The organism is Paenibacillus sp. FSL M7-0134 (assembly GCF_038007865.1).
In the GTDB taxonomy this organism is placed as follows: domain Bacteria; phylum Bacillota; class Bacilli; order Paenibacillales; family Paenibacillaceae; genus Paenibacillus; species Paenibacillus polymyxa_B.
Genome location: NZ_JBBOXV010000002.1, coordinates 1,153,429 through 1,384,114, shown reverse-complemented (window position 1 = coordinate 1,384,114; position 230,686 = coordinate 1,153,429). Strand labels below are relative to the sequence as shown.

Genomic DNA, 230,686 nt, shown 5'->3' with positions numbered 1-230,686 from the left:
TTTCTGTCATCCAGCGGGGAATTTACACGTAAACTTGTACCTTTGCCAGACGTGATCTATAATCGTTTGCCGAGCCGTCGCTCTGATTTTTCCCCGGCGATCAATCAACTACGCGAACGCTTTTCCCGCAAACGAATTCCCTTCTTTAACTGGAGCTTTTTCAATAAGTCCGATATCTATAATCTGCTGGAGAATAACCCAGATGTTAACCGCTATGTCCCTGAATCATACACGAATCCCAGCTCTGAACGTATCCGAAGTATGCTGGAGCGACATCAATTTGCTTATTACAAGCCAAGTGGAGGCAGTCTCGGTAAAGGAATCTACCGTCTGTCCCATGTTCCCAAGCAAGGATATTATGTGAGGTACCGTAAGAAAAATAGCAATGTATTGCTAAAATTCACCTCTTTTAACTCCATGCTCAGGATGCTTCACTCCAATCAGGGACAGATGCTAAAGGGTTATGTCATTCAACAGGGCATCCAGCTGATCGAGATTGACAATTGCCCGATTGATTTCCGGTTTCACATGCATAAAAATGGAAATAACCAGTGGGTCGTTGTCGGCATTGGAGCCAAAAAATCCGGACGTGGCAGTGTCACAACCCATATCAAAAATGGCGGCTCCCTTATGACACCTGAACAGGCGTTGAACCGGGTATTCGGAGACCGGGCGGGTGAAGTGCTTCAACGTGCCAAGAATGTAGCAGTTACGCTCGCTGAAGCCATTGAACACCACCACCAGCATCTACTGGGTGAAATCGGTTTTGATCTGGGCATTGATCAGGATGAAAAGGTATGGATGTTTGAAGCCAACTCCAAGCCAGGCCGATCCATTTTTCAGCATCCATCGTTGCGTGCGGAGGGTAAAGCATCCGTGGAGCATATTTTGGACCACTGTCTTTACCTCAGTAAATTCCGCAGAAAAGAGGAACTATGAATACCCGGGCGGAGCATAAGCCAGTCGTTGCTGTATTGACAGTGCACGACGAAGGGCAATTTTTCAAGGGCAATCAGCGCAATTTCAGGGATATTCTTGAAACGGGAACACGGATGGGATATCAGGTGTACATTGTTACCGTCAGGGACCTGAAACTGGCAGATGAGACGGTTAAGGGCTATGTCTTCAACAAGAGCTTACAGACGTGGGAGGAACAGAATTTCCCACCTCCACAGGTCATTTATAATCGCATCCCAAACCGTAATTATGAACTTAAAACCTCTGTGCGCACAAAGTTGGATGAAATTTCACATGCCTCAGGCATTGAACTGTACAATCCAGGCTTTTTTAACAAATGGGAACTGTTCAAGTGGTTGCGTACCTCGGAAACCACTCGTCAGCTTGTTCCGGCAACCAAACGGTTAAGCAACCTGTCTTCATTAGGAAAAATGCTGTCTGCGTATCCATACCTGTATCTCAAGCCGGAAAACGGTAAGGCCGGAAAAGGGATTATGATTCTTAAATTCCACCCAGACCATCTCATGGCTTACAGACTGACCATTCAGCATGACAAAAAAAGTGTAACCTACAAATCTGTATCGCTATCCCGGCTGTGGGGACGTATCCGCCGGGAAGCAGGCAACTCGCCTTATATCATTCAACAGGGTATCGATCTGGCAACCTATCAGAAAAAACCCTTCGACCTGCGTATCCTGGTACAAAAAAATATCCGTGGCTCCTGGAGTATAACCGGGGTCGGTGCCAGACTGGCGGGTAAAGGGAGCATCACCACACATGTCCCGCGTGGCGGGAGTGTAGAGGACCCGTTCAAGCTACTGTCCTCGCTGTTTGGGCCTGAGGACAGCACGGATCTACTGAGCAAAGTTAAAAGTACGGCCATACAGATTGCACGTCAAATTGAACGCGCATCCGGTCTTTCTCACGGCGAAATGTCCATGGATTTGGGCGTGGATACGCTCGGAACACTCTGGTTTTTTGAGGCCAATGCCAAACCGATGAAATTTGACGAGCCGGAAATCCGCCAAAAGTCGCTTAGACGCATATTCCAGTACAGCTCCTTTTTGGCCGGACGATTGAAATCATGATCAAGGAAGTGGAATCATGCCGCAAATTAGCGATGTTCAACATTTGCCTGCCCGGAGCTGGCTACTGAGACGACGACAGTTGCTGTTTTTGGCCCGCAGTTCAGGGGGCATGCGCATTACTCGTAATGCTCTGCGGCAGTTGGCAGTTTTAACGCCCGAGCTATTGAACACCCCCGGCTCCTCCCTCTTGTGCGCATATGTGCGCACGGAGAAGGGGCTGCGGATTGCGGGATTTTCCCTCGCTCTGAATTACGGGAAGGATGCTTGCATCGTAATTGTTCGTCCGCTTTACCGGGGCCGCAGACTGGGCGCTAGACTGCTGTCCGCCCAGCTCAAACAGCTGCGCCGTCTGACGTGCAGCGTAGCCGCCGACAATATGTCCAGTCTCAAAACCTGTTTCCGCGCTGGACTTGTTGCGCACGAAATGACGACTGGACCGACCGGGAAACCCACGCTGATATTTCACGGGGAGTTATCCCAAGATAAGCAGACGGCAGAGGAAGGTGGAATGCTGTGCCAAAACCTGTCCTAGGCATCATGACCTTGTATTTGAACAACAAGAAGCAATTGGAGGAGCGCGACATATATGAGCGCATGATTGCAGAAGGGAAAAGGCTGGGACTGGATATGTATGTATTCACTCCTGCAGATGTCCACAAGGATCGCAGGCTGCTCCTTGCCCAAATCTATGATCCACACAGCGGAAAATGGACCCGAAAATGGCGAGAGTTTCCAGATATGATTTTCGACCGTTGCCGGGTACAGCGCAGTGAGCGATATCGTCAGTTGAAGCAGTTCCGATTGCAATACACAGACCTTGTATATTTAAACCGACCGCTGAGTAACAAGTGGGTCATTCATCAGCAGCTTGCGAGGAGGTCTGCCTTTCGCGCCCATTTGCCTGCAACAGAGCTGTTCAGTGGATTTCATAGTGTAAAACGGATGCTTAAACAGAATTCACTAGTGTACCTCAAGCCGATTAACGGTACGGGAGGCCGCGGCATTTTACGTATTGAACCTGTTAACAAGCAAGGAGGCCTGTATCTGATTGAGGGCCGCAATCGCAAACGCCATATTATTCCCCAGCAGCGGGTACGTCTAGACCGTCTGGAGCCGCGTCTGAGCAGCTGGAACATGGATAACTACATTGTTCAGGAAGGCATTCCTGTGCAGTTGCCGAATGGCAGAGTCCATGATTACCGTATGCTGGTACAGAAAAATAGCCAAGGAGTATGGGAGCTAACCGGATGCGCCGGGCGAATCGGGGCACATCGGAGTGTCACTTCCAACCTGCATGGTGGAGGCAAGGCGGTACCGATGAGCCAATTGCTGACGCAATGGATTCGTGATGAAAGCCATAGAGAGAAAATCATCAAGCAAGGGGAAAAACTCGGACTGGACATCGCTGCATATCTGGAAGAAAGCTACGGGGCATTGTGCGAGCTTGCGCTCGATTTGGCAATTAATAAGGACGGTCATATATACGTGCTGGAAGTCAACCCGAAGCCAGCCCGTGAGGTCTTTTCACGTATTGGTGAAAAAGAAACCTATCGCCGTTCCATCGCCAAGCCCATGGAATATGCTTTGTGGGTCTACCACACACAAATTAATCCTAAGCCTCAGACGGACTACAAAGCAGAAGATAAAATAGAAGATAAAGCAGAAAATAAGACAGAGAATAAGACAGAGAATAAGACAAAGGAAGGCTCCACGTAAAGTGGCTGCCTTCCTTTCTTTTTTCGTCTGCCCGACAGTACCAGCATGTTTTAATTATATGGTGCGTCGAGCCTATTTATAACCAATTACCTGTGTTTCACAGTTACTCGGCGTTTTTATAAAGTGTAAGCAGTTGCGTAAAGTCTGTAATAATCGCATCGGACCCCTTCAACTCATCGTTCACACCAAATCCAGCATAAGCGCAACCGATCACCGTCTGTCCGTTCTTTTTGCCTGCTTCCACATCTGAGGAACGATCTCCTACCATCCATACGTTCGAAATATCGTGCTTGCTCAACAGAATTTCCAGCAAATTCACTTTGGAAAGCGTGCTGTACTCCCCAGCACTGTACAGTCCTTCAAAAATGGGAACCATTTCATACGCAGCAGCGATCCCCTTTACATAGTCCTCCAGCCCGTTACTGGCTACGAACAATCGAACACCTTGCTCATGAAGGGTCTGGAGTGTTTCTTTTACATGTGGATACAGGGCATGACTTCCGTTCTTCAATCCTTCCAGTTCCAGCTGAAGCAGCAGCTCGTCCGCTCTTCTATGGGCCGCTTCGCTGGCTTCCGGCATCACTCTTCTCCAGATTTCATCCAGCAGCATGCCCAAACTATTCAAAATAAGCTCCTCGGGAGGAGTCTCTCCTTCATAAAGCCCTTCGGCGCGCAGCGTATCAAACAGCTTGTGGTACGCAGGAAGCAATAGCGTCTCCGTCTGAAAAAGTGTACCGTCCATATCAAATACCATAGCCTCAGGTTTCTTCAACACAGGTGCATTGTTCATGTAGTTATCAGTCATTCCTTTCCTATGTAGGTTTACAACTCTAACCCCTCTCATGATAAGCAATAAGAGAGGTCCGTGTAAACCTCATTGCGCATACCGCTAACTCTTATATTTTTTTAAAACAGTCCTGAAACAATGCAAACCACCCCACATATCCGTGTGTAAAGCACCCCGTGGAAGCTTGAGATCCACACCATTCCAATACGAAAATCCCGCCTGCTCTATCCATTGCTCCATCGCTAACAGGTCCACTGTAGGGTAATCAAACGTCAGCAGAAGCATTCCGTCATCGCGTAAGGTCCGGTGAAATTCACGTAAGGCTGCCAAAGATTCATCAGGTGTTAAATGCTCCAGCACCGAAATACATACAATTTTGTCAAAACTGGCATCCTCATAGGGCAGAGCCGTCAGATTGGCATGTGCGGAGTGGAGCCGAACTGGCAAAATCTCCTGAATGCGCTCGGCAGCCTCCTCTCCGATATCCCGCCGCACCTCGGCCAAAATGGCATCCACGGAAATGATCCGAATATCCAGATCGCAGGCATAGACCTGAGCGCAACGGCGGGCCAACTCAAATTTGAATGGATGTGGGATTCCACATGCTGCGTCCAGCACTGTATCTTGCCTAGACATAAATTGAAGACACCACTCATACTCATAGGGGCGACTCCACCAGCTTTGGGGGAGTCTGTAAATCATGCTGGAGGAGTTGGGATCAGAATATACAAAAAAGCGAGACAGATACGGGTCAGACATGTTCATGGATGCTGCCTCCTTTTAGGGATGATTAAATTACTCTTGCGACACAGCACAGTTCATGACCCCGTTTCTCGCCTTGAAGTTTGGCTAACAATCCCATTTGCTCCGTAAAGGCAAGCTCACCGTACAAAGGATGGGCTTGCAGCAGGGCATCCAAACCAGAGGGAAGTTGGCGGGTGAACATAGCCACTGGGCGGAAGCCAGACTTTTCCAGTAAGAGCGCAAGCGTATGCTCAGAATAATGATACAAATGATCTTCCTCCGTAAATAAAGGCGAATAAACACCATAAGCCTCATTGGTGAACGAGTTTTTGTTGGGCACCGTAATATACAACGTCCCGTCAGGTTGAAGCTGTTCGCGTAAATCTGTCAAAAATGTAACAGGGTCCGCAATGTGCTCCAGCACATGCCAGCATGCTACGGCCTCGTATTTGTGATCCAGTGATAAGTCAGTATCTTCTTCTGCTTCTTGTTCTTCATTCAATTCCTGTATTTCATGTGCTTCTTCGGTTTGAGTATCTTCTTCGGCTTCATCGCCCCAATAACCCGGCAATAAATCCACGTCATATTTGTATTTGGCGTAAGCACGCGAGTCTATGGAAGGTTCAATGCCCACTGCATCCCAGCCGGCTTGAAGGGCAGCATGAATAAATTCTCCGGTACCTGATCCAATCTCAAGCAATTTTCCTTTACTGGTACTGAACATATCCAGCAGCATGAGTCCAAAAAGGGCATGATCTCCATAAGTTGAAGTTGCTGCACTATCCCGCATAGCAACCCATTCGGCATTATAAATTTTTGCAATCATATCCTCTGGCTGTATATGATCCACATCATTACGAAAAACCAATCCGCAGGAGCCGCATCCCATCAAGGTAAAGCGTTCATAGCTATGAAATACTGCCGTGTCGGATGAGCCACACAGTTTGCATTTACTATAAAGTAAGTCCTTTGTTTCACTTTTTATTTGTAGGTCGGAATTATTAATAACCTGGACACTCGCAATCTCAGCAACATCCATGGCGTTCACATCATCGGCAGCTTCATACTCTGGTGCAGTTTCTTTTTCTGCATTTATGTTGTCCTGATCTACCCAAAGCGTGAGTCGGGGGTTCGGGTCCAAAATAGATTCATATTGCTCTTTCCAGCCATAACGAGCACTTGGATCAAGCAACTGGTATCGCTGAAATTTGGCCATGCGAATAGCAGGTGTACACCATCCCCAATGCTGGATGCGGTAGTTGCTGATTTCACTGGGTAGGTCAAGCACATTTTCGGGAAATCTCCCACAGTGCAAGGACTGCTCCTTCCATTTATAAGAAAACCCTTCCTTATATCGAATTAAAAAAGGACGGTAATACTGATGAGCCTGCCAATAATCATCATCGCGATAATGCGTGGAAGTCCACATATCAAACAACCTGAAACAAATCGTATCCGCTTTCGTTCCTGCTAACAACGAATGTACCCCTTGAGCAAAACGGGATTCGAACATTTCGTCAGCGTCCATGTTTAATATCCATTCGGGAGAGGATGCCAACGTCTCTCTCCACTGCTGTTTTCGCAGCTCTAATTCATTGGTAAAAGAAGCTGTTTCATTGCGTATTAAACGCAATGGGATTCCCTTCAGGATCTCGCGGCACAACTCTCCGCTATCATCCTGACTGCCATCATCAATAATGACCGCTTCATCAATATATTCCCGATGACTCCGCAGCACGTCAATGAGCTTGCGATCTGCCTCATTGTATACCGTCATGGTCAGCGTCAATTTGGGTTTGGAGACAGGCGGCGTATGAAGTTCACTTTGTCGTGGACCAGAGAATGTTTGTGGTACAGCAAAAGAATCTGCAGTGTACTTGGCAAAGACAGCTGACTCACGGAGATCATACGGTATAACAGGAGGTTCAGGGAACTTAGAGGGACTTGATGATGCAGAACGATTGAAGGCAGGAGAGTTAGTAGAAGTATCGGAGTGATCCAGATATGCTAAATGTTCTGAATGGTCCGTATGAACAGCACTCGTTGTAAAATACTTTAGGGTGAATAGTAGCTGCTCTGCCTTTATTCTATCCGCTTCCCGGTACAGATGCATCGCCGGATAGTGTGTATCTACAAAAAGTGGAAATCCAAATGCAGCTGCCCGAATACAGAAATGTCGATCTTCTCCCCAATAGGAAACGTTTTTGATTTTACCAAAGTGAATCCCTGCTTCCAGTGCACGTCTGCGGATTAGGGTGCAAGCGCCTAGACCACCCACCTCGTACAAACCAGGAACGTGCAATTGGTGTATGAAATGCAACTCGCGTTGCGCTCGCTCCTCTGCCGACAACACTTCGCCTTCTTCACGATGGAACAAATTATATTCATCACTAACCCACACCTGAGGCAATAGAGGCCCCTCCGGCTGCCAGCGTGTCCAGAAAATCTCAGATACAATATCCTTCTCCGCCTCTACCAGTTTACATAAGGTACGGGAATGGAGAATCAGGTCTGAATCGACCAAAAACAGCGCGTCATAATTATGCTGAAGTGCATAATCAATAAGACGATTTTTAAAATCAGCCACTTTCCAGACGAGGGCAGGCGGCCAATAATGAGTGTGCTCATCACTTCGGTTCTCCACTTGCTGTGAGCCTGTCAACAAGGGCAAAACCCTGCCTGGCAGTCGATTAGAAAAATCGGCAAGCCATTGGCTTGAAGTCGGATTGTCATTATCATCGACAAATAAATAATCGGGCAGCACGTCAGGTGCCTCCAGTCGCTCCAAAGCTTGAAGAAATAAAGACAATGTTTCCGGTTTCTGGTGCACCGGGCTACCGATTAGTATACGCATGATTCAACGCCTCCATCAGGTAGAAGCCTCATAAACCGTTCTCCCTCCATGTCCTAAGGCATACCATAATTGCGACCAAGCGATATGGGAGTGAGCGTGGTAGGAATGGACTTACACCTGGAAATATCAATAAAAACGACATCAATACAAAAATACAACCTTAACATCCAGTTAACTGCCTTTTTTCTGTTTTTCACCTGTTTTCCAACTACATTTAGCCATCAAATTTATTTCCCGGTCGCACTTGATAATATCGAATTTCGCACAATCTCCTCCCCCTTCATATCAGACTTTGATTTTCTAATTTATTAGAGCAAGTTTGAATTTATGATCATTACACATCCTCTAAATGCTCCATCGGAATTACTACATAATGAGCAAGCTATCCTACATAAAATGGAGATTATATCAAGTTTTTTGGGAGGGACAAAGAGCATGGTAACTGTCAGCTTATGTATGATTGTCAAAAATGAAGAAGAAGCACTTCATACCTGTCTGAAATCAGTCCATGACCTGGTAGATGAAATCATTATCGTTGATACTGGCTCTACCGACAGTACCCAAGAGGTAGCTGCATCGTTCAACGCTCGGATATACCCTTTTGAATGGTGTGATGATTTTTCCGCAGCCCGCAATTATGCGTTTGATCAGGCAACACAGGAATATCAATTTTGGCTGGATGCCGACGACATCTTAGAAGAGCAAGACCGACTGGCATTTCTCGACTGGAAAAAACAAGCCACCGTCTCGTATGACAGCATTACGATGGATTATGTGCTATCTGTAGATGAACAGGGGCAGCCGCTGCATAAGCTCAAAAGAAACCGAATGGTGCGACGTGATCGTAAATTCAGATGGATCGGATTTGTTCACGAATTCCTGAATGTGACAGGCAGTACCTTTCACAGTAATATGGCGGTGACTCATAAAAAGACACGTGCTTACACTGATCGTAATTTGCATATCTATCTCAAGCATCGGGAGCAAGGCACCGCATTTTCTGAACGAGATCACTACTACTTCGCTAATGAACTTTATGATAACGGACGCATACTAGAAGCCATCCAGCAGTACAAACACTATCTGGGTCTAGATCTCGGATGGATTGAAGATCGGATTGCTGCTTGCTTTAAGCTAGCGGATTGCTACGCTCACCAGGGTCAAAAACAGGAGCAGCGTATGGCTCTGCTTCGCACACTTAACCTTGATGTACCACGCGCACAGTTCTGCTGTGCCTTTGGCAATTTGTTCATTGAAGATGAGCAGTATACTCAAGCCATTTACTGGTTTCGTCAGGCGACGCTGATAGAGCCTCCACAAGATGTGATGGCCTTAACCAATTCCTCGTACTATACCTGGTTTCCACACTTGCAATTATGCCTGTGTTACGACCGAATCGGTGACATCGAAAAGGCAAAATCGCATCATCGCATCGCTCAGTTGCACCATCCTACCCATCCAAGCGTGTTATATAACGAGCAATATTTTGCACAACTGAAGCAATAGGGATGAGAAAGACGCGCCAGGGAAGGTCGTTTAATGTAGCCGGCCTTTTAGTCATCATGCCGATATGTGCTCGGCACGATACCCGGGCTGACAGCCTGCAATTTTTGGGGGCTTTTATTTTTGCCCCCTCTTATATACAAAATGCCCATTGCTACTCCTTGAGAACGACCATTTCATAGCTTAGATGACTTCAAAAGAAAAAAGTCTCCTGCAAGCTTAAGCTCACCAAGAGACCTTGTGTATCATTTTCTCAGAACACTTTCTTCCGGTCTCTTTCCCCCTTCAAAATTTCCACAGACTCATGGAAACGGAGCGAATGGATTATTTCGCGTTCACGCAGAAACTTCAGACTATCCTGCAAATCCACATCATCGGTTAAATCAATCAGCCACTGATATGTAGCTCTCGCCTTTTCTTCTGCCGCAATATCCTCATACAAATCCGCAATTGGATCACCCTTGGCTTGAAAATAGGTCGCTGTAAAAGGAACTCCGCCTGCGCTCTGGTAATACAGCGCATGATCATGCGCCGCATAATATTCCCCCAGCCCGGCTGCCTTCATTTGCTCTACACTCGCATCCTTGGTCAGCTTGTAAATCATAGTCGCAATCATTTCGAGGTGCGCAAATTCTTCCGTACCTATATCATTAAGTACGCCGATAACCTTATCCGGAATCGTATACCGCTGATTCAGATACCGCAAAGCCGCCGCCAGCTCGCCATCCGCTCCACCATACTGCTCCATAAGCAGTTTGGCCATATGAGGATCACATTTGCTGACACTTACGGGATATTGCAGTTTTTTCTCATATACCCACATTCATGTTCCTCCTTTATAAAAGGTTGTACCTACCTAGACCTGCCACGGCCAAGGAGTTTGGTTCCATTCCCAAGGATACTTGGAATAGGCACGGCCAAAATTTTGTAAAGGCCCATATAAGATCTGGTACTCGTTAGCAATCGCCGTTCTTTCCTGCGTCAGCTTATTGAACTGTTCGATAGCCTGTAAATCATCCGGGTGTGTATTGAGATACAAATTCAGTTCCACCAATACAAAATCTACCGCCTGAAGCTTCTCCAACAGCGCATAAAACTGGGCATCACCCGGCTTGGTTTGGGGCGTGCAGCCTTGGGCTGGGTTTCCGGCTTGACTATAGTCCTGAGCTTGGCTCTGATACTGGTTCTGGTATGAATACGGATTTGAATAAGGGCTTTGATATGGATTCGGCTGTTGATACCCACTCTCATGCTGAATTTGCTGTTGGAATGGGTTTGGGGACTGACCCTGTTTTGGATTCTCCATTCTATTCGCCTCCCCCATGGTTTCTCATAGGCTCATAAGGGCTGTAAAGTAGAGGCCATAGTGTCCCCTTCGTCAGCGCCTCATCTGGACTGAATTGCGGTAGACCAGGGGGCTGAAATTGTACAAATAAGTTTGGCGGAAGCACATAAGTCTTGCACAGGACGGGTGGACACGGATCGAACGGGCCGACAAACGGGGCATACTCACCTTGCTGTGGAAATTTCACGGGCCGGGACCTCCTTTGATTGATCCATCTGCTTTACTATTCAACATATGCCGCATCGCCCAAGTCTCGAACAAAAAATCACAGATAAAAATAATTGTTCAAAGAAAATAACTATAGAACTGTTTCTAATCAAAAAAGAGCCTTTAAAACCACGGTACGTGGCTCTAAAGGCTCTTTCTTCAGCACTCTATAATAACTTACATACCTCAACTGATCTTACCTATCTCTGTGGATCAGGAATCAATCGGTAGAAAGCTCATCTTCAATCACAGGCTCAGGCTTGCGGTGAATCTTCACTCTCATTATGCGAAGCCTTGTTGCTTCCTCCACCTCAAAGGTAAGGTTATAAAACTCAATTTTCTTCCCTTTCACCGGAATGCCTTCCAATTCCTTGAACAGCCATCCCCCGATGGAATCCACCTCGTCGTCTTCAATATTCACTCCAGTCAAATCATTGACATCCTCAATGAGCATACGACCGTCCACAGAGATGAAGTTCTCCTTCATTTCCACGCTCGGGCGTTCATCCTCAAATTCATCATAGAGATCCCCGACGATTTCCTCCAAAATTTCCTCCGCTGTCAGCAGCCCGGCCGTTCCGCCGTACTCATCTACCACGAGAGTCATTTGGGAATGTTTTTTCTGCATAAGGCGTAGCACGTGACTCACTTCCATGGACTCCGGCACATTCAAAATAGGACGTACCACCGAAGCCAGATCCAGTTGCTCTCCCTGCTCAGCTAGCAGAAGATCCGTAATATGGACAAAACCGATAATCTGGTCTTTATCCTCAACCGCTACCGGGTAGCGGGAATGCTTGGTCTCGCTGATAATCTTGAGATTTTCCTTAAACGACAAATTCGTGTACAAACAATCCATATCTGTACGCGGCAGCATGATTTCGCGGGCAAGCAAGTCAGAAAAATCAAAAATATTATCCATCAGCTTAATTTCGTCCTTATCAATCACACCGCTTTTGGCGCTCTGATTCATCAATATACGAATCTCTTCCTCCGAATGAGCCGCTTCGGCTTCACTCGCCGGCTGAATGCCGAATGCACGCAACAGTAAATTTGCCGCAGCATTCAATACCCAGATCACAGGCAGAAAGACCTTATAAAAAAGCAGCAAAGGCGCCGATAAAAACAACGCCACACCTTCGGTCTTCTGAATCGCTAAGGACTTTGGCGCCAGTTCCCCCAATACGATATGCAAAAAGGTAATTACGCAAAATCCGACGATAACGGATACCGTTGTAATCAGTGTACCGTCAGTTACACCGAGTTTGTGCATGAGTGGCTCTATCAGGTAGCCGGATATTGCTGGCTCTCCAATCCAACCCAAGCCCAATGAAGCCAGCGTAATGCCCAATTGGGTGGCGGACAGATAAGCATCCAACTTTTGGTTCACCTTCAGCGCATAGCCTGCCAGGCGATGACCCTCGCTTTGGAGCTGCGTCAATCGGGATTGGCGCATTTTGACCAACGAAAATTCTGCGGCCACAAATACACCATTTAGAAAGACAAGCAGCAGTACCAAGAGGAGATTCACAGCTAGCAATCCCCAATGAAACTCGGTATGACCATCCAATACGAACTCCCCATTTCTATAGTTTGCATTTTGCATCTTTTGGTTTGCAAGCAATTCAATCCAAATTTTATTGATTGGAAGTTGCTAATTAAAATCATGCAAAAATACTCATAATTGTAATGCTTTTCTTGATTTAAAGTCTATTCCTTTGTAGTACATATCCGCCACGAGCAGGTTCGGTCCACAACAGGCAGCGGCATCACAATGACAGTTCACAGTCTGATTCAGCGGATGCTCATTCAGCCATTCACCAAAAATATCGTCCAGACTGTCTTCCTGAATGTTTCCGAAAGCCGGAATGTCTGCAAAATCCGTCACATACACGCTACCCGTGAACATATTCACATTCACACGGTTTCTTCCGTCTGGATCATTACGCACCGTAATATTCGGTTCCTGACGCAAGCGGCGAAGCAGTTTGCGGTCTTCTTCCCGATCCGAACAAGCAAAGAACGGTAATGTCCCAAACAACATCCACATGTCCTGATTACGTACATCCAGCAGCTTATGGATAGAGTTTCGCATATCGTCGAGTGAAAGCACAGGCAAAGCAGAGGCAAAATTCGACGCATACATTGGATGAACTTCATGCCGTCGGCATCCCATTTCGTTGATTAACTGATGAATGCCCTCCAGCTTCGTGTGTGTCCGATAATTAATCATGGATTCAGCTGAAATGAACATTCCCATTTCACTCAATCTGCGGGCATTTTCCATCATTTTTTCATACAGGCGAACAGCACCCGCACGTGGAGTCGGCCGGCCGGTATTTGCAAAACCCACTTCATAAAAATCGTCCGCATTCAAATAGTTAAACGAAATATGCATCACATCCAGATAAGGAAGCATCTTCTCATATCTGCGAATATCTAACGTCAGATTGGAGTTGATTTGTGAGCGAATACCGCGCTCCTTGGCATATTTCAGCAGTGGAACGATCACTTCATCCACTGTTTTATCGAGTAAAGCAGGTTCCCCGCCTGTAATACTGATGGTCTCCAGATGCTCGACTTCATCCAGACGCTTCAGCATTAGGTCTAACGGCAGGAAAGGGGCCTCCTTCATAACTAACATGTCGCCAACAGCGCAATGCTCACAGCGCATATTACATAGATGCGTTACGGTCATTTCCACACTCGTTAGCAAATGACGACCATGTGTACGCAGTGAGACAATCGGGTCCCACGGATCATAGGTTGGCGATATTTGGGGTAGCGTGTTATTTTGTAGAACTGTCATTATGTTTTCACCTTATTTCTGTTATTAACCTCAAAAGACGTATAATTATCATATCATGATGTGTAAAGTGTCTGCATGCTTTCTTCCACATCATCTGCTAATCTACGTGTACTCCTCCGAAAGGGGCGGCAGTAGCGCCCAATGTGTTTGTAATCATAACCGAGAGGGATACGGACAAATCGACATCATAAGGTGCCTTCACTTCCTGCCCATCCCGGTCCCTTACAATGCGAATGACGGGTCTTTGCGGGATTTTGGGATGTATACGCACCACGACCCCCTCTTCCCCCGTGTTGAGCACCACAGAGAGTCCCAGGGGGTAAATAGCTACACAATCACGAAAGGCTTCCAGCATTCGCTGCTCATATAACGTTCCTGCCCCGGCGTACAGCACTTCCATCGCTTCATAAGGCAACAAAGCCTGTTTATATATCCGACTTGCTGTCATTGCGTCGTACGAGTCCGCCAGACCGATCCATTTCGCATATTCGTGGATCTGGTCCTTTTTCCAACCATGTGGGTATCCACTGCCGTCGATACGCTCATGATGCTGTAATGCACAATGAGCCGACAACAAGGGAATTCCAGGCTCGTCTTTGAGCAGCTTGTAGCCGATCACCGTGTGTGTTTTCATATGCTCATATTCCTCATCCGTCAATTTACCCGGCTTATAGAGTACTTGAGGTGAAATTTTCATTTTACCGATATCGTGCAGTAGTGAACCTATCCCCAGCTCCATGAGCTGGTTATTATCGTAGCCATTGGATATTCCAAGTACTAGTGAATATAAACATACGTTCAAAGAATGATGATACAAATCCTGATCCGCGGCCCCGATATCCATCAACATAATGATGGTGTCCTGACGGCCTCCAATATCGTCCAGAATGGATTCCATCACCTTATAAAATGACTTGCCAAAATATTTGTGCTTATGATCTACGGAGTAGGATGACAACCCTTGAAACTGCTTTTTGATTTCCTGTAGCGCCGCGGCCCTTGTCTGTTCATGGATCATCTCAGGAATGACGATATCTTCTGTCACAGCATCCTCAATGTATACATATCCAATACCGACTTGGCCTAGACGTTCAATCAATCGCGAAGTAAGCTCAACACCTTCCGAGAGCAGCACCATTCCGTTTTCATTGTATATTTTTTTGCCCAGCTTCATGCCGGCTCTCAATAATGTAACAGGTACCAGTCGCAGCTTAATCCTCTCCCGATTGTTTTGATACCTGAAGCCACCTAGCTGCAAAACATTCTTCCATCGCGCCCGGACGCTTCAACTCCATTTCAATCAAATCCCGTAAAAATTCTGGAAGCATAAATCGGAGATCTGTTCCGTTCGCAAGCACTTCATAACCTGCTTTGAAAGTGAACATATCCAACGTGCCCACTGTGTATTCCTCATGCTCTTCCAAAGGTTGACCCGCTACACGAATGTCCGTCACTTTTTCATAAGGAGCACGGCCCGAGTCATACTGAATGGCCAAGCCTTCCACACACATCGTGCCAAGCACTTTGCCTCTGAAGCCAAAGCCCGTCATGGGCTTGTCTGTAAATTCAGGCAGCAAGGACTGCTCCAGCGCCAACCGAATATCTCTTCCCCGCAACTTCATAACACAGGCATTAATCGGCGAAGGGCATAAGGAATGTAGTATTCCTTTGCTGATATCCCCTTGAGGTAATGGGCCGAGCAGTTGTCCCGCATTGACGAGGGCAATTTCTGTTCCTGTAAAATGGGACACCGCTTGTGCCAGCATATTCCCAAAAGGGGATTCCTGATCATATGCAATCTCCAGTTTCCGATCCGTCACCGCAATGGTGCTCTCCATGGCGCGCTCTGCTTGTCTGCGATGCACCACAATGGCCGATGCCACTTTTTCGTCCAGTAGTGTCTGATCTACAGGAACTACGCCGCCTGACGTGACTCGAAACGGTTCGAGGCTATTGTTACGACTTAGTGTCACTTCACCCAGCAGCGTTCCGAACTTCCCCGCCCCACATAAAGCTGTTTTTCCGATCCAAAGCGGTTCCTCCAGCACATGATGGGTGTGACCTCCAAGGATAACGTCAATTTCAGGAAACTGCGACGCTAATTTTTGATCGGAAGGTAGACCCAGGTGCGACATCACGACCAAAACATCAACCTGCTTTCTCAGTGCCGCGATCTGCTTCCCCAGCACCTCAAACGGATTGAGCACATCCCAGCCCAGCAATTGATAAAACTCTACAAAAGGAGCCGTCACACCGAGTAAACCGACCTTGATTCCAGCTTTGTCTACGATAAGGGATTCCTTCATCCACGAAGGGCTCATCCCCGTAGCACGCTCTGTCATATTGCCGCATACGACCGGACAATGAATCCCCGCATATGCCTGTTCAATCATATCCGGGGTAAAAGTCAGTCCCTCATTGTTACCGATCGTAATTGCATCGTATCCTGTTAGATTAATCACATCCACATTTGCCCCACCGAGCGTTCCTTCCGTTTCGGGGGCCATCCGGTCCATGTGGTCTCCTATGTCGAGCACAAGCAGCGCATCCCGTGATGCGGCTCTTCGTTCATCGATCATCGCGGCTATCGAAGGCATACTGCCAAAATGACTATGGATATCATTGGTATGCAAAATGGTCAACGTTTGCCGAGTCGTCATCTCCATAACCGCCCTCCTCTATACTTTATATATATCGACTTTGGAGCTTCTAATGTTTAAGCATACCATGTTATTTAGCAATATGGTACATATGAGTGGACATAGTCCTTAAGCTTCGCTGTACTCTCTGAACAATCTCACATCATAAACATAGTGAAAAGCATTGACGTAATCTACTGTAGGAATCTGATAGGAAACGGGTGCCTGGGACCTATTTTACAGCTTGGAATAATAGTAATTTAGTCGTTGTCATCCCATATAATTCTTGATATATTAGGGTTGTTTCATATTTTCGACAAATTTACGACAATAAGGAGGTTAGCACATGAGAGTTCACGTTACCGATGCCAAGCCGGGAGATCGCCTCAAATCCGATACATACAATGGGCACGGTGTACCTGTCATGATTCAGGGCACCGAGCTTCAGCATGACGACATTTCCAAACTCATTATGCATGGTGTCGATTATATCGACATTGATGCCGGTTCTGCGAGCATTCCGGTTGACTTTGCCCCCGATGTTCCAGCTTCCCCTGAATCCCTCAAACGCGCCGTTCCCCTCATGGAGCAGACGATCAGTGGCTTTGAAAGCATGTTTCTCGAAGCTTCCTCAACTGGAAAATTTGATGAATATCGAGTTGATGAACTGTTCGGCCCTCTCGTTTCAGAGCTGGCTCGTCAAAAAGATGTCGTATCTCTGCTGTTAATTATGGAGCGGGGAGATCACTATACCTATAATCATTCTCTCCAAGTAGGTGTACTGTCATATTACATTGCCACATGGCTTGGATATACAGAAGAAGAAGCTTATGCCGCTGGTAAAGCCGGATATTTACACGATATAGGCAAATCCATGATACCGGATGAAATTTTGAACAAACCGGATAAACTGACACCTGAAGAATTTCATGAAATGAAGAAACATTCTCTCTATGGCTATGATATTATTCGCAATTCAACCAGCGATGAGATTTCTGCAATTGTCGCCTTGCAGCATCACGAGCGTGAAGATGGAAGTGGATATCCCCATGGACTGTTCAAGGAAGAAATTCATCCTTTTGCCAGCATAACAGCTATTGCAGACGTGTATAGCGCGATGATTTCCAATCGTGTGTACCAGACGAAGCAGGAGCTACTCGCCGTATTACGCGAGCTGCACAGCATGAGTTTTGGACATCTAAACCCAGAAGCTACCCAAGTGTTCATCAGACATATGCTTCCTAATTTCATTAATAAGCAGGTTCTGCTGACTACAGGGCAGACAGGAACGATTATTCTGAACAATCCTGCTGATTACTTCAGACCCTTAGTGAGAATTAACGATGATGAATATGTAGATTTATCTAGGGAACGCCATGTATCCATTGATGAAATTTATTTGGAATCCTGATCCGCTACTGCCTCCCGGCGTTACTTCGGTGGAACGAAATGTCTTGCCGAAGCCCAGGCTACGCGAATAAAAAGAGACTGTCCTTGATTCGTAGGTTCTTCTACGAAGGACAGCCTCTTTTTATGTTAGGGACATTAACCTAGTCACAATTTACAACGATCAAACACAATAAAAACGCGTTTCTACTACTATATTATTTGCTACATTTGTTTATTAAATAAGAGGTGCCTGAATCAATGTTGCGAAATTGAACTGGTGTACATGACCATCATTTAATGTGGTTTGGCCCGTAACAAAATGTACGTGCTTGCCATTTCCGACTGGAATAGCGGGTCCTGTTCTAATCCTTCTCAGATTATGAAAATGGTTCACGAAATCAGTTTTTGAAAGATCAATTTCATGGACATGACTTCTTCCAACTCGAATCGCTTGCCCAGTAACACCTGCAAAGCGGTGGTTATGTCGGTCTGCGCCTTCTTCAGCCAGTTTGGTACTACCTTCAAATTCATGTACATGCCTCTGTGTCTGTTTAGAAGAGAGGGGTTTCTTCTTCACTCCAGCTTTATTCTTCTGCATCCGTTGCCTGCCTCCTTATGTTTTGTGGCTTTACAATATCCTATTAAGCAAACATAGTTAAGTGCTAGGCAATTATCCGCAGTCCTAACAATAATTTTTTTTAATTCTATCTCCCCTTATAAAAGCGTTAGATCATAAGACAATTCAGAAAACTGCCGACATCTTTTTAGACATTACGGAAAAAATAGAAGAAGGCGAACTTAAAAAGTTCGCCTTCTGTACTAGCAGGAAATCCGAGTCGGCACAAAATCGGCACGACTCCGATTTAACAGCTTTAGAATACCTCAAAAACCTTATCACACCAAGGGTTACTGCGTTTTAACCAATACTGCCTTCCATTTCGAACTTGATCAAACGGTTCATTTCTACCGCATATTCCATCGGCAGCTCTTTGGTGAACGGCTCAATAAAGCCCATAACGATCATTTGCGTTGCCTCTGCTTCAGTCAAACCACGGCTCATCAGATAGAACAGCTGATCTTCCGATACCTTGGAAACCGTTGCTTCGTGCTCAAGCGTGATGTCGTCATTCATGATTTCATTATAAGGAATAGTATCTGAAGTTGATTGATTATCCAAAATCAGCGTATCACACTTGATATTCGATTTTGCACCTTGAGCCTGACGACCGAATGAAGCTAATCCGCGATACGTTACTTTACCGCCGTGCTTACTGATCGACTTGGATACAATTGTGGAGGTGGTGTCTGGTGCCAAGTGGATCATTTTCGCACCTGCATCCTGATGCTGGCCTTTGCCTGCAACAGCGATGGACAGGACCATCCCTTTCGCTCCACGGCCTTTCAATACAACGGCTGGATACTTCATCGTCAACTTGGAACCGATGTTACCATCGACCCATTCCATCGTTGCGTTTTCTTCTGCAACCGCACGTTTGGTTACCAGGTTATAGATGTTTGGTGCCCAGTTCTGGATCGTTGTATAACGAACGCGTGCGTTCTTCTTACAAATAATTTCGACCACGGCACTATGCAGTGAGTTCGTGCTGTAAATTGGAGCCGTGCAACCTTCTACATAATGCACAAAGCTGTCTTCGTCCGCAATAATAAGCGTACGCTCAAATTGACCCATGTTTTCCGAGTTGATACGGAAGTAAGCCTGCAATGGAACTTCACATTTCACGCCTTTTGGTACATAGATGAAGCTACCGCCTGACCATACCGCACTGTTCAGTGCAGCAAACTTATTGTCCGCAGGAGGTACAACTGTTGCAAAATACTCTTTCAGAATCTCAGGATGCTCACGCAACGCCGTATCGGTATCCATGAAAATAACGCCCTGGTCTTCCAGTTCCTTTTGCATACTGTGGTAGACAACCTCGGATTCATACTGTGCGGATACACCAGCCAAAAACTTTTGCTCCGCCTCAGGAATACCCAGTTTATCAAAGGTTTCTTTAATTTCCGTCGGAACTTCTTCCCATGTCTTCCCTTGTTTCTCGGAAGGTCTTACATAGTACTGGATATCGTTGAAATCCAGTTCATCCATATCTCCGCCCCAGTTTGGCATTGGCATTTTTTCAAACTGTTTCAGTGCTTTCAGACGGAACTCCAGCATCCATTCTGGCTCATCCTTAATTTTGGAGATTTCCTTTACAATTTCCGGAGTGAGACCCTTACCTGTTTGGAAAATGGACTTGTGCTCGTCACGAAAGCCATATTTATACTCTTCCATTTCCGGTGCTTTCTTGGCCATGTTTCTCAAACCTCCTCTGTTCTATTTAAATTATTTATCTTCATCAATCCCTTTGCGCAGCGCGTTCCAAGCCAGTGTCGCACATTTGATGCGGGCCGGGAACTTATTTACACCTGACAAAGCTTCCAATTCTTCATAATCATCGAATTCGACGGCTTCTCCCTTCATTAAAGAAGAGAAGCGGCTCGCCATATCCAGTGCCTGGTCAATCGTTTTTCCTTTAACCGCTTCTGTCATCATCGAAGCTGAGGACATACTAATCGAGCAGCCTTCGCCAGTAAAACGGGCATCTTCGACCACGCCGTCTTTCGTTTTGAGTTGAAGAGAAATCCGGTCACCACACGTAGGATTATTCAAATCCACCGTAACGGCATCGTCCTCAAAACGTCCGCGATTGCGCGGATTTTTATAATGATCCATAATCACGCGTCGGTACAAGTCATCAAGTTGCATCGCCAAAATACTCCTTTGTTTGGATTAAGGCGCTGACCAAAGCGTCGACTTCCTCTTCCGTGTTATAGAGGTAAAAGCTGGCACGTGCAGTCGCACTGGCTTTCAACCAGCGCATCAATGGCTGGCAGCAATGATGGCCTGCACGTACAGCCACCCCTTTGCTATCCAATACGGTAGCTACATCATGCGGATGCACATCATCCAAGTTGAATGTTACAAGCCCGACATGACGTTCTGCAGGTCCGTAAATCGTCAACCCCTCCACTTCACGGAGACGTTTGAGAGCATAGTCGACCAGACGGCTTTCATGCTGTGCAATGGCGTCCAGTCCGATGCTTTCCAGAAAATCAATGGCAGCTCCCAAGCCAACGGCTCCGGCTATAATCGGCGTTCCACCTTCAAATTTCCAAGGCAGCTCCTTCCATGTGGATTCGTACAATCCCACATCGTCGATCATTTCACCGCCGAACTCAATGGGCTCCATGTTTTCCAGCAGCGCCTTCTTGCCGTACAGTGCTCCGATCCCAGTAGGAGCACACATTTTGTGACCCGAAAAGGCATAAAAGTCAGCATCGATGTCTTGCACGTCTACTTTCATATGTGGTGTGCTTTGTGCACCGTCTATAACGATGACTGCGCCGTTGCGATGCGCAATAGCTGCAATCTCTTTGACAGGGTTCACAACACCCAGCACATTGGAGACATGCGCAATCGCTACAATTTTCGTGTTTTCTGTAATGGTATTCTCAACATCAGCAAGATCAACGCTACCATCCTCTTGAAGTGGAATATATTTCAAAGTCGCGCCCGTGGCTTTGGCTACCTGTTGCCACGGAATCAGATTACTGTGATGCTCCATTTGGGTGATGACAATTTCATCACCTGCCTGGCAATTAGCCCTGCCATAGGAAGAAGCGACCAGATTCAACGCCGTTGTTGTTCCTCTTGTAAAAATAATTTCCTGACTGCGCTTTGCATTCAGAAAGCGGGCTACCTTCTCCCGCGCACCTTCATAAGCATCCGTTGCGCGACTACCCAAGGTATGCACACCACGGTGAACATTTGAATTATCAAATTCGTAGTAGTGCTTGATCGCCTCGATGACCGCCAGCGGTTTTTGCGAAGTGGCCGCATTATCCAAATAAACCAGCGGATGACCGTTAATCTCCTGATGTAAAATCGGGAACTGTTCACGGATCAATGCAGTATTCATTGGCCTAACTTCCTTTCAACAAGGCTTTGCAGCTGATGTTGAAGTCCTTCGAGCGGAATTTCAGATACGACAGGTGCCAAGAAGCCATAAATAATCAGACGTTCAGCTTCTGCACGGCTAATCCCGCGGGACATCAAGTAATACACTTGTTCACGGTTTACCTGACCAACCGATGCTGCGTGACCTGCCGTTACATCATCTTCATCAATCAGCAGGATCGGGTTAGCGTCACCACGCGCTTTCGGGCTGAGCATAAGAACACGTTCTGTTTGCTGACCGTCTGCTTTGGTAGCACCTTTTTCAATTTTTGTAATTCCGTTAATGATGGAAGACGCTTCTTCACGCATTACTGCGCGCGTAATCATCTGACTGGCGGAATTTTTACCAAAATGCTGTGCTTGTGTCGTATAGTTCAGCTTTTGTGAGCCGGAACCAACAGCAATGATCTTGGCATCCGAATTGGAGCCATTGCCTTTGAGCACGGACATGGTATTGCTTGCTGTATTACCGTTGTTCATTTCGCCCACAATCCATTCGATAGCTGCGTCATTTCCCAACGTAGCACGACGAATCGAAATATCCGTTACTTGCTCTCCAAACTGATGGACTGTCGCATAACGTACTTTAGCTCCTGCATTTGCAACAACTTCTACCGCACCGTTATGAAGAACAGGTGCCGCCAAATCCGCAGATACATAGTTATCTACGTACGTCACGGAACTGTGGCTTTCGACAATGAGCAGCACATGCGGCGCAAACGTTGCAGTCGCATCGTCCGTCAGGAATACAGCTTGAAGCGGAACGTTCAGCTCTACATTTTTAGGCACATAAGCAAATACTCCACCGTTCCAGAGTGCTGCGTGCAATGCAGATAATGAATTTTCTTCAGCCTTAATAACTGTGTTCAGATGAGCTTTAACCAAATCAGCATGCTCTTTAACCGCTGTTTGTAAATCCGTGAAAATGACGCCTTGCGCCGCCAATTCCTCGCTCAGCTTCACATATACCGCGCCGGAGTTGCGCTGAATAATCAGACCACCCTCCTGTTGCTCTTTGACCAGATCAGCAATGGCTGCCGGGACCTGCCCTACCGATGCAATGACCTCGTTCTGTTTATGTTGACCGTAATCGTTTAATTTCCATCGTTCGATTTTTGTTTTTTCAAATACCGGAAGCTCCAGTTTGCCTGCAAGCTCAAGTGCTTTTTGTCTGTCTTCGGCCAACCAAGATGGTTCGCCGTTACGTTCGGACAGAACACGCAGTTGCTCGGAATCTACCGGAAGGATTGTTTGTGTAGTCATTAGTTTTCCTCCTCGCTTCCGGCTTACGCCTCTTGTCCTACAGTTTCATCAACGATACCCAGCTCTTCCTTGATCCAGTCGTAACCGTCCGCTTCCAGACGCTCAGCAAGCTCAGGACCACCGGATTTAACGATACGTCCTTGCATCATTACATGTACATAATCTGGTTTAACGTAGTTTAACAGACGTTGATAGTGAGTAATGATAAGGAAACCACGCTCTTCGGAACGCATAGCGTTGACACCGCTAGCCACGATTCTCAAAGCATCGATATCCAGACCGGAGTCGATTTCATCAAGAATGACAATTTTCGGATCAATCATCATCATTTGCAAAATTTCATTCCGTTTTTTCTCACCACCAGAGAAGCCTTCGTTCAGGTAACGGTGAGCAAACTCAGGATTCATTTCGAGCTCTTTCATTTTGCTTTCCATTTGACGGATAAACTTAATCAGGGAGATTTCTTGTCCTTCTTCACGGCGTGCGTTGATCGCACTACGCAAAAAGTCGGAGTTCGTTACCCCTGCAATTTCACTCGGATACTGCATCGCCAAGAACAATCCTGCACGTGCACGCTCATCCACTTCCATATCCAGCACGTCTTCTCCATCCAAAGTTACTTTGCCATCTGTGACTTCATATTTAGGATGACCCATCAAAGCAGACGCGAGTGTACTTTTACCCGTACCGTTAGGACCCATGATGGCATGGATTTCTCCGCCCTTCATTTCGAGGTTAATACCTTTCAAAATTTCCTTGCCTTCAATGGTCGCCTTGAGACCTTCAATCTTAAAGTTTGTAGCCATATTCGCAATACCCTCCAAAAAATGTAGTGTGGTGTCGAAATCAGAAAGTATATTTAAACAGGGGAGCCCCCTGATTTCAAGTAATATTTAAAAATTTATTTATAATCATTCTAAACTGATTCTCAATGATTCTCAAGTTATTTTATAATAAATATCTTTAAGGGTGCAACCAACAGACACACGTTATCCAACTTTCTTCATAAAATGTTCACCCTACTAGGCACACAAATAGCAAAATTCATCCTGTGGTTGTTCATATAATTATAAATTTGTACAAAAAACATGGGATGCATGATCTTTTTCCAGCCATAAAAACGCTACTGACAGCATGACGTCAGTAGCGTTTTACATGTAGAGAGTTTATTTCAGAGCGTAACCCCATCACTATGGAGTGGAATTAATTTCACCGAACTAGGCATTGGGTAATGGAGCGAAATTCGGCCAATTAGCCCAAATAAGAGCGAAGCATCCACATATGTTTCTCCAGATCCGCTTTATAACCAATCAGCAAATCTGCAGTTGGCTGGTCGGAATTGCTTTCCGCCAGTTCGATACCTTCCTGAAACTCCTCGCATACAGTTGCAAAATCCTCGATCAAGGTTTGTACCATCTTAGGAGCATCTTCGTTGCCGGTTGCTTCCTGAATCGACGACAGCTCCAGATATTCCTTCAACGTTGCGGAAGGAGAACCTTTCAACGCGAGCAAACGCTCGGCGATCTCATCCATTTTCAATGTCACTTCATTGTATAACTCTTCAAATTTAACATGGAGTGTGTAGAAACTAGAGCCTTTCACATACCAGTGATAGTTATGAATTTTTACATATAACACATTGAGGTTAGCGACTTGACGGTTTAAAAGTTCCTCCACCGATTTGGTTTGCGTATTTTTCGAGTTACTTGTTGTTTTAGCCATCATAAATCCCTTCCTTTTTCATCAAATTGACTTTCAGGAACGTTTACATATCCATCACCGTCATTACTGACGGTAAGACGCCAGCGGGCATCCTAATATCACCTGCCGGACGTCTGTCTCATATTTACCCTCTCTATACGGAGACGAAACAAAAAAAGAGTTCTCCTTTCTTCCTCTTTCAATCCCCATAAAAAAAATGTACAAAACTTCAATGATTTTCGTTATACTTTCTATATCATATCAAAATACTTGGTTTAATATTGTGATATTTTTTAAACTATTTACATGCGCACATTTTATGGAGGTGACTTCGTTGTCCCAATATCATCCTTTAACGACTGAAGAAGCAATCGAATTCGTGAAGAACATCCCCGGATTTTTTAGTCAGGAAGCCCATCTGGAATGCCGAGAAATCGGTGATGGTAACTTAAATCTGGTTTTTCATATTACGGATTCTGAATCTAACAAGAGTATCATTGCCAAGCAGGCACTTCCCTATGTAAAAATTGTGGGTGAATCCTGGCCGCTTTCACTGGATCGTGCCCGTATTGAACGCGAGGCACTTCAGCAGGAACACTACATTTGCCCCGAATTGGTTCCTGCGGTACTGGCGTATGACGATGAGCTTGCGTTGACCGTGATGGAGGATCTTAGCTCACACACCATCATGCGCAAGGGACTAATAGAAGGAAACACCTATCCATATTTCGCTAATCATATTGGGGAGTTTCTGGCACGCACGCTCTTCTTCACCTCAGATTTGGGCATGAATCAGCAGGATAAAAAAGACCTGGTTAAACGCTTTATCAACCCGGATCTCTGCAAAATAACTGAAGATCTGATTCTGGATGAACCGTATCGGATCTCAGATAATAACAACTATGGTGCGTACATCGAAGACGAAGCAGAGGCACTACGTACAGATCAAGTGCTTCACCTGGAAGTGGCTTTGCTGCGAGAAAAGTTTTTGACACGAACCGAAGCGCTTCTGCACGGTGACCTTCATACTGGCAGCATTTTTGTAACGACCGAATCGACTAAAGTCATTGATCCTGAATTTGCCTACTACGGACCCATGGGCTTTGATATCGGAGCAGTGATCGCCAATCTGCTGTTGAACTACGCAGCACAACCCGGATGGACCTCTGGCGAGAAGGCTCTAAAGGAAAGGCGTGACTGGGTTCTGGAGACCGCCATTCAGGTATGGGAGCAGTTTGAGCGTAGGTTCCGCAAACTGTGGGATGAGCATGTCACCGATCATATGGCACGTACAGCGGGATATCAGGACTTGTATCTCCAGAAAGTACTGCAAGATACGATTGGTTTTGCAGGGTGCAAAGTGATTCGCCGTATCATCAGCCTGTCGCATGTGGCAGATATCGACACCATTGCCGATCCTGCTATCAAGGAAGCTGCGGAACGTCTGGCGTTATCTATCGGTAAATCCTTGGTTCTTCGCAATCGCGAGCTTCATTCGATTCGGGAACTGGGAGACATTGTTCGGACAGCAACAGCTGCCCAAACTAAAGGAGCTTAAAGAATATGAGTGAAAAGAAAGAATCGGCGCCCGTAACCTCTGGGAAAGCTGCAGTGTCCAGTCAGGCTCTATCTTCGCTGGTGTGGAAAGGCAACCGCTTGTCTATGTTGGATCAGCGTCTGCTGCCCGAAACGATTGTCATGCTGGATTTATTCACGGCCGAGGAAGTATGGGATGGCATACATGCCATGAAGGTACGTGGTGCGCCCGCTATCGGGATGGCTGCGGCCTACGGCGTTGTGCTAGGAGCTACCGCCTACGACGGCACCGACGCTGCTGGGTGGCTGCAGCATGTACACGCCGTGTGCGGACATTTGGCTACTTCACGCCCGACGGCAGTGAACCTGTTCTGGGCCTTGGACCGCATGAAGAAGCGGGCTGGGGAACTCATCGATGAAGCTAGCGGAGGTCAGGTCGAAGACTGGAATGCCGGGCTGGAGCGTGAAGCCACAGCCATTCAGGCAGAGGATGAGGAAGTATGTCGCCAGATCGGTATCCATGCTTTACCTCTGTTCGAGGACGGGATGGGCGTACTTACTCACTGCAATGCAGGCGGATTGGCGACAGCGAAATACGGAACAGCGCTCGCGCCGATGTACCTTGCGCAGGAGAACGGCATTCACCTCAAAGTATTTGCCGACGAAACCCGCCCCGTGCTGCAGGGGGCGCGCCTGACCGCTTTCGAGCTTCAGCAGGCAGGCATTGATGTCACCCTGCTCTGTGACAATATGGCGGGCATGGTGATGTCCAAAGGATGGGTACAGGCCGTTATTGTCGGCACAGATAGAGTCGCTGCTAATGGAGATGTGGCCAACAAAATTGGCACCTATAGCCTAGCTGTGCTAGCGAAGGCGCATGGCATTCCTTTTTATGTCGCTTCGCCACTATCTACCATTGATTTGCAGACCGCAACAGGCGCAGATATTCCGATTGAAGAGCGTTCTGCGGAGGAAGTTACCGAAAGCTTTGGTAAAAGGACCGCCCCGCAGGGCATCAAAGTCTACAACCCAGCATTCGACGTTACACCTCATGAGTACATTACCGCCATCATTACCGAAAAAGGGATTGTACAAGCACCCTTTAGCGAGAACCTGACCCATTTGTTTGCCGAATAATTGTTCTTGCAGGTCATATCGTTCGTATATAATTCAAATGATTCTTCTCGATAGAATAATACTTTTCATAGAAAAAAACCGGAGCCAAAAAGTCCGGTTTTTTTCGGTTCTTGTTCCTCTACTTTTATGCAACATATGCACATAGGCTTCATTACACCAGTTTCAAAAGTGCTTCGTATCCTGGCATACCTGGCCTAATCCCCAGTTGCTCCGCTTCAGTCGTCACCGATTCCATCGGCGCTTCCAACAATTCCTTCAGCGTTTTTACCCCCACAGCTCGTGCGGCAAGAATTTTCCGATCCGCCAGCCGCTCATTGAGCAGCCCAACATCCAGTGCACCACACATGATGTAACCACGGGAGTTAGAGATCGTCAACAGCGTTGTTTTAGGCAGTTTGACCTCTACTCCGATAAATGTATGCTCACCCACTTGCACGGATTCCATGTGTATCATTGTTCTCACATGCACCTCCTCTTTGTTCACCCGGGATATTTTATGCGGCATTTGCGGGTAAGTGTGGACACTCGTGGATACGTTCAAAATTTTAGGAGGATTATGTATTTACAGCAAAACAGGACATATCAAAAAGACTAGATGATTCATCACATCTAGTCTCTTTATCATCGTTAATGTTCTAAGTCTACGCTTTGTCAAACTTATTTAAGTACTGTGGCGGTACAAGGTCAGCAAGCCAAACACCATGGTTGGCTTTATAAAACTTCACTTGATTAGCTAATGCCTTTTCTGTTTCTACTTCGAGGATCACTAGTTCCCCACGTCTTTTACCTGCTAATTATGTTTGTACCGTGATAGAGAGTTGTTGGTGGAGTAGCTTCCTTATAATCTAATCTGCCTGTACTGTGATCATAATTGGCTCTTATGTACCACAATGGTCTACTACTTGCTTGATATCCGACTCAAAGACATCGGCCCATCTACTCTCTGATCTTATCCCTTGAATCAAATCTTTAATGTCACAATAACCTTCATGGTCTAGCTTAAGACTAAACTGTTCTAGTGCATGCCTAAGAATCATACTCATAAATTTGCTAAGGCTCTCTTCTTGTTTTGGTGTTAATATCACATACTCCTTTTAATAAATATTTGTTTTATTTATAGTAATCTATCCGATGATTCATAGCGCCTTGTGAAGTAAAGCACTAATGCCCCGATAAGGAAAAATGTATCTCAAATTAAAAAACCTCTTATCAAAGCCATGAAAAAAATTTCTGATTCATCCCCCTCCCCTCTAATAATCTCATTAGACTATTTTGTTCTTCCCATAATTTTGAGTATGCATCATACTTCATAACATTCACGTACCTTCCGTATACTTTAACCATATCACTAAGTAAGTAGCCTGATTGAAGACTCTCCTGTTTAAACCCACCTCTAAATTCTTAGGTGCATGCAAATTATCTTCTTCATCAGATAAATTACTATGAAAAATGAAAAAAGCTCACTCCTATTTTATTGTTAAAGGAGCAAGCTCGGTTCGTATTATTGAAGCTACTTTATGATTCAAATGTCAACTTTTCGGGAAATATACCACCTTCTTTAACGAAGCAACGTGCCATCCGCTGTGCAGCCCTATCAAAATAAAATTTATTTGAATGACTCGGATCTGGTAAAGGTTCAATTTCAGAGAATAGCTTAGTCTCTTTGTTCAATTGAATTTTCCCCATAATGTGTTCATTTGGGCCATATCTATAGATAACTACATTCTCATCCTCATGCTCTTTAAAAAGTAAAACAAATGCTCCCATTATAAAATCTCCTCTATTCTATTTCCCATGGACGACCCGACCTTACCGCAGCTTTATGAGCAGTCTCATAGTCTGTTTTAAATATACCCTCAAATCTGGATTCAAACAATTCATGATTAAGCAAATCCATATCTTTTTCTGTTTGTAATCCTTTTTGTAATCTATCCCATGCTTGAGCTATTTCGTAATCAGAATGAAATCTGCCATAACCACTCGACTTTATATGTTCATTTATGAAAACGTGTTCTTTGATTCTTTGAACTCTACTTTCCTTCATTCCAGAATTTTCAGCTATTGCTCTTACATCACTATCAGACGCTCTGATTTGATCATACATCTCATCTGCTTCAGCTTCTCTACGAAAATATTCATCAATTGAAAGATCGTTTCTTCCACCTGTTTGTACTTCTGTTTTAGGTTCAGATTCTATTGAATTACGCAATTTCGAATTCGCATTATTCTTCGGAATCTCATACTTAATAGATGATTTCAAACCAATTTTAGGTTTGATTACCGAACTAACTCCTCCAAACAATCCTGCTGTACCGATCATATTAGCCCAGTGTTCCTTTGACCAGGCATTGTTTGGATTAAATGCCCCTTGAATCATACCTGTTACTCCAAATGTACCGAAATTGAGCATGTCATTCCATGAATCGTTTTGTTTAGCTGCCCGTTCCATGTACCCTTGGTACATTCCTTTTGGAATACCATATGACATATAATCTAGAAAGCTCCAGACTGAATTAAACTTTTTCTCATAGCGTACTGAGTTAGCGTCTACAAAATCCTGACCTAGTTCAGTTAAGCTATCTACTGATTTTTGGAACGCATTCCGTGTATCTGGAGCAGGAACAGCACATGAATTCGGTGGAGGTGGTAAACAACTTGCGTCAATGTTACCTGCTTCCATCAGATCTGCTAATCTGAATTTATCTGCATGGTGACGTAATTCCCTAGCAATAGAATCCGTCAAGGTAACAAAGTCATTCATATTCTTCTGAGAGGTTTGGAAGGAATAGTAAAAGTGCTCTTTAGTCAGTCCTTCCCACAATTGCCCCATAGATGAAATTTGTTGTACTAAATTACTATTCATTTGAGTTGCCGTTTGCTGTGCTAACTCAAACTGCTTGGAGGCAGTCATAAGCTGCTCAGGTGTCACTTTAATTGTTGTCATATTATACCTCTGTTTGAGTTCGTTATGACATAGTAACATTATTCCGATTTATGGAAAACGAACTTAATTCCTAATTGTTATGTGAAATAAGATAACTTTATACCTATGACCAAAAGCTTATAGTCATCGCTTTCAACTCCTGATCTTCAAACATACCCTGTAACTCAGGAATCAACTTTAGGAGTTTTTTATAGTTATGTAGCTGTTGTTTCGTGATACCGAGTTCCTTAACAATATCGGTAATATCTTTTAGATGGGCATTTTGTTCATCTGCTTGATTCCCTTATCCTAGCTCAACAACTTGTAATGTTTGATATTGGAGCATGGTAATTTGAATTTGACGCACCTTCGTTTGAAGCAAGGTGTTTGTAAATGTCATCCTCCTTTATTCTGATTGACTAACTATGTAAAAGGCCCACTCCCGTTTTTATTATTAAGGAGTAGGCTCAAATAGTACTTTTTCAAATGTCTATGTTATCCCACAACTCTAAAATAGTCTTATCATCAATCTTCCCAAGAATAAACAACTCTCTTGCTGTTTCAAACGACTGCGAAAAACTGTCTCTTTCACGAGTAAGAAAGTACCCTTCTTCATTCTGGCTAATCCAATAGCTATCATTTTTATAGGAGAACTAAAACTCTTCCCCCATTTCAAAACGTTCCACCAATTCATTGTATTCCAAAAAAGTCCCTCCTACTTCTTGTTAACTCTTTTAAATGCCCCATCTTTCTTTCCATTCAAAAACATGTTCATGAGACCACTCTGGATGCTGCTTTGAATTTCCATGATTCGTGTAGTCTATTGTTTTAATTTTCTTAGGTGTAATGGCATCCTACTACTTTATAACGAATGTTAGACCATAGGGGACTATATGCTCTGTCGTGCTTACAATTTATGTGGTACCCATACAAACCAAAAAGGCTAGATGGATAATCCCATCTAGCCTCGATTGAGTGAAAAATACACAATTGAGGATTTCCAGAGTTATTCATATTTCCAAATAATAGATCCATCAGTAGATGTTATCATGCTGGGAGGATCGTTATGGAGAGAAATTTCAATAAAGGGGCTCTTTCCTTTTTGTAACCAATTATATATACTTCCTTCGTCGTTAATCGGCTTAGATACTATCTTTTTAACTTCAATAACCGCAGCATCATATTCAATGAATTCATTATCATCTTCATCTAAACCATTGTTTGTTTCATAAACGGTGTCCCTAGTACCAATAATCTTTAATCCACTTCCCCACTGAATAGTTAATTCTTCTTTCGGTACTGAAAGAATGGCTTTAATCAAAGAATCATATCCCATATATTCCTCCTTGGTTTAAGGCGCTGCTGGTACAATATGTGCGCCATCTTTACTGTAATGAATAATTCCTTTTGTTGTTTCTTCGAACATACCAGTATCTCTATTATAATATTTCCCGATAGGTTTTCCGAAATCAATCCTTTCTCGCCCTGCTTTAAACATAGCACCTTTTCCAGAATAACTATCAAGTAATTCTTGTGCGGTTTTGTTATCACCATAGAAAATACTCTTGTTCTTACCATTGGCTAAGTCTTGTTTGTAGTTGGGCGTCCCAACAATATGCTTCTCCTGATCTCCGTGTTTTACTTTTACAGGGTAACTGTCAACTTCACGATAAGGACCTGCTGGAACAGATTTTTTCCCATAAGAAGGTACACCTTCTCCCTTCATCATCTGCCACAATTCCGCTGAGCTTTTTCCTATTCCGCTTGCGCCTTTAACTGCGGTTGTACCTCCATGTGCCGCTAAAGCTGCTGAGCCAATCAATCCAGGTATTCCGATAATACTACCAACTCCCGTGGATGAAACAGCAACTGATAATCCTTCTCCACCTATTCCAGCTACTACCTCACCAGCCCCCTGCAATGTCGTAGCTACGTGACCGAGAATTTCACCTACTTTAGCTGCCATTGGATGATCATAGTCACGGTCTTTGTCAGGAAGCATCCCCAAGGTTAAATCTTCCTGAATAGCACCTTTCGCTCCCTGAGCAGTATCCCACAAAATTTCCCCTTGAAGCTTACTAGCTTCCATCTGGGCTTCAGCCTTGGTGATTTCCGCTTTACCGATCTGTTCAAAGATTTTATGTAACCAACCTTCACCGCTTGATGCCGTTTTAACAGGCACACCATTCCCTGGCACATCCAGTACGACTTTTTCTCCATCTACCTGTGTGAAGTTTTTTGAAATAAAAATGAGTTCTTGTGCAACCGTAGAAAGTCGTTCAAGCGTCACGCCCATGGATTGTCTAGAGACCTGAAAATCTTGGAAAAACCTCTCTCGGGTAGCACCAGACCAACCTTGTTGGACAAAATCAATTCTTCCATTCAGTAAATTCAACATACGTTCCATTTCGTGTTTACCATGCAAGAACTGGTCAGCCACTTCCATTAGCTTGTCAGGTGGAACCAATATTCTCCCCAATTGATCACGTCCATTTTAATTTAGATGGAAATAATCTTATCAGAAGGAGATGTTTAGGGATATCCACCTGTCATCCTGAAATTTCCTTTTATATTATGTGACAAATGGACTGATATAAACGGATTTACTATGTCAAAAGTATTGTATAAAGCCTCTTTTTAATATAAACGAAAATATCAGTGTTAAATTTTTTTAAAATATTGTGGGGGCACAAAATCCGCAAGCCAAACACCATTGTTAGCGATATAGAACTTAACATTGTTAGCCATTGATTTTACTGTATCGATTTCAAGAATGACTAATTCACCACGTCTCTTACCTGCCAATGTTGCAAATTCAAGTGTCTCAGATAGATGAACATACTTTCTCCCCATGGGTTTAATTCCCTCGGTAATAATTTTATCAACTACTTTGCTATTTGTTCCGTGATAAAGAGAAGTTGGTGGAGTGGATTCTTTGTAATCTAATCTTCCTGCACTGTGCCCGTAGTTAGCTCGTATGTATCCATTTACCATGTGGTATCGCTTCTTTGGACAATTAGTTACGACTTGATCAATTCCTGCTTCTCCTATATCCGACCATCTATTCTCTGACTTAATTGCTGAAATTAAGTCATGCACGTGACAATAACCTTCATGATCCAGCTTAATTCCAAACTGTTCTGGTGTATGCCTAAGAATTTTACTCATAAATTTACTAAGGCTCTCTTCTTGTTTTGGTGATAACATCATATACTCCTTGTAATGAAATATTTGTTTTATCTATAGTAACCAATCTGATGATTCATAGCTTCTTGTGAAATAAAGCACCAATCCCCCGATAAGGAAAAATGTAGCTCCAATTAAAAAACCTCTTAGACTATATCTGCTATAAGCCTCCAATAAAACTGCAACTCCCAGCCCACAAGGGAAATACCCGAAAATACCCCTTATCAAAGCCATGATAAAAAACTTACGATTCATAAATTTTTCTCCTCGCTAATCGTACTTCATTATATAAAAACGAACAAATTTATTTCATCCATATCCATATATCCTCTTTGTCCCCATTTCACAGCAATCCAAAGTCGACCAACAATACCTTTCCATTCTAAGCCTAAATTAAAAAGACACCAGGTGATACCTGCTGCCTTTACTCACCATTATTCAGCTTCCGTCAACATTTTTAAAATGCCAGTAAATGAGCCGTCAATCGACATAATATCTCCATTAACTTGTTTGCTAAATTGAGACTCCGTAAGTTTATCTTTTCCTGCTGTGTGATTCTTAATGAATTTTATAAGCTCTGCTTTCTGCTTTGCAATATCCTTTAAAACTTGGTCACTTTCTCGCTTGTAATTTTTAATACTTTTACTTAGTTCCACCTTAGCCACGCCGAGCTGCTTCTTTAATTTATCACAATCAGCCTTGGCTTGAGCTATTACCGCTTTACTTGATTTATTTTTCACTTCGTTTTTATAGCGCGCTGATGCTTGACTTAATCTCTGAGTTAGCTCACGAACTTCTGCCCCCAGAACAGCATTAAGTTTTTTTTGTGCAATTTTAATTTCCTTCACACGATCTTTGTAATTCTCAAAGTATATTTTTTCGATTTCACTTGTTGACATAGCTTTTGTAGATGTTGCTGCCAATACTTGTGATGGAATTAAGATAGCAAACATTAATAGTAGTAGAATAGCTTTCTTCATATGTATCTCCTTCTTTGGTAGTAGTGCAATTATCATAAGGGAAATGAAGGGAATAGGCAATATGTCTTGTTATTTAAATACTACTAACCACATTGTATATTCTTTCAATGATCGAATAAGCATTTGACAGATAAAAGTCTAAGCTAAGTCACTTGTGGAAGCTTATTAATGCATAGCAAAACAGGCCATTTAAAAAAGGCTAGACGGATAATTCCATCTAACCTCTTGATCATAGTTAATTTTCTAGGTCTATTGTGATCTTAAACTTGAGACTATTTTATTCCAACATTCCTCCATATTGTCCAGTTGGATCATAATTACTAATGCTACTGACATAAAACTGGATACTAGGAGGGTGGAATCAACCTACTCTTCATCTTCATTAACCACTTTAATTAGATTTCCGTAGACTGCCTTCGTGTGAGCAGATGCATGTTCTTTAAAATGTGTAAACAACCTCATACATCTGATTGCTTGTATTCTATTATTAGCTTCAGCAGACTTTTCCAAACAGCTCAACAAAAATGTGAAGCCATCTGAGAACCTCCCCTTACGCAAAAGATAGATCGCCAATTCCCTTGAGAAATCAGTATATCGCTCCGTTATGAAGCGTTGAGTATACAAATCTTCCACTTTTTTCTGTTCCAGAAAGGAGATGATTTCTCCTTCAAATTGCATTAAAATATCATCTACATCAAAATGATATCGATTTGCCGCTTCAAGCATATTATCAAGTGCGGGAAGAACTTCCTCTTTTCTTGAAGAAATATAATTTACATAATTGAGAAGAACGCTTTTATCACCAGAAAGAAGCTTATTTACATATGTATTTACTACTGCCCAGTCTTCATATTGCCTCTTCCACTTCAAAGCAGTTTCATCTGTAGCATTCACCCAACTCAAATCGGCGTAAGCATAAGTGTGCCGAAGTGCTTGCTCGTAGTCTTTCCTTCCTTCACAAGCTTCTGCCCGAAGTAAATGCGAGAATGCCCAATACGCAAACAAAGGAAATTTGGGTTTCTTCGAATTGTCTTTATTCGTATGATGCCGCTTTTGTTCCAGATTGTATTGAATTTTAGCCTTATCTCCAAGAGCTTTAGCGAATAATTCTAATTTGTCCCATTTTCGTAATGAGCGGTATGTATTCGCCAGTTCTTTTAACGCCTCTAACTGATCTACCTCATCTAACCGTTCAATGTAAGGCTCGAATTGAACGGCTGCATCATAGCTTTTTTCTTGATCGTTTCCAATACGAATCGTAAACAATCGATACTGGCACACTGCCAATCGCTCTGAATGTTGCTGCCTTTCACTCTCGCTCACATTTTCATAAAGAAACGCCGCTGCTTCCTTGTAACCATCTCTGTAAATATTCTCGGCTACTTCAAAGAGTAACGGAGGATAGATTGGGTTATCCAGCAACAGAAATACAACGCACTGCAAGCAATCAAGTCGGCCAAGCTCCACGCATCGGTACAAAAAAGGGCTAATTCTCCGCCAGTTGAGCGTTTCTTCTAAGATACACTCCTCAATGTAACGTTCATAAAAATAGTCTGGTGGCAATTTCATTCCGGCAGTAATGCGATCCAATTGGTTAACGGATAAAATACGATTTCCAGTAACAATACTGCTAACCGTACCAACATTCAAATCAATGATGTGTCCAAACTCAGTCATGCTTAAGCCATTTTGTTTTAGATATTGTTCTAATTCTGCTCCAATCGTAAGTGTGATTTCCATGAATAAACCACCCTTTCAACGTAGACTCGGCCTATAATATAGCTTCTTTCACTTATTTTTTAGTTAAAACTCAGCTCTTTACTCCAACAACTGATTTGAATCTCAATCTTCTTTTTACTATTAATAATAATTACATTTCTCCATGGTATGTGGGTTGATAGTTATGCTCAATATCTTGATAGCCTGCTGGAGGAATTACTATTGTCAATAACATAAAACTTGTTACCAGTAAGGTTAAAATTATTTTACGTCTCATCATTATCCACCTCATCAATCAAATTTCTGTAAGCTGTCTTTATCTCAGTTGATGCATACTCTCGATAAGACTCATACAGCCTCATACATTTAATTATATACGATTTATTATTGCTTAATGTAGATTTTTCCAAACTACTTAATAAAAATTTAAAGCCATCAGAAAATCTTCCTTTAGTCAAAAAGTAGACTGATAATTCCTTAGAAAAATGTATAAAACGCTCTGTTATGAATCGTTGAGTATAAAAGCCTTCGATTTTTTGTTGTTCCAAATAAGATAAAATATCCTCCTCGAATTGCTCTAAAATATCATCTACATCAAAATGGTATCGATTTGCCGCCTCAAGGATATTATCAAGTGCGGGAAGAACCTCATCTTTTCTTGAAGAAATATAAGCTACATACTCGGGAAGTACGCTCTCTTCGCCTGAAAGAAGCTTATTTACGTACGTATTCACTACCGCCCAATCCTCATACTTATCTTTCCAATTCAATGTTTCTTCATCAGTATCCGTAACCCAACTTAAATCAGCATATTTTTTGATATGATGAAATGCCCGTTCATAATCTTTTCTTTCACCACAGGCTTGTGTACGAAGTAAATGAGAAAATGCCCAATAAGCAAACAGAGGAAAACTTGGTTTCTTTGAATTTTCTTTTTTCACATGATGCCGCTGTTGTTCCAGTTTGTATTGAATTTTAGCTTTGTCTCCCAAAGCTTTAGCGAACAATTCTACTTTGTCCCATTTACGTAACGAACGGTATGTATTCGCCAAATCTTTTAACGCTTCTAACTGATCTATCTCATCTAGTCGTTCAACATATATTTCAAATTGAACTGCCGCCTCATAATTTTTTTCTTGATTGTCTCCTTGCCTCGTATGGAACAAGCGGTACTGACACATAGCGAGGCGTTCTGAGTATTGTTTTTTCTCACTTAAAGCTACATTTTCATAAAGTATGGCTGCCGCTTGGTACATCTTTTCATGAAATAATTCTTCAGCAAGCTCAAATAAGGATTCTGAATAGCCCAACTTATCCATCAATAGATTGACCACATCATGAATGCAGTCCAGTTTGTTTAATTTCGCACAATTATGTATAAAAGGACTCATTCGACGCCAATTCGGATTAGCCTCTGTTAAATACTCAGACACATACCGTTCGTAGTAATAGCCAACGGGATGCCCCATTGCTTTTGTAATTCGGTCTAGCTGATCCACTGAAAGTGTGCGGTTCCCATTAATAATACTGCTCATGGTTCCCGGATTCATTTCTGCCTCTCTGGCGAGATCACTAAGGATTAAATCTTTATCTTTCATATGTTTTGTTATCTCTGTGAGTATCGTGGTTGTGTTGTACAAAAGTAACCACCCCTTATCAGGAACTAGTTAGGATATCAACTCATTAAAAAGAGGACTATTGCAATCCAATGATTGTATAGCCTTTCCGCAATTTATTGTACCATCTTTTGGCACAATATCATATACCTTTCAGAACCTTACTTAAGATACCTTTGAAGGGTTTGCAAAGAAATTAAGCTCTATAATCCTGAGACATACGAATCATATCTCTACACTGTATGCCATTCTCATAAATTTCTTCTAGATAGTTATGTCTGACAAAGAAATCTAGATCTACACCAACAATTCTGAACCCACATTTTTGGTAGAGAGCTAACTGCCCAATGCTAGAGTTTCCTGTGCCCATTTCCATCGTTTTATAACCTTGTGCCCTAGCTGTTTCAATTGCATGTGTTACTAATTGTCTGCCTATTCCTTTACCATGCATACCTTCTGATACTGCTATATTCACTAACTCAACTGTTTCAGGTCTTGTAGGTAAAAGAACATAGACTCCAACAATATGATGGTCAATCTCTGCTACAAAATACTGCCCTCTTTTTAAGTATTCCTCAACAAGTTGGTGCGAAGGATCAGCTAGTAACAAGAGCTCTAATGGATATTTTTCATTTGAATCAAGTAGTCTAATATTCATATATTCTCTCCTGAATGTATTATGGCCCCCCGGATTTCCCCCTTGTGCAAGCTTTATTCCAGAAATCCGGGGAAGCCCTAAATCAGTTTGATCTCAATTCATACAAACCATTGTGAAGCGAAAGACTGGCAGAGCATGGAGCTTCGAACAAGACTCTGGTGTTAAATACGACCGGCAGCCTATCATCAGGAAACCAAGGCCGTTGCTTGTCTATGACTATAAATGATCCTTCTACATCCCCTAGCGGCGCGAATTTCTGTCCAGCCCCTCCCCATGAATCAAGTTGGAACGTTTCGGCGATTATCCTAGATACTTCGGAGACATCATCGACAGGAAGACCGATCTCGCTTATACGAAGTAGAGAGTGGGGCCCGAAAGCTTCAGTGACTGCGTTGTTGAGTGTATGGTGAGCGATGAACTCGACAAGGTTATGATCCGGATCATAGAAGTAAAGCGCTGTTGCATTCCAGTTTTCGAAAAAAAACTCATCTTCTTGGGGTCTTGAAATCAATGAAATCCCACGGTCGATTATCCACTGTTTTGCTTCTATGAATTTATTCGTTGGAATCGTAACCGCAATATGATAAAATTCATTTTCCATGTGGGAGGATTCCTGAAAAGCAAGAACCGATTCCCCTACTTGAAAAGACAACCGCGAAGGGTTTTCCTCCACAACCTGCAAATCCAAGAGAGAGCCGTAAAAAGCTTTTATCGCTTCGAAACTGTGGGTGCCTAAAAGCACTTCTTTTAATTTCAATGCATTAGTCCTCCCCATAAATAATATTGAAACCCATTTTCCGTCGTATCCAGATCAGCATTTTATCTTAGACTGTATGAGGCCATTTCATTGGTTATTGATTATCCTTTAAATCGCTTAGAAGTTTGGCATTCACATCTAACGCTGCAAATTGAAGTAATACATCCTGTTCATCCAGAGCTTTACTTTTCGCCATTTCGAGATAAAGCTTGGGCTGATCCCGAAATGCCCGTGCGCCCCCAATCGAGTATGCCTTCTTGAGATATTTATGAGCTAATCCAGGCTTGCTCTGATGAAGAAGTGTTTCCGCCATCTGGATATAAGGTTCAGCATGTATAATCCGGTACCCTGCACCTTCCAAATCTAAAATCTCCTCATTTAAAAGCTCTACTGATCGCTGAGTATGTCCGTTATAATTGAGAATTTGAACGTATTGATGTAAGGTTACACCTGTAATGCCCCATGTATGCTTAGGTTCGGGTATTAGATCCCAGGCCTTCTGTGCTTTTTCCTCAGCTAAGTTGCTATCTAATGGGAGTATATGAGCTGCTTCCTCACCAAGAGCCCAAATTTCCTCTTCCAATTGAGCCTCCAGATCGTGATACATTCGAATATTCATCTATTCCTCCCAATTAGATAATGTAGAGTACTCTTCTAATGTCTCTCCATATTTTAACGCACGTTGACTTCCGTTGCATTCGAATTGAACAATTTTATTTTTATAATCATAGATAAGAACGCTAGCAGTGCAAACATCAGTCCGCTCCAGATGAGCTGGTGTATTCCCAAGTGAGAGATAAACCAGCCGCCTATAGCAGCTCCCATCGTAATACCTAGATTAGAAAATGAGACAAACAGGCTATTACCAAACTCTGGAGCTTCTTTCGCTTCAGTGGTTAACCATGTTTGACTAATAATAAGCCCCCCGGAATGCACGGCCCCCCAAATGAGCACAACCACAATCATCGGTAGGAAAGAAGTCCCCAGAGCATAAGTGAATACGTAAATGACCATATATAGCAATGGGAATATGATGACGGTCTTAGTCAGATTTTTATGTAATAATCCTCCAAATAAAAAGTTTCCAAAAATCATGACGATTCCAAAGACCATCAACATCATACTGATCCATGACCCGTTCATAAGAGTTACTTCTCCAAGATATTCGGCAAAGTAGCTATACACCGAAAACATAGCTGCAAAGATAAAAATAACAGTCACAATGTTGAACCACAATTGAGGTTTACGTAATATACCAAGCTGTTTGCCATAAGACATCTTTTCCTGAACTGGCAGGGAAGGAAGCCATACGAGTATTCCTACAAATGCAATCATGCTTACGACAGCACCAAATAAGAAAGCAGCTTCTAACGATATCTTATCAGCAAGATAGGAAGTCAAAGGCACGCCAAACGCAAATCCTACTGTAATTCCAGCGAAAACCTTGGTGACCGCTTTACTACTCTTTTCAGGGGGGACAAGATGAGATGCAGTCACGAGAGCGACCGAAAAAAAGACAGGATGAAAAATAGCAGGAAGAACACGAAAAATGAGCATGACCTCAAAATGAGTGGTATAGGCATAGACAATATTGGAAATGACAAAACTGAATACAGCGGTTAATAGAATGACTTTACGATTCATGCCGGAAACGAGTAAGGTCAAGAACGGACCTGAAATGGCAACAACTAAAGAAAAAATACTGACGAGGCAACCAGCCTGGGCAGCTGATACATTGAATTTTTGAGTTACTTGGGGGAGAACACCTATAATCCCCATTTCCGTTGTAATAATGCCGAATACGCCTAAAGCCAGAATGATAATAAGTAACGGGTTAACCTTTTTCATTTTAAGTATAAGCCTCCAATTTAATTATATATATAGATTTGTAGATATGTTATGTAAAAAAAAACCTCCTTTCTGTTTATAGTTCCTTTTGAACGTACTCGGCAAATTCCCGGATTGTTTTTTCATTCCGACGATAGTACGTCCACTTCCCAATACGCTCAGACTCTAACAAACCGGATTTTTGCATCGTTAATAAATAACTTGAAATCACAGACTGCGCAAGTCCCGCTTTAGCCTGAATATCTCCCACACATACACCAATTTGAAAATTAAGCCCTTGCTTTAGATAAGCCTGTTCATCAAAAAACTCTTCTGGTTTTTTTAACCACAGCATAATTAGACGACGAGTTTCGTTTGACAATGCTTTATAAATCAATGACGGTTCCATATAAAATATTATATCTATTTTATTAGATTTGTAAATATAAAGCCCAATGACTACGTAGGAGAATTAATAATAAAGGCTGCTTCCCCACAGAAATCCGCTGGGAAACAGCCTGTTTGTGTACATATTCAACTACACTGACTTACTCTTATTGGAGCGATACATCAAGTACAGGAAATACGGTGCACCGATCAGTGCGATCAGCAATCCAGAAGGAATTTCGGTCGGCGCAAGCACTGTCCGGCCAATCGTATCAGCCAGCACCAGCATTACCGCTCCCAAGATGCTCGACAGAACAATGGAGCGGCGTACATGGTGCCCAATCAACGTACGCACGATATGCGGGGCAATCAGCCCGATGAAGCCAACTGTACCCACACAGGCCACCGCTCCGCCCGCCAGCAGCACACCCACTGTCATGGCCAGCAGCCGGGTGCGGCGCACCGGAAGTCCCAGTCCCATGGCGCTGCTATCGTCAAATACCAAAAGATCGAAGCGGCGAGCTAGCCACCAGGCTATTGGCAACAACACGAGCAGAAAAGCCAGAATCGTCGCCACCTGCCCCCAGTTTCGAGCGTAGGTACTACCCGTCAGCCAAATATAGCCTGTGCTGCCCCAAAGCGAACCTTGGATAATCAGTATCTGAATGCCAGCTGCTCCGATCGCTGATACGGCAATCCCAAGTAGGATGACCACAGACGGGTTTAGGTGCTTGTTCCATGATAAAAAGAAGATCACCGCCGCCGAAACCGTCGCTCCGGCAATCGCCGCGATGGGCAGCATATAAACAGGCAGCCCAGGCCAAACGATAATTACTGCAAGCGCGCCGAAACCAGCCCCTGAAGAAACACCAATGATCGAGGCATCCGCTAAGGGATTACGAACGGCTAATTGGATCAAGACACCGCTGACCGCAAGTGCGATACCAGCCCCGGCTGCCACCAGCGTGCGCGGAATTCTAAACTGCAGCAAGGCCGAATTTGTGTTCTCACCGCCGAACAGGCCGGACAGCAAATCGCCGACCGGAATTCGCATTCCTCCAAACATCAGGCTGAATACGGTCAACAGCACGGCACCGCACCCAAGCAACATGACCAGCCTGCCATACGGTAATTTCCGAGAGCGCACACCTATGTTCATTGAAGACTGCCCGCTAATACCAGAAGGCAGCTTCATTTTCCACAGAATCAGCCAAATTAACCAAGGAGCCCCAATCAAGGCCATCATTGCTCCGGTCGGCAAATCCATGCTTGATTGGTGGACCATTTTCGCCAGCACGTCAGCGCCAGTCAACAGTAATGCCCCCCACAGGAAGGAACCAGGCAGCACCCAACGATGCATTTTTAGACCGCTTAAGCGAACCAAATGCGGAGCTACCAGACCCACAAAACCAATGGGTCCAATGACGCTGACTGTAATGGTCGACAGCAGTACAGCCAATACAATTCCCACCGCCCGGGTCAAGCTAACCTTTTGTCCGAGCGACGTGGATGTGGACTCATCCAGATCCAGAACATCAAACTGCCTTGACAGCAGAACGGCAATGATCGAGAGTCCTACGACCCAGGGCCAGGCGTAAGTCGTCCCGCTCCAGTCGTTTTGCACAAGCGAGCCAGAACCCCAGAGAAACAGTCCCTGCGTTTCAAATGAATAAAAGATATGCAAAGCTCCGGTAAACGAACCGAGAACCATGGATACAATCAAACCGGCAAGCGCCAACCGAATTGGACTTCCAGATCGTCCCCCGCCCATGAAGTAAGCCAGCACCGCTGCAAGCAGGCCGCCGACAGCGGCAAATAGAAACGGCGCCTGATGCAGCAATCCGGGAAACATCACCGCGCCAAGGACGACCACAAAGTAGGCACCGGCGTTAATTCCTAGTGTATCAGAAGCCGCCAGCGGATTTTTGGTGATGGCCTGGAGCAGAGCACCGGCGATGGCCAGCGCACCACCTGCTAGGATTCCAATGACCGTACGCGGCATTCGGAGATCCCACACCATGTTATGATCGAGCGTATTCTGACGCTGGGTCAACGCCTCAATTACTGTATGCAGCGGGATTGAAGCCTCTCCATAACACAAGCTTACAAAAAAAAGCACGATGAGGACGATCAATCCGCCCCCAAAAATGCTTCCTACACGCCAAGTCTTCGATAAACCCGTTGTGCCTGTTCGGGTCATTTCGTCAGAGCTCCGACTACTTGATCAACCAGCACTTTAGATGAGATTGGGCCGCCGAACGTCCATGTTGTACCGTCCAGTGGGTAGGTCCGTTTTTCTTTGACAAAGTTCAGTCCGTTCCATACCGAGTTGTTCTTCATCGCGGCTCCAAATACATCGTCCGTCTTTTGCGTAATATAGATAAAATTGCTGTCCTGCACAGCTGGAAGAGCTTCAATGCCAACGGTGCTAAACCCATATTTCTCAGTCTTGTCCGACTTCCAGTCGTTCACCATGCCGATTTTCGCAAGCGTTCCCACTACAACCGAATTTTCTTTGAACATTCGCAGACTGGCAGCATTTTGAGCTGTAAAGGCTTGTGTCAGCGCATAGTGAAAGTCTGCTTTGCCTGCCTTCTCCAATGTAGCCTTTGCATCTATATAGTGCTGGTCAAGTTCGCTTAGGACCTTATCAGCCTGTTCCGTTTTTCCGGAAGCCACAGCGACTTGCTTGAAAATTTCGACCATACGGTCGTAATCATAGCCGTTCCCCTTGTAAGGATCGAATTCTATCGTCGGTGCAATCCCCTTAAGCTGTGCATAGATCGCTGCATTGTTATCGGCGTTAGAGATAATAAGATCTGGCTTGAGCGCCGCAATCGCTTCTAGATTCGGTTCGCCCCGTGTGCCGATATCAGTTACGGTATCAGCCAGCTTTGCCTCCGGTGTTACCCACAGCTTGTAGTTTTCATTGTCCGCATTGCCGACAGGCTGTACGCCAAGTGCAATGAGGTCCTCGGTAAACGTCCATTCGAGTACAACGACACGTTCCGCTGGCTTGTCCAGCTTGACTTCCCCGTGGTCGTCCTTAACCGTAACCGGACCAGCCGTAGTAGATGTCTGCTCAGACCCAGCAGTACCTTCCGTCTTCGAGCTATCCCCAGCTGCACCGCAGCCCGCCAATACAATAGTAAATACTACAAATAACAATAGGCTATTCAACATCTTTTTCATTTCTCTCAATCACCCCTGTATGTATATTGCATTGGAAAATGATAATCATTATCAGTAAAAGAGTATAGGGCTTAGTGACTTTTGTCAATACGGATAGATCTAAAATTGAATCGCAAACGGGTTCCGTATATGATAGCTTTATCATTGTTTAAGGGAGGCTACATTTACGTGGCAGTATTAATCAACGAGCAAATTAAAGCTGACGAAGTGGTACTCACTGGACTCGCAGGGGAGAAGCTCGGCGTTGTCTCGAAGTCAGAAGCCTTGGCTATGGCCCGATCCAAAGGGGTGGACCTGGTCTGCACCTCACTGATGAGCAGTCCACCGCCCTGTAGCTTGGTCGCAAAGGGCAAAGGAAAAGCGTTTGCGCAAAAAGAAGCCGCAGCAAGCAGAACGAATGTCGGCCGAACCGCAAAAAACAGCGGCAAAGAAAAGGTCAAGGAGCTTCGCTTCACTGCTCATATTGAGGAGCATGATTACGACACGAAGCTGCGTCAGGCAGACAAACATCTGCGTTCCGGCAAACCGGTGCAGTTGGTCGTTAAAGCTTCTGGAGCAAAAGAAGCACCTGTTGCTAAAGCGGTACTAGAGCGGCTACTGGTCGATCTGAAGGAAGCCGGAGTGAAGGAAACTGGAATCCAGACGGGCGGCAAGGGCTCACAAGTGAAATTAAACCCTCGCTGAATGGCAAATCCGTAAATTGGACAAGTCACTTAGACCGTAGGAAATAGAGGGAGATCACTAATGGACATGAATGGACCTGTCAATATTTCTCGAAGTGAGAGACTTCAGACTTGCCACGAAATAGCTGCGAGGTTACATGAAGTATACAGAGACAAAATTCTGGCTATAGGGATCTATGGATCTGTTGCCAAAGGTACTGACGGCCCTTTCTCGGACATTGAAATGTTTTGTGTACTAAGTGAACCAAACGGCCCCGTAGAATTTAGCCATGAATGGTCGGCGGGGCCCTGGAAAGCTGAGGTGAACGTCTGTAGTTCAGACATTCTTCTTAAAATTGCCTCTACTGTTGAGGGCGATTGGCCATTGACACATGAACCCTTCTTTTCCCCACTTCGTCTGTATGATCCTAAAAACTTTTTTTCTATATTAAAGGAAGCGGCCGAATCCCCAACAAAGGAAGATTTCAGGCATGCCATCAACGAAGTGCTTGTAGGTGAAATGTACGAGTTTATAGGAAAGCTTAGAAATGTCCGTGTAAATGGCCCTCATACCTACTTGCCGTACTTGGTAATGCAGTTTGCCCAATATGGGGCTATGTTAGTTGGGTTGCACAATCAGAAGCTTTTCTCAACGGGTTCAATGGTTCTACCGGAGGCCCTGGAACTGCCGAGTCGTCCAGAAGGATTTGATCATGTAGTTAAGTTGGTGATGTCCGGAGATTTAGCTGAACCAGCGAAGATCATTTCAGCCTGTGAAGATTTCTGGAGTGGTCTTGTGAGTTGGGCAGTCGAACATGACTACCTTATTCGACCACAACGAATCCCCTTTTGATCGCAAATAAAATTTACTTTAATTGCGATTACTATAATATATCATGTTTTTGATATGCCCCATCCCCCCTTTCGTTAAGGGGGATTTTACTTTTCTTCTGGATGGATGATACTGCTTCGTTATATTTTTCCACCGTAACATGTTTAAAATTTAAACTACTTGATTTCACCCCCTACCTCCTTTATTCTCTGTATATGTAACTCTGGCTTTGCTTATCTATATCTAGTGCTCACATACTGACCTCATTCGTGTACACATGCAAAAATGTACAATTCCGGTGTACTCCATTAAAATTTTACACATAGGGCTTTATATAGATTTTATTTTTGTTAATATCCAACAACAGGGCCTTAGGCACTATGATAGATTACGTTTTAATGATATATTGATAGGTACTATAAAAGACTAATTACCCATGGCTTGGGCTGGAGGATGTATGAAAAAGGAATCAAATCAAGACGAAACCAGTTATTTATTTAATGTAGATGTGTTAGTTAAAGGCCGTTCGAACGTAGAGGCCCTTCAGTTCCTGCTTAATCTCTTGAGCCAAAACGAACACATTGCGGATAGCCGGATTCAATCCGGTATTGAACTTGGGAATTTAATCGAAGCTGCACTGTATCTAAAAAAACAGTCAGCCAGTAATAACCCGTCTGACGCAGCTGCTACGCTTGCGGAAAAGTTCTCCAAAAAGAAGTCAGCCGCAGTTACGAACAAGCCGCCAGTCGTTCAAGAGATCAAACAATCCCACGTACAGCCAAAGCCTGCAACACAACAAGAACTTAGTACGTATGAATGGATCAAACGCTATATACAAGATAATACGCTTGTACGGTTAATCGTGAACCGCTATGGCGGACAGCGTAGCATCCCTTGCCGCATCCTCAATCTGGATCATGATAATAGCCTGCTGAGTGTGTATCATGTAGATGAGAAACAAGTGTACTCCTTTAAAATGAATGAGATCGATGAAATCACATCGTAAATGTAAATACTTCATAAAAAAACGAAGCAAAAAAAAAAGAGAACGGGCAGGAAAAACATAACGTTTTTCTTGCCCGTTCTCTTTTTTTTGCATTATCCGAAAAGAACTCTAATCCTCTTTCTTCAGGCCCATGGCAGCCCATGCCAGCAATATCCATCCTGCAATAAAACACACGCCTCCTAAGGGGGTGATAGCCCCCAGCACACGGATTCCGGTCAAACTTAGCACATACAAGCTGCCGGAAAACAAAATGATACCCGTTAATAACAGACGCGCTGCCCATCTCAAACGGTTGGAAGAACCCCACTGTCCAGCAGCCAACGCAATGATCAGCAAACCGACAGCGTGAATCATATGATATTTCACACCTGTTTCATACACGGCCAAAGCATCCGCGTCGATCCGGGGTTTCACAATATGTGCCCCGAACGCTCCAATGGCTACCGCCAACATCATCATTATAGATCCCACAAATATCCATTTTCGTTGCATGTTTGTGTACTCCTTTTCATCTCATCCTTTTAACCGAATGTTCTTCTTATTTTATCGAAACCGTATGAAGTTTACCAGCCAGCGTGTGTGAACAGACCGCATACAGAATTGGATGATTAGACCCTGTCTTTTGAAGGGTAATGTGTAGGGTGGCTTGCTTTTTTGTTTATTTTGTGGAAAATTAGTACCTGTTCGGACTATGTTCAAGGAGTTGAAAAAATGAGTTACCAAGATCCTAATTTGCAAAAGCCTGCTGCGCCTGAGGAGCACCCTGTTTTTTCAGAAACTCCTGTGTTCCAGCCTCCGGTCAAGCTCAAACATTCCGGTCCCGGAATTGCTTCTTTTATTATGTCGCTTGTCAGCCTGATCGGATATATTATTCTGGCTATTATGGTTATTAATCTGCTGGCTCATTTCGGCCAATACCAAACGATGAACCCGGAAGTCGCTCTGCAGCAAACCGGAACGGTACTGCTTCCTTTTATTTTTTTAGGCAGCCTGTTGCTGAATTGTAGCGGACTTGTGGTCGGTATCATTGGAATTGCGTTAAAAAACCGTAAGAAAACCTTTGCTATTACAGGCTTAATCATTAATGCACTTATTATTGTGGGCTTTATTGCACTTCTTGCCATCGGTCTTTCCGTTCCGAATAGCACAGCGGATATCTATCCTTCCTCCGTGCAATCTTTATAATTTTTCTGCATCACACAGAGAGGATTCAATGTATGAACAAAATTAAAATTTTTGCCGACAGTACCAGTGATATTCCTGCTCACTGGCGTCAACAGTACGAAATTAGTATTGTGCCATTGTATACAGTATTTGGTGATGAGGCATTGCAGGATGGTGTAAACATTCACCCAGAACAATTATTTCAACGTGTAAGCCGCGAGGGACATTTACCGCGTACCGCCGCACCTTCTCCGTCGGATTTTATTCAAGCCTTTGCGCCCTACATAGAACAAGGGGACGACATTTTATATATCAGTCTGTCTTCCGAGCTATCATCGACGTACCAGAATGCGCTACTCGCTGCCTCCGAATTTCCGGAAGGTCGCATTACGGTTTTTGATTCCTTGAATTTGTCGTGCGGCTTTGGCCTGCTTGTGATGAAAGCTGCTCGTGCGGCAACCAACGGCAATACGATAGAGCAGATTGTAGACATGTTGACAAAAACCAGGCCGTTAATAGACACGGAATTTGTCATTGATACACTTGAATACCTGTATAAAGGCGGAAGATGCTCAGGCATGCAAAACCTGATTGGCAGTCTGCTCAAAATTCGTCCGGTGATCAAAGTGATTGACGGAAAAATGACGCCTGCCTACAAAGTCCGCGGCAAACGTGAAAAAGCACTGGATCAGATGCTGCAAAACGCTCTGAATCAACGAGATCAGATGGATAACGATATCATTATTGTCGTGCACGCTTTGGCCGAGGAAGATGCGCTGATGCTGCAAGCTCGCTTGAAAGAAGAAACGAACGCACAAGAGGTACTGCTAACTACAGCAGGCTGTGTCATTTCCAGTCATTGTGGTCCACAGACTATCGGTATTATGTATGCCAAAAAAGCATAGTTTATCCAATATCAAACCCGTTGCCGCATAGGTAGCGGGTTTTTTGGTGTTTTTCCAGCAATTTAGCAATGAATAACTTTCCTCTTTTTGATAGTATTATTCGTCGAGTAACGATATATGAATCTACAATCTATCATAAAAAGAAGGTTATTTGGTATGAGTTCCAAACGATCACGTTGGTTAACCAGGCTCACCCTTTCAGCAACTGCAGCCATCACAATATTCACAACATTCACTTCATACTTAGCTGCTCCAGCAGCAGCATCATCCGGCGCTACGTTCCAAGATATTGCACACAGCTATGCCTATCAGTCTATTATTTCCCTGCACGCTAAAGGAATTTTGAACGGTACACAACCTGGTTACTTCTCTCCTAAAAAGGCTGTTACCAGAGCCGAATGGGTTACCGCACTGGACCGTACACTCGGTCTGGAGCCTGTACAAGCAGCCGTTTCCTCCTACCGAGATGTTGCCCAAAAGACGTGGTACTATGGATGGATTGAAGCGGCTTCTCAACTCAATATCGTTCAGGGGGGAACGTCTGCCACATTCCAACCTAATAGTCCTATAACCCGTCAAGAAGCGGCCTTGATGATCGCACGTCTCATCCGTTCTTCGGGCGGATCAGGAAATGCTACTTCCTCCTTCACAGATACTGGGGAAATTGCAGATTGGGCTCTTGATGCGGTAACCACCGTAAATCGTTACGGCTTTATGAAAGGTGAAAGTAACTATTTTCGTCCAGCATCCTCTCTAACCCGCGAAGAAACAGCGGCATTGCTGGAGCGTCTGCTAACGTATTCAACAAAGCATGCTAACCAAACTGCTTCCACCGCTTCTTCCATCCGACTAGGCTGGCAATATGATCAAACCGTTCAGCAGTTTGAAAATACGGTGCTCCAATCCAACATCAACACCCTGTCACCACGTTGGTTTTTTCTAAATGAAACAGGTAGTATAAGCGACTATACCAATGCGTCGCTGCTTACCTGGGCCAAACAGCATCATAAAAATATCTGGGCTATGGTAGGCAACCGTTCCAATCTGGTGCTGACGCACCAAATTCTATCCAGTGAGGTTCTACGGAATAAAACTATAACTCAGCTTGCCAATGCCGTATCTGTATACGGTTTGAACGGACTTGTCATTGATTTTGAAAATGTAGATGGTCAGGATCGTGCCAATTTAACATTGTTCGTCCAACAATTAAAAGCTAAGTTGAAGAGTCAGAATACGGTACTGGCGATTTGTGTATCTCCTGATTACGGAACGGACTGGACTGCCGCCTTTGATTATAAACAGCTTGGCGCTGCGGCAGACTATCTGATCCTGATGGGATATGACGAGCATTGGGGAGGTAGCTCGATCCCCGGCTCTGTGTCCTCATTGCCATGGCTCCGTGAAAGCGTGCGGCGTTTCGTACAAACCACCTATCCGGAAAAAGCGATCTTGGCGTTGCCATTATTTACACGGAACTGGACTCTTAATGCTAGCGGACATTCAATCGCTTCCTCTGATATATCACTAGATCAGCAAAACCAGCTAGTATCCCGTTCCGTCTCCAAACCAATCTGGAATGAGGATATTCAGCAGTATACCGTGTCTTACAAAGACACACAGCTTCATAAGCTGTGGCTTGAGGAAGGACGATCCTTCACTCGTAAGTATCGCTTGGGGCAGGATGCTGGGTTTGCTGGCTTCGCCTACTGGTATCCGGGCGGAGCCAGCTCTGATCTATGGTCCAGTGTAAAAAACGCAGACCGATTTATACAGCGTGGTTTATAAAATACAAAGCCTTCAACCTCACGTGAAAAGTGAAGTTGAAGGCTTTTGGCATACAACTTATCACCAGCCTATGACCGATATGCTACTTTCCCGTTTACAACTGTCATTCGTACCCTCACGTCAAGTAAAGCTTGCGGGCTTTCCGATACATCACGGTCAATGACTGTAAAGTCAGCGGCTTTCCCTTCAGCTATCGCCCCTCTTTCATCAGCTTCTCCGGCTGCTACTGCGCTTCCCGTGGTAAACAGACGAATGGCTTCATGTACATCCAGCTTTTCAGCGGGAAGATAGCCCTCATGCATTTCTTCCGGCTTGGCGCGAGTCACTGCCGCATGAATACCAAGAAAAGGGTTTAACGGCTCAATCGGCGCGTCACTACCTCCAGCACATGGAATGCCTGCTTCCAACAGCTTTTTCCAGGCATATAAATATTCAGTCCGTTCTTTCCCCACCCGATCCAGTACCCAAGGGAAGTCACTTGCGACAAAACGGGGCTGGATGTCCGCAATCAGCGGCAGCTTCGCCATTCTCTTGACCAAATCCCTCCTAAGCACCTGTCCATGGATCAGGCGATCTGGCAAACCGCTTTCCTCCGTGAGCACATGGGCCTCCATCGCTGTCAAAATCATGTGCGCTGCCCCATCCCCTATAGCATGTACAGCCACTGGAAAGCCTGCGGCCCTGGCAGCTGCCACCATCTGATTCAGCTCTGGCTGCGGTTGAATCGCCATTCCGCGGGTATGTGGAGCATCACTATAAGGTTCTGACAATAATGCCGTTCTTCCACCAATAGCGCCATCGGCAAACATTTTAATCGCACCGATTTTAAACCACTCATTTCCGGTACCTGCACGCAGCCCTTGCACTTTCGCTTCTTCCATAAAGGGATGATAGATGAGCTGGTGTGTGCGAAAAGCAAGACCTTCTTCCCTCAGCTCCCTGTAAATTCGCTGCATCGTCTCCACGCTGCCCAAAAAACGTAAATCTTCCGTGTGCGCAGCAGTTAGACCAAGCCGTAGCGCATCCAGGCAAGCCCGCCGAATCGTATCCTTCTTAACCGAATAATCCGGCTCTGGCTGCACGCTAGTAAAGGCAAAGGATGCTTCCTCATAAATCAATCCGTTCAACCGTCCATGTGCGTCTCGTCCATAGGCTCCCGAAGCCGGGTCAGGGGTGTCCTCGCTAATACCCGCACGCCGAAATGCCTCTGAATTGGCCAAGAACGTATGAAAGCACGTACGAGTGAGATATACCGGATGCTGATCTGTAATGGCATCCAGCTCGGCTATACCCGGAATTTCAACAGGAATAAACGCATTTTCATTCCAGTTAAGTCCTAAAATCCACTCTCCCGGCGGTGTTACAGCGACCCGTTTGCGCAGCATAGCCAGCATCTCTTCCTTGGAGGTAGCTGATGTTAAATCCAGCATAGCCAGCTTCATACCATGCATAGACAAATGCATATGTGAATCGGTTAAGCCTGGCAGTACATAGGCGTCTTCCCAATCCACAGTTTCATATTCCTTACCGGTCAACTGCAATTCAAGCTCCCGAGCATATCCGATGGCTTGTATCCGACCCTGCTGTACAACGATGGAGTCTCCTTTGGAAGCCCAATCCCCATGCAACCGGCCGTGCTTGAACAAAACGAATGTCAACGCCACTCATCTCCTTTTTTCAACTATACGCATATCCACTTCATATTACGCCTGTGTTGCCACTTCCAAGCGTAGTGTATTTATATCTATCTGCTGCACCTGCTGGGCAAATTGGTCATGAGCTGCACAGACAGCCATTTTATAATCCTGATCCAACTCATACTGCTTAAAATGACAATACTCGGTGGTAAAGCCCTCTGTCGTGAAGCCTATGAACGGTTGTGCCTTCAGTTCGAATGAAAAAGACTTCAACGGTAGAGTTAGTCCCTGCCCCTCGGCCTTCACAAAGCTTTCTTTAAGCGTCCATAGATCGTAAAAATAGGACAATCGGTTGTCTGCGTCCTGACGCATTAACGCATCATACTCTTTGTCCGAAAAGCACACTCTACCTACCTCAAAATCAATAGGACGGAGCTGTTCAATGTCGATTCCAAGCGGGTGATCATCAATAGCGCACACCACCCATTTTCCCGAGTGAGAAACATTAAAATGGAATGCGGGTGCATTTATCAAGGAAGGCTTACCGAACGCATTGTATGTAAATTGAAGACTAGCATTAGATACCTTCAATTGCCGGCAGACCAACCATCTTAGCAGCACATCGGCATATAAGCCCCTCAAAGCATCTTCCCGATGTAAAAAACGATCTAACTTGTGCTGCTTTTCCAGCGAAACCCGATTTACCAGTAATTCGTAATGCTCCTCAGCTTCCGGCTTGCTCGTATCAATCGCGTATATTTTCATGGTTGCCTCCTGTATATCTAATGAATATCAGCCAGTTTGTAACACTCACCGTTCGATTGAAGTCTGTTAGATATGGATGGCGTGTGCCGTGTACATGGTCAATATACTACTCTAGCACTTTCAATTCAATATGGATACAATTGGGATAAGCATCTCTATTAAAACTACTTCATAGAGCCTATTAATGAAAGCGCTTTAAAATAACGCATACAGAGGAGGACGAAACAATGAAATATGATTTTGCCCGCTTGCTGTGTATTATGCTCTCTATTTTGCTGACGTTGAGCATTTTTCAGATGTTTTCACCTAAGATCGCTTCAGCCGCTTCAGCGAATGTTGTGAATGGCATTCAGTTTAAAGATACAGATGGAAACGTGGTCCATGCCCATGGGGGTGGTATGATTAAAGTAGACGGTTACTATTATTGGTTTGGTGAAAATCGTAATCCCAACGGCACGTTCAAGGCGGTATCCGCCTACCGTTCCTCTGATTTAAAAAACTGGGAGTTTCGTAAAAACGTACTAACCAGCAGCTCCGCTGTAGAGCTGAATGTTTCGAATATTGAACGTCCGAAAGTGATTTACAATGAAAAAACACGTAAATACGTATTATGGATGCATAAGGAGAATGGGGTTAATTACAACGAGGCCCGAGTGGCTGTCGCTTCTTCCGATACCGTGGACGGCGATTACACGTATCAGGGCAGCTTCCGTCCTCTGGATCACGATTCGCGCGATATGACCGTATACAACGATAACGGTACAGCTTACCTCATTTCGGCTACCCGGGTAAACGCGGATCTGAACATCTATCGTCTGACACCGGATTTTCTGCAAGTTGAATCGCTGGTGACTACACTTTGGCCAGGACAATATCGTGAAGCTCCGGCGATGTTCAAAAAAGGAGACGTCTACTTCCTGATTACATCCGGGGCAACCGGCTGGAATCCCAATCAAGCCAAGTATGCTACCGCATCCAGCATTGAAGGAACCTGGAGTAATACGATAAACTTCGGGGACGGTACGACATATGGTTCACAGTCGGCTTACGTGATTCCTGTTGAAGGTGCCCAGACAACTTCATACCTGTATTTGGGCGACCGTTGGGCGGGTGCGTGGAGCGGTCCTGTGCAGGATTCTCAATATGTATGGCTGCCACTGCGTTTTCCAACAGCGACTTCATTAGCCATGGATTGGTTCGACAGCATTAATATTGACACCGCCAGTGGTGTGGTCGAGGGGATAACAACGCCAATTGCCATTGATCCGGATGCCTATTATCAGCTAGTGAATCGCAAGAGCAATAAGCCACTAAGCATTATTGGCAATGCAACGACGGACGGCGCAGACCTGGAGCAGCGTGCAAATTCCGGAGCTGCAAACCAGCAATGGCAGCTCAAGGATGCAGGCAGCGGATATTATAAAATTGTGAACCGCAACAGCGGAAAGCTAATTGGTGTTGAAAGCGGTACCACAACAGACGGTACAGTTATTGAGCAGTGGAGTGACGGAGGCTGGTCCAGTCAGCATTGGCAATTAGTATCCGTAACCGGTGGTTATTACAAGCTGAAAAATCGGGCAACCGGCAAGCTGATCGATATTTCTGAAGGCGCCACCGCCGATGGAGCCAAAGCCATTCAATGGGGCGATAATGGTGGGACGAATCAGCATTTCCGTGTAGTTAAAGTAGAATAGCTCAAGTTATTTTCAAAAGGAGCCGTATTCCGAGCAGACATGGTGACTGCTAACGGAAAAGACGGCTCCTTTTTACGTAAAACGATGAAATTGATAATCTCTAGTACGTTACAATTCCCACGGATAATCTGTTGTCAAAAAACTAGCCAACTGTTTGCTTTCTTCCCTCCGCTGACGCCGTATGGCTGCGCGTGATGGAGCCGTCTGGTGCAATTGTAACTGCTCTTCTGTTTCTGGAATCACCTGCGGGACAGTCACCTTACGGTTGTTCTCGTCCAATGCCACAAAGGTCAGAAAGGCGGTGGCTGCGATTTTTCGGTCACCAGTCATCAGTCCTTCACGAATTACCTTTACGAACACCTCCATCGAGCTACGGCCTGTCCAGGTTACGAACGCTTCTAGAGTGACAGAATCACTCGGATGGATAGGTAGCAAAAAATCCACCGAATCCGTAGAGGCTGTAACTGTGTTCGTACGACACAGCTTAGCAGCTGCAATAGATGCGATATCGTCGATATACGACATTAATCGGCCGCCGAAGAGCGTGTTATGATTGTTGATATCGTTGGGAAATACTCGGGACGTCTTGAAGCAGTAGGTTTCTCGGATGTACTTGCTTTCCATGGATTCTTTCCTCTCTTTTCCTCGTTGCTCTCTTTTTATATCTCAGGATTTTGCAAAATCATGATGTGGAAGCCTGTTTTAGACTATGCTAATCATCCCACTAATCCGCATAATAAATCAATACATAAAAATCGGCATCCTCATCCGAATCATTCCGGTAGGTATGTATGTCAGATACTTGAAATTGCACGGCATCCCCTGCACTCAGCTTGAGCTGTTGCCCCTGCATTTCAAAGTACATTTCCCCACGGATCATGAGAATCGTTTCCTCCCCCAAATGCTTCTCTGCCTGGTGTGTAAAACCTGGCTTCAGACTTACCGTGAACACCTCAAACTTCTTTTCAGCGTGATACGGGAATACAGGGTAAACAAAATAGTTACCGTCCTCATCAATAACCGGATGCAGGTCTTCCCTCCGAATCTTCGTGATTTGCGGCGGATCTTCTTTGAGAAAGGTGGAGAAGGATACATGCAAACCGTTCGCAATTTTCCAAAGGGTTGTTACCGTAGGATTGGATTTCCCCTTCTCAATCTGAGCCAGCATCCCTTTGCTGACCCCTGTCAGTTCAGCCACCTTATCCAAACTTAATCCTCTAGTCTTCCTGATTTGAGCCAAATTAGAGCCAATAATATGCTGCATTGAATCCACGGACGATGCCTCCTTGTATCCAAAAGTCTATATAAGAAGAATACACAAAAGACTGTGTGTTCGCTATATATAGACTGTATCGTAAAATATCATTTATCTTTTGCAATTTTGGATGCATGACTTATTATCCACAGTAAATTAAGTGTAGCCGATCAAGGTAATACAAAGCTTAAACGGGAAGTAGACATGCTACAATTTACTGTAATTGTAATATGGTCAGGTTCCTCGCTTACTTCAACATGCAATAAAAACATTTGACATTGAATATAAATGTCCTTAAACTTTTCACTTATTAAAACTTTTTTCAAAACTATTGTAATATCCTGAAGGAGGGCTGCTATCCTATGACTTTTCCGTCCCTGAACACCCAACAGGTGAGAAAATCAAGTTTGGCTATCTAGGAGGGACTAAATTTGAATCTGCAAACCCGCAAGTCCCGCCACATGTATACGATGCAGCTGGCGACAATTTTTATTGGCTTTATTGTATTTGGCATCTCGGAAAATATTAAAGGCCCTGCCATTCCACGCATCCAATTCGACTTCAATCTGGATGAACAGCAGCTCGGAACATTGTTGTCTCTAAACGCACTTGGTTATTTGATTGCCTGCTCGTTCACCGCTGTCCTTGTCCGTAAGTGGGGAATCAAGGCGGTCAGCATCATTTCCTTTGCTTCCATGATCATCTCGGGAGTGTTCATCTATCTGTCGCACACGTATCCGTTCTTCGCCTCGTCCTACTTCTTGATGTATATCGGGAACGGCATGCTGGAGATTGCGCTCGCAATTTTGGGGGCGAGGATTTTTGTGAAAAATACCGGCACGATGATGAATTTGTCCCACTTTTTCTATGGGCTCAGCTCAACAGTCGCCCCTTTGCTGGCGACGGGAGTCATGTCACTGACGGTATTTGGACATATGCTGGACTGGCGGGGGATGTATCTGGCTATGTTGTCGCTCTGCTTGCTGCCGATTGTGGCCGCACTGCTCAGCACCTTCCCGGGAGACGATTTGCAGCATGAGGATCGAACCTCACTCAAGACGCTAACCCGCGATCCAGCACTCTGGATGATGGTAATGATCCTGTCGTTTGGAGTAGTCTCTGAGCTCGCAGTTGGGGGCTGGCTGGTCAACTTTTTAGAGAAAGCGTATTCATGGAGCACGGTGGAGGCGTCCAGCATGCTCTCAGCGTTCTTTCTTACCTTCTCGTTGGGGCGCCTATTGCTTGGTCCACTCACAGACCGGATGGGGTTCGTGCTTTCGACGATTCTATTCTCCGCCTTCTCAGCGATATGTACGTTCGCAGCAATCGCGGGTGGAGAGAGACTGGCGTTTCTCTTTGCCGTATCAGGTGCAGGTATTGCAATGATCTATCCGACCGTGATGGCGTTCATAGCAAGGAGATATCCGAAGGACAGTGATACAGCTATTACGTTCGTCGTCACGCTGATGGGCATAGGTAGTGTCATTGGCAACTATGTGATCGGCTGGGTAATCGAAGGGGTCAAGATAGTCTACGGCGCAACCACTGAGCTTGGCATACTGCGCGGACTTCAGGCGGGATATGGAGTTATCGGTCTATGCGCAGCCATCTGCGCGATCTCGGGAATTATTCTCTACGGATATCTGAAAAAGCGGCAGGAGCTTATATAAATCACCACCTTAGGGTTGCCCCATAAGTCATGAACTGACTGGGACGCCCTTTTTTTACGAGTTCCCCATTCAGTCAAAACAGCCCTTATATGAACACATCCGAGCTGCTTTGATTCATCATCAGTTCTTGCCCGTTTGCCATTTCGAAGAGCTCATCGGGAGTACATTTGAACACCGCTTTTGGATGACTGGCTGCTGCCAAATCGTCTGGAACCGGAACACGACCGAACCTTTTTGGTAAATACATAGCCTTCATTGGGTTGTCAACAGTAAAACAGCTTTTTAAGAGCAATTCTCCTGTAGGAACTATTCAACATAACATACAAACGTATAATATATTGATACTTTACAACTTACGTTATATACTATTATAAAATTTATACACTGGGGGTAAGGTTAAAATGTCCATAGCTTCGGAGTTGAGCGGAGCGAAGCACGATTCACTCAGCTTTTTACAAGGGGTTAAAGATTGTATTCCTACATTGCTCGGTTATGTATGTATTGGGTTCGCGGCAGGCATTGTGGGCGCTTCATCAGGGGTTAGCACCATGGAAATTGCCTTCATGTCGGCGCTTGTATACGCAGGAGCCTCCCAGTTTATCATGTGCTCGATGCTGGCTGCAGCCAGTCCTCCATCCGTCATTATTTTAACGACTTTCATTGTGAATGCTCGTCATCTGCTGTTAAGTGCGTCGCTGGCTCCTTACTTTTCTAAATATTCATTGTGGAAAAACATAGGCATCGGTGTTCTTTTGACGGACGAATCCTTTGGAGTAGCGTCGGATAAATTGGCTAAAGGCGGGCAGGTCAGTGACCGCTGGATGAACGGGCTTAATATTACAGCTTATCTCGCCTGGATTGCATCCTGTGTAGCGGGAGGGGTTCTCGGGAACTGGATTTCCCGGCCGGAGGCTTTTGGTCTGGACTTTGCCTTGCCAGCGATGTTTCTTGCCCTGCTCATTTCCCAACTCCAAAGTGTCCAGACCTCCAAACTCAAGCATCGTCTGCTGCTTGTGCTGTGTATGGCTGTTCTGATGTACCTATTGTCCTGGTGGGTACCATCACATATCGCCGTCATTGTAGCGACCATGATCACCGCAACGATTGGAGTGTTAACCGACAAATGAACATTAATCCCAATGTCCTGTATATCATTATCGGTGCCATGATTGTCACGGCGATTCCAAGGATCATTCCCTTTGTCGTGCTGCAAAGGCTGGCGCTGCCCAAGCCAGTGCTACAATGGCTTTCCTATATTCCCATCTGCATATTCACGGCCCTCGTGATGGAAAATTTGCTCGTTCGAACCGAAACCTCCGTCACTCTTAATGGGCAAGTGCTTATGGCTGTTCTTCCTACGCTAGTGACCGCCTTGTGGAGCAAAAACCTGCTGGCTACCGTCGTTGTCGGTATTGTGAGTATGGCTGTAGTTCGACTTTGGTGGTAAAGATAAAAATACCCTCCTACAATAGGAGGGCATCTGCCATTTCTTATGATCCACCTGTCGTTCTTACTAACGAGGGCGACAGATTTTCTTCCTCAAAACCACGTTCTCGTTGTGAAAGATACGAGGAGGCTTGGAGCCTGAACATTTCTGCATACACTCCGTCTATATCTATTAAGCGTTCATGGCTACCTGCTTCTACAATTCTGCCCTCCTCCATTAAAATAATGGTATCGGCCATACGTGCAGAGGACAATCTGTGTGAAATAAACACTCCAATTTTCTCATGAATAAGCTGATCAAACTTTTGAAAAACCTCTTTCTCCGCGTGTGGATCCAAAAAAGAGCTCGGTTCATCCAAGACATATATATCGGCATTTCTCATAAAGGCCCTGGCTATTGCAATACGCTGCCACTGTCCTCCAGATAGCTGCTGTCCATCTTCAAACCATTTTCCAAGCAAGGTATTCATTTTATCAGGCAGGCCGACTATCAAATCTGTAATCCCCGCCTTATCTATAGCTGTCCAAATGGCCTCATCATTTTCTCTGGAAGCCACATTACCAAAGCCAATATTATCTCTAACAGCCATCTCATAATGGACAAAATCCTGAAAAACAACGCCTATCTTTTCTCTAAAACTGTCTTTATCCAATTCATGTATTGAGTGTCCATTAATTAAGATTTCTCCTTCAAAATCGGAATACAAATGAGTCAGTAACTTCACAATCGTTGATTTACCCGATCCATTTCTCCCTACAATGGCCAGCTTCTCTCCTTGATGAAGCTTGAAGCTAACATTAGAAATGGCATTCTCCTCCGTGTTCGGATATCTAAACGATACATTCCGAAATTCAATACTGTGAATAGTGGACAAAGGCAATTGCTGAACCGTTTTTTGTATTTTTGCCTCTTCCGGCATATCCAAAAAGTCAAATAGCTGCTTGATGTACAAATTATTTTGACACAAGCTTAAAATCCCTTGTACAATGCTCTGCGATGTTGACTGGGTTAACGTGATACCCTGAATTAAGCTCACCAAGTTCCCCACTAAAATTTGACCAACATAAGTGGCTTGTATGGCCATGAAAATAATAAATGCACACGCACCCTGATTTACAATCTGAAATACAAGAGAGGTATAGGATCTACGAACCGCTAGCACTTTATCCTCGCGATAAAACCCTTCGAGTATCGTTTTATATCTTTTTCGCAAATAGTCTCCCAGTTGAAATATTTTCACTTCTTTAAAACTATTATCTCTTGTCACTAAAAACGACAAATACCAGGATTCACGTTGTCTTCCTGCTCTTTGAAAGTGAACATTAAATTCTCTTTGCCCGATACGTAAAAAAGAATAAAATGATAAGCATGGAATGAGAAAAATGAATAAGAATGCCCACCATCTCCATGCGATGAGAATAGCACCCGTCGAAAATAAGGTTACAACACTGCTAATAATGGCAAGGATTTGAGTAAATATTTCAAACGGCCTAAAATCTGCCTCTCCCTGAGCACGTTGGAGCATATTTTGCACATCTGCATCCTCAAACGACTGCAAAGACATCTTTTGTGCTTTTTCAATAATTCTGATATTTACCTGGTTCGATAGCCGGCTTTGAAACATTTTACGAAAAAAGCTTTCGCCAATATTGATCAGATCGTACAGCAAATTGACACCGATCAAGACGCCAAAAGCTATAAAAACAGGTTGAAAGCTGCCCCCTGACGCTCCGGCCACGACACTGTTGATTAATTCTCTCGTGGTTAAAAGGATCACAGCAGGAATTGCACCTTTCAATAAATTCGTAATGAGTATAGCAATCAAAAAGGAAGGATGTGTGTCCCAAAGCAGCCTGAATATACGAGGCCAAAATAAAAAGGTACGAAATATATTTTTATAGGACAAAGAGATCAGGTCATTGGTTTGTCCATTAGACTGTGACATAGCTTACCCCTTTCCTATGCAACAGGTTAGCTACTGTATGCTTAGCTAAAGCCATACATTTTATTTCTCGCTCCCTATTTACACCAAGCAGACGATTCAAATGCATATGAATGATGCTGCCTAAAATATCATCAGAAGGATTGGTAAGTTCGTGATTATTTTTAGCCAGGATTATCGCTTGAGCATACTGCTGAATCATAGTCTGTCTTTTTTCTACAAGCGCTAAGAAAGCAACCTGTGTGTTCGTATCTGCTTGTCCAATCCATTCATAATTCGATTCTACAGCGGTAATCAATGTTTTTTTGACATCCCTGAACGCCTTCATATGAGGCTTGCAATCAATTCTCTCTTCTAGCCATTTCACTTGCTCCTGAATCGTTAAACCAAAACCACTCAGATAATGAATAATGTTAATCACAGCCGCAATCTCTATGTCCAGATTGAAAGCATTAGAGCGAATTCCCTTCATATAGGCGATGACCCATTGACTATCCACGTCAAAAACCTGTTCTGCCAGCTCCATAAGTGTCTGTCCTCCATACCTCTCCAATTCAGGATGGTATGTATCTATGACCATATTCGTTATTAGCCCCTCTTCACGTAACTCGGCTGCCCACTGATTTAATTGCGCCAAACCAGCTGTCCATAGCTTATCGGGCTCTCCCTGAAAACGTAAACGGATATGATGTTCAGGATCAACGTATCGCAAAAAGTAAAATTTTCGACTCCAATCCTTAAACCCCGGCTGTTTTAAGAGATGCCCTAGGCTTAAGCCTACCAGGTCAGTCTCTCTTTCCTTGACTCCGTACAATTTAAGGTATAGCCACTCCCCTCCTGGAAATATGCCTCTATGAATGCTGGAAGGAGTATGAGTAATGAAGTTTTGAGAAACAATATGGTTTTGTGAACTAGGGATACTCGGTTTCACCTTTATTTTTTTCTTCTTTAGTGGAAACACAAATTCTCCCATATATCTTCCTGCCGTCCCCTGTACTGGGGTATGGAAGGGATTACCCAAACACTCGGTAAGAAGAAGTTCCTGTCCTTCACGTGTCTTGCTCACCTCATGTAGCAATTCTTTGATATGGAAGAGGTTACATAGGTCTAATAAAAGGCGATTATCCCCCATCGTTAGATAAACATAGCGCGGTACATTCCATTGTTGTCTCCACACATGGAAAAGTTCTTCTCCTTCTTTGGACTCGCATGATTCTGAAATATTCAATGAAGCTTTGCTCAGTTTCCACTGCGCAGCACTAATAATGATCTTTTTATATACTAGTCTTGGCAAAAAAGGGGATTGCTCTAATGGCCCCCAGTCAAAATAAGACCACGTACCAATCTCTTTATTGGTAATATCCGTTAGAAATCTGAATATATGTGGTGAAAGCTTGTAATTCAGCATGTGTGTTTGCAAGGGGATTATTTCCTTACCCAAACGTCTGGACTTGACATAAAAACGATCATGAGTAGCACCCACCACTAAATCATCAATACAGAGCGTATGGTCCTCATCTTTAGAAGAGGTGGTTCCCGACACAATCTCATATGCCATTAAATTTTTGCTTAATGAGATATTTGATATTTTCCCCTGTTCCGGCATAAAAACCATCTCTGACAATAACGCATCGGGATGAAAGCATCGGTGATGATCATATATTTCAGAGAATTTTTGTACAAACTCCTCACTAAACATATCCAGAAAACGTCCAAAGGTTTTACCCGCTCTATTCGAGCCAGCACTGGCTCCAAGTAAAAGCGAATAGTCTCCAGAATCAACTTTTTCAGGAGACTCAGCAAATATACTGTAATAGATCTCCATTGATTCTGGGGAAGTGTCGTAGTTATCAGAAATCATCAGTTGCTCTAACTGTTCATCTGTAAGGGCGAGTTCTATTTCATGATTAGAAATGGCATTCGAAACCCATTGAAAAAGAACAGCGTTGCGTTTAAATGCCTCCATGCCCATTGATTTTTTTTCATTTGAACGATACATTTCCGGTATACCCAGACCCCAATCCTCATCAAACAGTTCATGAATAGGAACCTCCTGATACACACCGTACTTTTCCAAGAAACGATTCAAATATTCAGCCAATTCATCCGTTTTGGGGGATGCATACAATTTGCACATGACTTCAGCCCCTAATGAAACCTCATCAAGCACATGTTTCGGCAGCGTTACTTCTTTATCCAAAAGAACATCAACTTGTACAGGTGTTTTTACAGAAATGATATCCAGCATTTTGTCACATAATTTCCGGTAGACCTTCTCTCCTTCTCCAATCGTGCATTGATTATATTGAAGTAATAAAGTATCAATTTCGTGTAAAATGTGAATCCAAGGATCGGAAATGTCCAGTTTTTTAATTTTTTCGAATATGTAATGAAAGGGTGAATGATCCATTAACGGAGGTCTAAGCTCGCTCAAAATAAACTCTTGCTCTACTAGTTGCTGCAAATAATCAGCTATGATTTCCAAAGTAGCGTCAGGGAATGCCTTTAATAGTATTTCTTTCAGTTCCATCACCCGAATTGGATGTTCCGCAGCTTCAAACGTCATTCGAACAACGTCAGTAAGCCGAATGGAATTAAAAATTTCTGCCGAATCATCAGCTTCTGCTGCTCCATGCTTAGGTCGAAATGGTAATTTGGCTCGATTTCCTTTGATCATAACCGTTTTGTTTAGGAAAACCTTTAGTTGATTAAATATGGCCGGATCAGCTTCTATTTTTTGAATCAGTTTATATATCCATTCCATGTCGGGTCTGGCTCTCTTCAGATGCTTAGGATAGCTACCAATATCCAGATCGGTGGTCTTCCCGCAAATCCCCTGCCCCACTCCTGAAAATAACCCAAATGGAGTCGTTCGGGTAGTCATCCGAATAAAATAACGATAAAAGCTGTTCAGCGTCTTCTCATACTTCTGTAGCTCTCCTTTATCATCCAAAGCATGACCATCATTCAAGTAATGTAAAAACTGCATTAGGGACGGAGAGGCTAATGCTATGGCTTCTTGAACAACAGCTTCTTGGGATATCAACTTTAATCGACGAGTTATTTCCTCCAACGTAAGCTGGCTGTCCACATCTTGATCCGAAAACACCTGAAAATATCGGTCTAGCGATAGTAATGGAGCTCTGATTAGAAAAAAATCACATGCACTAAACCATCTTTCATCCCGATCTCTCACTTCATTATGTAGTTTATGCGCATCAGTGTAATGCAGTTGTCTCTTCACAACTGACCACCTCCAAGTTTTTAGGAAATATATTCAACTTGTAACCGATTCCATGACATGTTACCAGAATTTTTGGATGACTTGGATCATCTTCTATTTTCTCTCTCAATTTTCTGATGTGCACATACACCGTATTAGACGTAGTAAAAGCATCCACTCCCCAGACTCTGTCTATAATGTGATCAATCGTAGAAGCACACTCTTTTGCAGTAAGAAGATACATTAATAATCGGAATTCCATCATAGTCAGCATATGCTCATGCCCTTGCTTCCAAATAACCTTTCCAGCAGGATCAAAAATGACATTAGGTGATAAACTAATAGCCTGCTGTTCTCTTTCCATTTCATATGCAGATGAAGCCATTGAAAACAGTTGTTTGAGGAGATCCAATTGCCGTTGGTCATCACTATGATAGGAAAGAAAGATAAATGGAACTGTAAATTTTTCTTTAATGCTGTGCCAGTAAGACAAGTCCTCTAGCGTTATATGATCCTGATTCAAAGCTACACCGATACACTGCTCATCAATCTCCGGTAGAGCCTGGTAAAGCGAATCATAAAACATGATTCGAATGTTTTCTGGAGTGCTTAAAGTCTCAAAAAAATGCTTAATCTTCCTAAAAGATGATATAACCATAAATTTTTGTTTCATCTAATCCCCCCAAAACCAATGCTTCAGATAAGCAATAAGGTAGAGCGCCCTTAAGAAATTAGAAACAATTCACTCCATCTCCCTGAATATTTAGGATGTTCTTTCCCAATTCCATAGTCCAGCAAACTTAACGCAATCCCTGTTGCTCCTTGCAGTATTCCTACATTATGAACATGAGTTGTCCCCTCCAAATCCCGGTATCCAAATGGGAGCTCTTCATCGTATAAATTTACTAACTTTAAAGCTATCTGATCGGCAAAGTGTAAGGCTGCTATATTACCGGTTAAGCTATAGAATCTATGAGCCATATGAAGCAAACCGGCCAACCCGTGACAGAAAGTAGGGGATAGCGCGTTTAGTAGCTCATCATCTAAGCAAAATATGGATTCCATAGCTTTTTCCGCTATCTTTTTCCATTCTTCATTACTGCACTCAATTCCTGCTCTGAATAATGTCCAAGCTATTCCAAAGGTTCCATGACACCAGCCTTCAATTTCTCTCATCCCTACTTTTTTCTCTCTCTTGTTCATTGAAGACGCTTGAGAGTTTACAGGCCAATACCAGCCATATTGATCCTCCTGAATTTGAATAAGCAAAAAATCAGCTATATGTTTTATAGCCTCATGTAGTCCTTCAACTTTGATCTTTTTTTGTAGGGCAGTGACAAGCAGTGCAAGTATTCCGGTGATACCATGCGCCAAACCTAGATGGATTGAAGCCGAATCTTCCCTTGACGACAAATGTATATATTCAGGTATAAAGTGCGTAATGGTGTCTAATAATTGACGAGACAGATCACACATCGTCTTGTCTTCAGCAACCTCCAGAGTGTATCTGCCCACTCCGAGCAGCCCATTGATGATATCCATTTGCCTACTGAACTCTGTAATTGTGCCAATTACAGGTAAATCCCCCCACTTTACTTCAATATACTTATTAAGCTGAGAGATTAGTTTGTTATAATTAGCTCTGTTATTGGAAGCTAATAATATGCCATAAGCTACTCCTGTTGTTCCATAATAAAGAGAAATACGAGGCAATAATAATAGAGAGTTAGCATCTAAGTACCGTAACTGACTATGCACATGCTCTGCCCAATTTTGATCTGGCTCCAGGTAACCCCATTCGGACAACAGCGCAAACACACCCGGAATTCCATCGGCAAGCGAGCCAGGATTCCAAGGGGGATTTCCACGTGAAGGTGAAAGGTTGTTTGTATGATTAACTATCTTTTCTGTATATGATAGGTCTATTAGCTTTTGTGCTATATACTTACTGATTTCAACTGATCTCCCCTTCAAATCTTCAACCATAAATCCTTCCCTCATTTTCATAACTGGAAAAGACACGGTTATAGAAACCGTGCCTTTTTTCCATGTATTTTCGTTATTAACACGTTTTGCAGAAGGTAAGACTAACTTGACAATTCAAAGTACCTGTTGCACATGAAGGAGTACAGATAATACCACTGGCTGGTTGAACTCCTTTTGGAGCAACCTCATTTTTAGCTACTTGCAAGTCCAGATCAAATTGATTTTTCATCTTGTTACCTCCTTTTTATTTTTTACAATTTTATTATAAGTTATATAATCTTAACTAGACTTTATATAATTCTTACATTTGTCTTAATTTCAACGAGTACATTTAAGATAAACCTTCATTATTTTTTAGTATTTTTAAGGACAACACACTAGATTTTAGTGACAATATAATGAAGAAAAAAATAATGGAGGCTTTCATATGAAAATTGATAGTTTTGTTATACAACAATCCGACCAAGTTCGTGCAAGAGATATTAGTAAAAAAATTGCTTTACGTCTATGCGAGCCCGAATCCGTCTATGCAGCAGTCCATGCGGAACACAATGTTTCGCCAGAAACAAAGTACCACCCATGGGGAGAAACTTCACTTTCGCATGGTTATCCTGGTAACATTCATTTACTATCGCAATGGCGTGCTACAGACCCTTCGTATGATTGGAATAAAGCCATACATTTGAACATGGCTCAGATCCAATCCTCGCTTGCTAAAAATGGTCTTAACGATCTCTCTCTTTACAGTGGCTGGGCAGGCATCGCTTCTTCCGTAAGAGAGGCTTCTAATCATGGAGAAAACTACAGCAATTTTTTACAGCAAATCCATCAATGGATGATTCCTCAGACAGAACAATGGCTTCAGTTAAATACAGAACAATTAAGTCTGTGCGAAGGTATGCCCATGCAAGCCTTTGATACGATTTCGGGAGCTTCAGGGATTGGAAGATATATTTTGATGAACTCAACCGATCCTATTTGTACTCCTCTTGTTGAACCAATTCTTCAATTTCTTACCGATCTTACACATCCCATACATATTCACAATCGTTATGTCCCAGGGTGGTACTCCCCGCAAAAGTTTCAATTTTTAGACCGGGATAAACGTAACTATCCTCTGGGCAATTTTAATTGTGGAATGGCACACGGTATTCCTGGACCGTTGGCTTTATTATCTGTAGCTTACAGTGCTGGAATTGAAGTAAAAGGCCAATATCAAGCGATCGAAACCATTACGGAATGGTTGCTTAAGTATAAATATGAAGATGAATATGGTAGCTACTGGCCTCATATTGTTCCATTCGAAGCTGAAACAGGCTCTCTACGGTTTGATTTGGAACGAGCAAGAGAAGCATGGTGTTACGGTACCCCCGGCATTGCCTGTACCCTATTTCTTGCCGGAAAGGCTCTCCATAATGAGGAACTGCAAAAATTGGCTGTGAAAGCTTGTGTCGGTGCAATCTCCTATGAGATAGCTAAGCGGGAAATGGACTCTTCTGCACTCTGTCACGGTCTTGCCGGATTACTTACCATCTCTTGGCGAATGTGGTGTCATAGTAAAGAGCCTGCTTTTCTCCCGCTTATTCAACAGTTAACGAATTGTCTGCTTGATCGCTTTCAAATGGATAGCCCACTAGGATATCTGGACCCCGAGCCAAGGGCAGATGGCTCTCTAGTATGGCTGACAAAAGCGGGCATGCTTGAAGGCGTTGCTGGGATTGCAGCTGCTTTATTAAGTGTTTCTGAGAACAAAGAGATCGGTTGGGATTACATCCTCATGCTATCCTAACTACAACCAGTCCCTATTCACAAACATCTTTCTTCCACCATACAGATAGGCTAAAAACGTAAAAATGACAATCAGTCCGAGACTGTAAGGCTCAACTCTGGGTGCATAAGTCGCTGTTTGCGGCATCATAATATAATAAGGAATCGTAAAAGGAAACCACGCACCTATGGAAGAGTGAAAGCCTGTTATAACAATATTAGGAACCACACAACAAATGGACATTCCCAGAGAAGCTCCAAAATTCCGAATTTTTATCGAGAGCATAAGCTGTAGTGCTGCCAGGGGAAAAATCCCGAGCCACCCTCCCAAACCGGTAGAAAGAACGACAGACCAAGGGATCTCTCCTGGAGCACCTGCTATATTTCCACTTACAAAATAGCCTACTATAAATATAAGCTGATCCAGACCCAGTATGAGAATGAGCAATATATATTTTGCATAATAAATTTGCTGACGAGGATACGGGCTGCTCAATAAAATCTTCCATCCTCCATCCCGGTGCTCGTACGCACACAAAAGAGAAGCAATAATTCCACAATAGAGCGGATAAAAAAACATAGAGTGAAATTGCGCTGAATAAGTATATAAAGTTAACCAACTGGGTGAAAAAAACTGCTTCAAATCATTCAGTTCCAGGACTCCCATTAAAGAATTTATGATCGCATCCAATATAATGAGAATCCAAACCATGATCCATTGAAGCTTTATTGTCTCCACGCGTAAAATAGAGCCCATGTATCTTTTCCTCTCTATTTGAATTCATGCTTGGTAAACTGTAGTGTACCAAGTCCCGTAAAGATGACTCCTGCACTTAAAGCAACGATCACCCAAATCATGTGTTCCTTCATCAGAGGACTTGATAATGCAGGGTACGACCAAGGCAATATTTTAATCCACAGAATACTTGTGCGTGCCAAAAACAAGCTTGCAATTGAACCGAATATACCAAACGCTAATGGGAATGCCTGATTAGTGAAAAGCGTAGACAGCCAAAGTTGAATTGCAAGTACTGGTAGGGTAGCCAAGCTTGCATTAATCGGCTGTAACAACATGATCCGCCAAGGAATGGGTTCGTTTGTATATAACACCCAGATGAGGCTCATACCTGCTACAGTGATCAAGGCGGTACCCAACTGCAGAATCACAATCCATACGATTTTGGATAAATAGATATAACTTCTGGGAACAGGCATGGCCATAAGCTGCTTCCATGTTTGAGTATCATGCTCTGTACCGGCCATAATACTCGCCAAAAGTGTACCGCCAAGCAGCATCACAAACGAAAGGAACATAAACATAACGGCAAAACCAGCGTAGACACCTCCCGGTCCTTGCCGAAAGTAAAGATACCATTCCACAGCAGTCATGCCTGTAAGTACACACCCCTGTATAAGAGGAATCCACCAGCATATTTTCTTCAGCTTAAGCCCCTCTGCCTTTATAACCCGGAGTATCATAAGCTTCGCTCCTTACCTGTCAGTTCCAGGAATATCTCCTCCAATGTTTTTTTCTTCTCTGTGACCCGATAAATGGGATGATTGTGTTCCACAAGCACCTTGATCATCTCCGAAGATTGTTGCCGATCTACAATAGGAGTCACGACCTCATTTTGTTCAATCGATTCAGCCCCGGCCGTCCACCCATGCTGAATCAGTGCACCGGCAGCCAGAACAGGATCTGGGGTTTCAATGAATAATTGAGGCTTGCTTTTGGCGGTGAGTTCCTTCATCGTTCCCTGGAAGATCATTTCACCCTGATTAATAATTCCTACATAGGTTGCAATCTGCTCAATTTCGCTTAATAAATGGCTCGAAACCAGTACCGTCATTCCGTAAGCGCCAGGGAGGCTCATAATTAACTCCCGAATTTCCTGAATACCAGACGGGTCCAAACCATTCGTCGGTTCATCAAGTATCAATAATTTGGGGTTGGCAATAAGCGCCATAGCAATCCCCAGTCTTTGTCGCATCCCCAAGGAATATCCCTTTACCGGACGATACGCATCCTTGGTTAATCTCACTAAATCCAGCACTTCATGAATTCTTCGGGTCGGCAGTCCACGCATGGTTGTAACGATTTCTAAATTTCGATATGCGGATAAATGGGCATAATAGGCAGGTGATTCAACCAAGGAACCAATATCCTTCAATATTTCCATACGCTGATCCTTCAGCTTTTTCCCGAAAATCTCAATTTCCCCGGATGTGGATTTAATCAGCCCAAGTAGCATACGAATCGTGGTTGTTTTACCCGCTCCATTAGGTCCTAAAAATCCATAAATCTGCTGTCCGGGTACCTGGAGATTTATTCGTTTTACAAATTCCCGTTTTCCAAAACGCCTAGTTAGCTGCTGTGTATGTATTACATATTCAGACATTTCCTGATCTCCTCTCGACTTCTAATGCTGAAGCTTAAGTTACATACAGTTTACTGAAGTAAAGTAAACATCAGGTAAACAGTCCCTAAACAACAGGCAAAAAAACCGAGCAAACTGCAAAATGTGAGATCAAATGTTAAAAAGTTAGATGTTTAGCGGCAGTGAAATCTCCATCCTAGTACCCGCTTTACTGCCTGAAAGGATATGAAGCGTTCCGTTATGCGCCTCAATAAAGCTTTTGGCAATAGGTATTCCATGCCCTTGGGAATGAGATACCTGCATGTACTCATTGGAATTCATTCCTATTCCGTCGTCTTCGATAGAAATATGAAGCTTATCGTTCGCTTTGCTTACTTCCATGGAAACGTGTGTACCTGGAGGATTATGAATGATAGCATTAATCAAAAAATTCTGCAGCGCTCTGCCTAATAATTTACTATCGAAGGGCATAATACATGCCGCGTCCATTGACGTAAAAGAAAATTCGTATTGCTCGGCTGAAGGATGGTTAGCGATATCTATGACTGTACTACGGAGAAACTCCACAATGTCCTCCTTCTCCAATTGGATTGGCAATGGACCTTCCTTAAGCTGCATAGAAGCATTCAAATCCTGAATCAACTGCTTCATTTCCGTCACTTTCTCACTGATACCCATACTAAAGCTTCTTCTTTCTTCATCAGACCAGTCATACTCTTGAGCAGTTAGCATAGCCGCATATCCTTCAATATAAGATAATGGTGTTTTGAGATCATGGCTTACACCTGCTACCCACTGCTGTTTTCGTTTCTCTAATTCCACTCTCTCTTCCTCATTGCTGCGCAATTGAGCCGATAAGATGTTCATTTGTTCAAAAACTTCTTTATACAATTGATACGGAGGTTTATAACTATTTTTCTGATTTTTTTTGCCCTCTGGCAGTTCCAGTTCACTTAGCGGCGCTTGGAATTCCCCTGTCGCAATATTTCCAATCCATTTAATTACATACACCAAAGGTTTGCCTATATACCATCCGTAGGCAGCTATGAACACAACACTCTGCACGATACCAAGTCCTGTCCAGAATAGATCAATATTTATATTTTGAGATGCTCCAAATATACTTTTTATAAAAATATATAAGATCGTGCAAATAACAAAACATAGAACATAGGCCAGTACAAAGCATAATGTTACTTTCATAAAACGAAAGGACATCTTAACTAGAGAGTTCATTCTTGCTCCTCCATCTTGACTGACATCATTTTATAACCAAGTCCTCTTACATTGATTAAAAATTGCGGGTGCTTGGGATCAGGTTCTATTTTTTTCCGCAAACGGGAGATATGAATCACTACAGTCTTCTCATCACCCAAGAAGGCCTCGCTCCATATCGCCTCATAAAGCTGCCGTACACTGAAAATACGGTTAGGATGCTTGCACAGAAATACCAGCAGTAGCCATTCACGTGCCGGACAATCGACCTGCTTGTCCTCCACATACAATACACCGGATTCCAGTTCCAGACGAAAATATCCAAAATCTAAAGTGCGTAAGGTCGGTTTCATGGCCACTGTCGAAACTTTCCGATATTTCATTCGAGCTTTCATACGCGCAACGACTTCCAGCGGGTTAAACGGTTTGGTAATATAATCGTCCCCTCCGATACCAAACCCCATTAATTTGTCTAGGTCTGTATCTCTTGCCGTCAAAAAAAGAATAGGGGCATCCGTATATAGACGCATTTGACGACACACCTCAAACCCATCGTTATCAGGCAGCATAACATCAAGTACAATCACATCCACATGAGATTCCATCACGACTTGCAGCGCTTCCCGACCCGTTGCAGCATGCTTGACTTGAAGGAATCCTTCTTTTTTTAACACCGTTGTCAGCATATCCCGCAACCCCTGCTCATCGTCTACTATAAGTACTGCAATTTCTTCCATAACCCAAGGTTCTCCATTCTTTTTTTACATTTTTTACTTTCATTATAAAAGCAAACGGGCAGAATTTAAATCGAGTTCCATCACATATCGTTCATCCCCGTGAATATACTTAATAACCAACAAGGCCAAACTGTGCCGTGTATCCACTTGGGGGGTGCCTAATAATGCCGGAACCACGCCAGCCATATTCATTCGTCGTATCCCGCGAAGATTGGTCGCTGCATCGCAAAGGGTACCAGGACCAGCAACGTCATCAGCAGAAGGTCAAAGATGTCATTAAGCAAAATCTACCCGATCTGATAACGGAAGAAAATATTATTATGTCGGACGGTCAACAGATTATTAAAGTGCCGATTCGCAGTCTGGATGAATATCGCTTCATTTATAACTATCAAAAGCAAAAGCATGTAGGCCAAGGAGATGGCGACAGTCAGGTGGGGGATGTCATTGGACGTGATCCTGCTTCCCAGAAGCCAGGTAAAGGTGAGAAAGCCGGCGACCAGCCGGGACACGATATTATGGAAACGGAAGTCAGCATAGAAGAACTGGAAGATATGCTGTTTGAGGAAATGGAATTGCCGAATTTACAGCAAAAAGACAAGGATCAAATTGAGGTTGAATCTATCGTATTTAATGATATACGTAAAAAAGGCATGCAAGCGAACATTGACAAGAAACGAACCATTCTCGAAAATCTGCGCCGCAACGCCCGTGAGGGGAAACCGGGCATTCATCATATTAGTCCGGACGATCTTCGCTACAAAACATGGGAAGAGAAGACCATTCCCCAATCCAACGCGGTGATTATAGCTATGATGGACACCTCAGGTTCGATGGGCTCTTTTGAAAAATATTGCGCTCGCAGCTTCTTTTTCTGGATGACCCGCTTTTTGCGCCGTCAGTATGAAAAGGTGGAAATTGTCTTTCTCGCGCATCATACCGAGGCTAAAGAGGTTACGGAAGAAGAATTTTTTACCCGCGGAGAAAGTGGCGGCACGATCTGCTCTTCCGCTTATTTGAAAGCACTGGAGATTATCGACAAACGATATCCTCCTTCCAGCTACAATATTTATCCCTTCCATTTCTCGGATGGCGATAACCTGACCTCGGACAATGAGCGGTGTGTGAAGCTAATCGAGGAACTTATAAAGCGGAGCAATATGTTCGGCTATGGAGAAGTGAATCAATATAATCGCAGCAGCACGCTGATGTCAGCCTACAAGAATATTAAAAAGGATCAGTTTATGTACTATGTCATCAAGGAAAAAGGTGAGGTATACCAAGCCTTACGTACCTTTTTTCGCAAACGGGAAGGGGGATCGGTGGGATGAGTACCGACCAGAAGGAGCTAGAATATGCGATATCAGAAATTATGGAGATTGCCGATGGATTCGGGCTCGATTACTACCCGATGCGGTATGAGATTTGTCCGGCGGATATTGTATACACGTTCGGAGCCTATGGTATGCCCACGCGCTTCAGCCACTGGAGTTTTGGAAAAACATTTCACAAGATGAAAATGCAGTACGATTTTGGATTGAGCAAAATCTATGAGCTGGTCATTAACTCCAATCCCTGCTATGCCTTCCTGCTGGAAGGAAATTCTTTGGTGCAAAATAAACTGATTGTCGCCCATGTACTGGCACACTGTGATTTTTTCAAACACAACGCTCGCTTCTCAGCTTCTAATCGCAATATGGTAGAGAGTATGTCGGCCACAGCAGATCGAATCAACAGCTATGAAATGGAATACGGGTCAAAGGCTGTAGAATCCTTCATTGACTCTGTACTGGCGATACAAGAGCATGTAGACCCACAGATCATCAAACCAAGGCATCTGGATAAACAGCGTTACATGGAGCTCAAAATTCGGGAGCAGAAAGAACCCGGAAAACGCCAGCGTCCCCCTGGGCCTTACGATGATCTATGGTCACTGGACACAGTGAAGCAGCATGATCCCGCCGAGACCGAGGGCATCAAGGTACGCAAGTTCCCACCGGAACCTGAAAAAGATATCGTCTGGTTTATTCAGGAATTCTCGGAGGTACTGGAGGACTGGCAGCGGGATATTATGACGATGCTACGGGACGAAATGCTGTATTTCTGGCCTCAAATGGAGACCAAAATCATGAATGAAGGCTGGGCCTCCTATTGGCACCAGCGGATTGTAAGGGAACTAGATTTGACCGGGGAGGAAACCGTTGAATTTGCGATGCTGAACGCTTCTGTCGTACAGCCTTCCAAGCAAAGCCTGAACCCGTACTATTTGGGACTGAAAATATTTGAGGATATTGAAAAACGATGGGATAACCCAACCCGTGAGGAGCAAGAGCGACAAGGACGCAAACCGGGCGAAGGACGCGCTAAAATGTTCGAGGTACGAGAGTTCGACTCAGACACCTCTTTTATACGCAATTACATGACCAAGAAACTGACAGAGGATTTGGATCTGTACGTGTTTGAGAAACGGGGACCCGATTGGAAAATTACCGATAAATCCTGGGAAAACATACGGGATCAGCTCGTGTTTTCACGTGTGAATGGAGGCTCCCCTTATATCGTCGTCGAGGATGGAGATTACCTGCATACGGGCGAGTTGAAGCTCAAGCACCAGTACGAAGGCATTGAGCTGGATTTAAAATATATGGAGCGCACACTTCCGTATGTATATCAGCTGTGGGGGCGCACCGTTCATTTGGAAACATTGATTGAGGGTAAGCTCGCCTTATTCTCATATGACGGTAAGAAACATCATCGTAAGTTTGTATAGTCATACAAAATCAAATAGCCAGCCTAATTTAAAAAAGGGGCATTCCTAAAAAGGATATGCGCCTTTTTTTACTATTTCATACAACCTTAAGCGACCTTCGTTTCTTGCCAATTTCAGGACACCTGTTTCGTTTTGGATCAGGGGTGTATTATACTAATATAATAAATGACCCACGGGTCATAATTGAGAAGCAGAACAAGGAGCGTTGATATAGATGAACACCCATCCCAGCTTTCGTGAAGTTCGTGAAAGTGATCAGCAGGTATTCCCGATTGCCTGGTACGCCGTTGGCTGGTCCAAGGAGCTAAAAAATAAACCGCTTAAAAAGCGACTGCTTGGCAAAGATATTGTCCTGTACCGTGATGATCATCGTCAGGTACATGCCATCCATGCTTATTGCCCGCACCGAGGAGCTGATTTATCGCTCGGCTATTGTCAAAGCGGGCACATCACATGCCCATATCATGCATGGTCTTTCGATGAGAGTGGGCAGTGTGTGGATATTCCGGCACACCCGGGACGGGCTATTCCTGAGTTTGCTCATACCTATGCCTATCCCGCGATTGAAAAAGCCGGCCTGCTGTGGGTATATCCTCAGGCCGTTGGCTCAAAGTCTGAGATAAACTCAGAGATGGGGACATCCACGTCCCCACCTCCTCTGGAGATTTTTCCCGAGCTGGAGGACCCCTCTCTCATTTTGTCTCCCTACGATTCCGTGTGGAAGGCACATCTGACGAGAGTTGTGGAGAGCGTGCTGGATGTCGCTCATTTGCCAATTGTCCATAACAAAACGATCGGTAAAAAATCCTCCACCGACATTCATATCGAGTTTGAAGCGGATGACAATCATATTCGAGTGAAAAACGGGAAAGGTCTATTGCAATATACCTTTCCACAGCAATGGATTTTGACTCCCGCCAAGGAAGGACGCAGCAAGTTTATTAATTTCGTCACCTTCACTCCGATTGAGCAAGAGTTAACTGCCATCTACGGACTGGCTGGACGTAATTTTGCCAGATTTGTACCGGGCATGGGCCACATTTTTTCCAGATACAGTGGCAAGGTGCTGGAAGAGGATCGGGCCGTGGTGGAAAGCCAGCATCCGCGTCCAATCCCAGAAGCGCTGCGAATGGAGGCACACGTCCCCGCTGATGGACCTCAGGTTCGGTTTCGCAACCGCTGGTATGATTTCCTTGTCAACGATGAGCCTCGTGTACGACTGGGTCCAGAAACTACTTCCTCTTAAATTCGACGATGTAGCTTTGATTGAGCTGTTTTCCACCTTCCGAGATGTTCTGGTACATGGATAAAAACCGGGCGGATGGGCTCCATACCGTTGGGCTGTCATAGGATTGGATATCGGTCGTAACCGGAGTGGTTTTACCCGTAGACTGGTCAAACACATACAGCCCTCTCATGCCTTGCTGATCCTCATCATAAATGGAATAAGCAAGCTTGGACCCGTCGCTGGACCAGCTTCCACGACTCATTAAAGTGCCTTGACCGACGATTCCTTTCTCTTTGCCCTGTTCATCCAAAATGATCATACGGGCTGGTTCGGATGTATTCCATTTCCGCTTTTCAATGGCAATTGACTTACCATCAGGCGACACGGCAAAGGACATGGCACCCTCTGCAATGGTCACAGCCTGAGGATGATTGAGGGTGAACCGATTCAGCACCGGATACCCTTGTTTATCACTGCCTGTATAAAATATGGCGTTACCCACTTTTTCGACATGAGACATCAATTCAGAGCGATTCGGATCTTGAAAACTCAATTCTTTAGCTTTTCCGTCCAGACCAATCAGCTGGATTTTACCATCCGGTGTGCCTGTAATGAGATCATTCTCATCGCTCCAGCTCACTTCGTTAGTCATATCCAGCTTGCCGATCGATGTAACCTTACCACTGCCTAGTTCCAAAATGTAGCCTTGAATATCATATTTGCTGCTGGTGCTACCTTCAGTAAAAAAGACATGGCGCTGATCCGGTGATACCACAGCAAGTAACTGTGGAGCCTTACGACCTGGTGTTAAAATCCGCTCCTTGTCTGTCTCTACATTATGAATCCACAGCTGGGTTTTACGCTCCACAATCAGCTCTTCGTCGCTCAGCCAAGACCTCGCGTAGACATCCCCCAGCCTGTCGATAGACGATACCACCAGCTCGTCCGTTACTTGCTGCTGGGCTGCATCCGTGTCAATCACAGTAAGCTGTTGGCCCGGTTTCATACCGGATGCTGGATTTGTCTCTCCTGCGCTCTTCATGCCGCAACCGCTGAACAATGCCCCGGCGATTAAGCCGGTCATGAGCACCCCCGTGGCTTTCTGTCTGAAAACTCTTGTACGGGAATCTTCGCGATGAGAGGAGCCGTTCTTTTGCCCATAGCTGCCTATGTTTTTCTTTATCATGTACAACGGCCTCCTTGTTAACGATACCCCCATTTTAATGCCCGAACATCTCATGAATACATCGAATTGTTTCCAAGTTGTAAACAAGACACTATTCTAGCCCTGTGCTAACAATCGGCCGTTTACAGGGAGCCATCGTGAACCAAGAGAGGGAGTCTAAGCGAAAATTCATTCCCACTTACATTTGTATGCCCGTTGTCATTTTCCAACCCACTATGATCTGAAGCTGTAAGCTGCAACTCTCCCCCCATGCGCTCCGCCAGTCTGCGCGCCAGAGGAAGACCGAGTCCCGTACCGCTGTCCTGACGAGATCGATCACGACTTAAGGTAGCAAACGGCTCAAAAATCATGTCCCATTGCTCCCTAGGAATCCATGGGCCGGAATTGCGTATACACACAATCACGGTGTCCTGTTCTACTCGATTCGATAACGTAATCCATCCACCGTCCCGATTGTACTTCACTGCATTATCCAGCAAATTCAGTACAATATGCATCAGATGCTTAGGGTCTCCCCACACCTGGGCAGGAACGGTATCTATCGAAAAATTCAGCCTACGCGCTGCCGCTTTTCCTCGAATACGGCTCCCTGCATCTTCCAGCAACGAATGCAGTTTCACAGCCTCCGTATGCAATTCAAAATCATATTTATCCAGCACAGATAGCCGCAGCGAGTCCTCGACAAGCTCGTACAACCGTTTTGTTTCCTTACTGATACTTTCTCTCGCTTCACGCACCAGTTCAGGATCATCCCCATACATATCCAGTAAATCAACATAAGCCTGAATAGAGGTTAATGGAGTCTTTAGTTCATGACTGATATTTCCAATAAAAGATTTTTGCTGCTGCTCCAGCTCTCTCAAACGCTGAACCGCTTCTTCCAGCCGAAGCTTTTCGTTTTCCAGCGCGGTAATGCTCTCCCGAATCACATGACTCATCTGGAGCATTCCTTCATCCAGCCTTCCCAGCTCGTCCTGCCGCCGCAGCAGTCTGGCTTCTGGATAGTGCCCTGTCGATATCTGCTCGGAAGCGCGAGTCAGTCGTCCGATATCTCTCGTCTGGCGGCTGACATAGCCTAAGCCCAAAATAAAGCTCAATACCAGCACCGCACCCCCTGTCCATAGAAACAACTGGGCAATAGCCTGGTAGAACTGCTGCTGCGCTTCTGTTGAGCTATGAAGCTGTACCACTCCCAGCAAGCCGTCCGGACCTTGAAGCGGAGCCAAATAGGTGACTGCGCTACCTTCCGTAATATACGCAATTTTGCCTTGGAGCGCATAGGAAAGGGCCTGGCTGACATTTGTTCTAAAAGCCAGCGGTAGAGAATTGCCAACCTCATGCCCCTGACCATCATATAAAATAACGCGCATATTGCTGGATACGCCCAGTTCCACTGCGAGTTGGGGCGCCTGCTTCTTCATGAAGCCTTCCGGTGATTGGCGCACTCCCAACAGGTAAGACTGTTTTACACGCATTTCTACAATTTCGGCCTGGCGCTTTAAACTGCGTTCCATTTGGTCTGTCTGGTTAGCGCGAATGCCAGTAAGCACGAGCCAGCTCAGCACACCGACAGTAAACAGCAGCAAAGCCGCCAGTACCAGGGGAAATTTCCAACGCAGGCTTAAGCCTGTAGGTTTGCGTTTGCGTTTCTGTTGGTCGGTGGACCGCAAGCTTCCTTGCTGATGGAGTGAATGATGTTCGTTCACGTCATTTTCTCTGCCTTATAGCCGATACCATACACGGTCTGCAATATCGCCTGATGTGGCTCAAGCTTCTTGCGCAAGCGCTGGATATGAATATCCACCGTCCGCGTTCCGCCCACATAATCGAAGCTCCATACCTGTTCCAGCAGCTCGTCCCGTGTATACACCCTCCCGGCATGAGACACCAACAGCGCCAGCACATCAAACTCCTTGGGGGTCAGATCCAGCGCTATGGCTCCAAGTTCAGCCGTTCGGCTGGACGGACGTACCCGTAATGGGCCGAGTACCATTTCCGTTCCTTCCGGGGCAGGCGCTCCTTCTCGCTCCAGTCTCCGTACCAATGCTTTAATACGAGCGAGCAGCTCCCTCAGGTCAAACGGTTTGCTCATAAAATCGTCCGCACCCAGCTCCAGCCCGAGTACCTTATCAACGATATCGTTTTTGGCCGTCAGCAGTAAAATACCGATGCCCTTCCGACTTTCCAAACGGCGGCACACCTCATATCCACCCAGTTTGGGCATCATCACATCCAGTATGAGCACATCCGGGTGGAACAAACGCACTTTTTCCAAGGCGTCCTCCCCATCAACAGCAGTTTCCACCAAAAAACCCTCTCGCTTTAACGCATAAGCCAGCGCATTCCGAATGCTCGCCTCATCGTCCGCTATCAGTATTTTTTTATCCATGTCCTGCCCTCCCTGCATTAAAAAAACGCTCCAGCTACCTATGTTCCCGCAAATAATAATGAATCAGACATGTATGACATATAAACTGCTCACGTGGATCGTTAAGATCAAAATCCGTCATGTCGCGTATCCGTTCCAATCTGTATTTTACTGAGTTACGATGTATAAAAAGATAATTGGCTGTATCTACCAGACTGCCCCTGTTTTCCAAATAATAAAATAACGTTTTGAGTAAGTCACTGCCATGTGAGCGATCATATTGCTGAAGTCTCCCTAGCTTGCGTTCAAACAAATTTGAAAATTCCTCTTTGTCCATCGCTTCTCCAAGCATATAGTGCATCTCTATATCGCTGTATTTGCATACACGTTTATCAGGATACAGCCGCTGGGCTACAGTAATGGCACGACGTGCTTCATTGTAGCTTTGCAGCAGCTCCCATAACTTTTTGGCACTTCCGATGCCTAAATAATAATCGGCGGTACCCCAGGCTTTTTCAGTTGACCAGTTTTTCAGCGTATCACTCCAGGACGTTTCCTGATCAGAGCCAGGTGCGTTCTGATGATCATTCGGCTGAAGAGTCGGCAGAAATAATATCGCACGATTTGAACGGAACTCAATATGAGACACCACACGCCGTCGGGTCGATTCCATACTCAATAACCCAGAAAGAATCTCTTCTGGCGGAGCCGTAGCACTTTCCAGTACAGCCACCTCCCAGTTATATTCCGGGTTGAATCCCAATTGACGACCTCTCCGCTCAACCTCATGCCGCACCGGCAACGGAGGTGTCATGAGCTCATCTATAAAATTCCCCCGTAGTCGGCTTTCCGTATCTTCTACTGCCTTTTCACGCATTAATTCTAACGCCATCACCAGCCGTGCCTGCTCAATACCAACCTGCTCCATATCATCCAGTTCATTGCGGGCAATGACCAACTTGGCGACTGTACGTTTATCCACACTAATTGGAAAATGACGAGCATCTTGTACCTTCGCCCAATCCCAATCTTGTGGTGAAGTGACAATGGCTTGACCACCATTATCAACCAAAGCAACCGGAGCTTTAAAAAGCTCTGCTATATTATCGCTTACAGCCTGTATGCCACTGTTCTCCAGCACCATCGTCGTTAACGTTCGATAGATTTCTTCCGAACGTCGCAGCAGCTCTGCCTGTCGGTTCAACACCATATCCATGACACGCTGCGTAATATCCGTATAGGGAATATCGGCTGGAATCTCAATCACAGGAAGGCCACAGGCATTGCTTTCTTCAAGCGCACTATGGGGAATTTCCGTGAGAAAGCGGGTAGGCTTGATCACAAGCGCCGCCGCCCCGCCCTGATGCAGTAATTGAATAATTTGACACAATACCTCAGGCTCATGACGGATCGAATAAGCCGTTGTCATTAATAATACACCTTCCCGGACCCAGCCTTTCAGGTCAGGGACTTCCATAATGTCAATAAACCGGACAACCCGGCTTAGCCCTTGTTCTCCGCTTAATACCTTCGCCTCCTTCAACACGGGTATTGCCATGAGCTCTTGAACTGTTACACCCGGTATTTTCATAAAGACAGACCACCCTGCTATTTATTTTGCAAAATCCTTAGTTCATCTAATTTTCAGGATAGTGTACCAAAAAAGTGTACAAAACAAAACCTTTTACCGCTTGGTCAAATCTATCCACACCAGCCCATTCCTATCTTTAGGAGCTCAATGGAACATAAATAAACCGCCCTTTTCTGGAAAAGGCGGTTTATTTTAATATTCAACTATTTATAATGAAGTTTAAGAACTATCCTGCTTGTACCCCACACGAAGTGTCTGCTAGCGTACCGAAACAGCTGCACCCAACGCCACAATCGGGTCAATAGCCCGAATCCCTAGTGTACGCTCCAGCTCTGGCGCAAAGTTCATTGTTACAAAACCTGTACAGGCAAGTACAATTACCTCAGCCCCCTTCTCCTGAAGCCGTAACGCTGCTGCCATAGCTGCCTCTTTACCTTGTGGAGTGTTCAAGTCCAGTGTCGTCTGCACACCTATGGGACGCTCTGTACCGATATAGGAATCGCCCAAAATGCGGCGAATCAGCGGCGGAGCCTCCTCCAAAATGGTCAACACGCCTACACGGCTGGCCGATGTCAGAGCCAAGAGTGCCGCACAGGACCCCGCCCCGTATACAGGTACAGATACAGCCTGACGAGTTTCCTCTAGCGCTGGATCAGCCGCGCAGCTAATACCGATAGACGTACAGCCTTGTTCAACGAGTTGTTGCGCCGCGAGCACAATTTTAGGCACCGCTTCCCGGTCTGTGATATCATCGTAGATCCCTTTCGGCTGATCGGGAATACATACACTGGTGACAGGTAGCCCGTAGCGCTGCTCAATGACCCGGCCGTGAAGGTCGATAGCTGCTTTGTCCTGCATGGTAAGCACTCTGATCATTCCAAGCATGATAACTTCCTCCCTTTATCGCTCTAGCAACTGACCAGCCTTCATAATCAGACGATCATCCAGATATACATCCGGTTTTTGTACGACTCCGTCAATATGTACACCCGCAGCGACAGTTCCCCCAAAGGTATTATTGCTGCCAAAAGCGACATGAATCGTGCCATATACTTTCTCGTCCTCTAACACAACACCTGTAATGCGGGCTTTATCATTCGTTCCAATACCAAATTCGGCCAGCATTCTACCATCGCCTTCGCCGAGCATATCCAACAGGGACTGTCCGGCTTCCCCTTCTGCCGCGATTAATCTTCCATTTTGCACCGTCAGCAGCAGCGGCTCTTTTAAGGCACCGATTCCCGCTACAGAACCGTCCACCACAATCTGACCCTGTGCCGTTCCTTCCAGCGGAGCAATATACGCTTCACCGGAAGGCAGGTTCCCCGATTCGCCGGGATTCAAATACATACCTGTGCTGGGAACACCGTTGCGCCCTTCTATGGTAAAGTTCAGACTATATCCATCCTTTTCAATCCGTACCTGCTTGGCAGCAGTCAGCAATGCGGTCACCTCTTCGGTCAGCGCCTTGACCTTCGGATAATCAGCAGCAATTGCTCCATTCATGAACATATCGTCTGTCATGCCAGGCATGGTCGCCAGGCGTGCTCCAGCAGCTGCGGCTTGCTTACGGGCACTTGTATGTGTCAGCGAATACCGGGTGACACATACAACAACGTTGGAGCGAAGCATGGCTTCGGCAACAGGGGCTGGAGGCTCCTCGCCCGATTTGGAACGAACCTTCATCGTCAAAATAGCTGCTTCTGCCCCCAGTGCCTTGCCAGCTTCATATATGGACTCGCCCAATTCTTTTTTATCATCGTCGGTTACGACCAGAAGCGTCTCTCCAGCGGTAAGTCCCAAACATTTTTGCAATACATTTTTACTGATTTCAATACGTTGTTGACTCATAGTTCTTACCTCCAATTTTTAGCTCCTTACACCATTTCCGATACCAGTTTGCCAATCAAGGCATTGGACAATACAACGGGAACCCCTGAGTAATGCGCCGCTAGTTCTCTATGCGTTTCCGTATAGCCCATGCAATCCAGTACGATCAGATCGGCTTGATTCTTGAACTGTCCTGCTGCTCGGCGAAATTCTTCCTCACTGCCACTGTAAGGCGAGGCCGCCGCAAACTCTGGATTCAATCCATAAGGGCTGAATTTAAGCTTGAGGTTGTTCTTCTGTTCTTCGAGCGGTCCAATGAGACCCAACCTTCTTCCGCTGGACATGGCCTTTAGTACAGGAGGAAGCACATGATCTGGCTCAATTAGAAAAGCGCTTCGGGTATGCAACCCAGGAAACACACCGGTACAGAGTAACAAAATAGTACGTATGCCCTGCTCCTCCAAACGTGTGATTTTGTCCTGGAGCAGTGGCTGGATTTTTTCGCGTGAAATGACCACCGACTCCCCGGTCGTCAAGCGCGAGGTTAATACATATTCTCCCGGTGACGGTGATAGATGCTGTTGTATATAGTCCAATGAGAGCCCATCTAGCGCACCAGCCTGTACCAGCTCTGCCCGTCCTTCCAATGCCCTTTCTACGATAGGGGCCACATCTGACCGGGGGGCTTGCCCAATCGTAATCATCCCAAGCTTATGCATTTTGAATCCCTGCTTTCGCTTCATTTTATTTTACGCTCCTGGCGACAAAGGGCAAGCTCGCGGTCTGCCCTTATTTCGGTTCTGATGAATAGTTTTAATTTATGTTACTGCAACTTTCCTAACATAAACAATGTTCATACTGACCAAAACAAAGGCTTGTTTGTTGTGCATAAAGGATAAAAAAACAAAATCATAGCGCTATCATTACATTTTCATCCCTTTTAATGTAAAGAAATATAACGCGCTATAAACATCTCTTCCCTCACTGCCCTGCGCTTTGAAGTGCCTTACCTGTCCGTATATGCTAAAATACTTCCGTATCGGCTATTCGCCTACAGGAGGGCATGATCATGAAACAATCTATTTTGATCGTAGAAGACGAAGAAAAGATTGCCCGGCTTCTAGAGATCGAACTTCAATTTGAAGGCTATCAAGTATGTAAAGAAAAAAACGGAATTGATGGGCTGGAGACGTATTGCAAAGGCAATTGGGATCTAGTGTTGCTGGATATTATGATTCCCGGTCTCAATGGCATCGAGCTACTTCGTAGGATTCGTAAGCATGATGCGAACGTTCCTGTCATTTTGCTGACGGCTAAAAGTTCCATTGCAGATAAGGTCGAGGGACTCGATTTGGGAGCCAATGATTATGTTACCAAACCGTTTGTGATCGAAGAGCTGCTTGCACGTGTACGGGCCGCACTCAGAGTGGGTGCAACGAAAGACATGGCTCCACAAGTGGTAGATAAATGGCTTAGTGCCGGGGATTTACGTCTCCATGAAGGTACTCGTGAAGTTCTTCGAGGAGAGCACAACATTGAGCTTACACCGCGAGAGTTTGACTTGCTCGTTCATTTACTCAGACACCAGCGGCAGGTACTTAGCCGTGAACAATTACTGGAAAATGTATGGGGCATAGATTATATGGGCGATACCAATGTGGTCGATGTGTATATTCGCTACGTGCGCAATAAAATCGACCCTACGCGCCAGCTCCCTGAGCTGATCCATACTGTACGCGGAATTGGTTATGTGCTGAAGGAATCTTTATGAAGCTACAAAACAAAATCCATACGTACACCTCGTTATTATTCGCGGTCTTACTTGTAGCCATTAATTTTTCGATCTATTTCCTATTCAGCCAATTTTCGATAGACAATCGAAAAGACCAGGTAGAGGCCGCAGCAGAGAACATAGTTCGTGGGATTCAACGTGCTCCGGTATCCGTAGCCGCTGAGGATCTTCTCCGAGCCTATGTACCGCTGGATGGCATGCTTCGGCTGATGAAACCAGAAGGTGACTTTCTTCCCCCTATCACCTCTTCTTCCGAGCAATCTCTTAGCTTGATGAAGGGCGTTTTTGATGAAACACGGCAGGTTCGCATGATTACCTATGAAAGCAATCGTTACATTCTTGTATCGCTCCCCATGATTTGGACCAATGGCGAGGTTGTCAATCTCCAGGTGACCGAAAGTCTGCAACCGACGATGCAGACGCTACAGGTACTCAGAATTGTACTTGTGGCTGTCACTGGAATTGCGCTCATTCCTGTTGTGGTGTCGGGAAGGCTGCTCGGCAGACTGATCACACGTCCAATTACATCTATGATTAGCACGATGAAAGAAATTCAGCGCAGCGGGAAATTTAAACGCCTTCCGCTCAATTCATCATCACGCGACGAACTGGTCGAAATGGGAGAAACATTTAATGACATGATTGAACTGCTGGAGCGGAATTTCGTCAGGCAAGAACAATTTGTATCTAATGCGTCCCATGAATTGAAGACACCGCTCACCATTATTGAAAGTTATGCCAGCCTGCTCAAACGGCGGGGGTTGCAGCATCCCAACATTTTCGCCGAATCCGTTGAAGCGATTCATTCCGAGGCGATCCGAATGAAGGACATGGCAGAGCAGCTTCTTCTGTTGGCCAGAAACGAAGAACAATGGAATGTCGTGCTGGAGCCTGTACACCTGACCAGAATAGCGACAGAATTAAAAGCTACATTTGAAAATGCGTTCGCCCGACAAATTCAACTGGATGTACAGACAGACTGCATTGGCTATACCGATGAAAATAAGCTGAAGCAGCTCCTATTTATCTTTTTGGATAATGCACGCAAATACAGTGACGAGCCGATACACCTGATGATTGATACGGTGGGCGGTACAGCTCAACCCTGCATAAGAATCACAGATCAAGGAATTGGAATCCCGGAAGAAAAGTTATCTAAAGTATTCGACCGCTTCTATCGTGTGGATGAAGCCAGAAGCCGCGAGGAAGGTGGGGCTGGGCTAGGCTTATCATTGGCTACAGGAATTGCACAAGCTATACATGCTCAAATTGGGCTAGAAAGTGTAGAGGGGAGCGGAACAACTGCAACGATCATCCTCCCTACCGTTCCAAAATAATAAGCCAAAGGAGGGAATAACGATGAAAGCCATCTATGTGTGGGTGATTGGAGGTACGCTGGCGGCTGTGTTGATTACAATTTGTCTTTTACAGAGGCCTTGGGCACGGTCGTTAGCAGCTTCTCCATTGGAAGAAAAGGCCGTCATCCAATCCGTTTTGCATCAGTATCCCGGCGAGGTGCTCGAATCCCAACGCTTGGGTGATTTTTATCTGATCAGGCTGGAACGCGCCAAAGGGAAGTACGATATAAAAGCCAATGCCTATGACGGTGTCATCGACTCCATTAAGCGGATACAGGTTTATACAGATGCGAAGCAGGAGCCCCAAGACCACAATCCTGGTAACTCACCAACCAGAGACACATCGAATCCAGCTAATAAACCTGACCCGGTTTCTCTCGTTATTACAGAGAAAGAAGCAGCCAAGCTTGCTGCCAAAGCAGTTAACGGAACATCCGATGATATTGAGCTTCATCGCAACGACAAAGGCCTCTACTATCTGGTTGAGGTTGAGGTAAAAGATGGGCGTGAAGCAGTAGTACAGGTCAATGCAGTATCGGGCTCTATCGACTCTATAACGTGGGAAAAAGAAAAACAGGAGCACAACGAATCATGACGACTTGATGATCATCTCAGCTCATGTTTTCTCATAGTTTTCTCATGATTCTATTATGTTCCTCTCATGTTCAAGAGATAAGCTGTATTCATGCTTATAGCACAAGGAGGAATTATGTAATGAAAAAAAACTATACATTAGGAATTATGGCAGCCACGGTTCTGCTTGGAGTTACAGTTACGGGTGTCTCAGCGAATGCCGTATGGGCCGCTAAACCTACGGGCCTTATTGGAGCGACCGCCGCTGCCAACATTGCCAAGAAGGCTGTGGGGAATAATGCACAAGTTGAAGATGTCGAACTGGAGCGCAAGAACGGAAAAGTCTACTATGAGGTGGATCTCCAGCAAGGGGATAAAGATTGGGATATAGATGTTGATGCTTATACTGGGAAAACCATCCGTTCCCATTCTGAGCTTGATCATGACTCGAATGACGAGTCCTCCCTTAACAAGCCAAATCACATCACCCTGACTGAAAAACAGGCTGGACAAATTGCGCTTAAGCACGTACCCGGGAGTACCCTTTTGTCTTCTAAATTGGATAAGGAAGATGGACAGTTCATCTACGAGGTAAAGGTACTCACCAACGAAGGAACCGTTGAGCTTGAAATCCATGCATCATCTGGCGCAATCGTGGATACAGACGAAGATGATGATGACAACGAATATTAATCACCCAGGTCATAATCAGGGTAACTAAATACAGAGCTAATTAAAACGGAGCAGCGAACTTTCGCTGCTCCGTTTTTTTGACCAATGTGACATAGGAAAAGAACGAAGATGGCTTCATAAAACTGCACCTATTATTTCTTCATGAATAGACTGATAACTAACAGAGGATTACCTTTTTCTTCAATCCAAAGTCAAGTGAGGTTCTTATGGCGAAATCCTATACTAAAGCACAGATTCGCAAAATCACCCGTCGTTTCGGCCTGATCCCGTTAAAATCAAGCTTAGTCTCATCATTATACCGAAAAAATGCAGTGATCCAGGTGAAAACGAAAAAGGGAACTTATGCATTAAAGCCCTTTAGTCGTACAAAGATGGTCCGTTCAAATACGATTCAACAGATGGAACGAGCTGCGAGTCATATAAGGCTTTTGAAAAAGAGAAAGTATACCTACATGCCCGCATGGCTCCCCACTCATTCCGGCAAGTTATGGACTCTACATCAAGGAACGCCATTTTATGTAAGTCAGTGGATCAAAGGACGGGGACTGGAAACCGCTGAAGATTTCGAAAAACTGGGGCGGGCACTTGCCACACTTCACGCCACCTCCACCGGCTTGCATCGGATGGATAAAGGAAAGTCCCCTCCGACCATTCAACAATTGCGGATATGGAAAAACCAGGATCGTCTTTTTCAAAGAAAAATGATAAAAAACAGTCGCCATGATAAAACGTACCGCAACTGGTACAATGCTCACGGCGAAAACTGCAAACGTTTATCCAGGCGAGCATGGAAGGATTTGCAGGATGCATCCATCATAAGGCTGCTTCGGATGGAACATCGGCATCCCTCCTTGATACACAGTGATATCACTACCCCAAATGTCATTATTTCGGATGACGGTCATCTCAAAATCATTGATTGGGATCGGGCTAAAATCGGCTCAATCTATGCTGATTTGGCAAAGGCCCTTATGAATACTACTCAATTCAATCCTGAATTTGTGCAATCCTTGCTGAAGGGATACCAAAAGCGTAAACCACTAAGCCGTACTGAACGGAAGATTGTTACAGCTTTATATAAACTACCACGAGAAGCCTGGCATGCTTCCCGACACCCGAATCGTTCAAGAGATCGCGAAATCCTGGACAATTGGGATCAGTCGTGGCCTCTTCGATTACAAATCATCCATATTTTGCAAGAGTGGGCTCATGTATAAAAGAAAGTGAGGATCAAAATGTCGATTTTATCGAACGTTGAGCAGATGTACGGAATTAAAATTCAGCGTACCCGTCAAATGAAGGACATTCACAAGATTGAGACCGCTAATACGACTTATTGCTTAAAACCCTACAAATTTCCGGAAGAAGAGATCCGTTTTATTACACGTGTCTTGTCCTACTTGGATGAGCGCGGGTTTACACGCAGCCAAAAGGTCTATCCAACAATACAACAAACGGCTTACATGACCTATGAAGGTGTTTCGTATACATTAACCAATTGGGTTCATGGACTCAGACCAGAATTCACAAAAAGAATAGACTTCAAAAAGGGAATTGCTACTTTAGCCAAATTCCATTCCAGTGCCGTTAGCTTTCCTATCACTGAAGCTCCGCCATCCAGAATCCGTTATGAAGGCTTGAGCGATGAAATATCTGGATACAAAAAACGCCTCATCCCATACAGAGGCACAGCACATCTCGTAGCTCTTTGTGAAGAAGTGTCCCATCGCCTACAGCAGCCCAAAGTTAGAGAAGCCATTGCTCAGGAGCAAAAAGCCGCCGCATTTATACACGGCGACTATAATTATCCCAATCTGATTAAAGACAAACAGCTCAAAATCCATTTGATCGACTTTGAAAATTGCTCCCTACATGTAAGGATGAAAGATCTCTCCCATCTTCTTCATCGGAATTGTCTTTGGAATGGGACAAAGATGCTGCGCGCGATAGATTACTATCAACGATATCGTCCATTGAGCACCCATGATTTGCATCTGCTTCACGCACTATTGATCTCTCCCTATCATGTAGTCCGCAATATCAGAATAGGCGGCTTCCGTTCTGCCAAGCGAGTCATTCCGTCGTTCGTGCATTTGAACAAATACCGACGTGAACTTAGATCGTTATTATAATCTGTCAGCTTGGAACTAAACAAAAAAAACAGACCCGCTGAAAAGGTCTGTTTTTTTGTGTTCTGACAACAACTACAGGAAAAGCGCATGCCGCTAAAGCCAATCGACTTGCTGCCCCCATAGTACATTCAAGCCACATCTTACACCTGCAGCATTTCCGAGGAGTGCTGCAGCATTTCCAATTCCTTCACCATGTTTTCGATCAGCTTTGTGAACGAAGCCAATTCCTCTGAGCTGGAAGCCTGTTGCCGGGCACTGGCTGTTGTGGCAGCTGTTTCGGATTGCACACTGTCAAGCATACGGGCAATATCCAGCACCTTGCGCTGAATTTGCTCCTGTGCTTGCTTCGAATTGGATGCGAGCTTTCGCACCTCCTGTGCCACAATTTGAAACCCGCGCCCTGCTTCCTGCGCATGGGCAGCCTCAATCGCCGCATTCAGTCCCAGCAGATGAGTCTGATCGGACAGTTCCCGGATCGTACCGCTCATCTGCTCAATATGCTTAATCTCGTCACTCAAATGCTGTACCAATTCCTCTGTATGTTCCTGCGAAGAAGCAGTGTTGCAGGCACTCTCCGCGATATTATCCGTATTTTCCCTAAGCTCAGCAATCATCCCGGTCAAATTTTGCGCAATTCGGGACACAACGGTCAGCACCTGCGTTTGTTCGTCGGCCAGCTCGTTGATTTGTTCCTTTTCCTTTTCCTGATAAGCTTCCAGTACAAGCTGGGAATCCAGGTTGAACATTTTGGAAAGAGCATGCACAATAAAAAACCAGTCCTCTATCCCCGAACGCTTTAAAATGTCCACTGCAATATCAAGATAAGCAATGTACGTGCCCAAATAATAATCGGAAGACAATCCGATTCGGGAATGTACCTGCCCCACAAAAAGACGGTGTTCGATAAACGGATCATCTATTTTTCCATCTGCGAGAGAAAGCCAGTATTCACGTTGTGTTTGTTTTAGTCGTTCAATATTCGACCATTTGGAAATAATCGACATGAGATGCGGAACCTTTTCTACATGCTCATAAAACCGATCGACCACCTCATTCACAATAGATTGGAATAGTCCCTGATAATGATGCAATAAAGCCAAATCATCATCAGTAATACCAATATATTGTATCTGTTTTAATCTACTCTCCGCGACATGAATCATAAGTTCCTCCAAATAATAGTTTACATAGATTTTACATTACCATATTTATCGGCAACTTTTTAAAAAATGTTAAAAAAGCAGAAGATTGATTATGATTTTTTTCATAGCAATTTCAGAAAATATATAATCACAACTGCCTGATGATACAAAAAAGAATCCGGCAGCACCTGAAATCCCCTGTGCTTGCCGAATTCCCTCTACGAAACACGTTGATCGGATACCTCACAACCGTGTGGCACCATCCAGATCAACCCATGGTTTCACCATACTGTACTTGTTTATTATTTCGTCTTACCGATTCAGGAGGCTACCTACATACCTCAACAGATCGTTAGCGCTGGCTCCTGTGTAGCCATGCTCCTCAATCAATCGCTTAATCACTTCATTCATCCGTTTGAGCTGATTAGCGTCAGGCGTTTTGGTCGAAGTCGTAATCTTCACAATATCCTTCAAATCGGCGAACAGCTTCTTCTCAATGGCTTCTCGCAGCCGATCATGATGATGATACTCAAACTTCCGTCCCTTGCGAGAATACGCGGAAATACGGATTAATATTTCTTCACGGAACGCTTTTTTCGCATTTTCCGATACCCCGATTTGCTCCTCAATAGAGCGCATGAGCCGCTCATCCGGGTCGAGTTCCTCATCTGTGAGTGGATCGCGAATTTTCGCCCAATTGCAAAAAGCTTCGATGTTATCCAAATAGTTGTCAAACAACGTCTTGGCTGATTCCTCGAAAGAGTACACAAAGGCCTTCTGCACTTCTTTTTTAGCCAATTCGTCATATTCCTTACGAGCCACGGAAATGAAATTCAGATAGCGCTCTCGTTCTTCCTTTGTGATGGAGGCATGTTGATCCAGACCATCCTTAATTGCTCGTAAAATGTCCAGGGCATTGATGGATTCCACATTTTGCTTAATCAATGCACTAGAAATACGATTAATGACGTACCGCGGGTCTACCCCGGACATACCTTCCTCCAGAAACTCACTTTGCATTTCTTTCAGATCGGCTTCCTTGTATCCTTCGACCTCTTCACCGTCATACATGCGCATCTTTTTGACCAGATCCATCCCCTGTTTCTTCGTCTCCTTCAAGCGGGTAAGCACGGAGAAAATGGCAGCCGTTCGCAGCGCATGAGGCGCAATGTGGATATGTTTCATATCACTTTGTTCAATGAGCTTGGCGTAAATCTTTTCTTCCTCAGATACTTTCAGGTTATAAGGAATCGGCATTACAATCATCCGTGATTGCAACGCCTCGTTCTTTTTGTTTGCAATAAAGCTTTTATACTCGGATTCATTGGTGTGAGCCACGATCAGTTCATCTGCACTGATGAGCGCAAACCGCCCAGCCTTGAAGTTTCCCTCTTGGGTCAGAGAAAGCAAATTCCACAAAAACTTCTCATCGCATTTCAGCATTTCCTGAAACTCCATCAGTCCACGATTCGCTTTGTTCAATTCTCCGTCAAACCGATACGCACGCGGGTCAGATTCCGAACCATACTCCGTAATCGTGGAAAAGTCGATGCTGCCCGTCAAATCAGCAATATCCTGTGACTTCGGATCAGAAGGGCTGAACGTACCAATACCAATCCGGTTTTCTTCCGATATAAATACCCGCTCCACGCGGACCTTTTCAATATCGCCATCAAATTCCGTGCGCAATCTCATCTGGCAGGATGGGCAGAGATTACCTTCAATCCGTACACCCAGCTCCTTTTCAAAATCGGGACGCAGCTCATGGGGAATCAGATGAAGCGGGTCCTCGTGCATGGGGCAGCCTTCAATCGCGTATACAGCTCCCTGATCCGTTCTCGAAAATTTCTCCAGACCACGTTTTAGCAACGTGACCAGTGTCGATTTCCCCCCACTGACGGGTCCCATCAAAAGAAGGATACGCTTGCGCACATCGAGCCGCCTGGCTGATGAATGGAAATATTCCTCCACCAACTTTTCCAGCGCTCGATCCAGTCCAAAGATCTCCTGCTCAAAAAATTTGTATCGCTTATGTCCCCCAACCTCTTCTACACCAAAAGATTCAATCATCTTGTAAACCCGTGCATGAGCTGTCATCGCCGGCGTCGGGTCTTTCTTGAGTATCTCAATATACTCTCTAAAAGTGCCGCTCCAGGCCAGACGGTTGTTTTCCGCCCGGTACTCCGCAACGCGTTCAAAAATATTCATGCTCGGTTCCTCCCATGACTGCGTAATGACTATCCTCCACTCCTGATGATTATGGCTACACTCGTCACGCCTTTCAGGATATGATGCAATCCCCTTAAAAAAAGTGTAATACATACCTATGCAGATTGATTTAAGAATTGACCTATTTTTTATGACAGGTCTCTCTGCTTTTTCGAAAAAACCAAGGGATACACTGTGCTAAAATATACAACAACGACGCGGACCTGACGCATTATGGTACAATATAAGCTCGGAATAATGGGATAAAGGAGCGGGAGAAGTCATGGCGGTTCGGCATGAGACGGAGCTGTACGCTCCGGTGAAAGCCTTTTTTGAGAACTTGGGATATGAAGTCAAAGGAGAGGTACGCAACTGCGATTTGGTGGGTATCAAGCCAGGGCAACAGACACCACTGATTGTGGAAATCAAAAAGACGTTTAACCTGGCGCTTGTGCTGCAAGGCATGCAGCGTTTGAAACTAAGCAGCAATGTATATGTAGCTGTAGAACGGAATCGTGCCAAAAAAGGGGCAGTCAATCAGCGCTGGAACGAGCTGGTCGGACTGTGCCGCCAGTTAGGACTTGGCTTGCTCACCGTCACCCATTTTAAAACTAAGCCGCCGCTCGTTGAGGTACTGTGTAAGCCTGCGGCGCCTAGCGACAATGTCCACAATGCAGCAAAGGTACGCCCCGGCTCGCGCAAGGAAAAGCTGCTGCGGGAATTTCACGCACGCAGCGGTGACCACAATATCGGCGGCAGCACCCGACGCAAGCTGGTCACTGCCTATCGGGAAAAAGCGCTGCGTGTAGCCGTAGCCTTGCAGAGCTTGGGGGAAGCCGCTCCGGCGCAGCTCGCCCGCATAGCAGCCGTCAGCACAGCTGCTGCCGTACTTCAGCACAACTACTACGGCTGGTTTGAGCGCGTATCCCGCGGCCGCTATCGACTGACTCCGTTTGGCGAAGCTGCCCTGAACGAGTATGCGGCAGTACTGCAAGAGCATGGCATTAAAACGGCCACTGGAATGGATGCAGAGCTTGACGAGGACAGTGGACAGCGCCAGATTGCGGAAGCGCCATTCACTTACTCCACTGTTGCTGCGGAAGCGGAGGATGACTGACATGGGGCGATGGTTTTTGCTAGCTCCGCGCAGTAAATTCACTGATCGTCTCACCGATCAGATTCATGCCCATAAGCAATTGCTCACGGCCCGGATGGCTAAAATTGAGTCGGATATGGGACGCGCCTTCACTGCCAACCGCACATAGCGCACCGGGCATAAAGGCTACGCCTTTGGGTAACGCCGCCTTTAGCAGCAATGCGCTGTCCAGCCCATCGGGCAACTGCACCCATACATACATGCCACCGGACGGAATATGATACGTCACGTCTTTCCAAAACGGGCGCTTGAGCAGCTCCAAGATTAATTGAAGTCGAGTCGAATATTCCTTGTTCAGCATCGCTAAGTGCTCGTGCCATTGAAAACGCGAGCTGGTCAGCAATTGGAACAGCAGCCGTTGGTTCATCGTACTGGATTGCATATCAGCCAGCTGCTTCAAGGCGTACATCCCTTCAATTAACGGTGCAGGACCAGCAGCCCAACCCGTTCTCAGCGCAGGAGCAACTGTTTTATTGAACGAACCAATATAGAGTACTTGACCTCCCTGGCCCGCATGATCCAGCGCAAATAGTGAGGGGTAAGTCTCTGCAAATTTTCGACTCTGACCATGCGGACTCTTGTCATGGGACTCATTTTTTTGCTTCAAATGCAATTCACCATAAGAATCATCCTCAACTACTAGCACCTCATGATGCCTGCACAGGTCCAAAATTTCCTGCCGCCTTGCCGCGCTCCACAAGGAGCCCGTCGGGTTTGTAAACGTTGGCGTGGCAAAAAAAAGCTTGGGTCGATAACGGATCATTAAAGCTTCAAGCTTATCAGGAATGACACCTTCCGCATCTGATTCTACAGGAACGATCTGCGCACCCTGCATAGATAGTACTTGTAAACATCCAGGAGATGTAGGGTTTTCGACCAATACCGGATCACGCTCATCCACCATCAGTCTTATGATCAGGTCAATGGCCTGCTGACTGCCTGTCGTGAGAAGGATTTGACCTGGTGGTACTCTTACTCCTTTACGCTGTTCCCACTCTCCCGCAAGCCATGCCCGCAAAGGGAAATAGCCCTCCGGTTCACCATACTGGAGGGCGTCAGGGCCGGAGCCAAACACATCATGGGCCGCTTCTTCCAGCAACTTCACCGGAAACAGCTCTTGTGCAGGTAGTTCTTCAGCCAGAGATATAAAGGAGTGTCTTCTCGCATTTTCCCGGATATGACGCACTGGAGAAGCCAACATCGCAGCCGTTCGTGAAGCAAAGGAATATTGCATGAACATCCTCCTTCTCCTGAAAAATAGGTCATGATCTCCGGGCTGACGCGTCAGGCATATAGCTGCTTCATCTGACGCGCATATAAGGCATAACGTTCAATCGCCTGCGCCCGGCTGGACACGCCTAATTTCGCATAAATTTTACGTAGATAATTATCAATGGAGCGCCGGCTAACTTCGATCTCGATAGCAATTTTGTCATATGTAATACCTTGTACAATACGTTCCATAATAAACACTTCGGTTTGTGTCAATTCGTCAAAAGGCTCGGATGCCATTAACGGCATAAAGGGCCAGTTTCCACACCGAATCCAGTCCATTGGTAAAGAAGCAAATCCTTCGCGTAAACCGTTGATCAGATGGATTAACTGGCTCGGTGATGCCTGCTTGGATAACATTCCATTTGCTCCAAGCGAAATTAGCTGCTGAAACAACGTAATATTATCCTCATCCGTCATAATAACAATATGGCTGTCCGGAGACAAGGCCCGCATTTGTGTCAAAAATGGTTCCGCCGTTCCCTCAGGCAACCTGTAGTCCATTAAAATGATTTCCGGTCGAATGGAACAAGCCAGCTCCAAGCCTTCCGTTCCGGAGGAAGACATCCCTCTGACAAGCAAATCCTGCTGGTCTTCCAAAATAAGCTTTGTTCCCAGCATACTTGTAGGATGGATATCTATGATGACCACCTGCCATACTTTTCTCATATCTAAACCTCCTGATTTTACAAAAAAATACATAGTTAGTAGTGAAAATAATTCTAAAATTGGGGATTGCATATGTAGAAATTGCGCGAATGTGAACGTATAGGAAGCGAAAAACGTTTAAGGAAATTGTATCCTAGGACTTCCTTCCGATGCAATCTCTTTTTCCAATATTTTTATACGACTATTTCGCTTTTGCGAAATAAATAGGCCCATGATAGAATTGGTACTGCAAATAAAGACTGGAAATTTGACTTTACACGGGAGTTGAAAATCGTATGCAAGCTTCACCTGAACGTCCTCCTACCGAAGCTCGGCGGAGCAATTCAAGAAAGGGGTTACCCGTAAAGGCTTTTCTGCTATTTTGGTTCATTCTTATTATACTAGGTGCTCTCGCAACCTATCTGTATAGCAATCACTTGAAGCAGCAAATGCTAAACGAGATGCAAACCCATACAGACCAACAGATTCAAGCACTCAAATCTGACTATGAAAAGCAACTGACTGCTCTTTCCAAGGAAGTTAGCGGATTGCAGGGAAAAGTCCAGTCCTTCAATGAACTACTGACCTTTACGAAGGATAATGCAAACAATAAGACCGATAACAGCAATAAACTGTATACCCAATTAAACGAAGTCAAGCAGCAACTCAATACACTTCAGAAAAAAATGGACTTGCTAAAATGAATGTAGACGCAAAACAAGTGAACCGGTTCTTTATGTTGGCCCTTGCTCCTTTTATCGGTTTGTTGGGGTGTATTTTGTTAGTGCATCCCTCATTGAGCTTTCCTGGGTCTACTTCTTCGAGTCTGCAAAAAGCTGAAGTCACTCTACAAACGCAATCAGTAGGCAAGCAGCTTGATGAAGCCAAGCAAACGGCAACATACACCTTGTCTACGATTCACCGGACTTCTGAGCTATACAAGCAAACGACCCAAACGATTAATCAGCTTGTCGTGACTGCCTCTACGCAGTCCAAGCGGCCCGCGATCATCTATGATCGACGTATCACCGCCAAACTGGGGGTTCCCTATGAGCGGGTAGATAGCAACCGGATTACCATTGAATTGTTTAAGGTAAACCCGGGAATTTATCATGGCTACGCTATGAAGGTCAAACTTAAAGATCCTACTGCTATGAAAATGTCTTTGGGAAGTGACAAATTGGGTGGCTCCGAAACCACCATGCGTGCAGTCTTGAGACACGGAGCTATTGCAGGCATCAATGCAGGCGGCTTTGCGGATGGAGACGGCAAACGCTATCCATTAAGCACTACTGTCTTGAACGGCCACTACCTTACTGGCTTTCAGTCCAGTTTTAAGGATTTATCCTTCGTCGGACTGAGTAACGATGGCAAGCTTATCGGTGGCAAATTTTACAGTCAAGGTGCTCTTGACAGCTTAAAGCCTGCCTTTGGGGCTACCTTCGTTCCCGTCCTGCTGCAAAGGGGACAAAAAATGCCTATTCCTGACAAATGGAAAGTCTCCCCCAAGCGGGCCCCGCGTACGGTCATTGGCAACTATAAAGATGATCAGTTGCTCATTATTGTCGTAGACGGCTACAATGAAAGCGGGGGTTCGGGCGCGACGCTCGAAGAACTGCAAGGGAAAATGTACAATCTAGGTGTTCAAGATGCCTATAATTTGGACGGAGGCGGTTCCTCGTCGCTTATACTTAACGGTCGAGTCGTAAACAAACCGTCAGATGGTAATTTGCGTCCAGTCCCTACTCATTTTTTGTTCTATAAATAGCTACCTAATAGTCTACTACTAAATTAAATATGCTAGCCGACGTACGGCTCTATCCGAAAAAAAGCATCACGAACGAATGTCGTGATGCTTTTGCCTCATTTAGGAGGAATACTGTGTCATTTCTGTCAGGCATTGAGCACAAATATAACGGTCTTTGAAATCGTTCACTTGTTCTACTGACCCGCAGAATACACATTTTGGACGGTAACGCTCCAAAATAATGTGGTCACCCTGAACCAAAATTTCGACAGGATCTCCCTCATTCATTTGGTACCTTTTACGCAGTGACTTAGGCAAAACTATTCTCCCCAGCTGATCAACTTTACGTACCACACCGGCAGGTTTCATCGTGATCGTACACCTCTCCTATTGAGTAATAACTTACAAATTTCTTACCATGCGAAAAACTAGGTACAAAGACACTATTCTTTATGTAGTATTCGCTGTCTTTTTGTCGAATCCTGCTGATCACAGGAAATTTTATTACATTTTTTCATAAAATCATGAACCATATCAAAGTATGGTACAGAATGTCTATAATATTTTTATCGACCGGAAAGCCAATTATCATTAGCCCTCGCTGAGAAATTTCGCAAATTTTCGACCATACAACCTTTATTTAAGCTCCACTGTCATGTACCTTTGAGCAACAAAGGTGAAACTCTTATTAGCAACTAAGGTCCTGGTTCTTTATTCGCATTTATACTTGTTCACTCGATGCTCTTTATGATAAATCCGGAAAATCCATTTGTCTCAGCGCTTCATATACAATAATCGCAGCGGAATTCGACAAGTTTAGAGATCTTACTTTATCAGACATAGGCATCTTGATACATGTATCTGGATTAGCAGCTAGCAGCTCTGGAGGCAAACCTTTCGTTTCTTTACCAAATACCAAGAAGTCTCCATCCTGAAATGCAATATCACTATATCGCTGATTCGCTTTGGTCGTCGCATAAAAAAAGCGGCCTTCCTGATATTTCTCCTGCACTTCAGCAAAAGACTCGTGATATTCAATGTGGACAGCATACCAATAATCAAGTCCAGCCCGTTTTAACGTGGCATCGTCGGTACGGAAGCCCAGTGGCTTCACCAGATGCAGATGAGTTCCGGTTGCAGCACACGTTCTGGCAATATTACCTGTGTTAGCCGGGATTTCCGGCTCGACAAGCACAATATGTAATGGCATCACGTTTCGTTCCCTTCATCATTAAATTCATCAGACAAATAACCTACAGTTTAACCAAAGTGTATACATTAAAAACATACACATTCTTTTATTTTAACAAAATCAGACAGATATGAACATCAAACGACAAAAATTTCAACCCACACCACTAAAAGCCTTCCCCTATACACATTCAGGGAAGGCTCTACATTTACTTTTTCGATTTTAAATATCGTGTATCGAAATATATGTCCGCGTAATTAACTGTTACGTTGCTTGAATCCGTCCATAAACTCGGCTAATGCTTGACAGTTCTCCAGTGGAACAGCATTGTAGATCGAGGCGCGAAGCCCTCCTACACTGCGATGTCCCTTCAGTCCGATAAATCCGGCCTGTTCGGATTCCTTAATAAATTGTTTTTCCAGATCCTCATTCGCGAGGCGGAAGGTTACATTCATGATAGAGCGATCAGCGCTGTCCACACAACCACGATAGAAGCCTTCGCTACTGTCAATACGGTCGTATAGCAAAGCAGCTTTCTGCTGGTTCACGCGCTCAATGCCTTCCAAACCGCCTTCTTCCTGAATCCATTTCAGCACTTCATTCACCATGTATATGGCAAAGGATGGGGGAGTATTGTAGAGAGAGTTATTTTTTTCATATGTGCTATAACGCAACATCGTAGGAATATTGTCCGGTGAGGAAGTCAGCAACTCTTCACGGGCAATCACGACCGTCACACCAGAAGGTCCCAGATTTTTTTGTGCGCCAGCATAAATCAATCCAAATTGAGTAACATCAAAAGGCTTGCAAAAAATATCGCTGGACATGTCCACAATCAATGGTACGGACCCCGTATCCGGGAATTGCTTAAATTGTGTACCTTCAATCGTTTCGTTGGACGTCATATGCACATAAGCAGTATTCTCAGGCAAGTCCAAGGAATCCACATTCGGAAGACGCATGTACTTCTCATCAGCGGAGGATGCGGCAATATGAGCCTTGCCCAGTAGCTTGGCTTCTTTATATGCCTTGTCCGACCAGCTACCTGTCATTACATAGCTCGCAGTCTGTCCTTCGCGCAAGAAATTTAAAGGCAGCATTGCAAACTGCGTACTTGCGCCCCCTTGTAGGAATAACACCTTGTAGCCTTGTGGATTGCCCAGCAGAGATAACAGACGTTCCTGCGCCTCATTATGAACAGATTCATACACAGCTCCACGGTGAGACATTTCCATGATCGACATCCCTGTTCCCTGGAAATCTACGAATTCAGCTTGTACACGTTCCAGTACTTTAAGCGGCAATGCCGCTGGTCCTGCATTAAAATTGTAGGCTCTCTTACTCAACAAATTCCCATCCCTTCTCTACTCTGGTGTGGATATTATCGCTATGATAGCAGTATTCATAAATGCGTTCAAGACTTGTATAAAAATGTTTTCAATTTCATTTATGATGTGACAAAGTTGTGAATGTTAACGTATTTAACATCTTTATTTTGTAATTTTCACTTTAATATTAAAAGGTCCCCGGCATAAGACCGGAGACCTATCTTGAATAACAACTGTTACCCGTAAGCTAGTGGTTGTTATTCAAAGCAGCTAAGCAATCAAGTTATTAGCAGTCAAAATACAGGCTATATTCGTGTGGATGAACACGGATGTTCACCGATTTAGCTTCAGAACGTTTGAACTCTACATAGTTATCAATAAAGTCCTTCGTAAATACGCCGCCTTCAGTTAAGAATTCGTAGTCAGCTTCCAGAGCATCCAAAGCCTCATCCAATGAACCAGGTACGCTACGGATTTTACCTTTTTCAGCGTCAGACAGCTCGTAGATGTTGGTGTCAAGTGGACCATAACCCAATTCGATTGGGTTCAATTTGCGCTTGATACCATCCAGACCCGCCATCAGCATCGCTGAGAAGGCAAGGTAAGGGTTAGCAGTGGAGTCTGGTGTACGGAACTCGATCCGACAGCCTTTTGGAGTAACAGCCGCTACTGGAATACGTACAGCCGCAGAACGGTTACCTTTGGAGAATACCAGGTTAACTGGTGCTTCGTAGCCAGGAACGAGACGTTTGAACGAGTTTGTGCTTGGATTTGTCAAAGCGATCAATGCAGGAGCATGGTACAGAATACCACCAATGTAATGAAGAGCCATTTCGCTCAGATTAGCATAAGCACCTTTTTCGTAGAACAAAGGAGTGTCACCATCGAAAATGGATTGGTGAACGTGCATACCACTTCCGTTGTCCCCGAAAATTGGTTTCGGCATGAATGTTGCCACTTTACCATATTGACGAGCTGTGTTGTGTACAATGTATTTATAGACGAGCAGGTTATCTGCTGTTTTCTTGAGTGTGTCAAAACGGAAGTTGATTTCCGCTTGGCCTGCCGTAGCTACCTCATGGTGATGGCGCTCAATTCTCAGACCTGCTTCTTCAAGCAAACGGCACATTTCACTACGGATATCTTGTTGGGTATCTACTGGCGCTACAGGTACATATCCGCCCTTCACTCCCACTTTAAAGCCCAGGTTGCCGCCTTCTTCCTTACGGTTCGTGTTCCAAGCTGCTTCCTCGGAATCTACGAAGAAGGAGGAGCTATTCATTCCGCTTTCGTAGCGAACATCATCAAAGATGAAAAACTCGGACTCAGGTGCAAAAAATGCTGCTGTGCCCACTCCTGCGGATTGCAGAAATGCCTCAGCTTTTTTTGCAATGCCGCGAGGATCGCGGTCGTATTTTTCGCCATCTGGCGTAGCAATGTCACACAGAATATTCAGTGTAGGATGCTGAGTGAAAGGGTCGATAAAAACCGCTTCTGGATCGGGCAGCATAACCATGTCGGACTCCTCGATGCCACGATAGCCGGGAATGGAAGAACCGTCGAAAGCAACACCGTTAACAAATGTTTCTGCATCTACTTCGGAAGCTGGCAATGAAATATGGTGAGCACGACCAGACAAATCTACAAAACGAAAATCTACCCACTCAATATTATTTTCCTGAATTGTTTTCAATACGTTTTCAACGGACATGTCTTCTTCCTCCCAATTTTTCCGAACATTAAGTCTTATACAACCCTGAAATGTTCATGATCGAATGTTTTTTTCTGTCGTCATTATAAATCTCAAACATGACACGGGTCAATAGCTATGTAAGGTATTTTTTAAACTAATGTTAGATATGCTTACGCCCTTGATAACATTTGAATAGCACAAAAAGCCCGAAACATCGGGCTTTTAGGTAATTTAAATCTCATTACTGCGTTGCAGCAAAACTTTTATGCATTAATGTTAAACATTGGTTTTAAGCAATGGTACTAGGCGTGTGAAATGTTTTCCCCACAGCAGGAGCCAATATTTCCAAATCTTTCAGCAAATCTGAAAATTGATCTGGGAACAGAGATTGTACGCCGTCACCCGTCATCGAGTTGTCGGGATCTGTATGCATTTCAATAATTAGTCCGTCCACTCCGGCAGCGACCGAAGCCTTCGTCATAGGAACAACCAATTCACGTCTACCCGTGCCATGGCTAGGATCAGAAATAACCGGCAAATGGCTCAACTGTTGCAACACAGGGATCGCAGACAAATCGAGTGTATTTCTGGTGTAGGTTTCAAATGTGCGGATACCGCGCTCACACAGCATAACATTCGGATTTCCACCTGCCAAGATGTACTCGGCAGCATTCAAGAACTCGTCATAAGTCGAGCTAAAGCCGCGTTTGAGTAACACTGGCTTGCCGCAAGTACCCAACTTACGCAGTAGATCGAAGTTTTGCATATTCCGTGTACCTACTTGCAGGATATCGGCATATTCCGCACAAATGTCTACGTATTCAGGTGTCATGACCTCTGTGATGGTCAGGAGGTCGTGCTTTTGGCCTGCTTCAGCCATCATGATCAAACCTTCTACACCAGTTCCCTGGAAGCTATAAGGCCCTGTACGCGGCTTAAAAGCACCTCCACGGAGAACTTGCGCACCTGCTGCTTTGACCAATCCAGCAATTTCATCTATCTGTGCAGCAGATTCAACGGCACATGGTCCACCCATAATGACAAGCTCGCCCCCGCCGATATTTACACCTTTAATGGAGATAACCGTATTTTCCGGATGAAAATCACGGCTGGCCAATTTGTAGGACTTCGATATTTTAACCACATTTTCTACGCCTTTCATTTGACGCAGATGTTCAGCCAGCTTGGGCTCTACGCTACCAATCAGTCCGATGATCGTGCGATCCGATCCCCTTGATACATGAGCCTGCAATCCTTCTTTCTCAATAACTTCAACAATAGCTTGAATATGTTCTTCAGGTGTTTGAACACCAGCGATAACGATCATTTTTTTCTTCCTCTCTATGATACATATTTTATTAACCCATTATAGATTGACATTATGACACTTAGACGCTTGTTCGCTTTTAAGCTTTTATTCGTTAAAGCAACTATACCTGTTTTAGCTATACTCGTCAAGGCTTAATTATCCCGAATTATTCAATATTCTAACTTAGTGAAACTAACCGAATAATATCTATAAATTAAAACAATTTGAAAAGCCGCTATCCGGATGGTTGTATCCGAATAACGGCTGTAATCAATCACAAACTATTTCGTCGTTTTTGACTTCTCCCGTACAGGAGGCAGCAGTTTTTTCATATCTATGGTTCGCTGTATCTCCCACGTATCCGGGTTAGCCGCATCATACTGCTCCAAATACGTAATAACCTCTTTGGTAATCAGTGTCGGCGTGGAAGCCCCAGAAGTCACAGCCACTTTGGCTACTCCCTCAAGCCACTCCCTCTTCAGCTCGGTCACATCAGAAATACGATAAGCTGTTGTACCAGCAATTTCCTCCGAAACCTGAGCCAATCGGTTTGAATTGTTACTGCGCGGATCACCGACAACGATCACCAGATCCGCCTGTCCAGCCTGCTCAGCTACCGCTTCCTGACGTACCTGCGTCGCCAAACAGATTTCATTGTGTATCTCAGCACCTGGGAACTTCTCCAGTAGCTTCTTCATAATGTGCTTAATGTCCCATTGACTCATGGTCGTCTGATTCGTGATAAGGATTTTGCCAGCTGGTAACGTAAGACTGTCGATTTCTTCTTCCTTTTCAATCAGATGAACATGGTCAGGAGCAATACCGATAGCTCCCTCCGGCTCTGGATGATTCTTTTTGCCAATATAAACAATCTGATAGCCTTCGGCAGACTTCTCCCGAATCAGATCATGCGTTTTTGTGACGTCAGGGCAAGTCGCGTCTACCGTAGTCAACCCCTTGTCTCGTGCCAGCTTGCGAACCTCTGGTGATACGCCATGAGCAGTGAAGATAACAGTGCCGCTCTCTACCTTGCTTAAAATCTCCATACGGTTCGGGCCGTCCAGTGTAATAATCCCTTCGTCTTCAAAGGAATTGGTGACATGACTGTTATGCACAATCATGCCTAATATATAAATAGGCCGGGGTAAGTCCAGATTTCTGGCTGCCTGACGTGCCAATACCATGGCATCGACTACGCCGTAGCAGTAACCCCGGGGCGAAATTCTGAGTACTTCCAAAATGAGCCCCCGCTTTCTTCGACACAGTATACAGCTCCAAAACTGGTAGCTGTGGGCTTCCACGCCTCTACCGGCCAATTCTATGATGTAGTTGCCTTCCTATTATAGCCTATTCCAAAGGCGCGGAAAAGCTGACCGGAAGCCAGATGACAAATGTCGTTCCTTCTCCTTGGCGCGTAACCACTTCCACAGACCCGTGATGTTCATCAATAATCCACTTGGCAATAGATAGCCCCAACCCAATTCCCTCCGTCACCCCGCGTGACTCATCTGCCCGGTAAAAGCGGTCAAAAATAAAGGGAACCTCACTCTTATCCATTCCAATGCCCGTATCACTGATCCGTAGCCCCACCTGTCCTTGATAAATAATGGCATCAAATCGGACTGTGCCTTCAGGTGTATATTTGAATGCATTATCAATGAAAATGAATAGCATTTGCTGCAAATAATCCTTGCTGCCATCCATATAAATACCATTCAGCAACGAAAAATCTCCCACATTCCATTCGGCCGTTCGCTCTAAAAACTGAGCACGACGGGCAACCTCACTTACAAGCGGTTCCAACGCAACGGGAGTCTTATCGAACGTTTTCCCTGTGTCCGCTCTCGCGAGTGACAACATATCACTCACCAAACGGCTCATCCGTTTGCCTTCATCCGCCATGTCATTTAATGCCTCCATAGAAAGCTCGCGAATCATCTCTTCATCCATATTCGGTCGCTCTCCTGGTTCGGTAGTCCACATTTTGAGCAAAAAATCAACGTTGCCACGGATCGTCGTTAGCGGCGTACGAAGCTCATGGGAAGCATCAGCCACAAAACGACGCTGTGCACCGTACGCATCTTCCAGCTCCTTGTAAAACACCTCTGTACGCCCCAGCATGTTGTTAACCGTTCCGATTAATTGTCCAATTTCATCTGGTGGTCCGTCATATTCAATCCGTACACTCAAATCATTACTGGATTGAATCTGATTTGCCCCCTCAATGACCTTGACCAGCGGCTTCATAGACTTGCGAGCCAGAAAGAGACCTGAGGTCGCAGCAGCGAGTAATGCAAACAACGAACCGTATACAAGCACATTTTGTAACCTGTTCATGAGTCGATCCTGAGAGCCCGTGAATTGTCCTACCTGTAGCAACCCGACCACCAACCCCAACTCCTCGGACTTAATGGGCTGTTGATAAATCATAAAGGAATCCCCATTTACGTTCACACGTCGAATCCCCTCATTTTGAACTGCTCCTGCCGCTGTAGATGGAACAGGGAAGGTGATATTGAGGTCTTTCATATTTTGGGTGGTTTTGGTAACCCCGGACGTATAATTGTAAATTTGTACATATAGCTGTGAGTCATCTATTCCACGCCCCTGCTCCAATCCTAAATCCAGGTTAGGGACTTCAAACAATCCCCCTTTAATAATAAGGCGTAATTGCTTGTTAATCTGTGGCGCCTGAGTCATAAGCTGACTTTTCACTTCATTATATGTGTAGTAATATACTAGTCCGTAAATAGCCAGACCAAAAATGACAAGTACAATAGCCAAGATGCTCGAATACCAAGCTGTCAGCCGCCACCGAATAGACATATTACACATCACCTCTTAAAATATAGCCAGCTCCCCGAATTGTACGAATGAGCCGTTTACCGCCATCCTGCTCCGTTTTTTGTCGTAGCATGGCAATATATACTTCCAGCACATTCGATTCTCCGCTATAGTCATAGCCCCAAATTTTGTCCATAATCAGATCACGCGACAGAACACGCTTGGGGTTTTGCATGAACAAATGGAGCAGTTCAAATTCTTTGGCTGTCAGTTCCAAGCGTTTGCCGCCACGAACCACTTCACGGGATTCGTTATCCAGTTGTAAATCCTCGAAGGTAAGCCGATTTCCGTTATTGTCCTGTTGTTCGGTTTTACGCCGCAAAAGCGCTCGCACTCGCGCCAGCAGCTCCTCCAGAGCAAACGGCTTGACGAGATAATCATCGGCCCCTAGATCCAAGCCCTTAACCCGATTCTCAACCTCATCCTTGGCTGTAAGCATCAGGACAGGTACCGTGCTTCCACCCTCCCGCATGCGACGGCATACCTCAAAACCATCGACCTGCGGCATCATTACATCCAGCACGACCACATCAGGCTCAGCTGTCAGCATTTTATTTAATCCCTCTGCTCCATTGGCGGCTGTCAGCACTTCATAGCCTTCAAATGCCAGCCCTCTGCGTAGCATGGAAACAATTTTTTCATCGTCATCAATAATCAGAATAGTAGAACGCATACACGATCGAACTCCTTTATCTCTTCTTTTCCCTCTATTGTAGCAGGAGTAGACGCGTGTAGCATCTGGCTGCTCCATACAGCAAGAAACGGAAGGGATCTTCCTTCCGTTTCTTGCGTGCACATGTTCATTTTTGTAGAGTTATCAGCTTATTGCTGAAGCGTCGAGCTAAAGTCATTTTTGTTGCCTATTTTCAGCTGAACATCTTTTTTCTGCCCAGCTCGTTCGATGTTAAGCGTCAGTGCTGTACCCACTTTTTGTTTTTGAATGAACTGGATCAGCTCTTGTGATGTGCTATAAGGCGTGCCATTGGCTCCGATAATCACATCGTAAGGACGCAGATCGGCCTGATAAGCTGGCGATTTGTATATAATATCCCGTACTACCGAGCCTTCGGTTAGGGATGTGCCCAATTCTTTGGCTACTTCAGGACTCAAATTTAACAGACTTGCACCAATGAAAGGTACAGGTTCTTTCGGGATAGGCTGGTTATTTTTCAGCTTATCGACGACTTCCAAAATTGTATTGGACGGAATCGCAAACCCGATTCCCTGTGCGTCTGCACTAACAGCTACGTTCATACCGATAACCTGCCCTTGCAGATTTAACAGCGGTCCGCCAGAGTTACCAGGGTTAATGGACGCATCCGTCTGAATGAGATGCTTGTATTGCGTCGGTTTTCCAGTCGATTCACTATTAATGGTGATCGTACGTTCTTTCGCACTTAGCACCCCGGCTGTTACCGAATGCTCAAAGCCTTCAGGGTTGCCGATTGCGACCATCCACTCGCCGACTTTAGCGTTATCGGAGTCACCCAAAGTTACTGTCGGAAAGTTGTTTTTGCCTTCAATTTTAAGTACCGCCAAATCAAGATCAGCATTTTTGCCCAAGACTTTGGCTTCGTAAGGCTTATTAGTTCCCTCTACTGTAACCTGAACCACACTCGCGCCTTCAACAACATGGTTGTTGGTTAGGACGTAACCCGATTTATCAAAAATAAAACCGGAACCAATACCAAGCGGAGTCAGCTGCCCGCTGTTGCTACCTTCATTTTCATTACTGTTACCGCTACTGCCACTGTCACCATACTGATTACCGAAAAAGTATTGATACAGCGGGTCATTGTAATAAGGGCTGCTTTGTCTGCCGCTGCTACCACTGGTTTGTTTGGCAAGCGTTTCGATTTTGACGACTGCCGGACCAGCCTTGGCCACAACAGATTGAACATCAGCGGTACCTGAAGGCATCACAGCCGGAACTGCGCTTGGAGTCGAGCCAGTTGTTCCTGAATTAGTCGTTTCTCCACTTTCAGCTGCCGCCGAAGTTAACGCCGTCTCGGGTGTGAACATATTTGTTCGGTCAGCTGTGTACATCAATACCGTAATGACCAGCATCCCAGCCAAAAAAGATAAGAAAATTGTTTTCACCTGCGACTTGGGCTTATTCGGTTTGAATTGCCAGTTGCCACCATTCCGACCCGAACCATCCTGTTGCTCAGGCATAGCGCGATGGTATGAGGGAGGAAGAGGTCTCACTGCCTGTGGTGGCGTAATCTCAACATCCTTTTCCACCGACTGCCCTTCCTTACGTTGTCCGTCCGATTGAACTGAAGAAAAAGGGCCGTAAGAATAATAATATGAGGAACCGTTCGAATCGTTTTGCCGAGTTGCATTATCGGTATCAACCTGATCGTTGTCGTTCCGGCGTCCGGAGTTATTATTTTTAAATTCGTCCATTGTATATCTCCTCCCAAACCCTATGCTTCAAGGTGGTGTTGTTTAACTGACTTTATTTTGCACTTTAAACCTTAATTCCACCTTAAAAACAATTAAAAAGGAGATAAAACCTTAGACCTATTGTACCTATTCACTTTCACTTAAAACGAAATGCCCCGGATATAATCCGGAGCATTATCAATTGTATATGCTTTTTTATTTCGTGTTAAAGTTTTCGTCGAACTTTTCGTTCGGTGTTTGAGCATTGTTTTGAACTTTGTTGCGACTGGAGTTTTGAACTTTTTGAGCTACAGCGCCTGTACCGCCTTGTTCTGTTGCAAATTCTTCATCATACTTCTCATTTGGTGTCTGAAAGTTGTCTTGAATTTTATTTTGTTCAGACTGCTTTACCTTTTGTGAAACGACACCAACCGTATTGTCTTGTGCAAATTCCGCTTTGAACTGATTTCCTGCGCTTGCCTTGAAGCCTTTGTTCGTGAAAGAACTTCCGCCTTGATTTGGCATAATTCTCAACCTCCCAGTATGTTTTGCGGGATAAGCTCATCCCGCAACATAGTATGTGATGTTGGAAAAAACAATATTCAAGGATTATATGGAAGCATCCAGTGTCGCGGTCGGAATAGTTTTATGCGTTTCTATCGCCTTTTGGAGCGATTTGACCATCTTTTCTGTACATTTTCCGTTCCCTTTTTTTATAATTTGAACATCCACATCTTTCTTGCCCCATTCAGAATACACCTGCCGGGTTGTTTTAAAATACAAGTCAATTTTATTGCCCTTAATCGCAGAACCTGTATCTGCTACAATCCCGTATCCGTAACCTGGAATGTACAATATGCTTCCCAAAGGAAACGTTTTGGGATCAGCCGCAATCGTAGACAGTGTGTTCTTGTCACGACGCACTTTTACACCGGAATACGTAATACCGTAACCGGGATGACTTGGCCGTTTGCCAGTCGATTCATAGCCTGCTGTATATCCTGTTGCCGTGACCGTCATGGTCGTAATAACCTGCTCTTCGCGTGGAGCTAAAACAGGTGTGGACTGCCATTTTTTATGCTGGACCGGTTCTTTGTGACCGTAAACTTCATTGCCGGGCAATACCAGACAGGTTGCAATTAACACGGTTCCCAAAATCCGTTTCCATACCAACATGGATCTCATAAAAAACCTCCCCTTGAGGCAAAGGCTTTCCAGAAATCCATTAGTTTATACGAACAGATTATTATTTTTGAACATCCTGACCTGGATAAAGTCTGCTCAGTTTCACTTTATCTTCAAAAATATGCAGGAGTGTCCGCACTATGGGGGTGTGTTCATCGTCTGTGTGCAATATAATGGAAGCAGGAGAAATCGAAATAAGGGTGCTCACGATTCGATCCTCGACCTCCATTTCCAATTCAATGCCTGGCATCTCGACAATGATGTCATCTGCATCAGGAATCGGTATGGGCACCATGGCACTATCCAGAATCGTAAAATTATGTCCGCCTTGGTGAAGTACGTGTACGAGCGGAACTTTGCTTTCCTGAAAAAAAACAAAATATTTAAGCAGCCCCATAAATTCTTCGTATTGCCGATCTGCCCAGAATTCTTCCATAGCATAGTCGACGATTTCTTCAAGCTCTTTTTTATACGCATGGAGCCTAAATTGAATCAGCCCTTCCAAATTGATCACACGAAGCTCCTTGAAATCCTTCTCCAGGAGAGTAGTCAGCTTACCCTGACGCTTCAAACGACCTCTGGGGCCATCATCGTTTAACAGTGAACGAATCATACTGCGAATTTGCTCTGCATCCTCTTTCTCCAGCAACGAACAGGCTTTGGTGAGAATGAGATTGAGCAGCCCCCACTCCTTGACTTCGATAATATAATCCGCTATTGCCGAAGACATGATGCTGTATACACAGGGGAGAAAGCTTTCAAACGCCGAATTGCTTTCTGTGCCCTTGCAGGTCCATGCCACTTTGTTATCCAGCTGTCTGAAAGTGAATCGAAATCCGCGCCGTGACATATGTAGTCCCTTTGTTCTACTTTTGACCACTTCGTAAAACCGGTCGGTTTCCTGATCTCCGTCTGTATTGGTCCACACTGTAAACAGTTCCATTGGCTCACTCCTTTCGATCACTGCTTTCAGTATATGGCGGCCTCTGAAGGGTTATACGAAGTGAACGACTGGAAACAGAAAGACATATTCAAAAGAGGATGATCTGGTTTCAAAAAGCCGGTTGGCGTGTTATAAACATTACTGTGATATAGGAAAAAATCGAACGACGTTTGAATATTTAGGGTGGGGTATGTTAAGGTTATAGTAATATGAATTTTTCACAAGAGGGAGGAGATAAGATGTCAACGATGCTGAACATGCTGCGTACATTCATGATCGTCATATTGAGCCTCGTTCAGATTTTGTCCCTTCCTGTGACGTTTCATGCGGAAGACACCACTCAATCCCTTCAGTTTACGGCGGGATCTTCTCTTATGCCTCATGCTGATATTTCCTCGTTAGAAACAGACTCTCACGGTCTGGAGCATCATTCCAAACCAGCTATACGCAAGTCCTCCCCTTTACTTCATCTGGTGATCGCTGCGGCCAAATCACTTCCCTTTGTCATTTTGATAGCGCTTGTGCTGCTATTGAGCATCCCTAAACTACGTCTGCCTTTTATTCCTGTCATTTGCAAACTAAAGAAGCAATTGTACTTGTTCCCCATCAAATTTACCTCTAGTTATGTGGCTTAACCTCCCTTTGCATGCACATCACCACATTTGCATGTCTATTTGTTAACCTGTCCCAATAAGTGTAATACGTAAAGTCTATTTATCAGGTTTTTTATGTTAATTTATAAAATTTAATACAAAAAGAAAGTTTCCATGTCACTCCCAAAGTATGTGATTTATTTCCCATACCATTCATTTAAATAACGTATCATACAGGAGGCTTTACAAATGGATATTAGAGAGTCTATTTTGCCAGGAATCGGGATTAAGTATCGAATAGATGCAGAGAGCGGCGACCGAATTGTCATTATTATTCATGATGATGGCAGGCGCGAATTGTATCACTTTGATTACGAGGATCTGGAACAAAGTATTTCTATGACAACCCTGAATGATCAGGAAGCGCGATTGGTAGCCTCCATCATCGGTGGTATGACCTATAAGCCCAAACAGCTTGAAAGTGTAGAAATGACGTTTGACGATTTTATTATCGAATGGTATAGAGTGGAATCTCATTATGCAAGTGTCGGCAAATCCATCGGTGAGCTGGATGTAAGGCAAAATTCGGGAGCCACTGTTATTGCCATTGTGGAGAAAAAAGGAAAGAAATATGTAAATCCTGGTCCTGAAGTGATGATTAACGATGATGCCACTGTAGTCGTTGTTGGGGAACGCGATCAGCAAAAACGCTTTAAACAAATCCTTATGAACGGAAGCGGGTGATTGGATGGATCATCTGGTATTTGAGGTTGGATTGGCTATTGCTCTCATCGCTGCAGCCGGACTTATTTCCTCCAAACTGCGCTTCTCGGTCATCCCTTTTTATATCCTGATCGGAATGGCAGTTGGACCGCATGCGATGGAGCTATGGCATTTTGATTTTCGCTTTATCGAAAGCGCCCCATTTATTGATTTTATGGGAAGAATCGGAGTGCTGTTTCTTCTCTTCTACTTGGGTCTCGAGTTCTCAGTAGGTCGGTTAATTAAATCAGGTCGTTCCATTGCTGTGGGCGGTACCATTTATATTGGCATCAATTTTACACTGGGGCTGGCTCTTGGCTTCCTGAGCGGCTTTCCTGTAGCAGAGACACTGGTTATCGCCGGAATTACAACAATATCATCCAGTGCTATTGCTGCGAAGGTGCTGGTAGATCTCAAGCGGACCGCCAATGCTGAAACTGAAATGATTTTGGGCATTATTATGTTTGAGGATGTTTTCCTCGCCGTATACATCTCCATCCTCTCCGGATTGGTTCTTAGCGATTCATCCTCGCTCGGGGGTGTGCTGCTATCAGCGCTAATCGCGCTAGGCTTTATGCTTGCAGTCATTATTATCGGCCGTAAGGCCGTCCCTCTGTTAAATCGGATTCTCCGTATTCGCTCCAATGAGGTATTCGGACTTGTTGTTTTCGGCTCTCTATTTCTGGTGGCTGGTTTTTCGGAAACGATTCATGTGGCGGAAGCTATCGGCGCCCTGTTGGTCGGTTTGGTACTGGCCGAAACGGAACATGCCAAACGTATCGAGCATTTAATTGTTCCTTTCCGCGATTTCTTTGGCGCCCTGTTTTTCTTCAGCTTTGGATTATCCATTGATCCACTGTCCCTGGGAGGAAACGCGATATGGCTTGCACTGGCAGCAGTCGTCCTCACGTTGTTTGGTAACATTTGGGCAGGAATGCTGGCTGGGCGTACGGCCTCCTTATCTCCCAAAGCGTCAGCAAATATCGGCCTGACCATTGTGGCACGGGGTGAATTTTCGATTATCATGGCCAACTTGGGTAAAGAAGGCGGTTTGCTTGATATTGTTCAACCCTTTGCAGCCATCTATGTACTCATACTGGCGATTCTTGGACCACTTCTGACAAAGCAGTCAAAACCTATTTTTAATATGTTAAACAAAATATTTAAGTTCAAGGACCCCCGCCTACGAAAGGAAGAAAGTAACTCGGCGTAACTGTAAAAGCTGGATACGACAATCCATAGGAGGGAAGGCTATGCCGCACGCTGTAAAACATGCCGAAACTCTATGAGGCGGCTTGTGAAGCCCGCTTCAGGAGATGCGAGCAGGTTCCCTGTCTTTTATACGGTGATTGGCGGAATTACGGCATCCGTCGGTCTGGAATTGTTTTTGCATCCGCATGATATGATCGCTGGAGGCGTCACGGGGATCTCCAGACTCATGTCGCTTTATACACAGGAGCATTTTGGGTTACTGCTATTCGTTTTGAACTTGCCACTCATGCTGCTGTATTCTCTGTCTACTCACAAACCCATGCTGCTTCGTGCACTACCCGGCTTGTTCGCCTTTTCGGGCTCAGCCATCATTCTTTCGCCTTTTCCGGCAGTGAGCGGCCATCCGGTCGTATGTGCTTTGGGCGGCGGAATCTGTATAGGGCTTGGCGCAGGGCTGGCAGCTCGTCACGGTGGTCTGCTCGATTCACTAGGACTTAACGAGTCAGACGATGGCCGTCCATCCACATTATTGCTAACACATCGCAAGATTCCGTTAATACAGATTGTTATGCTATGTAATGGTCTGCTGCTCATTACGGCTGGCTTTGTGCTAGGCTGGGAGCCAGCTCTCTATTCAGCCTTATCCTGCCTCGCTGCCTATGAAACGACCCGGCTGATGTTTACCGGTCTGACGCGTATGGTTTGTGTAGTCAGCAAGAAGCAGCAAACCATCGAAGATGCCATATATCGCATGCTGCGTATACACAGCACGCCTGTTGGAGGCTATGCCCAGATAGAGAGCAAGATTAAAAGCGAATCTGAGGATAAAAAAGAACAAATGGTCATCGTTTACAGCGTTCATCTGTTGGATTTGCAGCGCTTTAAGGCAGTCATCCAAATGGCAGACCCGCAGGCTGAGATCATGTATATGAAACGATGGAAAGCATAGCAAAGTAACACATCAAAAAACGCTTATCTACACTAATCCTTGTACATAGATTAGTGATGGATAAGCGTTTTGTAATTAACAATATATTAACGGATATTAATTTTGCATGATAAAATCATGTTCAATACTGCTGGCACTGTCAAAAGTACGAATAATATCATAACGGGTATTGCGCTGTGCTGGAACGTGACCCGTCTCGCGGATCAACTGTAGAATGGATTCAATGTTAACCTTATACGTTGCGCCTGCAGCGGAAACTACGTTTTCCTCAATCATGGTGCTGCCAAAATCATCGCAACCGTAGTACAACGATTTTTTACCGATTTCAGGTCCCATGGTTACCCATGAAGACTGAATATGCTTGATGTTATCCAATACAAGACGACTGATCGCAACGGTCTTCAAATATTCCTCTGGCGTCTGGCGTTCCTTCTTCAGATTGGTGTTGTCTGGCTGGAAGGTCCAAGGAATAAAGGCCAAAAATCCTTCAGAATTATATTTGTTTTCAATGCATTCGTCCTGAGCATCACGAACACGCAACAAATGCAGCGCACGCTCCTCCATCAACTCGCCAAAGCCGATAACCATCGTAGCAGTCGTGTTCATCCCAACCTTGTGAGCCGTTTGCATCACATCCATCCAATCACGCCAAGAGCCTTTGAGACGGCTAATTTTGCGGCGTGTGCGGTCATCCAAAATTTCTCCGCCTCCACCCGGAAGCGAATCCAATCCAGCTTCGTGAATGGCTCGAATCGTGTCTTCCATGGATAGACCGGATTTTTCCTTCATTTTGTGAATTTCAGCTGGCGAGAAGGAGTGCATCGTAATATCGGGAAAACGCTCCTTGATAGCTTTCAGCAAATCCGTATAATAACTGAACGGCAGATTCGGATTCACACCGCCTTGCATTAGAATTTCGGTGCCACCTACATCCTGCGTTTCCTTGATCTTCTGAAAGATCACCTCATCCGGCAAAACATAACCTTCATCAGAACCCGGTCTACGGTAAAAAGCGCAGAAGCGACAGTATACGTCACATACGTTCGTATAGTTAATATTTCGTCCGATGACGAAGGTTTTAATGGGATCGGGGTGCATGCGATTCATAACTTTATTCGCCGCATGACCTATTTTTTCTACCTCATCTGATTCGAACAAAGCAACGGTATCCTCTAAATTCAGGCGTTCGCCGCGTAGGGCTTTATCTAAAATATGGTCGATTACACTCATGGTGTATCCTCCTTCGCTGTCACAGGGCGACGAAATGAAAGACAGGACTTATGAACGAGAATGCTTTCACAAACCTGCGTTCGAACCCTGCCGTAATGTATGTTCATGACTGGCCTTGTATGTTGTCTGTGCTATTTAGCATAGTAAAACCTAATGATAATACTAACATATCTTTAGGTAAGGAACCATACTTATTCCCGCTTCTTTCTGCTTTTCACCTAGGAAAACAGGCAACTGCCAAGCTTATCTCAACATTGCATATAGCCAAGAAATAAGAAAACAGAACTGAAAAGTGCATTTTTTCACACTGTCCTTCATGTCATTCTTATAGAAAACAGCAAGCCTCCTGAATGAATGGAAACTTGCTGTTTAGTACTGTACATATTTGCTCCCTGCCTGAAGACGACAAAGATACTACTGATGTGCTAACGCTCTAGCGCAGCGCCTCATCCAGATCACTAATCAGGTCGTCAATATCCTCCAGACCTACGGAGAAACGAAGTAATCCGTCCGTAATCCCGCGCTCCAATCGTACACTATGGGGCATAGCCGCGTGTGACATCATCGCCGGATACGACAAGATGCTTTCCACAGCTCCCAGACTCACCGCTACAATTGGAATACGTACGCGACTGAGGACTTCTTTTGCACGCTCACCAGAACCCACATCAAACGATATCACTGCACCATAACCGCTGGATTGACGCTCATGAACTTCACGTCCTGGATGATTCTCCAGACCCGGGTAGTACACCGCCTCAATGTCGTTGCGCTCGTTCAGCCAATTGGCGAGCTTTGCTGCACTCTTTTCGCTGTGAGCCATACGAGCCTCCAGTGTCTTCATACCGCGCATGAGCAACCATGACTCCTGCGGAGCCAGCACGGTACCCAGTCCATTTTGGAGCTGCTTGATTTGTCTCCCCAGCGATTCGGTACGTGCTACTGCAAGTCCTGCCAGCACATCGCTGTGTCCGCCCAGAAACTTGGTCGCACTGTGCAATACAATATCGACACCCTGCTCAATCGGACGTTGATAATAAGGTGTCATAAAAGTATTATCCAATAACGTCAAAAGTCCGTTATCCTGTGCCCAAGAGGTTATTCCTGCTACATCGGTAATTTTGAGTGTCGGATTGGACGGGGTTTCCATATATACAGCCCTTGTATTCTCCTGCAACGCCTCTTTCACATGGTTGAGGTCCGTCATGTCAACGAAGGTCGTTTCGATATTCATCCGTTTCAAAATGGAGGTCAGCAGTCGATATGTTCCTCCATATACGTCCTCGGAAACAATGACATGATCTCCAGCAGACAAGAGCATAAATGTAGTAGAGATGGCCGCCATACCTGATGCAAAGGCAAAACCGCTAGCTCCGCCTTCTAATAAGGCGATATAATCCTCCAAAGCTTGTCGTGTCGGATTACCTGAACGGCTATAGTCATGCTGTGGAGGATTAAAAATATCATGATGGTGAAAGGTAGAAGCTTGATAGATCGGGACGCTCGAAGCCCCCGTAACACTGTCAATTTCAGAGCCGAAATGCAGCAGCTTGGTAGCGAACTTCCGCTCTTTGTCCAGATCCTGGCCGATCCTTCTCGCATCCTCTATCATTGCTGCTCCCCTCCTTCTACTTCTTGACGTGCAACTTCCAGCGCCGAACGCAAATCTTCAATTAGGTCGTCTGTATGTTCAATGCCGACGGAGAAACGCAACAGCCTGTCATCCACCCCGACTGCATCCCGAATTTCTGCTGGTATGTCCGCATGTGTCTGCACAGCGGGATAGGTCATTAGCGATTCCACACCGCCGAGACTTTCCGCAAACGCAATGAGCTTAATGTGACGAAGCAAAGGCTCCACATAACGAGCATCCTTTACTTTAAAGGAGAAGATACCCGTATTTCCGCTGGATTGTTTATTTTGAATCTCACGACCTGGGTGGCCTTCGAGAGCTGGATAAAATACTTCCGCCACCGCCGGATGCGTCAGTAAATAGTTAGATAGCACTGTTGCATTATGCTGATGTCGGTCCATACGCAGCGCTAACGTCTTCATCCCCTTCATCAACTGATAGCAGTCGCTCGGGGAAAGCACGGCCCCTATGGAATTGTGCAGGAAGGAAATTTCAGCTGATAGCTCTTTGCCTTTGGTTACGATCAGCCCTGCCAGCACATCATTGTGTCCGCCCAAATATTTGGTTGCGCTATGTACCACAATATCCGCGCCCAGCTCCAATGGCCGCTGGAAATATGGGGTTAGCAGCGTATTATCTACAATGGTAAGCAACTGATGTTGTGATGCCCACTCGGCAACCGCTCGAATATCAGTGATCATCATTAACGGATTTGTAGGTGTTTCTATGAATACAGCTTTGGTATTCGGTCGACATGACTGTTCGAGTGCTTCAAGATCATTCGTATCCACATAACTTGCTGTTACACCAAATTTAGATAAAATACGCTCCAGCAAGCGATATGTCCCGCCATACAGATCCAGCGATACAATGAGGTGATCTCCCTGTCCAAACAATGCAAATACCGTTTGCAGCGCCGCCATACCTGAGCTACATGCAAAACCTGCATCACCCGATTCAAGTGCTGCAGAAGCCTCTTCCAGTACCTTTCGCGTAGGATTGATCGTCCGAATGTAATCAAATCCTGTGCTTTGACCTAGACGGGGATGGCGGAACGCCGTAGATTGGTAAATCGGGTAATTAACAGCCCCGGTTACTGGCTCCTCTACTGAACCGATTTGTGCCAATCTGCTTTCGATTTTCCACTGTTTCTCACTCATATGAATCCTCCTGTTAACTTCCATAGTGGGTGCTATAACATATCCTGCAAAAATGGATGTCAAAGACTATACTGCTGCGCTACTGCAAGGTGGTACTGTACAAGGGTAAACTACAAGCCCCTTTTTAAATCTGGGGCCCGATATCGTAAGGTGTTTCTTGGTATACATAATAGTTCAGCCAATTCGAGAATAATAAATTGGCGTGTGCCCGCCAGATTGAGGGTGGTGTGCGCTTGGGATCATCATTAGGAAAATAATTTTTGGGGACTTCAATATCCATTCCTTTGGCCACATCGCGGTCGTATTCCCATTTCAGGGAAAGCGGGTCATATTCAGAGTGCCCAGTTACAAAAATTTGTTTACCGTCAAGCGTGGCTACGAGGTACACTCCAGCTTCCTCGGATTCGGATAAAACTTCTAATTCGGCAATATGATCAATATCTTCCCGCCGAACCTCAGTATGTCGGGAGTGAGGAGCATAAAACAATTCATCAAAGCCGCGTAGCAATTTTACTTTAGGTTTAATCACGGTGTGTGGAAATACGCCAAAGCATTTGTAGTCGAGCCCGTATTTAGGGACATCGAAATGATGGTATAAGCCTGCCTGTGAGGCCCAACAGATATGCATGGTCGAAGTTACATTCGTTTTCGTCCATTCAAAGATTTGCTGGATCTCCTCCCAGTAGTTCACATCCTCAAACTCAAGCTGTTCAACCGGGGCTCCTGTAATGACCATGCCGTCAAAACGACTGTTCTTGATCTCGTCAAACGTTTTATAGAACATGTTCAAATATTCTTGCGATGTATTTTTGGATACATGAGACTTCATGTGCACCAGCGTGACGTCCACTTGCAGCGGCGTATTGCCGACCAAGCGCAACAGTTGGGTTTCCGTCGTCTCCTTTGTAGGCATTAAATTCAAAATGGCGATACGCAACGGACGAATATCCTGATGATAAGCCAAGCTTTCATCCATTACGAAAATATTTTCGCCCTCCAGCACTTCCTTGGCAGGTAGCGTGTCTGGGATTTTAATCGGCATGTAAACTCACTCCTTGTTCGGTAAGTTTTGCGAAAATCGTCTTGTTGAGATGCCGGGCATATAATAAAAAGACCTTTCTCAGGTTAGAGAAAGGTCATATTTGTATCCATATGCGCCTCTCTCATCTGTCAGGGCAACGCTCTTTGTACAAAGCGCGCGTCCTGCAAGAATTAGCACCGTGCGATTAAAATCGCCGGTTGCCGGGTATCATCGGGCTAGTCCCTCCACCTGCTCTTGATAAGATTTCGCTATATTCATTTTAGGTTCACAAAGTTCTTGTTGTTCACTTTAATGCATCGGCTGGGCTTCGTCAAGATGGGACTTTTAAATTTGTACCCTGCATTCACATTTTGTCTACCTTTTCCATAGGTTAAATCATATCCCTCCTATCGTTGAAGCTCTTGCCACTACTGTTGATTTAGCCCATGATTTTGCGCTTGAAAGGCCGTAGGCCGAGCGTTATACTATACAAGTGCTATTAGGCAAAAATATGGAGCAGTAGTGCAGATTTGAGTGTTTCCTGCGATACTGTGGCAATCTAAAAAAGAACATTTGAGAGGTGAATCCGGAATGGAAGGCGACCCGAGTCCGAATAGGCGGCGATCCCTGAACAACAGCATAGGAATGACTTCAGCTTGCCGAAAGACGGGACGCCAGGCTCTGCATGCTCCAAAAGCCTCCGGCTTTTGATGGGAGTGCACGCTTACCCGCACCGGCTAACTGGCTAACTGAGTCCATTCCTTATGCTTAAGGTAAACGTATTTCCGTTACGACGGAGCATAAGGAGTGACATATATGAAAATCCGTTTGGTCAACAACGGGGTTTTTACCCCTGTCGAAGAAATTGAAATGGCGCTTACTGCACCGGCAGAAGGTTTTTATTGGATTGATGCCGATGTCGATGATTTGACAGTGCTCCAGCCTTTATTTTCCATGCATGATCTTGCAGTAGAAGACTGTTTGAGTGAAGAAGAACAGCGTCCGAAGATTGAAATTTATGAAAGCCATTATTTTATCGTTGTAAATAGCATTCGTTTTGATGATGAAGAAATATTTTTGCGAGCTTTGAACATTTTTCTCGGCCGCCATTTTATCATTACGGTGACCAAGCAGAAAATAAATGAGCTTCGTACCCTCAAGCCTATGCTGTGGGAGCAAGAAGTCAGCCAGCCTGACCGTTTTATGTATCTGTTGGTCGACTTGATTGTTGACAACTATTTTCTGGTTGGTGACCGGATTGAGGTCCGCATTGAGAAGCTGGAAGAAGATATTCTAATGCATACGAAAAAGTCGCATTTGAACGAAATCATCGGCTTACGAAGTGAGATTCTGTGGCTGAAAAAAGTGCTGGGTCCACAAAAAGAAGTCATCAATACCCTGAACAAACGGGATTTGCGGCTCATCGACGATCAATTGCAAAAATATTTCAGCGACATTTATGAAAATGCTGTGAAAATTTCGGAGACTTTTGAAACTTACCGCGACTTGATGGGTAACCTTCGAGAAGCTTATCAATCCAGTATCGCCAACCGTGCCAATGAAATTATGCGTGTGTTTACGGCAATTACGACCGTATTTATGCCATTGACAGTCATTACCGGAATATATGGGATGAACTTCGATAATATGCCTGAGCTTCATACACGTTATGGCTATTTTGTCGTCATTGGTATTATGGTGGCATTAGGTGTCAGTATGTTCTGTATTTTCCGCAAGAAAGACTGGGTTTAAAAAGAACAGGGGGGAAAAGTACCGAGTTGGATACTTTTTTCGATTTTCAGCTTGGTCATAAAAAGCAGCAGCCGTGTCCTGTGTGGAACTCGCTGCTGCTTTTTAGTATGTTGAACCCTGAATGTACTTTAATACTTTAGCTTTATTCAATCAGTTCTATATTATCCAACATGTCGGTCGGGTACCTGCTGATGACGAAACCGTATACGGATCAGACGCAGACGCTCGTAAATTTGATCCAGTCCTGTTTCGGTTGCCTTTTCTTCCCCATACACTTTCAGCATGACGGGCTTGAGCAGCGTATCCCCCAACTCTTCATAAGCAGACCAGATGGCTGCCTGCTCCTCCTCAGATACATTCACCAACTCCTTGCGGATCAGCTTCTCCATATCAATGCCATCCCTGTCCAAATGCTCCACAGCTTCAATCATCTCTCTACGATGCAAACCTGTCTTCATTCCGATATGCTCCAGTGAAAGACCGTCCGAAATGCCTTCGATAATCGTTCTAGTTAGGCTGAATTTGTTCAGCTCCTGCCTGTACTGGTTCTCTTTTTGCTTGTATAGCCATGACAAAAAAACTTCTTCTTCCAGCGTCTCTGTTACCCAGTTTAACGGAAATGGTGTGGTCCGGTCATTTTGTGTCGTAATAGCCAATAGCTCCGTCCCATATTGCGACACTTTACCCTGACCCATACCAGGCAGTTCCAACAGTTCTTCTTCGGTATGGGGAAGATAGACGCTAATGAGTCGAAGCAGCCGATTCGTAGCGATAAAATAAGGTGCTTTTCGTTCCGTTGCTGCCTTTTGCCGTCTCCACATCGTCAACTGCTCATACACTTCATCACGTGGAAACAAATCACTGTAGCAATACAGCTTTTGCAGCGTTTGTCCTCGTCCTGATGATCCTTCTTGCTCATGAAATACGCCATGGATTAAGGGCCTATAGCCCTCAGCCATTTTGAGCGCCAGCTCATGACGGTATACATGTAGTAATTCCTGCCACAAGCTGCCCTCATACCAAAGGTCGTCTATACTTTCATCCGGGACATGCTGTGTGCTCCAGCCTGCACTCCATCCCCCTTCATGCTGCCCAATCCATACCTGAGCAAAGTCCTCATAGCCCTGTTCATTTCGTTTGGACAAGCGATTTAAAAATACAATATCCATGATTTCTTCCTCCCTCATATCGTTGAAAGACAGTCCCGCACAACACAAAAACGCAAAAAAAAGCACCCATCCTGCGTATTCGCAAGAAAGGTGCTTCCCTTTTTGAGCCGTACTATACTGTTGCCTATATAATAACCGTACCTTGGAGTGCCGTCAACCATAAATTCTAATGATTCAGCTTTTCCTTTGCCAATGCCAGAGCACCGCACAATCCAGCATTGTCACCCAATCCCGGAGATACGATATATTGCTCAATATCTGTTGTCAGACTCGAATGCTGTACGTATCCGTTCAAAAGTTCTTGAAGCTTGGTACGAATGAGCGGGAACAGTTGGTCCTGCTTCATCACTCCCCCGCCCATAATAATTTTTTGCGGTGACAGGATTAATACATAGCTCATTAAAGCCTGTGCCAGATAGTACGCTTCCATTTCCCAGGCCGAGTGATCGACAGAAAGCTCATGTCCTTTAACCTTCCATCTTTTTTCGAGCGCAGGACCTGCTGCCAGTCCCTCCAAACAATCTCCGTGATAAGGACATGTCCCCTCGTAAGTATCTTCTGGGTGACGACGTACCAGAATATGCCCCATTTCCGGGTGGGATAATCCATGTATCAGCTTTCCACCAACCAAAGCACCCGCCCCGATGCCTGTACCTATCGTAATATACAGACAGTTGTCCAATCCTTTGGCGGCACCCCAAATAGACTCACCAAGTGCTGCTCCATTCACATCCGTGTCAAACCCCATAGGCACATCAAAATGCTCTTTCAGTTTGCCAATCAGATTGTAATTTCCCCAATGTGGCTTTGGCGTTGTTGTAATATAGCCATATGTATCACTACCTTCGATAGGATCAATCGGCCCGAACGAGCCTACGCCCAATGCTTCAATGCCCTTGCCTTCAAAAAATGCGATGACATTCTCCATTGTTTCTGCTGGGGTGGTTGTTGGAAAGCTCGCCCGTTCCAGTACCTCTCCACGTTCGTTGCCAATTCCACATACAAATTTGGTACCGCCTGCCTCAATTGCTCCCAATACTGTCATAGTTGCTGTTGTCCCCTTTCGATAATCCGGTTCTCTCTCCACTATATTCACCTGAAATGTACCTGAGGTCAATCCCCTTATCGCAATTGTATATAATCCTTCACATGACTATATAACTCCGTCGACATATGGGTATACAAATAAGGACACTAACGCATCAAGCGTCAGCGTCCCTATATTACTTACTTTACCTGAATTGTACGTACCAAGCCTAACAGCTTCATTAAGATCCGGTTGCGACACCCATCAATGTACACAAGCTTTTCATTTCAAGCTGCTCAAACTTGTCTACAATTTGCACGTGATCCAGCGTCAGCAGACAGCTATCCAAAGCACATGCTACAGGTACACCACAGTGAATTTCAGCAAGTTTGCGTGAAAGATGCAGCATATCCAAATCACTCTCAATTTTTTTACGGACCGAGGGTGTTAATTGATCCAGATTCTCCAGAATGCCCTCAATAGAGTCGTATTCCTGCACCAGCTTGAGTGCCGTTTTCTCACCTATACCTCGTACTCCTGGATAATTATCGCTTGCATCCCCCATCAGGCCTTTAAGGTCCACCACTTGGCGTGGCTTAAGCCCTTTTTCAGTCAGCAGGGTCTCCGGAGTGTATACCATATAATTGCCGTGCCCTTTTTTCATAATAATGACCCGTGTCCGCTCATCCACTAATTGAAGTAAATCATGATCTCCTGAGAGAATCATTACATCCATGTCCTCATTTTGCGAATAATGACGTGCAAGCGTACCGATACAATCATCGGCTTCAAAGCCTTCCGCTCCAATGTTGGGTATGCCGAGGCTGTCCGTCACTTCACGAATCAATGTAAATTGGGGAATCAAATCATCCGGTGCGTCGGCTCGGTTTCCTTTATACGCAGCAAAATGTTCCCCACGGAATGTCGTTCCGCCCATATCCCAGCAGCAAATGACATGTGTAGGATTAAACGTTTGGACTGCATCCCAAAAATATCGAATAAAACCATAGATGGCGTTCGTTGGCACCCCAGCTTTTGTACGACGGATATAACCGTTTGCGGCGGTTGCATAATAAGCGCGAAATAGCAGGGCCATGCCGTCAACCAGCATTACGGATTGTTCATTGCGTTGTGTCACAGATTGTATTGCTCCCATTCATCATAATATTTAACCCCCACAGTATAACATATCGTGAGTGTAAATTGGGCGTTATTGAGCTCCCCATGTGTCCTCAAATGTTTCCTCTTTGAATCCTATCGTTACTTTGTTCCCGTCGGTTACAATCGGGCGTTTGATTAATCTTCCATTCGAGGATAAAAGCGAAATTTGCTCTTCACGACTCATGTCTCCAAGCTTATCTTTCAGCTTTAGCTCTTTGTACACCTCACCGCTTGTATTAAAAAACTTTTTCAGCTCCAGCCCGCTTTTTCGAATTAAATCTTCCAATTTCTCCGGGCCGGGCGGCTGTTCAAAAATAGGAATAAGTTCCGTCTCATGTCCCTTGTTTTGCAGCCATTTCACTGCATTACGACAGGTACTGCATTTAGAATACTGATATACTTTCAGTTGGCTCATCGCTAGATTAACCTCCATTTGGTTTCGATAGCTTATTTATATTTTATTCTGAAAAATATTGCGCTCTTAATAGCTCCTGCATTTCAGCCATATCTTCAGGTAGAGGAGCATAGAACGTCAGCCGCTCCCCGGTTACAGGATGCTCCAAGGACAGTTCTGAGGCATGCAAGGCTTGTCGAGGCATCCTGGCATCAAGCTGATCATATCGTTCACGTTGCGCAGCATCATCGGGTGTAATCCGGTACATTTTATCTCCGATCAACGGACAACCGATATAAGTCATATGCACTCGAATTTGGTGCGTACGCCCGGATTCCAACTTTAGTCCGATGCGACTTCCCCCGTTCCACACTTCCTCCAGCTTATACAGCGTAAGGGCAGGATAACCATCCGGGGTCACCATACGTAAATGCGGATTATCCGGGTTGCGGTCAATCGGTCCGTCTACCTTACCTTCCTGCAGCTCAGGACGCCCATGCACCAGAGCCGTATAGCGCTTATCCACCGTTCCCGCAATCATCTGCTCAGAAATATGCTGGTGTACATACGGATTTTTGGCTACTACCAGCACACCCGTCGTCTCTTGATCAAGACGATGAACAGGACGAAACCGGAACAGTTCTCCCTTGGCCTGCCAATAATGCACAACCCCATTAGCCAGTGTTCCTGTGTAATGACCGTGAGTCGGATGGACAATCATACCCGCCGCCTTGTTCACCACTAACAAATGTTCATCCTCAAACAATATCTCAAAAGGAATGGGTTCAGGTAAAATATCATCAGAACGCTCGCGCTCCATGCGAATTTCTACTTGATCCCCGGACTTTACCTTAACGCTGATGTACACACGTGTCCCGTTCAGCATAATACCTTGCTCGGTCAGCTTGAGTTTGGATATTAACTTTCGAGAAATGTTCATACGTTTTTGTAAAATAGTCTTCAACAGCATGCCCTCCTCCTCAGGAGGGATCGTATATACGATAGGTTCATAGTACAAGCTCATCACAAATTCCCGGTTGCCTCCTTATTTGCGGAACACTTTTTTGCTGCGCACATATTCGACATCGGGCACACCCTGACGGACATTCGCTGTGCGAGCAACGGCAAAGAAATAATCGGAAAGACGGTTCAAATACCGACGTACCGCCGGATTGATGTCCGTATGTTTACCTAGTGTAACAGCACGGCGTTCCGCGCGTCGGCAAACCGTACGGCAAACATGAAGCGTTGAGGATAATGTGCTACCACCCGGTATAATAAAACGCTCCACCTTCGGATTTTCCTCCTGACATGCATCAATCCAGCCTTCCAGTCGCTCTGCCAGCTCGTCTTTCACCTTATATTTGCTTTCACTGATTTTAACAAACGCCAAATCCGAACCACAATCAAACAGCTCCTGCTGTATTTCCTCCAATTGAGTCCGAATATCCGCAAACTTTTCCCCTTCGGCAAAGCTGATCGCTTGTCCTACAAAGCTGTTCAGCTCGTCAATTGTACCGTATGCCTCCACACGGTCATCATCTTTGGACACTCGACCTCCAATCACAGAAGTTTGTCCTTCATCACCTGTTCTGGTATAGATCCCCATATTACTCCATCCCCCTTATCATTCCGTAAGTGCTTTCAGCACCTTGATGGCTTCTTCCTTATTGCTTGTACGAGGCGGCACGGTAGCAAATAATGTTTTTGAGTTATATTTTAGCTCCTTAAACATCTTCATCTGCTCCACCGGAATTCCGAACAAATGAGTTTCCTTGCTTACATCTGTTTCTTCTTCCTCCTGCCCCTTCTTCTTAAATACGCCGCCCTCGAACACGCCCCGAGCGTACGTCTTCTTGTCAAAAGCATCATCTAACGGCAGATTCGAACCATTCTGTCCATACAGCTTCATGTCCTCTTCCGGCAAAAGAAACAGATCATGCTCCCCGGCCGCATATTCTACAACCAGCTTCTGCTGGTTATACAGCGGACTGACTGAAATCTCAATAGTCGGAGCCTGTTCGCCCAGCTTATCCTTAAGCTTTTGTGCCAGCTCTTCACGGATGACTGAAGCATCCCCTTTATCCATAATAAAAATGGAGAAGCTGTCCTTGTCCCGTCCCCCACATCCAGCCAATAATACAAGTGTCAACATTCCGATAATCCATGGCGATAGCCTTTTTAGCCCTGTTCTCATATGTACGCCCCCTCTTCCATGCCATTAATATATCATAAGTTGTGAACGCAAAAAAAGAAGGCCCTACGGCCTCCTTCTTACCTTTGGCTGACTTCACACGGTTAAACCTTGCATTCCGTACCATACATTTTCATGTATTCATTGATTTTCAAATCGAGCTTGCAACTAATCTCGATGACAAGATCAGAGGTGAAGGACTGCTCTTCCTGAAACGTCCGCATCATCTCATTGCGCAGGAACAAAATTTCATCTTCTAGGGAAATGTCGTATCCTATTGAACTAGACGAATTATATCCAACATATGACATGAGCATTCCTCCTACAATTGAAAAATTGAACTTCCTGCTTTCGAATTCAAATTATAGCATAGAAATTTAGAAATAAAAGACTATTTTTTATGAATTACCCATAAAAAAATAATTTTAACCTTCTTTTCTTACTTTTTCTACAAAATGACCAATCCGATCCAGTGCCTCCGTCAGCTGAGCAACAGAAGTCGCGTATGAGCAACGAAGATAGCCTTCGCCTCCCAAACCGAACACATTACCCGGTACAGCCGCAACTTTAGCCTCTGCCAATAGACGCTGTGCAAATTCATCTGAGCTAAGTCCCGTGCTTTGAATACTAGGGAAAACATAAAAAGCCCCTCTTGGCTCATGGCACTCCAGGCCGATTTCCCGGAACCCTTCAACCATCAGACGGCGACGCTGATTATAGGCTTCTACCATACGATCTTTCTCACCCAAACCATTCCGCAAGCCTTCCAGTGCCGCAACTTGCCCCATAGAAGGCGCACACATTACGGTGTACTGATGGATTTTGAGCATAGCCGCAATCAGATCTGGATGTCCGCATGTATATCCAATACGCCAGCCTGTCATGGCGAAGGCTTTGGAGAAACCACTGACGAGAATCGTACGATCCATCATACCAGGCATAGCGGCAAAACTAACATGCTTCTCTCCATAATTCAATTCAGCATAAATTTCATCAGAAATGACGATCAAATCATGCTTTTCCACGACTTCGGCAATCGGAAGCCAATCTTCATAAGTCATCGTAGCCCCAGTTGGATTACTCGGATAGCATAAAATCAGCACCTTGGATTTAGGTGTAATTTTTGCCTCCAACGCCTCAGCCGTCAGCTTAAATTCATCCTTAGCAAATGTTTCAATACCTACCGGAATCCCGCCTCCAATTGAAGTGATTGGAGAATATGAAATGTAGCACGGCTCGGGCACGAGAATTTCGTCGCCAGGTACAATTAACGCACGCAAGGCAAGATCAATCGCCTCGCTTCCCCCAACGGTCACGATAATCTCATTTTTAGGATCATAATTAACTTCAAATTGCTCATTCAGATAATCACTAATCGCTTCACGCAGTTCTGGCGTTCCCGCATTAGACGTGTAGCTGGTAAAACCTCGCTCTAATGAATAGACACAGGCTTCCCGCATATGCCAAGGGGTTGTAAAATCCGGTTCGCCTACACCAAGGGTAATAATATCCTTGTTGCCACCCACCAAGTCAAAAAACTTACGAATGCCCGAAGATGGAATTTCGCGCACCAACGGGGACAAATAGGAACTCATGGCTTTGTTACTGTCGGTAAATGTTTCTGTTTTGAGATTCATCATGATCTTCCTTTACGGCGAAATCACCAGACGATTATCTTCCTGATGATCCTCAAAGATAATTCCGTCCTGCTTGTATTTTTTAAGCGTAAAATTAGTCTTGGTGGACAAGACCGAGTCAATAGGAGACAGTTTCTCCGACACAAAATTAGCGACCTCACGGAGGTTGCGGCCTTCAACTTCTACCAGCAAGTCGTATGCTCCAGACATGAGATAAACCGATTTAACTTGCGGATACAAATAAATCCGTTCTGCAATACCTTCAAATCCTCTTCCACGCTCGGGTGTAATCTGTACTTCAATCAAAGCAGTAACCTTTTCGTCGTCGACTTTATCCCAATTGACTACGGCGGCGTACTTAACGATTACATGTTGGTCTTCGAGCTCTTTAATTGAGGTGCGTACATCCTGCTCATCAACCCCCAGTAAAGTAGCCAACAAAGTCGGTGTTCTTCTTGCATCTTCTTTTAACAATTCCAGCACTTTTAATTTCAAACCATTTAGCTCTGTCATTCTACATAAGGCCTCCATCGAAAGAGATTACTATACATCATACAATACGCACTTTAAACCTGCAAAGAAAAACCGTCCGCCCCGGTAAACCCGGCAGACGGACGGCTGTTATGGGAAATTGCTTCAAAAACGGAATATCCCGTTTACATATAGTAAGGGTTATTTTGGTGAGTAGGCTGCCCTTGCTGATGCATAGGTTGACCATATCCCCCCGCTGATGACGACTTTTGCTGAATGAACTGTTGGCATTCGTGTTGGGTCTTGCGAGCTTCTTGAATCTGTTTGTCCAAATCGATGCGCAGTGCTTTTGACGAAGTGGAGTACATATTGTTCTGACTCATCAGACGATACAAATCGCCTTGTAGGCGCAGCGTATCGTTCGTAAGGTCGGTGAACATCTGACGCACAGACGGACAATTGGATTCCGTTGTCGCTGTTGTATACTCTCCCACCGTGCGTTTCATATCGGCAAGAATGGTATAGAGCAAATCTTCTTCGGGCATAAATGACGTATTGTTCTGTGAAAACATCGTGATATTACCTCCTTTATTGGTTAATCCATAATTACTGCTGCGGTTGCATAGGAGCAAGCTGCTGGTGCTGTTGAAGTGCATTGGAAAGCAGGTTCAGGTGGTTCTCATGAGTTCTCGCGAATTGCAGACAAGCTTGCTGAATGGCTGGATGCTGAATGGATGCTGCTGTCGCCGTACATTGCTTGAGCAGCAGTTCTTCATTGGAAATGGAGTCCACGATGTACTCCAGCTCTTTGCCTGTCAAGGGTTGCATGTTGGTAGATTGCATAGTCTCTGTGCCTCCTTAAATGTTTTGTTGCACGCTGGTTATCTTGTCCGTTTGGCGAAATACTATGTACACATAAGAGATACTACATATTGCCTATAAGGAGTGCTGTTTATATGGAATTGATTAGCGGGAATACGTATTGGCCGAGTACCTTGGAGCAAACATCGGATTTTCCGCCTTTGGCAGAGGATTTAAATTGTGATGTACTGATCATCGGAGGCGGGATGGGTGGGTCCATCTGCTCCCGGCTATTGGGAGAACGACAGATAGACACCGTGGTTATTGATAAACGCAAGCTGGTACATGGAAGTTCTTCGGCCAATACCGGACTGCTGCAATATAGCAATGATAAGACCTTAACCTCCTTCATCAATACGTTTGGTGAAACGAACGGTGTACTGTTTTACCGTATGTGCAAAGATGCTCTGGATCAGTTGGAAAAACTGTCTACCACGCTGGAAATTGATCCATTCTTTATACGCCGCAGTAGCCTGTACTATGCAAGTACATCGGAGGATGTGCAGACGCTTCAGGAAGAGTACAAACAGCTAACCCGGTTTGGATTTCCCGTCGAATACTGGGATGAGCAACAGATTGCAGCCCGATTTCCTTTTCGAAAACCAGCAGCCTTGTACACACACGAAGATGCTGAGGTTAATCCATTTTTGTTTGCTCAAGGACTGTTGCAATCCGCCAGCCGTCTCGGTGTACGCTTATATGAGCATACGGAAGCCAAGCATTTTGAATTCAACGAAAATGAAGTTGTTTGTCATACCAGCGGTGGAATTATCCGAGCGAAAAAAATCATTTTTGCAACAGGTTATGAAACACAGGAGATTAAAACAGATCGCGGAGCCGTTCTGGAAAGCTCTTATGCTATCGCCACCAATCCAATCGGAGATGTTCCCTTGTGGCATGAGCAGTGTCTGATCTGGGAAACTGCTCGTCCTTATCTGTACATACGCTCAACACCGGAAGGACGCATCATTATTGGTGGTTTGGATGAACCTGTACTGGACGCCAATCAACGTGAAATCAGGCTGCTACACCAACAGCAAAAGCTATTGCAAACACTACAGGAGCATTTTCCCGGTGTTCCATTTCAGATCGACTATGCTTGGGCGGCTGTATTCGGCTCCTCTCACGACGGCTTGCCGTATATTGGTCCACATCCACGTTTTCCAAACTGCTATTTTTTGGAGGGTTACGGGGGAAATGGGACGGTTACGAGTATGATGGCCGCACAGCTATTGGCTGATGAACTGACGGGCACACACCGACCTGAAATGGAGCTTTATTCTCTAAACCGTACTACCAAGCCCTCGCCTGAAACAACGGAACCGATGGTTTAACATATGAATACAAAAAGAACCTCTTTCCCCTACTAATTGGGTCTGGAGGCTTTTTTTAATGTATTTTCAAACTATTCGGTTTGCTTGTGCCAGCGTTGTGCATGGGAATGAGATTTGCTCTGCTTCGTCTTTTGTTCCATTTTCAGCACACTTCGCATAAAAAACCATCCGAGCACTGGCATCAATGCAAGGCCAATCAACAACCAGATCATCGCCGTAGGAGCCTTGCTGATACTTAGGACACCCAAGAAAATGAGTGTTCCGGTCAATCGGCCTACCATTAAGCATAGTTCGCGCAACACAACCAGTTCCACTCTCTGATTGGCATCTCCTTTACTCGTACCCATTAAATCAAAGCTCGCAGAAATCATGGGAATTAAATATAAAGGCATAAATAAAGCGGTGCCGATCCCCATAATCAGTAGTGTGCTATACTCCATACGCCACAATAACGGTAATAGCGCGATCACCAACAACACGGCACCCAACAGCATACCCGCCGAACGATAGTGTGGCTTGAGCCATTTTCCGACAGCCCAAAAGCTGAAAAATGATACCGCCGAGGTGATAAGTGAAAACTGTGCCAGCTTCCATTCCTGTTGGGTAGCTACATATACGAGCAGCGTAATCAGGAAGGCAAACACCCCTTCACGGATGCCCTGGGCAATAAGCGATAACGACAACGGACGCCACATACTCCCTTTTTGTGACAATCGTTGCTTGGGCTCTTTCCAATTGTAATTTCCTGTCGGCTTACGTTTGCGAAGAAAGAAACTAAGCACCACTCCTACGACATAAAAGGCCAAGGAAATACTGAATATCACGCGATAACCTGCGTCATCCTCCATACGGGCAATAATCCAACCGGACAGCCAAGGACCCACTATACCAGAAAACGAGCCCAGCAGACCCACCCATCCGTTAAAATGATCACGGCTTGCCTGATCCGTGACTTCGAAAAAAATCACATTAAACGCCAGCCAGAATAAACCTAATGCTGCACCCAGCAGCATCCCGAGCGGCCATATGTAGTTCACAGCCTGCGGTCCCGTATATAACACGATCAGATAAAATAGGCCTGATAATGCGGTCCCCACGCGTAGGGCATTCATTTTGTTATGTTCCTTGACCCACTTTCCAGCCACCCAGACCATAATTCCCAGTGCAATTTGTTGACTGACATTAAACCAGCCGATCATCGCGTAATCCTGCCTGCTTTTCCACAAATACACGTTAAGAAATGTGCCTGACAATGCTGCTGCAAACACAAACAATCCATTCAAGCTTAATAGCAGAATGGATTGTCCGTTCAGGTTTGATTTCAATGCAGTTCCCCCTAACCGAAAAATCACCAATCAGCTTATTTCAAGCCAGCTTGTTCAAAGATTTCTTCGATTTAAGATGCCCGTATTGAGCTTGGACCTATCCGGGGAATTGCTATTTAATTGTTGGAAATACCGCTGAGCTTCTCCAGCATCCGCAGTCGGTCATTCTCTGACAGTGTCTGCTGGACATGGAAGCAGCTAGGGCACACATAAACATTCAAGACGAACGGCAAATCCAGAACGGGCTTGCCAAGCGCTGGAGACATCGACGGTTCAAAACCTTCTCTGGTTACGGTTTGCGAACCTGCATGCAGCATGTACTCCCCACATTGAGAACATTCAAGAACCTCATCTTGTCTGTCGAGTATTTGTTCAGCGCCTTGTTCATAAGCCATCAGATCCGCACCGCTTTCTTCAAATTTTTGCAAAGTATGCAGCACAGGCAACTTATGAAGCTCATTATCCTGCAACAACGGTGCATCAACCGGTTTTTCAACTACGATTTCATCCTCTGCCTCATATAAAATATCCTGCTCCTCATCATCACCGAGCTGAATACTCAATGTCCGATAACCCTTCAGGTCTTCTTTTCCATGAGAGTGGGGCGCCGGGGTTACAGAAGCCACATGATCATGTTTCGTCTCTTCATGTCCATGCTCACCGGCATGTCTATGAACAGGTGGAGAAACAGACTCATCTTCATCATCGGTGATGTCAGAGTACCCTTTCAGATCATTATGGCAATAAGGACATTCTTCCTCAGGTCCTAATTCTTCATCCCAAATAATTTCCATGTTACACCATGGACAAATAGTCATTTCCAAGCTTTATCATCCTTCCGTTCCAAGCGTATACCAAGCTCTAGTATACAAGATGTGTTAAGTTACACTGGCACCGATCACATAAGATAAAGATATGGAAATAATCATGGAGAACAAGCCGACAGCACGATTATCCTCTTTAATCTGTTGATCGATAGAAAATACCGGTGTCAGAAACTCAAAAAGAAAGTACGCCGCAAGAAGCAGTAAAAAGCCAACGAACGACCAAATCATCGTATCATACACACTGGATTTGGCTTCCATTGCAAAGCGGAGTACGTTGCAAATACCGAACATTTTCCCTCCCGTAGCCATGGCTACCGAAACATTGCCGCGCTTGATCTCTTCCCAGCATTTATAGCGGGTTACCAGCTCAAAACACGACAAAAATACAATTAGCTCCAGCACCGCCACCGAGAAATAACCCAGCATCATCCCCAACGGATGTGACAGCAATTCATCAATCGCCATCTTCACTTCGTCCCTCCCGTTCTACCAAGCGTTCCCGGGCAAAGCCGGCAACCCCTAGCTATTCCAATTCAGCAACTGTTACGCCTGTGCCGCCTTCATTGTAATTACCGATACGGTAGCTTTTCACATGCTTATGCTTGCGGAGGTACTCCTGAATACCGGTTCTCAGGACACCCGTACCTTTACCATGAATAATGTGTACCTGACCCAGATTGGCCAGAAACGCTTCATCCATGAAGCGGTCCACTTCCATCAAGGCTTCCTCCACGTTCGCCCCCCGAAGATCAAGTTCACTTCGTACGTTATCATCCCGTGTCCGCTTAACGCCAGTCACTGGTTTTTGAACTCTTGGAGTCGTTGTTTGTGCAGGTTGCAGTAGTTCCAGATCATCCAGACTGACCTTCATCTTCATGATTCCCAGTTGAATCACAGCTTCCTTGGTACCGGACAGTTCAACCACGTGGCCTTTTTTATTTAGACTGTGGACGGATACTTCATCGCCAGCCATGATAGAACGAGTACGCGTAGCAGCCGGGCGTTTGACGGTACTTTTTTTGCGTTGTTTCGGTTCAGCCTCATCCAGTTCTCTGCGAGCTGCAATCAGCTTATGCTCCTTAACCGAGGCCCCTTCTTCCTGAGCCAATTTACGCAAATCAGTAATGATTTTCTCTGCTTCACTACGAGCCTTATCCACGAGAACCCTTGCTTCGTCCTCAGCTTTTTCCAGCATACGGTCCCGTTGGGACTCCAGCTTATCCAGCTCCATCTGATGACGGCTACGCAATGCTTCCATTTCCTTACGTAGCTGCTCCGCTTTTTCCCGTTCTTGCTCAGCTGTCAAACGGTTCTGCTCCAGTGACGCGATCATGTGCTCAACGCGCTGGTCTTCTTCCGTTACCTCACCACGGGCATAGTCTAAAATACGCCCTGGCAATCCCAATCGCTCGGCAATGGCAAATGCATTACTTCGTCCGGGTACACCGACCAGAAGGCGGTAAGTCGGGCTTAATGTAGCGACATCAAACTCCATGCTTGCATTAATAATTCCTTTGCGCTCATAGGCATACGCCTTCAATTCACTATAGTGAGTCGTCGCAACCATGCGGCAATCCATGGCATGTATATGCTCCAAAATAGATACAGCCAGAGCCGAACCTTCTGCGGGGTCCGTTCCTGCCCCCACTTCGTCAAGCAATACAAGACTTTTTGGCGTCATATTTTTCAGGATGCTAATGATATTGGTCATGTGACTGGAAAATGTACTCAAGTTTTGCTCAATGCTCTGCTCGTCACCAATATCGGCATAGATTGCATCAAATACACACAGCTGGCTTTCATCCTCAACAGGTACAAACAGTCCAGACATCGCCATCAAGCTAAGTAGGCCAATGGTTTTCAGGGTAACGGTTTTCCCCCCTGTGTTCGGTCCGGTAACGATAATAGAGGTGTATGAATTGCCTAACTCCACATCAATGGGAACAACCTGCTCCAACGGAATTAGAGGATGTCTGCCCTTTTTCAGCTTTAAATATCCGCGGTCATTCATTAAAGGTAAGGTTGCCTTCATTTCACGGGCGAGACGCGCTTTTGCAAAAATAAAATCAAGATTGCCCAAAATGTCCACATCATACAGCAACATATCTGCTTGTTCTGCGACGAGTGCGGTCAGCTTTTGTAAAATGACTTCAATTTCACGCTCTTCTCTCAGCCTTGTTTCCCTCAGCTTATTGTTCATGGCTACGATGGATTCAGGCTCGATAAACAATGTTGCACCAGACCCGGATTGATCATGAACAATTCCGCCAAAATAAGAACGGTATTCGGCCTTAACCGGGATCACAAACCGATCTCCGCGAATCGTAATCAACTGATCTTGAAGCATTTTGGAGACAGTTGAGGAACGAATCATGGAATCCAGCTTTTCACGAATACGCACTTCTCCCGAGCGCAGCTCCCGACGGATTTGAGAAAGCTCTGTGCTGGCAGAATCCAGCACCTCTGCATTCTCGTCAATACAGCCTTTAATGGAGTTTTCCAAACCTCTCTGCTCCGAAAGCTGCTCACTCCAATACAGCAATGTTTCGACAGGATTTTCCTCATGCAAACTTGTCACGTATACCTGTATACGGCGTGCGGCCTGAACTGTTGTCCGAATGCCAAGCAACTCCTGCGGGCTTAACGTTCCACCAATACGGGCACGCTTCACCGCCGGAGTGATATCTACTACTCCGTTAAATGAAGGCACTCCTTTGAGGCGATCAGCAGCATAAGCCTCATCCGTGCCTTTCAGCATTTTCTTGATATGCTCCAAATCATCGCTGGGCTGTAGTCGAAGGGCTGTCTGTTGTCCCGTTGCCGTTTGGGCATAGTGACTTAGTTTATTTAGAATTTTTTGATATTCAAGGGTTTTGAAAATTTTAGAGTCCAACTTCACTACTCCTTTCACTTATATCTATATTATACCGAAAGCAGCAAACTTACGCTATTTGCCAACTCTGTTTTACACATAAGAAAGCTCTTCATGCCACACACTAACCTTTGTCTAACCCTGTAAATTCAAAAAACAAAGGAGGTTATTCCGTGAGCATTCTCGGGCACATTGTACGTTTCATCGTTGCCGCTCTGGTGCTGATGGTCGTAAGCTGGATCGTTCCCGGATTTAGTGTAGGCGGCTTTTGGAGCGCGCTGATTCTTGCCATTGTCATTGCCTTGGTTGGTTACATCATCGAGGCAGTGTTCGGCCGACGCGTTTCTCCATTTGGACGCGGTATCGTAGGTTTTCTAGTGAGCGCTCTGGTTATCTGGATCGCTCAGTATGTGGTGACCAATGTCAGTGTTTCTGTTCTGGGCGCACTGCTCGCTGCATTGGTTATCGGGATTATCGACCTGTTCATTCCGGTATCGACACCGTTTGAAGCCGGTCGCAAAGACGGGAAATAATTTCAGTAGACCCTCCCGGCAAAGCTGTCCCGAAGCAGATTTCGTCTGCCAAAGGACAGCTTTTTGTCATAAACACTTCTGAGTGGATACAATAAGTAAACAATCCCCGGCGATGAGCAGCCGGGGATTGCCATACATTTATAATCCGTATCTACTGATCCTGTTCGATAAGTTCAATCCATTCATTGTACTCCGTTTGAAGCTTAGTGTATTCTTCCTGTAATTGACGTAATTCTGTAGAAATCTTCTCCGTATTTTCCCGATCTACGTCCTGTTGTACTTGTAACAAACGAAGCTGATGGGCCGCCATTTCATATTTTTGACCCACTTCGTCCAATTCAGACTGCAAGGCCATTCGTTCCTGCTCTATGGACTGCTGCTCAGCTTTCGCCGTTTTGGCAGCTTCAACCGCCAAACGAGTCTCCTCCTGAAGCTGTTCCTTTTGTTCAACTGTTACCGCTATTTCACGTTCCCAAGATGCAAATTCTTCCTTACGGGCAGCATCTTCAGCTTCCAGACGTTCCGCTTCTGCCTTCAACTGATCGTATTTAAGTTGCCACTCCAGAGATTCTTCCTCAGCACGTTCCAGCTTACTCCGCCGCTCGTGATCTTCCTGTTGAAGCTGCTTGATATTTTGCTCCAGCTGTCCAGCTCGGCTCTTCATGCTTCCATATTGCTCCTGAAGCGATTGATACGCCTTAGCTCCCTCTTGCTCTCGGACTTTGGCTTTCTCAAGCTCATCCTGAACACGAATCAGCTCAGGTGAAAGCTCCTTGATTCTCGCTTCGAGTTGAACTAGCCGTTGCTGTTGTGAAGCAAATTTATCATTAATAGCTTCGAGCTCAGCCGCTGCGTGCTGTAATTGCTCCTGTATTGCTTCCTTCTGTTCACGTGCTTCCAGCAGGGAGAGCTCCAGCTCATCAACTGCCAACTGGCGTTCTTCTGCAAGTTTCTTCCATGACTTCTCGCTTTCAGCTAGCGTTGCCAGCTCACTTTGCAGCTTGCGAGAAGATACGTGAGCTTGCTCCAGCAGCTTCTGCATCCGCCGCTGTTCTTCCTCCAGCTTAGCCGTCCGCTGCTGCGCAGCCTTGGCTTCAGCTTCTAATTGATCATATCGGCTTTGCAGTTCTTCACGTGCAAGCGTATCTGCCTGCTCTCGCTCTATCGCAACCTGTCGCTGTGTTTCCAGCACAGACTCCAGCTCGGACTGTTGTTGCTTCAGTACTCTTGCTTGCTCTTGAGCCTCTCCCAGACGAGAAGAAAGCTCTGTACTGCCTGCCTGTACTTGTTCTAATTGTTCCTGAAGCTCCTCGACCCGAATCTCCTGCTCCAGTGCAGCTTCATCAGCTTGTTTCTGCGCTTCCTGATGCTGTAGCTTTTCTTCATTCAACGCCAATTCAGCCTGTTTACGTTCCTGCTCCAGCTGCTCATTCAGCTCGGAGCACTTGGTCTGCCATTCGCTTACCTTCTTACTATGCTCTTGCTGCAAAGCAGATCGCAGCTTGTCCAGTTCTGTACGCTTTTGCTCCTGATGTGTCTTCTCTGCAGTTGACAGCTTGGCTTCAGCCTGTTTAGCCGCTTCGGATACTTCCTTCTTCATCTGCTCTTCTATCTGCCGGATACGGGCATTGGCCGCCTCCTGCTGCTCTTTCAGCTTGCGAGAAGCTTCTTGACGAGACTCCTCCAATTCACGTTTAGCTTGTTTTTGTCCATTTTCAAGTTCAGCCGCTTTTTTCTCATGCTGTTCCAGCTTTGCCTTCAATTGGGCAATCTCCTTGGCTGATACAGATTCGGTTTCCATCAGCTTCTTCTGCGTTGCTTCCTTTTCTTCCTTTAGTTGAATAAGAGATTGATGCATATCTGTATTTTTTTGCTGCTGTTCCCCTAGAGCCGTCTGGAGTTGCGCCAGATCTCCCCGGAGCTCTGCTCGTTCCGCTGCTAAGCGGTTCATATGACTCTGAATTTCCTGGATTTGTACAGCTTCTTCTGCCATATGAACCGCAGCCAGCACGGCAATTCGGGGCATATCCAGACGCGAATGAGCTTGAGAAATGCTGTGCATACGCTCATCCACGTAATTAGCAACCTGCTTCATATAATCGGTATTGCTGCCGACGAGTTTATAAGAAGTACCGTAGATCTCTACAGTGACGCGAGTACGATCTGGTGTAGTCACAATTATGCCCTCCTTCAATACTACTGTATGTTGATTCTAAGGTGTGTCCGGTACTATGGTAACCCGCCTTCCGTGAAGCGTTCAACCTTATTAGTCCGGCTTCCCCGCAGCGGGTAAATATCAGAGTAAGAGAGCTTCTATGATGATAGGCCAAAAAGCCGTATCGAACCTCTGTCACTAAGATTCGATACGGCTTCCCGCATTTCCTGCTACTTTCTCAATTCCGCTCCAAAAGTTTGTTCCAGAGACGTAACGACAGGAGTATGCGCCGCATTGATCTCTTCATCCGTCAACGTATGTTCCCAATGACGATAGGTCAGAGAGATAGCTACGCTCTTCTTATCTTCACCAAGCTTACTGCCTGTAAATACATCAAACACTCGCGCATCCTGCAATAGCTCTCCGCCTGCAGCGTGAATAACACGAAGCAGTTCACCTGCCTCAACGTCTTTATTTACCACGAGGGCAATGTCACGTTCCACGGATGGGAAGCGAGCCAACTCTCTGAACTGACTATGAGAGTTTGCGTGTTCAACGACCTGTTGCAACGCAATTTCCGCTACATACGTATCATTCAGCCCATAAGATTGTTGAAGCTCCGGATGAATCTGCCCAATGGTACCGATCCGTTGAGAGTTCCCATTCACATCCAGCCATACCGAAGCGGAACGGCCCGGATGGTAGCTTTGCGGTTGGTCAGCCACATAACGAATGCTGGCACTCAACCCGAAATAGTCAAACACCGTTTCAAGCGCGCCTTTAATATCAAAGAAATCAACCTTTTCAGCACCAATATTCCATTGTTTTTCACGGCGTACCCCAGTCAGCAGTAGACTAAGCACTTGAATTTCCTGCGGCTGACGGGTTAATGTTTGTTCCTCTGTATAAAATACCGTTCCCATCTCAAAAATCGCCAGATTGTCTTGCTTGCGATTCATGTTGTACACTGCTGTATCCAGCATCTGTGGAATGATACTCGTACGCAAAACACTACGGTCTTCGCTCATAGGCATAGCCAAACGTACCGGATGGCTACCTTCTGTCAGGGCATTAAATAACCCCGTACTTTGCGGATGTACAAAAGAGTAACTGATCGTCTCCTGCCAACCACCATGAGCCAGCAATCTGCGCAGGGAGCGGCGCAATGATTGCGATGCTGTCAAAGCTCCCGGAGTTGTCGGCCCTTCAATCGGCGTGGTCGGGATATTGTCGTAACCATACAGACGAGCTACCTCTTCGATTAAGTCCACGTCAATGGTAATATCTCCACGGCGTGTAGGTACTTCAACTTCCAGTACCCCTTGCTCTGCGTCGCCACATCCGAAATGAAGTCTACCGAAAATCGTTTTCACCTCAAGCAAAGACAGTTCGGTTCCCAAATATCGGTTTATTTTATCTAGCGACAGCTTGATAATGCGGTTTTCAGCTTTTGCAGACGCAGATTCTACGATGCCCTGGTGTACAGCGCCTCCCGCATAACGCTGAATCAGCGCAGCTGCACGATTCACAGCAGGCACAACAGCTCCTGGATCAACCTCTTTTTCAAAACGCAGACTTGCTTCCGAACGCAGTCCAAGTTGACGGGATGTTTTGCGAACTGTACCGCCGTCAAACTTCGCAGATTCCAGCGCAATGCTGACCGTCGCATCCGTAACCTCGGAGTTGGCTCCACCCATCACGCCTGCCAATGCAATTGGTTTCACACCGTCTGTAATCAGCAGCATATGCGGCTCCAACTTACGCTCCTGATCGTCAAGTGTAATCAATGTTTCGCCGGCACGAGCGAGTCGAACTTCAATATTTCCATTTTCCAGCTTATCCGCATCAAAAGCATGCAGCGGCTGACCGTATTCCAGCATGACGTAGTTCGTAATATCTACGATGTTGTTGATCGGACGAACACCTGCCGCCATCAGACGGTTTTGAATCCATAATGGGGAAGCAGCCACTTTTACACCTGTGATATAACGGGCCGCATAGTGTGTACACAGTTCAGGAGTATCTACCTTCACAGACAGATGATCTGCTGCTGCATCGCTAATTTCCACCAGATCCTTAGCCGGGTCAGCCAGCGAAATGTCACGTCCCAGAATCGCACTCACTTCATATGCTGCTCCGTGCATGCTCAGGCAATCCGAACGGTTGGGTGTCAGATCAAAATCCAGTACCTGATCATCCAGCGCCAGCAGCTTCGTAATTGGCATACCAATTTCAGCATCCTCAGGCAGCACCAAAATACCTTCTTGCAATTCCTTTGGAAGCAGCTTGTCATTCATCCCCAGTTCTTTGGCCGAGCAGATCATGCCCATAGATACAACACCGCGTAGCTTGGCTTTTTTAATGTGGAAATCTCCCGGCAACTTTGCCCCTACAACTGCAACAGGAACCTTTTGACCTGCATCCACGTTTTTGGCACCACACACGATTTGCAGATCTTCCTCCTGACCTGCATCGACAATACATACATTCAGCTTATCAGCATCTGGATGCTTTTCCTTGCTTTTAACATAGCCGACAACAACGCCAGTAATCCCTTGATTGCGCTGCTCGACCTCATCAATTTCTATACCCGAACGGGTGATTTTCTCTGCTAGCTCCTCCGCGCTTACCTGATCCAGCGATACATACTCGGACAGCCACTCGAATGATACTTTCATATGGGTTCACTTCCCTTGATATAGTTGTTTATTGACGCGCAAACTGTTTCAGGAACGACAGGTCACTGTTATAAAAATGACGAATATCGTCGATACCGTATTTCAATATAGCAATCCGCTCTACACCCATACCGAATGCAAAGCCGCTGTACACCTCGGGATCAAAACCGCCCATCTCCAGCACTTTCGGATGGACCATGCCACAGCCCAAAATTTCGATCCATACACGTTCGCCATTTTTCTTCACAAAAGTCACGTCTACTTCAGCACTCGGCTCTGTGAACGGAAAGAAGCTTGGTCGCAAACGGATTTCGGTCGATTCTCCAAACATTTCGCGTGCAAATTGAAGTAAGGTTCCTTTCAAATCACTCATACGAATGTCTTTTCCAATGACAAGCCCTTCAATTTGGTGGAATTGAAAAGAATGCGTTGCATCGTCATCATCACGTCGGAAAACTGTACCCGGACAGATAACCTTAATAGGCGTTTCGCCCTTCATCGCTTCCATCGCACGAATCTGAACCGGTGACGTATGGGTACGCATCAACAGATCCTCGGTCAGGTAAAATGAATCCTGCATATCCCGTGCGGGGTGATTTTTAGGCAGGTTCAATGCTTCGAAGTTATAATAATCCGTCTCTGCCTGTGGGCCTTCAGCCACTCGATAGCCCATACCTGTAAAAATATCCTCGATTTGCTCAATCACTTTGTTGAGCGGGTGCAGTCCACCTTGCGGCAACGCGCGTCCAGGCAGCGTAACGTCGATCTTTTCCGCTTGCAGACGCTCATTCGTTTCTGCTTTCGTGAACTCGTCCTGCTTACGGTTAACGACTTCTTCAATCGCCTCGCGCACCTCATTGGCTACCTGTCCAACAACCGGACGCTCTTCCGCGCTCAGCTTGCCCATACCGCGCAAGATTTCAGTCAGTGCGCCCTTTTTCCCCGAATATTTGACCCGTAAATCAGCCAGCTCCTTGGGTGTTGCCACCTTCTCCAATACTTCCAGTGCTTCTTCCTTCAAGGCCAGCAAATGTTCCTTCATTTGGATGGTTTCGCTCATCGCCTGTTCAGTCCCCTTTCTTCATATCCAGCTTTTCAGACAACAAAAAAAGGTCTTTTCTCCCGGTAAGGGACGAAAAGACCGTGGTACCACCCTCGTTAGACAATAAGCTCAGCTCACCCGGCGTTCTGCCTTACGGCAACTAGTTACAGGTGATTGTTCATGCTATGCATCATCGTCTCGCTCTGCACGTTGTAACGGTCGTGAACCGGTATCCCCTACTTGCACATTCGCCATTCACATGGCGCCTGAGGTTCAAGGAACTGCTCCGGAGCGAACTTCAACAGCCCAGTATTTGCAGAAACGCTCTCAATCCTACGGCGCTTCCTCCCTGTTCAATCGGACACTGTCTACTCTTCTCCATCAAGACATTTTCAAAAATTCGAACTATTGTTCATTATTATATGCAAACTACCGCGCTTTGGCAAGCAGGGCATACGTTCATTTCTTTAGATATCGAGATCATCCAACCGCTCCAGATTTGCACGAATGCGCCTGATTTCGCTCAACAACTTCTCATTTTCGTCATTCGTGCCCGTCATTCCCATCAACTCTGTAAGACGCAATTGTAATCGAAGACGTTCCTCACGCCGCTCCTGGTCTTCTGGCTCCCGTTGACGGCTTAGCTCATCTTCTTGCTTTTCGTCGGCTGTCCCCTCATAGATTTCATATCCGCCCCCTGGCTTCATATCGAGTAACCGAGTTGCCGTGCACCTCACCAGCTCCCGATCATGTGAGACGAGCACCAGTGCTCCATCATAGTTACGCAAAGAATCCTCTACAATTTCACGGGTTTCAATGTCAAAATAATTCGTCGGTTCATCCAGCACCAGCAAATTGGCTCCACTAAAGTACAGACGAAGAAAAGCTACCCTGCATTTTTCTCCCATACTAAGTGTCCCGATCCTTTTAAACACGTCCTCTTTCGCAAAAAGAAAGCAGCCTAACACCGTTCTCGCTTCTGTTTGGGTCATCGTCGGGAGCGCAAGCAGACTGTCCAGCAACGTTTGATCCTCCGGAAGCTGCTCCAACTCCTGTGAAAAATATCCGATGTTCAACTGTGGGTTGGCTGTGATTTTTCCTGTCTGCAGCTCCAGTTGACCTGTTAATAACCGAAGCAGCGTGGTTTTACCAATTCCATTGGGCCCCCGAACAGCCAGACGGTCTCCACGTGCAACGATCAGATTTAGATTTTTCACAATGATACGGTCGTCGTAGCTAAAGTCAACCTGCTCAGCACGCAGCAAATATTTTGCCTGAAACCCGCTGTCACTTAATTTCATGTGCAAAGACGCAGCCTCACGCGGTTGCTCTACTCTATTGGCCTCCAGTCGCTCCAGTTCCTTCTCCTTCGCATGATAACGGGAAATATTTTTTTTAGCCTTGGCCTTATAAAAGCTCTGCGTAACGGCCATCTCAACCTTGGATGCGCCACGATGCGCCTGATGAAACCATTCCCTGTAATTTCGAATCGTTTCCTCCAGCGCCTGTTTCGCCAACTCCTGCTTTCGATAGCTAGCTTCCTGCTCTCGCAGTTCCCGCTCCTTTTGCGCTTTATATACCTTATAGCCGCCTTTATAGCGCCCAATACCTGTCGATGTGAGCTCAACTATACTCGTAGCCACCCGATCCAAAAAGGCTCTGTCATGCGATACAAACAGCAGCGTTCCCGGATACGTAGACAGCCACTGCTCCAGCCAAAGCAAGCTTTCGGCATCCAAATGGTTGGTCGGCTCATCCAACACTAGCAGCTTCGGCTGCCTGACCATGAGTCCGGCCAATCGCACTCTCGTCTTCTGGCCGCCACTCAGGTCACCATAAGCAATGGACCACATCTGGACAGGCATTCCCATTCGAGTGAGCGCCTTTTCCACCTCAGACTCCCAGGCAAAGCCTTGCAGGCGTTCGTATTCATCCATTAGCTCGCCGTAACGCTCCAGATGATGCTCCATATCCTTCCCAGCATCGGCTAGGTCAGCTTCCAGCTGTCCCAACACTTGTTTGAGACGCCAATGCCGAGGGCTGGCCTGTTGTGCGGCCTCCAGTGCGGTTCGAGACCAAGCCACCGTATCCTGCTGCTTCAGCCAGCCCCGCTCTTCCAGTGGCAAATCATGCTCTACTTGACCAGAGGTTGGTGCTTCATCTCCCAGCAATATTCGCAATAGCGTCGTTTTACCTGCTCCATTTCTTCCAAACAGTGCAAGCCGTTCTCCTTCCATCACATCCAGCGACACATTCTCAAATAAAGATGTCCCGTTCCAATCCTTTACTACATTGCGAATACGCAAAATTGTTCTCATACCACGATCATCCTTTCCCAGTCCGGTTTTTTGATCCCGGAAGCAATAAAAAAAGCCGCAGAAGGCTGCGGCTTGCATACAAGGAATATAGAATGACTGTTATGAATCGTTTCAGACCATACGCTTATGAAAAATAACACCGCAAACGAATAAACCAAATCCCGTTCCGGAATAAACGCATACGTCCCTACATTCATTTTCAGACACACTTCTCCCGTTGCAGCTTACAGCCGCCTGCCAGTAACTGTGCAGTTAAGTGGGAAAATCAGTGTGCTTACTTCATCGGACGTATGGTTACCTTCCTTTTCATGGGATACTTACTTGCAGTCAGTATAGCAGATCACAACACATTTGCAAATAACCCGCGTTATTTTCCGAATACCAAAGTTGTATTGGACGAACCTGCATATTTCGTTACAAACTCTTTAGTATATTCAGGAGTCTGTACCTGATAGCTATAGTTTTTGCTTGGATTCCAGTTGGTTACACGCGATTTTTGGTTGTTGATGGCGGGTAAACTCCCCACATCTTTAAACTCGCCATTGGCTTTATCATCAAGAATACCGCCCTTTTCACTACCTTTTCCAAAGTAGTTGTACTCAGAATAGATTCTTGCATTCGTAGCAATGGTGTAAGCAAGCTGGAAATTATTAATATAATTATTTTTAACATGGAAATATCCATATCTCATAAGTCCTGGGCCACGTACAAGCAAGTTTTCAAAGTAATTATTGGCGATCGTGATATGGGGCATGCCATCATAATTTTTATTGCCATCATCAGGGTATCCCAAAATGAGACCATATTTGTGATTGGCAAATTTGGAGTTACTAATGGTTACATAATCAGCCGATTGACCTATGTACAAAAGTTTGTCCAAATCCGAGCCATTCGCATTATAATTGTGACCTGCAAATGTAACATGATCAATCCAATAATTTGTACCTGCCGTGAGATAAAGTTGGATGTCATCGTTACCGTTAATGTTGGCACTGTGCTCAAAAGTTAAATTTTGAAAGATCACATTTCCCGAATTATTTGTTGTTTTCAAATGAATGTTAACCAGCTTGTTTTGCGCGTAAGAACCAATGAGTGATTTGTTGGAACCAATGTTGACCACGGTTTTAGAGGAGGCAGAAATATTTTTTTCGATTACCAGAATTTTAGGGGTTGAATCCCCTAACTGGTTTTTCAAATCGTTTAGATTATTGATATAGATGACCTGACCACCTTTTCCCCCCGTTGTGGCAGACTTCGTAGCTCCATTTTCACTTTTAGCCTGTCCGGCAAAACCAGTCATTCCATTCGTCGACGTATTTGGAAAATCAGCAGCGGCGAACGTAGAACTAGCTGGAAAAGTAAACAGCATCAAAGTTAATGCTAAAAACAGAAAAGAAAATTTCCTCATTGCAGCTACACCATCCTTTTTTTAGTTAAATCCCAACAATGCGACTATACTTATTTTTTAGTAATTGGTAAATAGTTCTTTTTATCTGTTTATTTATAGCATATAAGATAAATATTTTATATTTTATTTTGTGCAGCAATGTAAAAATAGTTCGTAAGAACGCAAAAAAGCCGTGATACCCCGTTGGCATCCCGGCTATAATGTATTTATCTAGCTCCAAATAAAACAAAAACCCTTGCGTCACAAGGATTCCGAACTTCTTAAAACAGTAAGCGGGTGATGGGAATCGAACCCACGCTATCAGCTTGGAAGGCTGAAGTTCTACCATTGAACTACACCCGCATTTTATAACATCGCGATTCTTATGTATGACACGCTTAACCTATCGTCAACCAGCTGAATCAGGATGTTATTTAGTATAACTTACCTTTCAGCAAAATGCAAGCATACTACATACTATCCTGAGCCAGCCAATTCATAGGTTTACGTAAAAACAATTTTTCAAAGACTTCTGCCGGAATGGGGCGACTAAAGTAATATCCCTGACCCTCATGACAATCCTGTGCCTGCAAAAAATGAAGTTGCTCCTCATTTTCCACCCCTTCAGCCGTAACCTTCAGCTTCAAATGGTGAGCCATGGAGGCAATAGTAGATACAATTGCCGCATTTTTGCTGTCGACCAGTACCTCATTTACAAAGGAACGGTCAATTTTTAGACGATCAATCGGGAGATTCTTCAAATAATGCAATGAGCTATAGCCAGTTCCAAAATCATCAATACTGATTGCAACACCAATAGCCTTTATTTTTTTCAACTGTTCAAAGGCCCGATCCTTATCAAAGGTCATACTTTCGGTAATCTCCAGCTCTAGATAGCGTGCTTCAAGTTCCGTATAGGTCAAAATGCCCCGAATTACATCCACCAGCTTTTTTTGCTGAAATTGGCGCATGGATAAATTGACCGAAATTGGGATTGCTGGGTACCCGAGCTCCTGCCACTGCTTATTTTGCAGACAAGCCTCCCGTAACACCCATTCCCCCAAGGGCACAATTAAACCACTTTCTTCAGCCACCGGAATAAAATCGCCCGGCATCACCATCCCACGATGAGGATGATTCCAGCGCACCAGTGCCTCCAAACTCGTGAGCTCACCACTTTGCAGGTGGACACGTGGTTGATACACCAATGAAAATTCCTCATTTTCAAGCGCTCGCCGTAGATCATTTTCCAGCTGGAGTCTTTCATGCGCTCGCATCTGCATCGCGCTGGCATACCGCTGAAAATTCACTCCCTGCTCTTTGGCACTATGGACAGCCGTATCCGCCTGCTGAATAAGCTGTTCACTCTGATTCGCATCCAGCGGGTATAAAGCTATACCAACGCTCACCGTCACATGATAAGACTCTCCATCAATATCGAAAGGCTGATCGAACAGCTTCACCATATCATCAATACGATTTCTCATAGCATCTGTATCTTCGTATCCCGTTAGAAGAAAGGCAAATTCATCTCCGCCCATGCTAAAGACAGCTTCCCCTTCATGGCTAAAATGCCCCAAGCGTTCGCCTACTGCATACAGCAAATAATTCCCTGCCATATGTCCAAGCGAATCATTAATCGCCTTGAAACGATCAATATTTAGCACTAAAAGCGCTACTGTCTCATCCGATTTTAATGATTTGCGCAATATTTTATCTAAGCGTTGGGAAAGACGACGACGATTGGGGAGTCCTGTTATATCATCATTATAAGCAATGTGATTAAACTCAGATTCTGCTGCCTGCTTTTCACGATAAGGAACCAGAACCATCAACCGAACCAGCCCGCTCAACATATTATAAAATGCTATCGCGTTGGTCAAAAGTCCTAGAAGGTGATTAATATCGCTCATTTGCTCAGCAAATAAATAGAACAACTGACTCACAACACACAGCCCAATCCCACGAATAATAAGCAACCTGCCCAACTCTGCCGGGCGGGCTTTCCGATATTTTCTCACCCCGAAAATAAAAGTGAGTACAAGCAGTAACATCACAGCCAGATTTAACGTCCAGCCCAGGTTGCCTATTTCGTATCGTATACGTAGATCCGGTAAGCCTGCACCAAATGTCTTAATAACTCCTAGAATCAGCAAAGTGCAGCCTATCCCCGCCCACAAAGCCACTGTTTTGTATTCAGACTTCGTCTTGCTAAACGGAAGGAAACAAACACATAAGAGCAAGACAGCGGTAAAGGCACGATTTACAAACAGCAGCCATAACGAAATACCCGGAGACAAAGCAAAGTCCGTCAGGCTTACGAAACTAAACGAAACAATATGAACAAGGTAAAGCAGACCAGCCACCAAAAACGTCGGGGCAATAAGAAGCCTCTGCAAAGATAACTGTTCCAGTAAAACGGACCAGGATTGATAAAAAATAGAAAAACAAATCGCAGCACAGGCAAATCCTACAATCGGATATAACAAGAAAAAAACATTATGGGAGTATATCTTATTCAAAGTTACGTGAAATAACTGAACCAAGACAAACAAAACTATCGAAGCAATGCCGATACCTATCGTTTTTTTTACTTCCAGCCGTATACTCATTCAGCCTCTTCAGCCCCCTGCATATCGGAGATTCCGATCATCTAAGACGTTTGACAGCTTTGGAAGCCGTTGTTTAAGTCTATAGTATCAAAAATAATGTTGTATTCTGGTATATAATAGCATTTAATCTGTGAAAGGTGAATCATTTTTTTGTCTTAAATTCGTGAATTCATTTTCGCATTTACGCAAATAACCGAGCTTACAGCACCAAAAAAGCGCATCATCTTGTCAGATTATGCGCTTCAGACAACCTTTTCCAAAAAGGTGATACCTATACCCCAACGCTGCACAACATAAAAGAAATAGTATGTACAGGACCCCTCTGCGAAAACCTCCCCATATTAAACTACAGGAAGCGTAATTTTAAATTGTGTGCCACTTCCATGTTTACTGTCTACATGTATGAAGCCTCCGTGATTTTTGATAATTCGATAGCTCACAGCCAGTCCCAATCCGGTTCCACTTTCTTTTGTTGTAAAAAAAGGATCAAATAAACGCGCCAATGTATTGTGATCCATACCTAATCCGTTATCTTCAATACAAATGTGAACATAATTGCCCTCAAGCACTGTATGGATATCGATGCAGCCCTCTCGTTCCCCACCGATGCTTTCAATGGCATCCATCGCATTTTTAATCATATTGAGGATAACCTGCTTAATCTGCTTCACGTCAATGGAAACCTTCATGAGCTCATCATTTTCATCCAATGCAATCTGGCAACCCTTCATCAATGCTTCGCTTTCTGTCAGCATCACTACCTCTTTCAGTAGCCCCATCACAGATACAGCCGTTTTTTGCGGAGCCGAAGGCTTGGACGAATTTAAGAACTCATAAATAATGTCGTTCGCACGATCAATCTCTGTTAATATAATCCGAGCATACTCATCCCTGCCCAACTCCACCAAATGCGGTCGAAGCAATTGAATAAAGCCCCGGATTGCGGTAAGCGGGTTACGGATTTCATGGGCGATAGAGGCAGAGATGCGTCCCAGCATCGCCAGCTTATCGTTTTGATACGCCGTCTGCTCAATCTGCTTATAATCCGACACATCCTTGACGCTAAACAAAAAATCGCCATCCATCTGATCACCGTAGGTCACTGTTATCAACCAATGCCGACCATACTCATCAATCAACTCATGATAGCGCTTTCTATGAAAGATAGTTTCTTTATAAATCCGCATGATTTTCTTCTTCTTAAACCGACTTAACTCAGGATGATGCAAAATTTGCATCAAATTGCGACCTGCTAGCGAACTCCGTGGTAGCTCCAGCAATTTCGCCATTTGCACGTTAATAAAGGTCAGTACCCCGTCACTGTCAAACAGCATGATACCACTATCCAGGTTCTCCAGCACATTTTCATACTTGTTATTGGCGATCTGTGTGGAAGGACAAGCTCCCACGGTATCAAGCAAGGCTTCTTGGAATTCACTGATCATGCCAGGCTTCCCCCTTGTTTCGGAATGACAAACTGGCCGTATCGGACGCGTAATAATCTTGAAGAAGAGAAAGGCATCTATCGACTACCCTTCAATGGTGTAGAAAACAGTTTCACAGAAATCCGACCATCTGTTTCCAATTCGAGTCTTATTTTATGATAGACAAGATTAAGGATCGCAGTCAATCGGAAAAAGTGTCGAATCCACATTTTTATCCTGTTTTCTTTCGTCATAATATCTGCGCAACATTACCAAAATGAAAGATTACGTTAGGAACAAGCGCCCTACACACCAAAGAAGCTCTCCAGAATTGAGAGCTTCTTTGGTGTGTAGGATGTCAACTGCCGCTCTTATTATGTTGAAGCCGGGATCGTCTTTGGCTCATAACGGCCAGTCTTCTCTTAAGCTCTCCCTGCCATTTTTCATCATTCATCTGTTTGGCTACCATCAATAAATCCAGGGATATGTCAATTTGACGCTTCACAATTTCAAACGCATCTTCACTTTCACGATTCACACAATTTTCAAATATCGTATCATCGTCTTCCATGACATAATCCTGAAAATCAATCTCGGTTGCCCCATCTCCATGTGCATATTCAGCCAAAATTTCATACTCATTTTCGACTTTATAATGAACTTCAATGCGACGACATACCGGGCAAAACAGCAAAGGAACATTATGAACTTGGGTGCGGTAATGCTTCAGCGTTCCCTTGGTTCCTACCATGCTTGCTCCACAGCAATAACTCATCCGGGCTCAGCCTCCTCTGAACAAAACCTGTTCTGCCTTGTTTATCTTCTACAATACCTTATTCGCTTTCATCAGGCAAAATTCCTCCAGAACACAACAACATTTCCATAATTATTTGTTACTTCACTCTGTATTGTCTCATTCAAACAGGCTATCCTCACATCTTCCGCTGCACAGAGCAGGCAAGCAAGCCCCCAATAACGGAAGAGTAACCGCTAGTTGGGGGCTTGCTTGTTTAATTTCAACTTGTGAAGCTTATATTACAGATTTTGATCGCCTGGTTTCCAGTTCATTGGGCACAAGCCACCGGATTGCAAAGCTTGCAGTACACGCAAAGTTTCTTCCACACTGCGGCCTACGTCGTTGTGGTTAACCACTTGATATTTCAATTCGCCTTCTGGATCAATGATGAACAAGCCGCGCAATGCAACGCCTTCTTCTTCGATCAGAACGCCATAATCGCTTGCTGTTTTTTTCGTGATGTCAGAAGCTAATGGGAAGTTCAGTTTGCCCAGACCGTTGTTTTCTTTAGCTGTGTTAATCCATGCTTTGTGGCTGTGCACGGAATCTACACTGATACCCAGAATTTCAGTATCCAGCTCTTTGAATTGGTCAGCAGCATCGCTCAATGCTGTAATTTCCGTAGGGCACACAAAAGTGAAATCCAGTGGATAGAAGAAAAATACGAGCCACTTACCACGGTAATCGGAGAGCTTTACCGAACCAAATTCTTGACCGTCTCCAGTCACTGTTTCCAATGCAAAATCAGGGGCGGGTCTTCCTACCAATCTTTCTGCCATAATATGAAATCCTCCTTTAAAATATGTAAGAAAAACACCGAATGTGCTTTCCTCAATCATCTGTATTGTAATGAACAACTTACTTGATAAATGTTATCATTCGCTGAAATCAAAGTCAATATTGTAACCATTACTTTTTTATAATTATTTTAAACTAGCTTAAAAATTCACAACTTATTCACATTTTGAACTTTCGAATATACAAGTAGCTCCTGATTGCTCAGGAGCTACTGTGCCAAACATCTGCCGAAAAGGCTGTACTGTATAACCTTACTATATAATAGGAAGCTTTTTTTTTCAGAACGGGTACATTTATGGAGCTTTTAACGAATAGCTGCTGCGATCAGATCGCCCATTTGAGTTGTCGAGATCGCTTGAGATTTATCCACCGCAATATCCGCCGTACGGTGCCCTGCATCCAGTACCTCAGCTACCGCTTTCTCAATGGCATCAGCTGCCTTCTCGTACCCAAAGGTGAGACGGAACATCAAAGCAACGGACAAAATCGTTGCAATGGGATTCGCCAGTCCTTGACCTGCAATGTCAGGCGCCGATCCATGTACCGGCTCGTATAGGCCGAAGCTGCCTTGTCCAAGTGATGCGGAGGAGAGCATGCCGATGGATCCGGTCAGCATAGCCGCTTCATCACTGAGAATGTCACCAAACATATTTTCCGTCACGATGACGTCAAAGCTAGATGGACGACGCAGCAATTGCATGGCACAGTTATCGACCAATACATGCTCCAACTCGACATCCGGGTAGTCTACAGCAACCCGGTTAACTACTTCACGCCATAAACGGGAGGTTTCCAGTACATTAGCCTTATCCACCGATGCAAGTTTTTTGCGACGTTTTTGTGCAATTTCGAAAGATTGGCGCACAATACGCTCTACTTCCGTTACATTATATGCACAAGTATCAACTGCTTCCTCACCTTGAGGACTTTCTCGTCTGAACTTCTCGCCGAAATAAATGCCGCCCGTCAGTTCGCGCACCACGATCAGGTCCGTTCCTTCCAACACTTCCGGTTTCAATGTAGATGCGTCCTTGAGACAGTCAAAGACGACAGCAGGACGAAGATTCGAAAACAGACCGAGCTCTTTACGAATGCCCAGCAGTCCAGTTTCAGGACGAAGTTCCTTTGGATTGTTGTCCCATTGTGGTCCTCCTACCGCTCCCAGCAGAACGGCATCTGCAGTTTGACATACTGCCAGTGTTTCTTCTGGCAATGGTGTGCCCTTCTTATCAATCGCAATCCCGCCGAACAGCGCATGCTCCGTTTCAAATGAAAGGCCGAACACTTCTTCCGTACGTTTCAAAATTTTTTCTGCCTCTGCGACCACTTCCGGTCCAATTCCATCTCCCGCTATTACCGCAATCTTTTTAACGTCTGCCATCACGTACACTCCTCTTGTTATACAGCTATACAACTGTATTTTTCATACCTTCTTTGTAACATACATGGCAGGGCTTTGACCAAGATATAGAATCTATCAATTCAATAGGCACAGCCTATAAGCTTGTTTTTTCATCAGAGAAAAAGAAAACAGGACCGGAAACACCCGATCCTGTATATATCCAACTCTTAAGTCCGCATAAAATTAGGATTTATAATCTACGCGATTACTGTAGTTTTTACGCTTGTCGATCAAACCATTCAGCGCATCCACGTAAGCCCGAGCACTTGCTTCCAGAATATCGGTGCTTACCCCGCGTCCCTGTACAGACAGTCCGTTTTGCGTCAGTACTACATGAACTTCACCCAGAGCGTCCTTACCATGGGTAACAGACTTGATGGAGTAATCTGAAAGTACAACGCTCTCGCTGCTGGCTTGGTCAATCGCATTATAGATCGCATCGACTGAACCATTTCCTTCAGCTTCTGTCTCGATAACCTGACCTTTATCGTCAACCAGACGCACTTGTGCGGAAGGCGTAGCCTTGTTCCCATAGGTAACAAAGATGGTTTCCAGCTTGAAAACTTCAGGTGCATCGGCCAATTTTTCTTCCAGCAATGCCAAAATATCATCGTCCGAAACTTCCTTCTTCTTATCAGCCAAATCCTTGAACTGCCCAAAAGCGCGATTCAGATCTTCTTCGTTCAATTCGTAGCCCAACTCTATCAAACGCTCACGGAAAGCATGACGACCTGAGTGCTTACCGAGTACCAGCTTGCTTTCTTTCAGACCGATACTTTCTGGTGTCATGATTTCATAGGTCGTTTTCTCTTTCAGCATACCGTCTTGATGAATACCTGATTCGTGCGCAAAAGCATTGGCTCCAACAATCGCCTTGTTGCCCGGTACTACCATCCCCGTCAAACGGCTAACCAAACGGCTCGTGCGCGCAATTTCAGACAATTGCAGAGACGTTTTGGCCTGAAAAAATTCCTGTCTCGTCTCCAGTGCCATGGCGATTTCCTCAATGGCCGTGTTCCCAGCGCGTTCACCGATACCGTTAATGGTTCCCTCGATCTGATCCGCACCGTTCAGAATGGCAGCAAGTGTATTAGCGGTAGCCATTCCCAGGTCATTGTGGCAATGTGCACTCAATTGAATCTTCTCCACATCGACCACATTTTCCTTAATGTGTTTGAATATATTTCCATACTCGTAGGGTGTCAAGTAACCTACCGTATCTGGAATATTGACGACAGAAGCCCCTTCTTGTACAGCCATGGTGACCATTTCAACCACAAAATCAAGCTCTGTACGACCTGCATCCTCCAAAGAAAACTCCACTTTAGGCAAATATTTCAACCCATAGCGTATGGCAGCACGAGCGGTTTCCAATACCTGTGCCTTCTCCATCCGCAGCTTATGCTGACGGTGAATAGGTGAAGTTGCCAAAAAGATATGGATACACGGGTCCTGAGCTCCCTTGAGTGCCTCGCGAACCGCATCAATATCCTGTTCCCTTGCACGTGAAAGGCCAATAACCGTCGAATTTTTTACAGCTTTTGCTACTGCATTAACAGCCGCCAGATCACCCGGAGAAGCAGCCGGGAACCCAGCCTCCATACGATCGATTCCCAGCTTCTCCAACTGATGAGCGATCTCCACTTTCTCACGAGTATTCAAGTTCACGCCAGGTGACTGTTCTCCGTCTCTCAACGTTGTGTCAAATATATATATTTTGCGCAACCTAACGCACCTCCTCAGGATTAGGACCCTTAAATTACAATGCGGCTCACGCAATAAGCAGGGCCGCATTGTAATTAATATTTATAAATAATTCATGTTGTCGAGTTCATAGTACAAAAGATTATTACTTTTTGATCCAATGCATCATTTCACGCAATTGTCCGCCCACCACTTCAATCGGATGGTTAGCTTCATTACGACGAGTAGCCGTCAGGAATGCACGTCCAGATTGATTTTCAAGGATGAAGTCACGAGCAAATTTACCTTGTTGAATGTCAGTCAATACATCCTTCATGGCTTTCTTCGTATCTTCCGTTACCACGCGTGGTCCAGTTACATAATCGCCATATTCCGCTGTATTACTGATGGAATCACGCATCGTTGCCAATCCACCTTCATACATCAGGTCAACGATCAGCTTAAGCTCATGCAAGCATTCAAAGTATGCCATCTCAGGAGCATAACCTGCTTCAGTCAATGTTTCAAAGCCCGCTTTTACAAGTGCGCTCACGCCGCCACACAATACCGCCTGCTCACCGAACAGATCCGTCTCCGTTTCTTCACGGAAGGAGGTTTCAATTACGCCCGCACGTGTACAGCCAATGCCTTTTGCGTAAGCAAGACCGATTTCTTTGGCTTGACCCGTTGCGTCCTGCTCAATTGCGATCAACCCCGGTACCCCAAACCCTTCTACATAGGTACGACGTACCATATGTCCTGGGGATTTTGGAGCAACCAGCAATACATCGCTATCTTTAGGAGCTACGATTTGTCCAAAATGAACGTTGAAACCATGGGAGAACAAAAGAGCTGCGCCTTTTTTCAGGTTAGGTTCAATTTCATTTTTGTACACAGAAGCTTGAGTTTCATCAGGTAACAAAATTTGAACCACATCTGCACGGCTTGTTGCATCAGCTACGTTCAGAACTTCGAAACCGTCGTTTCTTGCGACATCAGCTGATTTGCCTTCACGCAAACCAATAACAACATTCACACCACTGTCACGCAAGTTTTGTGCCTGAGCATGTCCTTGGCTACCGTAACCGATAACGGCCACTGTCTTTCCTTTCAATACGCTGAGTTCTGCATCTTTTTCGTAGTACGTTGTAACTGCCATGGTTAATTTCCTCCTTTTAATTGGACCCTTCATAATGAGCGGGTACTCCAAGAGACTTCCCTCGTGATTAGTATCTAAAAATCTCTTCGAGCCCCCGCTCTTATGCGGGCGGTTCTTTATTGATGTAATGCGCTATAAGCGGTAATTCGTTAAAGCTCCATATTAAGCATTGCCACGTATCATAGCTGTAACCCCGGTTCGAGTCAACTCCCGAATACCGTAAGGCTTCAACAACTCGATCATGGCATCAATTTTTTCTGTATCGCCAATGACCTGTACGATCAAGCTCGTCGTTCCAACATCAATTACAGCTGCTCTGAATGTTTCTACCACGCCCATGATCTCTGGCCGCTGAGGCGGTTCTGCCTTTACCTTTATCATCGCCAATTCCCGAGCTACCATCGGCTTGGAACTGAGATCAATGACCTTGATCACATCAACCAGCTTGTAAAGCTGCTTTTCAATCTGCTCCAGGTTGTTCTCATCCCCTACAGTCACAATGACCATACGGGATAATCCAACTTCTTCCGATTGTCCCACAGTTATGCTCTCAATGTTAAAGCCTCGGCGACCGAACAGGCCGGACACACGTTGCAAAACGCCGGGTTGATCATTTACCAGTACAGCAATGGTATTTTTTGTTGTCATTTTACTCGTCCCCCATCAGCATTTGATCAATTGTCGAACCTTGCGTCACCATCGGATATACATTCTCTTCCTTGCTGACTACAAACTCGACAACGACCGGTCCGGGTGTATCAAGCGCCTCCTGCCAAGCCCGACGTGCCTCTTCCTTATTCGTAGCACGCAGCCCTTTGACACCGTATGCTTCGGCAAGTTTCACAAAATCCGGACTTCCAGCCAGGTCAATGTGACTATACCGATTGTCATAGATCAATTCCTGCCATTGGCGAACCATTCCAAGCACCTGGTTGTTGATAATAACGATTTTAACCGGAATGTTATTGATTGCACAGATGGCTAATTCCTGCGAACACATCTGCATACCGCCGTCCCCGTTAATCGATATTACTAATCTGTCGGGATTGGCCATCTGAGCACCGATTGCAGAAGGGAAACCAAATCCCATCGTACCGAGTCCACCAGAGGTGACCCATGAGCGTGGCTGATTGAATTTGTAATACTGCGCTGCCCACATTTGATGCTGTCCCACGTCCGTCGTTACGATTGCGCCGCCCTTGGTCGTTTCATCCAACAACTCAACAACCCATTGTGGTTTAAGCACCGTTTCAGAATCCTTATAAGAATAAGGTTTCTCATTCTTCCAATGCTGAATTTGTGCTCTCCATGCATCAGCTCGATCCGCGCGTTTCACATCCTGATTCAGCAATTCCAGCACTGCCTTCACGTCACCCACGATAGGAATATCTGCTGCAACATTTTTTCCAATTTCAGCAGGGTCGATATCAATGTGGACGATTTTAGCTTGAGGAGCAAACCCATCCAACTTGCCTGTTACCCGATCATCGAAGCGGGCTCCGATACAGATCAACAGATCTGACTGTTGAATCGCCTGATTGGAGGTGTATGTTCCATGCATCCCCGGCATCCCCGTCCACAGTTCATGTCCACTTGGGAAACCACCCAATCCGAGCAATGTTGTCGTAATAGGAATTTCCGTTTTACGAACAAACTCGTAAAGTGCTTCATGTCCACCGGAGTATACAACTCCTCCACCTGCCAGAATGAATGGACGTTCTGCTTCGGAAATAGCTTGAGTTAGCTTGTCTAGTTGAATTTTGTTGGGCAGCACTTTCGGGTTATAACCCCGCATGGTCACTGGTCCCGTTTGTGGAACGAACAACGTCTGGGCTGCGGAAATATCCTTCGGAATATCAATCAGCACCGGTCCCTTCCGCCCTGTGTTGGCAATATGAAATGCCTCATGGATGATTCGCGGCAGATCCTCTACATCTCTTACCAGATAGCTGTGCTTCGTAATCGGCATTGTAATTCCCGTGATATCGGCTTCCTGGAAAGCATCCGTACCGATCAGGGAAGATATAACGTTACCCGTGATGACCACCAACGGCACCGAATCCATAAAAGCCGTCGCAATACCAGTTACCAGGTTTGTCGCTCCAGGTCCGGAAGTCGCGATACATACGCCCACTTTACCGCTCGCCCGTGCATAACCATCTGCCGCATGAATAGCTCCTTGCTCGTGACGAGTGAGGACATGCTTGAAATCCTTAAAGCCATACATGGCATCATAGATATAAAGCACTGCACCACCTGGATATCCGAAGACACAATCTACTCCCTCCAGCAACAGGCTACGGAGTAAAATTTCCGAACCTGTAATCACTTCAGGCTTCATCCACTTTTCACGTAATTCATTGGTTGACCTAACTTCAGGAATTTGTGCACTCATTGGTCATCCTCCTTTACAAAATTTACATACATCTGACATTTGTAAAAACAAAAAAACCTTTCATCCCTAGAACAGACTTGCTGTTACTGAGGGACGAAAGGCTGTAGCTTCCGTGGTACCACCCGTGTTTGCCCGATATTTCGCAATATCGAACCTTGGCAGGTACAGAAATCGCAAAGGATCTCCATATCTGGCGTCTGTAACGTAGACCGTACGATTTTCCCTAATAGGTGATTCAGCGCACCGTTAATATCATCGGGCCCAAATACTTTTCAGGAAAACAGCTCCAAGGTGAGCTCGTTAAAAAGGGATTTTGGTGAAGCTTGCAGCTAATGCCTCACTCTCTGAACAAAAGAGCCCTAATCACTTCGTCCTCTTCATTGCCGTTGAGTTCATGTCATTCTTTCAAATGTTTAGACACATTATATGTCTCTCATCTGGGATAGTCAATACCCATATTTCATAAAAATTTATGTTTCTTTTCTGAAGCACCTCAGAGTCGCACGCTTGTAAGAGGTACCCGCATATTATAAAAAAGACCACACGGTGAGACAGTGCACTCCTCCAAAGCCACGTCTTATCTTGTTAAAAGGGTAGAAAAGGAGGCCCGTTTATGATTCGAAAACGCAGCTCTCAAGATGACACCATCATCTTTCGTCTAATCGAGCAAGAGCTTGTCCCCCTATCGCATTTAAGTGCCCAAGAAATGAAACAAATACGCAAAGAATTACCCCGGCGCTTAAACCGGGGCATCACTTTTGTAGCTTGCAGACCGGATAATGCACAGGTTGTTGGCTTCATTCATGTTATGCTGCATGGCGAACTATTATACATTGATTTGATCGCAATCTCTTCGGCTCATCAAGGTATGCGATACGGAAAAAAACTGCTGGAGCATGCCGAACACTACGGACGACTACGTCGCTGCAAGCGGGCTAAAGTTATGGTGGACGAAGACAATATCAGGGGGATCCATTTTTATCTGCGTCATCAATATCAAATACTGCGATACGTAGCTCTGAGCCGATGCCATGAACTCGAAAAGTCACTGTAAAAAGTATCTTTTTCGGGCTCAAAATTTTGTATGACTAAAATAAATTAGGGTAATACGGATATCCTACTCCGGGGTATCCCCCGTCTGTATACGGGCCTGGTTGCGGACCATATCCTGGTCCTCCATAACCTGGACCGTAGCCTCCATATCCCCCACCATAGGCACCAATGTATGGAGCTGTGCCGATGGCAAGCAAGTCAAACAGCACCAGAGGAATAATCGCCTTCGTGTTTACCTTTTTCTTGCGGTTTGGTTGAAGAACCAGTCGGTTACCCGAAATGCGAATCAGCTTGCCGCTGACCTGGGAACCATCCTTACGAGTAGCAAAGATGACTTTGCCGACAAGCTTCTCCACCTGCTTTCTGGTTACTGCCTGTTTCATCGTATTTCCTCCTTCTTTCTCAACGGATGGACAGATTGAACGGCTCCTTGATAGCTCATTACCACCACAAAATAGACCGGAGCTGACAGGGGCCGAGCGTCCCGTCCAATCTGCATAGCACAGTCTATTCCATTCATGCCAGTAGCGTATGTTTAAATGCCTGCACAATATAAAAAAATCTGGTACCTGCACATGCAGATACCAGATTTTTATACACCAGGATTTTGCGAAATTCGATTCCAGTCGCTCCGAAGTGCAAGATATAGATCGAAATGGTTTAGTTCGTCTATATCTTGTTCACTGGAAGTCGCTTATGGGATTTTTGCAAAATCCTCACACCAATGTACATTTTTCAAAACATGCACATTAGCTGTCTATAAGTTTTAACGCTTGCTTGGATCATAAAGTTGACCCAAAGCGGCTGGAGCGCGTGAACGTCCGACAGCCGCCACCAGTACAATAATCGTCAGGAGATACGGCAACATAAAAATAATTTCCTGGGGAATACTTTGCGACCATGCGAACAGCTGCACATAGTTGCGAATGGCTTGTGAAAAACCAAAAAACACTGCTGCGCCGAAAGCGCCGAGCGGATTCCATTTACCGAAAATCATAGCGGCAATAGCAATATATCCCTGCCCCGAAACTGTATTGTGAGAGAACATGTTGGTTGTAGTCAGAGTAATTGTAGCTCCACCAATCCCAGCCAACGCCCCACTGATCATAACACCAATATAACGAAGACGATTTACTTTAATTCCCACTGTATCGGCCGCTCCTGGATGCTCCCCAACGGAACGCAAACGTAAGCCAAACGGTGTTTTATACAAAGTAAAATAGCCAATAATAACTAATAGAATGGCTAAATATGTCGTTGGGTAAGCTTGGAAAAAGGCTTTTCCTGCAATTGGGATATCCACAAGGTAAGGGATGGATATTTCGTTAAAACCCTGAATCCGACCGGTGTCACCATCACCCTCAAATAAAAGCTTAACCATGTACAGTGTACTACCTGCTGCCAGAAAGTTAATAACTATACCGCTTATAACCTGATCGGCTTTAAACGTAATAGAGGCTACAGCATGAATTAGCGAAACCAAAATACCGAACACGGCAGCTGACAGCACACCTACCCAAGCCGCAGAGGTGCCTCCTAGTCCAGCTTGCTCGGCATAAAATCCGCCAACACCCGCTGCAAACGCTCCAAATACCATAAGTCCTTCCAACCCGAGGTTTGTTACACCGGATTTTTCTGAAAAAACTCCGCCGAGAGACGCAAAAATAATCGCCGTCGCAAAAACGAGCGTTGTATGGATTAATTCACCAAGTGTTAACCAACTCATTTTACAACACCTTCTCTTTCTTCCGCTTGGAGTAGAGCGGCTTCACAACCCAACGTACAATACCTTGGGCCGCAATGAAGAAAATAATCGAGCCAATGACAACCCGGATAATCTCGGGCGGTACATCTGCGCTAAAGCTCATCCCCGCAGAACCATACGTAAGCGTTCCGAACAAAACAGAACCGAGCAGCACACCGAATGGGTTATTCATCCCAATCAGAGCTACAGCGATACCATCAAAACCCGTTCCCGGTGATCCTGCCATGACAGATTGATAATGGAATACTCCCAGCACTTCAAAGGCGCCTGCCAATCCGGCAAAAACCCCACTAATAAACATCGCTTTTATGATATTACGATTTACATTCATACCTGCATAACGGGATGCATCCTGATTAAATCCGACAGCCCGAAGCTCATAGCCCTGCTTTGTTTTCCACATGAAAATGTAGAAAAAGACTGCTGCCAGCACAGCAATAACTGTGCCCCAATGTACCCGAGCATTCCCCATCATCTGGGACAGCCATTCGATGGAAATTGAAGCAGAAGGCTGAATATCCACAGAACGATTTTCGCCATCCATAAGTGCGAACTGATTGATCACCAAATTAGCCAAATACAGACCGATCCAGTTCATCATAATACATGTAATAACTTCATTTACACCTCTTTTGGCCTTCAAATAGCCAGCAATCGCAGCCCACAGACCTCCGAAAACTGCACCTGCAATTACAGCTAGCGGTGCATGAATGATAGCTGGCAACCCATGAAGTTTAATGCCCACAATCGAAGCAGCTGTCATACCTACCAGAAACTGACCTTCGCCGCCGATATTAAACAAACCGGCGCGGGCCGCAAAAGCAAATGCCAACCCCGTTAAAATCAGCGGAGTCATCTCACGGATAGCCTCTCCAAAGTTGTAGGAATCTCCGTATACACGGCTAAACAAAGCAGAATAGGCCACAATAGGGTCATACCCGCCAATCAGCATCACAATAGCACCCAGAAGGAGACCCAAAATAATAGAGACCAGCGCCAGTACAAAGGAGTCTTTTGTGAATATTTTCAATAGATTAGCCATTCTCTACTCCTTTCTTCACTGCACTTCCTGCCATCATCAGTCCCAGTTCCTGGTCATTCGTTTCTTCTGGCAGCACTTCCCCGACAATCTTGCCCTCATAGATGACAGCAATTCGGTCGGATACATTCATAATCTCGTCCAGTTCAAAAGATATGAGCAATACAGCTTTGCCTTGGTCCCGTTGGGCAATCAGTTGTTTCTGGACAAATTCAATAGCTCCGACATCCAGACCGCGTGTAGGCTGTGCTGCAATGAGAAGGTCTGGATTTTTATCAATTTCACGCGCAATGATAGCCTTCTGCTGGTTCCCACCAGATAATGCTCTTGCCTTCGTGTGAATATCCGGTGTTCTTACATCAAACTTTTCGATAAGACTTTTGGCCTGTTTCTCTATAGCATCTTTGTTCAAGAAGCCATTTTTACTGTAAGGCGCCTGGTAATACGTCTCCAGCACCATATTTTCACTCATAGAAAAATCGAGCACCAACCCATGCTTATGACGGTCCTCCGGTATATGTGAAACGCCTGCCTCTGAAATTTTGCGTGGTGGCTGATTGGCCACCTCTTGTCCGAGCAAACGAATGCTCCCACCATCCACCTTGCGTAAGCCTGTCAAAGCTTCGATCAGCTCACTCTGTCCATTGCCATCTACTCCGGCAATCCCCAAAATCTCGCCCGCCTTGACCTGCAGGTTCAACTCATTTAGAACATTAATGCCATCCTTGTTTTTAGAAATTACATTGTTCATTTCCAGTACCGTCTGTCCTGGTTGCGCAAGCTGCTTGTCCACTTTAAAGGACACACGACGGCCCACCATTTTCTCAGCCAGCTCATTTGGGGTTGTTTCAGACGTCTTGACCGTATCAATAACCTGACCTCTGCGAATGATCGTAACCGTATCTGCAATTTGCATAATTTCTTTAAGTTTATGAGTAATAAGAATTATTGATTTGCCTTCAGCGACCAAGCGCTTCATAATGTCCAGCAACTCAGTGATCTCCTGCGGTGTCAGTACAGCTGTAGGCTCATCGAAAATCAGAATATCTGCACCACGATAGAGCGTTTTAATAATTTCTACACGTTGCTGCATACCAACAGATATATCCTCAATTTTGGCATTCGGATTTACCTGAAGGCCGTACTGCTCAGACAACCGCTGTACTTCTGCGGCAGCCTTTTTATAATTGATTTTCAGACCCTTACGTGGCTCCGAGCCCAGGACAATATTTTCGGTCACGGTAAACGGCTGTACGAGTTTAAAATGCTGATGCACCATGCCAATCCCCAGATCAATCGCCTTATTTGGACTATCAATCTGTACGGGTTTACCTCCGATTTCAATTGTCCCTTCATCCGGCTGATACAGTCCGAAAAGAATATTCATAAGCGTAGATTTACCCGCGCCATTCTCACCCAAAAGGGCATGAATTTCTCCCTTATGCAGCTTGATGCTGATGGAGTCGTTGGCAACGATGCCGGGGAATCGTTTTGTAATTTGCTTTAACTCAACGACGGGGGTCGCTGCATCCATGAGATCACCCTTATACACTTTATAGTATGTGCTCCAATGAGCTGATTTTGCCCGTTATAATCCATATAACTCCAGACGTAAGAACAAGGCTAGTCTTATGAACCAGCCTTGTCGCCACCTATATGTTCTTCAAGCCAAACTTATTTCGAAGGAACTGTAATTTCGCCCTTAATAATTTTTTGCTTGTATTGTTCTACAAGATCAAGCACGTCTTTAGGTACGTTTTTCGTTGATGTGTCTGCCAAACCAATACCATTATCCTTCAGAGCCAGTGTCTCGACACCGCCCTTAAATTTACCGTCAATCACTTCTTTAGATACGCGTTTTACAGCTTCATCTACACGTTTTACCATCGAAGTCAATGTTACGTCGTCACCAAACTCAAGCGATTGGTCTTTATCTACGCCAATAACCCATACTTGCTGCCCTTGTTGCTTACGTGCGAGTGCTTCGTTAAATACACCTGTACCAGATCCGCCAGCTGCATGGAAAATAATATCCGCACCGCTGTTATAGATCGTCGCAGCTGCTGCTTTACCCAGGTCCGGCTTATCAAATGCACCTGTGTAGTTAACTTCCAATTTTGCATTTGGATTTACAGCTTTAATTCCTGCTTCGAATCCTTTTTCAAAACGTTTGATCAACGGGCTGTCTTGTCCACCCACAAAACCAATTTTGTTTGTTTTGGTAAGTTTACCAGCTACAACCCCCACCAAGAAGGAACCTTCATTTTCAGCAAAAACAACCGATTTCACGTTAGGCGCATCCACGACACTGTCAATGATCGCCAAGTTTTTGCTTGGGTTGTCTTTCGCTACTTGTCCAATCGCATTCGCCAGATTAAAACCGATTCCCCAAGTCAAGTTAAAATCACCCTTAACAAATTGGTTCAGGTTAGGAATATAATCTTGATCGGATTTACTTTGCAGGTATTTAACTTTAGCGCCTGATTCTTTCTCAGTGGCTTGTAGTGCCTCCCAAGCAGATTGGTTAAACGATTTGTCGTTTACTCCACCCACATCTGTAACCATGCCAATTTGGACATTCGATGTTTTGGCAGAACCACCTGTGTCTCCACCATTTGCGTTGGACGCACCTTGATTTTTGTTACCGCAGCCTGCGAGAATGACCGAGATCGCCAGCAGCATAACCAAAGACATACTGAACATTTTCTTCATGCTGATACTGTTCCCCCTTAGTGTTAGATCCCTGGACTGTCTCTTTTCTTTGAACATGTACATGCTCATGCATGTCATTTACTGACGAGACAGATCGTACAGAAGACTTACTTTAGAGATTATACAATTATGATCGGCTAAAATCTAGACAATTAATAACCTTGGGTCAATTTTTTTTAAAGTTCCATCAATGTAAGCGCTACAAAGTTAAAAAAAACATACATTCTTCCATCTCACGTCATATTTATTCGTATTTTGGAGAAAACGAAGTCTTTACCGTAACATTGAGTATGTACAAAAAAAGGCATCCCTACACAGCGTACTGCTTGGGATACCTTTTTACCACTTTCGCGGTTTCCACGCTTCATTATTAATAATTAAGCGTTGATTTTGCCTTTAGCAACAGTTGCCAAAGAGTTGAATGCATTAATATCATTGACTGCAAGATCAGCCAAGATTTTGCGGTTAATGTCCACACCAGCCAATTTCAGGCCGTGCATCAATTTGCTGTAAGACAAACCGTTCAAACGAGCTGCTGCGTTGATACGCACGATCCACAGTCTGCGGAAGTTACGTTTCGTCTGACGACGGTCACGGTATGCGTAAACAAGCGATTTCATTACCTGCTCGTTAGCTGTTTTAAAAATGCGGTGTTTGGAACCAAAATAACCTTTAGCAAGCTTCAATACTTTTTTATGACGACGACGAACGACGAATCCGCCCTTTACTCTTGCCATATCAATAGACCTCCCAAATAATGTTTATACTTCATTCATTGCAGTGCTAGTGCTATTTCAGGTTAGCAAGACCTTGTTTCAGACGTTTAACGTCCCCAGGTGCCATCTCAGGGTTAGTACCCAGAACGCGTTTTGCACGTTTGGATTTGTGGGAAAGCAAATGGTTTTTGTAAGCTTTGTAACGCATTACTTTACCAGTACCGGTAATTTTGAAGCGGCCTTTAAGGCTGCTATGTGTTTTCATTTTAGGCATTGAACTTCCTCCTTAATTTGTCATTGACTCTTTGGAGCCAATATCATAATCATGCTGCGTCCTTCGAGCTTGGGTTGGCGCTCCACGGTACAAAGATCAGCAACTTCCAATTTCACACGTTCGAGAATTTTTTGACCCACATTAGCATGAGTAATTTCACGACCGCGGAAACGAACGGAGCATTTCACCTTGTCCCCTTCATTCAGGAACTTCACCACATTGCGAAACTTGGTTTGGTAGTCATGTTCCTCGATGTTGGAACGGAACCATACCTCTTTGATGTCAACGATCTTCTGGTTTTTACGGGCTTCCTTTTCTTTCTTCTGTTGCTCATAGCGGAATTTTCCGTAATCCATAATCCGACACACGGGCGGCTTCGCTTGAGGCGCCACGTTCACGAGATCCAAGTTTGCGTCAATCGCCATTTGCAAAGCTTCACGCGTCGGTGTAATCCCGATTTGTTCCCCATTCGCACCAACTAGACGTACTTCTCTCACCCGAATCTCATCATTGATCATATGTTCCTTACTAATAACCCTCCACCTCCAGAACCTGTTATTGTTGTATTGTGTTTAAGCACAAAAAAGGGATGACGACTACACAGCCGACATCCCTGTCTGATACTCAATTCATCATGAAAGTTCAATTCACAAATCATTGGATCATGACCAGCCGGCAATACCGGGCAGGTGAGAAGTCGGACCTTCTACTTGTTAATCCATCTTTTCAATTAACATACTCGAATATCTTATCACGGTGCAATCGTGGTGTCAACCCTTTAATGAAAAATGAATGACACCGATCTTCAGTCCTATTTCACCGTCCAATTAACCTTGCTTACTTTGAACCTCTTCCAAGCGAACGACACGCGTATGCTGGGTATGGCTCCATTGCTTATTGTTCTGTGTAAAGAACGCATAGACCGTAATCGGATACCACGAAATCGCATAGATCGGGAACAGCAATAAGTACAGATATACTTTTTTGAATGTGACCTTTTCCAAAATCATTGCGATCACAAAAGTAGCAACATTCAGACCAATAGCTATCACACCAGTCCAAGCTGGTAACTGTACATAGATGTTCTCGATATTAGGTCCACCAAAGAAGGCGATATCTATCCACATCGCTACTGTCATCAAGAAGGTGAGCAGTACGATATACACGTTCAGACCATAAAGAGCCATATCGAATTTAATCAGGCTTCTATGCTTGATACTTTGCCACAGCAACGGGAAGAAATAACGACGAGCAACAGTGAAGTGACCTTGCATCCAGCGCAGACGCTGTCTTGACGAGGCCTTGAATGTCAACGGCTTTTCATCATATACCTTGGCATCGTAATTAAATCTTGGATATACGTTGCACTGTGTGCAGCGCATGGTGAATTCCAAATCCTCTACCAGACTTGTCGCACCCCAGCCCATTTCCTTAAGCAGATTTGTTTCAAAGCACATGCCTGTACCACCGAGGAAATTAGCCATGTTCAGATTGTGACGTGACAGCTGCCACAAACGGTTGATGTACCAATAAGATACCCCGTATGCCGCTGTAATCCAAGAATCCTCAGGATTCTTAGTATCAATGTACCCCTGAATAACACGGGCACCTGTACACAGATCATTGTTCATTTCACTCAAGAAATTGGTATGCGCCAAATTGTCAGCATCAAACATGACAATAGCATCATATTGGCGCGGCATAGCCCATAATTCCTTGAGCATCCACTCAATAGCGTAGCCTTTACCACGCAGATTCGGATTCGTACGTTCACAAGCATTCATGCCGTGAGCGCGAACGATGTCCGCAGTCTTATCTGTACAGTTATCACAGATTACGAACACATCGTAAAGTTCCTTCGGATAATCAAGTTGCTTCAAATTTTCCATCAATGCTCCGACAACCTGTTCTTCATTGTGGGCAGCGACTAAAATGGCAAATGATTTTTCTGGAGCCGCGTGCTCTTTCCTTTTCTTGCGAACCAATCCGAACAAGGAGAATGCAAACTGATAGACTGCGATCACCGCCAGTATGATCTGGAGCGTCACGAAAATAGCGTCTAACATGATCTCTTGTTACCCCCTTTTTATACCCCTTAAAATCTTGCGTTTGTTTGTTTTCTATCTGTGTAGCGCAAGTTGCGGCGCTTTGCGCGCCTTTTCTGTAGTTTTTGACCCGACCCTTGCTTTCTTCATTGGCTGTGCGCAGCCCCCTTTTGGCTGACACAGGAATGCCATTACGATTTTCGTTGGTTTTCAATCTTTTGTCAAAGCCCTTAAACTGGTCTCAGCAGCAAAAAAACACAACAAACTCCCGTTTGAACCGGGAATGCGGCGCTGGGCTTCTCATTCATGACGCTTAGGTCTTATTTTCATCCATTTGCTAACTTTTTATTTCTTTGGTCCCTCCTTTTTGTGGGCCAATTAGCAACCACTTCTAAACACTCTATCTTATTAGACGGATGAACGCAAAGAAAGTTATACAATTCGGCTTATATTCCATTAACATTTCTGTGTAGAATTGAACCAAGTAATTTATGAATATTTAGTGATTCTTGAAATGAACAGCGTTTAAAAATATGATGAGAGCAAGAGAATAATTACTTATGGTCTGATTATGTCAAAATGACTCAAAATATTTGCCGACTGACCTGAACCGGCAACCGGAGGAAACCAAATGCAACGTCTAGTCGTAAAACTTGTAAATCTGGAGCAGCAGTTGTTCAAATGGATCAACGGACGCTTACACAACCGTTTTTTGAACTTCTGGCTTTATTATCTCACACATTTAGGTGGGGCTACCTTTACTATAGCCTCCACACTCCTTATTTGGTGGCTCGCTCCGAATCCGTGGAAAGATTCCGGTATGAAGGGAGCCATCGCTCTCGGGGTCAGTCACATCCCCGTAGCTATCGTTAAAAGGCTGTATCCGCGGATTCGCCCGTATTTGGCGCTACCAGGTACAAATACATTCCGCAACCCCTTGTCGGACCATTCTTTTCCCTCAGGGCACACGACCGCTATTTTTTCAGCTACCGTGCCTTTTATGCTACAGTCACCGATGCTAACACTGTTGCTGTTGCCTGTAGCGACAATTGTAGGTTTTTCTCGGATTTATCTGGGTCTCCACTACCCAACGGATGTACTCGCAGGAGCGGTCATCGGAACGTCTGCAGCAATAGGAACGGTTGCATTCTGGCCTTAAAGCCGATATGGTATGATTGAGAACATCCCAGCAGGAACAGGTGAAATGAGAGTGGCTAAAAAACGAGTGTTATTATTATCGGAAGGTTTCGGTGCCGGACATACTCAAGCTGCCTACGCGCTCTCAAGCAGTTTGCGGAAGCTTTCTCCGAATGTGCAGACAAGAGTGCTGGAGCTGGGGAGTTTTTTGAATCCAAGAATGGCCCCGCTTATTATTACAGCATACAAGAAGACTGTTGTATCGCAGCCTCGCCTAGTCGGATTGGTTTACCGTCATCAGTACAAAAAATCATTAAACCGTCTTACAACGCTCGCTTTGCACCGTCTGTTCTACACGCAGACCCGAAACATTCTCCGGCAGCTTCGTCCCGATTTGGTGGTATGTACTCACCCCATCCCAAGCGCGGTAATTTCACGTTTGAAGCGCTTAGGTTTACATGTTCCGCTTTGTACTGTCATTACAGACTACGATGCACATGGAACATGGATTAGTCCCGAGGTTGACCGGTACTTTGTATCTACGCCTGAAGTCATGCGTAAGCTGCGCGCGCGCGGAGTACCCGTCTCGAAAATCCAGGTGACCGGCATTCCCGTTCATCCAAATTTTTGGGAACATCCTGGGCACGATGAAATTAGAGAACAATTTGGACTTAAACCCATCCCGACCGTACTCGTTATGGGTGGCGGCTGGGGCCTTATGAATGACGAAGTCATACATCGTTCGCTTACTCAGTGGAGAGAAAACATTCAATTTATTTTTTGTTTGGGGCATAATGATAAAATTCGTCGTAAAATGCAATTGGATCCTAGGTTTAATCATCCAAATATTCATATCTTCGGATTTACACGGGAAATCGACAAATTAATGGAGGTATCGAATCTGCTCATCACCAAACCCGGCGGAATGACATGCACCGAGGGATTGGCCAAAGGGATTCCGATGCTGTTTCACAAACCTCTCCCTGGACAGGAGGAGGAAAATTGTCAATACTTTACGGCTCAAGGCTTCGGAGAACCGATTACTTCGCTGGATGTTGTCGTTAAATGGATGAACCGACTGCTACACGATTTTCCAGAAATCGTCCGCAAGCGACAGGAGCACGTCCATAATGTAGCGCGATATTATCCTCTTCAGAGCGCACAGAGTATTCTGGATATACTGGAACCGAACAGGGTGCTTTCCTAAAAGGAAGCACCCTGTCTTATTTTATCCGTTTGATCTGTTTTTATTTCCCATACTTTTCGAGACGTGTTTTTCCGTACTCTTCCAAAGCATCTTTGCCGATCAGCACCTCGACTCGATGAATATTCATACCTTTGCCCATGAACTTTTGTTCATATTCCGTCATGACATGCTCTTCGTTGATCCCCTCACGATGAAGGTTTAACGAAATATTCGTCATCTGCAAACCGCTATCGGCAAACGAATTCAGAGAAAACTCAAACAGTGTCTCCGAATCGGTCTTAAAATGAATTTGTCCTTTGCTGTTCAAAAGCTGACGGTACTTGTCCAAAAAACGCGGATGCGTCAAACGACGACGTGCATGCTTGGCTTTAGGCCAGGGATCACTAAAATTCAGATAAATGCGTTCAATCTCTCCTGGTTCAAAAATATTCTCGATCTGTTCAATGTTTGCCAGTGCCAATTTGATATTAGGCGGCGTATCAACCTCTGAATTACTCCAGGCCAGACGAGACTTTTCTGTTGCACGGCGAACCAGCTCATCATACATATCAAAGCCAATATAGTTAACCTCCGGATTCCGGAAGCTCATTTGGCTTATAAATTGCCCTTTACCCATACCGAATTCCACATGAATGGGACGATCATTACCAAAAACCTGCTGCCATTTCCCCTTATACTGTGCCGGCTCCAAGATGACTAGATCCTGCTGTTCTTCCAGACTTTCCCGTATTCCTTTTCTTCCGCGTAAACGCATGTTACTCCTCCATATACTCTGTTATCAAGGAAAAAGGAATTTCACCCCCGCTTGAAGATACGGAAATGAAATTCCTTTTTCAATATATTTGGATTGGGGTCCAACTAATTTAATTGTTCATAGTCTACCCCATCAGCAGGTGAAAAATCAATTGTCTTTTGGCAAGCCGCTCTGATTTTTTGACGTGCGGTCGTTCCAATCTGACGATCCTGCCCAAAACGGACACCAGTCAATGCCAACGCCTCATCAAAGGTTAACTCAACAGTAACTTTATCCATACGCGTCTTATCCTGCGCATTCATAAAAGATCACCTCACGGGTTATTTGTGATGGAACCGACGTGCACTTACCCTAAAACAGGCGATAGAAACAGCATAGCTGCCTCCCTGAAGAATAATCATTAGCAACGGATAACTTTTATCTTCAGGATCGAAAACAGTCCTTTTATTGTATGTCTGGTACCGCTTACAATATAACACATTGTGTAACCTTTTTCAATCCGCAACGCCATAAAATCCGCACATTTTATTGACTTGTTCGGTCAAATGATTCCCAATGAAGACTGATTTTTGTTACAATAGGGTGATCGTAAAAAAAGGAGTACACCCATGAAAACAGATTTATTGCCTGCTCCTCTCCTGTGGGGAGATAAACGGTTCCATACTTGGAATTACGAAATGCGTGAGCAATTTCAAAATAAAGTGTTCAAAGTCATGCTGGATGCGGGTTTTACCTGTCCGAATCGCGATGGTTCCATCGCTAAAGGGGGTTGCACCTTTTGTAGCGCACGCGGATCGGGTGATTTTGCTGGGCGTCGTCGTGATGATCTGGTCACCCAGTTCAATACGATTCGGGATCGGCAGCATCTAAAATGGCCAAACGCCAAATATATTGGCTATTTCCAAGCCTACACTAATACGTATGCTCCCGTTGAGGAACTGCGAGAATACTTTGAGGTTATTCTGGAGCAGCCAGGCGTTGTCGGTCTGTCCATCGCTACACGTCCTGATTGCCTGCCTGACGATGTAGTGGATTACCTTGCCGAGCTAAACGAACGCACGTACCTGTGGGTTGAAATGGGTCTGCAAACTGTCCATGAATCGACCTCAGAGCTGATTAACCGTGCTCATGATACTCAATGCTATCTGGATGCGGTGGAAAAGCTGCGCAAGCGGAATATCCGCGTGTGCGCCCACATTATTTATGGTCTGCCCCAAGAGACGCATGAAATGATGCTCGATACGGGACGTGCAGTAGCGGCTATGGATGTGCAGGGCATCAAAATCCACCTGCTGCATCTCATGCGCAAAACGCCCATGGTCAAGCAGTATGAAGCGGGATTGCTACGCTTTCTGGAAAAGGACGAATACGTTAAGCTGATAGTTGATACGCTGGATATTTTACCTCCCGAAATGATCGTTCATCGGTTAACCGGAGATGCCCCACGCGATTTGCTAGTGGGACCCATGTGGTCGCTTAAAAAATGGGAAGTGCTTAATGCCATCGATCATGAACTGAAGTCACGTGAAACGTGGCAGGGAAAATACTGGAGGCAACCTTAAATGGGGTTCCTATCCGTCCTGAGCTACGCTCATCAATTGGTGGCTGCGCGGGTGCAGCCAGGTGATATTGCTATAGATGCCACCGTCGGCACAGGAGCAGATACGTTGTTTCTGGCAAAAGCTGCTGGCAAACGGGGCCGTGTCTATGGCTTCGACATCCAGCAAGAAGCACTGCATTGCGCCCGTCGTCGACTGGAAGAAAACGCTTCGCCTTCATTAGCAGAAGTATCGCTACTGCTACAAGGTCACGAGCAAATGCGGGAGGCCGTTCCAGGCATGCTGCATGGCAAAGTCGCTGCTGTCATGTTTAACCTCGGCTACTTGCCATCCGAAGGCGCCGATCCGACTGTCATCACCCATACAGACAGCACGCTCGTCGCACTTGATGCTGCCTTACAATTGCTGCGACCACGCGGCATTCTGACTGCCGTACTCTATCCAGGGCATGCTGGAGGCAGCGAAGAAGCAGAAGCCGTCCTTCAATGGGCTTCAGCTCTCCCGGTCTCCAGCAGTCAAAGCATTATTTATCGTCAATTACAACGAGCCGCTTCGCCTTACGTAGTGGCGGTTGAGAAGAAATAATGTCGGATTTTAAACTCAGGTTATGAGCGGCTTTTTTAGCCGCCTTACATATATCATTTTTCAAGCTCGTTTGGGCTCTATTCATCCCAGTTTATTGCCCCAGCGGCACGTTATTGATTTCCCTATTCTGTTAGGTCGCACTCATTACTCATTATGGAGGAGAGAAATTATGCTAAAGCCATACCCGCTGCAATTTCAACCTGAGTTCAAAGAGAGAGTTTGGGGAGGACGGGCCTTAGAGCAATTTGGTCTAACCCCACCAGAAGGACATATCGGGGAAGGATGGATGATTGCCGATCATCCAAACGGAACAACAACGGTCATCAATGGTGAGCTGGCAGGCAAAGGACTGGATGAAATCCGCGAGACCTACGGGCAGGATTGGCTCGGGGCCAAGGGTGTATCGGAAAAAGGCGGACGATTTCCACTTTTGATTAAACTACTGGATTGTAATGATGACTTATCCGTTCAGGTGCATCCGACAGATGATTACGCAGGACTTCCAGCCGGAGAATTAGGGAAAACTGAAATGTGGTACGTGCTTGATGCCAAGCCAGATGCCAAGATTATTTATGGTCTGACCGAAGGTGTAACTCGCGAGAGTCTGCGCACAGCTCTTGAAAGTGGGGACATCCTCGGCAGTTTGCGCCAGGTTCCAGTCGAAGCAGGCGATACGTTCTTCATTCCCGCCGGAACCGTACATGCACTGTGTGCAGGCGTTGTCGTTGCTGAAATCCAGCAAAATTCGGATACTACCTATCGCTTATATGACTACAATCGCCCCGGACTAGACGGCAAGCCTCGTGAGTTGCATATCGAGGATTCCCTCAATGTAACCTCCTACGAGGGTGCAGGTGCAACAACGATGAAAACGGACGGCTTACAGCCTGGAAAATGGCTCCAGCTGGCTGCCTGTGAGTATTTTGTTGTGGAAAAGGGTATCGTAGATGGAAGTTGGGCACTTTCTACAACGGAAGACAGCTTCACCATTCTCGTGATTTGTGAAGGCAGTGGGACCATAACATGGAACAATAATACCGAGTCTCTTTCCTGTAAAGCTGGAGATTGCTTCCTGTTGCCTGCTAACCTGAGCGGTTACACGCTGAATGACGGAATGACCGTACTTAGATCTTATCTTCCTTAAAGCTTAAAGGATGTGATGTCTAATTATGCGGGAATACACCTTCACCATCGCTGAAAATGACGGAACAGAGCTTTTTGCCTACCGCTGGCTGCCTGATCAGAATTTGCCCATTAAGGGGATTGTTCAAATTTCGCATGGTATGTGCGAGACATCCTATCGCTACATTCGACTGGCCGAAAAGCTTACTGGTTGCGGTTATGGTGTGTATGCCAACGATCATATCGGTCACGGGCGCACGGCTGGTGATCCTGATAAGCTGGGTATGCCGGGAGCTAATGCGTTTAATCGAATGGCAAACGGCATGCTGGAGCTAGGCGAAATTGCGGCTAAGGAATTCCCTGATCAGTCTCGTTTTTTGCTGGGTCACAGCATGGGGTCCTTTTTAACCCAGAAAATTATGTATGATGATAGGCAAACGTATCACGGGTTTATTTTATCGGGAACCAACGGACGACGTGGTCTCCTAAAGCTCGGAGAGCAAGTTGCTCTACTGCAAGCCAAGCTGCAAGGAATGGATCATCGCAGCATGCTGCTCAACGCTATGGTCTTTGGCGGCTTTAACCGCGCCTTTCGTCCAGTGCGTACGGCGTTTGACTGGCTGTCCCGTGATCCTGAGGAAGTAGATCAGTTCGTACATGACCCATTATGTGGAGCTATTTGCACGACAGGCTTTTTTCTGGATTTTTTCAGGCTATTGCAAGAAATCCACTGGCCTTCCTCGCTGAAACACATCAATCCCAAGCTACCAGTTTATATTTTTGCCGGGGATCGTGATCCAGTGGGTTTGTTCGGTAAAGGTGTGTTGTCACTAGTGGAAATGTATCGAAGCCTAGAGCTTCAGGACATGGAGTATCGCCTCTATCCTGACGGTCGCCATGAGATGCTGCATGAAACAAACCGCGACGAGGTGATGAGTGACATCGTAGACTGGCTCGACCGTCATGTTAACACAGGGGTGACCTCTGTTTCCGCATTGTCTGGAGCCTCCGAGGCACCTGAACAATCAAACTCGCCCAAGTCATCAGCCTTGTGAGGAAATAAGAAAAGAAACCTTTAAAACCACGATTAAAGTGGGATTGAAGGTTTCTTTTTATTCCTTTATATTTCATTCGGGTATAGTTTTAAAAATCACCATGCATTTCGTTCTCTCAAGGAAGTAATATGAGCTGTATGATGTTTGCCATGCCAGGCATAGATGCCGATGTTTCGTTCCAGGCGGATCGTCTGGCCCGATTCAGGATGAATAAACGATCGGTGTAGCTGATCTTCTCCCAACGATCGCAACACGGTCACCCACCGTTCATGCAGTCCTTCTAGCAATTGCAACGAGGGTTCCAGTGGAAGCTCCCTGGCGTCTGGTATTTCGGCCCAACGCCCCTCATCATATGGCTTGATCGTAGGTGTATCCTCCGTCAGTGCCAGCTTAAAACGGATATAGCTGTTCATATGGCTGTCTGCCACATGATGAACTACCTGCCGAATCGTCCAGCCCCCTTCGCGATAAGGCGTATTTAGCTGCTGCTCATTCAATCCTTCGACCGCCTGACGCAGCTGTGCAGGCAATTCAGCAATGTCGTGAATCCATGCGATAAGCTGTTCTTCTGTAATGGTATCTGGAACAACGAATGATCCTATCGGATAGCGCAAGTCTTTATCCAAAACAGTTCCCGCCCTTCTCTACATCTACTGCCTGTCATATCAGTTGCCTTATGTTATAACTATGCAGGAAAAAAAGCAGACTCGCAAGAGTCTGCTTTTGTCATACACGTAAAGAGAAGATCCACTTACCTTTATTTTATCCTTCCAGTAACAATGATTCTGGATCTTCCAGCAATTCTTTAACCGTTACCAGGAAACGAACCGCCTCACTACCATCAATAATCCGGTGATCGTAGGACAACGCGATATACATCATCGGACGATTTTCCATTCGTTCCTCGTCGATGGCAATCGGGCGAAGTTGGATTTTATGCATTCCCAAAATACCCACTTGCGGCGTATTGAGAATCGGCGTAGACAGCAGGGAACCAAAAATACCTCCATTGGTTATAGTAAAAGTTCCCCCTTGCAAGTCGGCCAGAGAAAGTGAATTGGAGCGAGCTTTGCCAGCCAAATCTGCAATGCTCTTCTCGATCTCAGCAAAGCCGAGACGATCAGCATCCCTTACAACTGGCACGACTAAACCTTCCTTGGCAGATACAGCAATCCCGATATCATAGTATTTTTTCAGTACGATATCATCGCCATTAATTTCTGCATTCACGGTAGGGAAGCGCTTGAGTGCACCAACCACTGCCTTTGTAAAGAAGGACATAAAGCCCAAACCTACATCATGTTTTTCCTTAAACTTATCTTTACGGCGTTTACGCACATCGAGAATGGCAGTCATATCCACTTCATTAAAAGTGGTGAGCATGGCAGCTGTTTGCTGTGCTTCAACAAGACGCTTAGCGATCGTCGCTCTGCGTCGAGACATCCGCTGGCGTTCCACAGGCTTGCTGTACTCCGTTTGTGCTGGAGACGGAGGCGCAGGCTTGCTAGTAGCGGGAGACGCAGGTACAGATGCTGCACGTGACACTTCAGCGCTGTTATGCGTTTTTACATCCTCCTGGAAAACACGTCCGAGCGGGTCCTTTCCCTGTACCTGTTCAAGATCAATCCCGCGCTCACGCGCCAACTTCCGGGCGGATGGTGATGCGGTCTGGCCATTCCCGTCGCCATTCGATGAAATAGGCGGTGCAGACTTTTCTTCTGCTTTAACGCCGCCTCCTACGGAAGACGGTGAAGTCGCTACGGACGGTGCTTCAGGCGCTTGAGTCGCTGCAACTTCTCCAGCACCGGTTGATTCCGCATCACCACTGCCGCTTCCGATCAAGCCAACAGCTTCACCGATGACCACAGTATCTCCCTCCTGACGAAGGATTTTCTGGACCACACCTGCTTCTTCCGCACTAATTTCCAGATTGACCTTATCGGTTTCCAGCTCCAGTAGAACATCTCCCTGTCCTACGGAATCCCCTTCCTTCACAAGCCATTTGGAGATTGTTCCTTCCGTGATGGATTCTCCCATTGCTGGCACTATAATATCGCTCACAGCCGCTACCTCCCAAGTGTAATATTGTTTTTGGAATCCTGCTTCAACGCCGATTGAATAATTCGCTGTTGTTCTAGGCTGTGTACTTGCTGATAACCGCTGGCCGGGCTTGAACGATCTGGTCTGCCTGCGTAACGAATTTCCGCTCCCTGTGGCACTACATTCCGCAGACGAGGTTCAATGTAACTCCAAGCCCCCATATTTTTAGGTTCTTCCTGAGCCCATACGAACTCCTTAACATGCGGGAAGCGGCCGAAAATATTTCGAATTTCCTCTTCCGGGAAAGGGTATAGCTGCTCCACACGAATAATATGCAGACGCTCTTCTGCCTCATTCTTATCCTTTTCCAATGCTTCTTCGAGATCAATGGCAATCTTGCCACTGCACAGTACAATGCGTTCTACACGATCCGGACGTGCACCCAGACCCGGCTGTTCCAACACAGGACGGAACGCTCCTTCGCTGAATTCAGAAGCAGGCGAAGCGACACGATTATTACGAATCAGGCTCTTCGGCGACATCATCACAAGCGGACGGGCTTCCTCACTTTCGCTTAATGCAGCCTGACGGCGCAGCAGATGGAAATACTGAGAGGCACTGCTCAAATTAGCGACAGTCCAGTTATTTTGTGCGGACAACTGGAGAAAACGCTCCAGACGTGCGCTCGTGTGCTCTGGTCCTTGTCCTTCGCTACCATGCGGTAACAGCATCACCAGACTCGATTTCTGTCTCCATTTGGCACGGCCCGCAGAAATGAATTGGTCAAAAATAACCTGTGCACAGTTGGCAAAATCGCCGAATTGCGCTTCCCAAATCACTAACGTTTCAGGAGAATACACGTTATAGCCGTATTCAAAGCCGAGGACAGATGCCTCGGACAATGGACTGTTATGAATACTGAACGAAGCACGTGCTTCTGGCAATGTATGCAACGGGCAATGTGTACGGCCTGTTTCAGGCTCATGCAGCACGAGGTTACGGTGAGCAAATGTAGCTCGCTCCGCATCCTGACCTGTCATACGAATAGGCTTGCCGTCTGCGAGAATGGTGGCCAAAGCCAGCGTCTCCGCCAAGCTCCAATCTACCTTTTCTCCCTCGTTCAGAGCGGTTTTTCTACGCTGTAAAATTCGATCCAGCTTCGGATATACATGAAAAGCCTGTGGCCATTTGAGCAAGTTTTCATTGATTTGGCGCAGCTTTTTCAATTCCACTGCAGTACGTACCATAGAACTCTGATTCTTTTTCGCCTTCACAGGAGTCATTTCCGGCTCTTGTTCCGGTTGATTCTTCACATGCTCATGCGCTTCCTTCAGTCTGGTTTGGACCTTTTCAATGAGGCCGGCACTAAACGCTTCATCCACAACCCCCTGCTTCATCAGCTTTTGAGTATACAATTTGCTCACCGTCGGATGATTCTTCACCTTACGATATACCAGCGGTTGTGTTGTTTCCGGGTCATCGGATTCATTGTGACCATAACGACGGTAACCAATCAGATCAATCAGAAAATCCTTCTTGAAACGATTGCGGTATTCGCCAGCCATACGTGCTGCTGCAATACAAGCTTCGGGATTATCCGCGTTCACATGCACAATTGGAATTTCATAGCCTTTAGCCAGATCACTGGCATAACGGGTCGAACGGGAATCGACACTTTCCGTCGTAAAACCCAGACGATTATTCACAATAATATGGACCGTGCCGCCATTACGGAAGCCACGCAAATTGGTGAAATTAAGTGATTCTGCCACGATACCTTCACCTGGGAAAGCCGCATCACCGTGCATAATAATTGTAGCTGCCTTGCTCACATCCAGCTTCGGATAACCAGCCTCACTGCGGTCTTCCTGTGCAGCTCGTGAAAATCCTTGTACCACTGGATTCACATATTCCAGGTGACTTGGGTTATTCGCCAATGTCAGACGGGCCTGCACCGCTCCCCCATCTTTTACAAAACGATCAGCACCCAGATGATATTTCACATCGCCAGTCCAGCCGTAGTTAATTCCTGTGGAACCTTCCGACGGGATCAAATCTTTATTCGGCGAATGATGAAATTCAGAGAAAATTTTACTGTAAGGTTTGCCCAGCACATGAGCCAGTACATTCAAACGGCCGCGATGCGCCATACCCATCAGAACATGACTTGCTCCTGCATTTGTGGTTAGACGAATAATCTCGTCGAGTACAGGGACAAGCACATCATTACCCTCAATGGAAAAACGTTTCTGTCCGACGAATGTTCTATGCAAAAACTCTTCGAACTGTTCTACTTCTACCAATCTGCCCAGCAACGACTTGCGTTCCTGTGTTGTGAGTGGCTTGGAGGACCAGCCGGATTCTGCATAGCTGTTCAGCCAGCGGCGTTCCTCCTCGTTATGAATATGACTAAATTCATAGGCAATCGGACCCGTGTATGCTACACGTAACCGTTGAATGGCTTCCCATCCGTTAAGTGTTCCCGCAGGAGCGTTATCCCATATTAAAGAGGCTGGAAAAGCCTTTAAGTCTTGTTCAGTTAAACCGTAAGATGCTGGATTAAGCAGGCGTGTATCCTGCTCTGCATCCAGTTCCAGCGGATCGATTTGGGCGGCTAAATGTCCGTATTCACGGATATTCCACACCATTTTCCCCGCTGTAACCGCTTTCTGCAATGTGTTCGAGTCAAGGTGCCCCAAAGCACTTGTGGGGGGGCCTTGCAATTTGTTGTCTATCATGGAAGCAGCCGAGTATTCGGATTGTGGCGGCTCACCCCATTGATCAAACAGCTCGCGGTAAGCCGGATCAACTGTTCCGGGGTCCGCTACATACTTTTCATACTGGTCCTGCACATAACCTAGATTAGGTCCGTAATACGCCTGCCAAGGTACCTGTCTGCTGCTCTCTTCCATTGTCATCTCGTTCCCTCCGTCAAATTTTGAAATTCATAGCTGGACGGAAATCATTTTCATTTTTTTATTAAGTCTTCAATTTAAGCTGTTCACAATATGCTCACATTATATGAAATCCTTCATCAAAAGTCGAATTTCACAATTCTTATTCCTCTTCCATTGTATAAAGTTTTCTAGCTATGAGCATTTCCTTTTTCTCAACATATCCATGCGTAAATGAGATGAATCGGGCTATTCTGTAATTCTTACACCCTCATTATAGACGATTACCGTATTGATTATTTCAGACAACATATCGGACAATTAAAAGAGGCCATTCCACAAAAAGAAGAAAAGCTTTGACTGGTATAAAAAAGTAATCACTACAAATGGCGAGGATTTAGCTTCATTAAGATTGAAGACTGACACCCATTTGTGAGTCAGACTCAAACACCTGGCAACTTAAATAACCAGCCGTCAGATATCAACCGACGGCTGGTTATTTAAGTTTATGTTGCTCTCATACTACGCCAAACCATTTTGAAAACAACTTCCCAGTCCACCCCAATATGATTACGTTAACAGCAGAATTTAAAAGGTAGAGGGTCCGATACGATGCAAATTCAAACTTAAAGTGACATTAAAGTCACTTTTCTGTACAATATTCCTACTTTTCACTATTATTTTAATTAGGCATCTAAAAACCGCTTTGAAAGCGAAAGGGATGGAACTGTGACTGGATTAAAACAAGTACTCAGAAACAAGAATTATGTCAGGTTTTTTCTGGCAACCTTCGCCTCACAAATGGGAGGAATTATCGGGGTTACTGCATTCATGTTTTATTTGTTGAAACGGTTTACCAATCAGCCATACTATGCAACGCTTGCCGAGTTAATGTATTCGCTTCCGATGCTGGTAGTATTTCTCGTGGTTGGAGTGCTAGCAGATCGGATGGACCGACAAAAAATTGCTGTTAATTGTGACTGGATCAGCGCTTTTTTATCCTTATGTTTGCTTATTTTTATTTGGGTCGATTCGATTCCTTTGATATTTGCCCTCCTCTTCATCCGTAGTGCTGCCTCCAAATTTTTCTTTCCAGCCGAAAGTGCCATTATACAGGGGATATTAAACGAAGAGGATTACACCATTGCCGCAGGCCTCAACCAAATGATGGGGAGTCTTTTCATGTTATTTGGAGGAACTCTAGGGGCCGTCGTTTACTGGCACTTTGGAATTACTGGAGCCATCCTAATTGATGCTGTTTCTTTTATTGTGTCTGCACTGCTTATTCGTTCCTGCAAAATTCCAAAGGAAGTACGCCTTCCGAACGGAGCACATCAATTCAAACAATTAAAATTCAAACTTGTCATGATCGATTTTAAACAGGGGTTTCTTTACATATTACGCAACAGACTATTGCTTTGGTTGGTTTCAGGCTTTTTTATGTTCGGTATTTTAAATGGTGGTTTTAGCGTTTTACCGATGTTTATTCTTAAATATAAGCTAGCTCCAGACAACTATGAGCAGTATATGGTATGGACAGGTATTATTTTTGGAGCTGGTGTGTTGCTTGGTACCCTAATCGCATCTCTCATCTCCGCCAAGCTAAAGCTACACCAAATGATTGCAGCGGGAGTTCTGGTAGCCGGAATGGGTATGTGCACACTTGGATTTGTTGACCACCTCTATGCTTTTCTGATTATCAACTTTGTCATTGCACTGATACTTCCGTTCATTAACATTGGTATAGGAGGATGGCTTCCTCGTATTGTAGATCCTCAAATGATGGGACGAGTGCAAGGTTTGATTAATCCGTTAATGATGCTGTCCCAGTCTCTTACATTAGGTTTCATTGCTGTAAGCTTCCCTTCATTTATTCCAATTGAGCTCTTGTTTTTATTAGTTGGGGTCTGTACCGTTATTGTAGGAATATACTACACTATTGTGCTTCCCCGTTATGCTGATTACAGCACTCCTTCTAAAGCCCTTCAGGAATCTTTATAGGCAAATTAAAAAAGTCATACAGCAGACCATTCCGCCAACGATTGTTGAATTGCCACTTCTGCCTCCGAATCCAATGCAGAGGTGGCTTTATCCATATCTCCTCTCAAATGCTCCACAAGTACATACATTCGTTGCATACGACTAGCTCGTCAAAACCCAGTAGAGACAAGAGCGATAGGGTATGTAATATTCAAAAAAAAACGCCCGGCAGACGCATTAGCTGCATCAGCAGGACATTTTGATAAAAATCGGAGTAGCGGGATTCGAACCCACGACCTCACCCACCCCAAGGGTGCGCGCTACCTAGCTGCGCTATACCCCGATAACCCAGTGTATGTAGATCGATGCTGTTATTTACTATTATATTCTGGTCATAAAATCCTGTAAAGGGATTATTTTCTCATTCTTCCGTTGCATTTTTAAGTTGTTTTCATTATGGTAGATACAAAAGTTAAGAGGTCAAAGACAGAGATCTTAGGAGCTAACCATGCAAAGCAAAAAAGTGCTTATACCCGTTGCATTACTTCTTTTAATACAGTTAAGTGTTCCTATGTGCTATACCTTTGCACAGGATAACCTTGTCATAGATCATGAAACGAAAGAGAGATTCAAAGAACATTATGGCTTGGATGAACCGGAATTTCCTTCATCAAAGCAGCAGCAAAACATATTATTGGGAGGTGATTTTGGATTTACTCCCTCTGGTGATGCTGTTGTGGTGGAATTGACCATATTGATTCGGTATCCGCTCATTTTTATCAGTCAACAACTGGTACATTCACTGAAATCATAATTTTTTTCTACAAGTTCCATGATATAGAGCATAAGAATCATTTATTTCGTAGCAAGTTGTCTGCCACTCGGGGTCACTTCATCCTTCTTATTGAAAAGGTTTAATTCAATGGGGCCCTCCCATGTAGCCACAGCAGTTCATCGAATAAAAATGTCAGTCCATCCTTAGCGCGTAAGCGTTCGATGATCTCCGTGACAACTTGCATAACTTCCCCTTGTACACCCTCTGCCAGTTGCAATCCTCCGCTCTCTCCATCTAGGTAAAGATGTGTATGATATGATTGCTCCACCTTCTTCACATGGCGCAAACACAGTATGCCATTTTCGAGGTAAAAGAAGTATTGATGGTCATACAGAATCCCCTCGCATATCTCATACATATAAGGTAAATCATATGGCCCCTGAACCATGGATACCCGTTCCAATCCCATTACCCATTCTGTCATATATCCTCGCTCCATTCCTTTGTTCAAAGTTTCTTATTTGCCAATATACTTTCTTCTACAGGTAGTTTTTCAAACTAGGTGGTTGAACGATAATTAATTGCTAATTGTAAAACGTTTTGGTACGATAAGCATATTACTACGACGTTCACAAATAACATTTCAATAAACCAAATGCACATTACAGTGTTATTTTTGTTGTTTTCAAAATACATCGAACAGTGTTTATTGTCAATACTTTGATGTTGCTTTTTAACACTATAGAATGCATTTAGCTGGAGGAAAATATGATAAAGATTCATCTTTCCCGTATTATGGGCGAAAAACGAATAAATATTGCTGAGCTTTCCCGCATGACTGGATTACATAGAAACGGAATCACCAAACTTTACAACGAAGAAACAGACGGTGTGAAATTTGATACGCTAGATAAAATCTGTAAAGCTCTAGACTGCCATGTTCAAGATGTTATCGAGTATGTAGAGGATGATACAGACTAGATCCCTTCCGTTTATTTCCCCCTCCTCACGCATTTATTTGTTTAGAATTATCAAAATAGTAACTGTTGCTAATTTTAAATCATTTTGATACTATGAAGGCATTAAATTAGTTTACTTATAATCTTGTTAACTAGATTACTTATTTACATAATATATATCCCTAACCTACACTTGTCAACTAGTTTACTTGATTACTTTTGGAGGAATTGTTGTGATTAGATTTTCTCTTGATAAAATTATGAAAGACCGTGGACTAGAACAGAAAGATATTGTTTCTATTACGGGAATTAATAGGAATACGGTTAAAGCTTTGGCCTCCAACGCAAACGCCCGAATTGACTTTCCAACCTTGAATACACTTTGTAGAACCCTTGGTGTACTCCCTGGTGAACTGATCGAATACTTGCCAGAAGACGACGAAGAGAGCCGTTAACATGCTTACGGCTCTCTGTTCTTTGTATAATATTCAAAATACTTTTTTACCGATCTTCCCATTCAATTGATTTCGATCATCGTAATCCCTTCCTATCGACGATTTCAAATAAACTCTTCCCATGTATGATAAATGTCAAATAAAGCATTAGGGTTACGTTGTCCCTTTAATACTGCAAACATTTTATTCGTTACGATCATGATCACATCCATATCTTTTTGCTTAGTCAAACCAGTGATAACAGGGCGATTAAGGCTAACATACGACTTGGGTTTAAAAACAACTCCCCAATCCAACGCACTGTGATTACTTTTTACAACCTCACCTAGATAAATGGCAATATCCAATGTAAAAGCTTGGGATTTTGTGTCGAGTTTATTCTCATATATATAGCTCTTCAACCATTCTTCAGTCTCTGAATGCTCCTCTTTTAATTCTGAAGCACTTTTACTTTGAATCTGCACATTCCTTAGATACCATTCCCAAATATCTATTAGCGAACGATCACTATAATCCAGATGTATCTGTGAAAATGCGCCAAGTTGCTCTAAACGCGAAGGTATTTGTTGTTTAAACCAATTAAAATGTTCCTTAGCTTCGTTTTTACTCATTTCAGAGTATTCTTTCATGACAAAAGGTAGTTGCATTAATTTATATTTCATTTCAAAAATTCCCTTCTTGCTTTGCTATCTTAACTCGAGAAAAATTCACGGTAACACCACCTGATACTAAGATCGTTAGAAGATCCGTAAAATATTGCTGTGGTGAAAATCCATAACATCTCTCTTCTTGATCCCATTCTTCCTCGAATCTTTCCAACAAATAATGTGCGTTTTCCCAATGGATCGTGAACGGTCCTACTGTCCCAAAACCTCCACAGAGACAGTCCGATATACTGTCCAAGCTAAATCCATAGTACCCTCCGGGCCCATTAATCGCTTCACCAAGTGCTATGAAAAATGTTGTAAAATCAGATATGTATTCGCCGTCCAAGGTGTAGACTTCTCCTCGTTTATCCAGTCTGGCAAAATGATTAGATGCAGAATGTATTCTAGTCACGTTTAGCCACCCGGACCGTTCTTCTTTAGAAAAGCCTTGCCATATATTATTTTCAAGCGACTTATCACCCTTAAAAAACTCCCATAATCTTAATTCCACAGGGGAGGGCTTCGTTTCAAGTATACCTGTTAACTCCAGATTGAAGTTTCCTTTATTGTAGTTTAGTTTATGGATTATGTAGGATTCAGATAGATGAAAATAATAGCTTCCAATCACTTTTTCTTCATCATTTAAAATAGCAATGTACAAGTTGTATATAGATTGTTTTAACTTCATTATGTTTTCTATGAATTCTTCATTAAATACAAATTGATCAAAATTGACCTTTTCATACGTTTCGACAATGATATCACCCGTTAAGCCAACTACATCTCTACAATAACCAACTGTGAGCCCACTTTCATCGTCAATGACAGCAAATCTCGGCCTCATTCTATATTATACCTCCTCACAATAAATTTAAGGAATGTAGCATTTCGGAATAGAGCAATAATCAATTAATTTGAAGCCAATAAGGTTTAAAGTCATCTACACTTCTTATCTTTTTTAGATCTTCTGCAGGTATTGCAAAATAAATTTTTCCCTTCTCGGACTTAAATGTTAACGAAGCATCATACTTCTTTTCAACAATCCACTGCTTTATTTCCAACATCTCTTGAAGATAATGAGTGGCTGAAAAGTTACCTTTAATAAGAATTGTAGCGTTTGATGAGAAAGCTCGGCTAACAGTAGAATAGCTTGGAATTTCATTGCGGTATATTATAGTATGACTTCCAAGACTATATATATCTACTATCACTTCTGCATCTGATCCTGTAACTTCCTTTACTGTTTTGGTCACGGCTGTTTTTACCTCATCCATCCAAATAGAACAGGCATAGTTATCCATCATTTGCCCATAATAGTCTTCTTCCACCAAAAAAGAAATCCCTAATCCAGAGCTCACATTAGCTATAAATTTATCATTTTTAAAATCATAATCTACTGAGTCAATTTTCCAGTTCATAGTGTACATTTTATGTAGATAGTCAGTAACATTGCTCCGGAATTGGACTCTTTTTATCGGGCTTCCTGTTGTAATGGATACAACTGTATATGCAATAACAATGATGATCACGAATAAAACAGCTTTTTTCAGCACTCCAACCAAACCTCTCTAATAAAGAATCATGTAAAAAGTTCTAAAGATTCCAGCAAAAAGTCACGCTTATATTTGTTTTTATAATCGGCTAGCTTTCTTCTTATCATTTGTCTACATATGTCCTTTTGAGCCTCGGAGATTTTATCTTGCACGTTACTTATCAATTGATAGGATTGTCTACTCGCTTCAAAGGTATCATCCAGTAAATCTACCAGCTCCACAACATGAGTAGATACATCAAAAAATTCTAAAGCATATAACAGTGTTCCCCTATTCCCCTTGGTCTTTGGATTTCTTAACAAGTCGATAAGAGGCAACACCGCTTCACTGTCTCCTAGATCAGCTAACGTAATGGCGATTACATTTCTTAGCAATACACTATCCGTCGTTGCTAAATATCTCAATAATATTGGAGTGAATGTATGATCAAGCTTTTCACCTATCTCCTCTATAATCCTTACCGCTTCCTTTAAATCTCCACTTTCTATGACTTCTTCTAAACGCATTTTGTTCATAGTTTACCACCCCACCTTATTACAATATATAGCAACTATCCAGTCTTAATGCAATTCAACAATTTACATATGATAACAATCCTATGTCTCTTTTGTATATAGCGAACATTGTCGAGACCCTAAAGAGATATCCACTCATTGATTTAAAATAAACAAAATGTTATATTGTCTATAAAATAATCATCATTTAATTGAGGTGTTTGCTAAAATGGATCATTCCGAACTGTTCTGGAATGCTGGTATCGAAGAACTGAAGCGAGGATATATTCGCCAAGAAGAGCAGGTCATTTGCCTGCTGGACGGACAGCGATTTGAGCAAGGCATTATATATCAGGATCAAGGGGTATTTTATGATGCCGAGAGGTACATGCGCCTTCATATTGAGCGGACGTATGGTTCAGTCTTTGACTATTTGATCGGCTTGGACAAAAAGCTGACTGGACTGACGGATCATCAGAATCGGTTGCTTCAGTTATTTTATCAAGGCATGGGCGATGCGGATATTCAAAAGGAAACTGGAATCGGCAGCGCATCCACTATACGTAATCATCGCTTTGGTCTCAAAGAAAAAGAACGGCAGGCCAAGGTATTTCTCACATTAATGGAGCTGCTAAAGGAGAAGGACCGCCACGCTCCCGCCATTGTAGAAGTACCCATAGGAGCACGGATGGTGGACGAACGCTACAACATTACGGAAAACGAGCGGCAAAAGGTACTCACGAAGTATTTTCCGAATGGGACAGACGGACGCCTAAAGACCTTTAAAATGCAAGAAAAACACAAGCTGATTGTGCTGCGTGAAATTGCGGACCGTTTTGTAAAGGGACAAATATATCATGAGAAAGATATCAATGCGATTTTACAGGAAGTGTATGACGATTATGTCACGGTGCGAAGATATATGATTGAATACAATCTATTGGATCGTAAGCCGGATGGCAGTGAATATTGGTTGAAGGAATCTTGAAGCTAGGCGCTTATGAAATCAGCAATTTGCATAATTCGATTCCCAACGCTCGTAGGTACAATATATAGACGAACTAAATCGTTTCGATCTATACATTGCTGATTTGAAAATGCTCTTGGGATTTATGCAAAATGCTCAAATAGGAGGATTCGACAATGAATCGAAGAAAAGAATTGGTGCAGCAGTACATGGAGATGAAGACAGAGGCAGGAATCTATTGCATTCGAAATACACATAATGGAAAAATTTTCGTCTCTTCAACGCTGAATTTAAAGTCGCTGAATGGACGGCGTTTTGAGTTGAACATGGGTGGATTTAAGAATAAACAACTACAACAGGAATGGAATGAGTATGGCGAAGATTCGTTTGAATTTGAAGTGCTGGACGTTTTGAAGAAAAAGGACTCCGTGTTCTTTGATGTCAAAGATGCACTAGCAAAGCTGGAGCAGACCTGGCTTGATCGACTCCAGCCTTACGGGGACAAAGGGTATTTGTAAACTTACCGATCCACGGGATGCTCTTCCCGAAGGTATCCAAAAATAACAGCGTCGACAAATTGACCTTTTTCATAAAAATAGTCTCTCAGGTGACCCTCTTTAGTAAAGCCACTTTTGAGTAGCAGCCGTTTGGAGCCTTCGTTATCTGGATCAATGAAGGCTTCTATACGGTGAACCTGCGGCAATTGAAAGCCATAATTCACGACCACCTTCATCGCTTCTGTCATCAGACCTTGCCGCCAATATTCCGGTGCCAGCTCATAGCCGATTTCAATACGGGAGTGCTTCTTCTGCCAGTTATGAAATCCAATTGTACCCACGATCCGCTCAGGAGCTTCTTTTAACGTAATCCCCCAACGAAAGCCCTCTTGCTTCTCATATCTGGTTAGCATCGAACGAATAAATTTTTCGGCTTGCTCTACCTCTGTAAAGCTTTCCAAGTCATAATATTGTGTGACCTCATCCTTGGAAAAATAGCCGAACACATCCTCCGCATCCCCTACTGTAAGCTGTCTTAAACGAAGCCTATCGGTTTCTAAAATCGGAAACGTTTCCATTGACATTATCCATCTCCTCCTTTACATCGAAGAACCTACCTTATCAGCCACCAGCCAATCCCAACCATCACTCCATTTATGAAGAATAATACAATACATGCTCTCCACTTGCTGATTCCACTTGTTTGAAAAAAACCTGTGACTTTACTACGACACATGAACAACGTAAACAACAAATTCCAAATAATACGCATACCATATTTTACGTAGTATAGAGCAGGGTTTAGCTGTACACCGCCCAACGTTGGAGGGATATCCGGAATAAACAGAATTGCACACGTATAACGCATGGTCTCATATGTAAAATAAAATACTGCCAGCCACCAAGCCCACTTCTTACCAAATAACATACCGACACCGGCAGTCGTCCCTGCCAAACCGAGTAACGCGATAAATCCTTGAAACATGCCCCTACAAATGCCTACTAACGTAGAAGCCTCATTTAATGCATTAAGCGTCAATAGCTGGGTCACCAACAGAAGTGCCCCATTAAAGATCAATAAAATGGCTGAAATGCTTACACCTAAAGGTCGTTCGAAAACCACGTTCGTTACATAATCTTCTACTTCTTTTTTCGTATACAGATCTGACACTTCTTCTACTCTCCTAACCCAAATTATATACTTCCATTTTCGGGCGGGTATAATAACAGTATGTTCTCGCCTCATTCCCATATATCGGCTTTTAGGAAAATATGATTTAATCTTTCCTGAAAATTCCGTTATCCGTAAGCTAATCATTATTATTCAGTGCAGCCATACTGCTAATGACATCCTCTAAGGGTGTCAAATTAGCGTCATGAGAATCTCTATCATTAACAGAATCCCAAATAGAGTAATATCTATCCTTATACTACCATTCTAAGAATGAATCTGACAAATGAATAGACTACTACTCGCGCTTATGAATGTATACGCGTTATTTTCGTGGCCCTGTAACCTTCTGATGACTGGATATACTCTACTTGATAACCCATTCGAACATCCAAAAGCCCTTCCATAAATGGAAGGCACGGACTGTAAATAAAACTCCCTCCTGGCCGAATGGCTCTAAGCAATTCCATATATTTGCGAGCGTACTCATGAATATTACCATCTGCCTTCAGATGATGATGTATAAAATGATTGGAGAATGCCATATGTGAAACGATCGTTCCCCATGTACGTTCTCCAAAGGTGATCTCTAACCAATCTCCTTGAGTGACACAACCTTCTGTTTCAGCCAACCGATCTGTTCCGTAAGCCTCAATTCCACAGGCGCGTAAATAAGTAACTAACCGTGCCTCAGATCCGCAACCAACGTCTAGAACAGGCTCTTGCAAACGAGCAATGTCCAATCCCAGTAGATTGGCTTGCAACTCCGGCGTATACTCCTCACAAGGTATCCAAAAGGTATACTCACACTCTGCATACTTAGCAAACATTTCACGTCCGTTGGTACGAGTTAAAAAATCTCTCAAATGCCCGTAATGCTGCTGAAGCAGCAAGTCCAGGGTTGCTCTATCTATAAATTTCTTCTGAAACAGTTTTTCAATCCGGGTGAAAAGTCGATCATACAGCTCCGTAAGCTCCCTCGCATGATCTGTGTGAAAATGTAGATACTGATTGGTATTTACAAACTGGGACAGTATTTTAGCCGCTACATCCTTCACAAAAGCGTTATACGTCTGCTGGCGCTTCAAGCTTTGAAGCATGAGGATCAGTTCCGAGCTTCTCTGCGTCAGCCAGTACGTCATTTCCGTTGAAGGTCCTAACAGAACAGAACCCTCGCGCATATAAAATAAACTCCGATGCTGATTGTACAGGAGTTGATCGTTAATAAGATTATGAAGTTGAGCGACTGTCATTCTGCGCTTCCTCCTTAAGATCCAGAACATTAAAGCCCTACCCAAGCCTAAGCAATGCTATCTTTGGGTAGGGCCAGCTTATTTTCTAAGTATACCATGACTATGGAAATAATGTTTTATTGCGAATCCTCCGTCTGTACATAAGAGGATAAAGGAATATTCAGCTCACGGATCCCCTGGGCTACCAGCCGAGCTATTTGCTCCGCACCGTATTCCTGAAAATGTGTATCATCCTTCACTCCATCAGGAAATGCAGGATACACCCCTGGCTCCAAGTGTAAAAATAACGGGAGTGTTCCTTCGAGGCCAAGTGTATCATAGTACGCTACACTCAAGCGGCTAAGATCGACCAGTGCAACATCTGTCTCCGATGCTGTTTCCTTCATGGCCTGCACATATTCCGGGAAACTAATTCGAAACGAGACACTTGCCGCATCATAATCCCGGCGGCCAACAGGAGTAATTAGCACAGGTGTTGCACCGCGTTGGATGGCTCCTTGGATGTAGGTTTTTAAGTAAACTTTGTAATCCGCGGGTGAAACATAACGCTCTTGGTTGTTGATCGCGGCATCATTATGCCCAAACTGTATGAGCAGATAATCTCCTGGACGGATATTGCGTAAAATATCATCTAACCGCCCTTGTACCAGAAAGGTTTTCGTGCTTCGTCCACCAATAGAACGGTTCACAAATATAGGCTCATCTGTGAAGAACGGAGCAATCATTTGCCCCCAGCCCGCCTGAGGCTTCATCGCGGATTTATAGGTTTGAACCGTAGAATCTCCCGCAAGGTATACCGAAGGATGTTCTCCAGCCGTTCGAGCATCCTTTGGAGTAATAACCAAAGCGTTAATCTTCGCTTCATTACCTGAGAAATACAATTCGAGCTGACCATCGATGAGTGCAAGTTCAAATCCAGCCTCGACAAATTGTCCTGCTGTTTTGGTAGTAGGTTCTACCTTGACGATGGACTCGGCTTTAACCGTAATGTCTGTGTTTCCGGCAGTATCTCCGGCAATTAGAGAAAGCGTGTAATCCGCAGGTGGTAAATTGACAACAAATGATGATCCTTGAACACGAACAAAATCTGAGCGTATAGCATCACTTCCACCACGATCCTCTTCATTCACTTTGGAAAGATCGGTAAATCCATAGCCTCGCTCAGGCGTGTAAACATCCTTGGCAGTGACTTGGGTGTAGCCGTCAGCTACGTTCCCAGGGCCAAAGTCAAATCGAAGAGGCGCCGCAAGCTGTCTTTCGGCCAGTGCCTGCCCTGGGATAAGTATGGTTGCAAACAACAAGCTGAACCCTGCGCATAATCCAATCATCTTACCGAACAACCTGTGACGCTTTCCCTTTTGTTTCAAGCGCAACCCTCGCTTTTCAGGTTATTTGAGTGGTTTGTCATTGTCTCTACGTGTATTGCTCCCCGCCAGCTTTTGACAACCTTGATCCAGCGCCCAGGATACCACAATGCCAACCGTGTACCTGATCAGATCCGCGGTCAGGAACCCTTTCCCAAGCACCAAGCCGCCCAGCGTCGTTGCCCGAATGTGGTTAATCCAGGGAGCCTGGTACATCTGGCTGAACTCAATGGCGAAGCAAAACAGCAAGCTGCCCCACAGGGCTACAGACAATTGACGATTCACCCACAACATTCTCAGCCCCAAATAAATCATGCACGCCCACAAGGCATCCCCAAAGTGATTAGCAACGAATTCAGGCAACCGGGAGGAGTAAACCCGGCTTCCCAAACCCAACAAGATCGTGACCAGCACAGCAATTAGGTACGCAGCGCGAGCCTTCCAGCGGAATTTCCCCTTTATTTCCCGATTGGCCTTCCTAATGACGCTCTTACGAACGCTCCTCATGCTAAATCACCCGTCCTAATGCTGGGACATCTCCGCCAAGCTGCTGGAAATTCGTAAAGCATCCTCTCTTGGATAGCGCTTGCAAGATTGCTGAACCTTTTGCTGATGTCATATTGTATGCACACCAACTTGTCTGTATTTTTCATAATATAATTAATCATAATGAGCCTCCGTAATATCGTACAAACGTATCAGCAACTTCCAAACTGTTCGTGTGAGGATACTAAAATTCAATACCACGCACCTTGGCAAAAACCATTTGGTGTACCATGCTTCCCTCTTCATCATACTCGACGTTTCTTAAAATCCCCTCCAGTGTAAAACCTGCACGTTCCGCTACCTTGGCGCTGCGCGTGTTTCTGGAATCACAACGAATCTCCACCCGATTGGCATGTAAATGCTGTATGGCAAAATCGGTAATACCGTGTACGGCCTCTGTTATAATGCCTTTTCCGGTCCATGATGTTCTGAGCCAATACCCAATTTCAAATCTTCGTGCATCCCAATCAATACGATGCAGACCGCTGCTGGCTACAAATTCTCCCGAAACCGTATCAAATATATACAACATCATATCAGACCGATCCAGAAATTTAAGTCTGGCTTGGCGCGAACGGATTTCAGATTCCTCTGCCGTAGGAAGATTTCTTGCAAACGGAAGCCAAGGCCGCAGTTCATTCGCACTCTCTCGTATCGCCTCATTGACTGCCGCCCCATCCCCCCATTGCGGAGCGCGTATGGTCAATCGCTCCGTCTGGAATTGGTCAGGGAACGATAAGAGAATGGGATTCGGTTGCTGCTCCATACTCATGATGCACCCTCCTCCTTATTCGTTGAATAACTGCGACGATCCAGCCAACCTGTGATTTCACGCAAACTCCCAATCTGATAGTCCGGTACAATGCCTGTTTCCTGCCACGTCATAAAGCCTTCCAGCCAGATGGTATGCAATCCTGCACTTTGTGCACCACGAATATCATTTGTCGGGTGATCGCCTACATAACAGGCATGGCCGGGATCGACAATGTCCAGCTCATTCAGAGCCAACTCGAAAATTCGAGGATTAGGCTTCTGGATGTTGACGCCGCCCGATACGATAATAGAATCCACATAATCCCTCAGCATAACTCGGTCGATTTTCGCTTGCTGCGTGCGGAGTGAGCCGTTGGTAATAATACCCAGCTTCAAGCCACGCGACCGCAGTTCGGACAACACTTCCTTGGCCCCGTCCATCAACACCGTAAACTTATGAAATTCACCATACCAAAAGCCCAGCATCTCTTGTACTGACGTATCGGAATTTTTCAGTTCCAAGTCTGCATGCAGCTCGGTATACAGTTCCCTCTTATCCCGGTACCCGTCCTGATCCGCCAAACGTATCTGTTCAACAACAGCCGCGCGGCTCGCCGGTTCTTCTGCCACAATAAATCGTTCAATAAAGCGCTCTGTATATGCCGCAAACGCCTGTTTACTATGAATAAGAGTATTATCCAGATCAAAAATAATCGCTTCTATGGACATAAATAGCTCCCTTCCTTCATCTTCTTGCACCGATTAGGCTGAAACAAATTGAATAATTCCTATTAGAAATAAAAGAAAAAAAACAGACAAGAAAACGATGATCATGTACTTCAAGATTCTCTTGGAGGTCGACTTTTGTTCCAGTTTGATCTCGATCTGGGTCAACCTTTCTTTGATTTCTTCCAAATCCTGCTCCACCTTCACATCATGCTCCCCTTCCTTCGTTTCGACTTATTCATCTTCCTGACACTCACTCACACAAGTTGCTCCAAAAACGCACTTTTTTTACGGCATTAAAATCAATTTGTTCATAAGGCTTCTCCCCAAATTCCAGCTTGAAATACTCCTGCAAACATTCCCCATACACGATAATATCCGTTTGATACACTGAAAATACCGGATTTCCTTCTTCAGATGGCTGCTCTGGGATATATCGATGTCCGTTGATCGGGATTAGCTTGGGCACACGTAAAAACTCACGTTTACATATATCAACGGCTTCCGCCGAATCTGTCGGTTTTTCGCCCCATTCGGGAGGCCAGAATATATGCTGCTCTACATCAAAAATCATACCTTCCAGCGGCCAATTCAACCTTTGCCGAATTACCCCCATCCGCTGTGGTGACGTATCTCTCCAAGGAATAAAGCTTTTACCGATGGGAAGAACACTCATCAGAAGCTCCCGCAAATCGGGTGGGAAGTGAATATCATACCTGCCTTCGACGTCGGTAACCTCCTGCATGGATAAGCCTGGAGCTAAGGTCACATCGTGTTTACGTAATAAATCTATGATATAAGCGATATCCATCTCTTATCGACTCCTCAGCAGCTAGCTAGTTGACCGGATTGGTCAAGAGGCCTACCAGGCTTGTAACTTCAACTTCACCAACACGGCGCGGGCCTTCCATAAAATATCCCCTTGTTCCTACCTGTATCCGGTGTCGGTGTACCTTTTCCCTCATTTCTCCAAACAAAACCCACATTCTCGCCTGTCCTTCCCGGTGAACCGGACGCTCGGTATCCATGATCAATTGACCATCTCCATCTTCAAACTCAGGATGTATGGCGTAAATCCCCGTCGTCGTGATATCATCGCTCTCATAGGCAAAATCGCAGCGGTACCCCTGAAAAGGCAGCTATTTCCTGCCTCCTTCTTCCGGCGTGTAAAATCGATACTTTATTGTAAAATCGTGCGTATGCTGTCTGCTATTTTCATAGGGGTTCCACATTTCATATCATCCCCTTAGGTCTTTTCCAAAAATATGTACTTCTTTCTAGTGTAATTCAATAGGAAAAGAAATCCAAGACCTATCCGCAATACATTGCTGAATAAGCTTGGATTATATGAGAGTCCTTTATTATAATATATGACTTCTATACTTGCTGTCCGTTCACCTGAACATCTACGGCTACTTGCTGCCCCAACCAAGCCTGCATGCGATTCCACGAAAAAACCTGCTCCATGTGAAATACACCATATGGAAGTTCTGAACGGTACAGGGCGAGCGCTGCAAAGACGGTTGCCTTAGCGGTTAAATTAGATTGATGGTGCCCCCTCAGCCGACATTCGACCTTCGTCTCCTTGCCATTGAGCGTTCCTCGGGCATCTACCTTGACCGCTACAGCATTCCCTCCTAGATGTATCTTGCCAAAGCTGCGAACTACAGCATCACGCACAGTTTTCTGTCGGAGTAAACCTGATACTCCTATCGTTCGAAGCCCTGCCAGAAGCCGGGTGGTCAAGCGCGAATCGAAGCAAAGGCGTGTGCTAACCGTAGGAACTTTGAGCGTACGAGGAAGTGTCTGCTGATCCGAAAAAGGAAATCGATACGCCCGATGACGACCCACTCCTGCACCAAAGTCTGCTACTATGCCGTCGGTAAAGCTTTTTCGAGTCACAGGGCGTCCCTGTTCTATAACCTCCAAATCGGCATGAATCTGATCTACTGTCCACTCAATGGCAGCCTGACCGTGTTGATCTCCCAAGCCCAGCATCAAAGATATGTTCAACTCATCTGTCTGATCCATGAGCTGTGTCGCTTGCAATGCCAACAGATTGGTCAGTCCCGGAGCTAATCCTACACTTAACAGGGCTGTGGCCTGATAAGCTCGGGCCTCCTGATGACACTGCTCCACCTGACTCAAAAAGTCCGCATTCGCTGTAATATCCATGTAATGCACCCCATGTTGTAGACAGGCACGTACCAAGGTCGTATTATCCTGATCCAGACACATGATCACCATTTTGGCTTGCTCTAATATCGACGGGTCCATCGGCTCATGAATATTTAGCTGCAAGGGCCGTATCTTACCATTCGATTGTCTACTAAATTCAGTGGCTCGCTCCAGACTACGACCTGCGGCAAATACCTTGCCGGGAAACATTTCACTTAACTCCGTGCATATAATTTTTCCAACATGGCCATACCCGCCAATGATGATGATGTTATCCTTTGTCATAAGTCGTCTCTCCCTCTTTAACCGCAAACCATGCATTTACTAAAAAAGCGCCATAATACCGGGTGATGTGGGTAAAGCCTGCCTCTATCAACAGTTCCTGTATTGCCGCATTGGACACCGGGTTTGACTCACGACCGATGGAAGCAGCGAATCGTTCCCAATCCTCGAGTGAAATGCCCTGACTCAGCATATGACCTTTCCATGCCTGCATTTGGATGGAAAAAGAAGGATCCTGCGGATTCCCATTAATAGAAGCTAGACAAAGAGGCGCACCCGGCTTGAGTCGAGCGGATATCTGGCGTAGCAATGCCTGTTTACTTTCCAAGCTCCGAAGAAAATGAAGCACCAGCAGGCAGGTAGCAGCGTCATAGACCGGTTCTCTGCATGACTCTTCGCCGTGCTTTTCGTGCTGTTCTTCAGGCTGTTCTCCAGACAACTCTTCCAACGTACCTGCAACAAACGATATTTTTGAACTGATGCCCGCATGTGTCACACGCTTACGTGCCAAATCCAGCATGTGCTCAGAGGGATCGACTGCCGTAAAGGACCATGCTTCATGGCGCCCTCCGAGTGTTATCAATTCCTGACCGCCTCCAGCACCGACAATTAGCACATTTGGATCTATATTTCTAGTATGAGCTTGTGCCTCAAGCTGTGCGGTTATCAAACAGTCTGTCATCTCATACAAATGAGCATATCCAGGTATTTTTAAAGCAATCGTATCCGCGTACTTATGCACATTCGGATGATTCCAGCTCATAGGTTGGTTTGAGTCCGTATTTCCAATAGGGGTATGTCTCATATGTGCTTTCCTCCAAACATTTAGCCTTGATCTTCTCAGACCATTCGTTTATTGTAGATTTTATTAAGAATCATTCTCAATTATAAATACAATACGAATATCCACCATCCCATAAATGTGGGATTTAATAATCGCGCTTGAGAATCTCCAGCTTTCACGATAGGAGTAAATGATGAACGCACACTACACGCAATTTGCACAGCTTAAGGACGCCCGACAGCAAATCATTGATCTGGGGGAAAAAGCACCCTCATCCCTAACGTACAAGCACACCCTAATCGACCGCTTGCGTACTCAGATTGCTTTCGATGCGGCGTGCTGCACCTCAGTAGATCCGCGTACGCTGCTTTCCACGGGGGCATTTACAGAGTCGGGTGTGGAGGACATTCATAACAAACTGCTGGAATACGAATATCTGCACGACGATATGATGAAATATGATCAGTTGGTGCGAGAAGGACAGTCTGTAGCGACGCTACATGGGTCTACACAAGGCCAACCGGATCGGAGCACACGATATAGAGATGTTTTGCAACCCGCCGGATTCGGGGACGAGCTGCGTGTTCCATTTATGTACAAAGGGAGCTGTTGGGGATTTCTTACGTTGTTCCGTCATCGTGGAAAGCCTGTATTCAGCGAGGAAGAGCAACAACTGCTTGAAGCATTAGCGCCGTCCATAGCCTACCATCTGCGTCAGGCCAGTGTCGGTTTATCTCCAGCCCCTGCCATGATCACGGAAAATGAACTTGAGCCAGGGGTTCTAATGCTTTCCGATAAGCTAGAACCGATCTCGTCCAATACAGTAGCAGAGCAGTGGCTACAGCTGCTTCGGCAGCAGGAGGGAATCCATGAAGACAGCCTTCCGGCTCCTGTCCGGGCGGTATGCCTGCGAGCGCTATCCACTGCCACTGCACCAGCCCGACTATGTATCCCTTCCGCAGACGCAGGCACCCCATGGGTAACCATCAGAGCCACCCTTCTGCAAGGCGGACAGGAGCATACGGGCCAGAAGCAGCTAGCCGTATGGTTTGAGGCTGCTAAAGCAACTGACATGCTACCGCTTATGGCCGAGGTGTACTCATGGTCCGAACGAGAGAGACAAATTGTCCAACTCATTGTTCAGGGCTTTTCGACCAAGGAGCTGGCCAACGCACTTCATATTACTGCCTACACGGTGCAGGATCATCTGAAAGCGATTTTCTTGAAAACAGATGTAAGCAGCCGTCGTGAGCTAGTATGGAAGGTATATTCTAGATTCAATTAACCTATGTAAAGAAGACAGATGACCCGATTAGGGATCATCTGTCTTTGCATCACTGCTCTATTTGGACGCAAGAGCCTTATTTCTTCGAAGAGGAGTTCGTATCATCGTATGACACTGGTGAGGGCTTCGCAATCCATTCATCAGCCTCAGGCTCGATATCCACGCCATTTTCCAGCTTCGTTTTCTCCATCAAGGAATCTCCGTCCTCGTCCTTCTTGTTGCGGATTTTCGCTTCGTCTTGAGTGTGGTCGCTCATGTTGATTCCTCCTTTTTTAATTTCATCTGATGGTTGTACCTTACTCATAATTGCCCATTGCCGTCCTGTACAAACCTCTACACGACCAGATGCCCTTTTTTCTCCGCCGGTCCAATGGTCGCCTCAATGCCAGCATTAAACTCCAGAAAGTCGCTCTCCACTCCATCGCTGAAAATAACTCCATTTTCCGGCATCTGCGATGCAATCCGTAACGGCTTTTCGGCTGCTACCTGACCAAACACGAGATCCGCAGCAGTCGTTCGACTGGGGAATGGTTCTCTCACCGTAAAATAAAGCGATGGCGAACTCCAAGTTGCACGATGATCATGACTCATTCCGTCTGCTGCCTCTTCCTGAGTGAAGGCTACACCGGGCATCAGCTGGCCTGGAGTCAGCGAGATTGGATGCCGTGTAGCACTGCCGACAATTCCGGCCGCTCCAGCCAGCACACTGGTCAGCCAGCCTGTCGCTCCCAATCCGGTTGAAACGATAATGCCGCTGGATGATTGTTGCTCTACCTGATCCTCCAGCCTTAGCTCATATCTCGCGGAGACATGAGTTTTGCGCCCAATGAACAAATCATTTACAGCATACAAGGATTGGCCATCATTTAATTGGGCTTTAGCCAGCGTAACCTCCTTAATTGGCCGTCTGTGCACGAACACATCCGGCACCACCCAGCGCAGGTCGGATACAGTAAACGGCAGCAATACCCCGTCCCAGCGCAATGGATCTGGATTCACACCGATAAGTGGCTGCTCGGTCAAATATTTTAACGTGTTGGCTACCAGCCCATCCTGACCCAACACCACCACTGTATCCTGCTCACCAAAAATAAAGTTCGGCACATGCTCCCGCTCCACAATCTGAACACGACCCAAGGCTGTTAACTCCGACGTTGCCGTTGCCACCGCCCTGCGGTAATTTTCGTCCTCCAGCACATAATCACTGAAATCCGCACCCAACCGTTCCATAAAGAAGCGAGCCTGCTGCACCGTATTGTATCGGACAATCAGTTCCTCCAGTCGCGTTTTACGCTTCACCAAAATGATCTTCTGCTCTGTCATTCGGCTGCTCATCGTGTTCTTCCTCCAGACCCTCTCGATCCTGCTGATCCGCTAGCTCCCGTATCTGACATGAGACCTTGCAGCAGATCCGGCGTAATATTCAGCTGACCGATTTTCCCTGCATTTTCTGCAAGCTCCTGGAATGCAATCGCAATTAGCTTATCCGGGCTCATATCCATGTTGGCCATAGCTTGAAGTACGTTCGGCTCAACATCCTGCAACGATTTCATGACTGCTGTCAGCTCATAGGCCTTGGCATCGGCTTCCGCCTTTTTATTTGTTACAGTCAGCTCAATCAGCTCGCGTTTTTTCTCCTCCAAGGCTGTGTCAAATCGTAGTTGCTCCTCTTTCATCTCGCTTTGCTTTTGCTTCACAGAACGCTCAGCATCGAGTTGAGTTTCGCGGATTTGTTTCTTTTTCGTCTCTACTGCAATCTCAGTGTTCAGCTCGTTTTCCTTCACACGCCGCTCTTGCTCAATAGATGCATTACGACGTTCATACAAAGCATGATCCGCGTTGCGAAGAATCTCTTCCCTCGCTTGAGCCTCCAGCGCTCTCATCGTCTCTTTATTGGGTAGAATCGCCAAAATCGACAATCCCATAACCTCAATGCCGAGCTTTTCCATTTCCGTATGCTGCGCAATATCCTTCGTCATGTTTTGGGCCAGACGTTCACTGGACTGAACAGCTTCTTTGAGCGGGACACGCTCCAAATACTTTTTGGTAAGCACCTTGGCGATGTTAATCACCCGTTGGGCCAGCTTGCTCGGGTCATCCGAAATGTAGCGTCGTTCCTTCAAGTCATACGTATAGTTTAAAATCTGCGTCGTTCTCCGATAATCCACAATTCGATAAGTCAGTTGCCCCTGCACCGTCACCGCCTGAAAATCATTCGTCATGTCCTCAAACATGAACGGCGCATCAATGGAAGAGACGGGCACGATAACAACCGAGGTGGTCGGGGCGTAGTAATAAAAAGATAATCCAACACCCTCTCGAACCACCTTCCCGTTTTTCACCTTCATCACATATTCACTGGGCTGAAATTTAACAAAATTAAATCCAAACATAGCCGCTTCCCCGCTTTCATTATAGTTTATAATATTTTGTTATTATCATTTTGTTATTAACAATAAAATAACACACATTTTCAATAATATCAATATGACATTTTTAAAAAAATAAAGGCCATTTCCCCTCCGATATGCTCGGTTAGAGGAAACAGCCTTATTGAAACACTTTATTTATCATCCACATTCCATTCTCTATAAAATTGCTCCAAGTACATCTCCATCCATTGATGCCGAACTTCCGCCAGCTCTCGGGCATAAGCGGTATTCATTAAATCCTTGAGTTTGAGCAGCTTTTCGTAAAAATGGTATATGGCACTTTTACCTGCGGCACGATAATCATGCTGTGAAAAGTCTTTATCCGGGTGATGCATCATACTGCCTTTTGAGCCAGCATACATAAAGGTTCTTGCAATCCCAATCGCTCCAAGAGCATCCAACCGATCCGCATCCTGCACAACTTGACCTTCCAGCGTTTCCATAGGCGGGTTTTGTCCACCATTGTAGGACATCGTAGCTATAATAGTCATCACGTGCGTGATCACATCTGGATCACTTACATGCAGAAGCAGCCACTGCTCTACTTTATCCAGGCCCGCTTGCTTGGAATCATTTAATTTTTCATCCGCTACATCATGCAGCAGTGCTGCCAGTTCACAAATAAACGAATCTGCGCCCTCTTTGGCAGCAATTTTAAGGGACAGCTTTCTCACCCGGTCTATATGCCACCAATCGTGACCACTATGATCATGCTCCAACTGCTGCTGTACAAAGGGCTCCGCCTTTTGAATAATATCTGCCAAAATCGCTTCCTGTTGCTCCGTTCGTCTCTCCATATGTCACCTTTCAATCCCGTCCATACTTTCTATGGTAGGTTCGTTTAATTTTTTAATGCTTGGCCATCTGCTTACTGCGAATCATTGAGAGCGCCTTACGGGCTGCCAGTTTCCCATTCGGGCTTCCATGCTTCACCACTTCTTTTAATAATTCGGTCGCTGGTTCATATCCATGATGTCCCAAAAGGACACATGCTCGTTCCTGTACATACATATCCTCATCGTCCAAATAGGGAAGCAATGAGTCTAGTTCGCAGGTAGGCGTGATCGCCATTAGGCTGTAAAGAAGCTGACATCTCACATCATCATCCACAGGTGAATCCTTTTCTAGCAAGGCTCTTAGTTCATTCATGCAACGAATATCTTCCGCTAATTGTTCTGTGCTAATGTCCTCGCCGGACGGATAATCCTTACGGAGCTGTTCCCACTCCAGTGCTGGATTTTGCTCCAACTCTGCAATCAGAGAAAACGCACTTCTGTACGCCGGTGACAAATCCGTTTCCTCGTGACTTATATAACACAACTTATATGCTAACGGCCCCTCCACATATATGCCAACATAATTAGAATGGTCATCCGTCCATAGAGGGACGATATGTTTAAATACCTCGATCTGCCCCATCCACTTGATGCCCTCGGCAAGCTCTTGCTCATTCATGAGTTGAAGCTGAACGTTCCGTCCCTCTCGTTCCTTGCTATGTACATGCAAAGCTTCCACCATGTCGTCTGGCAGATGAATTGCTAGCCGTTCAAGTACCTCTTGTAAGCTCATTTTTCACGCTCCTTATCTTCTCTACTCAAAATCTACTATATAAGACCGAAAAGGACAGGCTTTCTTCATTTTATTCTATATGGTGTATGCTATCCAACCTTTAGAACGAGAAGTCAGTAACCTGACAAAAAAAGAACCTCCAAAACCACATGAATTGCTAGTCGCGGAAGTTCTTATACATTTTCCCTGCCCTATTTCTAATCCTATATAACTTATTCCGTATTCTTACTCTACGACACCAAGCTCGCGGTTTTTTTCCTTGAATCGGCTGTTATGAGAAGATACATATGCCGCTTTGTCAGCTGCTGGATCAATGTACAGCTTGGCGCTGTTCAGTGCAAGGGCGGCATCTGTGAACGTACCGGCAATTAGATACAGTTTGCTTCCGTATTCGACAAAATCGCCTGCCGCGAAAATACCTGGCAGATTCGTTTCCAGCTTTTCGCTCACTCGGGCATGCCACTCACCCATATCCAGCCCCCAATCCCGAAGCGGGCCGAAGTCGGATTTAAGTCCATGATTTACGATGACAGCATCGACATTCAACACCTGTATTTCGCCCGTATCTACATGACTGATCGTCACCTGTTCAATCGTCTCTCCATTGTTGCTATGTAGCTGACTCACCGCGTATGGTGTGAGGACACGGACCGAGGATGATTTCATACGAGCTACATTTTTCTCATGTCCGCCAAAGTGATCCCGACGATGTACGACGGTCACACTCGCCGCAATAGACTCTAGCTCATTTGCCCAATCCACCGCCGAGTCGCCTCCACCAGAAATCAGGACGTGCTTGCCCCGGAATGGCTCCAGCTCTTGTACAGTATAATGCAGGTTCGTAACCTCATAGCGGTCCGCCCCCTCAATCTCCAGCTTAGCCATTTTGAGAATACCATAGCCTACTGCCAGAACGATCGTGCGTGTCCAATGCTGTTCCCCTGTGGCAGAAGTTAGCAGGAACGTGCCATCCTCTTGCCGATCCAAACCAGTGATCTGCTGTCCCAGCACAATGGTAGGCTCGAACGTCCGCGCCTGCTGCTCCAGCTGATCAATCAGCTTTTCACATAAAACCGGGGTAACCCCCCCGACATCCCAAATCATCTTCTCTGGGTATATGCGCATTCGTCCGCCCAGCTCATGCTTGGCTTCGATCAGCTTGGTTTTCATATCTCTCATTCCACTGTAAAATGCGGTATACATACCGGCAGGACCACCGCCGATGATCGTTACATCATATAATTCCAAGGACACTGTCACTCTGCAACTCTCCCTATCATAACGTAATATGTCTGCTTCTATTATAAGTGATAATAATTATCAATATCAATTAAGAAATAAAAACATGACCATTAGAGAGGCTTTCGTGACCTTAGAACTACATTTTATAGGTTTATATAGCTACTGATTCCATTATTCTCGTAGATTATGCAAGGATTGCTGCACTATCGCATGCAATGCTTTTTCATTAAGTCCTGTCTGTACAAATTGAAAACGGTGATCTGCCAATCTCTGAACTCGGTCTATGATCTGCCCCAGATGATAAGCCGTATGCTCCACCACATGGTATATGTCATACATATTTATCGCCCCCGTATGGTCCAATGCTGCACAGAAGGATGAAAAAGCTTCTTCTACCTCATCCATCAGTTGTTCCTTGTTTTGCATGGAAGGTATAAAGCTATCCTCCATTCCTTGCTTGTATGTAATCGTCGGATCTATGAGCTTGGCTGCGTTTCTGCGCACATGCACCATGATATGGTTGATGATCCCACCAATGCTATTCGTTTCCGTCTCACCTACGCGCCATAGCACCTGTTCATCCAAAAGCACAATGCATGCCCGCAACTTTACCAAATATTGATCGTACATTCTGTGCTTGGATATGATTTTAAACTCATGCATGGAAGAATCCATATATTTATTTCCTCCTTCGTCCTATCAAGTGAATTTCTCAAAAAAATTACTTCCCTCGATCATCCAATACTGTTCAGGTGAAGGTACCTCGTTCAAAAAGTTTTGATATTCCCCTTTCCACCCCGCTGAGACATAGTGTTCAAACGAGGCTGGCTCAGGAAATAGCGAATAGAGAACTTTTTCATCAAAGTTAACATACAGAGCAGGACAGAACTCCAACACTTCATCCTGATGCTGAATAGCACCATCAAGCAACTGGAGCATTGAAGTTAGTTCCCCAGTAGCCACCTTATATTCACAGATGTGATCCAAAAATGCTCCCACTGTGGTTTCATCCAAAATAGGGATACCAAACCGTTCCTCCATCTCGGTATTCAAAAACCAATACTCTCTTTCCGTCACATACCAATTCCATTCCCCTTCAAAGATAACACCAACAATGATGTTTTGCGCATATTCAGGCCATAATTTCATGAGCTTCTCGCGTTCCCTTCTTTCTCACTCACAGTTCGATCCAAAACCGGTTTACACGGTTTCCGTCTTCCTCTATGTAATCCTTGTCCGGCGTTCCGCCATTTTGTATGATTGTTTTTTTGGAGGCAATATTATCGGAGTCGCATACGACCAGGGCTCGGGAAATCCCCAGCTCTTTTGCTTTTTCTAACGCCAAGGCCAGCATTGTAACAGCGTACCTGTTCCCTCGTGCAGAAGGACGGATACCGTAACCGATATGACCTCCGGCATTCATTAGGTGTTCGTTAAGGTCATGCCTGATATTCACTGCTCCCACGACCTGTTCATTCGCATTCACAAGCCAGTATGTTGAGCTTTTGACCCAGCCTTCAGACAGGTTGATTCCATTTTCCTGATTACTTAAAAGCGACAACATACCTTCAAAATCGTACGGCTCTACAGAGATCACCCAAGGCACCATATGCTCCTGGCTCTGTTTCCATTCCTCATAAAATGAAAGATAAGCTTCATTCCAGTCCTGATCCGGCTGTACCAATCTGACGGTCTGCATCCACTCACGGCCTCCTCTTTAAACGTTCAATTCATCTGCTATTGCTTATATTTCAATATCCATGAATTTTTGCGCCCAATCTGCAAAAGAGAGCTTATTATCCCAAGTGACTCGCTTCATCGCTTTGGCACATCCCCAGTTTAGAATCTGCTGATGCAGCATATGCACCCGGAAACGCTCAGTAAATCCTTCTTTGGCTTCCATCCCTTGTGCGTAAGCAGTAAGAAAACCCTTTGCCAACTCTTCTTCGCCGTTCTCCAGATGTCGTCGTCATCTCTACACACCATAGCTCTTAATCGTTGCTTCCAGGGTTTCATCCGTATCTGCTAGCCAAACGAAACTAACCTCAAACGTTCCCGGCTCGAAAAACAATGGAAATCTCCGCTTAAACCAATCCTGCATCGGCAGATTTAGCGCCTCCTTCATATCCACCCACAGCAATTCTCCCTCAGGGGGATTTTTTAATAGTTCACCTTCAGTGGCTGTAGCCAAATAGTTAAAGACCATATATCTCAGTCCTTGACTTGGGTCACAATATTCGTCGATTCCTTTAAATACAATTTCCGTAACGGTTAAGCCTGTTTCTTCCTTTACTTCACGAATGGCCCCATTCACAATGCTTTCTGGAAACTCTACTTTTCCTCCTGGCGCAATATAACCCGGAAACCCCTTTCGATTTGGTCTATTCATAAGCAATACCTTACTTCCGTCTTGAATCATACACATGGTATATATTTTGTGTGTCACTTCTGTTGTCAATCCGATCATACCTTTCTTTATTCACGATTCACTATAATCTAGCTTTTAACTTTCACACCGACATACTGTGGTTAAATATGGAATTTACCATACTTTAACTCGTTATTTTGTAGAGCGCAATAACTCTAACCATAGACTAGATTAGCGGGGTAACCTGGAGCGATCACAGTCCCTCGTCAAACAACTGTAGGCCTATGATTTCAAAGGCGACACCATCGCCCGCTTTAACGTTGACATCACCATTCATTTCTTCAGAATCCAAAATAAACGTAGTGTCTCCTATTACAATCTCCAGACATTCTATCCCGCCTGCTTCGCCCTGCATCACTTGATGTATCGTTCCTTGAATCCAGTAGTCGCCTAGCTTGGGTTGAGGTCGAAAAATCCCTGTCTCTTCAGTAGACTTCAGCCTTCTGAACCCTTCTATACTGGATTGAGAAGTCTCGACCGAAATGACACAGCCGGGAATCATCTTATTCAAGCTTTGTTCATACGGAACAACATACGCATATCCAGAAGTCAGTTCATGCCAAAAATATGTCCAGTAGCCGTATACTTTTTCCTTGCCAATACTACGAATGATGATATGATGATCTTTATTTATTTCCTTGATCTGTACGCGCATATATAGAGTCCTCAGTAGATACTTTTCTTATAATAATAGTGTTTAAAGCCTCTTGGAGCATCGTCAATGACACCAACGACTTCATAGCCATGCTTTTCATAGAATTCGGGCGCTTGAAAAGTAAAGGTATTAAGTTGTATAAAATTACACCCTTTATCTTTAGCAATTTGTTCGATTTCACCAAGCAGTTGTGAACCGTAGCCCTTTCCTCTGTAGCGCTGATCTACCCACAAAATATCAACCTCCACCCAGTTCCAACATAGTACACTTAGGAGACCGCCGATCACCTGACCATCTTCATCTTTGAGCGTAAGATTAATCTCTTCGTATCGGGTTCGAATATCTGCTGGGACGTGTTTCGCATTAAACTCAATCAACTTGTTTCTGACTAAACGCGCTTCATCTCTACTACTTCGATTCATCTGAGGTTCCAGCGTCATGGCATAAATCCTCCAATTTGAAATGATTACTAGCACTTACTGATTTAAATATAGAAAATAATAGGGTTAAAATACTTTCATCTTCCTACTGTTATATATTGTATATACTTTTCTATGTTTAGTCACATGATTCATTTAACGGATAGAATTATTCCCGATCTAATTAGCGCTGATTGAAAGTCGCTCCCTGGATTCATGCAAAATATTTAGTAAACGAAAAAAGCAGGCCCCTCTGAAACGGAGAGCCTGCTATCGTTTGTATCCATCGTCTGTCCTACAGGAAAAAAGATGGGATGATTAAATTGAAATATCCAGTGATTTCCCAACTCCTGTAATATCACTACTGTTAGCGCTGTTGATACGAGTTGTTTCCGTGTTACTTGGAGCGGGCTTTTCCATTTTTGGAGTTGACGTGCTGGTGGATTGCGAACTTTGCTGTGCAATTTGAGCTTCAATCTGTTTAATTTGCTGCTGAAGCTGCTTCATTTTTGTTTCTTTTGTATCTTTATTATCTTTACTTTGCTGTACCTTGTTGTACTCCGCTTCAAGTTGAGCTTTTTGCTTTTCCAGACTAGCTGTTTCGTTGGTACTGGATGAAGACGAAGTGCTTGCAATAGATATAGAACTGCTGGATGTGGATGAAATGTTCATACGAGATTTCCCCTTTATAAAAGTATGAGTTTACACGTGTGGGCTAACCGGTTCTAAGCTATGGTATTGCACTCTAATGACTATGACGACGATGATACAGATTGTTCAAAAATCTTAGCGATTTCATCGAATAAAGCCGATATTTCTTCATCTGTGGCATTCGATTCGTCTGTATTTCCCCACGCGTCTTTTAATGTAGAAAGCAGTTCTGTTTCCTTATCTTTGTCCGAAGCTGTTGCCCCGGATATAAGACTGGAACTCAGAACGCTTTGCAAATCACTCAGCAAGGATCTTTTTTCATCTACTGTAAGCTCTTTCTCAGATGTAGTGCTGTTATCCTCTTGATTGGAAGTCTCTTGGATATTCCATGCGAATGGAGGCATAATACCACCCATTGCCTGCATCATAGGAGGCAGACCACTGCTATCCATTTCAGGATGGGACGGGTCTCCTTCAGGCGGCGGTGCAGGACGATTATTTTGGATCGTTTCTGCTATCTTATCAAATAGCTCCGATACTTCCTCATCTGTTGCCGTCGAAAGATCCACACCGGCTAATAAATCGTTAACCGAAGCCAATGGATTCTTCGTGCTATTGGTGAGTTCATCTGTATCAGAGGAAGCACTTGAAGACATCAGATAACTTTGCAGATCAGACAACAGCATTTTCTGTTGGTCTGTAGTTAGTGCAATGGTATCCTGGTCGTCGTACTTGTAATCATTACTGTAGTTTTCCGTAGGAAGCGGAGCCTGCATTCCTCCCGTGTATTCCATAAATTCCTTGCTCAATTCGAGTGAATCGTTAGATTTCTTGTGTGTGGTATGACCCGTGGTATTTAGTCCATTCTCATTTGACTTCACCGTATTCGATTGATCATAGGAAGTCGTGATGAGATGCCTGTTAATGGATAGTGACAAAGTAGATCCCCTCTCAGTGTACATAATGTTTTTAGCTGCCCACCTACCTTTCATCGGCAGCAAATCTGAATGCAACCTGAGGGTATGCTGAATGATAACTGAATAAATACAGACTCACTAATACCGTAATCCTTTTTTTTATTTCCTAGACCATAGTCAAGGAAAATCCCCTCCGCAGGACGGGGGGATTAACCCTACTCGAGACAGGAGTAAGTAAAGGGATAATTTGTTACTCTTAGCAAAGAATAAATAAACGTATTCTAAAAATTGAAAGTAGGAGAATGATGTATGATCCGTATTAGCCATTTGGTTCACGAGAGACTTATGTTCCTATTCAAATTTTTGTACTCGCCTGCATATGTGGGTAGTGTAACACCAAGTTCCAGATTTTTAGCTAAAAATATGATAGAATCCATTCCATGGAGTGAAGTTCATGCTGTTGCCGAGCTTGGTGCTGGCACGGGGGCAATTACTCAATACATCCCCTGTGCTGCTAAATTTCAACCCAAGGTTTTACTCTTTGAAAAGGACCAGGCCATGCAGCAGAATTTAAAAAGAAGATTCCCGAATTATCTGTGCTATTCCGACTCGCGTGAGCTTCAGCTTGCTATGAAAAATGCCCAAATAGAACAGCTTGACTGCATAATTAGCGGGCTGCCATTTTTCAATTTTCCACAAGAGATGCGAAATCAAATTGTAGAACAAATTCATCTATCACTCAGGGATGGAGGAATGTTTGTCGCCTTTCAATACTCTAAACAGATGAAGCAACAGTTAGGTGAATGGTTTGATATTGAAGAAATCAAGTTTGTGCCTATGAACGTTCCACCCGCATTCGTGTATGTATGCCGAAAGAAAGCATAAGAAAGGAGTATGCGTATGGACGTGGAATATTTAATTTCCATCATCGAACAATACGGCTATGCAGCATTATTCTTTTCTCTATGGCTCGGAATTGTGGGTCTGCCCATCCCGGACGAAGTCATTGTGATGACTGGCGGGGCTGTAACAAGCATGGGCATACTTCACCCGTTACCCGCTTTTTTAATTGTATATCTTGGGGTTATATCAGGCTTGTCCTTAGGTTATGTATTGGGGAGAACCGTGGGTACCCCGATTCTAGAACGTTTGCGCCGGAAGAAAAAAATGGACAAGTACATTACGTTTTCGGAAAAATTGATACATAAGTATGGAAACTTCACTATTTGCATCAGTTATTTGCTGCCGATCGTCCGTCACATTATCCCATATATTGTCGGAATCAATAAAATGAGTTTCAAGCGCTATGCCCTCTTCTCTTATTCAACGGGTTTGATCTGGACGCTGATCTTCTTTCTGCTCGGACGTATCTTTGGCGATCATGTACAAGCAGCAGGAGAACTGATCCATCGTTATGGCTTGCAGATGGCATTGCTTCTCATCATGCTGACAATTATATTTTTTATAATGAAATTTGTGTGGGGGAAGAAAACAACGGAGGAGTAAAGGTTGAGGATATTCGGCATGTTCATAATATAAGCGAATTTAAAAGTTACCTTTGGTTTTGTCCTTTTTAGCAATACTATCCATATGATATACTATAAACTAACAACAGAATGGCTTAGATGGGCGGTCGGCTAGTCTCCTGCAAAGGAGGTGATGCCTGTGGAGGTTAAAGATACATTAATGTTGATGATTCAATTTGCAACGTTGGTGATCTTGATTATTTCCTTCAACAAAAAGAAATAGACCGCCCTCCGGAAAAGGTTAGCGGTCTATTTTACTAATCCAACCCTACAGCCACCGCCCTTATAAGCGGCTGTTGTAAAAGAGTGAGGATGTTGGTAGCATCCTTACTCTTTTTTAGTATATACTTATTAGCTTTAGTTTATCACAGGAAAAACCATATTGCCAATATGGAAAATCTTTTTAAGAGGCAGCTTTCACCCTACGTTACTTCTTTAATTGAAGCAGCTTAACCAGCTTGTCATGAATGGCAGTATTCGGGTAATTCCCGCTAAACTGAGAAGATCCGGGGCCCATCGCGGTTAACGCCACATCAACAGATGTATGTCCTCCTGTGGTCCAGTCGATATAAAACTTTTCATTAGAGCCTTTTACAGTAAAAGGACCATCCTCTTTGGAGACGCCTTCACCGGATTCATCCTCCGCATCTTCGCCTTCAATCGCCAAACCGCCCGTTTCATGATCTGCCGTCACCAACACTAATGTATCTGGATGCGCTTTGGCATACTCTTTAGCTACTTTAACGGCCTTATCGAGCTGTTGCCCAGCCTTAATCGTTAACTCACCTTCATTGTCATGCGCCATCTCATCCGTTCCTTCTTCCTCTACCATCAGGAAAAAACCTTTTTGGTTTTTGGAAAGAACATCAATCGCTTTAGCCGTCATATCCGGTAAAGAAACCGTTGGGTTGTAAGAGTTACCCAGCTTGTTGTGAGCTTGAAACATCTCTTCATTGGCGAACAGCCCTAACAACTTAGAACCTTTAGCTGCTTTCATTTCTGTCTGATCTGTCACATAGCTATAACCCAGCTTCTTCGCTTGTTCTACCAAATTTCCTTGAGTTCCCTTACTAGCTTCCTCAGGATCTTCTGCCGGAGCATCTGGATGTTTGCCTACTGTTCCTGCAGGGTACCAGAAATCCTCACCACCGCCCAGAATAACATCCACCTTGCTTTTCTCCAGATACTGCTTGGCAATCTCGCTTTGAGCGGAGCGTTTTTCGACATGCGCACCAAAGGCGGCCCCCGTTGCGTCTGTCACTTGGCTTGTCGTCACAACACCTGTAGACATGCCTGCCTTTTTAGCCAGCTCCATAATCGTTGTCACTGGTTTTTTATTCAAATCCATTCCGATCGCGCCGTTATACGTTTTCACACCTGTTGCAATGGCAGTCGCAGCGGCAGCAGAATCCGTAACCAGGTTATCCCCTGAACTTGTGCTAACCAAGCCGGTTACAGGCATGTTGTCCATTTCAAGTAATCCCGATTTCCCTACCGTCGCCAAGCGAATCGCGTTGCGACTTGCTTCTCCCATACCATCGCCGATAAAGAGAATGACATTCTTAGGAACATCGACTTTCGCTGACGAGGTTTTCAGTCCTTTGGATACCTGTGCGGTAGTAGACTTGGTACTAGATGAGGCTGCAAAAGCGTTAGGGATATTAGCAGATAACAATGGCGCACTCAAAACGGTAATGGCACCGAAAGCAAGGATACTCTTTTTCATCGAACGCTTTTTCACAAGGTCACACTCCAATAAATTTAATATTCATATATGATAAAGTAATCATATATCTGCTTTGTAAAGCATCGTAAAGCAAAAGATTACACGAATGTAAAATTTGGAGTGACCACCTGTTTTTTATAAAACAAAAGAAGACACCGACTCTTGGTTTATCAAAGTCGATGCCCTCTGGCGTCTATATTTAAATGGCGGCGATATTTTTGCCGATCGGCATGGTGTAGTAGAGCGGTTTTTGCTGTCCATTTTGCTGATAGACTACAAGCAGAAGCGTGCGGCCTTCGGCTGTCAATGGGCTTCCCCCACTCAGGATATGATCCAGACTAAATGGCAGTACATCCAGCACCGCGTGCTTTTGCAGTTCCTTTTCACTCAGCTTCAATGAAGCAAAGGCTGGAATAATCTCGCGGTATGGCTGAGGCTGTTGATTGCCTACATTCGCCTCACCTGTACTCTCCTTGCTCGCATCTGCCACTAAATCTGCAACCGCAGGTGACAACAGCGCGTCCGGGTGCTGGAGAATCATTTTCATGTAGCTGGACCAATCGTCCTTCTCCAAGGTATGCTCCCACCAGATTTTACGCGGCTTGTATTTATGGTTCAGGAAATAATCAAGCTTCATCAGTCCAAGCACCATATCCATTCGCTTTGTTCCACGCGATTCCAGAAAGGACTGGAGACGCGTGAACAAGTCTTCGAGCTGATGTCCGATTTTTTGCCAGCCCTGTCCTTCCCAGTAGTCTCCGAATTCCTGAAAGAAATCAAAAGCGGACGAGAATTCACGCTCAATCAGATAGTTGACTGTATGATCCATACGATGAGAGTTCCAGTATTTCTCCAATACATCTTCCAAGCGCTTGAGCCGGACGATATCGGCAAAGGAAAGGACGTCATTGCTCAGCATTTCATACGGCGCAACATCCATATACGTATAGTTATACTTGTCTGCGTCGATACGCAGTCCGGTGCCACGCAGCATTTTGAGGAAGCCAAGTTGAAGCTCTTCCGGGCCGAGCGCAAAAACGTCATTAAACGTTTTACGGAACGTGTTGTAGTCCTCCAAGGGCAATCCGGCGATCAAATCCAAATGCTGGTCGATTTTACCGCTTTGTTTAACCTTGGTAACAGTACGGGAAAGCTTGGTAAAATTCTGGCGACGCTTAACCAGCTCATTGGTGGGATCATTCGTTGATTGGACGCCGATTTCAAAACGAAATACGCCCGGCGGCGCGTTTTCCGCCAAGTAATCCAACACCTCGGGACGCATAATATCTGCCGTAATCTCAAACTGGAAGACGCAGCCACGGTGATTTTCAATCAAAAATTTGAACATTTCCAGCGCATAATCGCGTTTAATGTTAAACGTCCGATCCACGAACTTGATTAGGTTGGCTCCATTGTCGATCAGGTACAGAATATCCGACTTTGTACGCTCGATATCGTAATAGCGCACCCCAACTTCGATGCTCGACAGACAAAACTGGCAGCTGAACGGACAGCCCCGGCTCGTTTCAAAATAAACAACCCGTTTCCCAAGTTCCGGTATATCCTCTGCAAAACGATAGGGCGACGGCAGCTCGTTCAAGTCCGCTTTCGGGCGACCGGGCATCTGAATAACCTCTTCTCCCTTACGGTAAGCCAGTCCATACACAAAATGGAACTTGCGATCCCCTTCCAGCTCCTGCAGCAGTTGATGGAATGTTTCCTCTCCTTCACCAACCACGATAAAATCCACATTCGCCAAACGCTTCATCCAGTGATCCGTATCGTAGGATACCTCCGGGCCACCCAGAACAATTTTGACCTCAGGCATAATCTTTTTCAACACATCAATGACTTTAATCGTCTCTTCAATGTTCCAAATATAACAGGAAAAGCCGATGACATCTGCCCCGCGTTGAAACAAGTCGGATACGATGTTCATCACCGGGTCCTTAATCGTGTACTCCGCCAGCTCGATATCAAAGTCCTTTTCACTGTAGGCTTTGAGGCATCGAATTGCCAGCGAGGTATGAATATATTTTGCATTTAACGTTGATAAAATGACTTTCATAGGTCACAACCTTTTATAGTTTGCATGAACTGTTCTATCCTTGCCTTAGTATAGCTATTCAAAATCCTCGTACACATCGTCTGCATAAATCTCGTCCTCGCTTACCGTTCCCCCGATATTCCCCTGATTTTGAAAAAAATCAAGAAACGGCTTGCCGTACTTGCGGAACTTCACTTCGCCGACACCCTTGATCCGCAACATGTCTGCCTCGGATTGCGGGCTCGCTACGCTCATCTCACGCAGCGTCGCATCATTGAAAATGATATAAGACGGTACATGCTCCTGAGCGGCCAGATCGCGGCGGATCAGGCGCAATTGCTCGAACACGGTTTCGTTGACTGCAGCCGGGTATGCATCGCGTCCCTGTCGTCCGCGTGAACCTGCTCCACCTGCAAAAGCCGTGGCATGTCGCACCACACGCTGCATGACTTCTCGCTGGCCTTTTAGCACTTCAGCCGCAAGCTGCTGCAAGCGTACGACCGGATATTGTCCCTCGGACAACATCAGATAGCCTTCCGAAACAAGAACATTGATAATTTCAGCAATTTCTTTTTCCGTCCGGTTGCCCATCACGCCATAGGTTGGCAGGCTGTCAAAACCATACTGCAGTACTTTTTTGTTACGCGAGCCTTTCAAGACCGAGGCGACCATCGAGACCCCATAACGCTCCCGCATGCGATGAATGCACGAAAAAATCTTTTGCGCATCTATGGTCATATCAACCAGTTCCCGCTCATCTGTACATGAACTACATATACCGCAAGCTTCATGCTCTTCCGCTTCTCCGAAATACTCAAGCTGTGCCGTACGTAGGCAACGAGTCGTGTAGCAATAATCAACCATCTGCTGGAGCTTGCGGTAGTCGTTGCGCTTGCGGTCTTCATCCTGTGGATTTTGCTCAATCAGAAACTTCTGCGTCACAATATCTTGCGGTCCGAACAGCAAAATACATTGACTCGGGTCGCCATCACGTCCTGCGCGTCCCGCCTCTTGCACGTAAGCCTCCATATTTTTAGGCATGTTGTAGTGAATGACATAGCGTACGTTCGATTTATCTATCCCCATGCCGAAGGCATTGGTTGCTACAATGACACGGATATCGTCGTACAAAAACCCTTCCTGGCTATCTGCACGTTCCTGATCTGTCATCCCGGCATGATAGCGCCCGGCTGCCATGCCTGCGTCACGCAGCCGTTGGTACAAATCGTCCACGTCCTTACGTGTCGCCGCATAAATAATGCCCGATTCACCCTCATGCTCACGGGCATAATTCAGTAAAAAGCTGCGTTTGTCTTCCCCGCGCAGCACACTGAACGCCAAATTGGGCCGTCCAAGGCCTGTAACGAACGTCTCCGGTGAGCGCAGACGAAGCAGGCGCACGATGTCATCCATGACCTGCGGTGTCGCCGTTGCCGTAAACGCCGCCACGATTGGGCGTTCATACAGCCCGTCCACGAATGGAGCCACAGCCAGATAGCTGGTACGGAAATCATGGCCCCACTGGGATACGCAGTGAGCCTCATCTACCGCAACGCAGGAAATTGGCAACTGAGCCATTTCATCGCGAAACCAGTCCAGTTCCAGTCGTTCCGGTGCGACATACAGCAACTTCAAGTCACCATTTCGTGCGGCTCGTATGCGGTCATTCACTTCTCGACCACTCAACGTACTATTGATGTAGGCAGCAGCAATCCCCATTGTGGTCAGCGCATCCACCTGGTCCTTCATCAGCGAGATGAGCGGTGACACGACAATGGTCAGCCCCTCATGCAACAACGCGGGGATCTGGTAGCATATCGATTTTCCGCCCCCTGTCGGCATGATGCCCAACGTATCGTTGCCCTCCAGCATACTGGCCACAATTTTCTTTTGTCCCTCCCGGAAATCGGGATAGCCATAAAATTTTTGCAGCAAGTCCTGCGCCCGTTCCAATGTTGGTGCTTGTACACTCATAGTTTCAAAACTCCTCATATTTCTAGCGTCCTTGACGCATATCGGCTTTTCTTTCGTTACCTTTAGTTTACCGGGGTTCTGGGTAATGTTCAACCGCTAGAAGACTGCCAATCTGGTTTAGTCCCTTATGGCGCTCGCTGTTTTCTCATGATATAGTGAACACGGTGCCGCAAATTTGTCCATAACTATGAAGAGACACGGTTCCAAGAAGGAGAAAGAATCCATGAACAATCGGAAACCCCAACGGAAAAATCATACAAAATCTACGTCAAACGCAAGCCATTCCAAACGCAGTCATAAACCTGCCGGAAGATCTGGCTCCCATAAACCGGAAGCTCAACGGAGAACGAATGCTTTAGATAAAGCCCCTGCCAAAACATACATCGTCCAGGAGCCTGCCGAGCTATTGAGCTTTTTAGTAGAACATGTGACTGGCATGGGTCGTAACTCCATTAAATCAGCACTGGCTCGTGGGCAGGTGTCCGTCAACGGCATTCCGCGTACCGTGCATAATTTTCCACTGGAGCAAGGTCAGACTGTCGCTCTTTCCAAGGAAAAAATAACTCCCGTCGTACCACTGACTGGGCTACGTATTTTGCATGAGGATGAAGCCATTATCGTTATCCATAAGGATGCCGGGTTGCTGTCCGTGGCTTCAGCGCAGGAGCAGGAAGTAACAGCATATCGCCAGCTTACGGCCCATGTGAGGCGCGAACATCCGTACAATCGTATTTTTGTACTGCATCGTTTGGATCGTGATACATCAGGAGTGATGATGTTTGCGAAAAGCGAAGCCATACAGCAGGAAATGCAAAAAGCGTGGAAGGAAGTTGTGTATGAACGAACATACATTGCTCTTGTCGAAGGACAAGTTAAAAAAGCTGAGGGTACAATCACTTCATGGCTGAAAGAAAGCAAGACGCTAAAAATGTATTCCAGTCCTTATCCGAATGACGGACAGCACGCAGTCACTCATTACAAGCTGCTTCAAGCCAATCGGCATTTTTCTTTGCTGGAAGTACGTTTGGAAACCGGACGCAAAAATCAAATCCGCGTACATATGGAGGATATCGGCCATCCAATTGTTGGAGATAAAAAATACGGTTCCAAATCCAAGTCGATTGGGCGTCTTGGCCTACATGCGAGGGTATTGTCATTTATTCATCCCGTCACCGGAGTATTGCTGCGTTTTGAATCCGACATTCCTAAAACCTTTTTGAATCCGTTTCGGGAGTAGAATTGGCAAAGCATACGGAGATTAGATGGAAAAATATAAGAGGAAATGAGGGGGCTGTAGAAGACAGCACCCTTTTTTGATTGATTAAGCGGTATACCTCCGAACACCATCAGCCATTTTCATCAACTCATCCCATATATATATGGGCGTATTACACACTGGACAATCTACCCAACCGTTTAAATAGGGTAATTGGGCAAGCAGCTTGTTCTCTTCAATTTTTTGGGCATATTCGTGTAACCACTGCATATTAGCACCTCTACGGTCCAATGAACGGGGGCTGATCGGATGGGGAACCAGATTGTCTGAATTTACAGGATCTTTATCATAGACAACCAGGGTGTCATTCTGTTCATCAGGCCAAATATAGAGCGGGGTACCGCAATGCGGACAATCCAGCGTATATTCGTCTCCTGTATCGAAGCTTTGTAGCATATAAGCTACGCAGCGATAACCCTGAAAAGCAGCACCCGCAGCCAGAACATAGCGTTTACCGATATCTCCTTCGTGTTCCTTCGCATAGAGCACCATTTCTTCAGTCAATTCTGCAAGTCGGACAATGGCACTCCGATATTGCGCATAAATATATTCAGCCAGACTAGAATCCACTTTCACCTGATCCCTTGTAAATTCCAATGGAACTTTGGTATGTAGAGGATTGTTATTCTTCGCTTCGAATATTCCGCAAATGTTATATATATCTGCACGAATCCCTATATCAGAACTTTTTAACGCAATGTCTACAAGGTAAGGTACAGCCGCAAATGTACAAGTATACAACGTATTTTGGTGATACAGTTCCTCCCAATACAAGGTGTCAGCCATTTCGCCGTCATATCCGGCTTGGAGCTGCTTCAACATTTCTGGGACGTATTGAGAAGAACCGTAGGGGCCTTGGAGCAGAGTCCAGGCCGGATCGGACAAAGCCAGCATCTTGATACTCCTTTCACCGTTTTTCTTACAGTAGAGGATTTTGCAAAAATCTCATAAGCGACTTCCAATGAACTTTCCAATGAACAAGATATAGATCGAAATGGTTTAGTTCGTCTATATCTTGCACTTCGGAGCGACTGGAATCGAATTTTTCAAAATCCTGACAGTAACATGGGATCGGTTTGTAAATTAAATTTTGCTATCAAAATTCATTTTAACTTCATAATTCTCAGCTTCTTACGTTTATTTCATTATACGCACATTATTAGCTGAAGTTGCTTTTCTCGATTTACGCAATATACAAAATCACTATTTTTTCGGGTCTATAATCATATTCGGTTAAGCTTTCAGCATTGTGAAGGTGACACACATTAAATTAATGAATTACTAACCCGGTTCTTATGAATTACTAACCCGGTTCTTATGTTTTACTACGAGTCCTCTGTCCATTCAGTTCCTTCGCCCTATGCATAGTCTACATTATAAGTCCTGTTACTTTAAAATCGCTGAGTAAGAAATAAAGTATATATACGTTAAAATTTCCATACATGTAAAAACAAAGACGCTGCCCTGCCTGTTTTTAATTATGCCAAACGGGTAAGACATACTTGTTCAAGGCTTTAATCTAACAGCTACAGAACTGATTTTATGAATCGGTATATGAAAAGGAGTGTTGGGAATATTATGTATGAATACTGCGACTATAAGGGGAAATAGCCTATGACCATAACACCGGAACAGCGGATTACCCTGCACGGATTTAACAATTTGACCAAATCATTGAGCTTCAACATGTACGATATTTGTTACACCAAAACCAAAGAAGAACGCGAGGCGTATATTGAATATATTGATGAACAATACAACTCAGATCGGCTGACAGCTATTTTAAAAAATGTATCTGACATTATCGGCGCCCACGTACTCAACGTAGCCCAGCAGGATTATGTACCTCAAGGAGCCAGCGTAACAGTACTTATATCAGAAGGACCCATTGTGGAGGTACCGACTGAATCTTATGCCGAGTCACCAGGCCCCCTACCTGAATCTGTCGTGATACAGCTGGATAAAAGCCACATTACGGTTCACACCTACCCGGAATATCATCCAGACGAGGGGATCAGTACGTTTCGAGCTGATATTGATGTCTCTACCTGTGGGGAAATCTCCCCGCTCAAGGCACTCCACTATTTGACTCATTCTTTCGACACCGACATTATGACGATTGATTACCGGGTACGCGGCTTCACACGTGATACGAATGGACATAAGCTTTTCATCGACCATGATATCGCCTCCATTCAAAACTATATTCCAGACGAAGTGCGCAGTCAGTATGACATGATCGACGTGAATGTGTATCAGGAAAATATTTTCCATACCAAATGTAAGCTAAAACAATTCGATCTGGACAATTACCTGTTCGGCTACACCAAGGAAAGTCTGAGTGAAAAAGAGCAACAAAATATATCAACACGTCTCAAAATCGAAATGGACGAAATTTACTACGGTAAAAATATGACGTAACAGATCGAATGCGTGAAAATAAAATAGATCATTTTATAAAAAAAAGGATGATCGCTTGGACTGGAATACAGCCGGGCTTTCGTCCTTTTTTAAATACAAAATAATAGATATTACTCAACTTGATCTGTACAAGCGAGAGATTGTTCACTATGATAGGGGAAGAAACCACTAATTTAAAATATCAGCATAGATTTACATCCGTTTCCTATTGTAAGCGCAATCAATTGATCCTAAGTATGATTTTGTTATGGAAGACAAAGGAGGAATTTGTATGCAAGGCGGTATTGGCGGTAAAAACATCATTTTGCGATTGGAAATTTCCACCGGACACATCCAATTTGGTCAATTGATTACGCTGGTAAACGAACATGGCGGAGATGTGATTGCCATTGACGTCATTAGCACCTCTGAGAAGGTCACTGTGAGGGATATTACAGTTACCATTGCCGATCCAGCAGAAATCGACCGAATGATTGCTCGGATTAAAAAAGCACAAGGTGTTAAGGTATTATCCATCTCTGATCGTACCTTCCTATTACACCTCGGGGGCAAAATTGAAATGCAGCCCAAAGTCCCAATTCAAAACCGCGATGACTTATCCCGGGTATATACCCCCGATGTGGCACGCGTATGCATGGCGATTCACGAGGAACCGGACAAAGCTTTCCGCTTGACGATCAAGCGCAACACGGTCGCTGTCGTCTCTGACGGAAGCGCTGTTCTCGGGCTAGGGAACATCGGTCCCTATGCAGCCATGCCGGTTATGGAAGGCAAAGCCATGCTGTTCAAGCAGCTCGGCTCCGTCGATGCCTTTCCAATCTGTCTGGATACGCAGGACACCGAAGAGATCATTAAGGCCATTAAACAAATGGCCCCAGCTTTTGGCGGGATTAATCTGGAGGATATTTCGTCGCCACGATGCTTTGAGATTGAACAGCGGTTACGTAAAGAGCTGGACATACCTGTTTTTCATGACGATCAGCACGGCACAGCTGTCGTTTTATACGCAGGGCTGATCAATGCGCTCAAGGTTGTCGGCAAAGCCCTGTCTGACGTCAAAATTGTCGTCTGTGGTATCGGGGCTGCGGGTGTGGCCTGTACGAAAATTTTGCTATCTGCAGGAGCAGTCAACATCATTGGCGTAGATCGTCACGGAGCGCTTACAGCTGATGAAACATACGAGCATCCGATGTGGAACTGGTATGCGCAGCATACCAACCCTGAACGGCTGTCGGGCACGCTGTCCGAGGTTCTGAAGGATGCTGACGTGTTTATCGGGCTGTCGGCAGGTGGACTACTGCAACGAGAAGACGTGAAACGTATGAAAGAAGCCCCGGTGCTGTTCACTATGGCTAACCCGGTTCCCGAAATTGCGCCAGAGGACGTCGAGGACATTGCGGGTGTCATCGCCACCGGACGTTCGGACTATCCTAACCAAATTAACAATGTGCTTTGTTTCCCTGGCATCTTTCGAGCGGCTCTCGACTGCCGTGCCCGTGAAATCAACGAAGAGATGAAGCTGGCGGCCGCAGAGGCCATCGCAGGCACGATCCGTCCTGAAGAACTAAACAAGCTGTATATTATCCCTGGTGTATTTAACGAGAGTGCAGTTCAACGGGTGCGTGAAAAGGTGATTCAAGCCGCGATTGCGAGCGGTACAGCCAGAAGAGTGCCTCGGGATTTCAGATAAAAGAAAAGGATTGCTCCCTTAAACGCGGGTGCAATCCTTTTTGCTATGGAAAGGTCAGTCTGCATATCCGTTTTCTTTACAGCGGTTATGACCTCCATTTAGAGAACAATTGACTGGCACGCTGGGCAAACTCCTCCAGATTAAAGTTGGAGTTGTCCAGCTTGTAGTACCATTTTTTTATCGTATCCAAAATCCATGAGGGAACCTTAACCTCCGAGATACCGGAATAAAACGTATGATACGCCCACACCAAATGCTCCCAGCGCTTGTCATCGCCTTCCTTCACGTATTCAGATACATCCAATACCTTGGCACGTCCGTCTTGCATGAGTACATTCTTGAGGTGAATATCACGGGGATTCAGCCCCTTGGATCGGACAAATTCCCTCGCCTTTTCCACATCCAGAATGACCTGCTCTGGCACAGGAATTCCTTGCAGCAGACAATCCAGCAGCGTAATACCGGATTCATAACTTATGACAATATACTTGTCGCCTTTTCCGTAATAATGAGGAAAAAAGTCAGACCCTCGCAAACGCTCATATACGTCGGCCTCCGCATCTTTCTTCTCGATCGCCATGTCTGAGTACACCTTGAACGCGTAGCCTGGCAACGTATCGAGCGTAAATACGGCCGCATCTGTCCCGATGCCAATACAGCGGACGTCTTGAGTGCCTGTTTTAATGGTAACCGGATCATTATCCTCCGTACTGTATACGGTCACTTGACTTATGATGTCTTCTGCCTGCCTCCATTGTTCTACCATGCGCGATCCCCTCCTTCTCTGTTCTAAACCAATACCAATAAAGTTAGTTCTATAACAGATAAATAGTATTACGGGTTATCTTTTGGAATGGCTTCAAAATAGGTTGATTCTTTTATAAATACGGTATGTACCGTGTCTAACGAGCGTCCGGCAGAAGCAACCTTCTTAACTCTGCATAGCTTGCTGCTGTTTTATAGATCCCCAGCACGTCAGTCTCCGGGGGAGCGTTCCTGTGATTGAACCAGATCACCTGCCAATTCGCAGCTATAGCTCCCGCCACGTCATTACGCCAGGAATCCCCAATGTAGCAGCAGTGCTCTGCTAACGTTCCTGTCCGTTCGTTCACTACTTCAAAAATGCGCGGATCAGGCTTGGCATAGCCAACGGTCCCAGATACAAAGATATGCTCTGCTGCAACATGATTTTCCAGTGCCATGGCCTTGATCTTGCTCATCTGGTGTTCCTCAAGACCGTTTGTAATTAATCCAACTAAAAAGCCAGCCGAGCTCAAATCATTTATTAACGAGGTCGCCCCCTCAAAAGGCTCAATTCGGTACTGACGATCCAAGTATTCTTGTTGAACATGTACTGCCTGCTCACGGGTAATTTCTACCCCGAATTCTTGTAAAGCCAGAATGAAACGGCCTTCCCTCATCTCATCCAGTTCATCCGGCCCTGCCTTCCCCTCCAATAGTCCTCCTTTAGCCGATAGTACATCGCTGTAATAGCGAATACGATGGTAGGCTTTCTCATAAGGAAAACGATCACTCAATCCTAATACTGTACGCAATGCATCGCGTGTAGGGTGCAAATGATCGTACATCGTATCATCTACATCAAAAAAAACAGCCTTCTTTTGCAAGTTCATATGCCCACTTCTTTCTGTTAAATCTTCGGATGACGCTCCTTTTCACCTTGTCCTGATATTATACCCGTTGGCCTGTTACGTTGCACCTTGTCCTTCACACTGCGCATCCTGCAATCACACTTCACGTTTACTAACATACACTGAAAAGACCGCATTTTCACAAACTCACTTTACCTCTCTACCGAGCTAACATAGGTATCTTGTCCTGCTTTGCCCGAAAGCGTTTTATTTGACAACACACGGGTAAAAGGTCACATTTTTGAAAATATTCGTCATACAGGTTTACATTTCGTGTAAAATCACGTACCTTTTAGGGATGAACGCTTTACGGATGTACTTGGATAAGGGAGGCATACACGATGGATTCCGGTTCTAACCTAGCCTATGGATCAGCTACACCTTTGATTGAGGCACTTATAGAATTTGAAAAAGAGCTCGAAGCGAACCGGCATTCTCTGAGTTTTGATTTGGGATTGATTATGGAGCAGGGCCGCGCGCCACGATATATGGCTACACCACCAGATGTTGTTCCTTTTGCCCACGCAGGGGTGGACGGAATACATTATGGCTTTTTAACGGATTTTGGGCTTGAAAAGGACCTTTCCCGGGCCCCTATAGTATGTGTATCTCCCGTCGATTGGACGGGTGTGTGGGTGGTTGCCCGTCATTTGCAGGATTTTTTAAGCGTTGTTTATACAGAGAACAGTTCATTAAAACGATACTATGCCAGTGGAGATGACTATTCTGGACATGCAGGTCAGCGACTGCCTCAGATTGTAGATGAACGCACCGCGTTTGTACGCGAATGCTTTCGCGAACGCTTTGGTATCGAACCGATTCAGGATATGGCTGCGTATATCGACAGCTTGCGAACAGAACGGAAGCACAATGAAGCAGCTCCTACGCTAAACGGGTTGGGCATTCAGTTATCTTCTTCTGCGAAGCATAGCTCTTCTATGGAGAGTGCCCTCTTGACCGTAACGGAGCCTTTCCTTTGGGAACAACAAGGCGAAGCTGTGCGTGAGTTGTTCCACAACGGTTCGCGTGAAGCCAGGCTGGCTTTTATTCGGGATGCCCAGACACGGCATTTGTTCACCCATTCTGCTCTTCGTGCTTTTGTAGCTGGACAGCTTGAGTTGATGGGTCTGTCTGAGGCCGCAACATATCTGGAAGAGTCCTACTACACCGTTATTCCCGATATGATAGAATCATGACGAAATCCTTGGCTTCCGCCTAACATAACCGCCTCTGAAAAGGCGGCTTTTTGTGCTACAATAAATGAAAATAATAGGGCCGAACGGCCCGGTACGAATGAAAGAGAGCGAGTATGAATAATCATTCCTATCCTACTCCTGAAATCATTGAGGTTTGTCTGTTGGCGGGCAAACTGATGATGCAAAATGGAGCCGAAACCTATCGTGTTGAAGACACGATGTCCCGCATTGCTTCGGCCTATGGCATATCCCAGTCCCATAGCTATGTAACACCAACTGGGATTTTTTTTGCCATTAATGACTCGGAGCCTGCCAAGCTCATCCGCATCGTAGAGCGGACCACCGATTTGCACAAGGTGACAGAGGTCAATTCCATTTCACGTAAAATCAGCACAGGTGATTTGTCTCCTCGCGCTGCCGTCAAGGAGCTTTCGGAGATTGAACGTGGCCCCCTCCGCTATTCCAACCGTGTACAGCTGATGGCTGCTGCGTTGGCCAGCGGTTGCTTCATGATCATGTTTGGTGGAGTCTGGCGAGATTTCCCCGCAGCTGTGTTATGCGGAGGTATCGGATTTGCAGCTGTACAGTATTTTCACAGGCTCGTTAAGGTTAAGTTTTTCTCAGAGTTTTCTGCATCTTTTCTAATCGGCTTGCTGGCGGCTCTATTAACGATAGTAGGCTGGGGACAGATGATGGATAAAATTATTATTGGCTCTGTCATGCCACTGGTTCCAGGCTTGTTAATTACAAATGCCATCCGTGATTTAATGTCCGGGCACCTTGTTTCGGGTCTTTCCAAGGGAGCCGATGCTTGCCTGACGTCTTTCGGCATTGGAGCTGGCGTTGCGGTTATCATTTCTTATATGTGATTCGGAGGAGATTCAAGTCTATGCTTGCACAATTATTCACAAGCTTTATTGCCACCGCTGCTTTCGGCATACTTTTCCATGCCCCCCGGCGTTCACTACTGCAATGCGGTTTTGTTGGTATGCTAGGCTGGCTTGTCTATTATTCAACCACGGACAGCATGGGGCCTGTGAGCGCCAGCCTTTTGGCAACGATTCTCATCGGCATCGTCAGTCAAGGCTTTGCGCGGCTGTACAAAATGCCTGTGATTATTTTCAGTGTGGCAGGCATGATTCCGCTCGTTCCAGGGGGAATGGCCTATAATGCCATGCGCCAGTTCGTACAACAACATTATCCTCAGGCACTGGAGCTGGCCATGAGCACGCTGATGATCGCAGGTGCTATTGCTGTCGGTTTGGTGCTGTCTGAGGTGCTTAATCAAATTTTTCACAGCATACGTTTTAAACCACAGCGCTAAAAGCGATGAAAATAGCAAAGTAAAAGAGGCTGCTCCTAAAATCATCCGCAGTGTTTGAGACGATTTTGGAAACAGCCTTTTTCTGTACACATTACAAAGAATATTTAACTGTCATAAGCTATTATTCATCCACTCGCTTGCCCAATATCGCTAAATCTCGCTCTATGCTGTCCAGCACAGCTACACGCGGATAGTATCCCCATTGCTCAAAACCAAACTTCCGCAGCAGCCCAATACTTGGTTCATTATGACCAAAAACAAATCCCAACAACGTTGTAATCCCCAGTCTCGGACATTCATTTAGCAAGTGCTGTACCAGTCGACTTCCTGTTCCGGTTCCACGAGAATCCTCATGGACGTATATGCTAATTTCTGCTGTACCGTTATAAGCTGGACGCCCATAAAAGGACTGAAGGCTGGCCCATCCGGCAATTGCACCCTTTTGTTTTAATACCCACAAAGGGCGGTGGTTCTCCTGATGAGCCTCAAACCATGGAATGCGACTCTCCACTGTCACCGGTTCCAGATCTGCCGTGACCATTCGTCCTGCAATCGTAGAATTATAAATGTCCACAATATCGGGAAGATCCTCTTTGCACGCAAATTCAATGGAAAAAGATTGGTCCTTATTCATTATTCGTATCCGCCTCCTATTGTGTGATTTATTTATTGTACAAGACAAGCGCCCGATCAGCCATATCGAGTTGTTTTGCGGATTAGTCCCAAAGGGTTTTATAATAGAGCTTGAAGATAAGGAAAAATAAAAACGGGGAAAGCGATTTAACACGATGAGACGGGAGGTATGTTTCGGAGTCAAGGATTCTGAAGCAGCTTAATATGAATATTGGAACTCAACTCTTGATTTTGGAAATACCTATGGAATCTTTTTTTGGAAAAACGACTATTTATCCTGTACTGCTCAAGGACGAGGATGGACTTACACTGATTGACACGGGAATGCTCGGCCAATTGGAGCCATTACGCAAGGCTATCTCAGATGTGGGTGAGGATATCAGCCGCGTGAAAAGAATTATTTTAACACATCAGGATATTGACCATATCGGAAATGTTCATGCACTGCTGGATCTGCTGCCGAATACTGCCCTGTTAGCCCATAAGGATGACGTTCCTTACATGACAGGAGAGCGACCGTTTGTGAAGCTGACGCCCGAACGGATTAAACAAATGGATACTGTGCTTAAGCAGCAAGCAGAGGATATGATTCGCCGCCTGCCAGATTTGCGCTTTGCTCATATTCTTGAGGACGGTGAGCATCTGCCTTATGGTGGGGGCATACAGATTATTCATACACCCGGTCACACGCCCGGGCATATCAGCTTGTATGTGCCCGCACAAAAGCTACTATTGGCAGCAGATGAACTGCTGGTAGTCGAAGGTGAACTGGTCGGTCCTGCAGAGTCGGCTACGCCGGATATGCCGCTGGCCCTGAAGAGCCTCGATAAACTAACTGTATTGGATGTCGAGAAGGTACTCTGCTACCATGGTGGTTACTATGATCAGAATGTACAGGCACGACTGCAAACATTATGTCAGGAAAGAGAATAAGTCATTCAATGCTATAAATAATTATGTATGAAGAGCTATAATGAATAAATAGACAGAAAGGAATGAGACTTTATGAATGAGAAAATAACCCGACTGTATGATGAACTGAAGTCACAGTCTTGGGACGGCCTGCTTGTGACCGATCCTAAACATATTTACTATCTGACGGGCTTTGCCAGTGATCCGCATGAGCGTTTTCTTGGTCTGGTGTTGCTTCGGGACCAAGAACCAGAACTGATCGTACCCGCCCTGGATGCAGAAGCCGCCCAAGCTACTTCTTCTGTGACTCGTATATCCACCCACACCGATACGGACAATCCATATGATCTGCTGCGTCAACGTACAGGCACCGGTGTGAAAGCATTCGCGCTGGAAAAGGAGCACGTCTCCGTCCTCCGTTACGAACAGCTACATACTGCCATTGGCGCGGCTCAATATGTGGATCTAGGTCCAGTGCTTCAAGAAATGCGTGTGAGAAAAACTCCTGAGGAAGTACAACGTCTGAAACATGCAGCTCGTTTGGTAGAAGATGCTCTTCGTCACGGTCTCACCCATGTGCGCGAAGGGGTGACGGAAGTTGAGCTGGTGGCAGAAATCGAATACCAGATGAAAAAGATCGGCGCAGATGGTCCGTCCTTTGACACAACAGTACTGTCTGGACCCAAAACAGCCTTGCCTCATGGTGTTCCAGGCACCCGCAAGCTACAGCATGGCGATCTGCTCATGTTTGATATGGGCGTATACTCCGATGGCTATGCTTCGGATATTACACGTACTTTTGCTTTTGGAAAGCTATCGACTGAGCTGGAAACGATTTATAATACGGTTCTTCGCTCGAACGAAGCGGGAATTGCCGCCATTCGCCCGGGAGTTTCCTGCGCATCCGTAGATCAGGCAGCACGGGCTGTTGTTGAAGCCGCTGGATATGGCCCTGCCTTTAACCATCGAGTTGGACACGGCCTTGGCATGAGTGTTCACGAATATCCATCTGTACACGGAGGCAATAGTGATCTGCTTCATGAAGGCTTCGTGTTCACAATCGAACCCGGCATCTATGTGCCAGGCCTCGGCGGTGTGCGGATTGAAGATGACGTTCTGGTCACCTCTGATGGTGTTGAAGTGCTTACCTCTTTTCCAAAAGAACTTACGGTGCTGGGATAAAACCATTGCTATCATTATATTTGCATGTTAAAAAGTATGAAAAAAGGAGGGGCAACCCCAAGCCATCATGGCTTGAGGGTTTGCTCCTCCTCTTCTATAAAGCGGAAATTGCGTGCGATGTACAAAATCGGTGTACCCGCCGCGGTCAGTACAAATTTTAAGATGTAGGTGGTGAATAATATCTCGAGCCATATCCCCCACGCATAACCGTAAAAGGCAATAGTACAGAAAATGAGCGTATCTATAAACGAGCTGATCATCGTGCTGCCATTGCCGCGAATCCAGAGCTGATGACGTTCCGGAAAAAACTTGCGAATCCAGGCATACAGACGCACGTCCAGCAATTGACTGACCGCATAGGCTGTCAAGCTGGCAAGCGCAAGCCTTGGCAACAATCCAAACAGCTGTTGCATCGGTGTCTGGGCAAAATCCGTTGCAGTAGGCTGGAACTGCAGCACCATTTGCATCGTTATCGTCGTCATAATCAGAGTAAAAAAGCCGAACCACACAGCTTTACGCGCCTCTTTAGGCCCATATTTTTCATTCAGTAAGTCACTGGCCATATACATAGAAACATACATCGTATTTCCCAATGTAGTGGTAATGCCGACCAGATCAATCGTTTTGGTTACCTGAAT

General features: G+C 45.1%; 225 protein-coding genes, 2 tRNA genes and 1 riboswitch (2 of these 228 running past the window's edge). Of the genes, 63 read left to right on the top strand and 164 right to left on the bottom strand.

From position 1 onward, the window contains the following. The 4 genes in view from NSQ58_RS21900 to NSQ58_RS21885 are tightly spaced (at most 16 nt apart) and all read left to right on the top strand, a layout consistent with a single transcriptional unit that may run on beyond the window. Positions 1 to 939 carry the 3' portion of a YheC/YheD family endospore coat-associated protein gene (locus NSQ58_RS21900; RefSeq protein WP_013309575.1) on the top strand. It extends 432 nt beyond the left edge of the window, so only the last 939 of its 1,371 coding nucleotides appear in the window; its start codon lies beyond the left edge, outside the window; the stop codon is at positions 937 to 939. Further along, positions 936 to 2,045: a YheC/YheD family endospore coat-associated protein gene (locus NSQ58_RS21895; protein ID WP_023987900.1), complete on the top strand. Its 1,110-nt coding sequence runs from the start codon at positions 936 to 938 to the stop codon at positions 2,043 to 2,045. Before NSQ58_RS21900 ends, NSQ58_RS21895 begins: the two co-directional genes overlap by 4 nt. A gap of 16 nt (positions 2,046 to 2,061) precedes the next feature. Continuing rightward, the gene (locus NSQ58_RS21890) at positions 2,062 to 2,577 is read left to right on the top strand and encodes a GNAT family N-acetyltransferase (RefSeq protein ID WP_023987899.1); all 516 of its coding nucleotides are present in this window, start codon (positions 2,062 to 2,064) and stop codon (positions 2,575 to 2,577) included. Further along, positions 2,559 to 3,761, top strand: a complete 1,203-nt coding sequence (locus tag NSQ58_RS21885) for a YheC/YheD family endospore coat-associated protein (protein ID WP_341058194.1) — start codon at positions 2,559 to 2,561, stop codon at positions 3,759 to 3,761. Before NSQ58_RS21890 ends, NSQ58_RS21885 begins: the two co-directional genes overlap by 19 nt. 103 nt (positions 3,762 to 3,864) lie before the next feature. Here NSQ58_RS21885 and NSQ58_RS21880 read toward each other — a convergent pair whose 3' ends face one another. From NSQ58_RS21880 to NSQ58_RS21870, 3 genes are all read right to left on the bottom strand, one after another. Further along, positions 3,865 to 4,566, bottom strand: coding sequence for an HAD family hydrolase (locus NSQ58_RS21880; RefSeq protein WP_013309571.1), 702 nt, complete (start codon positions 4,564 to 4,566; stop codon positions 3,865 to 3,867). 84 nt (positions 4,567 to 4,650) lie between these two features. After that, positions 4,651 to 5,313, bottom strand: a complete 663-nt coding sequence (locus NSQ58_RS21875) for a class I SAM-dependent methyltransferase (protein WP_341058193.1) — start codon at positions 5,311 to 5,313, stop codon at positions 4,651 to 4,653. 25 nt (positions 5,314 to 5,338) lie between these two features. Beyond that, positions 5,339 to 8,146 carry a bifunctional glycosyltransferase/class I SAM-dependent methyltransferase gene (locus tag NSQ58_RS21870; RefSeq protein WP_076294936.1) on the bottom strand — a complete coding sequence of 936 codons (2,808 nt, stop codon included), beginning with the start codon at positions 8,144 to 8,146 and terminating at the stop codon, positions 5,339 to 5,341. Positions 8,147 to 8,581: 435 nt separating this feature from the next. On the opposite strand from NSQ58_RS21870, the gene NSQ58_RS21865 reads away from it, so the two are divergent. Continuing rightward, positions 8,582 to 9,652, top strand: a complete 1,071-nt coding sequence (locus NSQ58_RS21865; protein ID WP_023987894.1) for a glycosyltransferase family 2 protein — start codon at positions 8,582 to 8,584, stop codon at positions 9,650 to 9,652. Between the two features lie 250 nt (positions 9,653 to 9,902). Here the strand turns inward: NSQ58_RS21865 and NSQ58_RS21860 are convergent, their stop codons facing one another. From NSQ58_RS21860 to NSQ58_RS21830, 7 genes are all read right to left on the bottom strand, one after another. Beyond that, entirely contained in the window at positions 9,903 to 10,472 is a 570-nt protein-coding gene (locus NSQ58_RS21860; protein WP_341058192.1) for a manganese catalase family protein, read from the bottom strand. A gap of 33 nt (positions 10,473 to 10,505) precedes the next feature. After that, positions 10,506 to 10,955, bottom strand: a complete 450-nt coding sequence (locus NSQ58_RS21855) for a spore coat protein CotJB (RefSeq protein ID WP_023987893.1) — start codon at positions 10,953 to 10,955, stop codon at positions 10,506 to 10,508. 1 nt (position 10,956) lies between these two features. Continuing rightward, on the bottom strand, positions 10,957 to 11,181 hold the full coding sequence (locus NSQ58_RS21850) for a spore coat associated protein CotJA (RefSeq protein WP_023987892.1): 225 nt from the start codon (positions 11,179 to 11,181) through the stop codon (positions 10,957 to 10,959). Positions 11,182 to 11,421: 240 nt separating this feature from the next. Then, positions 11,422 to 12,771, bottom strand: coding sequence for a hemolysin family protein (locus tag NSQ58_RS21845; protein ID WP_023987891.1), 1,350 nt, complete (start codon positions 12,769 to 12,771; stop codon positions 11,422 to 11,424). Between the two features lie 108 nt (positions 12,772 to 12,879). Next, positions 12,880 to 14,010: a radical SAM/CxCxxxxC motif protein YfkAB gene (yfkAB, locus tag NSQ58_RS21840; protein WP_023987890.1), complete on the bottom strand. Its 1,131-nt coding sequence runs from the start codon at positions 14,008 to 14,010 to the stop codon at positions 12,880 to 12,882. 97 nt (positions 14,011 to 14,107) lie between these two features. Further along, complete coding sequence (locus NSQ58_RS21835; protein ID WP_025722542.1) at positions 14,108 to 15,268, bottom strand: HD-GYP domain-containing protein; 1,161 nt, start codon at positions 15,266 to 15,268, stop codon at positions 14,108 to 14,110. Next, positions 15,222 to 16,676, bottom strand: a complete 1,455-nt coding sequence (locus tag NSQ58_RS21830; RefSeq protein ID WP_023987888.1) for a bifunctional metallophosphatase/5'-nucleotidase — start codon at positions 16,674 to 16,676, stop codon at positions 15,222 to 15,224. The genes NSQ58_RS21835 and NSQ58_RS21830 overlap by 47 nt, the downstream gene beginning before the upstream one ends. A 319-nt stretch (positions 16,677 to 16,995) precedes the next feature. Here NSQ58_RS21830 and NSQ58_RS21825 point away from each other — a divergent pair, with 319 nt between their 5' ends. Continuing rightward, complete coding sequence (locus NSQ58_RS21825; protein WP_023987887.1) at positions 16,996 to 18,060, top strand: HD-GYP domain-containing protein; 1,065 nt, start codon at positions 16,996 to 16,998, stop codon at positions 18,058 to 18,060. Between the two features lie 213 nt (positions 18,061 to 18,273). Here the strand turns inward: NSQ58_RS21825 and NSQ58_RS21820 are convergent, their stop codons facing one another. The 7 genes from NSQ58_RS21820 to NSQ58_RS21790 all read right to left on the bottom strand — a co-directional run bounded on the left by NSQ58_RS21820 (position 18,274) and on the right by NSQ58_RS21790 (position 25,041). Next, on the bottom strand, positions 18,274 to 18,636 hold the full coding sequence (locus tag NSQ58_RS21820) for a YmaF family protein (protein WP_028542906.1): 363 nt from the start codon (positions 18,634 to 18,636) through the stop codon (positions 18,274 to 18,276). A gap of 318 nt (positions 18,637 to 18,954) precedes the next feature. Next, positions 18,955 to 20,352, bottom strand: coding sequence for a Fe-S cluster assembly protein SufB (gene sufB, locus NSQ58_RS21815; RefSeq protein WP_013309556.1), 1,398 nt, complete (start codon positions 20,350 to 20,352; stop codon positions 18,955 to 18,957). A 30-nt stretch (positions 20,353 to 20,382) separates the two neighbouring features. Next, the gene (gene sufU, locus NSQ58_RS21810) at positions 20,383 to 20,805 is read right to left on the bottom strand and encodes a Fe-S cluster assembly sulfur transfer protein SufU (RefSeq protein ID WP_013309555.1); all 423 of its coding nucleotides are present in this window, start codon (positions 20,803 to 20,805) and stop codon (positions 20,383 to 20,385) included. Further along, positions 20,795 to 22,018 (bottom strand): cysteine desulfurase, encoded by a 1,224-nt coding sequence (locus tag NSQ58_RS21805; RefSeq protein WP_341058190.1) that lies wholly within the window; start codon positions 22,016 to 22,018, stop codon positions 20,795 to 20,797. The genes sufU and NSQ58_RS21805 overlap by 11 nt, the downstream gene beginning before the upstream one ends. After that, positions 22,015 to 23,319 (bottom strand): Fe-S cluster assembly protein SufD, encoded by a 1,305-nt coding sequence (sufD, locus tag NSQ58_RS21800; protein WP_023987884.1) that lies wholly within the window; start codon positions 23,317 to 23,319, stop codon positions 22,015 to 22,017. The genes NSQ58_RS21805 and sufD overlap by 4 nt, the downstream gene beginning before the upstream one ends. Positions 23,320 to 23,342: 23 nt before the next feature. Beyond that, positions 23,343 to 24,125, bottom strand: coding sequence for a Fe-S cluster assembly ATPase SufC (gene sufC / locus NSQ58_RS21795; protein ID WP_013309552.1), 783 nt, complete (start codon positions 24,123 to 24,125; stop codon positions 23,343 to 23,345). Between the two features lie 445 nt (positions 24,126 to 24,570). Next, entirely contained in the window at positions 24,571 to 25,041 is a 471-nt protein-coding gene (locus NSQ58_RS21790) for a Dps family protein (protein ID WP_013309551.1), read from the bottom strand. 313 nt (positions 25,042 to 25,354) lie between these two features. Between NSQ58_RS21790 and mtnK the strand changes: the two genes are divergently transcribed. Continuing rightward, positions 25,355 to 26,578, top strand: a complete 1,224-nt coding sequence (gene mtnK, locus NSQ58_RS21785) for an S-methyl-5-thioribose kinase (protein ID WP_028542908.1) — start codon at positions 25,355 to 25,357, stop codon at positions 26,576 to 26,578. Between the two features lie 5 nt (positions 26,579 to 26,583). Next, a complete protein-coding gene (mtnA, locus tag NSQ58_RS21780; RefSeq protein WP_338533427.1) occupies positions 26,584 to 27,693 on the top strand; it encodes an S-methyl-5-thioribose-1-phosphate isomerase in 1,110 nt (369 codons plus the stop codon). A gap of 151 nt (positions 27,694 to 27,844) precedes the next feature. On the opposite strand, the gene NSQ58_RS21775 is transcribed toward mtnA, so the two are convergent. The 18 genes from NSQ58_RS21775 to NSQ58_RS21690 all read right to left on the bottom strand — a co-directional run bounded on the left by NSQ58_RS21775 (position 27,845) and on the right by NSQ58_RS21690 (position 44,938). Continuing rightward, positions 27,845 to 28,147 (bottom strand): YunC family protein, encoded by a 303-nt coding sequence (locus NSQ58_RS21775; protein WP_341058563.1) that lies wholly within the window; start codon positions 28,145 to 28,147, stop codon positions 27,845 to 27,847. Between the two features lie 424 nt (positions 28,148 to 28,571). Then, entirely contained in the window at positions 28,572 to 28,778 is a 207-nt protein-coding gene (locus NSQ58_RS26825; RefSeq protein WP_370671149.1) for an RNA 2'-phosphotransferase, read from the bottom strand. A gap of 430 nt (positions 28,779 to 29,208) precedes the next feature. Continuing rightward, on the bottom strand, positions 29,209 to 29,460 hold the full coding sequence (locus NSQ58_RS21765; protein WP_023987879.1) for a hypothetical protein: 252 nt from the start codon (positions 29,458 to 29,460) through the stop codon (positions 29,209 to 29,211). Between the two features lie 13 nt (positions 29,461 to 29,473). Continuing rightward, positions 29,474 to 30,637: a WXG100 family type VII secretion target gene (locus NSQ58_RS21760; RefSeq protein ID WP_341058188.1), complete on the bottom strand. Its 1,164-nt coding sequence runs from the start codon at positions 30,635 to 30,637 to the stop codon at positions 29,474 to 29,476. 985 nt (positions 30,638 to 31,622) lie between these two features. Next, positions 31,623 to 31,952: a hypothetical protein gene (locus tag NSQ58_RS21755; protein ID WP_341058187.1), complete on the bottom strand. Its 330-nt coding sequence runs from the start codon at positions 31,950 to 31,952 to the stop codon at positions 31,623 to 31,625. A gap of 15 nt (positions 31,953 to 31,967) precedes the next feature. Then, the gene (locus NSQ58_RS21750) at positions 31,968 to 33,095 is read right to left on the bottom strand and encodes a polymorphic toxin type 50 domain-containing protein (protein ID WP_023987869.1); all 1,128 of its coding nucleotides are present in this window, start codon (positions 33,093 to 33,095) and stop codon (positions 31,968 to 31,970) included. A gap of 182 nt (positions 33,096 to 33,277) precedes the next feature. Next, on the bottom strand, positions 33,278 to 33,823 hold the full coding sequence (locus NSQ58_RS21745) for an RNA 2'-phosphotransferase (RefSeq protein ID WP_341058562.1): 546 nt from the start codon (positions 33,821 to 33,823) through the stop codon (positions 33,278 to 33,280). A 33-nt stretch (positions 33,824 to 33,856) separates the two neighbouring features. Beyond that, positions 33,857 to 34,057, bottom strand: coding sequence for a hypothetical protein (locus NSQ58_RS21740; protein WP_023987867.1), 201 nt, complete (start codon positions 34,055 to 34,057; stop codon positions 33,857 to 33,859). Between the two features lie 179 nt (positions 34,058 to 34,236). Further along, positions 34,237 to 34,782 carry a hypothetical protein gene (locus tag NSQ58_RS21735; RefSeq protein ID WP_341058185.1) on the bottom strand — a complete coding sequence of 182 codons (546 nt, stop codon included), beginning with the start codon at positions 34,780 to 34,782 and terminating at the stop codon, positions 34,237 to 34,239. A 366-nt stretch (positions 34,783 to 35,148) separates the two neighbouring features. Beyond that, on the bottom strand, positions 35,149 to 36,522 hold the full coding sequence (locus NSQ58_RS21730; protein WP_341058184.1) for a helix-turn-helix domain-containing protein: 1,374 nt from the start codon (positions 36,520 to 36,522) through the stop codon (positions 35,149 to 35,151). Between the two features lie 245 nt (positions 36,523 to 36,767). Beyond that, positions 36,768 to 38,099 carry a helix-turn-helix domain-containing protein gene (locus NSQ58_RS21725; RefSeq protein ID WP_372238119.1) on the bottom strand — a complete coding sequence of 444 codons (1,332 nt, stop codon included), beginning with the start codon at positions 38,097 to 38,099 and terminating at the stop codon, positions 36,768 to 36,770. Between the two features lie 214 nt (positions 38,100 to 38,313). Continuing rightward, the gene (locus NSQ58_RS21720; RefSeq protein ID WP_341058182.1) at positions 38,314 to 38,775 is read right to left on the bottom strand and encodes a GNAT family N-acetyltransferase; all 462 of its coding nucleotides are present in this window, start codon (positions 38,773 to 38,775) and stop codon (positions 38,314 to 38,316) included. 82 nt (positions 38,776 to 38,857) lie between these two features. Further along, complete coding sequence (locus NSQ58_RS21715; protein ID WP_339201744.1) at positions 38,858 to 39,532, bottom strand: VOC family protein; 675 nt, start codon at positions 39,530 to 39,532, stop codon at positions 38,858 to 38,860. A gap of 94 nt (positions 39,533 to 39,626) precedes the next feature. Next, positions 39,627 to 40,151, bottom strand: coding sequence for a hypothetical protein (locus tag NSQ58_RS21710; RefSeq protein ID WP_341058181.1), 525 nt, complete (start codon positions 40,149 to 40,151; stop codon positions 39,627 to 39,629). Between the two features lie 53 nt (positions 40,152 to 40,204). Continuing rightward, entirely contained in the window at positions 40,205 to 41,380 is a 1,176-nt protein-coding gene (locus NSQ58_RS21705) for an MFS transporter (RefSeq protein ID WP_341058180.1), read from the bottom strand. Between the two features lie 76 nt (positions 41,381 to 41,456). Continuing rightward, the gene (locus NSQ58_RS21700; RefSeq protein ID WP_023987858.1) at positions 41,457 to 41,768 is read right to left on the bottom strand and encodes an ArsR/SmtB family transcription factor; all 312 of its coding nucleotides are present in this window, start codon (positions 41,766 to 41,768) and stop codon (positions 41,457 to 41,459) included. A 129-nt stretch (positions 41,769 to 41,897) separates the two neighbouring features. Beyond that, on the bottom strand, positions 41,898 to 43,946 hold the full coding sequence (locus NSQ58_RS21695) for an iron ABC transporter permease (RefSeq protein ID WP_071558967.1): 2,049 nt from the start codon (positions 43,944 to 43,946) through the stop codon (positions 41,898 to 41,900). Further along, positions 43,943 to 44,938: an ABC transporter substrate-binding protein gene (locus tag NSQ58_RS21690; RefSeq protein WP_071558968.1), complete on the bottom strand. Its 996-nt coding sequence runs from the start codon at positions 44,936 to 44,938 to the stop codon at positions 43,943 to 43,945. Before NSQ58_RS21690 ends, NSQ58_RS21695 begins: the two co-directional genes overlap by 4 nt. Positions 44,939 to 45,106: 168 nt before the next feature. On the opposite strand from NSQ58_RS21690, the gene infC (NSQ58_RS21685) reads away from it, so the two are divergent. The 3 genes from infC (NSQ58_RS21685) (at position 45,107) to NSQ58_RS21675 (ending at position 47,438) form a co-directional block, all read left to right on the top strand. Next, the gene (gene infC / locus NSQ58_RS21685) at positions 45,107 to 45,622 is read left to right on the top strand and encodes a translation initiation factor IF-3 (RefSeq protein WP_341058179.1); all 516 of its coding nucleotides are present in this window, start codon (positions 45,107 to 45,109) and stop codon (positions 45,620 to 45,622) included. A gap of 60 nt (positions 45,623 to 45,682) precedes the next feature. Continuing rightward, entirely contained in the window at positions 45,683 to 46,453 is a 771-nt protein-coding gene (locus NSQ58_RS21680) for an ANT(4')-I family aminoglycoside nucleotidyltransferase (RefSeq protein ID WP_023987854.1), read from the top strand. Between the two features lie 436 nt (positions 46,454 to 46,889). Continuing rightward, entirely contained in the window at positions 46,890 to 47,438 is a 549-nt protein-coding gene (locus tag NSQ58_RS21675; protein WP_023987852.1) for a hypothetical protein, read from the top strand. Between the two features lie 108 nt (positions 47,439 to 47,546). Here the strand turns inward: NSQ58_RS21675 and NSQ58_RS21670 are convergent, their stop codons facing one another. Continuing rightward, positions 47,547 to 47,930: a DUF423 domain-containing protein gene (locus NSQ58_RS21670; protein ID WP_028542927.1), complete on the bottom strand. Its 384-nt coding sequence runs from the start codon at positions 47,928 to 47,930 to the stop codon at positions 47,547 to 47,549. A gap of 219 nt (positions 47,931 to 48,149) precedes the next feature. On the opposite strand from NSQ58_RS21670, the gene NSQ58_RS21665 reads away from it, so the two are divergent. The 3 genes from NSQ58_RS21665 (at position 48,150) to NSQ58_RS21655 (ending at position 51,292) form a co-directional block, all read left to right on the top strand. After that, a complete protein-coding gene (locus tag NSQ58_RS21665) occupies positions 48,150 to 48,623 on the top strand; it encodes a hypothetical protein (RefSeq protein ID WP_053325059.1) in 474 nt (157 codons plus the stop codon). Positions 48,624 to 48,655: 32 nt separating this feature from the next. Continuing rightward, entirely contained in the window at positions 48,656 to 49,507 is an 852-nt protein-coding gene (locus NSQ58_RS21660; RefSeq protein ID WP_068940141.1) for a DegV family protein, read from the top strand. Positions 49,508 to 49,663: 156 nt separating this feature from the next. Beyond that, complete coding sequence (locus NSQ58_RS21655) at positions 49,664 to 51,292, top strand: S-layer homology domain-containing protein (protein WP_028542928.1); 1,629 nt, start codon at positions 49,664 to 49,666, stop codon at positions 51,290 to 51,292. A gap of 68 nt (positions 51,293 to 51,360) precedes the next feature. Here NSQ58_RS21655 and NSQ58_RS21650 read toward each other — a convergent pair whose 3' ends face one another. Then, positions 51,361 to 52,950, bottom strand: coding sequence for an amidohydrolase (locus NSQ58_RS21650; protein ID WP_028542929.1), 1,590 nt, complete (start codon positions 52,948 to 52,950; stop codon positions 51,361 to 51,363). A 45-nt stretch (positions 52,951 to 52,995) separates the two neighbouring features. After that, on the bottom strand, positions 52,996 to 53,694 hold the full coding sequence (locus NSQ58_RS21645) for a 4'-phosphopantetheinyl transferase family protein (protein ID WP_028542930.1): 699 nt from the start codon (positions 53,692 to 53,694) through the stop codon (positions 52,996 to 52,998). Positions 53,695 to 53,921: 227 nt separating this feature from the next. On the opposite strand from NSQ58_RS21645, the gene NSQ58_RS21640 reads away from it, so the two are divergent. Further along, on the top strand, positions 53,922 to 55,388 hold the full coding sequence (locus tag NSQ58_RS21640) for an RICIN domain-containing protein (RefSeq protein WP_025723966.1): 1,467 nt from the start codon (positions 53,922 to 53,924) through the stop codon (positions 55,386 to 55,388). A gap of 108 nt (positions 55,389 to 55,496) precedes the next feature. Here the strand turns inward: NSQ58_RS21640 and NSQ58_RS21635 are convergent, their stop codons facing one another. Continuing rightward, entirely contained in the window at positions 55,497 to 56,012 is a 516-nt protein-coding gene (locus tag NSQ58_RS21635; protein ID WP_013309488.1) for an acyl-CoA thioesterase, read from the bottom strand. 100 nt (positions 56,013 to 56,112) lie between these two features. Beyond that, on the bottom strand, positions 56,113 to 56,661 hold the full coding sequence (locus tag NSQ58_RS21630; RefSeq protein ID WP_023987843.1) for a helix-turn-helix domain-containing protein: 549 nt from the start codon (positions 56,659 to 56,661) through the stop codon (positions 56,113 to 56,115). A 413-nt stretch (positions 56,662 to 57,074) separates the two neighbouring features. On the opposite strand from NSQ58_RS21630, the gene NSQ58_RS21625 reads away from it, so the two are divergent. Continuing rightward, positions 57,075 to 58,313, top strand: a complete 1,239-nt coding sequence (locus NSQ58_RS21625; protein ID WP_028542931.1) for an MFS transporter — start codon at positions 57,075 to 57,077, stop codon at positions 58,311 to 58,313. A gap of 85 nt (positions 58,314 to 58,398) precedes the next feature. Here NSQ58_RS21625 and NSQ58_RS21620 read toward each other — a convergent pair whose 3' ends face one another. Continuing rightward, positions 58,399 to 58,560 carry a hypothetical protein gene (locus NSQ58_RS21620; RefSeq protein WP_155613661.1) on the bottom strand — a complete coding sequence of 54 codons (162 nt, stop codon included), beginning with the start codon at positions 58,558 to 58,560 and terminating at the stop codon, positions 58,399 to 58,401. 154 nt (positions 58,561 to 58,714) lie between these two features. On the opposite strand from NSQ58_RS21620, the gene NSQ58_RS21615 reads away from it, so the two are divergent. Next, the gene (locus NSQ58_RS21615; protein ID WP_341058177.1) at positions 58,715 to 59,440 is read left to right on the top strand and encodes an AzlC family ABC transporter permease; all 726 of its coding nucleotides are present in this window, start codon (positions 58,715 to 58,717) and stop codon (positions 59,438 to 59,440) included. Next, positions 59,437 to 59,760, top strand: coding sequence for an AzlD domain-containing protein (locus NSQ58_RS21610; protein WP_028542933.1), 324 nt, complete (start codon positions 59,437 to 59,439; stop codon positions 59,758 to 59,760). The genes NSQ58_RS21615 and NSQ58_RS21610 overlap by 4 nt, the downstream gene beginning before the upstream one ends. A 43-nt stretch (positions 59,761 to 59,803) precedes the next feature. On the opposite strand, the gene NSQ58_RS21605 is transcribed toward NSQ58_RS21610, so the two are convergent. From NSQ58_RS21605 to NSQ58_RS21585, 5 genes are all read right to left on the bottom strand, one after another. Next, complete coding sequence (locus NSQ58_RS21605) at positions 59,804 to 61,558, bottom strand: ABC transporter ATP-binding protein (protein ID WP_341058176.1); 1,755 nt, start codon at positions 61,556 to 61,558, stop codon at positions 59,804 to 59,806. Between the two features lie 133 nt (positions 61,559 to 61,691). Next, positions 61,692 to 64,793 (bottom strand): lantibiotic dehydratase, encoded by a 3,102-nt coding sequence (locus NSQ58_RS21600; RefSeq protein WP_233903889.1) that lies wholly within the window; start codon positions 64,791 to 64,793, stop codon positions 61,692 to 61,694. Positions 64,794 to 64,920: 127 nt separating this feature from the next. Then, positions 64,921 to 65,598, bottom strand: a complete 678-nt coding sequence (locus NSQ58_RS21595; protein WP_023987836.1) for a winged helix-turn-helix domain-containing protein — start codon at positions 65,596 to 65,598, stop codon at positions 64,921 to 64,923. Between the two features lie 50 nt (positions 65,599 to 65,648). Further along, entirely contained in the window at positions 65,649 to 66,911 is a 1,263-nt protein-coding gene (locus tag NSQ58_RS21590; RefSeq protein ID WP_341058175.1) for a lanthionine synthetase C family protein, read from the bottom strand. 76 nt (positions 66,912 to 66,987) lie between these two features. Then, positions 66,988 to 67,140: an FDLD family class I lanthipeptide gene (locus NSQ58_RS21585; RefSeq protein WP_023987834.1), complete on the bottom strand. Its 153-nt coding sequence runs from the start codon at positions 67,138 to 67,140 to the stop codon at positions 66,988 to 66,990. Positions 67,141 to 67,338: 198 nt separating this feature from the next. Between NSQ58_RS21585 and NSQ58_RS21580 the strand changes: the two genes are divergently transcribed. After that, positions 67,339 to 68,700: a lanthionine synthetase C family protein gene (locus NSQ58_RS21580; RefSeq protein WP_341058174.1), complete on the top strand. Its 1,362-nt coding sequence runs from the start codon at positions 67,339 to 67,341 to the stop codon at positions 68,698 to 68,700. Here the strand turns inward: NSQ58_RS21580 and NSQ58_RS21575 are convergent, their stop codons facing one another. From NSQ58_RS21575 to NSQ58_RS21555, 5 genes are all read right to left on the bottom strand, one after another. Then, the gene (locus NSQ58_RS21575) at positions 68,701 to 69,435 is read right to left on the bottom strand and encodes an ABC transporter permease (protein ID WP_013309463.1); all 735 of its coding nucleotides are present in this window, start codon (positions 69,433 to 69,435) and stop codon (positions 68,701 to 68,703) included. It abuts the gene before it with no gap. Between the two features lie 14 nt (positions 69,436 to 69,449). Further along, complete coding sequence (locus NSQ58_RS21570) at positions 69,450 to 70,157, bottom strand: ABC transporter permease (RefSeq protein ID WP_023987832.1); 708 nt, start codon at positions 70,155 to 70,157, stop codon at positions 69,450 to 69,452. Continuing rightward, a complete protein-coding gene (locus tag NSQ58_RS21565) occupies positions 70,154 to 71,077 on the bottom strand; it encodes an ABC transporter ATP-binding protein (RefSeq protein WP_023987831.1) in 924 nt (307 codons plus the stop codon). The genes NSQ58_RS21570 and NSQ58_RS21565 overlap by 4 nt, the downstream gene beginning before the upstream one ends. Positions 71,078 to 71,221: 144 nt before the next feature. Next, positions 71,222 to 72,292, bottom strand: coding sequence for a sensor histidine kinase (locus NSQ58_RS21560; protein WP_069080729.1), 1,071 nt, complete (start codon positions 72,290 to 72,292; stop codon positions 71,222 to 71,224). After that, positions 72,289 to 73,008, bottom strand: coding sequence for a response regulator transcription factor (locus tag NSQ58_RS21555; RefSeq protein ID WP_023987829.1), 720 nt, complete (start codon positions 73,006 to 73,008; stop codon positions 72,289 to 72,291). The genes NSQ58_RS21560 and NSQ58_RS21555 overlap by 4 nt, the downstream gene beginning before the upstream one ends. A 164-nt stretch (positions 73,009 to 73,172) precedes the next feature. Here NSQ58_RS21555 and yhbH point away from each other — a divergent pair, with 164 nt between their 5' ends. The 3 genes from yhbH (at position 73,173) to NSQ58_RS21540 (ending at position 77,024) form a co-directional block, all read left to right on the top strand. After that, entirely contained in the window at positions 73,173 to 74,339 is a 1,167-nt protein-coding gene (gene yhbH, locus NSQ58_RS21550; RefSeq protein ID WP_023987828.1) for a sporulation protein YhbH, read from the top strand. Then, positions 74,336 to 75,778: a SpoVR family protein gene (locus tag NSQ58_RS21545; protein WP_069080728.1), complete on the top strand. Its 1,443-nt coding sequence runs from the start codon at positions 74,336 to 74,338 to the stop codon at positions 75,776 to 75,778. The genes yhbH and NSQ58_RS21545 overlap by 4 nt, the downstream gene beginning before the upstream one ends. 214 nt (positions 75,779 to 75,992) lie before the next feature. Further along, the gene (locus tag NSQ58_RS21540) at positions 75,993 to 77,024 is read left to right on the top strand and encodes an aromatic ring-hydroxylating dioxygenase subunit alpha (protein ID WP_341058173.1); all 1,032 of its coding nucleotides are present in this window, start codon (positions 75,993 to 75,995) and stop codon (positions 77,022 to 77,024) included. Here the strand turns inward: NSQ58_RS21540 and NSQ58_RS21535 are convergent. The 7 genes from NSQ58_RS21535 to NSQ58_RS21505 form a co-directional block, all read right to left on the bottom strand. After that, positions 77,011 to 78,192, bottom strand: coding sequence for a PD40 domain-containing protein (locus NSQ58_RS21535; RefSeq protein WP_053325050.1), 1,182 nt, complete (start codon positions 78,190 to 78,192; stop codon positions 77,011 to 77,013). The genes NSQ58_RS21540 and NSQ58_RS21535 overlap by 14 nt on opposite strands. A gap of 122 nt (positions 78,193 to 78,314) precedes the next feature. Continuing rightward, positions 78,315 to 79,898, bottom strand: a complete 1,584-nt coding sequence (locus NSQ58_RS21530; protein WP_341058171.1) for a sensor histidine kinase — start codon at positions 79,896 to 79,898, stop codon at positions 78,315 to 78,317. After that, complete coding sequence (locus NSQ58_RS21525) at positions 79,895 to 80,581, bottom strand: response regulator transcription factor (protein WP_025723943.1); 687 nt, start codon at positions 80,579 to 80,581, stop codon at positions 79,895 to 79,897. The genes NSQ58_RS21530 and NSQ58_RS21525 overlap by 4 nt, the downstream gene beginning before the upstream one ends. Before the next feature lie 34 nt (positions 80,582 to 80,615). Further along, entirely contained in the window at positions 80,616 to 82,151 is a 1,536-nt protein-coding gene (locus NSQ58_RS21520) for a PucR family transcriptional regulator (protein WP_028542942.1), read from the bottom strand. A 258-nt stretch (positions 82,152 to 82,409) separates the two neighbouring features. Beyond that, the gene (locus NSQ58_RS21515; protein ID WP_028542943.1) at positions 82,410 to 83,036 is read right to left on the bottom strand and encodes an aspartate/glutamate racemase family protein; all 627 of its coding nucleotides are present in this window, start codon (positions 83,034 to 83,036) and stop codon (positions 82,410 to 82,412) included. A 15-nt stretch (positions 83,037 to 83,051) separates the two neighbouring features. Further along, a complete protein-coding gene (locus NSQ58_RS21510; RefSeq protein ID WP_028542944.1) occupies positions 83,052 to 84,002 on the bottom strand; it encodes an aminopeptidase in 951 nt (316 codons plus the stop codon). Positions 84,003 to 84,028: 26 nt separating this feature from the next. Next, complete coding sequence (locus tag NSQ58_RS21505; protein ID WP_034095005.1) at positions 84,029 to 84,724, bottom strand: AroM family protein; 696 nt, start codon at positions 84,722 to 84,724, stop codon at positions 84,029 to 84,031. Between the two features lie 326 nt (positions 84,725 to 85,050). On the opposite strand from NSQ58_RS21505, the gene NSQ58_RS21500 reads away from it, so the two are divergent. The 6 genes from NSQ58_RS21500 (at position 85,051) to NSQ58_RS21475 (ending at position 90,529) form a co-directional block, all read left to right on the top strand. Further along, entirely contained in the window at positions 85,051 to 85,752 is a 702-nt protein-coding gene (locus NSQ58_RS21500) for a response regulator transcription factor (RefSeq protein ID WP_076294949.1), read from the top strand. Then, positions 85,749 to 87,110: a sensor histidine kinase gene (locus NSQ58_RS21495; protein WP_068940128.1), complete on the top strand. Its 1,362-nt coding sequence runs from the start codon at positions 85,749 to 85,751 to the stop codon at positions 87,108 to 87,110. Before NSQ58_RS21500 ends, NSQ58_RS21495 begins: the two co-directional genes overlap by 4 nt. Positions 87,111 to 87,132: 22 nt before the next feature. After that, positions 87,133 to 87,726, top strand: coding sequence for a PepSY domain-containing protein (locus tag NSQ58_RS21490; RefSeq protein WP_341058170.1), 594 nt, complete (start codon positions 87,133 to 87,135; stop codon positions 87,724 to 87,726). A 119-nt stretch (positions 87,727 to 87,845) separates the two neighbouring features. Continuing rightward, positions 87,846 to 88,397 (top strand): PepSY domain-containing protein, encoded by a 552-nt coding sequence (locus NSQ58_RS21485; RefSeq protein ID WP_023987815.1) that lies wholly within the window; start codon positions 87,846 to 87,848, stop codon positions 88,395 to 88,397. 206 nt (positions 88,398 to 88,603) lie between these two features. After that, a complete protein-coding gene (locus NSQ58_RS21480; protein WP_076264328.1) occupies positions 88,604 to 89,614 on the top strand; it encodes an aminoglycoside phosphotransferase family protein in 1,011 nt (336 codons plus the stop codon). Positions 89,615 to 89,632: 18 nt separating this feature from the next. Further along, the gene (locus NSQ58_RS21475) at positions 89,633 to 90,529 is read left to right on the top strand and encodes an aminoglycoside phosphotransferase family protein (RefSeq protein WP_076294950.1); all 897 of its coding nucleotides are present in this window, start codon (positions 89,633 to 89,635) and stop codon (positions 90,527 to 90,529) included. 140 nt (positions 90,530 to 90,669) lie between these two features. Here NSQ58_RS21475 and NSQ58_RS21470 read toward each other — a convergent pair whose 3' ends face one another. Both NSQ58_RS21470 and NSQ58_RS21465 read right to left on the bottom strand, forming a co-directional pair. Beyond that, on the bottom strand, positions 90,670 to 91,692 hold the full coding sequence (locus NSQ58_RS21470) for a globin-coupled sensor protein (RefSeq protein WP_023987812.1): 1,023 nt from the start codon (positions 91,690 to 91,692) through the stop codon (positions 90,670 to 90,672). Positions 91,693 to 91,983: 291 nt separating this feature from the next. Further along, a complete protein-coding gene (locus NSQ58_RS21465) occupies positions 91,984 to 93,879 on the bottom strand; it encodes a PrkA family serine protein kinase (protein ID WP_023987811.1) in 1,896 nt (631 codons plus the stop codon). Between the two features lie 283 nt (positions 93,880 to 94,162). Between NSQ58_RS21465 and NSQ58_RS21460 the strand changes: the two genes are divergently transcribed. After that, on the top strand, positions 94,163 to 94,996 hold the full coding sequence (locus tag NSQ58_RS21460) for a DUF2161 domain-containing phosphodiesterase (protein WP_071558976.1): 834 nt from the start codon (positions 94,163 to 94,165) through the stop codon (positions 94,994 to 94,996). A 19-nt stretch (positions 94,997 to 95,015) separates the two neighbouring features. Here NSQ58_RS21460 and NSQ58_RS21455 read toward each other — a convergent pair whose 3' ends face one another. Both NSQ58_RS21455 and NSQ58_RS21450 read right to left on the bottom strand, forming a co-directional pair. Further along, a complete protein-coding gene (locus tag NSQ58_RS21455) occupies positions 95,016 to 96,269 on the bottom strand; it encodes an aminotransferase-like domain-containing protein (RefSeq protein ID WP_023987809.1) in 1,254 nt (417 codons plus the stop codon). 50 nt (positions 96,270 to 96,319) lie between these two features. Next, positions 96,320 to 96,976: a response regulator transcription factor gene (locus tag NSQ58_RS21450; RefSeq protein WP_023987808.1), complete on the bottom strand. Its 657-nt coding sequence runs from the start codon at positions 96,974 to 96,976 to the stop codon at positions 96,320 to 96,322. 275 nt (positions 96,977 to 97,251) lie between these two features. Between NSQ58_RS21450 and NSQ58_RS21445 the strand changes: the two genes are divergently transcribed. Together NSQ58_RS21445 and NSQ58_RS21440 are read left to right on the top strand one after the other, a co-directional pair. After that, positions 97,252 to 97,659 carry a hypothetical protein gene (locus NSQ58_RS21445; protein WP_023987807.1) on the top strand — a complete coding sequence of 136 codons (408 nt, stop codon included), beginning with the start codon at positions 97,252 to 97,254 and terminating at the stop codon, positions 97,657 to 97,659. Next, positions 97,656 to 98,723: a phosphodiester glycosidase family protein gene (locus NSQ58_RS21440; protein ID WP_071558977.1), complete on the top strand. Its 1,068-nt coding sequence runs from the start codon at positions 97,656 to 97,658 to the stop codon at positions 98,721 to 98,723. Before NSQ58_RS21445 ends, NSQ58_RS21440 begins: the two co-directional genes overlap by 4 nt. Before the next feature lie 99 nt (positions 98,724 to 98,822). Here the strand turns inward: NSQ58_RS21440 and NSQ58_RS21435 are convergent, their stop codons facing one another. The 12 genes from NSQ58_RS21435 to NSQ58_RS21380 form a co-directional block, all read right to left on the bottom strand. Further along, positions 98,823 to 99,071, bottom strand: a complete 249-nt coding sequence (locus NSQ58_RS21435) for an AbrB/MazE/SpoVT family DNA-binding domain-containing protein (protein WP_013309439.1) — start codon at positions 99,069 to 99,071, stop codon at positions 98,823 to 98,825. 376 nt (positions 99,072 to 99,447) lie between these two features. Next, entirely contained in the window at positions 99,448 to 99,912 is a 465-nt protein-coding gene (trmL, locus tag NSQ58_RS21430; protein WP_023987805.1) for a tRNA (uridine(34)/cytosine(34)/5-carboxymethylaminomethyluridine(34)-2'-O)-methyltransferase TrmL, read from the bottom strand. 239 nt (positions 99,913 to 100,151) lie between these two features. Further along, positions 100,152 to 101,243 carry a 3-phosphoserine/phosphohydroxythreonine transaminase gene (gene serC / locus NSQ58_RS21425; RefSeq protein WP_028542950.1) on the bottom strand — a complete coding sequence of 364 codons (1,092 nt, stop codon included), beginning with the start codon at positions 101,241 to 101,243 and terminating at the stop codon, positions 100,152 to 100,154. Between the two features lie 265 nt (positions 101,244 to 101,508). After that, on the bottom strand, positions 101,509 to 102,933 hold the full coding sequence (glnA, locus tag NSQ58_RS21420; protein WP_023987803.1) for a type I glutamate--ammonia ligase: 1,425 nt from the start codon (positions 102,931 to 102,933) through the stop codon (positions 101,509 to 101,511). A gap of 271 nt (positions 102,934 to 103,204) precedes the next feature. Next, positions 103,205 to 104,242: a 3-deoxy-7-phosphoheptulonate synthase gene (gene aroF, locus NSQ58_RS21415; protein WP_341058169.1), complete on the bottom strand. Its 1,038-nt coding sequence runs from the start codon at positions 104,240 to 104,242 to the stop codon at positions 103,205 to 103,207. Positions 104,243 to 104,505: 263 nt separating this feature from the next. Next, positions 104,506 to 105,462 (bottom strand): 4-hydroxy-3-methylbut-2-enyl diphosphate reductase, encoded by a 957-nt coding sequence (locus NSQ58_RS21410; protein ID WP_023987801.1) that lies wholly within the window; start codon positions 105,460 to 105,462, stop codon positions 104,506 to 104,508. A 109-nt stretch (positions 105,463 to 105,571) separates the two neighbouring features. Further along, positions 105,572 to 107,050, bottom strand: coding sequence for a sensor histidine kinase (locus tag NSQ58_RS21405; RefSeq protein ID WP_013309433.1), 1,479 nt, complete (start codon positions 107,048 to 107,050; stop codon positions 105,572 to 105,574). Between the two features lies 1 nt (position 107,051). Then, positions 107,052 to 107,741: a response regulator transcription factor gene (locus NSQ58_RS21400; protein ID WP_013309432.1), complete on the bottom strand. Its 690-nt coding sequence runs from the start codon at positions 107,739 to 107,741 to the stop codon at positions 107,052 to 107,054. 149 nt (positions 107,742 to 107,890) lie between these two features. Next, positions 107,891 to 109,477, bottom strand: coding sequence for a S1C family serine protease (locus NSQ58_RS21395; RefSeq protein ID WP_023987800.1), 1,587 nt, complete (start codon positions 109,475 to 109,477; stop codon positions 107,891 to 107,893). 195 nt (positions 109,478 to 109,672) lie between these two features. Continuing rightward, positions 109,673 to 109,981 carry a hypothetical protein gene (locus tag NSQ58_RS21390; RefSeq protein WP_023987799.1) on the bottom strand — a complete coding sequence of 103 codons (309 nt, stop codon included), beginning with the start codon at positions 109,979 to 109,981 and terminating at the stop codon, positions 109,673 to 109,675. A gap of 84 nt (positions 109,982 to 110,065) precedes the next feature. Continuing rightward, the gene (locus tag NSQ58_RS21385; protein WP_013309429.1) at positions 110,066 to 110,641 is read right to left on the bottom strand and encodes a 3D domain-containing protein; all 576 of its coding nucleotides are present in this window, start codon (positions 110,639 to 110,641) and stop codon (positions 110,066 to 110,068) included. Between the two features lie 61 nt (positions 110,642 to 110,702). Beyond that, a complete protein-coding gene (locus NSQ58_RS21380; RefSeq protein WP_023987797.1) occupies positions 110,703 to 111,584 on the bottom strand; it encodes a putative sporulation protein YtxC in 882 nt (293 codons plus the stop codon). Positions 111,585 to 111,823: 239 nt separating this feature from the next. Between NSQ58_RS21380 and NSQ58_RS21375 the strand changes: the two genes are divergently transcribed. The 4 genes from NSQ58_RS21375 to NSQ58_RS21360 all read left to right on the top strand — a co-directional run bounded on the left by NSQ58_RS21375 (position 111,824) and on the right by NSQ58_RS21360 (position 115,100). Next, positions 111,824 to 112,219 (top strand): hypothetical protein, encoded by a 396-nt coding sequence (locus tag NSQ58_RS21375; RefSeq protein ID WP_025723301.1) that lies wholly within the window; start codon positions 111,824 to 111,826, stop codon positions 112,217 to 112,219. Positions 112,220 to 112,426: 207 nt separating this feature from the next. Further along, positions 112,427 to 112,921, top strand: coding sequence for a cation:proton antiporter regulatory subunit (locus tag NSQ58_RS21370; RefSeq protein ID WP_023987795.1), 495 nt, complete (start codon positions 112,427 to 112,429; stop codon positions 112,919 to 112,921). 4 nt (positions 112,922 to 112,925) lie between these two features. Further along, the gene (locus tag NSQ58_RS21365) at positions 112,926 to 114,152 is read left to right on the top strand and encodes a cation:proton antiporter (RefSeq protein WP_023987794.1); all 1,227 of its coding nucleotides are present in this window, start codon (positions 112,926 to 112,928) and stop codon (positions 114,150 to 114,152) included. Positions 114,153 to 114,236: 84 nt separating this feature from the next. Beyond that, a complete protein-coding gene (locus NSQ58_RS21360) occupies positions 114,237 to 115,100 on the top strand; it encodes a YitT family protein (RefSeq protein WP_069080466.1) in 864 nt (287 codons plus the stop codon). 96 nt (positions 115,101 to 115,196) lie between these two features. Here the strand turns inward: NSQ58_RS21360 and mqnC are convergent, their stop codons facing one another. The 4 genes from mqnC to metA all read right to left on the bottom strand — a co-directional run bounded on the left by mqnC (position 115,197) and on the right by metA (position 120,165). Beyond that, positions 115,197 to 116,330: a cyclic dehypoxanthinyl futalosine synthase gene (gene mqnC, locus NSQ58_RS21355; RefSeq protein WP_023987792.1), complete on the bottom strand. Its 1,134-nt coding sequence runs from the start codon at positions 116,328 to 116,330 to the stop codon at positions 115,197 to 115,199. Between the two features lie 433 nt (positions 116,331 to 116,763). Further along, the gene (locus NSQ58_RS21350) at positions 116,764 to 117,942 is read right to left on the bottom strand and encodes an aminotransferase class V-fold PLP-dependent enzyme (protein WP_053325033.1); all 1,179 of its coding nucleotides are present in this window, start codon (positions 117,940 to 117,942) and stop codon (positions 116,764 to 116,766) included. Then, positions 117,939 to 119,123, bottom strand: coding sequence for a PLP-dependent transferase (locus NSQ58_RS21345; RefSeq protein ID WP_053325032.1), 1,185 nt, complete (start codon positions 119,121 to 119,123; stop codon positions 117,939 to 117,941). The genes NSQ58_RS21350 and NSQ58_RS21345 overlap by 4 nt, the downstream gene beginning before the upstream one ends. A gap of 124 nt (positions 119,124 to 119,247) precedes the next feature. Next, a complete protein-coding gene (metA, locus tag NSQ58_RS21340) occupies positions 119,248 to 120,165 on the bottom strand; it encodes a homoserine O-acetyltransferase MetA (RefSeq protein ID WP_053325031.1) in 918 nt (305 codons plus the stop codon). Between the two features lie 118 nt (positions 120,166 to 120,283). Further along, positions 120,284 to 120,409: riboswitch (SAM riboswitch) on the bottom strand. Between the two features lie 551 nt (positions 120,410 to 120,960). Between metA and corA the strand changes: the two genes are divergently transcribed. Then, the gene (gene corA, locus NSQ58_RS21335) at positions 120,961 to 121,896 is read left to right on the top strand and encodes a magnesium/cobalt transporter CorA (protein WP_053325030.1); all 936 of its coding nucleotides are present in this window, start codon (positions 120,961 to 120,963) and stop codon (positions 121,894 to 121,896) included. 161 nt (positions 121,897 to 122,057) lie between these two features. Here corA and NSQ58_RS21330 read toward each other — a convergent pair whose 3' ends face one another. The 12 genes from NSQ58_RS21330 to NSQ58_RS21275 form a co-directional block, all read right to left on the bottom strand. Continuing rightward, on the bottom strand, positions 122,058 to 123,065 hold the full coding sequence (locus tag NSQ58_RS21330; protein WP_028542957.1) for an HRDC domain-containing protein: 1,008 nt from the start codon (positions 123,063 to 123,065) through the stop codon (positions 122,058 to 122,060). A gap of 166 nt (positions 123,066 to 123,231) precedes the next feature. After that, positions 123,232 to 124,110, bottom strand: coding sequence for an ROK family protein (locus NSQ58_RS21325; protein WP_075153967.1), 879 nt, complete (start codon positions 124,108 to 124,110; stop codon positions 123,232 to 123,234). 223 nt (positions 124,111 to 124,333) lie between these two features. Next, a complete protein-coding gene (locus tag NSQ58_RS21320; RefSeq protein WP_013309415.1) occupies positions 124,334 to 125,230 on the bottom strand; it encodes a 5'-3' exonuclease in 897 nt (298 codons plus the stop codon). Between the two features lie 72 nt (positions 125,231 to 125,302). Then, positions 125,303 to 125,668: an arsenate reductase family protein gene (locus NSQ58_RS21315; protein WP_341058167.1), complete on the bottom strand. Its 366-nt coding sequence runs from the start codon at positions 125,666 to 125,668 to the stop codon at positions 125,303 to 125,305. Positions 125,669 to 125,711: 43 nt separating this feature from the next. Then, the gene (locus NSQ58_RS21310) at positions 125,712 to 126,671 is read right to left on the bottom strand and encodes an RluA family pseudouridine synthase (protein ID WP_025723311.1); all 960 of its coding nucleotides are present in this window, start codon (positions 126,669 to 126,671) and stop codon (positions 125,712 to 125,714) included. 21 nt (positions 126,672 to 126,692) lie between these two features. Further along, complete coding sequence (locus NSQ58_RS21305) at positions 126,693 to 127,256, bottom strand: cob(I)yrinic acid a,c-diamide adenosyltransferase (protein ID WP_028542959.1); 564 nt, start codon at positions 127,254 to 127,256, stop codon at positions 126,693 to 126,695. Positions 127,257 to 127,274: 18 nt separating this feature from the next. Next, positions 127,275 to 127,844, bottom strand: coding sequence for a hypothetical protein (locus tag NSQ58_RS21300; RefSeq protein ID WP_023987782.1), 570 nt, complete (start codon positions 127,842 to 127,844; stop codon positions 127,275 to 127,277). Positions 127,845 to 127,945: 101 nt separating this feature from the next. Further along, positions 127,946 to 128,152: an aspartyl-phosphate phosphatase Spo0E family protein gene (locus tag NSQ58_RS21295; RefSeq protein WP_023987781.1), complete on the bottom strand. Its 207-nt coding sequence runs from the start codon at positions 128,150 to 128,152 to the stop codon at positions 127,946 to 127,948. A gap of 114 nt (positions 128,153 to 128,266) precedes the next feature. Beyond that, complete coding sequence (locus NSQ58_RS21290) at positions 128,267 to 129,478, bottom strand: aminotransferase class I/II-fold pyridoxal phosphate-dependent enzyme (protein WP_025723315.1); 1,212 nt, start codon at positions 129,476 to 129,478, stop codon at positions 128,267 to 128,269. Positions 129,479 to 129,490: 12 nt separating this feature from the next. After that, on the bottom strand, positions 129,491 to 129,991 hold the full coding sequence (locus NSQ58_RS21285) for an Lrp/AsnC family transcriptional regulator (protein WP_023987779.1): 501 nt from the start codon (positions 129,989 to 129,991) through the stop codon (positions 129,491 to 129,493). A 143-nt stretch (positions 129,992 to 130,134) separates the two neighbouring features. Beyond that, entirely contained in the window at positions 130,135 to 130,521 is a 387-nt protein-coding gene (locus tag NSQ58_RS21280; protein ID WP_013309407.1) for a spore coat protein, read from the bottom strand. Positions 130,522 to 130,555: 34 nt separating this feature from the next. Beyond that, the gene (locus NSQ58_RS21275) at positions 130,556 to 130,792 is read right to left on the bottom strand and encodes a hypothetical protein (RefSeq protein WP_013309406.1); all 237 of its coding nucleotides are present in this window, start codon (positions 130,790 to 130,792) and stop codon (positions 130,556 to 130,558) included. 113 nt (positions 130,793 to 130,905) lie between these two features. Between NSQ58_RS21275 and NSQ58_RS21270 the strand changes: the two genes are divergently transcribed. Beyond that, positions 130,906 to 132,144, top strand: coding sequence for an NAD(P)/FAD-dependent oxidoreductase (locus tag NSQ58_RS21270; RefSeq protein WP_341058165.1), 1,239 nt, complete (start codon positions 130,906 to 130,908; stop codon positions 132,142 to 132,144). A gap of 71 nt (positions 132,145 to 132,215) precedes the next feature. Here NSQ58_RS21270 and NSQ58_RS21265 read toward each other — a convergent pair whose 3' ends face one another. The 4 genes from NSQ58_RS21265 to NSQ58_RS21250 all read right to left on the bottom strand — a co-directional run bounded on the left by NSQ58_RS21265 (position 132,216) and on the right by NSQ58_RS21250 (position 137,189). Further along, positions 132,216 to 133,469, bottom strand: a complete 1,254-nt coding sequence (locus tag NSQ58_RS21265) for an MFS transporter (protein WP_023987777.1) — start codon at positions 133,467 to 133,469, stop codon at positions 132,216 to 132,218. A gap of 116 nt (positions 133,470 to 133,585) precedes the next feature. Next, complete coding sequence (locus NSQ58_RS21260) at positions 133,586 to 134,293, bottom strand: hypothetical protein (protein ID WP_068940106.1); 708 nt, start codon at positions 134,291 to 134,293, stop codon at positions 133,586 to 133,588. A 54-nt stretch (positions 134,294 to 134,347) separates the two neighbouring features. Beyond that, positions 134,348 to 134,761 carry a DUF350 domain-containing protein gene (locus tag NSQ58_RS21255; protein WP_013309402.1) on the bottom strand — a complete coding sequence of 138 codons (414 nt, stop codon included), beginning with the start codon at positions 134,759 to 134,761 and terminating at the stop codon, positions 134,348 to 134,350. 58 nt (positions 134,762 to 134,819) lie between these two features. Next, a complete protein-coding gene (locus NSQ58_RS21250; RefSeq protein ID WP_341058163.1) occupies positions 134,820 to 137,189 on the bottom strand; it encodes an endonuclease MutS2 in 2,370 nt (789 codons plus the stop codon). Between the two features lie 152 nt (positions 137,190 to 137,341). Between NSQ58_RS21250 and NSQ58_RS21245 the strand changes: the two genes are divergently transcribed. Then, on the top strand, positions 137,342 to 137,701 hold the full coding sequence (locus NSQ58_RS21245) for a phage holin family protein (protein ID WP_023987773.1): 360 nt from the start codon (positions 137,342 to 137,344) through the stop codon (positions 137,699 to 137,701). Between the two features lie 151 nt (positions 137,702 to 137,852). Here NSQ58_RS21245 and zapA read toward each other — a convergent pair whose 3' ends face one another. The 15 genes from zapA to ilvB all read right to left on the bottom strand — a co-directional run bounded on the left by zapA (position 137,853) and on the right by ilvB (position 159,550). Then, positions 137,853 to 139,877: a cell division protein ZapA gene (gene zapA / locus NSQ58_RS21240; protein ID WP_341058161.1), complete on the bottom strand. Its 2,025-nt coding sequence runs from the start codon at positions 139,875 to 139,877 to the stop codon at positions 137,853 to 137,855. A gap of 209 nt (positions 139,878 to 140,086) precedes the next feature. After that, on the bottom strand, positions 140,087 to 142,534 hold the full coding sequence (gene pheT / locus NSQ58_RS21235; protein WP_341058159.1) for a phenylalanine--tRNA ligase subunit beta: 2,448 nt from the start codon (positions 142,532 to 142,534) through the stop codon (positions 140,087 to 140,089). Positions 142,535 to 142,562: 28 nt separating this feature from the next. Further along, positions 142,563 to 143,594 carry a phenylalanine--tRNA ligase subunit alpha gene (gene pheS / locus NSQ58_RS21230; protein WP_269321413.1) on the bottom strand — a complete coding sequence of 344 codons (1,032 nt, stop codon included), beginning with the start codon at positions 143,592 to 143,594 and terminating at the stop codon, positions 142,563 to 142,565. A 449-nt stretch (positions 143,595 to 144,043) separates the two neighbouring features. Then, the gene (abc-f, locus tag NSQ58_RS21225) at positions 144,044 to 145,894 is read right to left on the bottom strand and encodes a ribosomal protection-like ABC-F family protein (protein WP_341058158.1); all 1,851 of its coding nucleotides are present in this window, start codon (positions 145,892 to 145,894) and stop codon (positions 144,044 to 144,046) included. 367 nt (positions 145,895 to 146,261) lie between these two features. Beyond that, positions 146,262 to 147,263: a polysaccharide lyase family 1 protein gene (locus NSQ58_RS21220; protein WP_372238121.1), complete on the bottom strand. Its 1,002-nt coding sequence runs from the start codon at positions 147,261 to 147,263 to the stop codon at positions 146,262 to 146,264. A 310-nt stretch (positions 147,264 to 147,573) separates the two neighbouring features. After that, a tRNA-Gly gene (locus tag NSQ58_RS21215) sits at positions 147,574 to 147,644 on the bottom strand. A gap of 107 nt (positions 147,645 to 147,751) precedes the next feature. Then, complete coding sequence (locus NSQ58_RS21210) at positions 147,752 to 149,893, bottom strand: putative bifunctional diguanylate cyclase/phosphodiesterase (protein WP_341058156.1); 2,142 nt, start codon at positions 149,891 to 149,893, stop codon at positions 147,752 to 147,754. A 341-nt stretch (positions 149,894 to 150,234) separates the two neighbouring features. Continuing rightward, positions 150,235 to 151,338 (bottom strand): ATP-binding protein, encoded by a 1,104-nt coding sequence (locus tag NSQ58_RS21205; RefSeq protein WP_023987764.1) that lies wholly within the window; start codon positions 151,336 to 151,338, stop codon positions 150,235 to 150,237. A 337-nt stretch (positions 151,339 to 151,675) separates the two neighbouring features. Further along, on the bottom strand, positions 151,676 to 152,092 hold the full coding sequence (locus tag NSQ58_RS21200; RefSeq protein WP_013309391.1) for a hypothetical protein: 417 nt from the start codon (positions 152,090 to 152,092) through the stop codon (positions 151,676 to 151,678). A 260-nt stretch (positions 152,093 to 152,352) separates the two neighbouring features. Continuing rightward, on the bottom strand, positions 152,353 to 152,892 hold the full coding sequence (locus tag NSQ58_RS21195; protein WP_023987763.1) for a peroxiredoxin: 540 nt from the start codon (positions 152,890 to 152,892) through the stop codon (positions 152,353 to 152,355). 323 nt (positions 152,893 to 153,215) lie between these two features. Continuing rightward, a complete protein-coding gene (gene leuB / locus NSQ58_RS21190) occupies positions 153,216 to 154,292 on the bottom strand; it encodes a 3-isopropylmalate dehydrogenase (protein WP_023987762.1) in 1,077 nt (358 codons plus the stop codon). 204 nt (positions 154,293 to 154,496) lie between these two features. Continuing rightward, on the bottom strand, positions 154,497 to 156,038 hold the full coding sequence (locus NSQ58_RS21185; protein WP_068940004.1) for a 2-isopropylmalate synthase: 1,542 nt from the start codon (positions 156,036 to 156,038) through the stop codon (positions 154,497 to 154,499). A 124-nt stretch (positions 156,039 to 156,162) separates the two neighbouring features. Beyond that, positions 156,163 to 157,155: a ketol-acid reductoisomerase gene (ilvC, locus tag NSQ58_RS21180; protein WP_013309387.1), complete on the bottom strand. Its 993-nt coding sequence runs from the start codon at positions 157,153 to 157,155 to the stop codon at positions 156,163 to 156,165. A gap of 162 nt (positions 157,156 to 157,317) precedes the next feature. Next, the gene (gene ilvN, locus NSQ58_RS21175) at positions 157,318 to 157,803 is read right to left on the bottom strand and encodes an acetolactate synthase small subunit (RefSeq protein ID WP_023987760.1); all 486 of its coding nucleotides are present in this window, start codon (positions 157,801 to 157,803) and stop codon (positions 157,318 to 157,320) included. A 1-nt stretch (position 157,804) separates the two neighbouring features. Next, positions 157,805 to 159,550 (bottom strand): biosynthetic-type acetolactate synthase large subunit, encoded by a 1,746-nt coding sequence (ilvB, locus tag NSQ58_RS21170; RefSeq protein WP_023987759.1) that lies wholly within the window; start codon positions 159,548 to 159,550, stop codon positions 157,805 to 157,807. A gap of 613 nt (positions 159,551 to 160,163) precedes the next feature. On the opposite strand from ilvB, the gene NSQ58_RS21165 reads away from it, so the two are divergent. Next, entirely contained in the window at positions 160,164 to 160,604 is a 441-nt protein-coding gene (locus tag NSQ58_RS21165) for a GNAT family N-acetyltransferase (protein ID WP_023987758.1), read from the top strand. Positions 160,605 to 160,638: 34 nt separating this feature from the next. On the opposite strand, the gene NSQ58_RS21160 is transcribed toward NSQ58_RS21165, so the two are convergent. The 9 genes from NSQ58_RS21160 to NSQ58_RS21120 all read right to left on the bottom strand — a co-directional run bounded on the left by NSQ58_RS21160 (position 160,639) and on the right by NSQ58_RS21120 (position 169,175). After that, a complete protein-coding gene (locus NSQ58_RS21160) occupies positions 160,639 to 160,986 on the bottom strand; it encodes a hypothetical protein (protein WP_023987757.1) in 348 nt (115 codons plus the stop codon). Positions 160,987 to 161,369: 383 nt separating this feature from the next. Further along, positions 161,370 to 162,329, bottom strand: a complete 960-nt coding sequence (locus NSQ58_RS21155; RefSeq protein WP_010349245.1) for an ABC transporter permease — start codon at positions 162,327 to 162,329, stop codon at positions 161,370 to 161,372. A gap of 1 nt (position 162,330) precedes the next feature. Next, positions 162,331 to 163,410, bottom strand: coding sequence for an ABC transporter permease (locus tag NSQ58_RS21150; RefSeq protein WP_013309382.1), 1,080 nt, complete (start codon positions 163,408 to 163,410; stop codon positions 162,331 to 162,333). Continuing rightward, positions 163,403 to 164,941 (bottom strand): ABC transporter ATP-binding protein, encoded by a 1,539-nt coding sequence (locus tag NSQ58_RS21145; RefSeq protein ID WP_023987756.1) that lies wholly within the window; start codon positions 164,939 to 164,941, stop codon positions 163,403 to 163,405. Before NSQ58_RS21145 ends, NSQ58_RS21150 begins: the two co-directional genes overlap by 8 nt. Before the next feature lie 140 nt (positions 164,942 to 165,081). Next, the gene (locus NSQ58_RS21140; RefSeq protein WP_023987755.1) at positions 165,082 to 166,119 is read right to left on the bottom strand and encodes a BMP family lipoprotein; all 1,038 of its coding nucleotides are present in this window, start codon (positions 166,117 to 166,119) and stop codon (positions 165,082 to 165,084) included. Positions 166,120 to 166,496: 377 nt separating this feature from the next. Continuing rightward, positions 166,497 to 166,856: a 50S ribosomal protein L20 gene (gene rplT, locus NSQ58_RS21135; RefSeq protein ID WP_007429517.1), complete on the bottom strand. Its 360-nt coding sequence runs from the start codon at positions 166,854 to 166,856 to the stop codon at positions 166,497 to 166,499. 52 nt (positions 166,857 to 166,908) lie between these two features. Next, a complete protein-coding gene (gene rpmI / locus NSQ58_RS21130) occupies positions 166,909 to 167,109 on the bottom strand; it encodes a 50S ribosomal protein L35 (protein ID WP_013309379.1) in 201 nt (66 codons plus the stop codon). Between the two features lie 20 nt (positions 167,110 to 167,129). Beyond that, positions 167,130 to 167,627: a translation initiation factor IF-3 gene (gene infC / locus NSQ58_RS21125; RefSeq protein WP_013309378.1), complete on the bottom strand. Its 498-nt coding sequence runs from the start codon at positions 167,625 to 167,627 to the stop codon at positions 167,130 to 167,132. 309 nt (positions 167,628 to 167,936) lie between these two features. Next, entirely contained in the window at positions 167,937 to 169,175 is a 1,239-nt protein-coding gene (locus NSQ58_RS21120; RefSeq protein ID WP_023987754.1) for a glycosyltransferase family 2 protein, read from the bottom strand. Positions 169,176 to 169,785: 610 nt separating this feature from the next. Here NSQ58_RS21120 and NSQ58_RS21115 point away from each other — a divergent pair. Both NSQ58_RS21115 and NSQ58_RS21110 read left to right on the top strand, forming a co-directional pair. Next, entirely contained in the window at positions 169,786 to 170,313 is a 528-nt protein-coding gene (locus NSQ58_RS21115; RefSeq protein ID WP_013309376.1) for a phosphatase PAP2 family protein, read from the top strand. Between the two features lie 51 nt (positions 170,314 to 170,364). Next, positions 170,365 to 171,498, top strand: a complete 1,134-nt coding sequence (locus tag NSQ58_RS21110; protein WP_023987753.1) for an MGDG synthase family glycosyltransferase — start codon at positions 170,365 to 170,367, stop codon at positions 171,496 to 171,498. Between the two features lie 40 nt (positions 171,499 to 171,538). On the opposite strand, the gene trmB is transcribed toward NSQ58_RS21110, so the two are convergent. Then, positions 171,539 to 172,252: a tRNA (guanosine(46)-N7)-methyltransferase TrmB gene (trmB, locus tag NSQ58_RS21105; protein WP_341058155.1), complete on the bottom strand. Its 714-nt coding sequence runs from the start codon at positions 172,250 to 172,252 to the stop codon at positions 171,539 to 171,541. Positions 172,253 to 172,356: 104 nt separating this feature from the next. Further along, on the bottom strand, positions 172,357 to 172,554 hold the full coding sequence (locus NSQ58_RS21100; protein WP_013309373.1) for a hypothetical protein: 198 nt from the start codon (positions 172,552 to 172,554) through the stop codon (positions 172,357 to 172,359). Between the two features lie 306 nt (positions 172,555 to 172,860). Between NSQ58_RS21100 and NSQ58_RS21095 the strand changes: the two genes are divergently transcribed. From NSQ58_RS21095 to NSQ58_RS21080, 4 genes are all read left to right on the top strand, one after another. Next, entirely contained in the window at positions 172,861 to 173,814 is a 954-nt protein-coding gene (locus NSQ58_RS21095; RefSeq protein WP_341058154.1) for a TIGR01212 family radical SAM protein, read from the top strand. Continuing rightward, positions 173,815 to 174,396 (top strand): class I SAM-dependent methyltransferase, encoded by a 582-nt coding sequence (locus NSQ58_RS21090; RefSeq protein WP_264454020.1) that lies wholly within the window; start codon positions 173,815 to 173,817, stop codon positions 174,394 to 174,396. It begins immediately after the preceding gene. 169 nt (positions 174,397 to 174,565) lie between these two features. Next, positions 174,566 to 175,540 carry a type I phosphomannose isomerase catalytic subunit gene (locus NSQ58_RS21085; protein ID WP_023987749.1) on the top strand — a complete coding sequence of 325 codons (975 nt, stop codon included), beginning with the start codon at positions 174,566 to 174,568 and terminating at the stop codon, positions 175,538 to 175,540. Between the two features lie 25 nt (positions 175,541 to 175,565). Then, positions 175,566 to 176,573 (top strand): alpha/beta fold hydrolase, encoded by a 1,008-nt coding sequence (locus tag NSQ58_RS21080; protein ID WP_053324957.1) that lies wholly within the window; start codon positions 175,566 to 175,568, stop codon positions 176,571 to 176,573. Positions 176,574 to 176,668: 95 nt separating this feature from the next. Here the strand turns inward: NSQ58_RS21080 and NSQ58_RS21075 are convergent, their stop codons facing one another. The 3 genes from NSQ58_RS21075 to NSQ58_RS21065 all read right to left on the bottom strand — a co-directional run bounded on the left by NSQ58_RS21075 (position 176,669) and on the right by NSQ58_RS21065 (position 181,531). Then, positions 176,669 to 177,199: a YfiT family bacillithiol transferase gene (locus NSQ58_RS21075; protein ID WP_053324956.1), complete on the bottom strand. Its 531-nt coding sequence runs from the start codon at positions 177,197 to 177,199 to the stop codon at positions 176,669 to 176,671. Between the two features lie 136 nt (positions 177,200 to 177,335). Further along, positions 177,336 to 178,634, bottom strand: a complete 1,299-nt coding sequence (odhB, locus tag NSQ58_RS21070) for a 2-oxoglutarate dehydrogenase complex dihydrolipoyllysine-residue succinyltransferase (RefSeq protein ID WP_028542972.1) — start codon at positions 178,632 to 178,634, stop codon at positions 177,336 to 177,338. A gap of 5 nt (positions 178,635 to 178,639) precedes the next feature. Next, a complete protein-coding gene (locus NSQ58_RS21065) occupies positions 178,640 to 181,531 on the bottom strand; it encodes a 2-oxoglutarate dehydrogenase E1 component (protein ID WP_340858815.1) in 2,892 nt (963 codons plus the stop codon). A 705-nt stretch (positions 181,532 to 182,236) separates the two neighbouring features. Here NSQ58_RS21065 and NSQ58_RS21055 point away from each other — a divergent pair. After that, positions 182,237 to 183,508 carry an MFS transporter gene (locus tag NSQ58_RS21055; protein WP_341058153.1) on the top strand — a complete coding sequence of 424 codons (1,272 nt, stop codon included), beginning with the start codon at positions 182,237 to 182,239 and terminating at the stop codon, positions 183,506 to 183,508. A gap of 14 nt (positions 183,509 to 183,522) precedes the next feature. On the opposite strand, the gene NSQ58_RS21050 is transcribed toward NSQ58_RS21055, so the two are convergent. Together NSQ58_RS21050 and NSQ58_RS21045 are read right to left on the bottom strand one after the other, a co-directional pair. Next, positions 183,523 to 183,645, bottom strand: coding sequence for a hypothetical protein (locus NSQ58_RS21050; RefSeq protein WP_256026503.1), 123 nt, complete (start codon positions 183,643 to 183,645; stop codon positions 183,523 to 183,525). A 111-nt stretch (positions 183,646 to 183,756) separates the two neighbouring features. Further along, positions 183,757 to 183,830, bottom strand: a tRNA-Pro gene (locus NSQ58_RS21045). 165 nt (positions 183,831 to 183,995) lie between these two features. Here NSQ58_RS21045 and NSQ58_RS21040 point away from each other — a divergent pair. Then, a complete protein-coding gene (locus tag NSQ58_RS21040; protein WP_023987743.1) occupies positions 183,996 to 184,301 on the top strand; it encodes a hypothetical protein in 306 nt (101 codons plus the stop codon). A 100-nt stretch (positions 184,302 to 184,401) separates the two neighbouring features. Here the strand turns inward: NSQ58_RS21040 and NSQ58_RS21035 are convergent, their stop codons facing one another. After that, a complete protein-coding gene (locus NSQ58_RS21035) occupies positions 184,402 to 184,746 on the bottom strand; it encodes a hypothetical protein (RefSeq protein WP_445671679.1) in 345 nt (114 codons plus the stop codon). Between the two features lie 284 nt (positions 184,747 to 185,030). Between NSQ58_RS21035 and NSQ58_RS21030 the strand changes: the two genes are divergently transcribed. Together NSQ58_RS21030 and NSQ58_RS21025 are read left to right on the top strand one after the other, a co-directional pair. Beyond that, positions 185,031 to 185,243, top strand: coding sequence for a helix-turn-helix domain-containing protein (locus NSQ58_RS21030; protein WP_023987741.1), 213 nt, complete (start codon positions 185,031 to 185,033; stop codon positions 185,241 to 185,243). Between the two features lie 211 nt (positions 185,244 to 185,454). Next, on the top strand, positions 185,455 to 185,676 hold the full coding sequence (locus NSQ58_RS21025) for a helix-turn-helix domain-containing protein (RefSeq protein ID WP_010349271.1): 222 nt from the start codon (positions 185,455 to 185,457) through the stop codon (positions 185,674 to 185,676). 104 nt (positions 185,677 to 185,780) lie between these two features. Here NSQ58_RS21025 and NSQ58_RS21020 read toward each other — a convergent pair whose 3' ends face one another. The 4 genes from NSQ58_RS21020 to NSQ58_RS21005 form a co-directional block, all read right to left on the bottom strand. Further along, positions 185,781 to 186,338 carry a hypothetical protein gene (locus tag NSQ58_RS21020; protein ID WP_341058152.1) on the bottom strand — a complete coding sequence of 186 codons (558 nt, stop codon included), beginning with the start codon at positions 186,336 to 186,338 and terminating at the stop codon, positions 185,781 to 185,783. A gap of 1 nt (position 186,339) precedes the next feature. After that, positions 186,340 to 187,167, bottom strand: a complete 828-nt coding sequence (locus NSQ58_RS21015; protein ID WP_341058151.1) for a barstar family protein — start codon at positions 187,165 to 187,167, stop codon at positions 186,340 to 186,342. Between the two features lie 61 nt (positions 187,168 to 187,228). Beyond that, the gene (locus NSQ58_RS21010; RefSeq protein ID WP_023987739.1) at positions 187,229 to 187,876 is read right to left on the bottom strand and encodes a hypothetical protein; all 648 of its coding nucleotides are present in this window, start codon (positions 187,874 to 187,876) and stop codon (positions 187,229 to 187,231) included. Between the two features lie 26 nt (positions 187,877 to 187,902). After that, on the bottom strand, positions 187,903 to 188,391 hold the full coding sequence (locus NSQ58_RS21005; protein ID WP_023987738.1) for a HEAT repeat domain-containing protein: 489 nt from the start codon (positions 188,389 to 188,391) through the stop codon (positions 187,903 to 187,905). Positions 188,392 to 188,599: 208 nt separating this feature from the next. Here NSQ58_RS21005 and NSQ58_RS21000 point away from each other — a divergent pair, with 208 nt between their 5' ends. Both NSQ58_RS21000 and NSQ58_RS20995 read left to right on the top strand, forming a co-directional pair. Next, positions 188,600 to 189,358, top strand: a complete 759-nt coding sequence (locus NSQ58_RS21000) for a DUF2087 domain-containing protein (protein WP_023987737.1) — start codon at positions 188,600 to 188,602, stop codon at positions 189,356 to 189,358. 155 nt (positions 189,359 to 189,513) lie between these two features. Continuing rightward, positions 189,514 to 189,855, top strand: coding sequence for a GIY-YIG nuclease family protein (locus tag NSQ58_RS20995; protein ID WP_341058150.1), 342 nt, complete (start codon positions 189,514 to 189,516; stop codon positions 189,853 to 189,855). A gap of 2 nt (positions 189,856 to 189,857) precedes the next feature. On the opposite strand, the gene NSQ58_RS20990 is transcribed toward NSQ58_RS20995, so the two are convergent. The 11 genes from NSQ58_RS20990 to NSQ58_RS20940 form a co-directional block, all read right to left on the bottom strand. Beyond that, positions 189,858 to 190,418: a GNAT family N-acetyltransferase gene (locus tag NSQ58_RS20990; RefSeq protein WP_341058149.1), complete on the bottom strand. Its 561-nt coding sequence runs from the start codon at positions 190,416 to 190,418 to the stop codon at positions 189,858 to 189,860. Positions 190,419 to 190,447: 29 nt separating this feature from the next. Beyond that, positions 190,448 to 191,005: a hypothetical protein gene (locus tag NSQ58_RS20985; RefSeq protein ID WP_341058147.1), complete on the bottom strand. Its 558-nt coding sequence runs from the start codon at positions 191,003 to 191,005 to the stop codon at positions 190,448 to 190,450. A gap of 308 nt (positions 191,006 to 191,313) precedes the next feature. Beyond that, positions 191,314 to 192,258 carry a class I SAM-dependent methyltransferase gene (locus NSQ58_RS20980; RefSeq protein WP_341058146.1) on the bottom strand — a complete coding sequence of 315 codons (945 nt, stop codon included), beginning with the start codon at positions 192,256 to 192,258 and terminating at the stop codon, positions 191,314 to 191,316. A gap of 116 nt (positions 192,259 to 192,374) precedes the next feature. Further along, positions 192,375 to 193,586, bottom strand: a complete 1,212-nt coding sequence (locus NSQ58_RS20975) for a rhamnogalacturonan acetylesterase (RefSeq protein WP_341058558.1) — start codon at positions 193,584 to 193,586, stop codon at positions 192,375 to 192,377. Positions 193,587 to 193,646: 60 nt separating this feature from the next. Further along, positions 193,647 to 194,129 (bottom strand): ribosomal maturation YjgA family protein, encoded by a 483-nt coding sequence (locus NSQ58_RS20970; protein WP_279831658.1) that lies wholly within the window; start codon positions 194,127 to 194,129, stop codon positions 193,647 to 193,649. Positions 194,130 to 194,352: 223 nt separating this feature from the next. Then, entirely contained in the window at positions 194,353 to 194,940 is a 588-nt protein-coding gene (locus NSQ58_RS20965; protein ID WP_160789227.1) for a GNAT family N-acetyltransferase, read from the bottom strand. Next, a complete protein-coding gene (locus NSQ58_RS20960) occupies positions 194,937 to 195,650 on the bottom strand; it encodes an HAD family hydrolase (protein WP_341058145.1) in 714 nt (237 codons plus the stop codon). The genes NSQ58_RS20965 and NSQ58_RS20960 overlap by 4 nt, the downstream gene beginning before the upstream one ends. 250 nt (positions 195,651 to 195,900) lie before the next feature. Next, a complete protein-coding gene (locus NSQ58_RS20955; RefSeq protein ID WP_053324940.1) occupies positions 195,901 to 196,458 on the bottom strand; it encodes a hypothetical protein in 558 nt (185 codons plus the stop codon). A gap of 25 nt (positions 196,459 to 196,483) precedes the next feature. Continuing rightward, positions 196,484 to 196,681, bottom strand: a complete 198-nt coding sequence (locus tag NSQ58_RS20950) for a hypothetical protein (protein WP_341058144.1) — start codon at positions 196,679 to 196,681, stop codon at positions 196,484 to 196,486. Positions 196,682 to 197,024: 343 nt separating this feature from the next. Further along, positions 197,025 to 198,110, bottom strand: coding sequence for a saccharopine dehydrogenase family protein (locus tag NSQ58_RS20945; protein WP_341058142.1), 1,086 nt, complete (start codon positions 198,108 to 198,110; stop codon positions 197,025 to 197,027). Beyond that, complete coding sequence (locus tag NSQ58_RS20940; RefSeq protein ID WP_341058140.1) at positions 198,097 to 198,912, bottom strand: class I SAM-dependent methyltransferase; 816 nt, start codon at positions 198,910 to 198,912, stop codon at positions 198,097 to 198,099. The genes NSQ58_RS20945 and NSQ58_RS20940 overlap by 14 nt, the downstream gene beginning before the upstream one ends. A gap of 172 nt (positions 198,913 to 199,084) precedes the next feature. Between NSQ58_RS20940 and NSQ58_RS20935 the strand changes: the two genes are divergently transcribed. Next, entirely contained in the window at positions 199,085 to 200,176 is a 1,092-nt protein-coding gene (locus NSQ58_RS20935; protein ID WP_341058555.1) for a LuxR C-terminal-related transcriptional regulator, read from the top strand. A 76-nt stretch (positions 200,177 to 200,252) separates the two neighbouring features. Here NSQ58_RS20935 and NSQ58_RS20930 read toward each other — a convergent pair whose 3' ends face one another. The 15 genes from NSQ58_RS20930 to NSQ58_RS20860 all read right to left on the bottom strand — a co-directional run bounded on the left by NSQ58_RS20930 (position 200,253) and on the right by NSQ58_RS20860 (position 210,510). Continuing rightward, on the bottom strand, positions 200,253 to 200,432 hold the full coding sequence (locus NSQ58_RS20930) for a hypothetical protein (RefSeq protein WP_013309345.1): 180 nt from the start codon (positions 200,430 to 200,432) through the stop codon (positions 200,253 to 200,255). 77 nt (positions 200,433 to 200,509) lie between these two features. Continuing rightward, the gene (locus NSQ58_RS20925; RefSeq protein ID WP_053324936.1) at positions 200,510 to 201,511 is read right to left on the bottom strand and encodes a sugar kinase; all 1,002 of its coding nucleotides are present in this window, start codon (positions 201,509 to 201,511) and stop codon (positions 200,510 to 200,512) included. Next, positions 201,508 to 202,569, bottom strand: a complete 1,062-nt coding sequence (locus tag NSQ58_RS20920; RefSeq protein ID WP_341058139.1) for an SPFH domain-containing protein — start codon at positions 202,567 to 202,569, stop codon at positions 201,508 to 201,510. Before NSQ58_RS20920 ends, NSQ58_RS20925 begins: the two co-directional genes overlap by 4 nt. Before the next feature lie 170 nt (positions 202,570 to 202,739). Beyond that, positions 202,740 to 203,405, bottom strand: coding sequence for an HD domain-containing protein (locus NSQ58_RS20915; protein ID WP_053324935.1), 666 nt, complete (start codon positions 203,403 to 203,405; stop codon positions 202,740 to 202,742). Between the two features lie 52 nt (positions 203,406 to 203,457). Next, positions 203,458 to 204,177 (bottom strand): HEAT repeat domain-containing protein, encoded by a 720-nt coding sequence (locus tag NSQ58_RS20910; RefSeq protein ID WP_338533396.1) that lies wholly within the window; start codon positions 204,175 to 204,177, stop codon positions 203,458 to 203,460. 225 nt (positions 204,178 to 204,402) lie between these two features. Next, positions 204,403 to 205,437 (bottom strand): NAD(P)/FAD-dependent oxidoreductase, encoded by a 1,035-nt coding sequence (locus NSQ58_RS20905; protein WP_023987717.1) that lies wholly within the window; start codon positions 205,435 to 205,437, stop codon positions 204,403 to 204,405. A 153-nt stretch (positions 205,438 to 205,590) separates the two neighbouring features. Beyond that, a complete protein-coding gene (locus NSQ58_RS20900) occupies positions 205,591 to 206,094 on the bottom strand; it encodes a hypothetical protein (RefSeq protein WP_049828509.1) in 504 nt (167 codons plus the stop codon). Between the two features lie 24 nt (positions 206,095 to 206,118). Further along, positions 206,119 to 206,568, bottom strand: coding sequence for a hypothetical protein (locus tag NSQ58_RS20895; RefSeq protein ID WP_028542990.1), 450 nt, complete (start codon positions 206,566 to 206,568; stop codon positions 206,119 to 206,121). 28 nt (positions 206,569 to 206,596) lie between these two features. Then, on the bottom strand, positions 206,597 to 207,118 hold the full coding sequence (locus tag NSQ58_RS20890) for a GNAT family N-acetyltransferase (protein ID WP_028542991.1): 522 nt from the start codon (positions 207,116 to 207,118) through the stop codon (positions 206,597 to 206,599). A 45-nt stretch (positions 207,119 to 207,163) separates the two neighbouring features. After that, entirely contained in the window at positions 207,164 to 207,358 is a 195-nt protein-coding gene (locus NSQ58_RS20885) for a hypothetical protein (protein ID WP_341058136.1), read from the bottom strand. Between the two features lie 36 nt (positions 207,359 to 207,394). Beyond that, positions 207,395 to 207,886, bottom strand: coding sequence for an 8-oxo-dGTP diphosphatase (locus NSQ58_RS20880; protein WP_028542993.1), 492 nt, complete (start codon positions 207,884 to 207,886; stop codon positions 207,395 to 207,397). A 154-nt stretch (positions 207,887 to 208,040) separates the two neighbouring features. Continuing rightward, a complete protein-coding gene (locus tag NSQ58_RS20875) occupies positions 208,041 to 208,502 on the bottom strand; it encodes a hypothetical protein (RefSeq protein ID WP_053324928.1) in 462 nt (153 codons plus the stop codon). 11 nt (positions 208,503 to 208,513) lie between these two features. Further along, the gene (locus NSQ58_RS20870; protein ID WP_069080699.1) at positions 208,514 to 208,942 is read right to left on the bottom strand and encodes a GNAT family N-acetyltransferase; all 429 of its coding nucleotides are present in this window, start codon (positions 208,940 to 208,942) and stop codon (positions 208,514 to 208,516) included. A 297-nt stretch (positions 208,943 to 209,239) separates the two neighbouring features. Then, entirely contained in the window at positions 209,240 to 209,593 is a 354-nt protein-coding gene (locus NSQ58_RS20865; protein ID WP_338533395.1) for a FlxA-like family protein, read from the bottom strand. Between the two features lie 80 nt (positions 209,594 to 209,673). After that, positions 209,674 to 210,510, bottom strand: coding sequence for a hypothetical protein (locus NSQ58_RS20860; protein WP_341058135.1), 837 nt, complete (start codon positions 210,508 to 210,510; stop codon positions 209,674 to 209,676). A 288-nt stretch (positions 210,511 to 210,798) separates the two neighbouring features. Here NSQ58_RS20860 and NSQ58_RS20855 point away from each other — a divergent pair, with 288 nt between their 5' ends. The 3 genes from NSQ58_RS20855 to NSQ58_RS26820 all read left to right on the top strand — a co-directional run bounded on the left by NSQ58_RS20855 (position 210,799) and on the right by NSQ58_RS26820 (position 212,238). After that, positions 210,799 to 211,374 (top strand): class I SAM-dependent methyltransferase, encoded by a 576-nt coding sequence (locus tag NSQ58_RS20855; protein ID WP_053324924.1) that lies wholly within the window; start codon positions 210,799 to 210,801, stop codon positions 211,372 to 211,374. Between the two features lie 15 nt (positions 211,375 to 211,389). Continuing rightward, a complete protein-coding gene (locus NSQ58_RS20850; protein ID WP_028542998.1) occupies positions 211,390 to 211,995 on the top strand; it encodes a DedA family protein in 606 nt (201 codons plus the stop codon). 153 nt (positions 211,996 to 212,148) lie between these two features. Further along, positions 212,149 to 212,238, top strand: a complete 90-nt coding sequence (locus NSQ58_RS26820) for a putative holin-like toxin (protein WP_007429455.1) — start codon at positions 212,149 to 212,151, stop codon at positions 212,236 to 212,238. Between the two features lie 204 nt (positions 212,239 to 212,442). On the opposite strand, the gene NSQ58_RS20845 is transcribed toward NSQ58_RS26820, so the two are convergent. From NSQ58_RS20845 to recQ, 3 genes are all read right to left on the bottom strand, one after another. Beyond that, positions 212,443 to 213,756 carry an alkaline phosphatase gene (locus tag NSQ58_RS20845; RefSeq protein WP_341058134.1) on the bottom strand — a complete coding sequence of 438 codons (1,314 nt, stop codon included), beginning with the start codon at positions 213,754 to 213,756 and terminating at the stop codon, positions 212,443 to 212,445. A 184-nt stretch (positions 213,757 to 213,940) separates the two neighbouring features. Further along, the gene (locus NSQ58_RS20840; protein WP_028543002.1) at positions 213,941 to 215,809 is read right to left on the bottom strand and encodes a B12-binding domain-containing radical SAM protein; all 1,869 of its coding nucleotides are present in this window, start codon (positions 215,807 to 215,809) and stop codon (positions 213,941 to 213,943) included. A 54-nt stretch (positions 215,810 to 215,863) separates the two neighbouring features. After that, positions 215,864 to 217,762, bottom strand: a complete 1,899-nt coding sequence (gene recQ, locus NSQ58_RS20835; RefSeq protein ID WP_025724305.1) for a DNA helicase RecQ — start codon at positions 217,760 to 217,762, stop codon at positions 215,864 to 215,866. A gap of 223 nt (positions 217,763 to 217,985) precedes the next feature. Between recQ and NSQ58_RS20830 the strand changes: the two genes are divergently transcribed. Continuing rightward, positions 217,986 to 218,999: an RluA family pseudouridine synthase gene (locus tag NSQ58_RS20830; protein ID WP_023987700.1), complete on the top strand. Its 1,014-nt coding sequence runs from the start codon at positions 217,986 to 217,988 to the stop codon at positions 218,997 to 218,999. An 84-nt stretch (positions 219,000 to 219,083) separates the two neighbouring features. Here NSQ58_RS20830 and NSQ58_RS20825 read toward each other — a convergent pair whose 3' ends face one another. Then, positions 219,084 to 219,932, bottom strand: a complete 849-nt coding sequence (locus tag NSQ58_RS20825) for a hypothetical protein (protein WP_023987699.1) — start codon at positions 219,930 to 219,932, stop codon at positions 219,084 to 219,086. 720 nt (positions 219,933 to 220,652) lie between these two features. Between NSQ58_RS20825 and speD the strand changes: the two genes are divergently transcribed. Together speD and NSQ58_RS20815 are read left to right on the top strand one after the other, a co-directional pair. Then, on the top strand, positions 220,653 to 221,459 hold the full coding sequence (gene speD, locus NSQ58_RS20820; protein WP_013309324.1) for an adenosylmethionine decarboxylase: 807 nt from the start codon (positions 220,653 to 220,655) through the stop codon (positions 221,457 to 221,459). 271 nt (positions 221,460 to 221,730) lie between these two features. Beyond that, a complete protein-coding gene (locus NSQ58_RS20815; RefSeq protein WP_023987698.1) occupies positions 221,731 to 223,149 on the top strand; it encodes an NAD-dependent malic enzyme in 1,419 nt (472 codons plus the stop codon). An 85-nt stretch (positions 223,150 to 223,234) separates the two neighbouring features. Here the strand turns inward: NSQ58_RS20815 and NSQ58_RS20810 are convergent, their stop codons facing one another. Further along, entirely contained in the window at positions 223,235 to 223,915 is a 681-nt protein-coding gene (locus NSQ58_RS20810) for a serine/threonine protein kinase (protein WP_023987697.1), read from the bottom strand. A gap of 136 nt (positions 223,916 to 224,051) precedes the next feature. Beyond that, positions 224,052 to 224,783, bottom strand: coding sequence for an HAD family hydrolase (locus tag NSQ58_RS20805; protein ID WP_075153939.1), 732 nt, complete (start codon positions 224,781 to 224,783; stop codon positions 224,052 to 224,054). A gap of 359 nt (positions 224,784 to 225,142) precedes the next feature. On the opposite strand from NSQ58_RS20805, the gene NSQ58_RS20800 reads away from it, so the two are divergent. The 3 genes from NSQ58_RS20800 to NSQ58_RS20790 all read left to right on the top strand — a co-directional run bounded on the left by NSQ58_RS20800 (position 225,143) and on the right by NSQ58_RS20790 (position 227,321). After that, positions 225,143 to 225,997, top strand: a complete 855-nt coding sequence (locus NSQ58_RS20800) for a hypothetical protein (protein WP_339201659.1) — start codon at positions 225,143 to 225,145, stop codon at positions 225,995 to 225,997. A 113-nt stretch (positions 225,998 to 226,110) separates the two neighbouring features. Further along, positions 226,111 to 226,866, top strand: a complete 756-nt coding sequence (locus NSQ58_RS20795) for a threonine/serine exporter family protein (RefSeq protein WP_013309319.1) — start codon at positions 226,111 to 226,113, stop codon at positions 226,864 to 226,866. A 20-nt stretch (positions 226,867 to 226,886) separates the two neighbouring features. Beyond that, complete coding sequence (locus tag NSQ58_RS20790) at positions 226,887 to 227,321, top strand: threonine/serine exporter family protein (RefSeq protein WP_013309318.1); 435 nt, start codon at positions 226,887 to 226,889, stop codon at positions 227,319 to 227,321. Between the two features lie 121 nt (positions 227,322 to 227,442). On the opposite strand, the gene NSQ58_RS20785 is transcribed toward NSQ58_RS20790, so the two are convergent. Continuing rightward, positions 227,443 to 227,955, bottom strand: a complete 513-nt coding sequence (locus NSQ58_RS20785) for a GNAT family N-acetyltransferase (protein WP_068939939.1) — start codon at positions 227,953 to 227,955, stop codon at positions 227,443 to 227,445. Between the two features lie 203 nt (positions 227,956 to 228,158). On the opposite strand from NSQ58_RS20785, the gene NSQ58_RS20780 reads away from it, so the two are divergent. After that, a complete protein-coding gene (locus NSQ58_RS20780; protein WP_028543006.1) occupies positions 228,159 to 228,887 on the top strand; it encodes an MBL fold metallo-hydrolase in 729 nt (242 codons plus the stop codon). Between the two features lie 72 nt (positions 228,888 to 228,959). Then, the gene (locus NSQ58_RS20775) at positions 228,960 to 230,048 is read left to right on the top strand and encodes a M24 family metallopeptidase (protein WP_341058132.1); all 1,089 of its coding nucleotides are present in this window, start codon (positions 228,960 to 228,962) and stop codon (positions 230,046 to 230,048) included. A gap of 65 nt (positions 230,049 to 230,113) precedes the next feature. Here NSQ58_RS20775 and NSQ58_RS20770 read toward each other — a convergent pair whose 3' ends face one another. Further along, positions 230,114 to 230,686, bottom strand: partial view of a queuosine precursor transporter gene (locus NSQ58_RS20770; protein ID WP_023987659.1) — the 3' portion only. It continues 126 nt past the right edge of the window; the window shows 573 of its 699 coding nt (coding positions 127-699); its start codon lies beyond the right edge, outside the window; the stop codon is at positions 230,114 to 230,116.

Excerpts from the sequence above, each read along its gene's own strand:
- NSQ58_RS21255 (WP_013309402.1), bottom strand. The coding sequence starts at position 134,761 with ATGGCGATTGATGAATTGCTGTCACATCCGTTGGGGATGATGCTGGGT.
- NSQ58_RS21100 (WP_013309373.1), bottom strand. The coding sequence starts at position 172,554 with ATGAATGCGCAGGATAAGACGCGTATGGATAAAGTTACTGTTGAGTTA.
- NSQ58_RS20865 (WP_338533395.1), bottom strand. The coding sequence starts at position 209,593 with ATGAACATTTCATCCACATCCAGCAGTTCTATATCTATTGCAAGCACT.
- NSQ58_RS21665 (WP_053325059.1), top strand. The coding sequence starts at position 48,150 with ATGAGTTACCAAGATCCTAATTTGCAAAAGCCTGCTGCGCCTGAGGAG.
- NSQ58_RS21575 (WP_013309463.1), bottom strand. The coding sequence starts at position 69,435 with ATGGGCTCTATTTTACGCGTGGAGACAATAAAGCTTCAATGGATCATG.
- NSQ58_RS21455 (WP_023987809.1), bottom strand. The coding sequence starts at position 96,269 with ATGCAATATTCCTTTGCTTCACGAACGGCTGCGATGTTGGCTTCTCCA.
- NSQ58_RS21450 (WP_023987808.1), bottom strand. The coding sequence starts at position 96,976 with ATGAGAAAAGTATGGCAGGTGGTCATCATAGATATCCATCCTACAAGT.
- NSQ58_RS21370 (WP_023987795.1), top strand. The coding sequence starts at position 112,427 with ATGGATATTAGAGAGTCTATTTTGCCAGGAATCGGGATTAAGTATCGA.
- NSQ58_RS20960 (WP_341058145.1), bottom strand. The coding sequence starts at position 195,650 with ATGTCCATAGAAGCGATTATTTTTGATCTGGATAATACTCTTATTCAT.
- NSQ58_RS20780 (WP_028543006.1), top strand. The coding sequence starts at position 228,159 with ATGAATATTGGAACTCAACTCTTGATTTTGGAAATACCTATGGAATCT.
- NSQ58_RS21005 (WP_023987738.1), bottom strand. The coding sequence starts at position 188,391 with ATGAACAAAATGCGTTTAGAAGAAGTCATAGAAAGTGGAGATTTAAAG.
- NSQ58_RS21365 (WP_023987794.1), top strand. The coding sequence starts at position 112,926 with ATGGATCATCTGGTATTTGAGGTTGGATTGGCTATTGCTCTCATCGCT.
- NSQ58_RS20970 (WP_279831658.1), bottom strand. The coding sequence starts at position 194,129 with ATGAGGAGCGTTCGTAAGAGCGTCATTAGGAAGGCCAATCGGGAAATA.
- NSQ58_RS20935 (WP_341058555.1), top strand. The coding sequence starts at position 199,085 with ATGAACGCACACTACACGCAATTTGCACAGCTTAAGGACGCCCGACAG.
- NSQ58_RS21080 (WP_053324957.1), top strand. The coding sequence starts at position 175,566 with ATGCGGGAATACACCTTCACCATCGCTGAAAATGACGGAACAGAGCTT.
- NSQ58_RS21765 (WP_023987879.1), bottom strand. The coding sequence starts at position 29,460 with ATGGGAGCATTTGTTTTACTTTTTAAAGAGCATGAGGATGAGAATGTA.
- NSQ58_RS21695 (WP_071558967.1), bottom strand. The coding sequence starts at position 43,946 with ATGACCCGAACAGGCACAACGGGTTTATCGAAGACTTGGCGTGTAGGA.
- NSQ58_RS20785 (WP_068939939.1), bottom strand. The coding sequence starts at position 227,955 with ATGAATAAGGACCAATCTTTTTCCATTGAATTTGCGTGCAAAGAGGAT.
- NSQ58_RS21660 (WP_068940141.1), top strand. The coding sequence starts at position 48,656 with ATGAACAAAATTAAAATTTTTGCCGACAGTACCAGTGATATTCCTGCT.
- NSQ58_RS21220 (WP_372238121.1), bottom strand. The coding sequence starts at position 147,263 with ATGCTGTTTACTTTTCCAGCTAGTTCTACGTTCGCCGCTGCTGATTTT.
- NSQ58_RS20915 (WP_053324935.1), bottom strand. The coding sequence starts at position 203,405 with ATGGAGAGACGAACGGAGCAACAGGAAGCGATTTTGGCAGATATTATT.
- NSQ58_RS21775 (WP_341058563.1), bottom strand. The coding sequence starts at position 28,147 with ATGATACACATGGAATCCGTGCAAGTGGGTGAGCATACATTTATCGGA.
- NSQ58_RS21890 (WP_023987899.1), top strand. The coding sequence starts at position 2,062 with ATGCCGCAAATTAGCGATGTTCAACATTTGCCTGCCCGGAGCTGGCTA.
- NSQ58_RS20830 (WP_023987700.1), top strand. The coding sequence starts at position 217,986 with ATGAACAATCGGAAACCCCAACGGAAAAATCATACAAAATCTACGTCA.
- rpmI (WP_013309379.1), bottom strand. The coding sequence starts at position 167,109 with ATGCCTAAAATGAAAACACATAGCAGCCTTAAAGGCCGCTTCAAAATT.
- NSQ58_RS21880 (WP_013309571.1), bottom strand. The coding sequence starts at position 4,566 with ATGACTGATAACTACATGAACAATGCACCTGTGTTGAAGAAACCTGAG.
- NSQ58_RS21805 (WP_341058190.1), bottom strand. The coding sequence starts at position 22,018 with ATGAATACTGCATTGATCCGTGAACAGTTCCCGATTTTACATCAGGAG.
- NSQ58_RS20790 (WP_013309318.1), top strand. The coding sequence starts at position 226,887 with ATGCTTGCACAATTATTCACAAGCTTTATTGCCACCGCTGCTTTCGGC.
- NSQ58_RS20910 (WP_338533396.1), bottom strand. The coding sequence starts at position 204,177 with ATGAGCTTACAAGAGGTACTTGAACGGCTAGCAATTCATCTGCCAGAC.
- NSQ58_RS21140 (WP_023987755.1), bottom strand. The coding sequence starts at position 166,119 with ATGAAGAAAATGTTCAGTATGTCTTTGGTTATGCTGCTGGCGATCTCG.
- NSQ58_RS20875 (WP_053324928.1), bottom strand. The coding sequence starts at position 208,502 with ATGCGCGTACAGATCAAGGAAATAAATAAAGATCATCATATCATCATT.
- speD (WP_013309324.1), top strand. The coding sequence starts at position 220,653 with ATGACCATAACACCGGAACAGCGGATTACCCTGCACGGATTTAACAAT.
- NSQ58_RS20900 (WP_049828509.1), bottom strand. The coding sequence starts at position 206,094 with ATGGATTCTTCCATGCATGAGTTTAAAATCATATCCAAGCACAGAATG.
- sufB (WP_013309556.1), bottom strand. The coding sequence starts at position 20,352 with ATGGCCAAGAAAGCACCGGAAATGGAAGAGTATAAATATGGCTTTCGT.
- NSQ58_RS21490 (WP_341058170.1), top strand. The coding sequence starts at position 87,133 with ATGAAAGCCATCTATGTGTGGGTGATTGGAGGTACGCTGGCGGCTGTG.
- NSQ58_RS21120 (WP_023987754.1), bottom strand. The coding sequence starts at position 169,175 with ATGTTAGACGCTATTTTCGTGACGCTCCAGATCATACTGGCGGTGATC.
- NSQ58_RS21150 (WP_013309382.1), bottom strand. The coding sequence starts at position 163,410 with ATGGCTAATCTATTGAAAATATTCACAAAAGACTCCTTTGTACTGGCG.
- NSQ58_RS21390 (WP_023987799.1), bottom strand. The coding sequence starts at position 109,981 with ATGCCAAATCAAGGCGGAAGTTCTTTCACGAACAAAGGCTTCAAGGCA.
- NSQ58_RS21610 (WP_028542933.1), top strand. The coding sequence starts at position 59,437 with ATGAACATTAATCCCAATGTCCTGTATATCATTATCGGTGCCATGATT.
- NSQ58_RS21505 (WP_034095005.1), bottom strand. The coding sequence starts at position 84,724 with ATGAAGCGAAAGCAGGGATTCAAAATGCATAAGCTTGGGATGATTACG.
- NSQ58_RS21730 (WP_341058184.1), bottom strand. The coding sequence starts at position 36,522 with ATGGAAATCACACTTACGATTGGAGCAGAATTAGAACAATATCTAAAA.
- NSQ58_RS21000 (WP_023987737.1), top strand. The coding sequence starts at position 188,600 with ATGGATCATTCCGAACTGTTCTGGAATGCTGGTATCGAAGAACTGAAG.
- NSQ58_RS21555 (WP_023987829.1), bottom strand. The coding sequence starts at position 73,008 with ATGGAAGAAATTGCAGTACTTATAGTAGACGATGAGCAGGGGTTGCGG.
- ilvN (WP_023987760.1), bottom strand. The coding sequence starts at position 157,803 with ATGACAACAAAAAATACCATTGCTGTACTGGTAAATGATCAACCCGGC.
- NSQ58_RS21195 (WP_023987763.1), bottom strand. The coding sequence starts at position 152,892 with ATGGCAGAAAGATTGGTAGGAAGACCCGCCCCTGATTTTGCATTGGAA.
- NSQ58_RS21855 (WP_023987893.1), bottom strand. The coding sequence starts at position 10,955 with ATGGAGAATCCAAAACAGGGTCAGTCCCCAAACCCATTCCAACAGCAA.
- NSQ58_RS21295 (WP_023987781.1), bottom strand. The coding sequence starts at position 128,152 with ATGTCATATGTTGGATATAATTCGTCTAGTTCAATAGGATACGACATT.
- mqnC (WP_023987792.1), bottom strand. The coding sequence starts at position 116,330 with ATGAGTGTAATCGACCATATTTTAGATAAAGCCCTACGCGGCGAACGC.
- NSQ58_RS20890 (WP_028542991.1), bottom strand. The coding sequence starts at position 207,118 with ATGCAGACCGTCAGATTGGTACAGCCGGATCAGGACTGGAATGAAGCT.
- NSQ58_RS20840 (WP_028543002.1), bottom strand. The coding sequence starts at position 215,809 with ATGAAAGTCATTTTATCAACGTTAAATGCAAAATATATTCATACCTCG.
- NSQ58_RS21710 (WP_341058181.1), bottom strand. The coding sequence starts at position 40,151 with ATGAATATTCGAATGTATCACGATCTGGAGGCTCAATTGGAAGAGGAA.
- NSQ58_RS21325 (WP_075153967.1), bottom strand. The coding sequence starts at position 124,110 with ATGACAGTATTGGGAGCAATTGAGGCAGGCGGTACCAAATTTGTATGT.
- yfkAB (WP_023987890.1), bottom strand. The coding sequence starts at position 14,010 with ATGACAGTTCTACAAAATAACACGCTACCCCAAATATCGCCAACCTAT.
- NSQ58_RS20920 (WP_341058139.1), bottom strand. The coding sequence starts at position 202,569 with ATGTTTGGATTTAATTTTGTTAAATTTCAGCCCAGTGAATATGTGATG.
- NSQ58_RS21645 (WP_028542930.1), bottom strand. The coding sequence starts at position 53,694 with ATGAAAATATACGCGATTGATACGAGCAAGCCGGAAGCTGAGGAGCAT.
- NSQ58_RS20825 (WP_023987699.1), bottom strand. The coding sequence starts at position 219,932 with ATGCTGGCTTTGTCCGATCCGGCCTGGACTCTGCTCCAAGGCCCCTAC.
- NSQ58_RS20880 (WP_028542993.1), bottom strand. The coding sequence starts at position 207,886 with ATGATCGGATTGACAACAGAAGTGACACACAAAATATATACCATGTGT.
- leuB (WP_023987762.1), bottom strand. The coding sequence starts at position 154,292 with ATGGCAGACGTTAAAAAGATTGCGGTAATAGCGGGAGATGGAATTGGA.
- NSQ58_RS21670 (WP_028542927.1), bottom strand. The coding sequence starts at position 47,930 with ATGCAACGAAAATGGATATTTGTGGGATCTATAATGATGATGTTGGCG.
- NSQ58_RS21520 (WP_028542942.1), bottom strand. The coding sequence starts at position 82,151 with ATGAAAATACCGGGTGTAACAGTTCAAGAGCTCATGGCAATACCCGTG.
- NSQ58_RS21465 (WP_023987811.1), bottom strand. The coding sequence starts at position 93,879 with ATGAATATTTTTGAACGCGTTGCGGAGTACCGGGCGGAAAACAACCGT.
- NSQ58_RS21870 (WP_076294936.1), bottom strand. The coding sequence starts at position 8,146 with ATGCGTATACTAATCGGTAGCCCGGTGCACCAGAAACCGGAAACATTG.
- NSQ58_RS21725 (WP_372238119.1), bottom strand. The coding sequence starts at position 38,099 with ATGAAAGATAAAGATTTAATCCTTAGTGATCTCGCCAGAGAGGCAGAA.
- NSQ58_RS21050 (WP_256026503.1), bottom strand. The coding sequence starts at position 183,645 with ATGCAACGAATGTATGTACTTGTGGAGCATTTGAGAGGAGATATGGAT.
- NSQ58_RS20815 (WP_023987698.1), top strand. The coding sequence starts at position 221,731 with ATGCAAGGCGGTATTGGCGGTAAAAACATCATTTTGCGATTGGAAATT.
- glnA (WP_023987803.1), bottom strand. The coding sequence starts at position 102,933 with ATGTCCGTTGAAAACGTATTGAAAACAATTCAGGAAAATAATATTGAG.
- NSQ58_RS21035 (WP_445671679.1), bottom strand. The coding sequence starts at position 184,746 with ATGACAGAATGGGTAATGGGATTGGAACGGGTATCCATGGTTCAGGGG.
- NSQ58_RS21680 (WP_023987854.1), top strand. The coding sequence starts at position 45,683 with ATGGACATGAATGGACCTGTCAATATTTCTCGAAGTGAGAGACTTCAG.
- NSQ58_RS21705 (WP_341058180.1), bottom strand. The coding sequence starts at position 41,380 with ATGAAAAAGGTTAACCCGTTACTTATTATCATTCTGGCTTTAGGCGTA.
- pheT (WP_341058159.1), bottom strand. The coding sequence starts at position 142,534 with ATGAAAGTATCATTCGAGTGGCTGTCCGAGTATGTATCGCTGGATCAG.
- rplT (WP_007429517.1), bottom strand. The coding sequence starts at position 166,856 with ATGGCAAGAGTAAAGGGCGGATTCGTCGTTCGTCGTCGTCATAAAAAA.
- NSQ58_RS21640 (WP_025723966.1), top strand. The coding sequence starts at position 53,922 with ATGAAATATGATTTTGCCCGCTTGCTGTGTATTATGCTCTCTATTTTG.
- NSQ58_RS20975 (WP_341058558.1), bottom strand. The coding sequence starts at position 193,586 with ATGATTGGATTATGCGCAGGGTTCAGCTTGTTGTTTGCAACCATACTT.
- NSQ58_RS21790 (WP_013309551.1), bottom strand. The coding sequence starts at position 25,041 with ATGGCTAAAACAACAAGTAACTCGAAAAATACGCAAACCAAATCGGTG.
- metA (WP_053325031.1), bottom strand. The coding sequence starts at position 120,165 with ATGCCGATTAAAATCCCAGACACGCTACCTGCCAAGGAAGTGCTGGAG.
- NSQ58_RS21480 (WP_076264328.1), top strand. The coding sequence starts at position 88,604 with ATGGCGAAATCCTATACTAAAGCACAGATTCGCAAAATCACCCGTCGT.
- NSQ58_RS21820 (WP_028542906.1), bottom strand. The coding sequence starts at position 18,636 with ATGCAGAAGAATAAAGCTGGAGTGAAGAAGAAACCCCTCTCTTCTAAA.
- NSQ58_RS21310 (WP_025723311.1), bottom strand. The coding sequence starts at position 126,671 with ATGAGCTTGTACTATGAACCTATCGTATATACGATCCCTCCTGAGGAG.
- trmB (WP_341058155.1), bottom strand. The coding sequence starts at position 172,252 with ATGCGTTTACGCGGAAGAAAAGGAATACGGGAAAGTCTGGAAGAACAG.
- NSQ58_RS21160 (WP_023987757.1), bottom strand. The coding sequence starts at position 160,986 with ATGAAACAGGCAGTAACCAGAAAGCAGGTGGAGAAGCTTGTCGGCAAA.
- NSQ58_RS20795 (WP_013309319.1), top strand. The coding sequence starts at position 226,111 with ATGAATAATCATTCCTATCCTACTCCTGAAATCATTGAGGTTTGTCTG.
- NSQ58_RS21760 (WP_341058188.1), bottom strand. The coding sequence starts at position 30,637 with ATGACAACAATTAAAGTGACACCTGAGCAGCTTATGACTGCCTCCAAG.
- recQ (WP_025724305.1), bottom strand. The coding sequence starts at position 217,762 with ATGAGTGTACAAGCACCAACATTGGAACGGGCGCAGGACTTGCTGCAA.
- NSQ58_RS21620 (WP_155613661.1), bottom strand. The coding sequence starts at position 58,560 with ATGTATTTACCAAAAAGGTTCGGTCGTGTTCCGGTTCCAGACGATTTG.
- NSQ58_RS21015 (WP_341058151.1), bottom strand. The coding sequence starts at position 187,167 with ATGAGGCCGAGATTTGCTGTCATTGACGATGAAAGTGGGCTCACAGTT.
- NSQ58_RS21755 (WP_341058187.1), bottom strand. The coding sequence starts at position 31,952 with ATGGGATATGATTCTTTGATTAAAGCCATTCTTTCAGTACCGAAAGAA.
- NSQ58_RS21675 (WP_023987852.1), top strand. The coding sequence starts at position 46,890 with ATGAAAAAGGAATCAAATCAAGACGAAACCAGTTATTTATTTAATGTA.
- yhbH (WP_023987828.1), top strand. The coding sequence starts at position 73,173 with ATGCCGGAACCACGCCAGCCATATTCATTCGTCGTATCCCGCGAAGAT.
- NSQ58_RS21205 (WP_023987764.1), bottom strand. The coding sequence starts at position 151,338 with ATGATCAGTGAATTCCAAGAAGCCTTGCTTGATACCGTGGGAGCTTGT.
- NSQ58_RS21345 (WP_053325032.1), bottom strand. The coding sequence starts at position 119,123 with ATGAGTGAGAAACAGTGGAAAATCGAAAGCAGATTGGCACAAATCGGT.
- NSQ58_RS21535 (WP_053325050.1), bottom strand. The coding sequence starts at position 78,192 with ATGATAAAGAAAAACATAGGCAGCTATGGGCAAAAGAACGGCTCCTCT.
- NSQ58_RS21515 (WP_028542943.1), bottom strand. The coding sequence starts at position 83,036 with ATGCTTGGAATGATCAGAGTGCTTACCATGCAGGACAAAGCAGCTATC.
- NSQ58_RS21280 (WP_013309407.1), bottom strand. The coding sequence starts at position 130,521 with ATGTTTTCACAGAACAATACGTCATTTATGCCCGAAGAAGATTTGCTC.
- NSQ58_RS21440 (WP_071558977.1), top strand. The coding sequence starts at position 97,656 with ATGAATGTAGACGCAAAACAAGTGAACCGGTTCTTTATGTTGGCCCTT.
- ilvB (WP_023987759.1), bottom strand. The coding sequence starts at position 159,550 with ATGAGTGCACAAATTCCTGAAGTTAGGTCAACCAATGAATTACGTGAA.
- NSQ58_RS21495 (WP_068940128.1), top strand. The coding sequence starts at position 85,749 with ATGAAGCTACAAAACAAAATCCATACGTACACCTCGTTATTATTCGCG.
- ilvC (WP_013309387.1), bottom strand. The coding sequence starts at position 157,155 with ATGGCAGTTACAACGTACTACGAAAAAGATGCAGAACTCAGCGTATTG.
- NSQ58_RS21585 (WP_023987834.1), bottom strand. The coding sequence starts at position 67,140 with ATGAAAAATCAATTTGATCTGGACTTGCAAGTAGCTAAAAATGAGGTT.
- NSQ58_RS26820 (WP_007429455.1), top strand. The coding sequence starts at position 212,149 with ATGCCTGTGGAGGTTAAAGATACATTAATGTTGATGATTCAATTTGCA.
- NSQ58_RS20855 (WP_053324924.1), top strand. The coding sequence starts at position 210,799 with ATGATCCGTATTAGCCATTTGGTTCACGAGAGACTTATGTTCCTATTC.
- NSQ58_RS21065 (WP_340858815.1), bottom strand. The coding sequence starts at position 181,531 with ATGACAATGGAAGAGAGCAGCAGACAGGTACCTTGGCAGGCGTATTAC.
- NSQ58_RS21525 (WP_025723943.1), bottom strand. The coding sequence starts at position 80,581 with ATGGATAAAAAAATACTGATAGCGGACGATGAGGCGAGCATTCGGAAT.
- NSQ58_RS21615 (WP_341058177.1), top strand. The coding sequence starts at position 58,715 with ATGTCCATAGCTTCGGAGTTGAGCGGAGCGAAGCACGATTCACTCAGC.
- NSQ58_RS20930 (WP_013309345.1), bottom strand. The coding sequence starts at position 200,432 with ATGAGCGACCACACTCAAGACGAAGCGAAAATCCGCAACAAGAAGGAC.
- NSQ58_RS20945 (WP_341058142.1), bottom strand. The coding sequence starts at position 198,110 with ATGACAAAGGATAACATCATCATCATTGGCGGGTATGGCCATGTTGGA.
- NSQ58_RS20850 (WP_028542998.1), top strand. The coding sequence starts at position 211,390 with ATGGACGTGGAATATTTAATTTCCATCATCGAACAATACGGCTATGCA.
- NSQ58_RS21735 (WP_341058185.1), bottom strand. The coding sequence starts at position 34,782 with ATGAAGAAAGCTATTCTACTACTATTAATGTTTGCTATCTTAATTCCA.
- NSQ58_RS21405 (WP_013309433.1), bottom strand. The coding sequence starts at position 107,050 with ATGTCTATTCGGTGGCGGCTGACAGCTTGGTATTCGAGCATCTTGGCT.
- sufC (WP_013309552.1), bottom strand. The coding sequence starts at position 24,125 with ATGGCTACAAACTTTAAGATTGAAGGTCTCAAGGCGACCATTGAAGGC.
- NSQ58_RS20995 (WP_341058150.1), top strand. The coding sequence starts at position 189,514 with ATGAATCGAAGAAAAGAATTGGTGCAGCAGTACATGGAGATGAAGACA.
- NSQ58_RS21745 (WP_341058562.1), bottom strand. The coding sequence starts at position 33,823 with ATGTTATCACCAAAACAAGAAGAGAGCCTTAGTAAATTTATGAGTAAA.
- NSQ58_RS21485 (WP_023987815.1), top strand. The coding sequence starts at position 87,846 with ATGAAAAAAAACTATACATTAGGAATTATGGCAGCCACGGTTCTGCTT.
- NSQ58_RS21300 (WP_023987782.1), bottom strand. The coding sequence starts at position 127,844 with ATGAGAACAGGGCTAAAAAGGCTATCGCCATGGATTATCGGAATGTTG.
- NSQ58_RS21330 (WP_028542957.1), bottom strand. The coding sequence starts at position 123,065 with ATGGATATTGTATTTTTAAATCGCTTGTCCAAACGAAATGAACAGGGC.
- mtnA (WP_338533427.1), top strand. The coding sequence starts at position 26,584 with ATGAGTGAAAAGAAAGAATCGGCGCCCGTAACCTCTGGGAAAGCTGCA.
- NSQ58_RS21210 (WP_341058156.1), bottom strand. The coding sequence starts at position 149,893 with ATGAGTATACGGCTGGAAGTAAAAAAAACGATAGGTATCGGCATTGCT.
- NSQ58_RS20805 (WP_075153939.1), bottom strand. The coding sequence starts at position 224,783 with ATGAACTTGCAAAAGAAGGCTGTTTTTTTTGATGTAGATGATACGATG.
- NSQ58_RS21350 (WP_053325033.1), bottom strand. The coding sequence starts at position 117,942 with ATGATAGAGGATGCGAGAAGGATCGGCCAGGATCTGGACAAAGAGCGG.
- NSQ58_RS21470 (WP_023987812.1), bottom strand. The coding sequence starts at position 91,692 with ATGATTCATGTCGCGGAGAGTAGATTAAAACAGATACAATATATTGGT.
- NSQ58_RS21540 (WP_341058173.1), top strand. The coding sequence starts at position 75,993 with ATGAACACCCATCCCAGCTTTCGTGAAGTTCGTGAAAGTGATCAGCAG.
- NSQ58_RS21445 (WP_023987807.1), top strand. The coding sequence starts at position 97,252 with ATGCAAGCTTCACCTGAACGTCCTCCTACCGAAGCTCGGCGGAGCAAT.
- NSQ58_RS21635 (WP_013309488.1), bottom strand. The coding sequence starts at position 56,012 with ATGGAAAGCAAGTACATCCGAGAAACCTACTGCTTCAAGACGTCCCGA.
- NSQ58_RS21305 (WP_028542959.1), bottom strand. The coding sequence starts at position 127,256 with ATGGGGATCTATACCAGAACAGGTGATGAAGGACAAACTTCTGTGATT.
- NSQ58_RS21500 (WP_076294949.1), top strand. The coding sequence starts at position 85,051 with ATGAAACAATCTATTTTGATCGTAGAAGACGAAGAAAAGATTGCCCGG.
- NSQ58_RS20800 (WP_339201659.1), top strand. The coding sequence starts at position 225,143 with ATGGATTCCGGTTCTAACCTAGCCTATGGATCAGCTACACCTTTGATT.
- abc-f (WP_341058158.1), bottom strand. The coding sequence starts at position 145,894 with ATGAGAACAATTTTGCGTATTCGCAATGTAGTAAAGGATTGGAACGGG.
- NSQ58_RS21145 (WP_023987756.1), bottom strand. The coding sequence starts at position 164,941 with ATGGATGCAGCGACCCCCGTCGTTGAGTTAAAGCAAATTACAAAACGA.
- NSQ58_RS21560 (WP_069080729.1), bottom strand. The coding sequence starts at position 72,292 with ATGAACTCTCTAGTTAAGATGTCCTTTCGTTTTATGAAAGTAACATTA.
- NSQ58_RS21435 (WP_013309439.1), bottom strand. The coding sequence starts at position 99,071 with ATGAAACCTGCCGGTGTGGTACGTAAAGTTGATCAGCTGGGGAGAATA.
- NSQ58_RS21400 (WP_013309432.1), bottom strand. The coding sequence starts at position 107,741 with ATGCGTTCTACTATTCTGATTATTGATGACGATGAAAAAATTGTTTCC.
- NSQ58_RS21825 (WP_023987887.1), top strand. The coding sequence starts at position 16,996 with ATGAGAGTTCACGTTACCGATGCCAAGCCGGGAGATCGCCTCAAATCC.
- NSQ58_RS21580 (WP_341058174.1), top strand. The coding sequence starts at position 67,339 with ATGAAAATTGATAGTTTTGTTATACAACAATCCGACCAAGTTCGTGCA.
- NSQ58_RS21565 (WP_023987831.1), bottom strand. The coding sequence starts at position 71,077 with ATGTCTGAATATGTAATACATACACAGCAGCTAACTAGGCGTTTTGGA.
- NSQ58_RS21460 (WP_071558976.1), top strand. The coding sequence starts at position 94,163 with ATGGCGGTTCGGCATGAGACGGAGCTGTACGCTCCGGTGAAAGCCTTT.
- NSQ58_RS21040 (WP_023987743.1), top strand. The coding sequence starts at position 183,996 with ATGCAAAGCAAAAAAGTGCTTATACCCGTTGCATTACTTCTTTTAATA.
- NSQ58_RS21595 (WP_023987836.1), bottom strand. The coding sequence starts at position 65,598 with ATGAAACAAAAATTTATGGTTATATCATCTTTTAGGAAGATTAAGCAT.
- corA (WP_053325030.1), top strand. The coding sequence starts at position 120,961 with ATGAAAATCCGTTTGGTCAACAACGGGGTTTTTACCCCTGTCGAAGAA.
- NSQ58_RS21510 (WP_028542944.1), bottom strand. The coding sequence starts at position 84,002 with ATGAGTCAACAACGTATTGAAATCAGTAAAAATGTATTGCAAAAATGT.
- NSQ58_RS21375 (WP_025723301.1), top strand. The coding sequence starts at position 111,824 with ATGTCAACGATGCTGAACATGCTGCGTACATTCATGATCGTCATATTG.
- NSQ58_RS21720 (WP_341058182.1), bottom strand. The coding sequence starts at position 38,775 with ATGAATATTAGACTACTTGATTCAAATGAAAAATATCCATTAGAGCTC.
- NSQ58_RS21165 (WP_023987758.1), top strand. The coding sequence starts at position 160,164 with ATGATTCGAAAACGCAGCTCTCAAGATGACACCATCATCTTTCGTCTA.
- NSQ58_RS21020 (WP_341058152.1), bottom strand. The coding sequence starts at position 186,338 with ATGAAATATAAATTAATGCAACTACCTTTTGTCATGAAAGAATACTCT.
- NSQ58_RS21570 (WP_023987832.1), bottom strand. The coding sequence starts at position 70,157 with ATGATACTCCGGGTTATAAAGGCAGAGGGGCTTAAGCTGAAGAAAATA.
- NSQ58_RS21740 (WP_023987867.1), bottom strand. The coding sequence starts at position 34,057 with ATGAATCGTAAGTTTTTTATCATGGCTTTGATAAGGGGTATTTTCGGG.
- NSQ58_RS21200 (WP_013309391.1), bottom strand. The coding sequence starts at position 152,092 with ATGAGTTATTGCTGTGGAGCAAGCATGGTAGGAACCAAGGGAACGCTG.
- NSQ58_RS21830 (WP_023987888.1), bottom strand. The coding sequence starts at position 16,676 with ATGGAGATGACGACTCGGCAAACGTTGACCATTTTGCATACCAATGAT.
- NSQ58_RS21395 (WP_023987800.1), bottom strand. The coding sequence starts at position 109,477 with ATGGACGAATTTAAAAATAATAACTCCGGACGCCGGAACGACAACGAT.
- NSQ58_RS21030 (WP_023987741.1), top strand. The coding sequence starts at position 185,031 with ATGATAAAGATTCATCTTTCCCGTATTATGGGCGAAAAACGAATAAAT.
- trmL (WP_023987805.1), bottom strand. The coding sequence starts at position 99,912 with ATGCCATTACATATTGTGCTTGTCGAGCCGGAAATCCCGGCTAACACA.
- NSQ58_RS21290 (WP_025723315.1), bottom strand. The coding sequence starts at position 129,478 with ATGAATCTCAAAACAGAAACATTTACCGACAGTAACAAAGCCATGAGT.
- aroF (WP_341058169.1), bottom strand. The coding sequence starts at position 104,242 with ATGATCGTTATCGCTGGTGTTCAAACACCTGAAGAACATATTCAAGCT.
- NSQ58_RS21700 (WP_023987858.1), bottom strand. The coding sequence starts at position 41,768 with ATGGAACCGTCATTGATTTATAAAGCATTGTCAAACGAAACTCGTCGT.
- sufD (WP_023987884.1), bottom strand. The coding sequence starts at position 23,319 with ATGACTACACAAACAATCCTTCCGGTAGATTCCGAGCAACTGCGTGTT.
- NSQ58_RS21115 (WP_013309376.1), top strand. The coding sequence starts at position 169,786 with ATGCAACGTCTAGTCGTAAAACTTGTAAATCTGGAGCAGCAGTTGTTC.
- NSQ58_RS21690 (WP_071558968.1), bottom strand. The coding sequence starts at position 44,938 with ATGAAAAAGATGTTGAATAGCCTATTGTTATTTGTAGTATTTACTATT.
- NSQ58_RS21285 (WP_023987779.1), bottom strand. The coding sequence starts at position 129,991 with ATGACAGAGCTAAATGGTTTGAAATTAAAAGTGCTGGAATTGTTAAAA.
- NSQ58_RS21895 (WP_023987900.1), top strand. The coding sequence starts at position 936 with ATGAATACCCGGGCGGAGCATAAGCCAGTCGTTGCTGTATTGACAGTG.
- NSQ58_RS20925 (WP_053324936.1), bottom strand. The coding sequence starts at position 201,511 with ATGAGCAGCCGAATGACAGAGCAGAAGATCATTTTGGTGAAGCGTAAA.
- sufU (WP_013309555.1), bottom strand. The coding sequence starts at position 20,805 with ATGCAACTTGATGACTTGTACCGACGCGTGATTATGGATCATTATAAA.
- NSQ58_RS21155 (WP_010349245.1), bottom strand. The coding sequence starts at position 162,329 with ATGAGTTGGTTAACACTTGGTGAATTAATCCATACAACGCTCGTTTTT.
- NSQ58_RS21275 (WP_013309406.1), bottom strand. The coding sequence starts at position 130,792 with ATGCAATCTACCAACATGCAACCCTTGACAGGCAAAGAGCTGGAGTAC.
- NSQ58_RS21655 (WP_028542928.1), top strand. The coding sequence starts at position 49,664 with ATGAGTTCCAAACGATCACGTTGGTTAACCAGGCTCACCCTTTCAGCA.
- NSQ58_RS21085 (WP_023987749.1), top strand. The coding sequence starts at position 174,566 with ATGCTAAAGCCATACCCGCTGCAATTTCAACCTGAGTTCAAAGAGAGA.
- NSQ58_RS21385 (WP_013309429.1), bottom strand. The coding sequence starts at position 110,641 with ATGAGATCCATGTTGGTATGGAAACGGATTTTGGGAACCGTGTTAATT.
- NSQ58_RS21095 (WP_341058154.1), top strand. The coding sequence starts at position 172,861 with ATGAAAACAGATTTATTGCCTGCTCCTCTCCTGTGGGGAGATAAACGG.
- NSQ58_RS21090 (WP_264454020.1), top strand. The coding sequence starts at position 173,815 with ATGGGGTTCCTATCCGTCCTGAGCTACGCTCATCAATTGGTGGCTGCG.
- NSQ58_RS21380 (WP_023987797.1), bottom strand. The coding sequence starts at position 111,584 with ATGGAACTGTTTACAGTGTGGACCAATACAGACGGAGATCAGGAAACC.
- NSQ58_RS20965 (WP_160789227.1), bottom strand. The coding sequence starts at position 194,940 with ATGAGTATGGAGCAGCAACCGAATCCCATTCTCTTATCGTTCCCTGAC.
- NSQ58_RS20810 (WP_023987697.1), bottom strand. The coding sequence starts at position 223,915 with ATGGTAGAACAATGGAGGCAGGCAGAAGACATCATAAGTCAAGTGACC.
- NSQ58_RS20895 (WP_028542990.1), bottom strand. The coding sequence starts at position 206,568 with ATGAAATTATGGCCTGAATATGCGCAAAACATCATTGTTGGTGTTATC.
- NSQ58_RS20955 (WP_053324940.1), bottom strand. The coding sequence starts at position 196,458 with ATGGATATCGCTTATATCATAGATTTATTACGTAAACACGATGTGACC.
- NSQ58_RS21315 (WP_341058167.1), bottom strand. The coding sequence starts at position 125,668 with ATGAGCCAACTGAAAGTATATCAGTATTCTAAATGCAGTACCTGTCGT.
- NSQ58_RS20775 (WP_341058132.1), top strand. The coding sequence starts at position 228,960 with ATGAATGAGAAAATAACCCGACTGTATGATGAACTGAAGTCACAGTCT.
- NSQ58_RS21270 (WP_341058165.1), top strand. The coding sequence starts at position 130,906 with ATGGAATTGATTAGCGGGAATACGTATTGGCCGAGTACCTTGGAGCAA.
- NSQ58_RS21545 (WP_069080728.1), top strand. The coding sequence starts at position 74,336 with ATGAGTACCGACCAGAAGGAGCTAGAATATGCGATATCAGAAATTATG.
- NSQ58_RS20870 (WP_069080699.1), bottom strand. The coding sequence starts at position 208,942 with ATGACGCTGGAACCTCAGATGAATCGAAGTAGTAGAGATGAAGCGCGT.
- NSQ58_RS21860 (WP_341058192.1), bottom strand. The coding sequence starts at position 10,472 with ATGTGGGTATATGAGAAAAAACTGCAATATCCCGTAAGTGTCAGCAAA.
- NSQ58_RS21475 (WP_076294950.1), top strand. The coding sequence starts at position 89,633 with ATGTCGATTTTATCGAACGTTGAGCAGATGTACGGAATTAAAATTCAG.
- pheS (WP_269321413.1), bottom strand. The coding sequence starts at position 143,594 with ATGAGCGAAACCATCCAAATGAAGGAACATTTGCTGGCCTTGAAGGAA.
- NSQ58_RS20940 (WP_341058140.1), bottom strand. The coding sequence starts at position 198,912 with ATGAGACATACCCCTATTGGAAATACGGACTCAAACCAACCTATGAGC.
- NSQ58_RS20980 (WP_341058146.1), bottom strand. The coding sequence starts at position 192,258 with ATGACAGTCGCTCAACTTCATAATCTTATTAACGATCAACTCCTGTAC.
- NSQ58_RS20990 (WP_341058149.1), bottom strand. The coding sequence starts at position 190,418 with ATGTCAATGGAAACGTTTCCGATTTTAGAAACCGATAGGCTTCGTTTA.
- infC (WP_013309378.1), bottom strand. The coding sequence starts at position 167,627 with ATGATCAATGATGAGATTCGGGTGAGAGAAGTACGTCTAGTTGGTGCG.
- NSQ58_RS21865 (WP_023987894.1), top strand. The coding sequence starts at position 8,582 with ATGGTAACTGTCAGCTTATGTATGATTGTCAAAAATGAAGAAGAAGCA.
- NSQ58_RS21875 (WP_341058193.1), bottom strand. The coding sequence starts at position 5,313 with ATGAACATGTCTGACCCGTATCTGTCTCGCTTTTTTGTATATTCTGAT.
- NSQ58_RS21590 (WP_341058175.1), bottom strand. The coding sequence starts at position 66,911 with ATGGTTGAAGATTTGAAGGGGAGATCAGTTGAAATCAGTAAGTATATA.